The organism is Streptosporangium brasiliense (assembly GCF_030811595.1).
GTDB lineage: Bacteria > Actinomycetota > Actinomycetes > Streptosporangiales > Streptosporangiaceae > Streptosporangium > Streptosporangium brasiliense.
This window is the reverse complement of record NZ_JAUSRB010000002.1, coordinates 630,355-858,803: the sequence shown is the minus strand read 5'-3', so window position 1 is coordinate 858,803 and position 228,449 is coordinate 630,355. Positions and strand designations below refer to the sequence as shown.

The 228,449-nt window shown below is 71.1% G+C and carries 214 protein-coding genes, 2 tRNA genes and 1 pseudogene (1 of these 217 running past the window's edge); 153 read left to right on the top strand and 64 right to left on the bottom strand.

All coding sequences use genetic code 11. The features are described from left to right. Positions 1–128: 128 nt before the first annotated feature. A complete protein-coding gene (locus J2S55_RS12345) occupies positions 129–788 on the bottom strand; it encodes a hypothetical protein (protein WP_306859963.1) in 660 nt (219 codons plus the stop codon). Beyond that, the gene (locus J2S55_RS12340; RefSeq protein ID WP_306859961.1) at positions 785–1,432 is read right to left on the bottom strand and encodes a hypothetical protein; all 648 of its coding nucleotides are present in this window, start codon (positions 1,430–1,432) and stop codon (positions 785–787) included. The genes J2S55_RS12345 and J2S55_RS12340 overlap by 4 nt, the downstream gene beginning before the upstream one ends. A gap of 165 nt (positions 1,433–1,597) precedes the next feature. Between J2S55_RS12340 and J2S55_RS12335 the strand changes: the two genes are divergently transcribed. The 4 genes from J2S55_RS12335 (at position 1,598) to J2S55_RS12320 (ending at position 9,056) form a co-directional block, all read left to right on the top strand. After that, entirely contained in the window at positions 1,598–3,568 is a 1,971-nt protein-coding gene (locus J2S55_RS12335; RefSeq protein ID WP_306859959.1) for a hypothetical protein, read from the top strand. 184 nt (positions 3,569–3,752) lie between these two features. Continuing rightward, on the top strand, positions 3,753–6,710 hold the full coding sequence (locus J2S55_RS12330; RefSeq protein WP_306859956.1) for an ATP-binding protein: 2,958 nt from the start codon (positions 3,753–3,755) through the stop codon (positions 6,708–6,710). Positions 6,711–7,060: 350 nt separating this feature from the next. Further along, positions 7,061–8,350 (top strand): MurT ligase domain-containing protein, encoded by a 1,290-nt coding sequence (locus tag J2S55_RS12325; protein ID WP_306859955.1) that lies wholly within the window; start codon positions 7,061–7,063, stop codon positions 8,348–8,350. Continuing rightward, positions 8,340–9,056: a type 1 glutamine amidotransferase gene (locus J2S55_RS12320; RefSeq protein WP_306859953.1), complete on the top strand. Its 717-nt coding sequence runs from the start codon at positions 8,340–8,342 to the stop codon at positions 9,054–9,056. The genes J2S55_RS12325 and J2S55_RS12320 overlap by 11 nt, the downstream gene beginning before the upstream one ends. A gap of 306 nt (positions 9,057–9,362) precedes the next feature. Here the strand turns inward: J2S55_RS12320 and J2S55_RS12315 are convergent, their stop codons facing one another. Continuing rightward, the gene (locus tag J2S55_RS12315) at positions 9,363–9,725 is read right to left on the bottom strand and encodes a DsrE family protein (protein ID WP_306859951.1); all 363 of its coding nucleotides are present in this window, start codon (positions 9,723–9,725) and stop codon (positions 9,363–9,365) included. A 67-nt stretch (positions 9,726–9,792) separates the two neighbouring features. On the opposite strand from J2S55_RS12315, the gene J2S55_RS12310 reads away from it, so the two are divergent. From J2S55_RS12310 to ygfZ, 4 genes are all read left to right on the top strand, one after another. Continuing rightward, the gene (locus J2S55_RS12310) at positions 9,793–10,299 is read left to right on the top strand and encodes a heme-binding beta-barrel domain-containing protein (RefSeq protein ID WP_306859949.1); all 507 of its coding nucleotides are present in this window, start codon (positions 9,793–9,795) and stop codon (positions 10,297–10,299) included. A gap of 17 nt (positions 10,300–10,316) precedes the next feature. Beyond that, a complete protein-coding gene (locus J2S55_RS12305; protein ID WP_306859947.1) occupies positions 10,317–10,622 on the top strand; it encodes a DUF2470 domain-containing protein in 306 nt (101 codons plus the stop codon). Between the two features lie 518 nt (positions 10,623–11,140). Then, positions 11,141–11,554, top strand: a complete 414-nt coding sequence (locus J2S55_RS12300; protein ID WP_306859945.1) for a Fur family transcriptional regulator — start codon at positions 11,141–11,143, stop codon at positions 11,552–11,554. Positions 11,555–11,574: 20 nt separating this feature from the next. Then, on the top strand, positions 11,575–12,561 hold the full coding sequence (ygfZ, locus tag J2S55_RS12295) for a CAF17-like 4Fe-4S cluster assembly/insertion protein YgfZ (protein WP_306859943.1): 987 nt from the start codon (positions 11,575–11,577) through the stop codon (positions 12,559–12,561). Between the two features lie 196 nt (positions 12,562–12,757). On the opposite strand, the gene dtd is transcribed toward ygfZ, so the two are convergent. Continuing rightward, on the bottom strand, positions 12,758–13,183 hold the full coding sequence (dtd, locus tag J2S55_RS12290) for a D-aminoacyl-tRNA deacylase (RefSeq protein WP_306859941.1): 426 nt from the start codon (positions 13,181–13,183) through the stop codon (positions 12,758–12,760). A gap of 58 nt (positions 13,184–13,241) precedes the next feature. Here dtd and J2S55_RS12285 point away from each other — a divergent pair, with 58 nt between their 5' ends. After that, a complete protein-coding gene (locus tag J2S55_RS12285) occupies positions 13,242–14,183 on the top strand; it encodes an asparaginase (RefSeq protein WP_306859939.1) in 942 nt (313 codons plus the stop codon). Between the two features lie 47 nt (positions 14,184–14,230). Here the strand turns inward: J2S55_RS12285 and J2S55_RS12280 are convergent, their stop codons facing one another. Together J2S55_RS12280 and J2S55_RS12275 are read right to left on the bottom strand one after the other, a co-directional pair. Then, positions 14,231–14,923: an ankyrin repeat domain-containing protein gene (locus tag J2S55_RS12280; protein WP_306859937.1), complete on the bottom strand. Its 693-nt coding sequence runs from the start codon at positions 14,921–14,923 to the stop codon at positions 14,231–14,233. A 161-nt stretch (positions 14,924–15,084) separates the two neighbouring features. Then, positions 15,085–15,666 carry a GlcG/HbpS family heme-binding protein gene (locus tag J2S55_RS12275; RefSeq protein ID WP_306859935.1) on the bottom strand — a complete coding sequence of 194 codons (582 nt, stop codon included), beginning with the start codon at positions 15,664–15,666 and terminating at the stop codon, positions 15,085–15,087. Positions 15,667–15,829: 163 nt separating this feature from the next. On the opposite strand from J2S55_RS12275, the gene J2S55_RS12270 reads away from it, so the two are divergent. Both J2S55_RS12270 and J2S55_RS12265 read left to right on the top strand, forming a co-directional pair. After that, positions 15,830–17,107, top strand: coding sequence for a sensor histidine kinase (locus J2S55_RS12270; RefSeq protein ID WP_306859933.1), 1,278 nt, complete (start codon positions 15,830–15,832; stop codon positions 17,105–17,107). Next, on the top strand, positions 17,104–17,727 hold the full coding sequence (locus tag J2S55_RS12265; protein ID WP_306859931.1) for a response regulator: 624 nt from the start codon (positions 17,104–17,106) through the stop codon (positions 17,725–17,727). The genes J2S55_RS12270 and J2S55_RS12265 overlap by 4 nt, the downstream gene beginning before the upstream one ends. Positions 17,728–17,805: 78 nt before the next feature. On the opposite strand, the gene J2S55_RS12260 is transcribed toward J2S55_RS12265, so the two are convergent. Continuing rightward, positions 17,806–19,473: a DUF2207 domain-containing protein gene (locus J2S55_RS12260; RefSeq protein WP_306859929.1), complete on the bottom strand. Its 1,668-nt coding sequence runs from the start codon at positions 19,471–19,473 to the stop codon at positions 17,806–17,808. Between the two features lie 134 nt (positions 19,474–19,607). Here J2S55_RS12260 and J2S55_RS12255 point away from each other — a divergent pair, with 134 nt between their 5' ends. Next, a complete protein-coding gene (locus J2S55_RS12255) occupies positions 19,608–20,633 on the top strand; it encodes a neutral zinc metallopeptidase (protein ID WP_306859927.1) in 1,026 nt (341 codons plus the stop codon). Between the two features lie 193 nt (positions 20,634–20,826). On the opposite strand, the gene J2S55_RS12250 is transcribed toward J2S55_RS12255, so the two are convergent. Then, positions 20,827–21,336, bottom strand: a complete 510-nt coding sequence (locus J2S55_RS12250) for a MarR family winged helix-turn-helix transcriptional regulator (protein ID WP_306859925.1) — start codon at positions 21,334–21,336, stop codon at positions 20,827–20,829. Between the two features lie 96 nt (positions 21,337–21,432). Between J2S55_RS12250 and J2S55_RS12245 the strand changes: the two genes are divergently transcribed. The 3 genes from J2S55_RS12245 to J2S55_RS12235 all read left to right on the top strand — a co-directional run bounded on the left by J2S55_RS12245 (position 21,433) and on the right by J2S55_RS12235 (position 24,147). Next, entirely contained in the window at positions 21,433–22,098 is a 666-nt protein-coding gene (locus J2S55_RS12245) for an FMN-dependent NADH-azoreductase (RefSeq protein ID WP_306859923.1), read from the top strand. 46 nt (positions 22,099–22,144) lie between these two features. Next, on the top strand, positions 22,145–22,933 hold the full coding sequence (locus J2S55_RS12240) for an SDR family NAD(P)-dependent oxidoreductase (protein ID WP_306859922.1): 789 nt from the start codon (positions 22,145–22,147) through the stop codon (positions 22,931–22,933). A 755-nt stretch (positions 22,934–23,688) separates the two neighbouring features. After that, the gene (locus J2S55_RS12235) at positions 23,689–24,147 is read left to right on the top strand and encodes a transposase (protein WP_306859920.1); all 459 of its coding nucleotides are present in this window, start codon (positions 23,689–23,691) and stop codon (positions 24,145–24,147) included. 58 nt (positions 24,148–24,205) lie between these two features. Here J2S55_RS12235 and J2S55_RS12230 read toward each other — a convergent pair whose 3' ends face one another. Both J2S55_RS12230 and J2S55_RS12225 read right to left on the bottom strand, forming a co-directional pair. Further along, a complete protein-coding gene (locus tag J2S55_RS12230) occupies positions 24,206–24,940 on the bottom strand; it encodes an alanyl-tRNA editing protein (protein ID WP_306859918.1) in 735 nt (244 codons plus the stop codon). Between the two features lie 119 nt (positions 24,941–25,059). Further along, positions 25,060–25,245 carry a hypothetical protein gene (locus J2S55_RS12225; protein WP_306859916.1) on the bottom strand — a complete coding sequence of 62 codons (186 nt, stop codon included), beginning with the start codon at positions 25,243–25,245 and terminating at the stop codon, positions 25,060–25,062. Here J2S55_RS12225 and J2S55_RS12220 point away from each other — a divergent pair. Beyond that, positions 25,238–25,792: an SGNH/GDSL hydrolase family protein gene (locus tag J2S55_RS12220; protein ID WP_306859914.1), complete on the top strand. Its 555-nt coding sequence runs from the start codon at positions 25,238–25,240 to the stop codon at positions 25,790–25,792. The genes J2S55_RS12225 and J2S55_RS12220 overlap by 8 nt on opposite strands. A gap of 27 nt (positions 25,793–25,819) precedes the next feature. Here J2S55_RS12220 and J2S55_RS12215 read toward each other — a convergent pair whose 3' ends face one another. After that, positions 25,820–26,386, bottom strand: coding sequence for a TetR/AcrR family transcriptional regulator (locus J2S55_RS12215; protein WP_306859913.1), 567 nt, complete (start codon positions 26,384–26,386; stop codon positions 25,820–25,822). Between the two features lie 77 nt (positions 26,387–26,463). Here J2S55_RS12215 and J2S55_RS12210 point away from each other — a divergent pair, with 77 nt between their 5' ends. After that, positions 26,464–29,577, top strand: a complete 3,114-nt coding sequence (locus J2S55_RS12210) for a bifunctional cytochrome P450/NADPH--P450 reductase (RefSeq protein WP_306859912.1) — start codon at positions 26,464–26,466, stop codon at positions 29,575–29,577. 61 nt (positions 29,578–29,638) lie between these two features. Here the strand turns inward: J2S55_RS12210 and J2S55_RS12205 are convergent, their stop codons facing one another. From J2S55_RS12205 to J2S55_RS12185, 5 genes are all read right to left on the bottom strand, one after another. Next, positions 29,639–29,818 carry a cellulose binding domain-containing protein gene (locus tag J2S55_RS12205; protein WP_306859911.1) on the bottom strand — a complete coding sequence of 60 codons (180 nt, stop codon included), beginning with the start codon at positions 29,816–29,818 and terminating at the stop codon, positions 29,639–29,641. A 2-nt stretch (positions 29,819–29,820) separates the two neighbouring features. Continuing rightward, positions 29,821–30,024 (bottom strand): hypothetical protein, encoded by a 204-nt coding sequence (locus J2S55_RS12200; RefSeq protein ID WP_306859910.1) that lies wholly within the window; start codon positions 30,022–30,024, stop codon positions 29,821–29,823. 142 nt (positions 30,025–30,166) lie between these two features. Continuing rightward, positions 30,167–32,680: a glycoside hydrolase family 9 protein gene (locus J2S55_RS12195; RefSeq protein ID WP_306859909.1), complete on the bottom strand. Its 2,514-nt coding sequence runs from the start codon at positions 32,678–32,680 to the stop codon at positions 30,167–30,169. A gap of 177 nt (positions 32,681–32,857) precedes the next feature. Then, on the bottom strand, positions 32,858–35,797 hold the full coding sequence (locus J2S55_RS12190) for a glycoside hydrolase family 48 protein (protein WP_306859908.1): 2,940 nt from the start codon (positions 35,795–35,797) through the stop codon (positions 32,858–32,860). Between the two features lie 220 nt (positions 35,798–36,017). Next, complete coding sequence (locus tag J2S55_RS12185; RefSeq protein ID WP_306859906.1) at positions 36,018–37,100, bottom strand: LacI family DNA-binding transcriptional regulator; 1,083 nt, start codon at positions 37,098–37,100, stop codon at positions 36,018–36,020. Positions 37,101–37,221: 121 nt separating this feature from the next. Between J2S55_RS12185 and J2S55_RS12180 the strand changes: the two genes are divergently transcribed. Genes J2S55_RS12180 through J2S55_RS12160 form a run of 5 tightly spaced genes read left to right on the top strand, consistent with a single transcriptional unit; the run spans position 37,222 to position 44,104 of the window. Further along, entirely contained in the window at positions 37,222–38,994 is a 1,773-nt protein-coding gene (locus J2S55_RS12180; RefSeq protein ID WP_306859903.1) for a glycoside hydrolase family 13 protein, read from the top strand. Further along, the gene (locus tag J2S55_RS12175; RefSeq protein WP_306859901.1) at positions 38,991–40,505 is read left to right on the top strand and encodes an alpha/beta hydrolase-fold protein; all 1,515 of its coding nucleotides are present in this window, start codon (positions 38,991–38,993) and stop codon (positions 40,503–40,505) included. The genes J2S55_RS12180 and J2S55_RS12175 overlap by 4 nt, the downstream gene beginning before the upstream one ends. A gap of 11 nt (positions 40,506–40,516) precedes the next feature. After that, positions 40,517–41,734 (top strand): sugar ABC transporter substrate-binding protein, encoded by a 1,218-nt coding sequence (locus tag J2S55_RS12170; RefSeq protein WP_306859899.1) that lies wholly within the window; start codon positions 40,517–40,519, stop codon positions 41,732–41,734. 2 nt (positions 41,735–41,736) lie between these two features. After that, positions 41,737–43,251, top strand: a complete 1,515-nt coding sequence (locus J2S55_RS12165) for an ABC transporter permease subunit (RefSeq protein WP_306859897.1) — start codon at positions 41,737–41,739, stop codon at positions 43,249–43,251. 1 nt (position 43,252) lies between these two features. Beyond that, positions 43,253–44,104, top strand: coding sequence for a sugar ABC transporter permease (locus J2S55_RS12160; protein ID WP_306859895.1), 852 nt, complete (start codon positions 43,253–43,255; stop codon positions 44,102–44,104). 173 nt (positions 44,105–44,277) lie between these two features. Here the strand turns inward: J2S55_RS12160 and J2S55_RS12155 are convergent, their stop codons facing one another. Both J2S55_RS12155 and J2S55_RS12150 read right to left on the bottom strand, forming a co-directional pair. Further along, positions 44,278–45,693, bottom strand: a complete 1,416-nt coding sequence (locus tag J2S55_RS12155; protein ID WP_306859893.1) for a serine/threonine-protein kinase — start codon at positions 45,691–45,693, stop codon at positions 44,278–44,280. Then, a complete protein-coding gene (locus J2S55_RS12150; RefSeq protein ID WP_306859891.1) occupies positions 45,680–46,684 on the bottom strand; it encodes a LacI family DNA-binding transcriptional regulator in 1,005 nt (334 codons plus the stop codon). The genes J2S55_RS12155 and J2S55_RS12150 overlap by 14 nt, the downstream gene beginning before the upstream one ends. Before the next feature lie 358 nt (positions 46,685–47,042). Here J2S55_RS12150 and J2S55_RS12145 point away from each other — a divergent pair, with 358 nt between their 5' ends. Further along, a complete protein-coding gene (locus tag J2S55_RS12145) occupies positions 47,043–49,613 on the top strand; it encodes a heavy metal translocating P-type ATPase (protein WP_306859889.1) in 2,571 nt (856 codons plus the stop codon). Between the two features lie 267 nt (positions 49,614–49,880). Here J2S55_RS12145 and J2S55_RS12140 read toward each other — a convergent pair whose 3' ends face one another. Next, positions 49,881–51,038 carry an NAD(P)/FAD-dependent oxidoreductase gene (locus tag J2S55_RS12140; RefSeq protein ID WP_306859887.1) on the bottom strand — a complete coding sequence of 386 codons (1,158 nt, stop codon included), beginning with the start codon at positions 51,036–51,038 and terminating at the stop codon, positions 49,881–49,883. A 125-nt stretch (positions 51,039–51,163) separates the two neighbouring features. Between J2S55_RS12140 and J2S55_RS12135 the strand changes: the two genes are divergently transcribed. The 9 genes from J2S55_RS12135 (at position 51,164) to J2S55_RS12095 (ending at position 58,891) form a co-directional block, all read left to right on the top strand. After that, positions 51,164–51,373, top strand: coding sequence for a heavy-metal-associated domain-containing protein (locus J2S55_RS12135; protein ID WP_306859885.1), 210 nt, complete (start codon positions 51,164–51,166; stop codon positions 51,371–51,373). Positions 51,374–51,968: 595 nt separating this feature from the next. Further along, a complete protein-coding gene (locus J2S55_RS12130) occupies positions 51,969–52,487 on the top strand; it encodes a carboxymuconolactone decarboxylase family protein (RefSeq protein WP_306859883.1) in 519 nt (172 codons plus the stop codon). Beyond that, a complete protein-coding gene (locus J2S55_RS12125) occupies positions 52,480–52,749 on the top strand; it encodes a metal-sensitive transcriptional regulator (RefSeq protein ID WP_306859881.1) in 270 nt (89 codons plus the stop codon). Before J2S55_RS12130 ends, J2S55_RS12125 begins: the two co-directional genes overlap by 8 nt. A gap of 26 nt (positions 52,750–52,775) precedes the next feature. Continuing rightward, entirely contained in the window at positions 52,776–52,985 is a 210-nt protein-coding gene (locus tag J2S55_RS12120; protein ID WP_306859879.1) for a heavy-metal-associated domain-containing protein, read from the top strand. Beyond that, positions 52,982–53,977 (top strand): DUF8832 domain-containing protein, encoded by a 996-nt coding sequence (locus tag J2S55_RS12115; protein WP_306859877.1) that lies wholly within the window; start codon positions 52,982–52,984, stop codon positions 53,975–53,977. Before J2S55_RS12120 ends, J2S55_RS12115 begins: the two co-directional genes overlap by 4 nt. A gap of 27 nt (positions 53,978–54,004) precedes the next feature. Further along, a complete protein-coding gene (locus J2S55_RS12110) occupies positions 54,005–56,227 on the top strand; it encodes a heavy metal translocating P-type ATPase (RefSeq protein ID WP_306859875.1) in 2,223 nt (740 codons plus the stop codon). Positions 56,228–56,451: 224 nt separating this feature from the next. Further along, a complete protein-coding gene (locus J2S55_RS12105; RefSeq protein ID WP_306859873.1) occupies positions 56,452–57,045 on the top strand; it encodes a MarC family protein in 594 nt (197 codons plus the stop codon). A 143-nt stretch (positions 57,046–57,188) separates the two neighbouring features. Next, positions 57,189–58,547, top strand: a complete 1,359-nt coding sequence (locus tag J2S55_RS12100) for an MFS transporter (protein WP_306859871.1) — start codon at positions 57,189–57,191, stop codon at positions 58,545–58,547. Positions 58,548–58,609: 62 nt separating this feature from the next. Further along, on the top strand, positions 58,610–58,891 hold the full coding sequence (locus tag J2S55_RS12095; protein ID WP_306859869.1) for a metal-sensitive transcriptional regulator: 282 nt from the start codon (positions 58,610–58,612) through the stop codon (positions 58,889–58,891). Between the two features lie 32 nt (positions 58,892–58,923). On the opposite strand, the gene J2S55_RS12090 is transcribed toward J2S55_RS12095, so the two are convergent. Beyond that, complete coding sequence (locus J2S55_RS12090; RefSeq protein ID WP_306859866.1) at positions 58,924–59,154, bottom strand: hypothetical protein; 231 nt, start codon at positions 59,152–59,154, stop codon at positions 58,924–58,926. A gap of 220 nt (positions 59,155–59,374) precedes the next feature. Between J2S55_RS12090 and J2S55_RS12085 the strand changes: the two genes are divergently transcribed. Continuing rightward, the gene (locus tag J2S55_RS12085) at positions 59,375–59,950 is read left to right on the top strand and encodes a DoxX family protein (RefSeq protein WP_306859864.1); all 576 of its coding nucleotides are present in this window, start codon (positions 59,375–59,377) and stop codon (positions 59,948–59,950) included. Positions 59,951–60,203: 253 nt separating this feature from the next. On the opposite strand, the gene J2S55_RS12080 is transcribed toward J2S55_RS12085, so the two are convergent. After that, the gene (locus J2S55_RS12080; protein ID WP_306859862.1) at positions 60,204–60,758 is read right to left on the bottom strand and encodes a GNAT family N-acetyltransferase; all 555 of its coding nucleotides are present in this window, start codon (positions 60,756–60,758) and stop codon (positions 60,204–60,206) included. A 49-nt stretch (positions 60,759–60,807) separates the two neighbouring features. Continuing rightward, positions 60,808–61,146, bottom strand: a complete 339-nt coding sequence (locus tag J2S55_RS12075) for a DUF2516 family protein (RefSeq protein WP_306859860.1) — start codon at positions 61,144–61,146, stop codon at positions 60,808–60,810. A gap of 170 nt (positions 61,147–61,316) precedes the next feature. Between J2S55_RS12075 and J2S55_RS12070 the strand changes: the two genes are divergently transcribed. Beyond that, complete coding sequence (locus J2S55_RS12070; protein WP_306859858.1) at positions 61,317–62,027, top strand: VOC family protein; 711 nt, start codon at positions 61,317–61,319, stop codon at positions 62,025–62,027. 262 nt (positions 62,028–62,289) lie between these two features. On the opposite strand, the gene J2S55_RS12065 is transcribed toward J2S55_RS12070, so the two are convergent. The 4 genes from J2S55_RS12065 to J2S55_RS12050 form a co-directional block, all read right to left on the bottom strand. After that, on the bottom strand, positions 62,290–62,775 hold the full coding sequence (locus tag J2S55_RS12065) for a hypothetical protein (protein WP_306859856.1): 486 nt from the start codon (positions 62,773–62,775) through the stop codon (positions 62,290–62,292). 3 nt (positions 62,776–62,778) lie between these two features. Continuing rightward, positions 62,779–63,306: a helix-turn-helix domain-containing protein gene (locus J2S55_RS12060; protein WP_306859854.1), complete on the bottom strand. Its 528-nt coding sequence runs from the start codon at positions 63,304–63,306 to the stop codon at positions 62,779–62,781. A gap of 70 nt (positions 63,307–63,376) precedes the next feature. Continuing rightward, positions 63,377–64,303: a M56 family metallopeptidase gene (locus J2S55_RS12055; protein WP_306859852.1), complete on the bottom strand. Its 927-nt coding sequence runs from the start codon at positions 64,301–64,303 to the stop codon at positions 63,377–63,379. Continuing rightward, positions 64,300–64,656 carry a BlaI/MecI/CopY family transcriptional regulator gene (locus tag J2S55_RS12050; protein WP_306859850.1) on the bottom strand — a complete coding sequence of 119 codons (357 nt, stop codon included), beginning with the start codon at positions 64,654–64,656 and terminating at the stop codon, positions 64,300–64,302. Before J2S55_RS12050 ends, J2S55_RS12055 begins: the two co-directional genes overlap by 4 nt. A gap of 130 nt (positions 64,657–64,786) precedes the next feature. Between J2S55_RS12050 and J2S55_RS12045 the strand changes: the two genes are divergently transcribed. Next, a complete protein-coding gene (locus J2S55_RS12045) occupies positions 64,787–65,293 on the top strand; it encodes an O-acetyl-ADP-ribose deacetylase (RefSeq protein WP_306859848.1) in 507 nt (168 codons plus the stop codon). A gap of 76 nt (positions 65,294–65,369) precedes the next feature. On the opposite strand, the gene J2S55_RS12040 is transcribed toward J2S55_RS12045, so the two are convergent. Genes J2S55_RS12040 through J2S55_RS12030 form a run of 3 tightly spaced genes read right to left on the bottom strand, consistent with a single transcriptional unit; the run spans position 65,370 to position 67,448 of the window. Beyond that, on the bottom strand, positions 65,370–65,888 hold the full coding sequence (locus J2S55_RS12040) for a GNAT family N-acetyltransferase (protein ID WP_306859846.1): 519 nt from the start codon (positions 65,886–65,888) through the stop codon (positions 65,370–65,372). 10 nt (positions 65,889–65,898) lie between these two features. Then, positions 65,899–66,708, bottom strand: coding sequence for a class I SAM-dependent methyltransferase (locus J2S55_RS12035; protein WP_306859844.1), 810 nt, complete (start codon positions 66,706–66,708; stop codon positions 65,899–65,901). A gap of 2 nt (positions 66,709–66,710) precedes the next feature. Next, entirely contained in the window at positions 66,711–67,448 is a 738-nt protein-coding gene (locus J2S55_RS12030; protein ID WP_306859842.1) for an SDR family oxidoreductase, read from the bottom strand. A 99-nt stretch (positions 67,449–67,547) separates the two neighbouring features. Between J2S55_RS12030 and mshA the strand changes: the two genes are divergently transcribed. The 3 genes from mshA to J2S55_RS12015 all read left to right on the top strand — a co-directional run bounded on the left by mshA (position 67,548) and on the right by J2S55_RS12015 (position 70,150). Continuing rightward, positions 67,548–68,831: a D-inositol-3-phosphate glycosyltransferase gene (gene mshA / locus J2S55_RS12025; protein WP_306859840.1), complete on the top strand. Its 1,284-nt coding sequence runs from the start codon at positions 67,548–67,550 to the stop codon at positions 68,829–68,831. A 70-nt stretch (positions 68,832–68,901) separates the two neighbouring features. After that, positions 68,902–69,381 carry a type III secretion system chaperone family protein gene (locus J2S55_RS12020; RefSeq protein ID WP_306859838.1) on the top strand — a complete coding sequence of 160 codons (480 nt, stop codon included), beginning with the start codon at positions 68,902–68,904 and terminating at the stop codon, positions 69,379–69,381. Positions 69,382–69,406: 25 nt separating this feature from the next. After that, positions 69,407–70,150 carry a phosphoglyceromutase gene (locus J2S55_RS12015; protein WP_306859836.1) on the top strand — a complete coding sequence of 248 codons (744 nt, stop codon included), beginning with the start codon at positions 69,407–69,409 and terminating at the stop codon, positions 70,148–70,150. A 300-nt stretch (positions 70,151–70,450) separates the two neighbouring features. Here J2S55_RS12015 and phoU read toward each other — a convergent pair whose 3' ends face one another. Beyond that, entirely contained in the window at positions 70,451–71,110 is a 660-nt protein-coding gene (gene phoU / locus J2S55_RS12010; protein WP_306859834.1) for a phosphate signaling complex protein PhoU, read from the bottom strand. 155 nt (positions 71,111–71,265) lie between these two features. On the opposite strand from phoU, the gene J2S55_RS12005 reads away from it, so the two are divergent. Further along, positions 71,266–72,450, top strand: a complete 1,185-nt coding sequence (locus J2S55_RS12005; protein ID WP_370879774.1) for a sensor histidine kinase — start codon at positions 71,266–71,268, stop codon at positions 72,448–72,450. Positions 72,451–72,455: 5 nt separating this feature from the next. Further along, positions 72,456–73,136 carry a response regulator gene (locus J2S55_RS12000; protein WP_470097000.1) on the top strand — a complete coding sequence of 227 codons (681 nt, stop codon included), beginning with the start codon at positions 72,456–72,458 and terminating at the stop codon, positions 73,134–73,136. A 232-nt stretch (positions 73,137–73,368) separates the two neighbouring features. Here J2S55_RS12000 and J2S55_RS11995 read toward each other — a convergent pair whose 3' ends face one another. After that, positions 73,369–73,950 carry a copper chaperone PCu(A)C domain-containing protein gene (locus tag J2S55_RS11995; RefSeq protein ID WP_306859831.1) on the bottom strand — a complete coding sequence of 194 codons (582 nt, stop codon included), beginning with the start codon at positions 73,948–73,950 and terminating at the stop codon, positions 73,369–73,371. A 261-nt stretch (positions 73,951–74,211) separates the two neighbouring features. On the opposite strand from J2S55_RS11995, the gene J2S55_RS11990 reads away from it, so the two are divergent. The 4 genes from J2S55_RS11990 to J2S55_RS11975 all read left to right on the top strand — a co-directional run bounded on the left by J2S55_RS11990 (position 74,212) and on the right by J2S55_RS11975 (position 75,989). Then, complete coding sequence (locus J2S55_RS11990; protein ID WP_012887713.1) at positions 74,212–74,694, top strand: CarD family transcriptional regulator; 483 nt, start codon at positions 74,212–74,214, stop codon at positions 74,692–74,694. A gap of 17 nt (positions 74,695–74,711) precedes the next feature. Beyond that, positions 74,712–75,191, top strand: coding sequence for a 2-C-methyl-D-erythritol 2,4-cyclodiphosphate synthase (gene ispF / locus J2S55_RS11985; protein WP_306859824.1), 480 nt, complete (start codon positions 74,712–74,714; stop codon positions 75,189–75,191). A gap of 167 nt (positions 75,192–75,358) precedes the next feature. Next, positions 75,359–75,625, top strand: coding sequence for a GlsB/YeaQ/YmgE family stress response membrane protein (locus J2S55_RS11980; protein ID WP_306859822.1), 267 nt, complete (start codon positions 75,359–75,361; stop codon positions 75,623–75,625). Between the two features lie 97 nt (positions 75,626–75,722). Further along, on the top strand, positions 75,723–75,989 hold the full coding sequence (locus J2S55_RS11975) for a GlsB/YeaQ/YmgE family stress response membrane protein (protein WP_189792333.1): 267 nt from the start codon (positions 75,723–75,725) through the stop codon (positions 75,987–75,989). Positions 75,990–76,939: 950 nt separating this feature from the next. Here J2S55_RS11975 and J2S55_RS11970 read toward each other — a convergent pair. After that, positions 76,940–78,277 (bottom strand): hypothetical protein, encoded by a 1,338-nt coding sequence (locus J2S55_RS11970; protein ID WP_306859819.1) that lies wholly within the window; start codon positions 78,275–78,277, stop codon positions 76,940–76,942. A gap of 68 nt (positions 78,278–78,345) precedes the next feature. On the opposite strand from J2S55_RS11970, the gene J2S55_RS11965 reads away from it, so the two are divergent. From J2S55_RS11965 to J2S55_RS11935, 7 genes are all read left to right on the top strand, one after another. Further along, complete coding sequence (locus J2S55_RS11965) at positions 78,346–78,735, top strand: PPOX class F420-dependent oxidoreductase (RefSeq protein WP_306859817.1); 390 nt, start codon at positions 78,346–78,348, stop codon at positions 78,733–78,735. A 188-nt stretch (positions 78,736–78,923) separates the two neighbouring features. After that, positions 78,924–80,321, top strand: coding sequence for a cysteine--tRNA ligase (gene cysS, locus J2S55_RS11960; RefSeq protein WP_306859815.1), 1,398 nt, complete (start codon positions 78,924–78,926; stop codon positions 80,319–80,321). A gap of 23 nt (positions 80,322–80,344) precedes the next feature. Beyond that, the gene (gene rlmB / locus J2S55_RS11955) at positions 80,345–81,313 is read left to right on the top strand and encodes a 23S rRNA (guanosine(2251)-2'-O)-methyltransferase RlmB (RefSeq protein ID WP_306859814.1); all 969 of its coding nucleotides are present in this window, start codon (positions 80,345–80,347) and stop codon (positions 81,311–81,313) included. A 119-nt stretch (positions 81,314–81,432) separates the two neighbouring features. Continuing rightward, positions 81,433–81,505 (top strand) — tRNA-Thr (locus tag J2S55_RS11950). A gap of 106 nt (positions 81,506–81,611) precedes the next feature. Then, positions 81,612–81,809 carry a DUF2283 domain-containing protein gene (locus J2S55_RS11945; RefSeq protein ID WP_306859812.1) on the top strand — a complete coding sequence of 66 codons (198 nt, stop codon included), beginning with the start codon at positions 81,612–81,614 and terminating at the stop codon, positions 81,807–81,809. Positions 81,810–82,309: 500 nt separating this feature from the next. Then, positions 82,310–82,936: a ClpP family protease gene (locus J2S55_RS11940; RefSeq protein ID WP_306859810.1), complete on the top strand. Its 627-nt coding sequence runs from the start codon at positions 82,310–82,312 to the stop codon at positions 82,934–82,936. Continuing rightward, positions 82,933–83,523 (top strand): ClpP family protease, encoded by a 591-nt coding sequence (locus tag J2S55_RS11935; RefSeq protein WP_306859808.1) that lies wholly within the window; start codon positions 82,933–82,935, stop codon positions 83,521–83,523. Before J2S55_RS11940 ends, J2S55_RS11935 begins: the two co-directional genes overlap by 4 nt. A gap of 27 nt (positions 83,524–83,550) precedes the next feature. Here J2S55_RS11935 and J2S55_RS11930 read toward each other — a convergent pair whose 3' ends face one another. Then, the gene (locus J2S55_RS11930; RefSeq protein ID WP_306859806.1) at positions 83,551–83,904 is read right to left on the bottom strand and encodes a helix-turn-helix domain-containing protein; all 354 of its coding nucleotides are present in this window, start codon (positions 83,902–83,904) and stop codon (positions 83,551–83,553) included. A gap of 231 nt (positions 83,905–84,135) precedes the next feature. On the opposite strand from J2S55_RS11930, the gene J2S55_RS11925 reads away from it, so the two are divergent. Next, on the top strand, positions 84,136–85,185 hold the full coding sequence (locus J2S55_RS11925) for a M20 metallopeptidase family protein (RefSeq protein WP_306859804.1): 1,050 nt from the start codon (positions 84,136–84,138) through the stop codon (positions 85,183–85,185). Positions 85,186–85,457: 272 nt separating this feature from the next. Here the strand turns inward: J2S55_RS11925 and J2S55_RS11920 are convergent, their stop codons facing one another. Together J2S55_RS11920 and J2S55_RS11915 are read right to left on the bottom strand one after the other, a co-directional pair. Next, positions 85,458–85,682, bottom strand: coding sequence for a hypothetical protein (locus J2S55_RS11920; protein ID WP_306859802.1), 225 nt, complete (start codon positions 85,680–85,682; stop codon positions 85,458–85,460). A gap of 85 nt (positions 85,683–85,767) precedes the next feature. Further along, positions 85,768–86,526: a hypothetical protein gene (locus tag J2S55_RS11915; protein ID WP_306859800.1), complete on the bottom strand. Its 759-nt coding sequence runs from the start codon at positions 86,524–86,526 to the stop codon at positions 85,768–85,770. A 169-nt stretch (positions 86,527–86,695) separates the two neighbouring features. Between J2S55_RS11915 and J2S55_RS11910 the strand changes: the two genes are divergently transcribed. The 6 genes and pseudogenes from J2S55_RS11910 to J2S55_RS11885 all read left to right on the top strand — a co-directional run bounded on the left by J2S55_RS11910 (position 86,696) and on the right by J2S55_RS11885 (position 93,265). Further along, a complete protein-coding gene (locus tag J2S55_RS11910; RefSeq protein WP_306859798.1) occupies positions 86,696–87,832 on the top strand; it encodes a sensor histidine kinase in 1,137 nt (378 codons plus the stop codon). Positions 87,833–87,867: 35 nt separating this feature from the next. Continuing rightward, a complete protein-coding gene (locus tag J2S55_RS11905) occupies positions 87,868–88,602 on the top strand; it encodes a response regulator (protein ID WP_306859796.1) in 735 nt (244 codons plus the stop codon). 96 nt (positions 88,603–88,698) lie between these two features. Then, entirely contained in the window at positions 88,699–89,436 is a 738-nt protein-coding gene (locus tag J2S55_RS11900; protein ID WP_306859794.1) for a class I SAM-dependent methyltransferase, read from the top strand. Positions 89,437–89,660: 224 nt separating this feature from the next. Further along, positions 89,661–90,893, top strand: a pseudogene (thrS, locus tag J2S55_RS11895) (threonine--tRNA ligase); the annotation flags it as partial. A 108-nt stretch (positions 90,894–91,001) separates the two neighbouring features. Continuing rightward, complete coding sequence (locus tag J2S55_RS11890) at positions 91,002–92,363, top strand: acyltransferase family protein (RefSeq protein ID WP_306859792.1); 1,362 nt, start codon at positions 91,002–91,004, stop codon at positions 92,361–92,363. 278 nt (positions 92,364–92,641) lie between these two features. Beyond that, on the top strand, positions 92,642–93,265 hold the full coding sequence (locus J2S55_RS11885; RefSeq protein ID WP_306859790.1) for a flavoprotein: 624 nt from the start codon (positions 92,642–92,644) through the stop codon (positions 93,263–93,265). A gap of 131 nt (positions 93,266–93,396) precedes the next feature. On the opposite strand, the gene J2S55_RS11880 is transcribed toward J2S55_RS11885, so the two are convergent. The 4 genes from J2S55_RS11880 to J2S55_RS11865 form a co-directional block, all read right to left on the bottom strand. Then, positions 93,397–93,990, bottom strand: coding sequence for a DUF3995 domain-containing protein (locus J2S55_RS11880; RefSeq protein ID WP_306859788.1), 594 nt, complete (start codon positions 93,988–93,990; stop codon positions 93,397–93,399). Between the two features lie 131 nt (positions 93,991–94,121). Then, the gene (locus J2S55_RS11875; protein ID WP_306859786.1) at positions 94,122–94,625 is read right to left on the bottom strand and encodes a hypothetical protein; all 504 of its coding nucleotides are present in this window, start codon (positions 94,623–94,625) and stop codon (positions 94,122–94,124) included. Between the two features lie 11 nt (positions 94,626–94,636). Then, entirely contained in the window at positions 94,637–95,134 is a 498-nt protein-coding gene (locus J2S55_RS11870) for a hypothetical protein (RefSeq protein WP_306859784.1), read from the bottom strand. Positions 95,135–95,266: 132 nt separating this feature from the next. Continuing rightward, positions 95,267–96,382 (bottom strand): leucine-rich repeat domain-containing protein, encoded by a 1,116-nt coding sequence (locus tag J2S55_RS11865; protein ID WP_306859782.1) that lies wholly within the window; start codon positions 96,380–96,382, stop codon positions 95,267–95,269. 331 nt (positions 96,383–96,713) lie between these two features. Here J2S55_RS11865 and J2S55_RS11860 point away from each other — a divergent pair, with 331 nt between their 5' ends. The 9 genes from J2S55_RS11860 (at position 96,714) to J2S55_RS11820 (ending at position 105,117) form a co-directional block, all read left to right on the top strand. Beyond that, a complete protein-coding gene (locus tag J2S55_RS11860; protein WP_306859780.1) occupies positions 96,714–98,519 on the top strand; it encodes a glycosyltransferase family 2 protein in 1,806 nt (601 codons plus the stop codon). Between the two features lie 69 nt (positions 98,520–98,588). Further along, positions 98,589–99,620, top strand: a complete 1,032-nt coding sequence (locus J2S55_RS11855; RefSeq protein WP_306859778.1) for an energy-coupling factor ABC transporter permease — start codon at positions 98,589–98,591, stop codon at positions 99,618–99,620. Beyond that, on the top strand, positions 99,620–100,384 hold the full coding sequence (gene cbiQ / locus J2S55_RS11850) for a cobalt ECF transporter T component CbiQ (RefSeq protein ID WP_306859775.1): 765 nt from the start codon (positions 99,620–99,622) through the stop codon (positions 100,382–100,384). The genes J2S55_RS11855 and cbiQ overlap by 1 nt, the downstream gene beginning before the upstream one ends. Then, on the top strand, positions 100,381–101,112 hold the full coding sequence (locus J2S55_RS11845) for an energy-coupling factor ABC transporter ATP-binding protein (RefSeq protein WP_306859773.1): 732 nt from the start codon (positions 100,381–100,383) through the stop codon (positions 101,110–101,112). Before cbiQ ends, J2S55_RS11845 begins: the two co-directional genes overlap by 4 nt. A 149-nt stretch (positions 101,113–101,261) precedes the next feature. Continuing rightward, positions 101,262–101,600, top strand: coding sequence for an STAS domain-containing protein (locus J2S55_RS11840; protein WP_306859771.1), 339 nt, complete (start codon positions 101,262–101,264; stop codon positions 101,598–101,600). Positions 101,601–101,647: 47 nt separating this feature from the next. Continuing rightward, a complete protein-coding gene (locus J2S55_RS11835) occupies positions 101,648–102,421 on the top strand; it encodes an SDR family oxidoreductase (protein ID WP_306859770.1) in 774 nt (257 codons plus the stop codon). 9 nt (positions 102,422–102,430) lie between these two features. Further along, entirely contained in the window at positions 102,431–103,195 is a 765-nt protein-coding gene (locus J2S55_RS11830; protein WP_306859767.1) for a crotonase/enoyl-CoA hydratase family protein, read from the top strand. Between the two features lie 407 nt (positions 103,196–103,602). Next, on the top strand, positions 103,603–104,247 hold the full coding sequence (locus J2S55_RS11825; RefSeq protein ID WP_306859765.1) for a rhomboid family intramembrane serine protease: 645 nt from the start codon (positions 103,603–103,605) through the stop codon (positions 104,245–104,247). Between the two features lie 84 nt (positions 104,248–104,331). After that, positions 104,332–105,117: a hypothetical protein gene (locus tag J2S55_RS11820; protein WP_306859763.1), complete on the top strand. Its 786-nt coding sequence runs from the start codon at positions 104,332–104,334 to the stop codon at positions 105,115–105,117. Between the two features lie 253 nt (positions 105,118–105,370). Here J2S55_RS11820 and J2S55_RS11815 read toward each other — a convergent pair whose 3' ends face one another. Further along, on the bottom strand, positions 105,371–106,171 hold the full coding sequence (locus J2S55_RS11815) for a maleylpyruvate isomerase family mycothiol-dependent enzyme (protein ID WP_306859761.1): 801 nt from the start codon (positions 106,169–106,171) through the stop codon (positions 105,371–105,373). A 320-nt stretch (positions 106,172–106,491) separates the two neighbouring features. Between J2S55_RS11815 and J2S55_RS11810 the strand changes: the two genes are divergently transcribed. Then, positions 106,492–107,304: a GntR family transcriptional regulator gene (locus J2S55_RS11810; protein WP_306859760.1), complete on the top strand. Its 813-nt coding sequence runs from the start codon at positions 106,492–106,494 to the stop codon at positions 107,302–107,304. 96 nt (positions 107,305–107,400) lie between these two features. Here the strand turns inward: J2S55_RS11810 and J2S55_RS11805 are convergent, their stop codons facing one another. From J2S55_RS11805 to J2S55_RS11795, 3 genes are all read right to left on the bottom strand, one after another. After that, positions 107,401–107,964 carry a TIGR00645 family protein gene (locus tag J2S55_RS11805; RefSeq protein WP_306859757.1) on the bottom strand — a complete coding sequence of 188 codons (564 nt, stop codon included), beginning with the start codon at positions 107,962–107,964 and terminating at the stop codon, positions 107,401–107,403. A 147-nt stretch (positions 107,965–108,111) separates the two neighbouring features. Further along, positions 108,112–109,221 carry a phosphoserine transaminase gene (gene serC, locus J2S55_RS11800; protein ID WP_306859756.1) on the bottom strand — a complete coding sequence of 370 codons (1,110 nt, stop codon included), beginning with the start codon at positions 109,219–109,221 and terminating at the stop codon, positions 108,112–108,114. A gap of 151 nt (positions 109,222–109,372) precedes the next feature. Beyond that, entirely contained in the window at positions 109,373–110,479 is a 1,107-nt protein-coding gene (locus J2S55_RS11795; protein WP_306859754.1) for a citrate synthase 2, read from the bottom strand. A gap of 168 nt (positions 110,480–110,647) precedes the next feature. Between J2S55_RS11795 and pdxH the strand changes: the two genes are divergently transcribed. The 5 genes from pdxH to J2S55_RS11770 all read left to right on the top strand — a co-directional run bounded on the left by pdxH (position 110,648) and on the right by J2S55_RS11770 (position 116,748). Beyond that, positions 110,648–111,301 (top strand): pyridoxamine 5'-phosphate oxidase, encoded by a 654-nt coding sequence (pdxH, locus tag J2S55_RS11790; RefSeq protein WP_306859752.1) that lies wholly within the window; start codon positions 110,648–110,650, stop codon positions 111,299–111,301. Positions 111,302–111,368: 67 nt separating this feature from the next. Beyond that, on the top strand, positions 111,369–112,616 hold the full coding sequence (locus J2S55_RS11785; RefSeq protein ID WP_306859750.1) for an MFS transporter: 1,248 nt from the start codon (positions 111,369–111,371) through the stop codon (positions 112,614–112,616). Positions 112,617–112,772: 156 nt separating this feature from the next. Next, entirely contained in the window at positions 112,773–113,477 is a 705-nt protein-coding gene (locus J2S55_RS11780) for an iron-dependent transcriptional repressor DtxR (protein ID WP_306859748.1), read from the top strand. A gap of 120 nt (positions 113,478–113,597) precedes the next feature. Beyond that, positions 113,598–115,829 (top strand): ATP-binding SpoIIE family protein phosphatase, encoded by a 2,232-nt coding sequence (locus tag J2S55_RS11775; protein ID WP_306859745.1) that lies wholly within the window; start codon positions 113,598–113,600, stop codon positions 115,827–115,829. A gap of 124 nt (positions 115,830–115,953) precedes the next feature. Further along, positions 115,954–116,748 (top strand): alpha/beta fold hydrolase, encoded by a 795-nt coding sequence (locus tag J2S55_RS11770; RefSeq protein ID WP_306859743.1) that lies wholly within the window; start codon positions 115,954–115,956, stop codon positions 116,746–116,748. 132 nt (positions 116,749–116,880) lie between these two features. Here J2S55_RS11770 and J2S55_RS11765 read toward each other — a convergent pair whose 3' ends face one another. Further along, positions 116,881–117,042 (bottom strand): hypothetical protein, encoded by a 162-nt coding sequence (locus J2S55_RS11765; protein WP_306859741.1) that lies wholly within the window; start codon positions 117,040–117,042, stop codon positions 116,881–116,883. 102 nt (positions 117,043–117,144) lie between these two features. On the opposite strand from J2S55_RS11765, the gene J2S55_RS11760 reads away from it, so the two are divergent. Beyond that, a complete protein-coding gene (locus tag J2S55_RS11760; RefSeq protein WP_306859739.1) occupies positions 117,145–117,651 on the top strand; it encodes a hypothetical protein in 507 nt (168 codons plus the stop codon). A 278-nt stretch (positions 117,652–117,929) separates the two neighbouring features. On the opposite strand, the gene J2S55_RS11755 is transcribed toward J2S55_RS11760, so the two are convergent. Then, positions 117,930–119,075, bottom strand: coding sequence for an acyl-CoA dehydrogenase family protein (locus J2S55_RS11755; RefSeq protein WP_306859737.1), 1,146 nt, complete (start codon positions 119,073–119,075; stop codon positions 117,930–117,932). Between the two features lie 399 nt (positions 119,076–119,474). Here J2S55_RS11755 and J2S55_RS11750 point away from each other — a divergent pair, with 399 nt between their 5' ends. Together J2S55_RS11750 and J2S55_RS11745 are read left to right on the top strand one after the other, a co-directional pair. Then, complete coding sequence (locus tag J2S55_RS11750; RefSeq protein ID WP_306859735.1) at positions 119,475–120,989, top strand: hypothetical protein; 1,515 nt, start codon at positions 119,475–119,477, stop codon at positions 120,987–120,989. A 108-nt stretch (positions 120,990–121,097) separates the two neighbouring features. Then, on the top strand, positions 121,098–121,880 hold the full coding sequence (locus J2S55_RS11745; RefSeq protein ID WP_306859733.1) for a class F sortase: 783 nt from the start codon (positions 121,098–121,100) through the stop codon (positions 121,878–121,880). Positions 121,881–121,999: 119 nt separating this feature from the next. Here J2S55_RS11745 and J2S55_RS11740 read toward each other — a convergent pair whose 3' ends face one another. Together J2S55_RS11740 and J2S55_RS11735 are read right to left on the bottom strand one after the other, a co-directional pair. Beyond that, on the bottom strand, positions 122,000–123,190 hold the full coding sequence (locus J2S55_RS11740; RefSeq protein WP_306859732.1) for a serine hydrolase domain-containing protein: 1,191 nt from the start codon (positions 123,188–123,190) through the stop codon (positions 122,000–122,002). Positions 123,191–123,410: 220 nt separating this feature from the next. Next, entirely contained in the window at positions 123,411–124,046 is a 636-nt protein-coding gene (locus J2S55_RS11735; protein WP_306859730.1) for an NAD(P)-dependent oxidoreductase, read from the bottom strand. A gap of 101 nt (positions 124,047–124,147) precedes the next feature. On the opposite strand from J2S55_RS11735, the gene J2S55_RS11730 reads away from it, so the two are divergent. After that, entirely contained in the window at positions 124,148–124,525 is a 378-nt protein-coding gene (locus J2S55_RS11730) for a winged helix-turn-helix transcriptional regulator (protein WP_306859728.1), read from the top strand. Positions 124,526–124,691: 166 nt separating this feature from the next. Here J2S55_RS11730 and J2S55_RS11725 read toward each other — a convergent pair whose 3' ends face one another. The 5 genes from J2S55_RS11725 to J2S55_RS11705 all read right to left on the bottom strand — a co-directional run bounded on the left by J2S55_RS11725 (position 124,692) and on the right by J2S55_RS11705 (position 130,516). Then, positions 124,692–125,291, bottom strand: coding sequence for a TetR family transcriptional regulator (locus tag J2S55_RS11725; protein WP_306859726.1), 600 nt, complete (start codon positions 125,289–125,291; stop codon positions 124,692–124,694). Positions 125,292–125,726: 435 nt separating this feature from the next. Further along, positions 125,727–126,839, bottom strand: a complete 1,113-nt coding sequence (locus tag J2S55_RS11720; RefSeq protein WP_306859724.1) for a TIGR04500 family putative peptide maturation system protein — start codon at positions 126,837–126,839, stop codon at positions 125,727–125,729. 1 nt (position 126,840) lies between these two features. After that, the gene (locus tag J2S55_RS11715; protein ID WP_306859722.1) at positions 126,841–127,827 is read right to left on the bottom strand and encodes an MvdC/MvdD family ATP grasp protein; all 987 of its coding nucleotides are present in this window, start codon (positions 127,825–127,827) and stop codon (positions 126,841–126,843) included. Between the two features lie 197 nt (positions 127,828–128,024). Further along, complete coding sequence (locus J2S55_RS11710; RefSeq protein ID WP_306859720.1) at positions 128,025–128,177, bottom strand: hypothetical protein; 153 nt, start codon at positions 128,175–128,177, stop codon at positions 128,025–128,027. Between the two features lie 149 nt (positions 128,178–128,326). Next, positions 128,327–130,516: a peptidase domain-containing ABC transporter gene (locus J2S55_RS11705; RefSeq protein WP_306859719.1), complete on the bottom strand. Its 2,190-nt coding sequence runs from the start codon at positions 130,514–130,516 to the stop codon at positions 128,327–128,329. 371 nt (positions 130,517–130,887) lie between these two features. On the opposite strand from J2S55_RS11705, the gene J2S55_RS11700 reads away from it, so the two are divergent. After that, positions 130,888–131,619 (top strand): SDR family NAD(P)-dependent oxidoreductase, encoded by a 732-nt coding sequence (locus J2S55_RS11700; protein ID WP_306859717.1) that lies wholly within the window; start codon positions 130,888–130,890, stop codon positions 131,617–131,619. Positions 131,620–131,796: 177 nt separating this feature from the next. Continuing rightward, the gene (locus J2S55_RS11695; protein WP_306859715.1) at positions 131,797–132,294 is read left to right on the top strand and encodes a hypothetical protein; all 498 of its coding nucleotides are present in this window, start codon (positions 131,797–131,799) and stop codon (positions 132,292–132,294) included. 1,461 nt (positions 132,295–133,755) lie between these two features. On the opposite strand, the gene J2S55_RS11690 is transcribed toward J2S55_RS11695, so the two are convergent. Beyond that, the gene (locus J2S55_RS11690; RefSeq protein WP_306859713.1) at positions 133,756–134,892 is read right to left on the bottom strand and encodes an FAD-dependent monooxygenase; all 1,137 of its coding nucleotides are present in this window, start codon (positions 134,890–134,892) and stop codon (positions 133,756–133,758) included. Positions 134,893–135,189: 297 nt separating this feature from the next. Here J2S55_RS11690 and J2S55_RS11685 point away from each other — a divergent pair, with 297 nt between their 5' ends. Continuing rightward, positions 135,190–136,242, top strand: coding sequence for a TetR/AcrR family transcriptional regulator C-terminal domain-containing protein (locus tag J2S55_RS11685; protein WP_306859711.1), 1,053 nt, complete (start codon positions 135,190–135,192; stop codon positions 136,240–136,242). 83 nt (positions 136,243–136,325) lie between these two features. Here J2S55_RS11685 and J2S55_RS11680 read toward each other — a convergent pair whose 3' ends face one another. Continuing rightward, the gene (locus J2S55_RS11680) at positions 136,326–136,595 is read right to left on the bottom strand and encodes a DUF1876 domain-containing protein (protein WP_306859709.1); all 270 of its coding nucleotides are present in this window, start codon (positions 136,593–136,595) and stop codon (positions 136,326–136,328) included. Between the two features lie 538 nt (positions 136,596–137,133). On the opposite strand from J2S55_RS11680, the gene J2S55_RS11675 reads away from it, so the two are divergent. From J2S55_RS11675 to J2S55_RS11665, 3 genes are all read left to right on the top strand, one after another. Beyond that, complete coding sequence (locus J2S55_RS11675) at positions 137,134–138,297, top strand: glycerophosphodiester phosphodiesterase (RefSeq protein ID WP_306859707.1); 1,164 nt, start codon at positions 137,134–137,136, stop codon at positions 138,295–138,297. A 323-nt stretch (positions 138,298–138,620) separates the two neighbouring features. Beyond that, positions 138,621–139,163: a DUF5994 family protein gene (locus J2S55_RS11670; RefSeq protein ID WP_306859705.1), complete on the top strand. Its 543-nt coding sequence runs from the start codon at positions 138,621–138,623 to the stop codon at positions 139,161–139,163. Further along, positions 139,160–139,549, top strand: a complete 390-nt coding sequence (locus tag J2S55_RS11665; RefSeq protein WP_306859703.1) for an STAS domain-containing protein — start codon at positions 139,160–139,162, stop codon at positions 139,547–139,549. Before J2S55_RS11670 ends, J2S55_RS11665 begins: the two co-directional genes overlap by 4 nt. A 391-nt stretch (positions 139,550–139,940) precedes the next feature. Here J2S55_RS11665 and J2S55_RS11660 read toward each other — a convergent pair whose 3' ends face one another. Further along, entirely contained in the window at positions 139,941–140,429 is a 489-nt protein-coding gene (locus tag J2S55_RS11660) for a MarR family winged helix-turn-helix transcriptional regulator (RefSeq protein ID WP_306859701.1), read from the bottom strand. Positions 140,430–140,658: 229 nt separating this feature from the next. Between J2S55_RS11660 and J2S55_RS11655 the strand changes: the two genes are divergently transcribed. The 5 genes from J2S55_RS11655 (at position 140,659) to J2S55_RS11635 (ending at position 146,527) form a co-directional block, all read left to right on the top strand. Continuing rightward, positions 140,659–142,155: an MFS transporter gene (locus J2S55_RS11655; protein ID WP_306859699.1), complete on the top strand. Its 1,497-nt coding sequence runs from the start codon at positions 140,659–140,661 to the stop codon at positions 142,153–142,155. 34 nt (positions 142,156–142,189) lie between these two features. After that, positions 142,190–142,972, top strand: a complete 783-nt coding sequence (locus tag J2S55_RS11650; protein WP_306859697.1) for a class I SAM-dependent methyltransferase — start codon at positions 142,190–142,192, stop codon at positions 142,970–142,972. Between the two features lie 232 nt (positions 142,973–143,204). Further along, complete coding sequence (locus tag J2S55_RS11645) at positions 143,205–144,140, top strand: hypothetical protein (protein WP_306859695.1); 936 nt, start codon at positions 143,205–143,207, stop codon at positions 144,138–144,140. Between the two features lie 12 nt (positions 144,141–144,152). Further along, positions 144,153–145,037, top strand: coding sequence for a class F sortase (locus J2S55_RS11640; protein WP_306859693.1), 885 nt, complete (start codon positions 144,153–144,155; stop codon positions 145,035–145,037). Between the two features lie 23 nt (positions 145,038–145,060). Continuing rightward, a complete protein-coding gene (locus J2S55_RS11635) occupies positions 145,061–146,527 on the top strand; it encodes a DUF2079 domain-containing protein (RefSeq protein WP_306859691.1) in 1,467 nt (488 codons plus the stop codon). 36 nt (positions 146,528–146,563) lie between these two features. Here J2S55_RS11635 and J2S55_RS11630 read toward each other — a convergent pair whose 3' ends face one another. Continuing rightward, entirely contained in the window at positions 146,564–148,627 is a 2,064-nt protein-coding gene (locus J2S55_RS11630) for a phosphocholine-specific phospholipase C (protein ID WP_306859689.1), read from the bottom strand. 270 nt (positions 148,628–148,897) lie between these two features. On the opposite strand from J2S55_RS11630, the gene J2S55_RS11625 reads away from it, so the two are divergent. Next, positions 148,898–150,043 (top strand): acetyl-CoA C-acetyltransferase, encoded by a 1,146-nt coding sequence (locus J2S55_RS11625; protein ID WP_306859687.1) that lies wholly within the window; start codon positions 148,898–148,900, stop codon positions 150,041–150,043. Between the two features lie 197 nt (positions 150,044–150,240). Here the strand turns inward: J2S55_RS11625 and J2S55_RS11620 are convergent, their stop codons facing one another. The 3 genes from J2S55_RS11620 to J2S55_RS11610 form a co-directional block, all read right to left on the bottom strand. Continuing rightward, complete coding sequence (locus tag J2S55_RS11620) at positions 150,241–150,417, bottom strand: hypothetical protein (protein WP_306859685.1); 177 nt, start codon at positions 150,415–150,417, stop codon at positions 150,241–150,243. A 288-nt stretch (positions 150,418–150,705) separates the two neighbouring features. Beyond that, positions 150,706–152,580, bottom strand: coding sequence for an acyl-CoA dehydrogenase family protein (locus J2S55_RS11615; protein ID WP_306859683.1), 1,875 nt, complete (start codon positions 152,578–152,580; stop codon positions 150,706–150,708). Positions 152,581–152,765: 185 nt separating this feature from the next. Next, on the bottom strand, positions 152,766–153,476 hold the full coding sequence (locus J2S55_RS11610) for a class I SAM-dependent methyltransferase (RefSeq protein WP_306859681.1): 711 nt from the start codon (positions 153,474–153,476) through the stop codon (positions 152,766–152,768). Positions 153,477–153,627: 151 nt separating this feature from the next. On the opposite strand from J2S55_RS11610, the gene J2S55_RS11605 reads away from it, so the two are divergent. From J2S55_RS11605 to J2S55_RS11585, 5 genes are all read left to right on the top strand, one after another. Further along, on the top strand, positions 153,628–155,604 hold the full coding sequence (locus tag J2S55_RS11605; RefSeq protein WP_306859679.1) for an ATP-binding protein: 1,977 nt from the start codon (positions 153,628–153,630) through the stop codon (positions 155,602–155,604). Between the two features lie 79 nt (positions 155,605–155,683). Further along, entirely contained in the window at positions 155,684–157,873 is a 2,190-nt protein-coding gene (locus J2S55_RS11600; RefSeq protein ID WP_306859677.1) for an ATP-binding protein, read from the top strand. Positions 157,874–158,107: 234 nt separating this feature from the next. Beyond that, positions 158,108–160,297, top strand: a complete 2,190-nt coding sequence (locus J2S55_RS11595) for an ATP-binding protein (RefSeq protein WP_306859674.1) — start codon at positions 158,108–158,110, stop codon at positions 160,295–160,297. Between the two features lie 199 nt (positions 160,298–160,496). After that, the gene (locus J2S55_RS11590; RefSeq protein WP_306859672.1) at positions 160,497–161,129 is read left to right on the top strand and encodes an RNA polymerase sigma factor; all 633 of its coding nucleotides are present in this window, start codon (positions 160,497–160,499) and stop codon (positions 161,127–161,129) included. Next, positions 161,116–161,907 (top strand): hypothetical protein, encoded by a 792-nt coding sequence (locus J2S55_RS11585; protein WP_306859670.1) that lies wholly within the window; start codon positions 161,116–161,118, stop codon positions 161,905–161,907. Before J2S55_RS11590 ends, J2S55_RS11585 begins: the two co-directional genes overlap by 14 nt. Here J2S55_RS11585 and J2S55_RS11580 read toward each other — a convergent pair. Beyond that, positions 161,896–162,915: an adenosine deaminase gene (locus J2S55_RS11580; RefSeq protein ID WP_306859668.1), complete on the bottom strand. Its 1,020-nt coding sequence runs from the start codon at positions 162,913–162,915 to the stop codon at positions 161,896–161,898. The genes J2S55_RS11585 and J2S55_RS11580 overlap by 12 nt on opposite strands. Positions 162,916–163,126: 211 nt before the next feature. Between J2S55_RS11580 and J2S55_RS11575 the strand changes: the two genes are divergently transcribed. After that, positions 163,127–165,085, top strand: coding sequence for an ATP-binding protein (locus J2S55_RS11575; RefSeq protein ID WP_306859666.1), 1,959 nt, complete (start codon positions 163,127–163,129; stop codon positions 165,083–165,085). Positions 165,086–165,231: 146 nt separating this feature from the next. On the opposite strand, the gene J2S55_RS11570 is transcribed toward J2S55_RS11575, so the two are convergent. Continuing rightward, positions 165,232–166,437 carry a pyridoxal phosphate-dependent aminotransferase gene (locus J2S55_RS11570; RefSeq protein ID WP_306859664.1) on the bottom strand — a complete coding sequence of 402 codons (1,206 nt, stop codon included), beginning with the start codon at positions 166,435–166,437 and terminating at the stop codon, positions 165,232–165,234. Positions 166,438–166,692: 255 nt separating this feature from the next. Between J2S55_RS11570 and J2S55_RS11565 the strand changes: the two genes are divergently transcribed. The 53 genes from J2S55_RS11565 to J2S55_RS11305 all read left to right on the top strand — a co-directional run bounded on the left by J2S55_RS11565 (position 166,693) and on the right by J2S55_RS11305 (position 208,057). After that, positions 166,693–166,765: transfer RNA gene (locus J2S55_RS11565), tRNA-Trp, on the top strand. Positions 166,766–166,841: 76 nt separating this feature from the next. Then, complete coding sequence (secE, locus tag J2S55_RS11560; protein WP_306859662.1) at positions 166,842–167,090, top strand: preprotein translocase subunit SecE; 249 nt, start codon at positions 166,842–166,844, stop codon at positions 167,088–167,090. Between the two features lie 67 nt (positions 167,091–167,157). Next, positions 167,158–167,976 (top strand): transcription termination/antitermination protein NusG, encoded by an 819-nt coding sequence (gene nusG / locus J2S55_RS11555; protein ID WP_306859660.1) that lies wholly within the window; start codon positions 167,158–167,160, stop codon positions 167,974–167,976. Positions 167,977–168,092: 116 nt separating this feature from the next. Further along, complete coding sequence (rplK, locus tag J2S55_RS11550) at positions 168,093–168,524, top strand: 50S ribosomal protein L11 (RefSeq protein WP_012887815.1); 432 nt, start codon at positions 168,093–168,095, stop codon at positions 168,522–168,524. A gap of 181 nt (positions 168,525–168,705) precedes the next feature. Continuing rightward, on the top strand, positions 168,706–169,419 hold the full coding sequence (rplA, locus tag J2S55_RS11545) for a 50S ribosomal protein L1 (RefSeq protein ID WP_306859655.1): 714 nt from the start codon (positions 168,706–168,708) through the stop codon (positions 169,417–169,419). A 142-nt stretch (positions 169,420–169,561) separates the two neighbouring features. Then, positions 169,562–170,395, top strand: a complete 834-nt coding sequence (locus J2S55_RS11540) for an SCO4651 family lipoprotein (protein ID WP_306859653.1) — start codon at positions 169,562–169,564, stop codon at positions 170,393–170,395. 284 nt (positions 170,396–170,679) lie between these two features. Continuing rightward, complete coding sequence (gene rplJ / locus J2S55_RS11535) at positions 170,680–171,204, top strand: 50S ribosomal protein L10 (RefSeq protein WP_306859651.1); 525 nt, start codon at positions 170,680–170,682, stop codon at positions 171,202–171,204. An 84-nt stretch (positions 171,205–171,288) separates the two neighbouring features. Continuing rightward, positions 171,289–171,681: a 50S ribosomal protein L7/L12 gene (rplL, locus tag J2S55_RS11530; protein WP_306859649.1), complete on the top strand. Its 393-nt coding sequence runs from the start codon at positions 171,289–171,291 to the stop codon at positions 171,679–171,681. 312 nt (positions 171,682–171,993) lie between these two features. Then, positions 171,994–172,995 carry an ABC transporter ATP-binding protein gene (locus J2S55_RS11525; RefSeq protein ID WP_306859647.1) on the top strand — a complete coding sequence of 334 codons (1,002 nt, stop codon included), beginning with the start codon at positions 171,994–171,996 and terminating at the stop codon, positions 172,993–172,995. A gap of 294 nt (positions 172,996–173,289) precedes the next feature. After that, positions 173,290–173,799: an Rv1363c family protein gene (locus J2S55_RS11520; RefSeq protein ID WP_306859645.1), complete on the top strand. Its 510-nt coding sequence runs from the start codon at positions 173,290–173,292 to the stop codon at positions 173,797–173,799. Further along, positions 173,796–174,311 (top strand): Rv1363c family protein, encoded by a 516-nt coding sequence (locus J2S55_RS11515; RefSeq protein ID WP_306859643.1) that lies wholly within the window; start codon positions 173,796–173,798, stop codon positions 174,309–174,311. The genes J2S55_RS11520 and J2S55_RS11515 overlap by 4 nt, the downstream gene beginning before the upstream one ends. A gap of 444 nt (positions 174,312–174,755) precedes the next feature. Next, entirely contained in the window at positions 174,756–178,223 is a 3,468-nt protein-coding gene (rpoB, locus tag J2S55_RS11510; protein WP_306859641.1) for a DNA-directed RNA polymerase subunit beta, read from the top strand. A gap of 26 nt (positions 178,224–178,249) precedes the next feature. Then, positions 178,250–182,137, top strand: coding sequence for a DNA-directed RNA polymerase subunit beta' (locus J2S55_RS11505; protein ID WP_306859639.1), 3,888 nt, complete (start codon positions 178,250–178,252; stop codon positions 182,135–182,137). Between the two features lie 578 nt (positions 182,138–182,715). Then, positions 182,716–183,087 (top strand): 30S ribosomal protein S12, encoded by a 372-nt coding sequence (gene rpsL / locus J2S55_RS11500; protein ID WP_012887826.1) that lies wholly within the window; start codon positions 182,716–182,718, stop codon positions 183,085–183,087. Between the two features lie 2 nt (positions 183,088–183,089). Beyond that, the gene (gene rpsG, locus J2S55_RS11495) at positions 183,090–183,560 is read left to right on the top strand and encodes a 30S ribosomal protein S7 (RefSeq protein WP_179819699.1); all 471 of its coding nucleotides are present in this window, start codon (positions 183,090–183,092) and stop codon (positions 183,558–183,560) included. Between the two features lie 87 nt (positions 183,561–183,647). Then, positions 183,648–185,696: an elongation factor G gene (gene fusA / locus J2S55_RS11490; RefSeq protein WP_370879773.1), complete on the top strand. Its 2,049-nt coding sequence runs from the start codon at positions 183,648–183,650 to the stop codon at positions 185,694–185,696. A 238-nt stretch (positions 185,697–185,934) separates the two neighbouring features. Beyond that, entirely contained in the window at positions 185,935–187,128 is a 1,194-nt protein-coding gene (gene tuf, locus J2S55_RS11485; protein ID WP_306859633.1) for an elongation factor Tu, read from the top strand. Positions 187,129–187,441: 313 nt separating this feature from the next. After that, complete coding sequence (gene rpsJ / locus J2S55_RS11480; protein ID WP_012887830.1) at positions 187,442–187,750, top strand: 30S ribosomal protein S10; 309 nt, start codon at positions 187,442–187,444, stop codon at positions 187,748–187,750. 14 nt (positions 187,751–187,764) lie between these two features. Next, the gene (gene rplC, locus J2S55_RS11475) at positions 187,765–188,418 is read left to right on the top strand and encodes a 50S ribosomal protein L3 (protein ID WP_306859623.1); all 654 of its coding nucleotides are present in this window, start codon (positions 187,765–187,767) and stop codon (positions 188,416–188,418) included. Further along, positions 188,415–189,062, top strand: a complete 648-nt coding sequence (gene rplD / locus J2S55_RS11470; protein WP_306859621.1) for a 50S ribosomal protein L4 — start codon at positions 188,415–188,417, stop codon at positions 189,060–189,062. Before rplC ends, rplD begins: the two co-directional genes overlap by 4 nt. Beyond that, on the top strand, positions 189,062–189,364 hold the full coding sequence (gene rplW, locus J2S55_RS11465) for a 50S ribosomal protein L23 (RefSeq protein WP_012887833.1): 303 nt from the start codon (positions 189,062–189,064) through the stop codon (positions 189,362–189,364). Before rplD ends, rplW begins: the two co-directional genes overlap by 1 nt. A 93-nt stretch (positions 189,365–189,457) precedes the next feature. Continuing rightward, positions 189,458–190,294 (top strand): 50S ribosomal protein L2, encoded by an 837-nt coding sequence (gene rplB / locus J2S55_RS11460; protein ID WP_306859619.1) that lies wholly within the window; start codon positions 189,458–189,460, stop codon positions 190,292–190,294. Positions 190,295–190,305: 11 nt separating this feature from the next. After that, entirely contained in the window at positions 190,306–190,584 is a 279-nt protein-coding gene (rpsS, locus tag J2S55_RS11455) for a 30S ribosomal protein S19 (RefSeq protein ID WP_012887835.1), read from the top strand. 115 nt (positions 190,585–190,699) lie between these two features. Beyond that, positions 190,700–191,053: a 50S ribosomal protein L22 gene (gene rplV / locus J2S55_RS11450; protein WP_012887836.1), complete on the top strand. Its 354-nt coding sequence runs from the start codon at positions 190,700–190,702 to the stop codon at positions 191,051–191,053. Further along, positions 191,053–191,916 (top strand): 30S ribosomal protein S3, encoded by an 864-nt coding sequence (gene rpsC / locus J2S55_RS11445; RefSeq protein WP_306859618.1) that lies wholly within the window; start codon positions 191,053–191,055, stop codon positions 191,914–191,916. Before rplV ends, rpsC begins: the two co-directional genes overlap by 1 nt. Before the next feature lie 2 nt (positions 191,917–191,918). Then, positions 191,919–192,338, top strand: a complete 420-nt coding sequence (gene rplP, locus J2S55_RS11440) for a 50S ribosomal protein L16 (protein WP_184538242.1) — start codon at positions 191,919–191,921, stop codon at positions 192,336–192,338. Then, complete coding sequence (rpmC, locus tag J2S55_RS11435) at positions 192,338–192,574, top strand: 50S ribosomal protein L29 (protein WP_012887839.1); 237 nt, start codon at positions 192,338–192,340, stop codon at positions 192,572–192,574. Before rplP ends, rpmC begins: the two co-directional genes overlap by 1 nt. Next, on the top strand, positions 192,567–192,848 hold the full coding sequence (gene rpsQ, locus J2S55_RS11430; protein WP_306859615.1) for a 30S ribosomal protein S17: 282 nt from the start codon (positions 192,567–192,569) through the stop codon (positions 192,846–192,848). The genes rpmC and rpsQ overlap by 8 nt, the downstream gene beginning before the upstream one ends. 255 nt (positions 192,849–193,103) lie before the next feature. Then, positions 193,104–193,472 (top strand): 50S ribosomal protein L14, encoded by a 369-nt coding sequence (rplN, locus tag J2S55_RS11425; protein WP_012887841.1) that lies wholly within the window; start codon positions 193,104–193,106, stop codon positions 193,470–193,472. Then, the gene (gene rplX, locus J2S55_RS11420; RefSeq protein WP_306859613.1) at positions 193,472–193,777 is read left to right on the top strand and encodes a 50S ribosomal protein L24; all 306 of its coding nucleotides are present in this window, start codon (positions 193,472–193,474) and stop codon (positions 193,775–193,777) included. The genes rplN and rplX overlap by 1 nt, the downstream gene beginning before the upstream one ends. After that, positions 193,777–194,361: a 50S ribosomal protein L5 gene (gene rplE / locus J2S55_RS11415; protein ID WP_306859611.1), complete on the top strand. Its 585-nt coding sequence runs from the start codon at positions 193,777–193,779 to the stop codon at positions 194,359–194,361. The genes rplX and rplE overlap by 1 nt, the downstream gene beginning before the upstream one ends. A gap of 2 nt (positions 194,362–194,363) precedes the next feature. Beyond that, positions 194,364–194,549, top strand: a complete 186-nt coding sequence (locus J2S55_RS11410) for a type Z 30S ribosomal protein S14 (RefSeq protein WP_012887844.1) — start codon at positions 194,364–194,366, stop codon at positions 194,547–194,549. Positions 194,550–194,694: 145 nt separating this feature from the next. Next, on the top strand, positions 194,695–195,093 hold the full coding sequence (rpsH, locus tag J2S55_RS11405) for a 30S ribosomal protein S8 (protein ID WP_012887845.1): 399 nt from the start codon (positions 194,695–194,697) through the stop codon (positions 195,091–195,093). Between the two features lie 17 nt (positions 195,094–195,110). Continuing rightward, on the top strand, positions 195,111–195,653 hold the full coding sequence (gene rplF, locus J2S55_RS11400) for a 50S ribosomal protein L6 (RefSeq protein WP_306859607.1): 543 nt from the start codon (positions 195,111–195,113) through the stop codon (positions 195,651–195,653). A gap of 2 nt (positions 195,654–195,655) precedes the next feature. After that, entirely contained in the window at positions 195,656–196,039 is a 384-nt protein-coding gene (gene rplR / locus J2S55_RS11395; protein ID WP_306859605.1) for a 50S ribosomal protein L18, read from the top strand. Between the two features lie 40 nt (positions 196,040–196,079). Next, on the top strand, positions 196,080–196,712 hold the full coding sequence (rpsE, locus tag J2S55_RS11390; RefSeq protein ID WP_068896548.1) for a 30S ribosomal protein S5: 633 nt from the start codon (positions 196,080–196,082) through the stop codon (positions 196,710–196,712). Positions 196,713–196,715: 3 nt separating this feature from the next. Next, complete coding sequence (gene rpmD / locus J2S55_RS11385) at positions 196,716–196,898, top strand: 50S ribosomal protein L30 (protein WP_068896549.1); 183 nt, start codon at positions 196,716–196,718, stop codon at positions 196,896–196,898. 1 nt (position 196,899) lies between these two features. Beyond that, positions 196,900–197,355 (top strand): 50S ribosomal protein L15, encoded by a 456-nt coding sequence (rplO, locus tag J2S55_RS11380; RefSeq protein WP_306859603.1) that lies wholly within the window; start codon positions 196,900–196,902, stop codon positions 197,353–197,355. A gap of 176 nt (positions 197,356–197,531) precedes the next feature. Beyond that, a complete protein-coding gene (gene secY, locus J2S55_RS11375; protein ID WP_306859601.1) occupies positions 197,532–198,848 on the top strand; it encodes a preprotein translocase subunit SecY in 1,317 nt (438 codons plus the stop codon). Beyond that, positions 198,848–199,498 (top strand): adenylate kinase, encoded by a 651-nt coding sequence (locus J2S55_RS11370; protein WP_306859599.1) that lies wholly within the window; start codon positions 198,848–198,850, stop codon positions 199,496–199,498. The genes secY and J2S55_RS11370 overlap by 1 nt, the downstream gene beginning before the upstream one ends. A 116-nt stretch (positions 199,499–199,614) precedes the next feature. Beyond that, positions 199,615–200,433 carry a type I methionyl aminopeptidase gene (gene map / locus J2S55_RS11365; RefSeq protein WP_306859597.1) on the top strand — a complete coding sequence of 273 codons (819 nt, stop codon included), beginning with the start codon at positions 199,615–199,617 and terminating at the stop codon, positions 200,431–200,433. A 54-nt stretch (positions 200,434–200,487) separates the two neighbouring features. Continuing rightward, a complete protein-coding gene (locus J2S55_RS11360) occupies positions 200,488–200,913 on the top strand; it encodes a DUF1707 SHOCT-like domain-containing protein (protein WP_306859595.1) in 426 nt (141 codons plus the stop codon). Positions 200,914–201,019: 106 nt separating this feature from the next. After that, positions 201,020–201,490 carry a hypothetical protein gene (locus J2S55_RS11355; protein ID WP_306859593.1) on the top strand — a complete coding sequence of 157 codons (471 nt, stop codon included), beginning with the start codon at positions 201,020–201,022 and terminating at the stop codon, positions 201,488–201,490. Positions 201,491–201,696: 206 nt separating this feature from the next. Then, entirely contained in the window at positions 201,697–202,203 is a 507-nt protein-coding gene (locus tag J2S55_RS11350; protein WP_306859591.1) for a hypothetical protein, read from the top strand. Positions 202,204–202,209: 6 nt separating this feature from the next. Beyond that, positions 202,210–202,938, top strand: coding sequence for a class F sortase (locus J2S55_RS11345; protein ID WP_306859589.1), 729 nt, complete (start codon positions 202,210–202,212; stop codon positions 202,936–202,938). 185 nt (positions 202,939–203,123) lie between these two features. Further along, positions 203,124–203,345, top strand: a complete 222-nt coding sequence (gene infA, locus J2S55_RS11340) for a translation initiation factor IF-1 (RefSeq protein ID WP_012887858.1) — start codon at positions 203,124–203,126, stop codon at positions 203,343–203,345. Positions 203,346–203,369: 24 nt separating this feature from the next. Further along, positions 203,370–203,483: a 50S ribosomal protein L36 gene (gene rpmJ, locus J2S55_RS11335; protein WP_003956441.1), complete on the top strand. Its 114-nt coding sequence runs from the start codon at positions 203,370–203,372 to the stop codon at positions 203,481–203,483. Positions 203,484–203,693: 210 nt separating this feature from the next. Then, entirely contained in the window at positions 203,694–204,074 is a 381-nt protein-coding gene (rpsM, locus tag J2S55_RS11330) for a 30S ribosomal protein S13 (RefSeq protein ID WP_306859572.1), read from the top strand. Between the two features lie 45 nt (positions 204,075–204,119). Further along, on the top strand, positions 204,120–204,524 hold the full coding sequence (gene rpsK / locus J2S55_RS11325; RefSeq protein ID WP_012887860.1) for a 30S ribosomal protein S11: 405 nt from the start codon (positions 204,120–204,122) through the stop codon (positions 204,522–204,524). 20 nt (positions 204,525–204,544) lie between these two features. Next, positions 204,545–205,171 (top strand): 30S ribosomal protein S4, encoded by a 627-nt coding sequence (gene rpsD, locus J2S55_RS11320; protein WP_012887861.1) that lies wholly within the window; start codon positions 204,545–204,547, stop codon positions 205,169–205,171. 99 nt (positions 205,172–205,270) lie between these two features. Further along, positions 205,271–206,287: a DNA-directed RNA polymerase subunit alpha gene (locus J2S55_RS11315; protein WP_189793355.1), complete on the top strand. Its 1,017-nt coding sequence runs from the start codon at positions 205,271–205,273 to the stop codon at positions 206,285–206,287. 87 nt (positions 206,288–206,374) lie between these two features. Then, positions 206,375–206,914, top strand: a complete 540-nt coding sequence (rplQ, locus tag J2S55_RS11310; protein WP_306859564.1) for a 50S ribosomal protein L17 — start codon at positions 206,375–206,377, stop codon at positions 206,912–206,914. Between the two features lie 78 nt (positions 206,915–206,992). Further along, entirely contained in the window at positions 206,993–208,057 is a 1,065-nt protein-coding gene (locus J2S55_RS11305; RefSeq protein ID WP_306859562.1) for a tRNA pseudouridine synthase A, read from the top strand. A 12-nt stretch (positions 208,058–208,069) separates the two neighbouring features. Here J2S55_RS11305 and J2S55_RS11300 read toward each other — a convergent pair whose 3' ends face one another. The 3 genes from J2S55_RS11300 to J2S55_RS11290 form a co-directional block, all read right to left on the bottom strand. Further along, complete coding sequence (locus J2S55_RS11300; RefSeq protein ID WP_306859560.1) at positions 208,070–209,620, bottom strand: hypothetical protein; 1,551 nt, start codon at positions 209,618–209,620, stop codon at positions 208,070–208,072. A gap of 1,323 nt (positions 209,621–210,943) precedes the next feature. Next, entirely contained in the window at positions 210,944–212,077 is a 1,134-nt protein-coding gene (locus J2S55_RS11295) for a hypothetical protein (RefSeq protein WP_306859559.1), read from the bottom strand. Positions 212,078–212,112: 35 nt separating this feature from the next. After that, on the bottom strand, positions 212,113–212,877 hold the full coding sequence (locus J2S55_RS11290; protein ID WP_306859557.1) for a CAP domain-containing protein: 765 nt from the start codon (positions 212,875–212,877) through the stop codon (positions 212,113–212,115). Positions 212,878–213,232: 355 nt separating this feature from the next. Here J2S55_RS11290 and rplM point away from each other — a divergent pair, with 355 nt between their 5' ends. The 5 genes from rplM to J2S55_RS11265 form a co-directional block, all read left to right on the top strand. Continuing rightward, positions 213,233–213,676 carry a 50S ribosomal protein L13 gene (rplM, locus tag J2S55_RS11285; RefSeq protein ID WP_012887869.1) on the top strand — a complete coding sequence of 148 codons (444 nt, stop codon included), beginning with the start codon at positions 213,233–213,235 and terminating at the stop codon, positions 213,674–213,676. Between the two features lie 69 nt (positions 213,677–213,745). Then, a complete protein-coding gene (gene rpsI / locus J2S55_RS11280; RefSeq protein WP_306859554.1) occupies positions 213,746–214,264 on the top strand; it encodes a 30S ribosomal protein S9 in 519 nt (172 codons plus the stop codon). Position 214,265: 1 nt separating this feature from the next. Then, positions 214,266–215,621, top strand: a complete 1,356-nt coding sequence (gene glmM, locus J2S55_RS11275; RefSeq protein WP_306859552.1) for a phosphoglucosamine mutase — start codon at positions 214,266–214,268, stop codon at positions 215,619–215,621. Positions 215,622–216,486: 865 nt separating this feature from the next. Further along, the gene (locus tag J2S55_RS11270) at positions 216,487–228,237 is read left to right on the top strand and encodes a DUF7927 domain-containing protein (protein WP_306859551.1); all 11,751 of its coding nucleotides are present in this window, start codon (positions 216,487–216,489) and stop codon (positions 228,235–228,237) included. Positions 228,238–228,443: 206 nt separating this feature from the next. After that, a protein-coding gene (locus J2S55_RS11265) for a hypothetical protein (protein ID WP_306859549.1) crosses the window boundary here: on the top strand, positions 228,444–228,449 show its 5' portion. The gene runs 687 nt beyond the window's last position; the window shows 6 of its 693 coding nt (coding positions 1–6); the start codon lies at positions 228,444–228,446; its stop codon lies beyond the right edge, outside the window.

The following is a 228,449-nucleotide window of genomic DNA, read 5'->3' as shown; positions in this document are numbered from 1 at the left end:
CTTCTGGGGTGAGCGGAGCTCTGGGGGGAGGCCGGTCTCCGAGGGGGGCCGGTGCTCTCCGGGGGACCGCTTCTCCTGAGGGGTGAACCAGTCGGGGCTGCCCTCGTTCTCCGAGTGCGGCGTGCCCGTCACTTCTTGCTCGCCAACTGGTAGACGTCCTTCGCGTTCGAGATCAGGCGCTGTGCGGCGGACTCGTCGAGGCCCAGGTCGATCTCCACCTCGGGCAGGAGCGCCTCTCCGATGAACCCGTTCTTCGGGGCGAGCACGAGCCGGGATCCCGGCAGGGCGGCCACCGGGACCTCGAAGATCGCCACGCTCTCGGCCCACCAGCCCACCTGGATGAAGGGGTTGGTGATGGTCTTGGAGGCGTCGACCTTGTCGGTGGCCGCGTAGCGCTTGCCGTCCTCGACCAGCAGCGTCGGGGTGGCGAACTTCTGCGGTTCCCGGTTGGCCGTCGCCCCCACCTCGGCGATCAGGAAGATCCCGGAGGTGGTGGCCCGTTCCACCGCGCCGCTCAGACCCGTCGCCTCGATGGCCTTGGCGGCGTGCACGGCCTTGACCCGTGCGGAGAAGCGGGAGGCGGAGACCTCCTCGCCGACGCCTCCGGTCCAGGTCAGGTGGGCCGTGCGGGCATCCCGGTCCAGGCCGAGCGTCTGCAGGCCGACCGCCGCCGCCGCCAGCGCCACGCCGATGCTCAGGACGCCCGCCCGGCGCCACCGGCTCGGCGGGGCGGGGGCCCGGCGACCGGCGGCCTGCTCGGGCCGGGCCGGGGTCTCGGTGCTCGTCACAGGGTCCCTCCTTGCTTGACGGGGAGGGTGACCTGCGCCGCCACCTCGGGCGGGGAGTCCGGGTCGTCGCCGTCCTTGACCAGGCTCCAGGCGGAGCCGAGCATGAACCCCTCCGTCAGCTCGAAGGTGCCGACGTCGAGCTGGATCTTCCTGGGCGGGCGGTCCCCGTCCGGCAGCTCGTATCTGACCACGACGGTGGAGGTCATCCCCGGGTGCAACTGCCTGCTCGGCACGCCCTCGTCCGGAATGGTGATGAGCGGCCCGTTCTCACTCTTGATCTCCGGAGTCATCTTCAGCAGGGACTCGGCGAAGAAGAAACCCGGTGATTTCCCGTTGCGGGGCGCTCCCACGCCGGTGGTCTCGTCGCTCTTGTTCGTGATCTCAAGCTCGATCTCGACGAAGCGCTTGCCATGGCCGCCGAACGGGTCGCGCTGGAACAGCGACCTGTACTCCACGAACTTGGTCATGAACTCGCCCTGGTCAAGGCTGGAGCCTGGGCCGAGCTGTTTGGGGGGTTCGTCGGGGGCTTCGCCGAACCCGCCGAGCGCCGCGGTGATCCCCAGGCCGGTGGCTATGACCAGGGCGGCGGCCGGCACTGCGATCGGGCGTCGTCGGCTGGTTTCGCCACCGGGGGGAGACGTCATGACAAAGGATGGTAATCGCTGACCTCCACCCCAACCGACTCATACACCCCATAAGTGGCACTAAACATGGGGAAAATGCAGCGGATTGACGGGAACGCTGCCCGAATAGGAGGTCTAACTCTTACGCTGTCACCGAGGCGGCGAGAGCCCTATGGCGGAGGTTCCGTGGCGGACGTGCATCCCGAGCATGCGCAGCTCCAGGCGGACCGGATCTACCTGGGCTGGCAGTATGCCCTGCTGCACCCTGATCCGGGCCCGGCCCCGAAACGCCCCTCTCCCGTCGAGGACCCCGCCGACCCGGTCGACCCCGAGTGGGTGCGCCGGGAACGGCTCAACGAGGACCTGCTCAACCGGCCGGTGAAGATCTTCAGGGTGTTCGTGGCGGGGCTCGCCGTACTGATCCTTCTGCTTGGTGTCACCGAGCTGCTGAACTGGTCGTTCGCCGCCGTGGGGCTGATCGCCGCCGGCGGGGTGGCGGTCTTCTGCACATACGCGATCCACCAGGGCGACAGGGCGGTCCGCCACCGGATCCGGGAGCGCCAGGCGGTCGGCGCCCGGCAGCGGGAGGAGCGCGACAGGGATCTCTTCCACGCCCAGGAGGAGCACGCCGTCCGCTACCGGGAGTGGGCCGAGAAGAAGGAGCGCCACGACCGCCAGCTCACCTGGTACGCGGTGGCCGTGCCGGACGAGATCGACCGGATCGACGTCGCCGGGGGCACGCTGCCCGGCTGGTCGGCGCTGATCACCCTGCTCGGCGCGACCCGGCTCTACAGCGGTGGCCACCTGACCGTGCTCGACCTGTCCGAGGGCGCGATCGCCAAGGACCTGGTCGAGCTGGCGCGCAGGGGCGGGGACGACCCGCTGGTCTGGGTGCTCCCGGTGGACCTCCCCAGGCTCGACCTGGGCGCGACGCTGCCCCCGGAGGCGTTCGCCGACGTGCTCGCCCACGTGGTGAGCGTCAGCGAGGAGCACCGCACCACCCGGGACCTGTCGTTCGACAACGCGATCCTGGAGCGGGTCCTGGAGGTCCTCGGCGAGAACGCCACGATCAACCAGGTCACCGCCGCCCTCCGGGCCCTGGCCCAGGTCGGCGACCCGCGCGACGACCTCAGGTTCGGCCTGATCACCGCCGGCCAGCTGGAGCGCATCGGCACGCTGTTCGGCCGGGGCGTCAGCGACCGGGTGGTGATCGAGCGGGCCTGGGCGCTGGAGTCCCAGCTGCGCAAGCTGGAGACCCTCGGCTCGGAGGCGGTACGGCTGCCGCCGGCGCGCCTGCGGGTGGTGTCGATGGACCGGCAGGCGGGCGTGTTCGGCAACCGGGTCCTCGGGACCTACGTGGCCACCGCCCTCACCCACATCCTACGCCAGTCGCCCGCCTCCGAGCGGCCCTGGTATCACACGATCATCGTCGCGGGCGCGGACAAGCTCCGCGGTGACGTGCTCGACCGGCTGATGGACGCCTGCGAGACCTCCCGGACCGGTCTGGTGCTTACCTACCGCTCGCTCACCCCGACCGTGCGGGAACGGCTCGGCCGGGGGCACGCGGCGGTGACGTTCATGCGGCTGGGCAACGCCGAGGACGCCCGGATCGCCAGCGAGCACGTCGGCACCGAGCACCGGCTGGAGCTGGCCCAGCTCACCGAGACGATCAGCGCCGACGGCGCCGGGATGGACGGCGGTTACGTCTCCACCGTCGGCCAGGCGGAGGAGGGCGAGGACGGGCGGGAGGTGAGCCGTGCGGACCTCAAGGAGGACATCACCGAGTCCACCGAGTGGGGCCGCCGCGCGACCAAGGCGATGGGGGAGACCGAGCGGGTGCTGCACCGCTCCCGCGAGTTCCTCGTCGAGCCCCACCAGCTCCAGCAGCTCCCCACCACCTCGGTGATCGTCACCGACGCCACCGCCCACGGACGGCGGGTCCGCCTCGCCGACGCCAACCCCGCGATACTGACCTTCCCGAAGACGACGCTGGGGGAGTTCGACGAGATCAAGGAGGCCGTCCTGGACGGCGCCGGGCCGCGGGAGCCGCGCGAGCAGCGGGAGCAGCCGGAGCCGCGCGAACCGAGCCTGTTCGAGGACGCCCCGCCGAACCTGGGCCCGCCGCCACCCCGGCTCGACTGGCGCAGACGCCAATGAAGCGTCTCTTTGTGGTAATGGCATCGCCAATGCGGGGGTGCGATCCCCTCGGAAGGTTCGACCTTGGTTGTTGGGGTGACCTGCCCCCGGAGCCCCGCCGGCCGGTACGGCGGGGCGGTCCGTGAAGCGTCAACCCCCCGGCCTCGGGCCGGGTCCCCTGGGTGGAGACCAAATGCAGCCAAGCGTGTCCCGTCCTCCGGCCGGTCTGACCGGTCCCTGGTACCGGATCCAGGCGATCGCTGCGCCCACGCGCACGTCGTCGGCGGAATGGGACTTCGTCACCGTCCTGCCCGCGGTGCTCTCCGCAGCCCAGCGCGGCCGGCCGTTCGTGGCCGGCTGGCTCTCCCGGGGCTCCGGCGCCCCGCTGGAGCTCATCACCAACGCCGGGCCGCTGACGCCGCCGCGCCCGCCGCGCCGGGCCGCCGCCGAGAGCGGGCCGTTCCCCGCCGGCCCGGAGCCGCTGCTGTTCCCCAGTGGCGCCCGGGGCGTGCGGATCGGCGACGAGTGGCTCCGCGACCTGTCCGACCTGGCCTGGACCGCCTGTCCGGGCCGGCAGGCCCCGCCGCTCGGGGGCCGCCGCGAGCCGGACGCCGACGAGCTCAGGCGGCCCACGCTCTTCGAGTCCACGCTGGTCACGCTCATGTCCCGGCCGTTCGCCTGGCTGGTGGTGGCCGAGCAGACCGACCTGCTGGACGCCGAGGTGGCGCATCTGCGGACCCAGCTCAACGTGCTGAGACAGTACGGCGACGCCTCCGAGCGCTCGCGCTACGACGCCGAGCGGGCCGAGCGGCGCATGCAGGAGCTGGACGCCTTCCGCGAGGCCGGGCTCTGGAGCGTGCGGGTGCTGGCCGGCGCCGCCGGGCCCGAGGAGCTGCGCCAGATCGCCCCCGTGCTGGTCGGCTCGGCCGAGATGAGCCACCACCCCTACCGCCTGCGCAGCGCGCTGGCCGGTCCGGTGTACGGCTTCGCCGAGGCGCTGTCGGTGACCCTGCAGGACCCCACCGACGGCACCGCGGCCCCGTTCGCGGCCACCGCCGGGGCGCTGGCCGCGCTCGCCGGGCTGCCCCGCCGGGAGGTGCCCGGGGTCCGGGTGCTCGACTCGGGCTTCTTCGACGTGACCAGCGAGGCGGACGTCACGCCGGGCGCCAGAACCATCGACCTCGGGTCGATCCTGGACGGGCAGGACAGGGGGGTCGGCCCGTTCCGGGTCCCGCTGGCGACCCTGAACCGGCACGCGTTCATCACCGGCGCCACCGGCTCGGGCAAGTCCCAGACCGTCAGGCACCTGCTGGAGCAGCTCACCGGGGCCGGCATCCCGTGGCTGGCGATCGAGCCGGCCAAGTCCGAGTACGCCGCGATGGGCGGCAGGGTCGAGCACCTCGCCCCGGTGACCGTGATCAACCCGTCGGCCCCGGACAGCGTGCCGTTCAGCGTCAACCCGCTCGCCCCGGAGCCCGGCTATCCGGTCCAGGCCCACATCGACATGGTCCGGGCGCTGTTCATGGCGGCCTTCGACGCCGAGGAGCCGTTCCCGCAGATCATGTCGCTCGCCCTGCAGCGGGTCTACGAGGCCAACGGCTGGGACGTGGTCACCGGCTGGGCGGCTCCCGGCGCCGCCGTGCGGCCCGCCGTACCGACGCTTGAGCAGTTACAGCAGCACGCGATGGACGTGATCAAGGAGATCGGCTACGGCAAGGAGGTCCAGGCCGACGTCGAGGGCTTCATCTCGCTGCGGCTGCGGTCGCTGCGGGTCGGCTCGGCGGGCCGGTTCTTCGAGGGCGGCCACCCGGCCGACATCGGCGACCTGCTCCAGCGCAACGTGGTGTTCGCGATCGAGGACGTGGCCAACGACGAGGACAAGGCGTTCCTGATGGGCACGCTGATCATCCGGATCGTCGAGCACCTGCGGATGCGGGCCAGGAAGGAGCGGAGCAGCGGGCTCCGGCACGTCATCGTGATCGAGGAGGCGCACCGGCTGCTCCGCGACCGCGGCGCCGGGCGGGCCAGCACGCACGCGGTCGAGCTCCTGGCGGGCATGCTCGCCGAGATCCGCGCGTACGGCGAGGGCATCGTGGTGGCCGAGCAGATCCCCACCAAGCTGGTCTCCGACGTCGTGAAGAACACGGCGCTGAAGGTCGTGCACCGGCTCCCGGCCGAGGACGACCGGCAGCTCGTGGGGGCCGCGATGAACCTGAGCGAGGAGCAGTCGCGGCAGGTCGTCTCGTTGCAGCCGGGCGTCGCGGCGGTCTTCGCCGACGGGATGGACCGGCCGCTGCGGGTCCAGGTGCCGCTGGGGGAGGACCGCGAGCGGCTGGTCCCCGGCCACATGCCGCCGATCTGCGGCCGCCGTTCGGCGGCGTGCGGCCAGGAGTGCAGGACCGGCCGGGCGTGCACGCTCGTCGAGCTCCGCGAGGCCGACCTGCTCGCCGACGCGCCCGAGTGGGCCTGGCTGCGGATCTGGACCGACACCCTGGTGCTGGCCTTCTGCACCGACCGGCCGGTCCCGGGGGTCCCCCGGGCGCTGGCCGACCTGTGGGCCGAGCTCCCGCTGCGGCGGCGGGAATGCCTGCTCGCCACGGCGGTGGAGCGCAGCGTGGGCCGCCGGGCGTGGTCGCTGCGGACCGTCAGCGACCCGGTGAAGCTGACCGAGCAGGTGGCCACGGCGGCGACCCGGCTGCTGGGGCCCGACCGGGAGGTCGGCGAGCGGCCCGGCCCCGCCTGGGTCATCCCGCAGGTCCGCTGGCTGCACGAGGTGGACCGGCTGTTCCCCCACGGGCAGCCCGCGCCCAACCCGCGCGGCGCCGCGCCGGTCATGGAATACCCGCTGTTCAGCCGCCCCGCGAACGGCGCCGAACTGCTCGGCCACCGGGCCAAGGCGCTGCGTCACCACCCGCTCTCCATGGAGGTGGACCGCAACCGGGCACTGGCCTGGCGGGTGATCCTCGGCGACGACGGGCACGAGGGCGTGGAGCGGGACATCCTCACGGTGACGATCGGCGTCGACCCGGCCGAGCGGCTGCGGCACGTGGCCCAGACGATGGGGGCGGGCTGGCTGGAGAGCGTGCTGTCCTGGCCGCACCGCTTCGTGCTGCCGTTCGACGCGGCGTCACCGGAGACCGCCGAACTCGCTTTCAGCGAGTAGTGTAATCATCACTGTATGAAGCGATCCGTGGTGATTGTCCCCGAGGCCGCGCCAACGGCCTTCCCAGGAGCGGGCCGGCCCGCGGCCCTGGTGGCGCGGGCCCGTGCCCGGCGCCGGGGGCTGCGGGGAGCGCGCCCGGACCTCTGGGCGCCCGTGCCCGGGTCCTCGGACATCCGTGCCCGGGCCCTCGGCCGCCCGCGTCCGGACCGTGCCCTTCACGGACCGGCGCGGGGCGCCGCCGGACGGGGACAGCGCCCAACCACGGCTAGGATCTGCGGCATGAGCGATTCGGCGGACCAGGCCCGGCTTGCCGAGCCGTCCTGTGACAGGCCGCTAGGCGAGGAGACGGCATGACTCAGCTTCCGCTGCGGGCGCAGCTCGCGAGTGCTCTCGGCCGGACGGCCGCGACCCTGTCCAGGGCGACCGGCCGCGGCGACGGATCGGTGATCGGCGGCCGGGTCGGCCTGGCGCTGGAGCCCGACCTGCTGCGCCAGCTCGCGCAGGACCGCAAGCTGGCGCTGGTGAGCGCGACCAACGGCAAGACCACCACGACCCGCCTGATCACCTCCGCGCTGCAGGACCTCGGCGACGTCGCCACCAACGCCTTCGGCGCCAACATGCCCGCCGGGCACGTATCGGCGCTGTCGTCGGCCAAGGACGCCCCCTACGGCGTCCTGGAGGTCGACGAGAAATACCTGCCCGAGGTGATCGACACCACCGGGGCCGGCGTGATCGTCCTGATGAACCTCAGCCGCGACCAGATGGACCGGGCCGGTGAGATCTGGCTGCTGGCCCAGAAGTGGCGCCGGGCGCTCGCCGGCAAGAACACCCACGTGATCGCCAACGCCGACGACCCGCTGGTGACCTGGGGCGCCTCCACGGCCACCAGGGTCACCTGGGTGTCGGCCGGGCAGCCGTGGAAGGAAGACTCCTGGTGCTGCCCGGAGTGCGGCGGCCCGCTCGACCGCAAGGGCATGGAATACACCCCGCCCGGCGGCCACGTCTCGGGCATGGTCACCTCCCGCACGGCCGAGAACGACTGGGCCTGCCGCGAGTGCACCTTCCGCCGCCCCGAGCCGTCCTGGATCCTCGACGACGACGCGGTGATCGACCCGCGCAGGCAGCGCTGGGTGCTCGACATCCAGCTCCCCGGCCGGGCCAACCGGGCCAACGCGGTGATCGCGCTGGCCACCGCCGAGACGTTCGGCCTGCCGATCCAGCGGGCGCTGCCCCGCCTACGCGAGGTCAAGTCCGTCGCGGGCCGCTACACCACCGTGCAGCGCGACGGGCGGCACGCCCGGCTGCTGCTCGCCAAGAACCCCGCCGGCTGGCTGGAGGCGTTCGACGTGCTCGACCGCTCGCTGCCGGTGATCCTGTCGGTCAACGCCCAGGGCCCCGACGGCCGTGACACCTCCTGGCTGTGGGACGTCGACTACCGGGTCCTGCGCGGCAGGCCGGTCTACGTCGCCGGGGAGCGCCGCCTCGACCTCGCGCTCCGGCTGGACGTGGCCGGAGTGCCCTTCCAGCTGGTCGACTCCTTCGAGCAGGCACTCGCCGCGCAGCCGCCGGGCAAGGTCGACGTGATCGCCAACTACACCGCCTTCCAGCAGATTCGATCGGAGTTCGGTCGTGCAGTCTGACAGCGCCCTGCGACTCGTCTGGATCTACCCGGACCTGTTGAGCACCTACGGGGACCAGGGCAACGTCCTGGTCCTGGAGCAGCGCGCCCAGCGCCGCGGCATCCCGGTCGAGACCGTTCACGTGCGCTCGGCCGACCCGGTGCCGGAGGGCGGCGACATCTACCTGATCGGCGGCGGCGAGGACCGGCCGCAGATCCTGGCCGCCGAGCGGCTGCGCCGGGACGGCGGCCTGCACCGGGCTGTGGCGCGCGGCGCCTGCCTGCTGGCCGTCTGCGCGGGTTACCAGATCATGGGCACCACGTTCGGCGGCGAGGAGGGGCAGCCGGTCGACGGCATCGGGCTGATCGACATCGCCAGCGGCCGCGGCACCGGCCGCGCGGTCGGCGAGCTGGCCGGTGAGGCCGACCCGGCCCTCGGCATCCCGACGCTGACCGGCTTCGAGAACCACATGGGCGTCACCCGGCTGGGCCCCGGCGTCCGGCCGCTGGCCCGCACGACGGTCGGCACCGGCAACGGCGACGGCACCGAGGGCTGCTACGCCGGCAGGATCGTCGGCACCTACCTGCACGGTCCCGCGCTCGCCCGCAACCCCGGCCTCGCCGACCTCCTGCTGAGCTGGGCGGTCGGCGCCCAGCTCCCGCCGATCGACGACACCTGGTTCGAGCGGCTCCGCCAGGAGCGGCTGGCCGCGGTGCTGCCCCGCTGAGAACCGCCGCCCCGGACGGTGCCCACCTGATCTCCCTCAGCGGGCGCGTGTTGTCGCCCATCTGGCCGGTCCACGGTCTTTCCAGCCCAAAGCGGTGTTTTCGGGCAGCACTCAACTCCTCACGGGGCCGGCGTCGCACCAGCCGGCCGGACGCCGGGGGCGGAGCCGTGGCGGACGGGGCCGTAGGAGGACAGGGCCGTACGGGGGCGGAGCCCCGCGAGGGGGGCGCCTCCCCGCCGGCGGCCGAGTGGCCCCGGCCCCGCCGGTGGAGCGGGGCCGACTCCCGTCAGCAGGGGCCGGCTCCCGTCAGTAGACGAGTGCCTGGACCCCTTCGCCGAGGACCTCCTCGACGAAGGTCGGGGCGCCCGCGATGCGCACACCCTCGATCACGTCGTCCACCGTGATGTCGCGCCGGGCCGCGCACTGGGTGCACAGCGTCACGCGGCCCGCGGCCAGCACCGCGTCGAGCAGGTCGCCGAGCTGGGCGGCGTGCGGGAGCGTGAACTCCTTCGCCCGCCCGGGCAGAGCGAACCACGACGACTCGCCGGTCAGCCAGAGAGAGACGGGGACCCCGCTCGCCAACGCCGCCGCGGCCACCGTGAACGCCTGGTTGCAGCGCTCGGGTGCGTCCTCGCCGGCGGTCACCTTGATTACCAGTGATCGTGCCATGCCCGAAGCCTATGCGGGTCCGTGTCACGGGCGCGAGCCGTGCCGTGCCGGGCCTAGGCTCGAACGCATGGACGTTCCCGAACTGCATCCCGACCTTGAGCCGATCGCCTTCCTCCTGGGCCGCTGGGAAGGTGCCGGGGTGGGTGGATACCCGACGATGGAGAGCTTCAACTTCGGCCAGGAGATCGTCTTCGGTCACAACGGCAAGCCCTTCCTGACCTACACCAGCCGCACCTGGCTGCTCGACGCGGCGGGCAACACGGTCCGCCCGCTGGCCACCGAGACCGGCTTCTGGCGCCAGCTGCCCGACCGCCAGCTGGAGGTGTGCCTGACGCATCCGACCGGCATCGTGGAGATCTATCTCGGCGAGGTGGTCTTCAACAAGGTCGAGCTCCACACCGACGTGGTGGCCCGCACCGCCACCGCCAAGGAATACACCGCCGGTCACCGCCTCTACGGCCTGGTCAACGGCAACCTGATGTGGGCCTACGACATGGCGGCCATGGGGCAGCCGCTGCAGTCGCATATCTCCGCCGAGCTCAAGAAGGTGGCCGGCTCCGCGTCTGAGGGGTAATAGCTACGATTTAGCGCATGAATTCCCCTTTTACCCCTGAAGTGGTCGACGCCATCAAGCGGCACATGAACGACGATCATCGCGATGACGCGCTGCTGATCTGCAAGGGCCTCGGCGGGCAGTCCGAGGCCACCAGCGCGACCACGACAGGGGTTGACGCGGAGGCGATCGAGTTCGCCGCCGTGGTCGGCGGTCAGGACGTCGCGGTGCGGGTCCCGTGGAGCGCCACGCTGACCGAGCGCGCCCAGGTCCGCAGGGAAGTGGTCCGCCTCTACCGGGACGCCTGCGCCGCCCTCGGCGTCCCCGCCCGCGGCGAGCACTGACCCCGGGCCCGGCACGGAGGGCGCCGGAAGCGGGGGCACGGAGGCGTCAGGGAGCCGGCGCGGAGGGTCGGGGGCTCAAGGCCGGGAGAACAGGAGTTCGGGCGGGGAGAAAAGGCCCTTGAGAACAGGTCCGGTGAAAAAGGGAAGAACCCCGGGCCTGCTCCTCCTATCGTTCAGGAGGGCCAGATGGACCAAAGACGGGGGACCCGTCCGAGACGGGACGGCCCGCCCTCTGGCAGCCCGGGGTTCCGGTGATTGTCATGGATTCGCCGAACGTCGCCAGACGCCCGGACAGAGTCCGGAGTCGCGGCGTCCTAGCGGACAGCCACCTCGCTAGCCCAACTATGATCAACCATTGTTCGGACCACCTCCTTTCGGCGTGATCCGTACGTTATGCGACAGATTCCAGTCCGGCAAATGAATATTCGCGGTGCGGGATCCCGCAGGTGGGAGCGCTTCTCCGAGGTTCGCTCACAATCGGGAGCCCTGTCGTGCCGAGATGCTTTTAGACTCTGGGCATGACCGAGACGTCGTGGCACGAGCAACTGCGGGCGCGCGGTTACCGGGTCACCCCGCAGCGCCAGCTGGTGCTGGAGGCGGTCAAGGCCGCCGAGCACGCCACTCCCGAGGAGATCTGCGCCCGGGTGCGGGAGACCGCCCGCGGGGTGAACATCTCGACCGTCTACCGGACCCTCGAACTGCTCGAGGAGCTCGGTATGGTCACCCACACCCATCTGGGACACGGCGCCCCCACCTACCACCTGGCCGCCGACTCCGACCACGTGCACCTGGTCTGCCACGAATGCGGGGAGATCGACGAGGTCCGTCCCGAGCTGATCCAGGACTTCCTCGGCAAGCTCGACCAGGAGTTCGGGTTCGCCGTCGACGTGCACCACCTGACGGTCTTCGGCCGCTGCCGTAAGTGCCGCTGAGGGCTCGTAGGCTTGGGTCCATGCGTAGCCCTCTGCTGGACATCCCCGGCGCGGTCGCGGCCGAGACCCCTGACGCCGACGTCGCCGGACACTACGGTGACCCGTTCGCCGAGCAGCGTGCGTTCCTCGCCGGTGAGGCGATGGTCGATCGGAGCAACCGCGAGGTCGTCCGGGTCTCCGGGCCCGACCGGCTGAGCTGGCTCAACAGCCTGAGCTCGCAGAAACTCGACGACCTCAGACCCGGTGTGCCCACCCAGACGCTGTTGCTGGACGCCCAGGGCAGGGTGGAGCACCACCTCACGCTCGTCGACGACGGCGAGGCCGTGTGGGCGCACGTGGAGCCGGGCACGTCGGCCGGGCTCGTCGCGTTCCTGGACAAGATGCGGTTCATGCTCCGGGTCGAGGTCGCCGACGTGACGGCCGACTACGCGGTGGTCTCGGTGACCGGCGCCGAGCGGCTGACCCCGCCCGCGGGGGCCGTCCTCGTCGGGGACGACGTGCTGCTCCCGCGCGACCTGCTCGCCGACCGGCTCGGCGGCCTGAAGCCCGCCGGGCTCTGGGCCTACGAGGCGCTGCGGATCGAGGACCACCGCCCCCGGCTGGGCTTCGAGACCGACCACAAGACGATCCCGCACGAGGTGGGCTGGATCGGTCCGGCCCTCCACCTGAGCAAGGGCTGCTACAAGGGGCAGGAGACCGTGGCCCGGGTGCACAACCTCGGCCACCCCCCGCGCCGCCTGGTCTTCCTCCACCTGGACGGCAGCGTGGACACGCTGCCGAAGCACGGCGCCCCGGTGGTCCACGACGGCGTGGAGGTCGGCTCGGTCGGCAGCTCCGCCCGGCACCACGAGCTCGGCCCGATCGCGCTGGCGGTGGTCAAGCGGACCGTCCCGGTGGACGCCACGCTGCAGGCCGCGGGGGTGGCGGCGACCCAGGAGGTCATCGTGCCGCCGGACGCCGGGCGCAACGTCACCATCGACCCGGCCCTGCGCCGGCGCATCCGCTGACGCCACGCCGGCCGCGCCGCCGCACCGCACACGGTACGGCGGCGCGGCCGCCGCTCAGCGCGCCGAGGACGTAGCCGGTGGCGCGCCGGGGACGTAGCCGGTGGCGTGCCGGGGACATAGCCGGCAGGGCGCCGAGGATGTGGCCGGGCCCGGCCGCCGCGCCGGACTCTCCGATGACCGGATCAGATCTCCAGGATCAGATCTCCAGGATCAGCGTGATGGGGCCGTCGTTGGTCAGGCCGACCTTCATGTCGGCGCCGAACACCCCGGTCTCCACGTGGGCCCCCAGCGCGCGTAGCTCGGCGCAGACGGCCTCCACCAGCGGCTCGGCGACCGGTCCGGGCGCCGCGGCCTGCCAGGTGGGGCGGCGCCCCTTGCGCGCGTCGCCGTACAGGGTGAACTGGCTGACCACGAGCAGCGGCGCGCCGATGTCGGAGCAGGACTTCTCGCCGGACAGGATCCGCAGGCCCCAGAGCTTGGCGGCGAGCCTGGCCGCCTCCGCCGGGGTGTCGGTGTGGGTCACCCCGACCAGCACCAGCAGGCCGGGCTCGTCGATCGCCCCGACCGTCGTCCCGTCCACCGTCACCGAAGCGGAACTCACCCGCTGAACAACCGCACGCATGCCCCCCATCATCTCGTGATCCTCGACCTCCCTAGAATCCTCGCGAAAGGAGACAAAGGTGTCTGCTGAGTCGTTGGTTGTCGAGGTCGTCCGTTCGGGGTTCGTGGAATCCACACATCGGGCGCGGATGCTCGCCGTCGGTGCCGACGGCTCCCCGGTGCGGGTGCACGGCGCGGTGGACGCCCTGGTCTCCCCCCGTTCGTCGATGAAGCCGCTGCAGGGGCTGGGCATGCTGCGCGCCGGGCTCGCCCTGGAGGGGGAGCTGCTCGCGCTGTCGTGCGCCAGCCACGCGGGGGAGCCGTTCCACGTGGCGGGGGCCCGGAGGATCCTCTCCGGAGCGGGGCTGGAGGAGAGCGCGCTGCGCTGTCCGGAGGACCTGCCCGAGGACGTCGCCTCCCGGGACGAGGTGCTGCGCTCGGGCGGCGGCCGGGCCAGGATCTACATGAACTGCTCGGGCAAGCACTCGGCGATGCTCGCCACCTGCGTGATCAACGACTGGCCGCTGGAGACCTACCTCGACCCGGCGCACCCGCTGCAGAAGGCCATCCGCCACACGGTCGAGGAGCTGACCGGCGAGCGCGTCGCGGCCACCGGGGTGGACGGCTGCGGCGCCCCGCTGTTCTTCGTGTCGATGGTGGGGGTGACCCGGGCGTTCCGCGCCTTCGTCCAGGCCGCGCCCGGCACCCCCGAACGCCGCATCGCCGACGCCTTCCGCGACCACCCCGAGTGGACGTCCGGCACGACCCGGCCGGAGGCCCAGCTGATGCGCGCGGTCCCCGGGCTGATGGTCAAGGCGGGCGCCGAGGCGTTCGACGCCTTCGCCTTCACCGACGGCCGCGCCGGGACCGTCAAGATCGAGGACGGTGGCCAGCGGGCCCGGGTCCCGGTCACGGTCGCGGCGCTGCGCGCCCTCGGCCTGGAGGGCCCCGGTCTCGACGAGCTCGCCGCCGGTGTCCTGTTCGGCGGCGGCCGTCCGGTCGGTGAGATCCGCCTGCGCTAGGCCGGCCTCACCCCGCTCCGCCCGGCCTTACCCCGCTCCGCCCGGCCTCACCCCGCCTCGGGCGCCTGGTGCGCCCCGGCGGCGCGGAGCAGGGCGGCGACCTCGTGCTGGCCCTTGGCGACGGCGTGCGCGAGCGGGGTGACGCCGTCGCGGTCGGCGAGGTCGACGTCGGCGCCGGCCGCGATGAGCAGGCCGACGATCTCCTGGTAGGGGGCGCCGCCGTCGCCGAGGATGACCGCCTCCAGCAGGCCGGTCCAGCCGAGGTCGTTGACGTGGTCGACCTTGATGCCCGTCTTGAGGACCTCGCGGACGTAGTCGACGTGCCCGCGCTCGCAGGCCGGGATGAGGGAGACGCCTCCGTAGCGGTTGCGCACGGTCAGGTCGGGCCCGGCCGGCAGGAGGGCCCGGAGCATCGCCACGCTGCCGGTCACGCCGGTGACCAGCCAGGGGGTGTCGTGCTTGAGGTCCGCGGCGTCCGGGTCGGCGCCGGCCGCGACCAGCACCTCGGCCACCTCGACGTGGTCGGCCGCCGAGGCGAGCAGCAGGGCCGTACGGCGCTGCCCGTCGCGGGCCTCGACGTCCGCCCCGGACTGGAGCGCGTCCCGGACCTCGGCGGCGTCCCCGCGTGCGGCGCCGGCCAGCAATTGTGCGTTGAGCATGTCTGATCCTCTCATCTCGCGGCCGCCGCACGCCGCCGCCAGCAGGCTCAGCCCGGCGGCCAGGAGCGCCCGGCGCCTCATCCGCCGGGCCTTTCCCGCCCGTCCGGTCCCGTCGACGGCCGCTCGCCGCGCGATCTGTCCGGTCCCGTCGCCGGCCGCTCCCCGCGTGTCCGGTCCGGTCGCCGGTCACCCGCCGCGCGGCCCGTCCGGTCCCGTCGCGGGCCGTTCACCACTCGGCCCGTTCAGCCGAGCTGCCCGGCGACCGCCTTGAGACCGGCCTGGGCGATGGCCTCGTCGATGTCGCCGCTGGGCGCGCCGCCGACCCCGATGCCCGCGATGGGGGCGCCGCCGGAGGCGACGGGGACGCCGCCGCCGAGGAAGAGGGTGCCCGGGATGTCGGCGATGGTCGGGCCGTCACCGGAGGCGCCCTTGGCCAGCTCGCTGGTCGCCTTGCCGAAGGAGACCGCGGTGAAGGCCTTGCGCCTGGCCGACTCCTCGGTCTGCGGGCCCGCGCCGTCCCCCTTCAGCACCAGCCGGGTGGCGCCGGACCGGTCGACGATCACGACGGTGACGCGCTGCCCCTGCTTGGCGGCCTCCTTCCGCACGGCCTCGGCGATCTTCAGGGAGGCGTCGGCGGACAGCACGCCGGTCTGCACGACGGCCTGCGGGCCGCTCGTGGCCCGCGTGGGGGCGGTCTGGGCGGCGGCGACGCCGGTGGCGCCGGTCAGGATGGCGAGTCCCGCGAGGGAGCCGGCGATCACACGGGTGCGGGCGGACAGGGCCGTCATGTTCTTCTCCAGTTCGGTGCGGTGGATCGGGTACACCCAAGGCTGCCCCCGGCGCCGCCGTACGCCATCGGGAGCACGGTCGACCCCCGGACGCCGGGTGGTCGAGGCCGGGGTCAACCGATCGGTTGATGCGCCGCCCCCGCGGTGGCGCCATCCTCGGCGGGGGATAGCGTCGGAGACGGATCGGACGGGGGCGGTGATGAGGGAGCGCGTCTGGCTCAGCCGGGCCATGCATCTGGGGTTCTACCTGCTGCTCGCGGCCTCCGTCTCGCGGCTGGTGTCCCGGCACGGCATGGACGCGCGGACCGTCGCCGCGCTGGCCGTCTGCGGGCTGCTCGCCCTGGTGTACGCCGCCGGCGTCGTCTTCTGGGGCGGCCCCGGCCGGGGCCGCCTGGTCTGGCTGGGGACGGTGGTCGCGGTCTGGCTGGTGCTGGTGGTCCTCGCGCCGTCGTTCAGCTGGTGCGCGGTCCCGCTGCTCTTCCTGTGCCTGCGGTCGCTGCCGCCACGCGGCTTCCTGCTGGCCACCGCGGTGCTCACGCTCGTCGTGATCGCGGCCCAGCTGAAGATCGCCCAGGAGGTCGACCCCAGCCTGATCCTCGCGCCGATCGGCGTCGCCACCATGATCGCGGTGATCTTCTGGGAGCTCCAGCGTGAGAGCGCCGCCCGGCAGCGGCTGATCGACGACCTGGTCAGCACACAGGGGACGCTGGCGGACTCGGAGTACCGCACCGGCGTCCTGGAGGAGCGCGAGCGGCTGGCCAGGGAGATCCACGACACCCTCGCCCAGGGCCTGACCAGCATGGGCCTCCTGCTCCAGGCCGCCGACCGGATGTGGGCCGCCGACCCGGACCTGGCCCGTGCCCATGTACGGCGGGCCGCCCTGGCCGCGGCGGACAACCTGGACGAGGCCCGGCGGTTCGTCCGGGACCTGCAGCCGCCCGGCCTGGAGGGCGTCTCGCTGCCCGAGGCGCTGGCCCGGCTGTGCGAGAGAGCCGGTCACGACACGGGGCTGGAGGTGCGCTTCCGGCACGAGGGCGAGCGGCGCCCGCTGGCGCCGGAGGTCCAGGCGGCGCTGCTGCGGGTGGCGCAGGGGGCGCTGGCCAACGTCCGGGACCACTCGCGGGCGGGGAGGGCCATGGTGACGCTGTCCTACCTGGATGACGAGGTCACCCTGGACGTGTTCGACGACGGCGCCGGATTCGCCGAGCCCGCCCCGGCCCCCGGGCGGGGATACGGGCTGCGGGCGATGCGCGACCGGCTCGCGGAGGTGAACGGCTCCCTGGCCGTCGAGAGCGCCCTGGGGGAGGGGACGGCCGTCGCGGCCACGGTCCCCGCCGGACGATCCCCCGCGGCGCCGCGGCCCGCCGGGGGCACGCGGGCAGGGGACAGGGGCGCCATGGCACCGCGGGCAGGGGACGCCGCGGCACCGCGGGCGGGAGACGGGGACGTCGCGGCGGACGGGACGGGAGGGCGATGAGGCTGTTCCTGGTGGACGACCATCCGGTGGTCCGGGCCGGGCTGGTGGCACTGCTCGGCGGCGAGCACGACATGGAGATCGTCGGTGAGGCGGTGGACGGGGAGGAGGCGGTGCGGGGCATCGCCTCGTGCGAGCCGGACGTCGTGCTCATGGACCTGCAGCTCGGCGAGGGCGTCGACGGGGTGGAGGCCACCCGGCGGGTCCGGGCGCTGCCCTCGCCGCCGCAGGTCCTGGTGCTGACGACCTACGAGACCGACGCGGACATCGTGCGGGCCATCGACGCCGGAGCCACCGGCTACCTGCTCAAGGCGTGCCCGCCGGAGGAGCTGTTCCAGGGCATCCGGGCCGCGGCCAGGGGCGAGACCGTGCTGTCGCCGAGGGTGGCGACCCGGATGATGCGGCGGATGCGCGATCCCGGTCCCGCGCTGAGCGCGCGCGAGGTCGAGATCCTGGAGCTGCTCGCCAGCGGCGCGGGCAACCGAGAGATCGCCCGGCGGCTCTTCATCACCGAGGCGACGGTCAAGACCCACCTGGTGCACATCTACGGCAAGCTGGGCGTGGACACGCGCACCGCCGCCGTCACCGCCGCCGTCGAGCGGCGCCTCATCCGGCTCACCTGACCGGGACGGGCGGGTACGGCCGGCGCCCCCTCAGCCGGTCACGGGTGAGGGGGCGGGCTCGGAGGGACCAGAGAGGGATCAGAGGGAGCGGAACTGGCGGGTGGAGGAGATCGCGCCCGAGGTCGTCATGGTGAACGTCCGCATCGAGTCGGCGAACTTCGACAGGTCCCATTCGGCCGGACCGTGATACCAGTACAGGTTGTCGGCCTGCTGGCCGTTGCCGGTGACCGAGGTGACCACGCGGGCCCAGCGCTCGACGCTGTCGAAGATCACGGCATAGGGCAGGTAGCGGGAGAACAGCTCCACCCGCTGGGCCGGGGGGATGTCGCCGCCGATGTCGCCGGAGGCGAGATACTCCCGGAAGCCCAGGGTGTGGGCGAGGGCCCCCGCGCCCTTGGAGGTCTTGGCCGGCATGTACTGCCCGCCGACGGCCATGGCGGCACCGGCGATGATCAGGGCCAGGCCGAGCAGGCCGTAGGTGGTGAACCAGGCCAGCGCGACGGTGGCGAGGACCCCCGCCACGGTGAACAGCACGCCGAAGGTCGTCCAGCGGGTGCGGACGGTGTCGGGGCGGCGGGCGAACCAGCCCTGCGTGACCACGTCGCGGTAGAGCGCGTCGCGGACCTTGCCGAGGTTGGCCGCGAACGAGCCCTGGAGGTGGGAGAGCAGGACCGCGTCACGCCCGTCGAAGATGGCGTCGTAGAGCGCCCGCTCGTAGGTCAGCAGCGAGTTGGTCGGGGCGCCGGCCATCCGGACCAGCATCCAGTCGGGTGAGTCGTAGGCCTGCCGGGGCTGCTCGTCGATCCGGATGAAGCCCCGGACGGCCAGGTCCACGATCGTGGCGGTCACGTCGATCACGTCGGCCTGCTCGTCCATGAGCGTGCCGATCTGGCCGGGGCGCACGCCGTCCGGCGGGGCGAAGTGGCCGTTCTCGACGGCGTTGAGCGAGCCGGACTCGTGGCCGACCACGCGGGCGTCGCGGCCCCGCATCCAGTAGAGCAGGCCGAGGCCGCCGAGCATCAGGACCAGCAGGCCGGCCAGCGCGCCGCCGGTGACGGTGTTCAGGGTGAAGGCGTTGGACAGCTCGAAGCGGCGCTCCAGGACCGGGGCGCCCTTGGTGGCGCCCGTCGGGTAGCCGACGACCACGGTGAGCACCTCGCCCGGCCCCAGCTCCTGCTGCTCGAACTCCGCGGTGGTCCCGGTGTGGTCGGGCGAGGCGGTGGTGCACCCGATCGCCGAGCTCAGCACGCCCGCGAAGCAGGACAGGTTCTGGAGCTGGGCCGGGCCCTTCACCGTGACCTTGGCCAGGGCGACCGGGACCGACCAGGCTCCCACGGCGTACCACCGCAGCTCCTGGGCGTCGGCCAGGGGGGTCACCGCGCCCTTGACGTCGTACTCCAGCGTGGCGGAGCCCGAGCCCTTCAGGGTGATCGAGTCGCCGGTCAGCGTGCCGTCGCCCTTGAAGTTGGTGATCTGGTAGAGGCGGTCGTTGCCGTCGTCGTAGCGCGTGCGGTCGACCAGCTTCCGCGTCGGCGGGCTGCCCTCGAAGGCGATGGTCTCCTTGACGTGGAGCACACCGTCCTGCCGCAGTTCGAGCGTGACCGTGTCGTCGGTCACCTTGCCCGCCAGGGTGGACGCCGTGCCCGCAGTGCCGGCCGCGAGGGCCGGGGAGGCGCTCAGGGCCAGCGCGAGGGTGGCAACTACGGCCACGCTCCCGGCCGCTCGATGCAATGCAGATCCCGCCATGGCTCGGGAGCCTACCGAGAACCGCCGACCAGTGAATGCCACCCCCCATTCCTATTTTTCGGTCAATAGACAGACATGTGTTGATATCCGCTAGATTGCCGCCCGGAGATCCATCTCTTGGAGAAGGCGGTCGCATGCCCCGACGCGGATCGAGCCCTCTGGCCTTTGGTGTCTTCGGCGTGCTCGCCATGACGTTCACCGCGGTCGTGGTGATCGCCGCCCTGAACGGCAGTGACGAGGCAGAGGTTCCGGCCGGGCCTGGTACCGGCCCCATAGCGACCAAAAATGCCGAACTCCCGCCGGCCAAGGGCGTGGAGACCACGCCGCCGAGCTTCGGGCCACCGCCCAAGCTGAATCTCGGCTCCCTGGGCGACGCCGAGATCGCGCTGGCGGCCCGGAAGACCCTGGGCGTCGACCTGCGCTACATGCGGCGCTCCGACACCACCGCACGGCTCAAGCGCAACCCGCTGTACGGCACCGGCACGATGCGTCCCACCGCCTGCCGCGCCCCCCGGCCTTCGACCCGGCCGGGCGACATGCTCAACTACCTCAACGCCGTCACCGGCTGCCTGGACCGCGCCTGGTCCGGGAAGTTCTCCCAGGCCGGAGCGGTCTTCCTGGCGCCTCGCCGGGTCTACTGGAGCCGTCCGGGCCGTGGCCCCTGCGGCACCTACCCCAACCCGGGCGCCGCCGCCTACTACTGCCCCAGCAACCGGGGCATGTACATCGGCCTGAGCCACCTCGTCCAGCAGACCGGCCGGATCGACCCGGCCGCCAACCACGTCCCCTACCTGTCGGTGCTCGCTCACGAGTACGGTCACCACGTGCAGTCGATGGCGGGGATCGGCGGCGCCTGGTGGTGGGAGGTCTCCAACAAGTCCAAGGCCGCCCAGGACGCCCACTCCCGCCGCAGCGAACTCCAGGCGCAGTGCCTGGCCGGTGTCTTCGTCCGTACCGTCCGCACCCCGCTCGGCGTCACCTCCGCCCGCTGGAACGACGTGCTGCGGATGGAGTACAGCCGCGGCGACGACCAGAACGGCCTGGGCCTGCGCGACCACGGCAGCGGCGACCACTACGCCGGCTGGCTCCACCAGGGCTGGAGGTACGCCAGGGTCGGCTACTGCAACACCTGGGCGGTCCCCGCCTCGCAGGTCAGCTGAGCCCGACCGCGCACGGGCCGGGCACAGCCGGGCGGCCGCCCACCGAGCAGTGTGCGTCGTGGAGATCGGCCTGTCGGCAAGGCCCGGCCCACCAGCCGCCATCTGTGACGTTCCGGCAGCTCGTAGCGCCTCCTGGCGAGGATTCCTGATCTCCGTCCGGAGACGGGACCTTCTTCATGGGCTCCGGGTGCGGTCAGGCCGGGGCGGGCGTGCAGGCGGTTCCGGGTGACCGTCCGGCCTCGACTCTCGCGATGGGCTCGCCGACGAGGTGTTGCAGCGCGCTCTGCAGGGCGTCCCGGGCCGCGGGGGCGAGGTCGGCCAGGAGTTGGTCCTCGATCGCCTTGATGTCGCCGCGGGCGGCCTTGAGGGCGCGGCTGCCTTCGGTGGTGACCTCGATGATGCGGGCCCTGCGGTCGGCGGGGTCCGGCCGGCGGCGCACCAAGCCGTCGTTCTCCAGTTCGTCGAGGATGAGGACCAGCTTGCTCTTGTCGACCGACACGGCCTGGGCGAGAGCGAGTTGGGAGCCGGCGGGGGCTTCGACGACGGCCATCAACACCGTGTAGCCCCACAGGGTCATGCCGTGCTCGCGTACGGCCGCGGCCTCGGCTGCGGCCAGGCCCTGCTTCAGCCGTGCGAACACCCAGTGCAAGTCCTGGTGCAACCAGATGTCGGGCGAGCCTTCCGGGGTGGGGGCGTTGGCCATGCGCAGCATGATACCAAGCCAAGATGTTCTTGACTCAAGACTATCTTGCTCTATATTGATTGCGAATCCAGATCATCTTGAATGTGGGGCAATCTTGTGACGCATCTTCTCCACCTGGACGCCGGCGGACGCAGCGACTCGTTCTCGCGCAGGCTCGGCAGCACCTTCGTGGCCGACTGGCGGGTCACCCATCCCGACGGGGTCTACACCTACCGCGACCTGGTGGCCGACCCGGTGCGGCCCATCGACGAGGACCGGGTCCACCTCGCCACCCAGTCATCAGTGAACGGCGTGCGCGACATCGAGACCATGGACAAGGTGGCCGCCGGCGCCCCCGAACTGGCCAGGAGCTGGGCAGCCACCCGCCCGCTGGTGGAACAGCTCCTCGCGGCGGACGTCCTGCTCCTGGGCGTGCCGATGTACAACTTCACGGTGCCCGCCGCGCTCAAGGCATGGATCGACCGCGTGACCCTGCCCTGGCTGCCGCTCAAGGGGAAGTCGGCCGTGGTGCTGAGCGCGCGCGGCGGAGGCTACGGGCCGGGCACGCCCCGCGAGCAGTTCGACTTCCAGGAGCCCTACCTGCGCGCCTACTTCTCCGTGCTCGGACTGGACGACGTGGAGTTCGTCCATGCCGAGCTCACCCATGCCGCGGTCATGCCCTTCCTCGCGCAGTTCCGTGAGCAGCACGAGGCCTCTCACGCTGCGGCGCTCGCCGCGGTGCACGCCCTGGCGACCCGGGCGCCCGCCGGGACGCCGGCCTGACCATGACTCCCCATCCGATCAGCGAAGGCAAGAGGACAGCCGCACCATGAACACAGATCTCAACGGCCGGGTGGCCCTGATCACCGGCGCGTCGACCGGGATCGGAGCCGCGACCGCCCGCGCCTACGGACGCGAAGGCACCCGGGTGGCGATCACGTACCGCAACAACCCGGACAGCGCCGAGAAGGTGGCCGCCGACGTCGAGGCCGTCGGTGGGCAGGCGCATGTCGTCCGGGTCGACCTCGAGGACCTGCCCACCATAGACCGCGCCGTCGCGACCGTCGTCGAGCGCTGGGGCGAGATCGACGTTCTCGTCGCCAATGCCGTGCGCTGGGGCGGCGACGGCCCGCCTGACCCCAGCCTCCGGTTCGAGGACGTGCCGCTGCAGGAGTGGGACGCGATGATCGGCGCCAACCTGATCGGCACGGCGGCCACGGTCCGCGCGGTCCTGCCCGGCATGCGCGCCAAGGGCTGGGGCCGCATCGTGTTGATCTCCTCAAGCGTCGCGGAGGAGGGCCTGCCCGGGCCGGGCCCCTACGGCACCGCCAAATCGGGCCTGCACGGGCTCGCCCGCAGCCTGGCCTGGAACGGCGGCCGGGACGGGATCCTGGTCAACGTCGTGGCACCGGGCTTCACCCTCACCGACAGCCGTCCTGACATCCCGGCATTCGTCACCGACGCCCTCGCCGCCGCCACCCCCACCCGCAGGCTCTCCGACTCCGACGACGTGGCCAACCTCGTCGTCTTCCTGGGCTCGGGAGCCAACGGCAACCTCACCGGCGAGGTGATCCGGGACGGCTCCGCCGCCGCCCGCGCACCGCACATCGGCGGGTAGCAGGCCCGACCCACACCGAACGGACCTGCCAGGCCGGCCCGGGCCGGCCGGGAGGGCGCCAACCGGATGGCGCCCTCCCGGCGTCGCCCGGTGCCGCCGCGACGGCGGACCCGGCGCTCCGGAGGCGGGGGCGGGGGAAGGGCCGGTGGCCGTGCCCGTCTCCGGAGGGCGCCCGTGGGGGTGTGATGGACGGACCGCCCCACTTGCCCGAGCGGTGAGAACCACTGCACGGGGCTGGGATAGGGCGGCCCGTAACGCCAGATAATGCCCAAATATTAGCCCTCAAGGCAAGGTCTGACCTGCAAAAACTTAAAACGCACCCTATGGCGGAGAACGGGTGGGGCAGATGTGGCGCGGAGGGGCCGGAGTGGTCGCCCACAGGGACGCGGCATGCCCCCGAACCGCGTCCGCCCGCAGGGACGCGGCATGCCCTCGGACCGCGTCCGCCCGCTCCCCGGAGATGGGGTGCCGGTTCCCGCGGCGGTTCCGGAAGTATGTCCGCCCGATCCCGGGGCGGCCCTGAAAGCGCGTCCGCCCGATCCCGGGGCGGCCCTGAAAGCGCGTCCGCCCGATCCCGGGGCGGCCCTGGAAGCGGGTCCGCCCGATCCTGGGACGGTCCTGAAAGCGGGTCCGCCCCCTTCTGGACGTCCCGGACGGGGAGTGCCCGCTCTCCGGGCGGTCCCGGGGACAGGGATGGCGGCGGCCCGGCCCTGTCACGTGGCTCTTCGGGCGCCGATGGTGTAGATCATGTGGTCGTGGATGACCGCCTGAAACGTCATGATCTGACCGAAGACGAGTGGATACGGCTGGTGCCGTTGCTGCCCGCCCATCCCCGACGGGGGCACCGATGGGCCGACCACCGCGCGGTGATCAACGGCGTGTTCTTCCGGAACCGCACCGCCTGCTCGTGGCGGGGCGTGCCGGAGGTCTACGGCAGGTGGAAGACCGTCTACAACCGGCACCGCCGCTGGTCCCAGGACGGCACCTGGGAGACGATCCTGGACGCGCTACGGGCCTGTGACGCGCCACGGGCCGGTGACACGCTGCGGGCCGGTGACGCGCTGCGGGCCTGCCATGACGGGGCCGGGGGCCGGGACCGGCCCGGTGGCCCCGGCTCCACGGCCGGTGGGACCCGGCCCCGTGCGCCCGGCGCCCGTCATGCCCCGCCGGAGGACATCCGGCCCGGGAAGATCTTCGAGCTCCCCGGCTGGTGACCGCCGGCCGCGGGGGAGCCGGGACGGTCGCCCCGTCCCGGCGCGAGCTCCAGGGGCCTCAGTCCGCCACCTCGACGCGGAGGCGGCGGAAGCCCTTGCCCTTGCTCTCGATCTTGGCCACCCGCATGCGGCCGATCTGCTTGGTGGAGGCGACGTGGGTGCCGCCGTCGGCCTGGCAGTCCAGGCCGACGATGTCGATGATCCGGACCTCCTCGACCGTCTCGGGCACCAGGTTCGTGGCCGTCCTGATGATGTCGGGGATCGCGAAGGCCTCCGCGCGGGGGAGCACCCGGACGTCGATCCGGCGGTCGGCGGCGATCTCGGCGTTGCAGGCCTCCTCCACGGCCTCCTTGAAACCGGGGGGCACCTCGGGCAGGTTGAAGTCCATCCGGGCGCTCAGCTCCTCCATGTTGCCGCCCGTGACGAGGGCGCCGAAGTCACGGAAGACCACCCCGCACAGCACGTGCAGCGCCGAGTGGGTGCGCATCAGGGCCGAGCGCCTCTCGTCGGCGACGGCCGCCCGCACAGTTGTCCCCGGCGGCGGGAGCGGGTCGTCCTCGGCGGGGATCAGGTATAGCTCGTCACCTTTGCGCACTCCGGTGATGCGGGTCTCCACTCCCAGCCAGATGAGAACCCCGTGATCCGCCGGCTGGCCGCCCCCGCCTGGATAGAATGCCGACCTGCTCAAGACGATCCCGTCGGGTGACGAGGCCAGGACCACCGCGTCGAAGGAGCGCAGGTTCTGGTCGGCGAGTTCGAGTCGCCGCGTACGCCCGTAGAGGTCACTGCTCATATCGTTAGCCTAGAGTCAGCCTAGAGTCCCCGATTGGCAGCCTAGAGCCCCCGAGGTGGCATGCACGGGCCTGTGCGTCGACGTCCCCGAGCATCCACAGCCGCCATTCTTGTAGCGATTTACTGCCTTATTTCGGGATGCACCACCGGGACGGGCGGTGAGGCCGTACCAGCCGACATGATCGCGGCCGGACCGGACGCGACGCCGGCCCCGTCCCCGTCGGCGGGCCCGCCCCGTCCGGCGGGCTCACCCCCGCCGTCGAGCCCGCCGCCGTGCCGGGCCGCGGCCCCGGTGGTCATGATCATCGGAGACAGCTTCACCGTCGGGTCGGGCCCGGTCCAGCGGTGGGACACCTACGCCGCGCGGGCCGCGCGCGAGCTGGGCTGGCAGCTGGTCACCGCGGGGGCGGCCGGGACGGGCTTCGTCAACCCCGGGCCGGTGGAGCGGACCTTCCAGCGGTCCTTCGCCGAGGAGCTCTCCTGGCGGCCCGCGCCCGACCTGCTGATCGTCTCCGGCGGGCACAACGACCGCCGGACCAGGCCCGGCACGGTCAACGGGGCCGCCAGGCGCCTGCTGGAGCTGGTCCGCGCCCACTGGCCGCGGACCAGGACCGTGGTGATCGGCCCCATCTGGATGGCGCGGGCCCCCCGATGGGCCTACGGGGTCAGGGACGCCATCGCCTCCGCCGCGGCCGAGGAGGGGGCGGCCTTCCTCGACCCGCTCGGCCGGCGCTGGGGCCGCGGGGCGCTCCTGCGCGACGGCGTCCACCCCACCCATGAGGGACACCTCCGCCTCGCGCGCTGGCTGGTCGCGGCGCTGCGCGGGCACGGTCCCGGCCCGGCGCCCCGGTGACGTCCCGCACGGCGGCCCGCGGGGGTGTCAGGAATGGCGGGCCTCAAGACCGGCGACGATGAGGTCGAGGGCGACCTCGAAGGTGTCGTCGGCGTCCGTGGCACCGCCGAACTCGGTGAGCAGCCCGCTGGTCTCGGCGGACAGGAAGCCGAAGACGAACGTGAACAGCGCCTTGCGGGTGTGGACCAGCTCCTCGGCGGGGACCCCGGCCGCGACGAGGATCCGGTTGAACACCACCCACATGCCGCCTTCCTGATCGATCACGTCGGGGTGGTGGTTGACGTAGGACCAGAGCGACGGGTGCGACTGCGAGATGGAGCGGTAGGCGTGGGCCAGCGCGCGTAGCTGCTCCTGCCACGGGGTGCCGTCGTCGGGGGGCAGCCGCAGCCGGGAGGCGACGGCCGCGCAGGTCCCGCGCACCAGCGCCGTCTTGTTCTCCACGTGGTGGTAGAGCGACATCGGGTTGACCCCGAGCTCGGCCGCCAGCTTACGCATGGACAGCCCGTCCACTCCGGCGGCGTCGACCAGGCGCAGCGTGGTCGCGTAGATCTCCTCAGGTGTCAGGGGCCGTCCCCTGCGCGCACTCACTGCCATACACCGTATGGTAGCGTCAAACATACAGTGTATGGCTGGCGGTGTCGGGAGATCGTCGGCCAAGGGAGGAGTTCTCCATGTCGGCAGTCCGGTCCATCCCCGCCCCGCAGGGGCTGCCCTTCGTCGGCAACACGCTCCAGATACCGGCGCACGCGCCCAACGCGTTCCTCGAAAAACTCGCCGCGGAGCACGACGAAGGCATCTACCAGCTCGATCTGCTGGGCCGTAAGGTCCTGTTCGTCTCCGACCCGGACCTGGTCGCGGAGCTCTGCGACGAGACGCGCTTCTACAAGGGCGTCGACCCGCCGCTGTCCATCGTCCGTGACTTCAGCGGCGACGGGCTGTTCACCGCCCGCCGCGACGAGCCGGTCTGGGGGCACGCGCACCGCATCCTGATGCCGGCCTTCAGCCAGCGGTCCATGAAGGCGTACTTCCCGCAGATGCTGGAGGTGGCGGAGGCCCTTGCGGCCAAGTGGGCGGTCTCGGACGAGGTCAACGTGCCCGACGACATGACCAGGCTCACACTCGACACGATCTCCCTCACCGGGTTCGACTACCGGTTCGACTCCTTCGACTCACCCGAGCTGCACCCGTTCCTGCAGTCGATGGGCCGCGCGCTTACCGAGGCGATGTTCCGCAACCGGCAGCTCCCCCTGGTCACCAAGCTCAAGAAGCGGCAGGAGGAGGCCTACCGGGCCGACATCCTGACCATGCAGGACCTGGTGGACGACGTCATCAGGCAGCGCCGGGCCGCGGGCCGGAGCGACACCAAGGACCTGCTCGGCCTGATGCTGGAGGCGTCCGACCCGCAGAGCGGCGAGCGGCTGTCGGACGAGAACATCCGCAACCAGGTCCTGACCTTCCTCATCGCCGGGCACGAGACCACCAGCGGGCTGCTCTCCTTCGCCCTGTACAACCTGCTGCGCAACCCGCACGTGCTCGCCCGCGCCTACGCCGAGGTGGACCGGATGCTGCCGGGGGACACCGTCCCCACCTACGAAACGATCATGAAGCTGGACGTGATCCCGCGGATCCTGGAGGAGACGCTGCGGATCTGGTCGCCCATCCCGGCGTTCTCGGTCAAGGCGTTCGCCGACACCACCGTCGGCGGCTATCCGGTGCGCGAGGGCCAGACGGCCGTCGTCCTGCTGCCGCCGCTGCACCGGCACCCGAAGGCGTGGGACCGGCCGGAGGAGTTCGACATCGACCGCTGGCTCCCCGAGAACAGGGCCGATCACCACCCCGCCGCCTACAAGCCGTTCGGCAACGGCGAGCGGGCCTGCATCGGGCGCCAGTTCGCGCTGACCGAGGCGCGGCTGGCCCTGGCCGTCGTCCTGCAGCGGTTCGCGATCTCCGATCCGGAGGCCTACCGGATGCAGATCAAGCAGACGCTCACCCTCAAGCCCGACGGCTTCACGCTCCGGGTCAGGGAGCGCAAGCCGTACGAGAGGGGCGCGGCCGAGACGGTCGAGACGGTCGAGGAACAGCCGGTGGAGGTGGCCGTCGCCGGGGTCGGCCTCACCGTTGCCTACGGCTCCAACCTGGGCACCTCCGCCGACGTCGCCGAGCGGCTGGCCGAGCGCGCCGGGCGCTCCGGGTTCGCGACCACGCTGACGACCCTGGACGAGCTCGACCCGCCCGAGGACGGGCTGCTCGTGGTGGTCACCTCCACCTACAACGGCAAGGCCCCCGACAACGCCCAGCGCTTCGACGCCCTCGACGACCTGCCCGCCATGGACGGGGTACGGCTCGCGCTGCTCGGCTGCGGCAACACCCAGTGGCCTACCTACCAGGACTTCCCGCGCCGGGCCTTCGACAAGCTCGTCCGGGCCGGCGCCGTGCCGCTCATCGACCGCGGTGAGGCCGACGCGGACGGCGACTTCGACGGCGACGTCTCGGCGTGGACCGCGGCCCTCTGGGCGGCGCTGGCGGCGGAGTACGGCACGGCCGCCGCCGAGAGCGGGTCCCGCTACGAGATGGAGGTCCTCACCGAGGCCGACGTCCGCCCCGCGGTCGTGTCCCCGCAGGCGTTCCCGCTGACCGTGCTCTCCAACGACGAGCTGACCGGCGACCCGGCCGGGCTGTGGGACTTCTCGCTGGAGGCGCCGCGTCCCGGGGTCCGCTCGATCGTGGCCGAGCTGCCCGCGGGGACGACGTACACGGCGGGCGACCATCTGGCGGTCTTCGCCAAGAACGACCCCGAGCTGGTCGAGTGGGCGCTGCACTGCCTGCGCCTCCCCCGCGAGCAGGTCGTACGGCTGCGCGCCCGCGGGACGACCCACCTGCCCGTGGACACCCCGGTGACGGCCGGGCTGCTGCTGACCGAGTTCGCCGAGCTCCAGGAGGTGGCCACGCGCTCCGACCTGGCGGTGCTGGCCGGCCAGACGGAGTGTCCGTGGACCCGGGGCCGGCTCGCGGAGCTGGAGACCGCCTACGCCGATGAGATCCTCGCCAAGCGCGTCTCGGTGCTCACGCTCCTGGAGCGGTTCCCGGCGATCACGCTGCCCCTGCCGATCTTCCTGGAGATGACGGGGCCGATCCGGCCGCGCTACTACTCGATCTCCTCCTCGCCGCTGGCCGGACCCGGCCGGGTCCGGATCACCGTCGGCCTGGTGGAGGGGGCCGCCTGGTCGGGCAGCGGCGAGTACCGGGGCATGTGCTCGGCCTACCTGGCGGCCCTGGAGCCCGGCGACGTCTTCTACGGATATGTGCGGGTCCCGAGCCCGCCGTTCCGCCTCCCCGACGATCCGGCGACGCCGGTGATCCTGATCGGTCCGGGCACCGGGTTCGCCCCGCTGCGCGGTTTCCTGGAGGAGCGGGCCCTGGCCGGGGCGACCGGCCCCGCCGAGGTCTTCTACGGCTGCCGCCACCCCTCGCACGACTGGCTCTACCGCTCGGAGCTCCAGGCTTGGGAGGAGGCCGGGGTCGCCCGCGTGCACCCGGCGTTCTCCGCGGTCGCCGGCCATCCCTTCCGGTTCGTCCAGGAGGCGGTCGCCGCCGAGGCCGACACGCTCTGGGCACTGCTGGAGCGGGGCGCCCACGTCTACGTCTGCGGTGACGGGCTCCGGATGGCGCCCGCCGTACGGCGGACCCTCGCGACGATCTACCGGGAGCGGACCGGCGGCGACGGCGAGGAGTGGCTGCGCGCCCTGGAGGCCGAGGGCCGTTACCAGCAGGACGTCTTCGCCTGACCCCGCCGGCCTGTCACCGGGCCGGTGACCGCTTGCGGCCGCCGGCCCGGTGCTCACCCGGTCAGGAGATGACGGGGGTGGGCGGGGTGCCGGTGCCGGTCCAGGAGCCGATGAAGCCGAAGGTGGTGGAGCCGCCGGCGGGGACGGTGCCGTTCCAGGGGGCGTTGGTGAAGGTGAAGGCGGGTGGGTTGGCGGTCATGGTGGAGCCCCGGTCCTGGCCCCAGTCGGGCGCGTCCACCATGATCAGATGCTGGAGCCCGGCGCCGCGCTCTTCACGCTGAGCCAGTAGTCGACCGCCTGGTCGAGGGTGTAGGCACCGCCCTGCTCGCCGTACCCGGTGGTGTCGTGGTTCTCCAGCACGCAGATGAGCTTGTTCTGCTTGCACAGCGAGACGACGGCGGCCACGTCGGCGGCGCCGTTGGCGGTCCAGCGTCCGCCGCTCAGCACCACGCGGACGGTGTTCGCGCCGAGGGACTTGATGCCGGCGAAGGAGGAGGTCCGGTCGGGGGACGGCCGGCCGGGCGAGGGTCCGTCACGCCCGGCCGGGGATCACGGGGGTGGCCGAGTGCGGCACCCCGGACGCGAGGGGTCAGCTCGCGGCGCAGGCCACCGGGGCGGGGATGCCGTTGGCGCCGTTCTGGCCCGCGGTGAAGCCGAAGGACGTCGTGGCGTTCGGGGCGAGGGTGCCGTTCCAGGCGACGTTCCTGACCGACACCTCCGCCCCCGTTTGGGCGTGCGTACCGTTCCAGAGCTGGCTGATCGTCTGGCCGTCGGGGAACCTCCAGGTCACGCTCCAGCCGTTGACGGCCGTGGCGCCCTCGTTCTTGACGGTCACCTCGGCCTGGAAGGCGCCCTGCCAGGAGTTGGTCACCCTGTAGGTGGCGGTGCAGCCGCCCGCCGGGGCCGCGGCCGTGGTGAAGGCGGTGCTCTCGGAGTCCGGTGAGGAGTTGCCCGCCGCGTCCCTGGCCACGACGTGGACGGTGTAGGCCGTCGCGGGGGTGAGCCCGGTGAGGTCGAAGGCGTTCGACGGGGCGGTCCCGACCTTCGCCGCGCCCCGGTAGACGTCGTAGCCGCTCACGCCGACGTTGTCGGTGGAGGCGGTCCAGGTCAGCCTGGCGGTGCTCCCGGTGACCGCGGAGACGGCGGGCTTGCCGGGCCTGGACGGCGCGACCTCGTCCTCCGTCGGCGGCGGCTCGTCGCCGGGCGGGTTGCCCCAGATCTTGGCCGTGCCGGCGTAGAGCGTCATGTTCGAGACGCGGACCGGGGTGGCGCCGGGGGTGGTGGCGACGCCCTTGTACGACCAGTCGTCGGACGGGTCCCACGTGCCGGTGCTCGCGATGCGGAACTGGACCTCGCGCCGGTGCTGCGACTGGCCCGCGGGGGCGATCGAGGTGCCGGAGCAGTCGACGGTGACGTAGTAGGTCTTCCCCGACAGCAGGGTCGGCCCGGTCGGCGCCTTGCACTGGTTGTAGGCGGAGGAGACGGTGACCTGGCCGGCGGTGGTGTCGCCGTCGAGGGTGAAGTAGTAGCGGAAGGAGCCGTCGGTCAGCGGGCGCGCGGGCCAGGCGGACTGGTTCCGGACGATCGCCTTGATCTCGGTGAACGTGGAGCCGGCGGCGTTCACCCCGGCCTCCAGGAAGATCTCGGGGCCGTCGGGGGTCTCGGCGGCGGGGAAGCCCGTCGCGGGGGCTCCGCCGTACTCCCGGTAGAGGCGGGCCAGGGCACTGGTGAAGCCCGCGTTGTAGTCGGTGGCGACCTCGTTCATCACGTAGTCGTCGCGCCTGTCGGTGTACTTGTCGTCGGGGTCGGGCGGGCCGCCGACGAGCGCGCCGTACAGGGTGTGGCGGGTCTCGGCCGGATTGGTCATCTGGTCGGACCAGGAGCCGTGCGCGGTGCGGTGGTGCGGGTTCTTCGGCGGGTTGGCGCCGAAACCGATCATGTAGGAGGAGTTGCGTGGGTTGTCGCCGAGCGCGTAGTCGATCTGCCGCTTGGCGAAGTCGTGATATCTCGCCTTACGTACCGTGTCGGTGATCGAGTCCGCGTGGACCAGCGCCGCGAACGAGGTGTTGGCCGCGTAGCGCAGCGACCCCCACCGGTCCAGTACGGCCTGGCCGCCCGGCGAGTACTTCACCCGCTGCCCGTTGACCCCGACCGTCCAGTAGTCGAGCCAGCGGTTGGCGTCGTCGAGATACTTCTGCCTCCCGGTCAGCTTGTGCAGCAGCACGTAGGCGCCGTAGGACTTGTCGTCCCAGGCGATCGTCCACTTGTAGGACCTGGTGGCCGACTGCGGCTCGGTGCCGAGGGTGTCGTAGTAGCTCTCGGCCTTGGCCAGGTAGGAGGCGTCGCCGGTGGCCCGGTTGAGCCAGATCGCCCCCCAGACCAGCTCGTCGTTGTAGCCGCTCCAGGAGTTGTAGTAGCCCTGCGCGTCGGAGATGCAGTCGCTGTACTTCCTGCGCACGGTGTCGGCGAAGGCGTAGAGCTGCCTGGCGTGCGTCACCAGCGTGTCGGCGTAGGCCGGGTCCGTCGGGCGGAAGACGATCGACGAGGCCGCCATCGCCGCGGCCGTCTCCCCGGCCAGGTCCGAGCCGCCGCAGGAGGCGTCGATCCTGTAGGCGGGCCGTTCCATCTGCATCGCCTCGGCCGGCCCCCACCAGGCGTGGTCCCTGCCGCCGTTGCCGACCTGCCCGTAGAGCACGTTCGGCGACGGATGGGCCTTGACGAAGTAGTCGTTGACGTACCTCAGGTTGTTCAGCAGATGGGTGAGCTGCCCGGAGGAGGCGTAGGCGTCGCGGTACTCCACCGCGCCCCAGGCCAGCATCGTCGCGCCGGCCGCCATCGGCAGGCCGAACTTGACGTGGTCGCCGGCGTCGTACCAGCCGCCGGTCAGGTCGAGCCCGGCGTCCTTGCCGTCGTCGAGCCCCGAGTCGCCGCGCCAGCCGACGCGGTTCCAGCTCGGCAGCCTCCCCGACTGCTGGGCCTCGTAGAACCAGATGGACTTCTGCAGTGCCTCGCCGTAGCTGAACGTCGTCGCGACGGCCTGGGCGGTGGGCACCGGCACGGCCACCAGGGCCAGCAGAGCCAGTGCCGCCAGGGATCTCTTCATGGGGGGTGCCTCTCGGAGGGGGCTCGGGACGGGGGTTCCTCTGGGAGGTGGTGCTCAGGGCGGGTGGGAGGTGGTGCTCGGGGCGTGGCGACAGATCAGGGGTGCCGCCACGCCCCGAGCTCTCAGGGCGGAGCCGGCCGGCCGGCTGGTCGGTCAGCCGGCCGGCCGCTCAGCCGGTCAGGGGAAGAGCCGGCCGTACTCCGCCAGGGCGACGGCCACGTCGACCTGGGCCCAGAACCGGTGGTAGTTGAAGGACGGCGCGGGGCCGGTGCCCTTCAGGAACGCGTCCACCTTCGGCCAGTCCGGGTCGTTCTTGTAGAAGGACCGGATGGACAGGAAGGTCGAGCCGCTGTCGATCACGTCGCCGTTGGGCATCTTGCCGGTCCAGCCGGCCGGGACGTAGATCGGGTCGTCGAGGCGGTTGTAGTCGGCCTTGGTCTCGGCCACCGAGACGCCCTTGGCGTCCTGGTTGTTCTTCCACATGCCGTCGAGCAGGCCCTTGGCGACGCTCTTGGCCTTGGCGTCACCGGACTTGGCCGCGTAGTACATCAGCACCTTGGCGTAGGAGCCGGCCACGCCCACGTCGGAGGTGTAGTCCCGGATGCTGACATGCAGCCCGGCGTTCGCCCCCGGACTGGCGGCGTTCCAGGTGTCGGGCTGACCGGTCCACACCAGGGTCGAGGGGATCTGGAAGGTGCCGTCGGCGTTGACCGTGGTGTTGTCGGTGGCCCACTTGACCCACTTGTCCAGCAGGGCCTTGGCGTCGGCGTTGCCGGTCGCGTAGTAGAGCTCCGCGACCCGCTCCATCGACCAGGCCTGGAAGCCGAACCACTGGTTGGACGGCGGGTCGTGGTAGACCGGCTGCCAGTCGTAGGCCATGCCGTAGAAGGTCGGCAGCGTGGACGGCGGGGCCGCGTAGTGGCCCTGCCAGCTGTTGGTGGCGCCACCGGCGATCGCGCCCTCGGTCGACTGCAGCCAGCGGTAGAACTCCAGCTGCCGCTTCAGGCTGGTGGTCCAGTCCTGTACGGCGGTCGCCCCCTTGGGCTTGAGCGCGTCCACGCTCGACAGCGCCCAGGCGGCCATCGGATTCTGGTAGCCGGAGTGGTTGTGGCTGGAGCCGATCCGCCAGGCCCAGCCGGCGGAGGCGTCGAGCGCGCCGCCCCAGGCGTAGTACCAGCTCAGCAGGTAGGCCGAGCTGTCCTTGCCGGTGCCGGCCGGGCACGAGGTGCTCGTGCAGCCCTGCTTCTTGAAATACTTGTCGTACATCGCGTAGCGCAGGTAGTCGCCCATCTTCGCGGCCTTGCCGACCGAGGCGGCGACCTGCGACTCCTTGCCCTGCTCCTTGGCCCAGGTGTGCGCCCAGTAGGCCACCTGGACGGCGCGGGCGTCGGCGTCGGGGGCGTTGGTGTACTTCCACTGCTTGGCGTAGCTGCTGTCGCCGGTGAACAGGTCCAGGTAGCCGTTCTTGCCGCCGTGCTTGAAGGTGTCGCAGGAGGGCTGGGGGACGGTCTCGAAGACCGACTCCTCCGGGCCGCGCTGGTAGGTGTTGATGTAGGCGGGCTTGGTGGTCCCGTCGCCGCAGCGGCCGAAGCCGTAGGTGTTGTCCACATCCAGCAGCCAGTGCATGCCGTACACGTCGCTGGTGCCGTAGGCGCTCTTCAGCTCGCCCGCGATCGGGTCGCTGCCGACGCTCACGCCGCCGTCCAGCTTGGACGGGTACTGCCTGATGTCGTCCCACTCACCGGCGTAGGTGGCGGGCTTGGAAGCGTTGTAGAAGGAGTTGGTCGGCTGGTCCGCGGTGGCCGGGATGATGTATTTCTCCATCGAGGCCCAGGCGTCGTTGAACCTGCTCCAGTCGCCGGTCACCTTGCCGTAGGCCGCCTCCAGCCACAGGTAGTAGCTGTAGGCCTCGGAGGTGGTCTCGTGCCCGTGGTCCGGCGCCTCGACCATGAAGGTCTCCACCGAGTGGTAGGGCACCCCCTGCGGGGAGAAGTAGCCGTTGGCCGGGTCCTTGAGCTTGTTGTACAGCGTGGTGAACCGCTTGACGTACTCGTTGCCGCCGCCCGTGCCGTCGTTGTCCACCTCGGTCGCGGTCGCCTTGGCCGAGGTGTGGCCGGTGGCGGTGGCGGTGAACTCCGCGCTGCCCGAGGTCTGGTCGGCGTCCTCGGCGGCGGCGATCCTGACCGTCTGGGCGGTGTTCCAGTTGGCGGGGGTGAAGGTCAGCGACCCGCCGGAGCCGACGGTCAGGTCGGTGTCGCCACCCGTCCGGGCGGTCGTCACGGTGACGTTCGCGGCCGGGGCCTTGGAGAGCTTGACCGACAGGTCCGCGTTCCCGCCCTCGGGGACGGCGAGCGTGGCGGGGGTGAGGAGCACCGCGGGGGTGGTGTCCGCCTGGACGCTGATCCCGACCGGGGCGGAGGCCGTGGCCGCGCCCTTGTCGTCGGTCGCCCGCGCGGTGAGCGAGTAGTCGCCGGCGGGCACGGCCGCCCAGCTGTAGGCGTACGGGGCGCTGGTGTCGGTGCCCAGCAGCGTGGCGCCGTTGAAGAACTCGACCTTGGTGACCGTGCCGTCGCCGTCGGCGGCGTCGGCGGTGATGTCCACCGTGGCGGGCGCGGTGAAGGTGGCCCCCGCGACCGGCTTGGTGATCCTCGCGGTCGGCGGCTGGTTGACCGGGCCGGTGCCGCCGCAGGTGGTGCCGTTGATCGTGAAGGCGGTCGGCTTGGGGTTGCTCCCCGACCAGCTCCCGTTGAACCCGATGTCGGTCGAGGCGCCGGTGGCCAGGTTGCCGTTCCAGTCCAGGTTCCTGGCGGTGACGGCCTGGCCGCTCTGCGACCAGGTGGCGCTCCAGCCCTGGGTGACCTTCTGCGAGGCGTCGGGGAAGGTGAAACCGAGCGTCCAGCCGTTCAGCGGGTCGCCCAGGTTCTTGATCGCCACGCTGGCGGTGAAGCCGCCCTGCCAGTCGTTGGTCGTGTAGGCGACCTCGCAGGAGACGGCCGCGAGGGCGGGCATGGCCGCCAGCGCGGTGGTCGTCCCGGCCGCCAGGCTGAGCAGCGCCAGCGCGGCGACCCGTCTCCGGAAGCGTGGGAGCGCTCCCGTTCTGGTGCGGAATTGAGGCATCGAAAAGGTCCTCCAGGGGTGGGGCCGGCGCGGAGCCGCTGGTAGAGGCTTCGTGCCGGATCGAGCATGGGAGAGAAAGAGTGGGAGCGCTCCCAAGCAGGATTCTGAGGACGGGCCCCGGGATGTCAATGGCGTGCGCTCGGGGTTACGGCCGGGTTTCACCCGGCACGCCGCCAGGCTGCTGCGATCCGCCGGGGCTGGTTCCGGTTCCGTGAAACTTTCAGGCCCCCGCGCCTCCGTGGCCGACGCCGCCCGTCTCGTGTGCCGCCGTCTCATGCGCCGCCGTCTCATGCGCCGCCCCGCGCGCCGGCGGCCGGGCGGTCGAGGCGCGGACCACCAGCCGCGGCGTGAACACATGGTCCACGTGCGGTGCGTGGTAGCCCTGCAGGCGCTGCCACATCGCGGTGGCCACGGCGGAGGCCATCTGCTCGATCGGCTGCTGCACGGTCGTCAGCGGCGGGTCGCCGTGCGCGGCCAGATAGGAGTCGTCATATCCGACGACCGACACGTCGTCGGGCACGCGGAGCCCCGCCTCGCGCACTCCCGCGACCGCGCCCAGCGCCATCAGGTCGCTTCCCGCGATCACCGCCGTGGCTCCCGCGGCCAGCAGCCGGCGGGCCGCCGCGTGCCCGCCGGTGAGCGAGTAGTCCGATTCGACGTGGAGGGCGTCGACCACCGAGCCGAACGACCTGCGCATCTCGCGGCGGTAGCCCATCAGCCGGTTCTGCGAGGGCCGGAGGTAACCCTGCCCGCCGGCCAGCCCGATCCGCACGTGCCCCAGCTCTCTCAGGTGCGCCACCGCCATCGCCGCCCCCGCGGCCTCGTCCGTCGTGACGGTCGAGACCGGCAGGTCGGGCACGTGCCCGCCGACCAGCACCATGGGGATGCGCCGCTGGTAGAGCTGCCAGTAGAAGCCGTGGTCGGCCGCGGGGTTGGCGTGCCGCCCCGAGATGAGCACCAGCCCCTGGATGCCCCGCCGTACCAGGGTGGAGATGTAGTCCAGCTCGGTCGGTCCCTTGGCGGTCGAGCTGCCTATCAGCGCGGTGACGCCGTGGCCGCCCAGCTTGGCCTCGATCGCGCCGGCCAGCACGGGGAAGATCGGGTTGTCCAGCTCGGGGACGATGATCCCGACGAACGGTTCGGTGACGGGCGCCGGTGCGACCAGGGCATGCTCTCGCATACCCTCCAGAACCTTGGCCCGCAGTTCCTCGGACACGCCAGGCCTGTCGTTGAGCACCCGGCTGACCGTTGCGGCGCTCACTCCCACCAGGGAGGCGATCGTGCGGACTGAAGGTCGAGGCATGGGGAGACCCTTCGGGAAACCATTGAAACATGTTGCGAGATGTTGCGACGCCGTTTCGGCGGATCCTAGGCTCGCGGACACATCGAACCACGTGAACAGCATGTTTCGGAGCAATAACAGCATGGGCTATCGAGAAACACTCTGCAACACCTGGGCGCACCACGACGGCTCGCCGCTGTACGTCGCCGACCCCGCGCCGAGCCTCGGCGACCGGGTCGAGCTGTCCGTGCGCGTCGCCCACGCCCTGGGCGTCCGCCGGGTGTACGTCCGCACCGCCCCCGACGGCGAGCCGCGTTTCACCGAGGCGTCGATCGACAGGGTGAGCGACTCCGAGACGTGGTGGCGCTGTGCCGTCGAGATGGTCAACCCCGAGTGCGGCTACCGCTTCCTGCTGCACACCGCGAAGGGTCCGCTCTGGCTGACCGCGGCCGGGCTCTCGGCGCTGGACGTGCCGGACACCACCGACTTCATGCTGACCACCCACCCCGCGCCGCCCGCGTGGGCCGCCGGTTCGGTGATCTACCAGATCTTCCCCGACCGGTTCGCCCGCTCCGGGCGGGTCTCCGGTCCCGTGCCCGACTGGGTACGGCAGGCCGAGTGGGACGACCCGATCCCGTGGGGCAGCCCGCACGCGTTGCAGCAGCTGTACGGCGGCGACCTGTGGGGCGTGGCCGAGCGCCTGGACCACATCGCCGAGCTGGGCGCGGACCTCCTCTATCTGACGCCGTTCTTCCCCGCCCGGTCCAACCACCGCTACGACGCGACCACATTCGAGCGGGTGGACCCGCTGCTCGGCGGGGACGAGGCGCTGCGCGCGCTGACCGGCGCCGCGCACGCGCGGGGCATGCGTGTGATCGGCGACATCACGCTCAACCACTCCGGCGACGGGCACGAGTGGTTCGCCGCGGAGAGCGCGGTGCGTGACGACTTCTACTACGTCGACGGCGACGACTACGCGACGTTCGCCGGGGTGAGGACGCTGCCCAAGTTCGACCACCGCTCGGCGGAGCTGCGCCGCCGGCTCTACGAGGGCCCGCGTTCGGTGATCGCCCGTTACCTGGAGGAGTTCGGTCTCGACGGCTGGCGGGTCGACGTCGCCCAGTCGGCGGGACGGCACGGCGAGATCGAGCTGAACGACCGGGTGGCCACGCTCACCCGGGAGACGATGTCGGGTCACGACGCGCTGCTGCTCGCCGAGCACCAGTTCGACGCCTCGCGGACGCTGCGCGGCACCGGCTGGCACGGCACCATGTCCTACGCCGGTTTCGCCCGTCCGGTCTGGTCATGGCTGGCACGGGAACGGTCCACCGAGTTCTGGGGCGTGCCCGGGCCGATCCCGCACTACGGCGGAGCGGACCTGGCCGAGGTGATGCGCCGCTACTCGGCGCTGATCCCGTGGCGGGCCTACACGCACAACCTCACACTGCTCGACTCGCACGACACGGCCAGGTTCCGCTCGGTCGCCGGGCGGGAGCACCAGCATCTCGGCGCCGCCCTGCTGTTCACGCTGCCGGGCCTGCCGATGGTCTTCGCCGGGGACGAGGTCGGCGTCGAGGGTGTGCACCTGGAGGACGGACGCCGTCCCTTCCCCTGGGACAGGACCCGCTGGGACCGGGGCACCTACCAGGTCTACCGCGATCTGGTACGGCTGCGCCGCTCGCACGAGGCGCTGCGTACCGGTGGCCTGCGCTGGCTGCACGTGGCCGACGACACCGTCGTCTACGAGCGCGCGACCCCGGACCAGACCCTGCTCGTCCAGGTCAGCCGGGCCTCCCACCCGCCCGTCGCCGCCCCCGCCGCCGGGGTCAGCCTCACCGGCGGGCCCTCGCTGCGGCCCGGCCTGCCCATGCCCGCCGACGGGCCCGCCTTCCACGTCTGGGAGCTCGAAGCATGATCGACGTCCTGCACGGAGTCCGTTCCGCCGCACTCGGCAACGCCCGCGACGTCTTCGTCTACACGCCGCCGGGCTATGACCCCGCCGCCGGGCCGTACCCCGTGGTCTATCTGCACGACGGCCAGCACGTGTTCGCCGGGGCCGGTCTCGATCCGAGCTGGCGGCTCGACGAGACGCTGGACGAGCTGATCGGCGGCCGGGCGCTGCCGCCGCTGGTCGCGGTCGGGGTCTCCAACGCCGGTGACGAGCGGGGCGCGGAGTACTCCCACATCGCGCCCTACCCGCGCGACCCCCGTGGCCTGTTCCGGGGCGAGCTGTACGAGCGATTCCTCATCGAGGAGCTGATGCCGCTCATCCGGTCCCGGTACGCGGTGACCGGCTCCGCCGAGGGCACCGCCGTCATGGGCTCGTCGATGGGCGGGCTGGTCAGCTACCACCTGGCCTTCCGGCGTCCCGACGTGTTCGGGCTGGCGGCGATCCTCTCGCCGTTCCTGGTGTTCGTCGATCCCGAGACGCTGGCGGAGACGCCCGTCTACCGGCGCTTCACCGAGCGCGGGCCCGGCCGGGTGTGGATCGACATCGGCGGGATGGAGGGGCTGATCACGGTGCACCACGCCCGTGAGCTCGCCGACCGGCTCGTCGAGCTGGGTTACGCGCCCGACGCGGAGCTGCGCTACCGGCACGAGCCCGGTGCGCCGCACCACGAGAGCGCGTGGCGGACGCGGGCGGCCAGCGCGCTGCTGCACCTGTTCGGGGCCGAGGGGCCGCCGGTCGAGCTCACCGCCGCCTCCGAGACGCTGACGGCCGGTGTGGGCGAGGTGATCGACGTCGCCCCCGTCGCCGTGCGCGCGGACGGTTGCGCCTACTCGGCACTCAGCGCCGAGGTGACCTGGCAGCCCGCGGACCGGCTCGGACCCGCGGGCACCGCGCTGCTCGCGGCCACCGGTCCCGGCACCGCCGACGTCACGGCCACCGTGGGCGCGCTCACGGCCCGCCAGACGATCACTGTCGTGGACGGCGGGCCGACCGCGACGCTCGACGTCACCGTCCTCACCCCGCCCGGCACTCCCGACGGGGACACCGTCTACTTCTCCGGCCTCGTCACCACGCGCGTCGCCCCCGGCGTCCACCACGGCCGGTGGCGGCTGCCCCGCGGGCTCGGGCTCAACGGCACCGTCGGCAGGGGCTGGCGCTGCGACGGACTGGACGGGGCCGGCCTCCCGATCCGGGAGCCGCTCAGGCACGACGCCGACCGCCGCCTGACCGTCAAGGTCGAGGGATGGAGCGATCCGGAGCGGGACGACCCGCACAGGGGCTCGTCCCTCACCGGCGGGCCCGAGCAGGATGATCCGCGCCGGAGCCCGGCCCCCGCGGACGCGTCCGAGAGGAACGGCCCGCGCCGGAGCCCGGCCTTCACGGACGGACCCGACGCGTCCGGCCCGGCCTCCACGGACGGACCCGACGCGTCCGGCCCGGACCCCGAAACCGACACCCCCCGCTCCGGATCATGAGGAGGACTCCGATGCGCATCACAGCTCCGACCCTGATGGGGCTCGCGCTCCTGACCGCCGGGTGCGCCGCCGATGTCCAGACCGGCCGGTCGGATCAGGCGTCCGGGCCCGCGCGGGCCACCGCGACGCTCACCGTCTGGGCCGACGACAGCCGGGCCAAACCGCTCCAGGACCTCGCCGCGGCGTTCGAGCGGGACCGCGGCGTCAAGGTCAAGATCGTGCAGAAGGGCATGGGCGGCCTCCGCGACGACTTCGTCTCCCAGGCGCCGACGGGCCAGGGGCCCGACATGATCGTCGGGCCGCACGACTGGCTCGGCAAGCTCGTCCAGAACGGTGTCGTCGCGCCGATCGACCTCGGCGCCACGGCCTCGCGGTTCCCGAAGATCGCGCTCGACGCCATGCGCTACGAAGGCCAGACGTACGGCCTGCCGTACAGCATCGAGAGCGTCGCGCTCCTGCGCAACATGAAGCTCGCCCCCGAGCGGCCCAAGACGTTCGACGAGCTGGTGGCGGCGGGCGGCGAACTGGTGCGCGAGGGGAAGGCGACGTTCCCCGTCGGGCTGCCCGTCGACCCCAAGGCGGGCTCGCCCTACCATCTCTACCCGTTGCAGACCTCCTTCGGCTCCTCCGTGTTCGACGGCGGCGAGCTGGCGATCGACAACCCCGGGGGCCTGAAGTTCGCCGCCTACCTCAGGCGGCTCGCCGAGGCCAAGGTCATCTCCACCTCGCTGAGCGGTGAGATCGCGACCAACGCCTTCCGTGAGGGCCGGACGCCCTACCTGATCACCGGGCCGTGGGACGCGCCCGCGCTCGCCAAGGCCGGGGTACCGTTCGCGGTCGAGCCGGTCCCGCCGGCGGGGCCGGAGCCGGCCAGGCCCTTCGTCGGTGTCCAGGGGTTCTACGTCAGCGCGAAGTCGGCCAATCCGATCCTGGCCAACGACTTCCTGCTCAACTACCTGGCCACCCCCGAGGCGCAGCGCGCGCTGTACGCGGCGGGCGGCCGGCCCCCGGCGATGACGTCGGTGCGCGAGGAGCTCCGCGGCGACCTGGTGATGACCGGCTTCGCCGACGCGACGCTGGCCGGTGAACCCGCGCCGAACGTGCCGGCCATGGACGCGGTCTGGGGCGACTGGGGGCTGTCGCAGCTCGCCGTCATCACCGGCGACGGCGACCCGGCCAAGCTGACCGAGGGCGCCGCCGACCGCATCCGCGCGAAGATCGCGAACTGACGATGGCGGCACGTACTCTCAGCGGCGCGGTGGTGGCCAAGCTGGCCGTCCTCGGCGTGGTCGACGCGCTCGCGGTCTACGGGCTGGTGGCGCTGGGCGGCCGGCGGTCGTGGTGGCTGTTCGCCGCGATGCTCGTGGGCACGGCCGCGGTCAACGTGATCTACCTGGGCAGCCGGCGGGTCCCGGCGAAGTATCTCGCGCCGGGGGTGATCCTGCTGCTCGTCTACCAGGTCTACGTCGTCCTCTACACCGGCTACGCCGCGTTCACGAACTACGGCGACGGGCACAACGGCACCAAGCAGGACGCCGTCGCGGCGATCCTGGCCGCGAGCGAGACCCGGGTCCCCGGCGCCACCGCCCGGCCGATCAGGGTGGTCGAGCGCGACGGGGAGCTCGGCTTCCTGGTGGACGGGCCGGGTGGCGCCCGGGTCGGCTCCGCCGTACGGCCGCTGGAACCGGTCGCGGCCCCGGGCGGCGGCGTCGCGGGGGCCGGCGGGTGGCGGACGCTGCCCTACGGCGAGATCGTCGCGAGGCAGGCCGAGATCACCGCGCTGCGCGTGCCCGTCCCCGGTGAGGGAAACCTGCGCACGTCCGACGCGGTGACCGCCGCGCTGTACCGCTCGACGCTCCGCTACGACGGACGCGCCGACACCGTCACCGACCCGCGCACCGGCGTGACCTACCGCGACGACGGCCACGGCCGGTTCGCGGCGCCGGGCGGCGCGGTGCTCAGCCCGGGATGGAAGGTGTTCGTGGGGTTCGAGAACTTCCTCACCGTCCTGACGGATCCGAGCATCAGGGCGCCGTTCCTCGGCGTCCTCGTCTGGACCTTCGCCTTCGCCGGGCTCTCCGTCGGCCTGACCTTCGCCATCGGGCTCGGCCTGGCCCTGGTGCTGGGCCGGCCGGAGCTGCGGGGGCTGCGGGTCTACCGCTCGCTGCTGGTGCTGCCCTACGCCTTCCCCGCCTTCATGGCCGCCATCCTCTGGCAGGGCCTGCTCAACCCCGACCACGGCTTCGTCAACGCGGTGCTGCTCGGCGGCGGCCACCTGCCCTGGCTCACCGACCCCTGGCTGGCCAAGCTCAGCGTGCTGGCCGTCAACGTCTGGATCGGCTTCCCGTACATGTTCCTCATCTGCACCGGCGCGCTGCAGGCCATCCCGCCCGCGCTCACCGAGGCCGCGCAGATCGACGGCGCGAGCCCGTGGCGGGTGCTGCGCGAGATCAAGCTGCCGATGCTGCTGGCCTCGACCACGCCGGTGCTGGTCGCGACCTTCGCGTTCAACTTCAACAACTTCAACGTGATCTACATGCTCACCGGCGGCGGGCCCAGGGACGCCCGGTCGCCCGTCGACGTCGGCTCGACCGACCTGCTCATCTCGCTGGTCTACAAGCTGGCCTTCGGCGGCAGCGCCCGGAACTACGGGCTGGCGTGCGCGGTCTCCATCCTCATCTTCGCCGTCATCGCGGCGATCTCGCTCGCCGGGTTCCGCCGGGCGCGCAGGCTGGAGGCGAGCTGAGATGGGCCGCTGGTTCCTCAGGTACGGCTGGCGTCACCTCGTCGGAGCCGCCGCCGTCGTCGTGGCGCTGTTCCCGCTGGTGTTCGTGGCCGCCGCCTCGGTCAACCCGAGCGGCACACTGACCGGGTCCAACGACCTGTTCGCCGACCCGACGGCGGAGCACTACCGGACCCTCTTCACCGATCCGCTGCATCCGTTCGGAAGCTGGTTCGCCAATTCGATGGCCGTCGGCGTGACCACGGCGGCGGGGTCGGTCTTCCTCGGCGCCTGCGCGGCCTACGCTTTCTCCCGTTTCCGGTTCAGGGGCCGCCGGGCCGGACTGCTCGGACTCGTGTTCGTCCAGCTCTTCCCGCAGCTCCTCGCCTATGTGGCGATCTTCCTGCTGCTGTCGGAGCTCAAGGAGGTCTTCCCGGCGATCGGCCTGGGCAGCAGGCTCGGCCTGGTCATGGTCTATCTGGGGGGCGCGCTCGGCGTGAACACCTACCTGATGAAGGGCTTCTTCGACACGGTTCCGAAGGAGCTGGACGAGTCCGCGCAGATCGACGGGGCCTCGCACGCCCAGGTCTTCTTCCGCGTGCTGCTGCCGCTGGTCGCGCCGATCCTCGTCGTCGTCGCGCTGTTCTCGTTCGTGGCGACGCTCAACGACTTCGTCATCGCCGGACTGGTGCTGACCGATCCCGACCAGCAGACGCTCGCGGTCGGCCTGTACCAGCTCGTCTCCTACAAGCTCGGCCAGAACTGGGGGGTGTTCGCCGCCGGCGCGCTGATCGGCGCGCTGCCGGTGCTCGTGCTCTTCCAGTTCCTGCAGCGTTTCATCGTCAGCGGCCTGACCAGCGGGGCGGTCAAGAGCTGACCGCCGGGAGCCGCCGGACCGCGGTCTGATTCCGGATACGCGGATCAGACCGCGGGGGTGTCGTGGTCCGCACCGAACGTGGTCCACCCCGAACGTGGTCCGCAACGTGGTCCACTCCCGAACGCGATCCACCCCGAACGTGGTCCGCACCGAACGCGGTCCCGTCCGGCGGTTCACCCGGCCAGTGCGACCGCCACGAGCTGGAGCTGCGACTCCAAGGCCTGGCGGAACTCGTCGGACAGGGAGCCCTCCCGGTGCCGGTCGGCGATCTTCCCCCGGACCGTGGTGAGATCGCGGGAGCAGCAGACGCTGTCGGCCAGCACCTGTCGCAGGTCCAGCGCCACGTCGGGGCGGATCCCGCCCTTGTCCTCACCCTCGGCCAGCAGCGCGTTGAAGCGCCGCACGCTCTGGCCGAGGCTCGGCACCGACGATCGGATCACCTTCACCCACGGGGGCGTCCGCGGGGCGTGCTCCGTCTCGACCGTCCGGGGGACGGGCAGGTCGCGGCCCCGGCCGGAGGTCGCGGCCGGGTCGGGGCGCGCGGTGGGGGCGAGGGTGGTGGTGGGCGCGGGGGCGGCCGGGGTGGGGCCCAGGGTCGTGGTGGGCGCGGTGGCCGGCGCGGTGCCCAGCGCCGTGCCGGGGCCCAGGACGGTGGTGAGCTGGTTCCACGCCAGAGCCCCGGCGACCAGCACCGCGCCCGCCGCCATCACCGTCCAGCGCATGACCAGGGTGCCCGTGCCCCGGCGGCCCCCGGCGAGCGCCTTGGCGAGGGCGGCGGCCGTCTCCTGGGCCTTCGGCCGGTTCTCCGGCTCCGGGGAGAGGCAGCTCGCGCAGAGCGCGGCGACCTCGGCGGGCAGCCCCGGGGCGCAGGCGGCGGGCGGCGGCCCCACCCGCCGGACGCTCTCGATCTCCTCCCAGGTCCGCTCCGGGTACGGCGTGCTGCCGGTGAGCATCTCGAACAGCAGCACGCCGAGCGCGTAGACGTCGCTCGCCGGGTCGGCGGTCCTGCCGGTCAGCCGCTCGGGGGCGACATAGGGGGGCGTGCCGTAGTCGGAGGCGCCGTCCTCGCCGTCCTCCCCGATGAACGCCGCGATGCCGAAGTCGAGCAGCTTGGCGCCGGACGCGGTCAGCAGCACGTTCTCGGCGGTGACGTCCCGGTGGACGATGCCCCGCTCGTGGGCGGCGGCCAGCACGTTGGCCAGCCGGGCGGCGATCAGTGCCGCCTCCGCCCACGGCAGCGGGCCCTCGGTGATCCGGTCGGACAGCGGGCGCCCCTCAAGCAGCCGCATCACCACGTAGGCGGCGAGACGGCCGTGCGGGGTCACCGTCTCCCCGTAGTCGTAGACCTCGATCGCGTCGGGGTGGATGAGCCGCGCGGTGGCGCGGGCCTCGCGGCGGATGAGTTCGCGGCCCCCGCGGTCGGCGCCGATCTCGCCGTCCAGCACCTTGACCGCGACCAGCCGCTGCAGGGACTGGTCGAAGGCCCGCCAGATGACGCTCATGCCGCCCGACGCGATGGGCTCCAGCAGCAGGTACCGGCGGGTGAGCACCTCTCCCGCGCGGAGTCCGCCGGGCTCAGGCGGACTCACGGACCACCAGCTCGGTGGGGAGCATCGGGTTGTTCCCGGGGGCGTCGGACGAGGTCATCGAGAGCAGCAGCAGCCGGGTGGCGAGCGCGGCGAACTCCTCCACGGGCTGGCGGACGGTGGTGAGCGGGGGAGAGGTCCGCCGGGCGACGGGGGCGTCGTCGAAGCCGATCACGGCCACGTCCTCGGGCACCCGGCGCCCGGTGCGGCGCAGGGTCTGGATGGCCGCCGCGGCCATCACGTCGGAGGCGGCGAACACGGCGTCGACGTGCGGCATCCGGCGCAGCAGCCACTGCATGCCGTGCACCCCCGAGGAGTGGGTGAAGTCGCCGTAGGCCACCGGCACGCCGGTCATCCCGGCCAGGGCGAGGGTCTGCACGAAGCCGTCGAGCCGGTCCCGTGCCGCGGGTAGGCCGGGCGGCCCGGCGATGACGCCGACGGCCCGCCGGCCGCCGAGGAGGAAGTGCTCGGCCGCCTGCCTGCCGCCGTCGCGGTTGTCCATGTCGACGTGCGGTATGTCGATGCCGTCCGGCGGGCGGCCCGCGCTCCGTACGGGGATGCCGGAGGCGGCCAGGGTCACCGCGAGCGGATGCCGGTCCCGCGCGCCGATCAGCAGGACGCCGTCGACCCCTCCGGCGACGAGCGGGGGCGTGGCGATGGTGGCGGTAGCGGCGGTGGCCGTCATCACCGCGAGCGGCACGCCGTGGCCGGTGAGCACCTCCTCCGCCGCCGTGATCATCCTCGCGTAGAAAGGCTCGGTGAACAGCCGGTGTGCGGGCTCGCAGACCACGACGGCCACGACCTGGTCGGACCGGCGGCCGGCCCCGCCCCGGGGCGCGCGGTGCCGTACATAACCGAGACGCGAGATCGCGTCATGCACCTGCCTGCGGGTCGATGTGCTGACCCTGACTGAACCGGTGAGTACCCGGGAGGCGGTCGCAGGGGAGACCCCTGCTTCTGCCGCGACCTGGGCAAGTGTGGGTAGATCAGACATAACTTCCTCCACACCAAGATGCCGCACAGGTGGGAGCGCTCCCAGTGAACGTAGCATTGTTTCAGAAGTGTCAAAAGATGTTTCCGAAAAATCACCACATGTGAGTCAAGTTCACTCTGACAGCTGTCAGGGAAGCATGATTTTTCCGGCAGGCCCCGCGCTGCGGTCGCCGCGGCGGCGACCAGGCTCCGGCGGGTGCTGCGGCAACGGCTTCACGGACGTTGCCGACCTGCCCGGACGGGCCGAGGCTTTGGAGGCGTTGGTCCTTATCCGTGTGTGCCGATCGGCCCTATGCCCGCCGGGTGCGTGCACCCACCGTGAGAGGTGAGGGACCGAACAAGCCGCCGGGAGGCCGACCGTGACGGATCATCTCCACGCCCGCCGCGGCGGCGGCAAGGAACACAGCACCGCGATCCTGGACGTCAGCGGATTGCGGTGGGCCTCGGAGCAGAACGTCGTGGTGGCCGTGCTCGGCCGCAGGCCCGGGGTGCTGCAGGTGGAGGTCAACCCGGTGGCCCAGACGGCGACCGTGGTGTTCGACCCGGCCCGCACCTGCCTGGCCGAGTTGCGCACGTGGGTGATCGAGTGCGGCTACCACTGCGCCGGCCAGTCGGTGCCCTCCCACATCTGCGACCCGATGATCGAGCCTGACCCGCCGGTGTCCGGCCCCGCGGGGCTTTTGACGGCCTCCGCGGACACCGCCGTGCTGCCGCAGCGGCCCGTCCGCGGCGACGGTGCGCGCGCGGGGCCCGCAGGGGATGCGGCCGGTTCCGGGACCGCGGCCGGTTCCGGGACCGCGGCCGGTTCCGGGACCGCCGTCCGTCAAGCGCCCGCCGGTCGCGCGGTGCCGGCCGATCACGCCGGTCACGGCGGGACGCGGACCGCGCCTTCCGCGCACGAGATGACGGGGCACGGCGGGATGTCGATGGCGGCGATGGTGGCCGACATGCGCAACCGGTTCCTGGTGGCGCTGCTGTTCTCGATCCCGATCGTGGCCTGGTCGCCGATCGGTACCGAGGTGCTCGGTTTGAACCTGCCGGTGCCGTTCGGGCTGCGCCGGGACGTGTGGGCGCTGCTGCTCAGCCTGCCGGTGATCCTCTACTCGTGCTGGATCTTCTTCACCGGGGCGGTGCGCGCGCTGCGGGCCCGCACGCTGGACATGATGGTGCTGGTCGCGGTGGCGGTCGGCGCGGGCTGGCTGTACTCGGTGATCGTGACCCTCACCGGCGGCGGCGAGGTCTTCTACGAGGCCGCCACCGTGCTGGCCGCCTTCGTGCTGCTGGGCCACTGGTTCGAGATGCGGGCCCGCGGCGGCGCCAACGACGCCATCCGCACCCTGCTGGATCTGGCCCCGCCCAAGGCGGTCGTCGTGCGCGACGGCCGGCCGGTCGAGGTGCCCACCGCCGAGGTCGTCGCCGGCGACCTGCTGCTGGTCCGCCCCGGGGCGAAGATCCCGGTCGACGGGGTCGTCGAGGACGGCGACAGCGAGGTGGACGAGTCCATGGTCACCGGCGAGAGCCTGCCGGTGCACAAGCAACCGGCATCCGCCGTCATCGGCGCCACGATCAACCGCAACGGCACGCTACGGGTGCGGGCCACCAAGGTGGGTGCCGACACCGCTCTGGCGCAGATCGTCAAGCTGGTGCAGCAAGCCCAGAACTCCAAAGCCCCCGGGCAGCGGCTGGCCGACCGGGCGGCCTTCTGGCTGGTCTTCGTCGCGCTGATCGGCGGCGCGCTCACCTTCGCCGCCTGGTCCCTGCTCGCCGACGCGCCGTTCGGGGTGGCGATCCTGTTCGCCATCACCGTCGTGGTCATCACCTGCCCGGACGCGCTCGGCCTCGCGACCCCTACTGCGATCATGGTCGGTACCGGGCTCGGCGCCAAGCGGGGTGTGCTGTTCAAGAACGCGATGGCGCTGGAGACCTCCGCCCGCGTCCAGGTCGTGGTGATGGACAAGACCGGCACCCTGACCAGGGGCGAGCCGGAGGTCACCGACGTCATCGCCGAAGGGATCGCCGCTGATGAGCTGCTGCGACTGGCGGCCGCGGTCGAGCGGGAGTCCGAGCACCCGCTGGCCGAGGCGATCGTCGGTCACGCCGACGATCGCGGTCTGGAGGCGGTGCAGGCCGGGCGGTTCGAGAACGTGCCCGGCCACGGTGCCGTCGCCGACGTGGCCGGGCGCCGGGTGGCGGTGGGCAACCGGCGCCTGCTGGAGCGCGAAGGCGTGCATGTCGGCACGCTCGATGCGCGCCGGGACGAGGTGGCCGCCGGCGGCCGCACGGCCGTCATGGTCGCGGTCGACGGCGTCGCGGCCGGGGTGATCGGCATCGCCGACGCACCCCGGCAGACCTCGGCGGCGGCGGTGGCCGCCCTGCACGACCTCGGCGTCGAAGTGGTCATGCTCACCGGCGACAACGCCGCCACCGCGCGGCGGATCGCGCAGCGGCTGGGCATCGACACCGTCATCGCCGAGGTGCTTCCCGGAGACAAAGCAGCCAGGATCGCCGAACTGCAGGCCGGGGGCCGCAGGGTCGCCATGGTCGGCGACGGTGTCAACGACGCCCCCGCGCTCGCCCAGGCCGACCTGGGCGTCGCCATCGGCGCCGGCACGGACGTGGCCATCGAGACCGCCGACGTCGTGCTCATGCGCTCCGACCCCCTCGACGTGCCCACCGCACTGCGCATCGGTCGCGGCACCCTGCGCAAGATGCGCCAGAACCTGGGCTGGGCGATCGGCTACAACACCGTCGCCCTGCCCGTTGCCGCGGGCGTGTTCGAGCCCGCGTTCGGCCTGGTGCTGCGCCCCGAGATCGCTGCCCTGTCCATGTCCGGCTCCAGCGTCATCGTCGCCGTCAACGCTCTCGCCCTCAAGGGGCTTCACCTGCCCGTCCCCGCCGAGTCGCCACCGGGCGAGAGCACCCGGGCGTGATCGGGACCAAAGAGACGTCCCCCTCCGATGCCGAGGGCGCACTGGGGTTCACAACGGGGTTTCCGTTCGGGAGTGCCCACCCGATCTGAGCAGGAGGACCGGGATGAGCCTTGCCCGCCGTATCGCGGACCTGTCTCGAATCAAGGCGCACAAAGTGCTGGACAGCGCGGAAGATCCCCGCGAGGTGCTCGACTGCTCCTGCTCCAGGCAGCCGGAGCCGCTGAACAAGGTCCGCGGCGGACGTGGCCACCAATCGTAGACGCGGAGCTAGAGAGCTTCACCGGCGACAACCCGGCGCTTGAGGCGGATCAGCTCCTTGGGGGCGTTGACCGCCACCGCGCCCACCAGGCGACCATCCCGAGCGAAACCGACCGCGAAGCTGTCCTCCTCCACCGAGCCCGCGAGCACCCTGACCTCGTCGGCCAGGTGCGGGAGACCCGCCGTCTGGATCCGGGCCCCGTGCACGTGTGTGGCGTACGAGGGCAGGTCCGCGTACGGCTTCGCGTTCTCCGGCCCGGCCAGCAGGTTGAGAGCGGCCACCGCGCCCTGGTCGTTGGCCGTCGCCCAATGCTCGACCCGGACCAGCGAGTCGCCGTACAGGCCGTGCGGCCAACGGGCCACGTCCCCGGCCGCCACGACGTCGGTGCTCCCCTTGGCGTACAGGGTCGGCTCGCAGACCACGCCGTCCTCGACGGTCAAGCCGCTGCCCGCGAGCCATTCGGTGTTGGGCACGACGCCCATGCCGGCGATCACGAGATCGGCGGGGACGGTCACGCCGTTGCTCAGCCGTACTCCTTCCACCCGCGTCTCACCTTCGAAGCCGATCGCCCGGACCCCGGACACCAGTTCCACGCCGTTGCGACGGTGATGAGCGGCAAGCCAGAGCGCGGTGTCGGATCCCACAGTGGCGAGCATGGGATGGGGAGCACTGTCGATCAGAGTCACCTGGTGGCCGAGTGACCGGGCGGTGGAGGCCACCTCACCGCCGATGAAGCCGCCGCCGATCACAACGACCTGCCGCGGTCCTCCCTCCAGCTCGGCACGGAGAGCCAGAGAGTCCTCGATGGTACGCAGGGTGTGCACGCCTGCAGGATGCTCAGCCAGCCGCTTCGGCCGTGCGCCGGTTGCGATGACAAGCCCGTCGTAGCCGATCTCCGAGCCGTCGTCGAGCGTGACGATCTTGTCGGCTGTGTCGAGGGCGGCGGCCCGGCGCCCCCGCAGCCAGTGGTCGCCAAGTTCCTCGGCTCCTGGCAGCGTGACGTCGTCGTCACCCCGCAGGACGCTCTTGGACAGCGGAGGGCGGTTGTAAGGCAGATGGGTCTCCGCGCCGATCAGCGTGACCTCGCCGTCGAATTCTTCGCGTCGAAGAGCCTGTACCGCTCGCAGCCCGGCCAGCGACGCACCAACCACAGTGATTCGGTTCATGGGGCGAAGGTACCCTACCGGGGTATATGAATGGATGTGATGTGGATCACGTGTACACGGAGAGGAGATCGGCATATGGTGCACAGGGCGATACCTATGGGGGGTATCCTCACAAGGAGGACGGAATGAGCACCGCCACTTACAAGGTCACGGGCATGACGTGCAACGGCTGCGCCACCAAGGTGAAGAACCAGATCAGCACGGTCGCAGGCGTCAGCAGCGTGGACGTCGAGCTCGCCACCGGTCACGTCACCGTGACCACGGAGAGCCCCATCGACAACGCCGTCATCATGGACACCATCGAGGAGACGGGGTACGAGGTAGTTCTGGTCTGACCGGCCGGCGTCGGGCGCGGCATGTCTCGGGTCCGACGCCCGGCCACCGATGACGGAGGCGGCAGCCGGCTCGCCGCCGGGCACCGGGAGGGGCGAGACGGTCGCCGCACTCCCGGCTGCGACCGCACGGAGAGAGCCGGCGGCAGGGTGGCGTAGGCGTTCGAATCCGGCGGGACGCGGGTCATCGGCGCGGTCCCGACGGCGGTGAGCCCGGTCGGGGCCGGACCGCGCAGCAATGAGGCCACGGTGAAGACGGCCGGTCCGGCGAGCAGTGTCCGCCGCGCGCCGAGGGCGTCGGCCGGCCGCCCGGCGCCATGAGTCCGCCGAAGCGCGGCGTGCAGGCAGTGATGACCCACGTGAGGGCTTCTCGGTCGAGTTCCGGTCCGCTGCCGCCCGCGGGTGGTGCGACCTGCGCCACGGTGATGTCGATGATCGACATGAACCGCGCCAAGCACAGCGGGGCCGGTACGGCCCAGCCTCGGTTCTTCCTGATCCCTCCACGGACCGAGCACTCATGTTCAAGTCAGATATACCCATGGGGGGTTCCGGAATACCCCTCAGGGGTATAGTGTTAGCGGCAGATGAGGAGGACACGATGAGACGCCTTCAAGCACTTGACCCGTCAGAAGCCCCCGACAAGTCCCGCGAGATCCTGGGTGACATCGTCGCCAGGCACGGCGGGGTGGGCGACATGGTGGCCACGATGGCCCACTCGCCCGCACTGCTCCAGGGCTACCTGGACTTCTCCCGCGCGATCAAGCGGGTGAAGATCCCCCGCCCGCTGAGCGAGAAGATCTCGCTCGCGGTGCAGGAGTGGATCGGTTGCGCGATGTGCTTGTCGGCGCACACCAAGGCGGCGCGAGCGGCGGGGCTCAGCGAAGGGGACATCGAGCTGGCTCGCCAGGGCACCTCGACCGACGCGCGCGAGGCCGCCTTGATCGCCGTGGCCGTGCGGGTGCTGGCCGAACCTTCCTCCCTCTCTGACGAGGACGTGGCCGAGCTGCGAGCCCACGGCTGGAGCGACCGGGTGATCGCGGAGATCGTCGGCCTGGTGTCGCTGAACCTGTTGACCGGCGCCTTCAACCTGTTGATCGGACTCGAGCCCGATGAATGACAGAGCGGCTCACCTGCGGCGACTGCGCCGGGTGGAGGGGCAGGTGCGAGGACTGCAGCGGATGGTCGACGAAGACAAGTACTGCATCGACGTCCTGACCCAGGTCTCGGCGGCCACCAGCGCCCTGCAGTCCTTCTCCCTGGCCCTCCTGGGGGAGCACATGGCCCACTGCGTCGTGGAGGCGACGCGGAAGGGCGGCGTCGAGGCGGACATCAAGATCAAGGAAGCGACCGACGCGATCGCGCGCCTGGTCCGTTCATAAGACTCACAAGACGAGAGGTGATTGTCATGGCTACCGCCACCTACACCGTTAAGGGCATGACCTGCGGACACTGTGTCAGCTCCGTCAAGGAGGAGGTCGGCGAGGTCGCCGGCGTGGCCGAGGTCGAAGTCGACCTGGCCACCGGGCTGCTGACCGTGACGAGTGAGAGCCCGGTCGACGCGGCGCAGATCAGCGCCGCGGTCGAGGCGGCCGGATACGAAGTGGTGAACCCATGAACACCGCAGTGAAGCTCGGCGCCTACGTGGCAGGCCTCGCCGTGGTCTTCGGTGGAGCGCTCGGGCTCGGCAACGCCGTCGGACCGCTGAGCGGGGAGCCGGCGAAGCCGAGCCATGACAGCGGCAACCACGCCGCGGCGACTCCGGCTCCACAGGCCACCGCAGGCCACGGAGAGCACGCCGCTCCCGCGCAACAGGCCAAGAGCAATACCCCCGGGGGGCTCCAAGTGTCCGAGAACGGCTATACCTTCACCCCGCTCACCGCGGCGATCAAGCCGGGCGAGCCGACAGACTTCCAGTTCACCGTGACCGGCCCTGACGGCAAGGCGGTCACCGACTACCAGGTCCAGCACGACAAGAAGCTCCACTTCATCGTCGTCTCGCGTGACCTGGGCACCTTTCAGCATCTCCACCCGGTCGAGGCCGGCGGCGGCGTCTGGTCGGTCAAGATGACGCTGCCCGAGGCAGGGGCCTACCGAGCCTTCGCCGACTTCGCGCCGACCGGCGGTCAGGCCCTGACACTCGGCGGCGACCTGCTTGTCGCGGGCGACTACACGCCCAAGGCGCTGCCCGCGGCCAGCCGTACGTCCGAGGTCGACGGCTACACCGTCACCCTCGACGGCGAACTGCTCCCCGGACAGCAGAGCAAGCTCACCCTCAAGGTCAGCAAGGACGGCAAGCCGGTCACCGACCTGCAGCCCTACCTCGGCGCCTATGGGCACCTGGTGGCCCTGCGCGGCAGCGACCTGGCCTACCTCCACGTACACCCCGACGGCGAGCCCGGCGACGGCAAGACCCAGCCCGGCCCGGAGATCGTCTTCTACGCCGAGGTGCCCAGCCGCGGCGACTACCGGCTCTTCCTCGATTTCCAGCATGAGGGCAAGGTCCGGACCGCCGACTTCACCCTCGGCGCCGGACAGGGCTCCACCGTGAAGCCGAGCGCGGAGCCCACGCCCAGCTCCACCGAGCACGGCGACGACCACAAGCACTGACAGCAGGACGCACAGAAAGGAGCGGTGATGTCTCCGCTTACCGATGACCAGCGCCAAGGCGCCATCGAGCTATCCATTGGTGGCATGACCTGCGCGTCCTGCGCCAACCGGATCGAGCGCAAGCTGAACAAGCTGGACGGCGTCACCGCGACGGTCAACTACGCCACCGAGAAGGCGAAGGTGACCTTTCCCGAGGGCGTCGACCCGCAGCAGTTGATCGCCACAGTGGAGTCGGCCGGCTACACCGCGGCTCTCCCCGCCCCGCCGAAGGCGGAGTCGGGCCAGGAGGTCCAGGAGCCGGAGGACGAGCTCCGTCCGCTGCGCAACCGCCTGATCACGAGCCTGGTGCTGAGCGTTCCGGTGATCGCGATGGCGATGATCCCCCCGCTGCAGTTCACCAACTGGCAGTGGTTGTCGTTGACGCTGGCCGCTCCGGTGGTGGTCTATGCGGGCTGGCCCTTCCACAAGGCCGCCTGGACCAACCTGCGGCATGGCGCGGCGACCATGGACACCCTGGTGTCCCTGGGCACGCTGGCCGCGCTCGGCTGGTCGTTGTGGGCTCTGTTCTTCGGTACGGCGGGCGTACCGGGTATGACGCACCCGTTCGAGTTCACGATTGCCCGCAGTGACGGCTCCGGCAACATCTATCTTGAGGCCGCCGCCGGTGTGACCGCGTTCATCTTGGCCGGACGCTACTTCGAGGCGCGGTCCAAGCGCCGCGCGGGAGCAGCGTTGCGCGCCCTGCTCGAACTGGGCGCCAAGGAGGTCGAGCTCGTCGACGGCCGGCGGATCCCCACCGACCAGCTCAACGTCGGCGACCTCTTCCTGGTCCGCCCGGGCGAGAAGATCGCCACCGACGGCGTGATCGAAGAGGGCACCTCCGCCATCGACGCCTCCATGCTGACCGGCGAGTCGGTCCCGGTGGAGGTACGGCAGGGCGACCCTGTCACCGGCGCCACCGTCAACGCGGGCGGAAGGCTGATCGTCAAGGCCACCCGCGTCGGCTCCGACACCCAGCTGGCCCAGATGGCCAAGCTGGTGGAGGAGGCCCAGACCGGCAAGGCCCAGGTCCAGCGGCTGGCCGACCGCATCTCGGGCATCTTCGTCCCGATCGTGATCGCTCTGGCGCTCGGCACCCTCGGCTTCTGGCTCGGCACCGGGTCCGGCGCGGCGGCCGCCTTCACGGCCGCGGTGGCCGTACTGATCATCGCCTGCCCCTGCGCGCTCGGCCTGGCGACGCCGACGGCGCTGCTGGTCGGCACCGGCCGGGGCGCTCAGATGGGCATCCTGATCAAGGGCCCGGAAGTGCTGGAGTCCACCCGCAAGATCGACACGATCGTCCTCGACAAGACCGGCACCGTGACCGAGGGCAAGATGACCCTCACCGACGTGCACCTGGCCGAGGGCGAGGACCGCGACGAGGTCCTCAAGCTCGCCGGAGCCCTGGAGCACGCCTCCGAGCACCCGATCGCCCAGGCGATCGCCCGCGCCGCGCAGTCCACCGCCACGGTGGAGGACTTCGCCAACGTCGAGGGCCTCGGCGTCCAGGGCATCGTGGACGGCCATGCCGTCCTGGTCGGCCGGCCCAAGCTGCTGGCCGAGTGGTCGCAGCACCTGTCCGTCGAGCTGGAGCGCGCCTTCCAGGAGGCTCAGGCGGCCGGCCGTACGGCGGTCGCCGTCGGCTGGGACGGCAAGGCCCGGGCCATCCTCGTGGTGGCCGACGTGGTGAAGCCGACCAGCAAGGAGGCCATCCGGCAACTGCGGGCTCTCGGCCTCACCCCGGTGCTGCTCACCGGCGACAACGAGGCGGTCGCCAAGACCGTCGCGGCCGAGGTCGGCATCGACGAGGTGATCGCCGAGGTCCTGCCCAAGGACAAGGTGGACGTCGTCAAGAAGCTCCAGGCCGAGGGCAAGACAGTGGCGATGGTGGGTGACGGCGTCAACGATGCCGCCGCGCTCGCCCAGGCCGACCTCGGCCTGGCGATGGGCACCGGGACGGACGCGGCGATCGAGGCCTCGGACCTCACCCTGGTCCGCGGCGACCTTCGAGTGGCCGCCGACGCGATCCGGCTCTCCCGCCGGACGCTGGGCACCATCAAGGGCAACCTGTTCTGGGCCTTCGCCTACAACGTGGCCGCCCTGCCGCTCGCGGCGCTGGGCCTGCTCAACCCGATGATCGCGGGAGCGGCGATGGCCTTCTCCAGCGTCTTCGTGGTCACCAACAGCCTGCGCCTGCGCAGCTTCAAGTAAGCCTGCGCAGCTCCAAGTAAGCCTGCGCAGTTTCAAGCGACAAGACGCCGGTGGCCCGGGAATCCCGGGCCACCGGCCACCGGATTGCTCGAAAGGAGGGACGGACATGGTCGCGGTGTGGCTGCGCTGGACGGTCCCCTGCTTCTCCACGGCTGCCGAGTCCATCCCGCCCCTCTGATGACTCCAGGGGCGGGGCACATCAGACCCGCCCGTGGAGGCCCATCATGTCGGCCCTGTTCACGCAGGCCTTCGTCACCTTGCTCGTCATCTTCGACCCGCTTGCCGCCATCCCGGTGTTCCTCACTCTCACCCGGCACCAGAGCCCATCGGGACAGCGCAGAACAGCCCGGGTCTCGGTGCTCGTGGCCGCCGGAATCGTGACCGTCTTCGCCGTCGCCGGGAAGAGCCTCCTCGACGCGCTCGGAATCTCGCTCCAGGCGCTCCAGGTGGCCGGCGGCGCCCTGCTCGCCTTGATCGCACTCGACCTGCTCAAGGCGGACTGCGCACGCAACCGCGCCGCGGCCGAGAGCGGTGGCGTGGCGTTCGTCCCGCTCGGCACGCCCCTGCTGGCCGGACCCGGCGCCATCGCGGCGACCATGCTCTACATGGAGAAGGCCGGAAGCGCCTCCGCCGTGGTGGCGGTAGCCCTCGCCCTCGCGGCGGCACTGCTGCTGACCTGGCTGACTCTGCACTTCTCGCCCTTCATCGGGCGGCTGCTCAAGGACAACGGGCTCAACCTGGTCACCCGGATCATGGGGCTTCTGGCCGCGGCGATAGCCGTGGAGCTCGTCGCCGGGGCAGTCCTGCACTGGACCTGAGGCGATACAGCGGCCCGACGCCGGAGGCCACCGGGGCCTCCGGCAGGACCGGCCCGCCGCCACCTTGTCTTACCCCTGGGGGGTATGTTACGTTCCTTGCACCTCAGATACCCCTCCCAGGTATCAAGTGAAAGGAGAACGTCGTGTCTACCGTTAATCCGCGTCGGTGGTGGGCGCTCGTCGTGCTTGCCGCCGCACAGTTCATGGTGATCATGGATACGTCCATCATCGGAGTGGCCCTGCCGGACATGCAGCGCGAGCTGGGCTTCACCGACAGCAGCCTGCAGTGGGTGTTCAACGCCTACGTCGTCGCCTTCGGCGGCCTGCTGCTCCTGGGCGGCAAGCTCTCCGACCTGGTCGGCGCCCGCAAGATCTTCACCACCGGCTGGGTCGTCCTGACCGCCGGCTCGGTCATCGCCGCAGCGGCGGGCACCGCGTGGGTGGAGATCCTGGGGCGCGCCGTCCAGGGCGTCGGCGGAGCCCTCATCGCCCCCGCCGCGATGACGCTGCTGATGATGCTGTTCGGGCACAACCCGCGTGAGCTGGGCAAGGCCATGTCCCTGTACGGCGCCGCCGCACCCGCGGGCGGTACGGCAGGCGTCTTCCTCGGCGGCGTGATCACCGAGTACCTGAGCTGGCCCTGGGTGTTCATCATCTACATCCCGATCGGCCTGGCCACGCTGGCCGCCATTCCTGCGCTGCTGCCCAGGACCGAGGGCAAGCGCGGGTCGGTCGACTGGCTCGGCGCGATCGCTGTGACCGCGGGCATCGCCCTCGCCGTCTACGCGATCGTCACCGCCGACTGGCTCGCCGGCGCCGGCGCCGCCGTTCTCCTGGTCGCCTTCCTGCTCATCCAGCGTTCGGTCCGCGAGCCCCTCATGCCGCTCGCCATCTGGAAGACCCCTGGCCTGACCGCCGCCAACCTGGCCATGGCACTCCTGGGCGCCGCGTGGATCCCGATGTGGTACTTCCTCAACCTCTACCTGCAGAAGACCCTCGGTTACGGCTCCTTCGCGAGCGGCGCGGCGCTGCTGCCCATGACCGTCGCCGTCATGATCTTCATGGTCGGCATCACCGCCAGGTTGCTCGGCCGCTTCGGCGCGAAGCCGCTCATCGTGCTGGGCCTGGGCGTCCTCGCTGTGGGGATCGCCGGTCTGAGCCTGATCAGTGCGGACGGATCCTTCGTCACCGATGTGCTGCCCGCGAGCCTGATCGCGGCGGTGGGCATGTCGCTGGCCTACATCCCCGCGATGATGTCAGCCATGTCCGGCGTGCGGCCCGAAGAGGCGGGCCTGGCCTCCGGCATCGTGAACACCACCTACAACGTGGGCTCCGCGCTCGGCCTGGCCGTGATGACGGCCATCGCCACCGGCCAGGGCTCCACCAACGCGGCCTTCGTCGGCGCGGCAGTGGTCGCGGCGATCGGCGCGGTCGCCACGGTGGCGTTCATGAGGCGGCCCAAGGCCGTCGCGCAGGAGGCGCAGCCGGCAGCCCTTGGGTGAGAAGAACCCACTCCCAGATACCCCAGGGAGGTACGGTAGTGAGATAGGGAGAGGGAGTGGACATGGCTGGATACGGCGACACCAAACAAGACCATCTCCGGCGTCTGCGCCGGATCGAGGGTCAGACCCGCGGCCTGCAGCGCATGGTCGAGGACGACAAATACTGCATCGACATCCTGACCCAGGTGTCCGCGGCCACCAGTGCGCTCCAGTCGTTCGCCCTCTCCCTCCTGGAGGAGCACCTGGCTCACTGCGTGGCCGAGGCCACCAGGAACGGCGGCCCCGAGGCCCAGGAGAAGATCAAGGAGGCCTCGGACGCCATCGCAAGACTTGTCCGTTCCTGATTCTTCGAAGTGGATCGAGAGAGTGCCGCCGCCTACGCCGTCAAGGGCGCACCGAGCCTGATCAGCCCCTTCGCTCTGTGCACCGCCAGCCCCGTGGGCGCAGGGCAGAAGCAGAACACGAGAGCCAGAACGGCGTGGATCGCGACGGAAGGACTCCGGAGCCCGTCGAGATCCACGCCGGCGGCCGCCGCCTCCGCCAGGTGGCCGAGCCCGAACAGTCCTTCCGCCTGGATCACGTGGCCTTGGACGCTCGATACCCGCACCGCGGGTACCGTCCCAGCCCGCAGTCACCGTAAAAATTCTTGTTTCCGCAGCTGGACCGCATCTCGCGTGTCCCACCGTGTCCCACGGACGGTGCGTGCGACCTCGCTGCGGTGGTCAGATGAGTCCTGTCACCACGTACCGAACGCCACGTGCTGACGGAGGAACAGCCAGAACCGGCGAGTTCCCCGGCCATCCCGACAAGAAAGGCAGTGACAGGACATGGACCTGCACGTCAGCGAGAACCTGCTCGGCGCCAAGGACATCGAGCAGCAGCCCAAGGGGCGCGGAACGAGGTTCACGCTCAACGGCGCGCTCTGGCCACTTCAAGTGTTGTTCGGCTTCTTCTTCGCCGGCAGCGGTTTCGGCAAGGTGCTGTTGTACGACGGAGCTCTGTATGCGGCAGCGCCCCGGGCCGTGGCCTGGTACGCCGCGGTGCCGCAGTCCCTGATCGTCTTCATCGGGATCTGTGAGGTCCTTGGCGGTATCGGCCTGATCCTGCCAGCGATGACGGGGGTCAAGCCGAAGCTGACGCCGCTCGCCGCCGCCGGCCTGGCGCTGACGATGATCCTCGCGGCTGGTTTTCACATCATGCGCGGCGAATACGGATTGGTGCCGGCGAATCTCCTGCTGGGAGGCGTCGCGGCGTTCATCGCGGTCGGACGGTGGAAGCTGAGGCCCATCGCACCCACGGTCATCACCACCTCACGCGCACTCAAGTCGTTCGCGGCCCTCGGCGCACTGGCCCTGCTGGTGTTCGCTCCGACGTGGTACACGATGACCAACGTCCAATTCTGATCACTCTGTTCAGAACCTGCGTGCTCCGGTGGCCTGATGATCCGACCGCCGGTCGGGCCCCCGCGCAGCGCGGCACGGAGCGGTTCCGGGAATGGCGCCGCGCCCGCCGCCGAGACGGCCGCGTAGGTCGTGTGCCCGGTAGCGAGCGGGCCGTCGCCCCGCCTCACCGAGATCGAAAGGTGGGGCCGGACAGTCCGGGACCACCGGCCCGGCCTCTCGACCTCCCGCCCGCCATCGCGGTCAGGGGAGACCCTCACCCGGACCGGACGGCGGCCCAGTCAGGGGCGAGCACCGACATCATGATCGAATGGTGCCATCCGCCGTCCCAGCGCAGGGCGTCGCGGCGCACGCCCTCCTCGACGAAGCCCGCCTTGCGGTACACGTGGACGGCCCGATCGTTGAAGTCGAAGACCTCCAGGCTGACCCGGTGGAGCTCGGTGGTGGTGAAGACGTGGTCGAGCACCAGCCGGATCGCCTCGGTGCCGTAGCCCTTGCCGAACGCGCGGGGGCCGACCAGGGCGATGCGCAGGTTGCAGGAGAGATTGTGCGTGTCGAGCTCGTTGAGCACGATCTCGCCGACGTAGGCGCCGTCCTCGGCGGCGCAGATCGCCAGGTCCAGCCGGTCGTCGTGGGCGGCGCGCGAGCCGTACCAGACCTCGGCGGCCGCGTAGTCGATCTTCCCGTGCGTCCCGGTCAGTCGGGTGGTCTCCGGATCGTTGACGAGCTCCCAGAGGCCGTCGACGTGCTCGGGGCCGACGGGGCGGAGCGTCACTCGCTCCCCGGACAGGGTGGGCTTGCTGGCGAACATCACCAGCAGTGTCTATCCGCCCCGGCTCCGGCCGGGCAAGCGGATTTTCTCACCAGGGGCCGTAGGGGCCCTGGTTGCCGCCCTTGCCGATCTCGCTGACGGCCGGCTTCACGTCCGCCAGGTAGATCCCGGCGGCGATGACGGAGGCGATGGCGAAGAGGTTGAGCTGGCCGAGACCGATCCCGAAGTAACCCACGGCCGAGGCGAACGAGAACAGCGCGGCCAGCCCCAGGATGACCAGCCAGAGCTTCTTGCTCTGCTTGCCGGTGACCGCGAACGCCCGCGCCGGGGTCCGCAGGGCGTGCACGAGCGCCCATGCCGACATGATGAAGGCGGCGATGGCCAGGATCCAGAAGATCAGGTCCAGAACACCGTGGATCTGAAACATCGTCTCTCCAAAACGCTCGCCTCACTGGTGCTTGTCAGCCTAACGCCGAAATCCCCCTCCGCGTCGCCTCCGAGCCGTATGCCCTCCAGGCTCCAGGCTCCAGGCTCCAGGCTCTGGGCTCGGGGCTCCGTATCCCGGACTCCGCCGTGGATCGCTGCGATCATGTCGGAATGACAGAGAATGTTGCGGATGTCGGCAGGAGACTCAGCCGGCAGGAGATCTCCGACGCCGTCGGCGGGCTGGGGTGGCGCTACGTCCTGGGCGCCGTGCGCGCGTCGGTGCCGGTGGCGTCGCTGGCGCAGGCGGCCGACGTCGCCGCGCGCGCGGTGGCCGCCGCCGGTGACGACGGCGACGGGAGCCTGTGGATGGACGTCCGCCGGGACCGGGTGGTCCTCACGCTGCAGTCGCTGGCCGCCGCCCGCGTGACACCGCTGGAGATCGAGCTCGCCCGGCGCATCTCCGGGGCCGTCGGCGAGCTCGGGCTGCGCACCGACGCCGAGGTCGGCGGCCAGGGGGCGCGGTCGGTCCAGCTCCTGGAGATCGCGATCGACGCCCTCGACATCGCCGCGGTCCGCCCGTTCTGGAAGGCGGTGATGGGCTACGGCGACGAGGCGGGCGCGTCGGGCGCGGAGGATCCGCTCGTCGACCCCGTCGGCCAGGGGCCGGCGATCTGGTTCCAGCAGATGGACGCGCCGCGGCCGCAGCGCAACCGGATCCACTTCGACGTCTCGGTCCCGCACGACGAGGCGCCCCACCGCATCGAGGCCGCGCTGGCCGCGGGCGGGGTGCTGCTGTCCGACGCCGCGGCGCCCTCCTTCTGGGTGCTGGCGGACGCCGAGGGCAACGAGGCGTGCGTGACCACCTGGCAGGGCCGGGACTGACGCCGCGCCACGCCGCGGGACGGCGGCCGCGTGGGGGCGGCCCGCCCGGAGCGTTCGGGAGCGGGGTGTGCGCCGGAGCGTGGATGCGCGGGGAACGGCCGGCGTCGGTGGCGGCGTGGGGGCGGTCCGCCGGGGGCGGCGGTGTGCGCCGGAGCGCGGGCGTCCACCGGAACGCGAGCGTGCGCCGGTCCCTCGTGATGAGGGCCGGCGCACGGAGTCTCGGGCCTTCGGAGACGGAGCCTCAGGCTCCGGGTGAGGAAGCTCAGGCCTTCGGGGTGGAGGTGGTCTTCGAGGTGGAGGTGGTCTTCGTGGTGCGGCTGCTCTTCTTGGTGGCCTGGGTGGCGATCGCGGGCTCGGCCGCCTCGGAGACCTCCTCCAGCTCCAGGGCCGCCTCGCCGCTCGCCTTGGAGACGACCTTGCGGCCGCGGCTGGCGAACTCCTCGTAGATCTCGACGGCCTTGCCGGTGAACTGGTCGGCGTAGGTGCGGGCCTTCTCCGGGAAGTCCTTGGCGTAGACCTCGGCCTTGTCGCCGAAGTCCTTGGCGTAGACCTCGGCCTTGCCGGCGAACAGCCTGGCCTTCTCGGGGAGGTCCCTGGCGGCCTCGCGGATCTCCTCGCGGCGGCTCTGCAGCTTCTGGATCTGCTCCGGGAGCTCGCGGAGCTTCTCGACCGCGAAGTCGCCGGCGCCGGCGACGGCGTAGAACGGCTTGGACTCGGCGAGCTTCTTGACTTCGGTAGCGAGAGTCATGGGTTAACCTTCCTTGGTTTCCGGTGTGACGTGGCCGCTGTCCGAAGGCGCCGCATAGGGCTTGAGCGCGGCGAGATATTCCTCGGGCAGTGGCGTCTCGCCGTTCGGCGAGGAGCCGGCGTCGCCCCCATGGGGCTCCGGTGCGGAACGCGTTTTCTGGGAGGTCTGCGCGTCTCCGTCCGGGGTCCCGGCCCGGTTCTCCTTGCGGAACGACTCGTAGATGTCGATGAGCACCTGGCGCTGACGCTCGGTGATGAGATGGTCGGCCCTGATCGCGGTCAGCACGTCGCTGTCCGGCTCGCGGTCTTCGATGAGACCGGCCTGGACGTAGAGCGCCTGCGAGGAGATGTGCAGGCCCTTGGCGATCTGGTTCAGGATCTCCGCGCTGGGCTTGCGCAACCCCCGCTCGATCTGGCTGAGGTAGGGGTTGGAGACCCCGGCCGCGGCGGCGAGCTGGCGCAGGGAGATCTTCGCCTGCGTGCGCTGCTCGCGGATGTATTCGCCGATCGAGCCGACCTTGGGTAGTGCCATGCCTCCAGTCTGCCCGACAGTGCTTGCAATTGCAAACGCATCGGCTAACGGTTGCAAGCAGTGGGTGGGGTCAGTGCGGGACCAGCCAGAGCAGCGGGGCCGAGACCGTGAGGGTGACGGAGAAGGCGACGATGCTGTAGCGGACCCCGCGGGGCAGGCAGGGACCCGGGGTGACGAGGCGCTCGACCCGGGCCATCACCGCCGCCGACGAGCTCGCCGCGCCCAGCGCCCCGTTCGGGGTCGGCACGGCGCCCGCCGTACCGAAGCGGAGCAGGGCGGTGGCCAGGCGGCGGGGAGAGCAGTAGCGGCGGGCGACGTCGTCGGCGGCCATCTCCACCAGCAGGCTGACCTCGTACTGCACGGTCGCGACGAGCCTCGACCAGGGCAGCGCCCGGCGCAGCGCGGCGAACGGCAGCAGCACCAGGTCGTGCCGCTCGCGGACGTGGGCGGCCTCGTGGGCGAGCACCGCGCTCAGCTCGGCGGGGGAGAGCAGCTTCAGGGTGCCCGCGCTGACGACGACCTGGGAGCGGAGGCCGGGCACGCAGTAGGCGGTGGCGCCCGGGTGGTCGAGCACCCGCACCCCGGGGACCTCGGGGTCCTCGCGGGCGATGAGGGCGAGCAGGGTGCGGTGGCGGTGGCGGGCGCGGAAGGTCTGCACGCCCGCGGTCAGGAGCACCACGACGAGCACGGCGAGTGCGGTCAGCCCGGTGATGAGGGCCACGATCCTCGGCAGATCGTAAGGTCCGGGCGGGCCGTACCCGCCGTCGAAGGCGGCCGAGGCGAAGGCGGCCAGACCGTGCAGCACCCCTTGGCCGTAGGGCTCCAGGGCGTAGGCGAGCAGCGCGCCGGTCCCGGCCAGGCCCCAGGTGACGCCGAGCGCCTGCCACAGGACGATGGCCACGTGCGGGGCACGGTAAGTCCACCGCGCCCGCGTGAACCGCCAGGCTCCGACCGCGCAGACCAGGGCGAGTATCGCCAGGGCTGCCGCGGTTATCACTCGTCCTCCAGCTCCGTCAGGGCTCTGCGCAGGATGTCGGCCTCGTTGCCGGAGACGGCCTGGGCGAATCGGGTAAGGGCGGCCGACCGGTCTCCGGTCAGGTCAAGTGCTTCCAGCATAAGCTCAGCGATGTATGCGTCGCGGCTCTCGGCCGGTTCGTAGCGCCAGGCGCGCCCGTCGCGGGTCCGTAGCAGGAACCCCTTGCGGGTCAGCCGGTCGAGCACGGTCATCACGGTCGTGGGCGCGAGGTCCCGGTCGGCGATCAGACGCCCGACCTCACGCGCGGTCACCGCGGATGGCTGTGCCCAGATGATGTCCATGATGCTGCGTTCAAGCTCGCCGAGACCCTTCACGAGAACAAGCCTAACTCCCGCACCACGAGGGGTAGTACTACGGGTTGTCGAGTCCGGGTGGCCGGAGGCGCGGAGCCGGCGGGGGCGAGATCCGACGAGAGGACCGGCCGTCGCGTAGGGTCGCATCATCATGGAGATCAGACTGGTCCAGGGGGACATCACCGAGCAGGACGTCGACGCCGTGGTGAACGCGGCGAACTCCTCCCTGCTGGGCGGCGGCGGCGTGGACGGGGCCATCCACCGCCGCGGCGGACCGGAGATCCTCCAGGAGTGCCGGGCGCTGCGGGCGTCGCACTACGGCGCGGGACTGCCCACCGGACAGGCGGTCGCCACCACGGCGGGCAGGCTCCCCGCCCGCTGGGTGATCCACACCGTCGGCCCGGTCCACTCGGCCGCCGAGGACCGCTCGGAGCTGCTCGCCTCGTGCTACCGCGAGTCGCTGCGGGTCGCCGACGAGCTGGGCGCCGCGACCGTGGCCTTCCCCGCGATCTCCACCGGCATCTACGGCTGGCCGATGGACGACGGCGCCCGCATCGCGCTGTCCACCGTACGGCGGGCGTCCACGAGCGTCGTCGAGGTCAGGTTCGTGCTGTTCGACGCGGCGGCCCACGCCGCCTTCGAGCGGTCGCTCGGCTAGCCGTACTCGACCCCCCGCGGTCAGTACGGCCGGCGCCGCCGGAGGGCGCCCGCCCCGGCCTCCGGGAGAGGGCCCCTCAGAGGGACTTCACCATGTAGATCTCGTCGCGGTCGTCGCCGGGGGCGAGCCGGATGGCCTTGGGGATGCGGCCGGCCTCGACGTATCCCAGCCCCGCGTAGAAGCGCTCGGTCCCGGTGCCGCCGCGGACGGTCAGGTGCAGCGCCTCGACGCCCAGGGCGCGGGCGGCGGCGTCCGCGGCGCCCATGAGCCGGGACCCGTAGCCCCTGCCCTGGTGCTTGGGGTGGACCATCACGCGCAGCACCCAGCGCCAGTGGGCCCGCAGCCAGGACCCGGCGTCGCCCAGGATCAGCCAGCAGGCCACCCGGCCCTCGGCGTCGAACCCGGCCACCAGGTGATCGTCGTCACCGCAGCGGGCGAACGCGGCCTCGGCCGTCGCCCGGATGTCGTCGGCGGTGACCGGGGGGACGAAGCCGACGGATCCACCCGCGTTGCTCACATCGGTCCAGCAGTCGACGAGCTCGTCGATCAGCTCGGGGGTGAGCTCGGGGTCAGTGACAAAACGCAATTCGGGCATGGAACCGACCCTAACCGGACCGCCTGACAGGGCCGGGGGCGACGGCCTCCCAGGGGAGCGTGAGCTCGCCCAGCCGCCAGCGCGACCGGCCGCCGAGCGGGGGGAGCGTCGCCACCGGCCAGGTCCCGGAGAGCATCCGCACGGCGGCGATCCAGCGCTGGCGGGAGCCGTAGGACCCCAGGGGGGCGTTGACCGCCCAGGCGTGGTCGAAGTCGCGCAGGAAGGCGTGGACGGGCTCGCCGGGGACGTTGCGGTGGATCAGCGTCTTGGGCAGGCGGTCGGCGAGGTCGGAGGGGCGCTCGAAGGCGTCGAACCGGGCGGAGAGGGTCAGGGTCCGCGGGCCGGAGGCGTCGAGCCCGGCCCAGACCGCGCGGTGGCCCACCTCCGAGCAGGTGCCCTCGACGATCACCCCGCCCGGGGCGATCCTCTCCCGCAGCATCGCCCAGTAGTCCCACGCCTCGGCCTCGCCGTACTGCCTGAGCACGTTGAAGGCCCGGACCAGCAGGGGTGGCCGGCTCACCGGCAGCTCGAAGCCGCCGAGCGCGAAGGACAGCCCGGGGCGCTCGTACGGCCTGGCCGCAGCCACCCTGGCCGGGTCGATCTCGATGCCGACGACCTCGACCGAGGGGCAGACCCTCCGCAGCCGCAGGAACAGCTCCAGGGTCGTGGTGTGCGAGGCCCCGTACCCCAGGTCGACCACCAGCGGGCGGTCCGCCGAGCGCAGGAGGCGGCCGTGGGCGGCGGCGATCCACCGGTCGGCCCGCCGCAGCCGGTTGTGGCCCGTCGTCCCCCGGGTGATCTCGCCGACCGGTCTGCGCACGGTCAGACGCGGTGGATCTTGTGCTGGGCGGCCTGGGCGCGGGGGCGGATGACCAGGCGGTCGATGTTCACGTGGGCCGGGCGGGTGACGCACCAGGAGATGGCGTCGGCCACGTCGTCGGCCGACAGCGGGCCGGGGACGCCCTGGTAGACGCGGTCGGCCGCGGCGGAGTCGCCCCGGAAGCGGTTGAGGGAGAACTCCTCGGTGTGGACCATGCCGGGGGCGACCTCGACCACCCGGACCGGCTGGCCGCACAGCTCCAGCCGCAGCACCTCGGCCATGGAGGTCTGGGCGTGCTTGGCCGCGTTGTAGCCGCCGCCGCCCTCGTAGGAGACCAGCCCGGCGACCGAGGTCAGCATCACCAGCACGCCGTCACCGGACTCGACGAGGCGGGGCAGCAGCGCCTGGGTGACGCGGAGCGAACCGAGCACGTTGGTGTCGTACATCATCTGCCAGTCGGCCACGTCCCCGCTCGCCACCGGCTCCAGGCCGACCGCGCCGCCGGCGTTGTTGACCAGCACGTCGCAGCGGTCCAGGGAGGCGGCGAGCTCGTCGACCGACTCCTGCGAGGTCACGTCCAGCGTCACCGCGCGGATCCCGGGCACCTCGGCGGACAGCTTGTCCAGCCGCTCCCGGCGCCGCGCGCCGGCCACCACGTCGAACCCCTCCGCGGCCAGACGGCGTGCCGTCGCCTCACCGATCCCGCTGCTGGCGCCCGTCACCACTGCTGTCCTGTTCATGGCCCCCAATCCTGCCAGGGCCGCCGGCCGTCCCTCCCAGCGCGTCCACATGACGGGAATGTGACGAACTATTGGGTGGTTATATCCCCCTCGGAGGTGGTGTCGGTGAGGCGACGGCGGGTCAACCGGGTCGCGACGATCAGCATGCACACGTCCCCCCTGGACCAGCCGGGGACCGGAGACGCGGGCGGCATGAACGTCTACATCGTGGAGGCGGCCAAACGTCTGGCCCAGCTCGGGGTGGAGGTCGAGATCTTCACCCGGCAGACGTCCCGTGACCTTCCGCCGGTCGCTGAGATCACCCCGGGGGTGTCGGTCCGCCACGTGACCGCCGGGCCGTACGAGGAGCTCGACAAGGGCGACCTGCCCGGCCAGCTCTGCGGCTTCCTGTCGGGTGTGCTGCGCACCGAGGCCACGTACGACCCGGGCCGCTACGACGTGATCCACTCCCACTACTGGCTGTCCGGCCAGGTGGGCTGGCTGGCCAAGGAACGCTGGGGCGTGCCGCTGGTGCACACCATGCACACCATGGCCAAGGTGAAGAACCTCCTGCTCGCCGAGGACGACAGGCCCGAGCCGACCGCCCGCGTGCTGGGCGAGGAGCAGGTCGTCCAGGTGGCCGACCGGCTGGTGGCCAACACCCCGACCGAGGCCCAGGAGCTCATCGACCTGTACGGCGCCGTCCCCGGCCGCGTCGAGGTCGTCAACCCCGGAGTGAACCTCAGCGTCTTCCAGCCCGCGTCCAAGGGCGCGGCCCGTCACCGGCTCGACCTGCCGCAGGACGCCCACGTGCTGCTGTTCGTGGGACGCGTGCAGCCGCTCAAGGCCCCCGACGTGCTGCTGCGCGCCGCGGCCCGGATGCTCATCGACGACCCCTCGCTCCGGCCGAGGCTCGTCGTCGTCTGCGTCGGCGGCCCCAGCGGCAACGGCCTGGCCCGGCCCTCCTACCTCACCGACGTGGCCGCCTCGCTGGGCATCTCCGACGTGGTCAGGATCGTCCCGCCGGCGCCCCAGCAGGAGCTGGCCGACTGGTACCGCGCGGCCGACGTGACGGTGGTCCCCTCGCACAACGAGTCGTTCGGCCTGGTCGCCCTGGAGTCCCAGGCGTGCGGCACGCCGGTCGCCGCCGCCTCCGTGGGAGGGTTGCGCACCGCCGTGCGCGACGGCGTCTCCGGGGTGCTCGTCGAGGGGCACGACCCGGACGACTGGGCGCGGGTGCTCAGCCGGTTCGTCCACCGTCCGGCCTGGCGCGACACGCTCTCGACGGGGGCGGTGGCCCAGGCCGCGGCCTTCGGCTGGTCGGCCACCGCGGCCCGGCTCGCCGAGGTGTACGCGGGGGCGATGGCGAACCTGTACCAGACCCCGATCGCGGTCAACTCGTAGCGGGCGCCGCCCGGGGCCGGCGCGCGGAGGGCGATGCGCGTCGGCCGGGGGAGCCTCGTAGGCTGAGCGCATGCGCGATGTGATCGAGGCGGCGCTGAAGGGCGCGGAGGTCTCCTACGAGGAGCCCCGGCCGGGATCCTTCCTGGTGAAGCTCCCCGGCCAGCACAAACTCGCGACCATGACGTGGCTGATCCTGGGGAGCCGGGCCCTGCACGTGGAGGCGTTCTTCTGCCGCCAGCCCGACGAGAACCACGCCGAGTTCTACCGCTGGCTGCTGACCAAGAACGGCTCCACGTACGGCGTGCACTTCGCCCTCGACCCGGTCGGCGACGTCTACCTGGTCGGCCGCGTCCCGCTGGCGGCGGTCTCGGAGGAGGAGATCGACCGGCTGCTCGGCTGCGTGCTCACCTACTCCGACGAGGGCTTCGACCGGGCGCTGGAGCTGGGCTTCGCCTCCTCGATCCGGCGGGAGTGGGAGTGGCGCGCCAAGCGCGGCGAGTCGCTCGCCAACCTCCAGGCGTTCGCCCGGTTCGCCGACCCCGAGCGCTGAAGGGGCCGCCCACTAAGCTGTCCGTATGGCGACTTTGGTGCTGCTGCGGCATGGTGAGAGCGAGTGGAACGCTAAGGGTCTGTTCACCGGATGGGTGGACGCGGGGCTCTCGGCCAAGGGCGAGGAGGAGGCGCGGCGCGGCGGGCAGCTGCTGCTCGACGCCGGAGTGCGGCCCGACGTGGTGCACACCTCGGTGCTGACCCGGGCCATCCAGACCGCCAACCTCGCGCTCGGCGCCGCCGACCTGCTCTGGCTGCCGGTCACCCGGTCGTGGCGGCTCAACGAGCGCCACTACGGCGCGCTGCAGGGCAAGGACAAGGCGCAGACCCGCGCCGAGTTCGGCGACGAGCAGTTCATGCTCTGGCGCCGCTCCTATGACACCCCGCCGCCTCCGATCGCCGACGACGACGAGTTCTCGCAGCTCGGCGACGCGCGCTACGCGTCGCTCCCGAACGAGCTGCTGCCGAGGACCGAGTGCCTCAAGGACGTCGTCGAGCGCATGCTCCCCTACTGGTACGACCAGATCGTGCCGGACCTGTCGGCGGGCCGGACCGTCCTGGTCGTCGCGCACGGCAACTCCCTGCGGGCGCTGGTCAAGCACCTCGACGGGATCGGCGACGACGAGATCGCCGCTCTCAACATCCCCACCGGCATCCCGCTCCGCTACGAGCTGGACGACGACTTCCGGCCGGTCGCCAAGGGCGGCCTGTATCTCGACCCCGAGGCCGCCGCGGCCGCCATCGAGGCCGTGGCCAACCAGGGCAAGTAGGGGCCTAGGCCGTACGGCGGGCGGGCCCGCGCGGAGCGGGCGACAGGGACGCGACAGAGACACAGAGACGCGCCGGACACAGAGACAGCGACGCGACAGAGACGGAGAAGGGCCCGCCGGTCGGCGGGCCCTTCTCCTCTTCTCAGGGCTTCTCGGGGGTTATTGGGGTTCTCGGGGGTTCTTGGGGCGGTTTCTCGTAATGGTCGGGTTTCTGGGCGGCCGGGGCTTTCCGGGCCTTCCGGAGGTCTCCCGCCGGGTCTCAGCGGGCCCCCGCGGCTCCGGGAGGCGGCCCCAGGGGGCTCACAGAGTGTCGAGGTCCTGCGTCCGGGAGCCGGTCACCAGGTAGACCACGTCCTGGGCGACGCGGACCGCGTGGTCGGCGTAGCGCTCGTAGTAACGGCCGATCAGCGTCACGTCGATGGCCGGCTCGACGCCGTACTTCCAGTCCTCGTCCATCAGGATCTTGAACAGCCTGCGGTGCAGCTTGTCCATCGCGTCGTCGTCGGCCTCGAGCTCCAGGGCCGACTCCACGTCGCGCGAGGCGATGCAGCTGCCCGTCTTGGTGATCAGGCGTTCGGCGATCTGGCCCATCTCCAGGATGGTGGAGCGGATCTCCGGGGGGATCGCCGAGTCCGGGTGGCGCAGCCGGGCGACCTTGGCGACGTGCTCGGCCAGGTCGCCCATCCGCTCCAGGTCGGTGCCCATCCGCAGGGCCACGATGATCATCCGGAGGTCCACGGCCACCGGCTGCTGCCGGGCCATCAGATCGAAGATCGACGCCTCGATCTCCGCGAAGATCCGGTCGACCTCCTCGTCATGGGAGATGACGCTCTCCGCGAGCTGGAGGTCGGAGTCGAGCAGGGCGGTGGTGGCCCGGGAGATCGCCGACCTCACCAGACGGGTCATCTCGACCAGCCGGTCTGTGAGGGCATCGAGTTCTTCGTGGTAGACGTCGCGCATGAGCCTCAACGTACGCGCGCGACAGTGAACGAACCTCGACCGTAAAGTGAACTTTGTGGGAAAGGCGACGGTCACGCCCTCGTGAGCTGCCTGAACGGTTGAACCCGCGCCTACCATCAAGGGCGTGAAGCCGACAGGAGGACCACGTGAGTGAGCTGGTGGCGAGTCTGGCCGCACTGGCCGGCTTCGTCGTGGGAGCGTTGGCCGTGATGGTCGTCCGCCAGAACGTGGGACAGCGACGGATGATGACGCCGGTGGACGGCGTCGAGCCCGGTGCGCTGCCCCAGGGTGTCGCCTCGGTGCTGGCCGTGCTGCCGTCCTCGGCGGTCGTGCTCGACAAGGAGGACCGGGTGCTGCGGGCCAGTTCGGCCGCGCGGGCGTTCGGCCTGGTCAGAGGTGACCACATGATGGCGGCCGAACTGCTCGCGCTGGCCAGGCAGGTACGCAGGGACGGCGAGATCCGTGAGAGCGAGATCGAGGTGGCCGGGCACAAGTTCGGCCAGGAGTCGACCAACTTCGCGGTCAGGGTCGCCCCGCTGGGGTCGCACGGCCAGGTGCTCGTGCTCGCCGAGGACCAGACCGAGCACCGGCGCGTCGAGGCGGTCCGCCGCGACTTCGTCGCCAACGTGAGCCACGAGCTCAAGACGCCGGTGGGCGCGCTGTCGCTGCTGGCCGAGACCATCCAGGACGCCGCCGACGACCCCGAGGCGGTCACCCGCTTCGCCGGGCGCATGCAGCACGAGGCCGCCCGCCTCACCTACCTGGTCCAGGACCTCATCACGCTCTCCAGGATCCAGGGGGCCGAGCCCATCCCCACCCCGGGGCCGGTCCCGATCGACGAGGCCGTGCACGAGGCCATCGACCGCTGCAACACCACGGCGGCGGCCAAGGACATCACGCTCGTCGCCGGCGGCGCCGAGGGGCTGCAGGTCTGGGGTGACGACGAGCTCCTGGTCACCGCGCTGCGCAACCTCATCGACAACGCGGTCGCCTACAGCCCCGAGCACACCCGGGTCGTGGTCAGCGCGCGCGCGGCGGGCGCCCACACCGAATCCGTCGAGATCAGCGTGAGCGACCAGGGGATCGGCATCCCCGAGAGCGCGCAGGAGCGGATCTTCGAGCGCTTCTTCCGCGTCGACGCCGCCCGCTCGCGCGCCACCGGCGGCACGGGTCTCGGCCTGGCCATCGTCAAGCACGTCGCCGCCGCCCACAACGGCGCGGTCACGGTGTGGAGCAAGGAAGGCTCGGGCTCCACCTTCACTCTCCGCCTGCCCGCCTTCGGCGGCATGGCGGTAGCCGTACCCGGTACCACCACCATCCCCCTGGAGGCCGCGCAGTGACTCGCGTGCTTGTTGTCGAGGACGAGGAGTCGTTCTCCGACGCCCTGTCGTACATGCTGCGCAAGGAGGGCTTCGAGGTCGCGGTCGCGGCCACCGGCCCCGAGGCGTTGGACACCTTCGACCGTAACGGCGCCGACCTGGTGCTGCTCGACCTGATGCTGCCCGGCCTGCCCGGCACCGAGGTCTGCCGCTCCCTCCGCCAGCGCTCCAACGTCCCCGTCATCATGCTCACCGCGAAGGACAGCGAGATCGACAAGGTCGTCGGGCTGGAGCTCGGCGCCGACGACTACGTGACCAAGCCGTTCTCCTCAAGGGAGCTGGTGGCCCGCATCCGCGCGGTGCTGCGCCGTCAGGGCGACGTGGAGGAGGTGGAGTCGGCCGTGCTGGCCGCCGGACCGGTCCGGATGGACGTGGACCGGCACATCGTCGCGGTCCGCGGCCAGCAGGTGCAGCTCCCCCTGAAGGAGTTCGAGCTGCTGGAGGTCCTGCTGCGCAACGCCGGCCGGGTGCTCACCCGCGGCCAGCTCATCGACCGGGTCTGGGGCGCCGACTACGTGGGCGACACCAAGACCCTGGACGTGCACGTCAAGCGGCTGCGCGCCAAGGTCGAGTCCGACCCTTCCAACCCGCGCTGCATCCTCACCGTCCGCGGGCTGGGCTACAAGTTCGACCCGGCCGAGGACTGAGGGCCTCCTGGACACGGAAAAGGGGGGTGTACGGCCTTGCGGGCCGTACACCCCCCTTCCTGTCTGTCCGAGGGCCTCACGCCTTGCCTGAGGCCCTCACACGCGTTGTCCGAGGCCCGCACGCGCGTGCGGGCGGGCCCCCTTTCGGGGTCGGCCCCGGCGTGCCGGGCTGCTCAGTGGTCGCTACCGGCGTGCTGGGCTCTCGGCGGTCGCCCCCGGCGTGTCCGGCTGCTCAGTGGTCGCCCTCGGCGTGTTCCTCGGTGGCGGAGGGCGTAGGCGTCGGCGTCGGGGCCGCGGTGGCGCCCGGAGCCTGCGGGAGCTGGGCGAACTCACGGCTGCGGGTGATGACCGGGATGTTGAGGGGGATGAGGCCCGCGTTGGCGAACTGCAGCTGCACCGGGATGCTCTCGCCGCCCCGGAGCGGCTTCTTGAGCCCCTCGATCGTGATCGCGGGCGTGGGCTTGCCCACGCTCACGCGCTGTTCGGCGGGGAGGTCGACCGCTGCGGTGACCTTGGCGGTGCCGAGGGCGGGGTCGACGCCGATGCCGAGGAGCCTGTCGGGGCCCTTGTTGGTGTTCACCACCGACAGGTAGAGCGGCGTCGTGCCACCGGCCGGCAGCGTCGCGCCGGAGTCGGGGCCCAGGAAGAAGGCCTGGGAGATGTCGATCCCCTGGACCTTGACGGTGAGCGCCTCGGTCGGGGAGTAGGGCTTGTTGGTAATCGCGTCGAATCCGGCACCACAGCCGGCCAGGACCGGGGCGGCTGCGAGGAACGCGGCGGCGGCGATCGCCCAGTGACGGCTGTTGCGGGTCACGGTGCGAGTTCTCCTTGTCACACAAGAGGTAGGGCAGAGCCAACCCTATCCGTGGTCTTTGCCGGGTTTTCCGGCGGCCCACCTGATCGTCGGGAGGCGGGGAGCGCAGGTCATAGGCGCTTTTCTCACCCTTGATTCATACAGGCGGGCGCTTGTCAAGCCTTAAAATGCCGCTTTGACCTGCAGTTATGGTGATTTCACTGTTCCGGGAGGCTGTGGATACGTGGTACTCTTGAGTACAGCGGAAGGGGTACTTGTCACATGACTTTCCAGGTCGGCGACACTGTCGTCTACCCCCACCACGGGGCTGCTCGGATCGAGGCAATCACGACCCGGACCATCAAGGGTGAGGAAAGGACCTACCTGGTTCTCAAGGTCGACAAGGGCGACCTTACCGTCCAGGTGCCGGCTGACAACGCCGAACTCGTGGGTGTTCGCGATGTCGTCGGCCAAGAAGGCCTTGAGCGCGTTTTCGACGTGCTTCGCATGCCTCACACCGAAGAGCCCACGAACTGGTCCCGCCGCTACAAGGCCAACCTGGAGAAGCTGGCGTCCGGTGACGTCAACAAGGTGGCCGAGGTCGTTCGCGACCTGTGGCGACGAGACAAGGAACGCGGGCTCTCCGCAGGAGAGAAGCGGATGCTGGCCAAGGCCCGGCAGATCCTGGTCAGCGAGCTCGCGCTCGCCGAGAAGACCAACGAGGACAAGGCCGAAGCCCTGCTCGACGAGGTTCTCAACTCCTGAACACGACATTTCCACGGGTGGGCGTCGGAGTCGACGTCCACCCGTTCGCATCCGGCCGCGAGTTGCATCTCGCGGGCCTGTACTGGCCGGGCGAGACGGGTCTCTCCGGTCACTCCGACGGCGACGCCGCCGCCCACGCCGCCTGTGACGCGCTGCTGTCGGCGGCGGGTCTTGGCGATCTCGGCGGTCTGTTCGGCACCTCCGACCCTCGATGGGCAGGAGCCTCCGGCGCCGCCCTGCTGGAGGAGACCGCCCGGAAGGTCCGCGCCGCCGGTTTCGAGATCGGCAATGTGGCCGTCCAGGTGATCGGGAACCGGCCGAAGCTGGCACCCCGCCGTACGGAGGCCGAGAAGGCCCTCAGCGCGGCCGTGGGCGCCCCGGTGAGCGTCAGCGCCACCACGACCGACGGCCTGGGGCTCACCGGGCGCGGCGAGGGCGTGGCGGCCATGGCGACCGCGATTGTGGTGAACCTGCTGCCGGGTTCAGGCGTCATCTAATACGGAACGCGAAAGCGTTCCGGCGGGCGGCGTGTAATGCTCGTCGGCACATTCAGGTGGTGGCCCGTTTACTGGCGCGGTACGGGCCACCCCTTTTTTATCGAATGATCTGTGAATGCCCTGGGTAGCTCCCTATTGACCATGTCTCGTCACCGGGGGAGCAAGGCATGATTGGATCGATTATTTCCGCGATCGTCATCGGGGCCATCGTCGGAGCTCTGGCACGTCTTATCATTCCGGGGCGGCAGAACCTCTCGATCGGGGTGACGCTCGTCGTCGGAATCGTCGCCGCGCTCGTCGGCACGCTCATCGCCGCCCTGCTCGGCATCGCCAATACGCGGGGGATCGACTGGTGGGAGCACATCATCCAGCTCGCGCTGGCGGTGCTCGGCGTGCTGCTCGTCGTCCAGATGCGCGCCGGCAAGGCGCGCTGAGCCGAAATTTTGCCGTCTCCAGGAATATCCCTGACCTAGGGGGTAGCCACCTCCTTGTGAGAGTGAAGGGCTCACCTCACTTCACTGGGAGGTTGACATGACTATCGAGTCCATCCTCGGGGCCATCGTCATCGGCGCCGTCATCGGCGCAATCGGTCGTCTCCTGCTTCCCGGTAGGCAGGCGATCGGATGGATCCTGACCATCGTCGTCGGCATCGTCGCGGCTCTCATCGGCACCGCGATCGCCCAGGTTCTCGGCGTCGCGACCACCAACGGCATCGACTGGATCGAGCTCGTCATGCAGGTCGTCCTGGCGATCGTCGGCGTCGGCCTGGTCGCCGGGCTGAAGCGGTCCAGGGTCTAGACAGCGGGGTGAACCACCCCGACGACCTCGCCGAGGCCCCAACTGAACGCCCTCCGGTCCGGAGGCGGACGCGGTGACGCCCACGACGTCCCCGTCCTCCAGCAAGGCCCGCTCGGCCCCGTCAGACGTGCCGAGCGGGTCCCGGCCGTTCCAGGTCGGCCCGGGAGACACACCGGTCCGGCCGCCGGCCGATCCCGGCACGGGCCCGGAGGTGAGCAGATCGCCGGTCCGCAGCGGGGCGCCGCTCACCGATGTGTGAGCGAATAGCTGCGGGCCGGTCCAGCACCGGGCGGAGAACGCCGCCGGGACACGGCCGGCTCCGCCCGCGACGATGATGCCCGGCCCACGGCCGCCACGGCCGCCCGGCTTACTGAACCGGGCTCCAGGCAGGGCGGCGGGGGATCCAGGGCGGTGGTCCCGGGCGGTGGTCCCGTCGGGACCGTCTCCGGCCGTGCGGCTCTGGGGTCAGCTCCTCCAAGGCCCCGGAACTGACCCCAGAGCCGCACGGCCGGCATCCCCGGCACCACCCACGCTGACGCCCTGCCGTACGGGCCCAGGGGCACCATGCCGGCGCCTTGCCGTACGGCCGGCGGGGATCCGAGCCGCCCTGCCGTATGGGCCCACGGGCGCCATGTTGGACGCCCTGCCGTAGGGCCGGCGAGCATCCCGAGACGTCTCGCGGTATCGGTGCGCGACCACCATGCTGGACGCCCTGCCCTACGGCAGATGGGCATGCCGAAACCCCTGCCGTACCAGCCCACGGGCGCCATGGCGGACGCCCTGCCGTAGGGTCGGCGGGCATCCCGAGACCACCGCCGTACCGGTCCACGGGCACTCCGAGACGCCCTCGTGCCCGCCTGGTCCCCGGTCCGGGGCAGGGGTGGTGCGGGCCGGGGTCAGGCCCTCATTCCTCCGTTGGCGTGGGCGTGGAGCACGGTCGGGGCAGGTTTTCACTCCTCCGGTGGCGTGGGCGTGCTGCGCATCCGCCCGGAGGGCGGCGCGGCCGCCTCCCCGCCCTTCCCATCTTTCTCGTCCTTCTCGTCCTTTCCGTCTGCCCCGTGCCCGGCCGCCGTCTCCGCGCCGTCCTCGTCGTGTGGACCGGGCACGTCGGCCGCCGCCGCGGCGCGCTCCTCATGGTCGGCGGCCTCGGCGCCGTGCGCGGGATCCGGGTCCGGAGCCGAGTCAGAGGACTGGGCGGAGGACCGGGAAGGGGACGGCTCCCCGGCTATCGTGCGGATCGGCTGGGTGTCGGCGTCGAGGTCGCCGACCTCGGCCTCCGGTTCCCGCGCGGGCTCCGCGCCCGCGTCCCAGGTCTCCACCCGCTCGCTGACCCGGCTCTCGGGCTCGGGCTGCTCCGGTACGGCGGGGCGGGGCGGGTGGACGAGCAGATCTCCCTGACGGGGCCGGACCAGATCGCCCCAGCGCATGGGCTTGGCGGGTCCGGGAGCCGGGGCGGGGGCGCCGGGGGCCTCCGGAAGCTCGTCGACCTCGGGGGTCTCCGGCGCGGGGGTGGGGCCGACCACCGGCTCGGTGGGCGGGAGGTCGTGGTGCGGGACGGACTCCAGCGGAGGGGCGGCCTGCGGGTCGAGCGCGACCTCGACCGAGGGATGCTGACCGGGCTGGACCGGCAGGGCCGGCTGGGCGGGTTGGGCGGACTGGTCCGGCCGGGCCGGCGGTGCGGGCCGCGTCCGGGCGGACCGGTCCGGCTGGGCCGGGTATTCCGCGGTCGGCAGGTCCGCCTCCGGGAACGGCACGATGTCACGGCCGTGGCCCGCCGACGCCGCGTCGGCGGCGGTCCGCCGGGCGGCGGCGTGCTTGATCAGCAGGAGCCAGAGCCACAGGGCGAGGAGCAGCATCACCCATGGGGCGACGGCCACCACCACGGCCGCCTGCCGGGCGTCCACCGTGGCCCGTACGGCCGTGGTCACCTCGGCGGCGGCCGCGGCGGCGAACAGCAGTGTCAGGACCACCCCCGCCTGCAGGCGGACCAGCCACCGCCCGCCCCGCAGCAGCAGCACACCGATCATCGCGATGGCGAGCAGCGCGTCGAAGGCCGCCGGATAGAGGTAGTCGAAGCGCGGGTCGGCCTCGCCGGCGAGGGCGAGGGCGCGCAGGTCCTGGAAGGAGAGCACGCACGCGGCGGCGGTGAGCCCGGCCACGCCGACTCCGGCGACGGCGATCCCGGCGCGGCGCAGGGCCACGGCGGCCCGGCTCGGCTCGGCGGGCTGGGACGGGGCGGGGGACGGGCGGGAGACCGAGCCTGCCGCCGCGGGGGATTTGACGTCCATGGCGCTTCGAGCCTACAGAATCGGCACCTGGCATGATCGATGGAGCCAAGTTGGGATTGGGGAGAGACATGCCAGAACTGTCCGCTGATGTGCGCACGCTTTTCGACGGGGCGAACTTCGCCACCGTGACGAGCCTGAACGCCGACGGCAGCCCGCAGGCCAGCGTGGTCTGGGTGAAGACCGACGGCGACGACATCGTGTTCTCCACGGTCAGGGGGCGGCGCAAGGACCGCAATTTCGCGCGTGACCCGCGGACCACGATCGTGGTCGTCGACCACGCCAACCCCTACCGTTACGCGGAGGTGCGCGGCAAGGTCACCGTGACCGAGGACCCCACCGGCGGGCTCATCGACGAGCTGTCGCACAAATACACCGGCAAGTCCTGGGCGGAGGCGCACCCGGGAGTTGAGCGGCTGATCGTGCGCGTCATACCCGAGCGGGTCTACCTGCGAGGATGATCCGACACAGGGCGCCGGGCGCGGTCGATCCGTCAAGAGACCAAGGGTGAGCCGTCGAGACGCCGGGGCCTGTTCCGTCAAGAGGCCGGGTGGCATTCGCCGTTAATGACTACAAAAGACACCCCTGGGCAACTTCAACGTCTCGTAACCCGGCTTATGAGGCCAGGTAAGGCGTTAGCCTTTCCTTCGTGAGCCTGCACCTATACGACACCAGCGTACGTACGGTCCGCGAATTCGTCCCGGTCGAGCCCGGCCGGGCGTCGATCTACCTGTGTGGCGCGACCGTGCAGGCTCCCCCGCATATCGGGCACATCCGCTCCGGCGTCAACTTCGACGTGCTGCGCCGCTGGATGACCCGTTCGGGCTACGAGGTGACCTTCTGCCGGAACGTCACCGACATCGACGACAAGATCATCAGGGTCGCGGCGGACGAGGGCGTGCCCTGGTTCGTCGTCGCCGAGCGCAACCAGCGCGCCTTCACCTGGGCCTACGAGGTGCTCGGCTGCCTGCCGCCGACCGTCGAGCCGAGGGCCACCGGCCACGTGCCCGAGATGATCGAGCTGATGGAGCGGCTGATCGCCGCCGGCCACGCCTACGCCGCCGGGGGCGACGTCTACTTCGACGTGATGTCCTACGCCGACCGCTACGGTTCGCTGTCCAACCAGCGGCTCGAGAACCTGCGGGCCGCCGGTGACACCGACACCGACACCTGCAAGCGGGACCCGCGTGACTTCGCGCTGTGGAAGGGCGAGAAGCCCGGCGAGCCGACCTGGCCGACCCCGTGGGGCCGTGGCCGTCCCGGCTGGCACCTCGAATGCTCCGCCATGGCGACGAAATACCTCGGGGGGACCTTCGACATCCACGGCGGTGGCGTCGACCTGATCTTCCCGCACCACGAGAACGAGCTGACCCAGTCGCAGGCCGCCGGTGACGGCTTCGCGCGCTACTGGATGCACAACGGCATGCTCAAGATCGGCGCGGAGAAGATGAGCAAGTCGCTCGGCAACTCCCTGCTGATCCCCGAGGTGACCAAGAAGGTCCGCCCGGTCGAGCTCCGCTACTATCTCGCGGCCCCTCATTACCGCTCGTCCATCGACTACTCCGAGGAGGCGCTGGCCGAGGCCGCCGCGGCCTACCAGCGCATCGAGGGCTTCGTCACCCGTGCGGCCGAGGTCATCCACGACGTCGACGCGCACGCGCCGCTGCCCCAGGCGTTCGTGGACGCGCTCGACGACGACCTGGGCACCCCGCAGGCGCTCGCCGTGGTGCACGAGGTGGTCCGCGAGGGCAACGTCGCGCTGGCGCAGGGCAACAAGGAACAGGTCGCCAGGTTGCTGGCCGAGACGCAGAACATGCTCGACGTGCTCGGGCTGGACCCGCGCTCGGAGCAGTGGCGCTCCTCGGGCGGGGACGCGGGCCTGCGCTCGACGGTGGACGCGCTGGTCAGCGTGGCCCTGGAGCAGCGTCAGGCGGCCCGCAGCCGTAAGGACTTCGCCGCGGCCGACGGCATCCGCGACCGGCTCGCCGGAGCCGGGATCCTCGTGGAGGACACCCCCCAGGGTCCTCGCTGGGAGCTTTCGCGGTAAAAGCAGGCCGTACCCTAGACAGCATGGCTGGTGGGGGTAGAGGGTCCGGGCGACCCGCGAAGAAGAAGAGTCCGACCAAGGGCACGGGCGGCAACGTCCGCCGTGGCCTGGAAGGCAAGGGGGCGACCCCGCCGGCGCACATGCGGCACTGGCACAAGGACAAGGCGCGCGCCGAGCGGATCGAGCGCGAGGAGCGGGGCGGCCGGCCCTCCTCCCCGCGCACCCCGGTCCGCAGCAAGCGGAGCGAGGACGCCCCCGAATACATCGGGGGCCGCAACCCCGTCGTCGAGGCGCTGCGGGCCGGGGTGCCGGCGAGCACGCTCTACGTCGCCCTGCGCATCGACAACGACGACCGGGTCAAGGAGTCCGTCCGGATCGCCGCCGACCGCGGCATCGCGATGCTGGAGGTCGGCAGGGAGAAGCTCGACCGTCTGACCGAGGGCGCGATCCACCAGGGGCTGGCCCTGCAGATCCCCCCCTACGAATACGCCCACCCCGAGGACCTGGTCGGCATCGCCCAGGATGCCGCCGAGGTGCCGCTGATCGTGGCCCTCGACGGCGTCACCGATCCGCGCAACCTCGGCGCCATCGCCCGCTCCGCCACCGCCTTCGGCGCCCACGGGCTGGTCGTCCCCTCCCGCCGTTCGGCCGGGGTGACGGGCGGCGCCTGGAAGACCTCCGCGGGCACGCTGGCCAACATGGCGGTCGCCCGCGCGGCCAACCTGACCGCGACCCTGCGCGAATACCGCGAGGCCGGCCTGTTCGTGATCGGCCTCGACGGCGAGGGCACGGTCGACATCGGCGACGCCAACCTCCTCGACGGCCCGCTGGTCGTCGTCGTGGGGTCGGAGGGCAAGGGCCTGTCCCGCCTGGTCCGCGAGTCCTGCGACCTGGTCGTCCGCATCCCCATGAACGCCGCGGCCGAGTCCCTGAACGCGGGCGTCGCCGCCGGTGTCGCCCTCTACGAAGTGGCCCGCCACCGCCGCCGCTAGGCCCTGTCCCGCGGATCCCCGCCACCGCGGATCCGCGGAACTCGCCCGTTCTTTCCGACTCCTCCGCTCAGCTCGGTGACGTCCGGGGCATAAGCCGACTACACTCATCAGGCGACCATGCCGACGTAGCTCAATCGGCAGAGCATCTGTCTTGTAAACAGAAGGTCAGGGGTTCGATTCCCCTCGTCGGCTCGCAGTGAAGAAGGCCCCTGAACAGGTATTACGCCGTCAGGGGCCTTCTCTTTGCCCGTATGATTTCCCGATCTTGCTAACACCTTTGCCAACAGCGGGAGGCTCGGTGGCTCTGGAGGAGCGCCCAGGCACGTGGACCTATGATCCGGAAGCCGAGGGCACCTATGTCTACCTGCGCGGCCCGATCCCTCCAGGCGGCGCGGTGCGGACGGTCACGGCGGACGGCGCGATGGTGAACTTCGATCTGGACGAGGATGGCAAGGTGATCGGCATCGAGATCCTCGCCGCATGGCCCGGGGAGTAGTGGAGGAGCCCGGACATGAGCAAGGACTCTCCCGATGCAGGAGAGTCCTTGGGGGCGAAGATCTCAGTCCGAGTCCTTGACGGCCCGTATCACCTGAGCCCTTTTGGACCGGTCGAGACCCGCGGCGCCGGATAACCCTGGCTGGAGCCGGATAACCCCGGCTGGAAAGGTGAGACATCACGGCCGCCTCGGCGGACGCGTCACCGCCGTCCCGATAGCGGCGCAGCACCCATGCGTCGTCGACCACGAACACGTCCGCGGTGCGGCCGTCCACAGGTGTGGACGGACATGAAGTTCTCCCGCTGGGCGGCCACGCGCGTCTTGGTACACGGTCGGATCCTGGGCCCCGGTGCGGGTAGCGGGAGGGCGCGCCCGCCCCGGTCGATTCCCGGCCGCAACGCTACGGACCGGGCCGGAAACCGATTTCTCGCTGCTCAGAGCAGATCTGCCCCAGGCGGATCGGGTCGACGCCGATCCGGGTCGCCTCACATGATGGACGCATGGGTGAAGAATCGAAACTTCCACTGTTCAGCGCGCAGGTAAGACGTCAGCTTTACGAGCAGCGTGTTCTCGTTCTCGACGGCCCTCTCGATGATGACAACGGGACGTTGCTCGCCACGCAATTGATAGCGCTCGCCACGCAGGACGCGGCGACCGATATCGCATTGTGGATTCACTCCCCGGGCGGATCGGTCCCATCGATGCTCGCGATCCGTGACGTCATTCGACTCGTCCCCTGTGACGTGTCGACCCTCGTGCTGGGCATCGCCTACAGCGCCGGGCAATTCTTGCTGTCATCGGGTGCCCGGGGGAAGCGCCGCGCCCTGCCGCACGCACGTGTCCTGATGCACCAAGGCTCGGCCGGGATCGGCGGCACCGCGGTCGACATCGAACTGCAGGCCGGCGACCTTCGGCATACTCGCGACACGGTGCTCGGTCTTATCGCCGAGGACACGGGCCAGTCCGTGGAGCGCATATTCGAGGATTCTCTGCACGATCGCTGGTTCACGGCGCAGGAGGCACTGGACTACGGCTTCATAGACGCAATCGTCCAGAGCTTCGACGAAATCGCGCCGCACAATCGCCCGCGGCTCGGATTCGGCGTCACCGAAGGAGTGGGCCAGTGACCACGTACACGATCCCCAACGTCATCGCCCGGAATCCTCGTGGCGAGCGGATCATGGATGTCTACTCGCACCTGCTCACCGAGCGGATCGTCTATCTGGGAACCGCGATCGATGCGGGCGTCGCGAACGCGCTCGTCGCGCAGCTTATTTTTCTGGAGTCAGACAACCCCGATGCCGAAATACAGTTCTATATCAACTGTGAAGGCGGGGACCCGAGCGCAATGCTCGCGATATACGACACCATGCGCTACATCCGCCCGCGGGTCGCGACAACCTGTGTTGGACAGGCCATCGCGGTGGGTGCCGTCCTTCTCGCCGCGGGTGCCGAAGGAAAACGCTCCGCTCTCCCGCACGCACGGGTGATCCTGCACCAACCGGCCGCTCAGGGGCGCGGGACGATCCCCGACCTCATCTTGCAGGCCGACGAGGTCGTGCGTGTCCGGGCAGACATCGAGCGCATCCTGTCAAAGCACACGGGCCAGACCATCGAGACCCTACGCGCCGACACCGATCACGATCGCGTGTTCACCGCGGCCGCGGCCTTGGAGTACGGGCTCCTCGATCAGATCATCGAGGAGCACTCATAGGCCCGTGGACGATCCCGACAGGCCGCGCTACGCGGCCAGAGCGTACGCCGAGCAGGTAGCACCTCTCGACGTGCTGCTCTGAGCGGACCGCAAGCTCTCGGCAACGGCAAGGGTCAGATCGATCAGGGTGACATCCAGCGCGCCGGCGACCGCAGCGATCATTTCGCTCGACGGCTCCTTGACGCCTCGTTCCATCTCGGAGAGATACTGCGGCGAGACGCCGGCGCGACGCGCCGTCTCGCTCAACTTCTCGCCCCGCTCGTGACGGAGACCTCTGAGACACTCACCGAGCGCGTGCCGCCACAGCGGCTCACGAGCCGGAGACGGCTTAGGGGCGGTCCGATCGATCGCCAGACGTAGCGGCGGGACAGAGGAGGCCATGCCTCACCATAGGTAGACGGCGCGTCCGAGTTCTGCCTGCTTCGCGCAGAGCGGAACCGTCCCCGCCCCCTCCGTCCCGCCCCTGTGCGACTTGGTCGTCGCGCCCGGCTCACCGCTCGTGTGACCCCCTCGCCGGAGGTGGGCTGGTGAGTGAGGGCATGTCGGAGGGGCCGGCGGATTCCCTGTGACAACATCCCGCCATGCGGCATGCCGAAGTGACAACATCCCGCCATGAGGCATGCCGAACTGATCGAATTACGGCGCGAGATCCACCGGCACCCCGAGCTGGCCGGCGCGGAGCGACGTACCGCGGCCCTGGTCGCCGACGCCCTGCGCGGAGCGGGCCTGGATGTCCGGACGGACGTGGGCGGGCACGGTGTGGTGGCGATCCTGGACGCCGGGGACGGGCCCGCGATCGGCTACCGGGCCGACCTGGACGCGGTCGCCGTGCCGGGTGGGGCGGCCCACCTGTGCGGGCACGACGTGCACACCGCGATCGGGGTGGGCGTCGCGCGGGCCCTGACGCGCGAGCAGACCTCAGGCCGGGCGGTCTTCTTCTTCCAGCCCGCCGAGGAGACCTGCGAGGGCGCCCGTGCCATGATCGGCGACGGTGCCCTGGACCCGGTCCCGCCGCGGGAGGTCTACGCGCTGCACTCCTGGCCGTTGCCCGTCGGGAAGTTCGGGGTGGCGCCCGGGTTCGGGTATCCGGGTCAGGACATCTTCCGGATCGAGGGCCTGTCGCCCGAGGAGGCGCGGCGGTTCGAGAGCCTGATCGAGGGCCTGTCGACGGTGACCCCGCCGGCCGGCCCCGACGACCTCGCCCGACTGGCGGGAGACCTGCAGACCCCCGACGGCCCGCTGGCGAGCTTCGTCCACGCCCAGGTCCACCGCGAGGAGGACGCCGTGCAGGGCTGGGTGCGGGCCTGGCCCGACAGCCGTTACGAGGAGATCCGGACGCTGCTCCGCTCGCAGGCCGGGCCACGCGTACGGTTCCTCGGACGCCACCCGACCCTGGTCAACTCACCGGAACACGCGCTGGCCGGCGCGCGCCACCTGAACGCCACTGTGTTCCACGCGTCCTATCCCTTCAGCGGGGAGGATTTCGGGCTGTTCCTGGAACGGGCGCCGGGAGCGATGTTCTTCTTCGGAGTGGGCGAGCAGGGGGTTCCGCACGCCTCCGACTTCGTGGTGGACGAGAGCGCCATCGGTCTTGGCGTCGACGCGATGACCGGATTCCTGCGCACCCGCAGCGAGCAACTCTCCTTGACCTTCAACGCGTGAACTTTGACCCTCAACGCGTGAACTCATGAGCCCGCGCCACATCCATGGCTGCAACGCGCAGGTCAGCACCGTCCCGGACGGCCGGCTGGTCTGGATCTCATCATCCCGCGCATCGCTCGTCGCGGGATCGAGTCCAGCCGACGCCTGGGCCCGAGCGCCGCGGGGATGTGGCCGGACGTCTCAGTCCGGGGCGACCCGACCGGCCGCACCGGACGCGGCCAGGGGCCCCGGAGCGTTCTCGGGCTCCGGGGCCTCCTCGTGCGCATCGGCTACTACGGGGTGTGCAGGTACCAGCGGCCGTTGCGCAGGAAGCAGTAGGCGCCGTTCTGGGCGCCGCCGTACGCTGACGCCGCCATCGAGCACTGGCGCAGGTCCCAGTAGGGACCGTAGGTGGCCGCCTGCGCCGTGGCGGGGACGGCGAGGGCGGCGGCGAGGGTGGTGAGGGTAAGGGTGACGCCCACGGCTGCGCGGCGGAGCGTGTTCATATGGAAGGTCATGGACCGAACGGTAGAAGCCGCTCCCCTGCCCGGACGTCAAAGTGGTCTTTGATTCCGGGTCATCCGCCAGGGGGACTTTTCGGCCTCAGGGCTTTCGACTCCCGGCTGACGTCGCACCCCCGTCTCGGCCGTGCTGTGACCCGCCGGTCCCGGGCGAGGGGGACGCGGGGGTCCGGCCGCGACGTGGCTCACGCGTCCCCGGGGACCACTCCGTGTCGGGCATACGGATGATCGCGACGCCGACGGCGCCGAAGGCGACCATCAGGATGACCGGGCCGCCGAGGCCCAGGACGAGGTTCCACGCGCTCGCGCCGAAGACCCAGACGACGAGGCCCACGAGCACACTCGCGGGGAACCACCATCCCGCCCGGCCGGAGCGGGCGTACGCGACCGCGATGAGGACCAGCCCCAGGAAGGAGCCGATCAGCCCGGGCATCTGCCAGGCAGCGATCATCGCGGGCTGTGCCGCGTCCTGCATGAGCTTCTCGGCCTGTGCCACCGGCAGGGCCTGGAAGAGGACGATGTCGAAGAAGTCCGAGATCATCAGGGACGAGAAGTTGATGAGGCCGATGACCGCGACCACGCCCGCGATGTTGGCCAGCACCGCGCCCTTGCCCCGTACGAGGTGAACCAGGCCGATCACACCGGGTACGAACAGCACCCAGGCGTAGTGGAGGAGCGTCGCGCTGACACCCACGGCACCCGGGTTGTGCGCGTACGCCAGGGGGTCGTCGACCCCGGGCTTGGAAGGGTCGGTAATCATACCGAGGAGCAGGCAGAGCGGGGCGAGGATGAGGCTCGTGCCCGCGGCGACGCGGCGGAAGGAGCCGGCATTGGAAAGCATGTGGTGGACCGTATGGACCGGTCCTCCGTTCCGTCGTCAAAGCGGTCTTTGATGTGTCGTCCCCCTGCGGACTGATTCCGCCCGCGCTGTCGTAACCGGATGCCGGGGGACGCGTTCAGGAGAGGGACGGCGGAATGGCGCACGTCATGGCCACGGTTACCCTCGGAGGGTGCGCTACCGTCGTCCCCCCACGCCCGTCGACTGGCTCGTCGCGGCGGTCGTGGCCCTGTTCGCGGTCGCGGAGGAGGCCAGCGGACGCCCGATGACCCCCTCCAGGGAGCACTTCTCCCTGTGGATCGCCGCCGGGGGCGTCGCCGCCGTCGGGGTGCTGTTCCAGCGCCGCGCCCCCTTCACGATCCTGGCCGTCTATTCGGCCGCCAACGTGGCGATGCTCGCCCTGTCGTGGGAGAACGGCGCGGCCTGGCAGTTCTACACCCAGCTCGTGCTGCTGTTCACGCTCCTGTCGGAGGTCGGTCCGCGCAGCGCGAAGGCTGCCGCCGGACTGGCCGCGACCGGGGTGTACGTGACCTTCATGATCCTCACCGCGTCGCCTCCGGCCGGATGGGGTGGCGTCGCCGTGGCCCTGGCGATGTGCGCGATCGCGGCGGGGGCGGGCCTGGCCGTACGCCGTCACCGGGTGCTCGCCGTGCAGGCGGCCGAACGGGGGGAACTGCTGGCCCGCGAGGCCGTGTCGCATGAGCGTGCCCGCATCGCCCGCGAACTGCACGACATCGTCGCCCACAGCGTCAGCGTGATGACCCTGCAGACCGCAGGCGTACGGCTGACGCTGCCCGAGGACCGGGAGCGGGACAGGCGGATACTCGCCACGGTGGAGGAGACCGGCCGGGGGGCTCTGGAGGAACTGCATCGCATGCTCGGCCTGCTCCGCGGGCCGCAGGCCGACGAGCCGCCGCGGCAGGTCGGTCTCCACCGGCTGGACGAGCTGTTGGAGCAGGTGCGGTCGGCGGGGCTCGACGTGACGCTCGACACGCAGGGCGATCCGGTGCCGCTGCCCGCCGGGCTTGACCTGTCGGCGTACCGGATCGTCCAGGAGGCGCTGACCAACACGCTCAAGCACGCCGGCCCCACACAGGTGACGGTGAGCGTCGCCTATGACCCGGGGCAGCTCCGGCTGGAGATTCTCGACCGGGGGCCCCGGGAGACGCGTGCGCAGGCGGGGACGTCCGGGAACGGCGGGCACGGCCTGATCGGCATGCGGGAGCGGGTCGCGCTGTTCCAGGGCACGTTCACCGCCGCCCCGCTCCCCTCCGGGGGCTTCGGCGTGCGGGCGGTGCTCCCCCTGTGAACGCCGTGGACGCCGCAGGCGGCCCGGAGCGCTCCGTGTCCCCTTCTCACCCGCCGGCTCCGGCGGACTCCGGGACCTTCGGTGCCGGGGCCGCCGGGGCGGGCGGGATCGGCATCCTGATCGCCGACGACCAGGCGATGATCAGAGCCGGGCTGAGGCTGGTGATCGACTCCCAGCCGGACCTGTCCGTGCTAGGCGAGGCGTCCGACGGGGAACACGCGGTGGAGCGTGTCCGGAGCCTGCGTCCCGACGTCGTGCTGCTCGACATCGAGATGCCCCGGATGAACGGGCTGGAGGCGGCCCGCCGGATCCTCGCCATGCCGCACCCACCGCGGGTGATCATGCTGACGACGTACGACACCGACGAGAACCTCGACAGCTCCCTGCACGCCGGGGTCAGCGGGTTCCTGCTCAAGGCGTCCCCGCCCGAACACCTGTTCGCGGCGGTCCGCAGCGCCGCGCGGGGGGACGTCCTGCTCGACCCCGCCGTGACCGGGCGGGTCGTCGACGCCTACCGCCGTACGGCGCCGCCGGCGCCGCGGGCCACCGGGCTCACCGCCCGGGAGGAGCAGGTGCTGCGTCTGGTGGCGCAAGGACTGTCCAACGCTGAGATCGCCGGCACGCTGTTCATCACCGAGGCGACCGTGAGCACCCACATCAACCGCCTGCTGGCCAAACTCGCCCTGCGCGACCGTGCTCAGGCCGTCCGGTACGCGTACGAGTCGGGCATCGTCCGCCCCGGGGGGCCACTGGACGGCCGGAGCGGCTGAGGCGATCAGGGAACGGACACGGGCGACGTGGAGCGCTCCGTTCGGTAAATCGGTTGGGCGGTAAATCGGTTGGGCCGGACAGGGGCCGCCTGAATAATGCTGCGGGTGTTTACCGATGCCGATGTCGCGGCGCTTTATGACGTGCTCAATCCGTGGAACGCCGAACGGCCGGACTCCGCCTTCTTCGACGACCTGGTGATGTCCGCGCAGGCCGTACTGGATGTGGGATGCGGCACGGGGAGCATGCTGCACCAGGCCCGGGAGATGGGTCACGCCGGGCGGCTGGTGGGACTGGACCCGGACCGGGCGGCGCTGGAGCGGGCCCGGCGGCGGGCCGACGTCGAATGGGTCGAAGGGGTCGCGGCGGACGCGGCCTGGGACCGGGAGTTCGAGCTGGCGACCATGGCCAGCAACGCCTTCCAGTGCTTCGTGACCGATGAGGAGATGCGCTCGTCCCTGGTCGCGATCCGGGCGGCCTTGCGGGAGGGCGGGCGGTTCGTGTTCGAGACGCGCCATCCGCAGGCGAGGGCCTGGGAGGGGTGGAACCCCGGCAACGCCACCGAGGTGGTGGACGGGTCGGGGCGCAGGCTCCGGGTGTCGCACACCGTCGAGTCGGTGGCCGGGGGCGTCGTGTCCCTGACCGAGACGACCAGCGAGGCGGACGGCGAGGTGCTCTGGGTCGATCGGGCAAACCTGCGCTTCCTGGACGTGCCCGAACTGCGCGGGTTCCTGGACGAGGCCGGGTTCGTGGTCGAGGAGCAGTTCGGGGACTGGACGCGCGGGCCGGTCACGGACAGCAGCCGGGTGATCATCATGATCGCCCGGCGGGCCTGAGGACGCACCCGCCGCCGGATCGCGCGGCCGCGGCGTTCCCCGCCGGGAACGGCCCTGTGGAGATCGCCGGGCTTCTGTTACCGTTACCCGCATGAAGCGCGCTGCCATGACGACGACGCCGGAGAGTGTCCCGGCGCGCTGACAGCTGACTTAGTCCGAAGCCCCGGGGCGAGTGCCCCGGGGCTTCGTCTTGCGGTCACTCGCCCGATGTCCGCGAGGAGACCGCGATGCACGACCACCGCAAGCTCGGCCGTGAGCTGGGCCTGTTCGACACCGACCCGCTGATCGGCGCGGGGCTGCCGTACTGGCTGCCCGACGGCGCGGCCGTACGGCACACCCTGGAGGAGTACATCCGCACCGCGGAGCGGCGGGCGGGCTACCGGCACGTGTACTCGCCGGTGCTCGGCAAGCGGGAACTGTACGAGATCTCGGGACACTGGTCGCATTACAGCGACGACATGTTCCCCCCGATGGACCTCGGCGGTGAGCAGGTCGTCCTGCGGCCGAGCCTGTGCCCTCACCACGCGGTGATCTACCGCTCCCGCTCCCACAGCTACCGCGAGCTGCCCCTGCGCATGGCCGAGCTGGGCGGCATGTACCGCTCCGAACTCTCGGGCGTGCTCGGCGGGCTGACCCGCGTCCGGGCCATCCAGCTCAACGACGCGCACATCTTCTGCACCCTGGACCAGGTCGCCGAGGAGGCGCGGGCCGCACTGGAGATGATCCGCCGGGCGTACGAGGCGCTCGGCATCAGCCCGGCCCGCTACCGGCTCTCCCTCCCGGGCCCCGGCGGGAAGTACGTCGCCGCTCCCGAGATGTGGCAGCGGTCCACCGCCCTGCTGACCGAGGTCCTCGACCGCTCCGGCCTGCCCTACGAGGCAGCCGAGGGAGAGGCCGCGTTCTACGGCCCCAAGATCGACGTCCAGGTCGCCGACGGCGCCGGCCGGGAGTCCACCCTGTCCACCGTCCAGGTCGACTTCCACCAGCCCGAGCGGTTCGACCTGCACTACATCGGCGCGGACGGCGCGAAGCACCGGCCGGTCATGGTCCACCGCAGCATCATCGGCAGCGTGGAGCGGGCCGTGGCCCACCTCATCGAACAGCACGGCGGCGCCTTCCCCGCCTGGCTCGCCCCCACCCAACTGGTGATCCTCCCGGTCTCCGAGGCCGAGCTGCCGGACGCCGCGGCGCTCGCCCGGCGATGCGCCGAGCTCGGGCTGCGGGCCGAGCTCGCCGGGCCGGAACGCGGCAGCCTGGGCGCCCGCGTCCGGGAGGCCCGCCTTGTGCCCTACCAAGCCGTCATCGGCGCCAGGGAGGCCGCCGACGGCCACGTCGCCCTGCGCCTGCGTGACGGACGCCGCCTCGACCCGCGGCCCGCCGCTGACGCCCTCACCCGCATCGGCGCCCTCGTCGAGGCGCACAGCGCCGACCTGTGGGACGGCGCCGCCCGCGCATAACGGGCGGCACGGCGGGTGACCAGCCGACATGACGTGGATGATGGCCGGGCAGGCCGCTTGACATGACGTGGATGGAGGAATGCTCTCATCATGTCAAGCGTCGGTGGCATGGCAGCGCAGCCTGTCCGGGCCGTTCAGCGGATGACGCGGCGGGTGCGGCGGCTGGCCGAGCGGACGCCGCCGCAGCGGGAGCGCCATGTCGACCTGCTGCGCGCCGTCGCGATCACGGCGGTCGTCGTCGGGCACTGGCTGGTGATCTACGTGGCCCGCGACGGCACGGGCTTCCAGGGCGGGAACATCCTTGAGGTCGCCCCGTGGACCCGTCCGCTGACCTGGCTGTTCCAGGTGATGCCCCTGTTCTTCCTGGTCGGCGGCTTCGCGAACGCCGCGTCCTTCGTCTCCCACCTCGGGCGGGGCGGCAACGCCACGGGCTGGGTGCTGGGCCGGACCGCCCGGCTGCTGCGCCCGACGACGATTTTCCTGGGTGGGCTGACGGTGGCGGCCGTGACGGCCGGGCTCCTGGGGGCCGCGCCCGCCCTGATCGGCGCGGCGGTCTGGCTGGCCGGGATCCCGCTGTGGTTCCTGGTCGCCTACCTCGCCGTGATGGTCCTCACCCCGCCGATGTACGCCCTGCACCGGCGGGCGGGTCTGGCCGTACCGATCGTCCTGGCGGTCCTGGTCGGCGTGGGCGACCTGGCCCGTCTGGTGCTGAAGGTCCCCTATGTGGGTCAGGCGAACTACCTGCTCGGCTGGCTGGCCGTGCACCAGCTCGGCTTCGCCTGGCAGGACGGGCGCCTGCCGTCCCGGCGGAGCGTGGCTCTGCCGATGGCGGCGGCCGGGGCCGTCATCCTCGTGCTCCTCACGGTGGTCGGCCCCTATCCGGTCAGCATGGTGGGGTTCGGGGAGAAGATAGAGAACACCTCTCCGCCCACGCTGGCCCTCCTTGCCCTGGCCGTCACCCAGACGGGAATCGCCCTGTGGACGCGGGACCCGGGGAACCGGTGGCTGCGGCGGCCGGGCCCGTGGACCGTCGTGGTGGCGGTCAACATGGTGATCATGACGCTTTTCCTCTGGCACATGACCGCCGTGGTGATCGGCGTCCTGGTGCTCCACGCGACGGCGGTGATGCCCGAGGCCACGCCCGGGTCGGCGTTCTGGCTGCTGCTGCGCGTCCCCTGGCTTACCTGCCTGGCGCTGATCCTCGCCCTTCTCGTCGCGGTGTTCGGGCGGTTCGAGCGGCGTACGGGGCCCCGGGCCGATCCCGTGGGCGCGGTGAGGGGCGTGTGGCCCGCCGCGCTGACGATCGCCGGGGTCGGCGCCGTGCTCGCCGGGCTGCTGTCCCTGGCCCTCGCCGGCCTGGACTACCACGGGGTGACGGGCCTGCCCGTGCGGGTGCTGGCCGCCTACTTCGGCGGTGTCGCCGTCCTGAGGGCCGTCCGCCGGCGGTACGCGCGTCCGGCGCGGGAGTGACCGGGGCGGGCCGGCAGGGCCTCGGTGCTGTCGACCAGTTCGCAGCCGGCCGGGGGAGTCTCCGCACAGGGACTGTCCGCGGCGCTCCCCGGATCGCCGGGAAACACCGGATTCTCGCCCTCGGACCCGTGGGTGGCGATCGGACGGGTGTCGCATACGCTCGCCAGATGGACACCGACCGCTCCGGCGCCCTCCGGACCGTCCGTGACCTCCCGCCCGAACCCCCGGCCGGCGTCCGCCGCCGAGCCCGCCGGCCCGCCGAGACGTCTGGAGCGCGCGTGAGCCCTACCGGCAAGGTCCTCTACGTAATCGTGTGCGCCGCGGGCCCCGCCGCCGGGGTCGGCCGTCTCGTCACGATGGCCCAGGAGGAAGGCTGGGCCGTCCAGATCGTCGCCACCCCGCAGGCACTGGACTTCGTCGACGCCGGCGCGCTGGAGGCGCAGACCGGCCGCCCCGTACGGAGCAGATACCGCAAGCCGGGCGAACCCAAGCCGCCGCGGCCCGACGCCGTCATCGTCGCCCCCGCGACCTACAACACCATCAACAAGAGCGCCCAGGGCATCGCCGACACCTACGCCCTCGGCCTCCTCTCCGAGGCCACGGGGCTGGGCATCCCCGTCGTGGTGCTGCCGTGCCTCAACAGCGCGCTCGCCGCCCGCCTCCCGTTCCGGCACAGCGTCGAGAGGCTGCGGGCCGAGGGCGTGCGGGTGCTTCTGGGCCCTGGGGAGTTCGAGCCGCACGGCCCCGACTCGGGGGACGATCGCACCGACACCTATCCGTGGGGGCTCGCCCTCGCCGAGCTGAACCGGCTCGCCCGTCCCTCCGGCCGGGGAGCGCCGTCGCCGGAGCCGGAGAGCGCGTCCGCGGGCCAGGGAGCTGTCCGCGGGTCAGGGAGGTCGTAGGGGGATCCATCCGTGGATCAGGGAGCTCGGAGGGGGACCCGTCCGTGGGTCAGGGAGCTCGGAGGAGGACTCGTCCGTAGATAGGCCCGTAGGGACACGTCCGCGGGCGGCTCTCCGCCGGGTGGGGCCGGTCATCCGATGCCCATGACCGTCAGCGCCACCGACAGGCCCAGCGCGCCGACCCCGCCGGCCGCGCCGGCGACCGCCGTGCCGCGCCGGTCGGCCAGACCGCGCCGCTGAACGCGGGCGGCCAGGACGAACAGGAGGCCGCCGGCCATGAACCACGGCCCCCACAGGTAGGTGTACCAGCGGATCACCGGCAGGAGCTCCGGCGCGATCCCGGTGCCGTCGAGCTGCAGGAGCAGCCCCTGCACGACGAACAGCCCGCCGTGCCACAGCAGCAGCACCCCGGCGCCCCAGGCGGCGAACTGCAGGAGCCGGCTCATGCCCGTGCCCCAGCGGCGCACCAGGGCGAGCCCCAGCACCCCGCCGACGACCTTGAGCGCGCCGGTGACCCACAGGACCACGATGAACCAGGTGACCCCGTCCTGCACCAGTCTGACCAGCGAGGGGGAGATCGTCGTGGTGGCGCCGGCGGTGCCCCCCAGCGCCCAGTAGAAGCTGGGCAGGGCGAACAGGAACCCCCACGCCGCCGCGCCGTACCCCGCCCATGCCGCGCGGCGCGACCGCGCCGCCGTCGTCCCGTCGACCTGTGAAGCCGTCATACCCCCGATGGTCACGTCAGGTCCCGTCCGGGACCTCCCGCCGTGGGGTGATCTCCCTCCCCCGCCGGAGGGAGGGAGATCACCGGCTCAGGCGCGGTCCCGGACCGCCGCGGCGGTCCGGGACGCCGGCGTCAGGCGGGCTCCAGGCGGGCCACCAGCCGGTAGGAGAACCCCTTGCCGGCCGGGGAGGAGGCGTCGATGTACTGGGTCCCCTCCGTCGGGGTCACCGGGATGCGCAGCAGCAGGTCGTCACCGATGTGGTCGTCCTCCCACACCTCGATCGTGAACGACGCGCCGGGGTAGACCGTCAGGTGGGTGTACGGCCCGGCCGAGCGCGAGGAGGAGCCGGGTGAGCACGCCGAGGCTTCGCTCGTCCACACCCAGCAGGTCCCGACCTTGGTATCGGCCTCGTCGCCGTTGGTGGGCCAGATGTAGTAGTGGTCGCCGTTCGGCTCCTTGACCTCGACGCGGATCTCGTCCTCGCCGCTCTCCTCCAGGTCGATGGCCTGCAGCGAGCCGAACACGAGTTTCAGGGGCGTCGCGGCGGCCGCTACGGCCTGGGCGGGCGGCGCGAGGGCCGCGGCCAGGGTCAGCGCGGCGGCGGTGGTGACGATCCTGGACAGGATGGTACGCACGTGATTCTCCGTCAGTAGGCGGGCTCTAGGCGGAAATTGAACGCGTAGTGATAGCCGTTGATGTCGGCGTCCTCGCGGAAGTACTGGTTCTCGCTGATCGGCTGGGGCCAGATCGGCACGTTGACCAGCGGGTCGTCCCCTGAGATGTCGTCGTCGTAGAGGGTCACCATCAGCAGCTTGCCGTCGGCCGTGTAGCTGGGCTTGTTGGCGTTGTAGTAGCCCCGGTAGTTGGTCCCCGGAGGACAGCCGTCGCCGCTGATGTAGACGCAGTCGTTGACGGCGACCGACAGGGCGCCGGTGTTGGTCGGGAAGAGCTGGCGGGTCTTCCCGTCGCGCTGGGTCTGCACGTAGATCTCGTCGTGTCCGCTCTCCTCGAGGTTGTAGGCGATGAAGCTCTCCAGGACGACCCTGACCATCGGCGCCGGCTCCGCGTGCGCGGTCCCCCCTGCCAGCAGCGATCCCGCGATGACCGCGACGCTCAGCGAGGCCCGGGCGAATAGGCGATGCATGCTCTCCCCTGTCAACGGCGATGAGGTTCGCCGGACAGCTTGGTCAAGGCGCCTTGTCGATCTCTTGGAAGCCAGTGGTATCGGCCCCGCCCCGCGGGCCCGGCGTCCCGGTGGCCGGCCGGGCCCTCGACGTCAGCGGAGTACGGCGCAGCCGCGCCCGCTCAGGCGGTGCAGGACCTCCGGGTCGCCGTCGAGCTTGTTCCAGCGGAGGTCGAGCTTCTCCAGCGCGGGCAGGTCGGCGAGGCCGTCGGGGAGCTCGCGGAGCCGGTTGTTGCGCAGGTCCAGGTGGGTGAGGCTGCGCAGCCCGGCGAGGGAGCCGGGCAGGGAGGTGATCGCGTTGTTCCTGAGGTCGAGCTGCCTGAGCCGCGACAGGTCGCCGATCGAGGCGGGCAGGCCGGTGAGGGCGTTGTTCATCAGGTGGAGCTCGCGCAGCTCGCGGAGGCGGCCGATGGTCTCGGGGAGCTCGCGCAGCCGGTTGCCGTAGAGCCGCAGCTCCCGCAGGGCGGTGAGGCCGCCGAGGGCGGCGGGCAGGACGGTGAGGCGGTTGTCGGTCAGGTTCAGGTAGGTCAGCCGGGTGAGCCTGCCCAGGGACGCCGGGACCGTGGTGAAGCGGTTGTCGCTCAGGTAGAGATAGTCGGTGAGGCCGTGGAGGTCGCCGATCGCCTCCGGGACCCGGGTCAGCGCGTTGTGCCCCAGGTCCAGCATGCGCAGCTCGGTCAGCCCGCCGATCGCCTCCGGCACCTCGGTGATGGAGTTCTCCGCGAGGTTCAGGGAGCGCAGGCCGGTCAGCCGCCACAGGGCGGCGGGCACGGAGGTCAGGCCGTTGCCGCCGACGGCCAGGTGCCGCAGGTTCCGGAGCCGGCCGATGGCCTCGGGCAGCTCGCCGATCGCGTTGCCGTACAGGAAGAGCGTCCGCAGCCCGGTCAGTTCGGGGACGCTCTCCGGGAGGCGGGTCAGCGCGTTGCCGTCGAGGTGGAGGTCGCGCAGGGCGGTGAGGCCGCGGAGGTCGGGGAGGTCGCGCAGCCGGTTGCCGTCCAACTGGAGGTGCTCCAGCCGGGGCAGTCGCCCGACCCACGGGGGCAGTTCGGTCAGCTCGTTCCAGGCCAGGTCGACACGGCGCAGCGAGGCCGGGTCGCCGGCGGGCGCCGGGAGCGCGGTGAGCCCGGCGCCCGGGGCGTTCAGCTCGGTCGGCTCGGTCAGCTCGGTCAGCTCGTTCGGCTCGGTCGGCCCGCTCGGCTCGTTCAGCACGGTTCTCCTCCAGGATGCGGGCGTACCTTACCGAAGACGTCCGGACGCGGCGCGTCCGTGACCGTGGCGCGGGGCAAGCCGTACGAACCGGCCGCTTTCCACCGGGTGCGGCGATCCCGGCGTGGAGGTGGGGTGACCAAGACGCTGGATCCGCCGCGCACGGAGGGCTCTTGGTCACATACTGAATCGGCATGCAAGCCGATAGTGACCGACGAGGGGCGCGGCGGTGACGGGGATGATCCTTCAGCGAGTCCGCACGGAGGAAGGCGCGGGCCGGTCCGGGACATCCGAGCCACCCGAGATATCCGAGCCGTCCGAGATAGACGTCAGTGTGATCGTTCCGGTCCACAACTGCCGTCCCTATCTCGACAGGTGCCTGACCTCCCTGCTGATCCAGCGGGTCAGCAGGGAGATCGTCGTGGTGGACGACGGCTCCACCGACGGCAGCTCCGAGCTGCTCGACCTCTACGCCGCCCACCACCGCAACGTCATCCGGATCGTCCGGCAGCGCCACTCCGGCGGCGCCGGCCGTCCGCGCAACGTCGGGATCGCGCACGCGCGCGGCAGATACGTGTTCTTCTGCGACGCCGACGACTACCTCGGCCCCGAGGCGCTGGAGCGGATGCTCGCGATGGCCGACCGCAACGGCTCGGACATGGTCCTCGGGAAGATCGTCGGGCATGACCGCAGGGCGCCGGTCTCGATGTTCCGCGAGAGCGCCGACCGGGTGCCGCTCGGGGAGAGCTCGGTCTACAACAGCCTGAGCTGCTTCAAGCTGTTCCGCCGGGAGATGCTGGAGCGCCACGCCATCCGCTTCGACGAGACGTTGCTGGTGGGGGAGGACGTGGTCTTCACCGCCCACGCCTACTGCCACGCGAGGGTGATCTCGGTGGTCGCCGACTACGACTGCTACCACCTGGTCGCCCGGCCCGACGGCAGCAGCATCATGCAGCGGCCCGGCAGTCGCGACCCGGTCTCCTGGCTGCGGATGATCAGGCGGCCGATCGAGCTGGTCGTCGCCCACGTGCGCCCCGGCGCCCTCCGCGACCACCTGCTCCGCCGCCACTTCCGGCTGGACGCCTTCGGCAGCCTCGGCAGGCCCTTCCTGGAGGCGGGGGAGGTCCAGCGCAAGGAGATCGTCGCCGAGGTGGCCGACATGTGCGACCGGTGGCTGACCGACGGCGTCCGCGACCGGCTCCCGCCCATCGACCGCAGCCGCATCGCCGCCCTCCAGGACATCGACCGCCTGGTACGGCTGGCGCACATCGAGTCGGCCGCGGTCCGCCGGGAGCTCACCGAGCTGCGCTGGGACGGGCGGGGCCGGCTGGCGATCTCCGGCCGGGTCGGGCTGAGCGCGCTGGGGCAGGGCGACCGCCCGGAGCTCGTCGTCGGCGGCCTGGCCCTGGTGCTGCGGATGCGGCGCGACGGCGCCGAGCCGGCCGCCGACCTGGTGGTCCCGGTCAGCGGCGGCTGCGACGGGTTCACCGGTCTCGTCGACGTCGGGGAGCTGCCCCCGGGTGTCTGGGACGTCCACGTGACCGTCGAGTGCGAGGGGATCACCCGGCTCGCGCGGCTCGGCGCCGGCCGGGACGGGCGGATCGCCCAGCCGGTGCCCCGCCTGGTCGGCGGCGTCATCGCCCTGCCCTACTTCACCCGGCCGCACGGCAACCTCAGCCTCGACGTCGGAGGGCACGTGATGAGCGTGCCGGCCAGCGTGCGGCTGACCCGGACCCGCTGGTCGCTCGGCCACCGGCTGATGCTCGACGGGGAGGTCACCGTCGGCACGGGCACGCCGGGGGCGCACGCCGTACGCCGCCTGGTGTGGCGGGAGCGGTGGTCGGGGCGGGAGCGGCACGAGCGGGTCGCGGCCGGGGCGGGGGGCGTGTTCGCCGCCCGGCAGGCGGCGGGCCGGCTGGGGCCGGGCACCTGGGACGCCTACCTGGAGCTGGACCTGGGAGGCCCACCCGCCCGGTTCCGGATCGAGGCGGAGGCGGAGGCGATCGTGCCGCCGCGCACGTGGTGGCGGGGGTTGGTGCGGCGGAGCGTGCGGCCGTACGCCACGGCGGGCAAGGGGCGGCTCAGCGCGGTGGTCCGCACGTCCACGCCCCGCACGTTCATGGAGCGGATGGTGCGTTAATGCCATCTTCTTGCAACTACAAGCCCATGGCCTAAAGTAAGGGGCGATTCCGCACTTCGGAGGCTTGTCGTGCACGTACCCGATGGCTTTTTCAACGTAGCCGTGTCGCTCTCAGCCGGGGCCGTCGCGGCCGCCGGCGTCGCGGTCTGCCTGCGCGGCGCCCGCCGGGAGCTCGATGACCGGACCGCCCCCATGGCGGGCCTGGTCGCCGCCTTCATCTTCGCCGTGCAGATGCTCAACTTCCCGGTGGCCGCCGGCACCAGCGGCCACCTCCTCGGCGGCGCGCTCGCCGCGATCCTCGTCGGGCCCTACACGGCCGTCTTGTGCGTGGCCGTGGTCCTGCTCGTGCAGGGCTTCTTCTTCGCCGACGGCGGCCTGACCGCGCTGGGCGTCAACATCACCCTCATGGGCATCGTCGCCGTCCTGGCCGGCTGGGCGGTCTTCCGTCTGGTCACCCGGAGCGCGCGGAGCAGGCCCGCCGTCGTCGCCGCCTCCTTCGCCGCCGCGCTGGTCTCGGTGCCCGCCTCCGCGCTGGCCTTCACCCTGCTGTTCTGGATCGGGGGCACCGCGCCCATCGAGGTCGGCACGGTGGCCGCCGCCATGGGCGGTGTGCACACGCTCATCGGCATCGGCGAGGGCCTGATCACGGCGGTCACCGTCAGCACCGTGCTGGCGATCCGGCCCGACCTGGTCTACGGCGCGCGGGGGCTGGCCGCCCCGCTGGTCCTGCGCGGCGCCGACGGCGACGCCGTGGTCTCCCAGGGCGCCCCGGCCCCGGCCGCCGCCCGGCGTCCGGGCTGGTTCCTGCCCGCCGGCGTCGTGGTCGCGGCGCTGCTGGCCGGGATCGTCAGCTTCTACGCCTCCTCCTCACCCGACGGCCTGGAGCGGGTCGCCGAGGACAAGGGCTTCAGCAGCCAGGCCACCGACCACGCCCTCGGCGAGCAGCCCCTCGCCGACTACGGCGACGTGGGCGGCATCCCGGTCGGCGTGGCCGGCCTGATCGGCGTCGGGGCGACCCTCGCGGTCGGGGGCGGGCTGTTCTTCGCGGTGCGCCGCCGTACCAAGGGCGACAGCGACAGGCGCGAGGAGGTCTCGGCCTAGTGGGCGCCGGTCACCATCACCAGCTCCACCTGCCGGGAGACACGGCCGTCCACCGGCTGCCGCCGCAGTGCAAGCTGGCGGCGGTGGCCTGCTTCGCCCTGGTGGTGGTGGCCACTCCACGCGAGTGGCTGTGGGCCTTCGGGCTCTACGCCCTGCTGCTGGCCGCGGTGGCGCTGACGGCGCGGATCCCGCCGCCCTTCCTGCTGCGGCGGATGGCGGTCGAGATCCCGTTCGTGCTGTTCGCGGTGGCGCTGCCGGTCATCGGGATCGGCGAGCGGGTGTCCTTCCTGGGGCTGTCGTTCAGCGTCGCGGGACTGTGGGCCGCCTGGAACATCCTGGCCAAGGCCACCCTGGGGGTGGTCGCGAGCGTCCTGCTGGCGGCCACCACCGAGCCCAGGCTGATGCTGCTGGGCGCGCAGCGGCTCAGGCTGCCGCCGCTGCTGGTGCAGATCGCCATGTTCATGCTCCGCTACATGGACGTGATCATCGACGAGATGCGCCGGATGCGGGTGGCCAGGGAGTCGCGGGGGTTCGCGGCCCGAGACGTCCGGCACATCCCGGTCATCGCCAGGTCGGCGGGCGCGCTGTTCATCCGGTCCTACGAGCGGGGCGAGCGGGTGCACCTGGCGATGCTCAGCCGCGGCTACAGTGGCTCGATGCCGGTCATCCAGGACATGTCCGCCTCGTCGCGTCAGTGGCTCGCCGCCGGTATGTTGCCGGGCGCGGCGCTGGTGGTGCTGCTGGGAAGCTGGGGACTGGCATGACGCCCTCTCTTGAGGTGAGCCGCCTGGCTTACGCCTATCCGGACGGCACGCAGGCGCTGTTCGGCGTCGACTTCACGATCGGCCGCGGGGAGCGGGTCGCGCTGCTCGGGCCGAACGGCGCGGGCAAGACGACGCTGGTGATGCACCTCAACGGCATCCTGACCGCCGGGCACGGCACGGTGGCGGTGGCCGGGCTGCCGGTGGAGAAGCGCTCGCTCAAGGAGATCCGCAGGCGGGTCGGGCTGGTCTTCCAGGACCCCGACGACCAGCTCTTCATGCCGACCGTCCGGGAGGACGTGGCCTTCGGCCCGGCCAACCTCGGGATCGGCGGTGAGGAGCTGCAGCGCCGGGTCAAGGACGCCCTGGACCGCGTGGGCATGCTGGAGGCGATCGACCGGCCGCCGCACCACCTGTCCTTCGGCCAGCGCCGGCGGGTGGCGGTGGCGACCGTGCTGGCCATGGAGCCGGAGATCCTGGTGCTGGACGAGCCGTCGTCGAACCTGGACCCGGCCTCCCGCCGCGAGCTCGCCGAGATCCTGCGGGGCCTGGACGTGACGGTGCTGATGGTCACCCACGACCTGCCCTACGCGCTGGAGCTGTGCGAGCGTTCGCTCATCCTCTCCGGAGGCGTGATCGCCGCCGACGGGCCGACCCGGGAGATCCTCGCCGACGCCGAGCTGCTCGCCGCCCACCGGCTTGAGCTGCCGTACGGCTTCGCGCCGCCCTGACCGGCTCCGCCGGGCCGTGGCGCGGGGCCGCGGCGCGCGACGGCCGTCCCCCGGCACGCCGATCCGGGTCAATGATCGTGGGTCGCATGACTTCGCGTACGGTGATGGCGAAGTAAAGTGGGTCTGCCTCATGGGCGCGAGGAGGACTGATGAAGCTACGGCTGGCTCGCCGCGCCGTTGGTGACGCCGTGGTGGTGGCAGTCGAGGGGGAGCTCGATCTGTTCACCGCCCCGTTCCTGCGAGACGAGGTCCGTGACGCCATCAAGCTCGACAGCCCGAGGCTGGTCCTCGACCTGGCCGCGCTGTCGTTCATGGACTCCAGCGGACTGTCGGTGCTGATCGAGGCATGGCGGCTGGCCACCGGGGAGGGCGGCGGGGTCTGCCTGGCCGCGCCGCAGGGTCCGGTGGCGCGGATCCTGCGCACGACGGGGCTCGACCGCCGGATAAAGGTCTACCCCGACGTCGGCAGCGCTGTGGGAGAGATTTAGCCCACCCCGCGTAGAACTTCATTCGGTATCCGCGTTAAAGTCCGCTCATGGACCTGAACGGAGCAGCAGCAATCATCTCGGGCGGTGCCAGCGGCCTCGGCGAGGCCACGGCCCGCGACCTCGCGGCGCACGGCGTCACCGTGGTCATCGCCGACCTCAACGAGGAGCGCGGCAAGTCCCTCGCCGACGAGCTCGGCGGGGTCTTCGTCAAGACCGACGTCTCCGACGAGGAACAGGTGCAGGCGGCCGTGGACGCGGCCGTGGCGACCGGCAAGCCGCTGCGCATCGTGGTGAACAGCGCGGGCATCGGCTGGGCCACCCGGACGGTGAACCGCGACGGATCGCCGCACGACCTGGCGTCCTACCGCAAGGTCATCGAGGTCAACCTGATCGGCACCTTCAACCTCATGCGCATCGGCGCCGCTGCCGTAGCCAGGACCGAGCCGGTCGACGCGGACGGCCAGCGCGGCGTGGTCGTCAACACCGCCTCCGTGGCCGCGCTGGAGGGCCAGACCGGACAGGTCGCGTACTCGGCGTCCAAGGGCGGCATCGTCGGCATGACCGTCCCGGCCGCCCGCGACCTGGCCGCCGTCGGCATCCGCGTCAACACGATCTGTCCGGGCATCATCGACACCCCCATCTACGGCTTCTCGCCCAACGCCGAGGAGTTCAAGGCCAAGCTCGTGGCGCCGGTGGTCTTCCCCAAGCGCATGGGCCAGCCGTCGGAGTTCGCCCACCTGGTCCGCTCGCTGATCGAGAACGACTACATGAACGCCGAGACCATCCGCTTCGACGGCGGCATCCGCTTCCAGCCCAAGTAGGAGTCACCGGTGTCTGACGAGGTTCTGGTCGATGTCGACGGCGGCGTCGCCGTCATCACGATCAACCGTCCCCAGGCCAGGAACGCCGTCAACGGCGCGGTCGCCCGGGGCATCGCCGCGGCGCTGGACGAGCTGGAGGAGCGCAAGGACGTCTCCGCCTACGTCCTGACCGGGGCCGGCGGCACCTTCTGCGCCGGCATGGACCTGAAGGGCTTCCTCACCGGCGACTTCCCGGTCGTCGAGGGCCGGGGCTTCGGCGGCATCGTCGAGGCGCCGCCGAAGAAGCCGATCATCGCCGCGATCGAGGGCTACGCCCTGGCCGGAGGCTGCGAGCTGGCGCTGGCCTGCGACATCATCGTGGCCTCCGAGGAGGCCAAGTTCGGCCTGCCCGAGCCCAAGCGGGGCCTGGTCGCGGGGGCGGGCGGCATCATGAGGCTGCCGCGGCGCATCCCGTACCACATCGCGATGGAGATCGCCCTGACCGGTGACCACTTCCCGGCCTCCCGGCTGTACGAGGTGGGCCTGGTCAACCACGTCACGCCCGCGGGCGAGGCGCTGGCCAGGGCGCTCGAACTGGCGAAGAAGATCGCGGCGAACGCCCCGCTCGCGCTCGCCGCGACCAAGCGCGTGATCGTCGAGTCCGCCGACTGGAGCGGGGAGGAGATGTTCCGGAAGCAGGGCGAGATCATCAACCCGGTGTTCGGCTCCAAGGACGCGATGGAGGGCGCGGCGGCCTTCGCCGAGAAGCGCGCTCCGGAGTGGAAGGGCGAGTAGCCCTCCGGCGGCCGATGGTCGCCGGCCGGTGATCGGTGATCGGCGACTGTCGGCCACCGGCTGGCGACCGGTGGTCGGTGGTCGATTCACCGGCTGGTGACTGGTGATCGGTAGTCGGTGATCGGCGGCTGCTGGCTACCGGCCGATGATCGGTGGTCGGCGGTCACCGGCTGGTGATCGGTGATCGGTGATCTGTGGCCGGTGGTCGGTGGCCGCCGGCCACCGGGTGGCGCCGGCCACCGGGCAGCGGGCGGTCCGACGGCCGGAGGTCACAGGTCCGCGGCCGGGTGTGATCGGGATGGTCACGCCCGGCCCATTCATGGCCGGGAGTGCGTACGGTAAAGGTGTGGACAGGTGCGGCGGGGGCACTTGCCGTCCACGCGACCGCTCCGAGGCCAGGAGAGTGCATGAACGATCACGCGACCCGGATCACCCCGACCACCCCGTCCACGGGTGAGCGCCTCAAGCGCAAGGCCGGCAGCCTGGCAGCCGGCGCGGCCGGTGCCGCGATGCTCGTCATCGTCCTCGTCGCGGGCATGTGGGCGATCGAGGTGGCCGACTACGTGCTGCCCGTCGACTTCGACGCCTACGGCATCCGGTCCTGGGACCTCGAAGGTCTGAGCGGCGTCGTCGTCGCGCCCTTCCTGCACGCGGGCTTCGGCCACCTGATGGCCAACTCGCTGCCGCTGCTGATCCTCGGCTTCCTCGCCGCGCTGCGCGGGATCGGCCGCTTCCTGGCCGCCAGCCTGATCATCATCGTCGTCAGCGGGCTGGGCGTCTGGTTCACCAGCTCGCCGACCACCGTCACGGTCGGCGCGAGCGGGCTGGTGTTCGGCTACTTCGGCTTTGTCGTCGCCCGAGGCCTGTTCGACCGTCGCGCCCTCGACATCGTGATCGGCATCGGCGTCGCCGTGGCCTACTACTCGATCATCTGGGGCGTGCTCCCGGGCGAGGCCGGCATCTCCTGGCAGGGACACCTGTTCGGGCTGGTCGGTGGGGTCGTGGCCGCCTGGGTCCTGCGCCGCAGGCGCCAGGCCGTCGCCGCCTACTGAGCCACCGGGGTAGTGCCAGGTCTACTCCGGATCCTCGCTCCAGCGCCAATGTGACGGCCGGGCCGCGCCGGTTGGATCGAAGGCATGACGACGACTGACACGGCGACGGCCCGCACCACGACCGGCACGGCGATGACCGGCACGGCGAACGGGAGCGCGTCCTCCGCCTTCAGGTTCCCCGGCCGCTGGCTGGAGGGGGCCGGGCTGGTCCTGGGGCCGGTCCTGATCCTGGTGGGCGTGCTGCTGAAGACGGGGCCCGGCGACTTCTTCCCCGATCAGCTCGCGGCCTTCGCCCGGGACCCGGCGCTGATGACCGCCTCCTACAGCGCGTTCGTCGCCGGGGTCGTGCTGCTCTGCCCCGCGGTCCTGGCCGTGACGAGGCGGATCGGGGCCTCGCACCCCCGCTGGGCGCTGTGGGGCGGGGCGCTGGCCGTGGCCGGGCTGTTCGCCCGGGTCTTCCACGCCGGGGTCAGCCACCTGGCAGCCCAACTGGTGGAGGTGCAGGGGCTGGAGGCCGCGCGGCAGGCCGTGAGCGCCCAGTACACGTCCTTCCACGTCTTCCAGACGCTCAACGTCGCCGTCCTCGCCGGATGGATCGTGCTGGCCGTCGGTGCCTGGCGGGCCGGGGCGTTCGGCGCCGGCGTGCCGGGGATCGCGCGGTCCGTCGCGCTCGGGCTCATGTCGGCCATGCCGCTCGGCGTCCTCAAGGGCACGGGCCCGATGTCGGTCCTCGCCGCGGCCGGCCTGTGCGTCGCGCTGGTGCCGTACGGCGTCAAGGTGCTGAAGGACGGCCCGGCGCCCAAGTGGTGGGCCTACCCGCTGGTGGTGGCCGCAGGAGCGGCGGCCGTGCTCCTCGGGACGGCGGGGTAGGGACGTCCGGGATCGCGGCCCCGCCGCGTGCGGCGGTCCCGCGGCGGCGGTCGCGGGTCTTGCCGTCCCGGCCCGGTGGTCGGGGTCCGGCGGTCTCAGTCTCGCCGTCTCGGGTCGGCGGTCCCGGGTCTCGCCGTCCCGGCCCGGTGCTCCAGGGTCCGGCGGTCCCGGGCCCGGCAGTCCCCGGCCCGGCAGTCCCGGGCGTGGCGGTCCCGCGCCCGGCCGGTCCGGGCAGGTACGGCGGGCGCGGGCGTCACATCCCCGGGAACACCCGGCGCAGGTCGTCAAGGGTGACGCCGGTGACGGTCACGGAGGCGGGGGTGTGCTCGGCGGCCAGCCGCCCGCTGAGCAGGCGCAGCCACGCCTCGGCGGGGGCGGACAGGACGATGTCCGCCGGCTCGGCCACCTGGCTGAAGCCGACGGTCTCCCCGAGGGTGAGGCCGAGGACGCGCTCGGGCTCGCTCGTCTCGACGCGGAGGGTGGCCTGCCGGGGGTCGAGGGCGTCGGGTTTGCCGACGAAGCCGACTATGAAGCCGAGCGGCCCGGCGTGCAGGTCGGTCAGCGCCTCGACGGCGTCCGGCGCGACGGTGGCCCGGGGGTCGAAGGCGACCTTGACGTCCCAGGCGTGCAGGGCGGCCTCGTTCAACCGCATCCCGGCGGCGAGCGTGACGTCGGCGGGCGACGGCAGGAAGCCCAGCCGGATCTCCAGCCGCTCGCGGGTGCCGGCGTCGAGGCCCTCGTAGGCGGCGACGAGCTCCGCGTTGGCCGCCAGGAAGTCCGCGGCCTGCTCCTGGGGGGCCTTGGCGTTCCAGCGGCTCCACACCGACTCGTTGAAGTCCTGGCCGGGCGCGTCGTGGCCGGCCAGCGCGGCCCGCAGGACCGCCAGGCTGATCTCCGCACCGCTGCCGAGGTGGCTGAGCACCTGCGCGACGGTCCACTCCGACGCGCCCGAGGGCCGGGCGAGGCCGGCGGGGTCCAGGCCGCGCACGAGCGCGGCCAGGTCGTCATTGTTGGTACGCAGGGCCGCGATGGTCCTGTCGGCAAGCGTGGTCATGGCTCTCCCAGCGCGAAGGGATCTCGTCATGTCGCGGCCGGACGGCCGTCCGCTCCGGCGCTCCTGCGTGTCTCGACGCGGCCGGGCGGGCACCCGCCCGGGGCTCTCGACGCGTCCGGCCGGACGTCCGGCCGTTTCCACCATGCGGCCGGGCGGCCGTCCGCCCGGGCGTCTCCTCTCGGAAATACCCGCGGTCCTGTGGCGTATCACTATCGTCCTGTGCCGCGGCGCCCGCAACGGAGTGGCCCCCACCAGGCAGCCCACGATTTTAGGGGGGCTAAAGTTGGCGGGTCGGCCGGCTGCCCGGGAGGAGATCACCTGTGGACGACACGACCCTCGAAGACATCACCGCGATCGCCGATCCGGTCGAACGGGCCCACGCGGCCGGTCTGGCCATGGCCGCCCAGCAGGACCTGGTCGCCGGGCTGGCCCGGCTCCGCCGCGAGGCCGTCGCCGAGGCGCGGGCCTCGGGGGTCCGCCAGGAGGCGATAGCGCGGCGGCTCGGGGTCACCCCCGGCCGGGTGTCACAGATGAGGCCGGCGGGCGCCAGAGAGGCCGTGGACGGCCCCGCAGGGCCGCCCCGGGGGCCGAGGGTGGTGGTCCGGCGTGCGCTCCCCACAGAGCCCGCGGTGCGCGGCTCCGCGTCGCTCTTCATGACGGAGGCGGACAGGCAGGGCATCAGGGCCGGCCGCCGCATGCTCTACGTCGGCCCCGAGCCGGCCTCCGGCCACGTCGCCGCCGCCCTGCGCGTCGAGCCCGGCACCGAGGTCCTGGCCCGCCGCAAGCTGCTGCTCGCCGACGACGTGCCCGTGCGGATCGCCACCAGCTTCTTCCGCCTGGACCTCTTCGGCGGCACCCCGATCGCCGCCCCTGACTTCGTACGGCCGAGCCTGCAGGCCGGGATCGAGGCCCTCGGCCACCGTTTCGGCCACGCGGAGGAGCACCTCGTCGCCCGCCCGCCGGCTGGGGCCGAGGCCGGCACCCTCCAGCTCGACCCGGGCGAGTGGGTGGTGCAGGTCCTGCGGGCCGGATACGGCGACGACGGCACCCCGGTCCACACGCTGGAGACGATCTGTGCCGCCTCCCGGCACGTCTTCCCCATCGCCCAGGTGACCGGGGCCGACGAGTTCTGACCGCCGGGCGACGGGTCCTGACCGCCGGGCGGGGGTCCGGGCCGGCGGCACGGGGCCCGGCGGCGGGCCGGGCCGGCGTGGCGGCCGGTGGCGGCGTCAGGCGTGGACGCGTTCGGCGGGGGAGGTCCGCAGCATGCGGTCGATGAAGGCCAGGCCGATGGCGGAGGCGACGAAGGCCAGGTGGATCAGCGTCTGCCACATGATCTTGTCGTTGGGGGTCTCCCTGACCCTGATGAAGGTCTGCAGCAGGTGGACCGAGGAGATGCCGATGATCGCGGTGGCCAGCTTGACCTTGAGCACGTTCGCGTTGACGTGGGAGAGCCACTCGGGTTCGTCGGGGTGGCCGTTGAGGTTGATGCGCGAGACGAAGGTCTCGTAGCCGCCGACGATCACCATGATCAGCAGGTTGGAGATCATCACCACGTCGATGAGGCCGAGTACGGCCAGCATCACGGCGACCTCGGGGGTGTATTCCGGAGGGAGCGCGCCCTGCGCGATCTCGGACACCAGGTGCCAGAGCTCGACCATGAACTGGTAGACGTAGACGCCCTGCGCCACGATCAGGCCCAGATACAGCGGGACCTGCAGCCACCGGCTGGCGAACATCAGATAGCCCAGGCTGCGGGCCTGGGGCGAGGCGGTCTCCGAGGTCGAACTCACGCGCAGAACTCCCCTTGACGATCGTTTGGGGACACTCTACGGATATAGATCACTCGGGGACGAATCAGGGGATTCAGGAACGATCTTCGCCGTTCCCGGTGCCCGGGGGCGGGGCCGTACGCCTCCCCCCGGGCACGGGCGGGCCGGCTAGAGACGCTCGACCACGTGGTCGATGCAGACCGTCAGGGCCTCGATGTCGTCGGGGTCGATGGCCGGGAACATCGCGACGCGGAGCTGGTTGCGGCCGAGCTTGCGGTAGGGCTCGGTGTCCACGATGCCGTTGGCGCGCAGCACCTTGGCGACCTGGGCGGCGTCGACGTTGTCGGCGAAGTCGATGGTGGCGACCACGTTGGAGCGGAACTCCGGGGCGGCGAACGGCGTGGTGTAGGAGGTCTTCTCCGCCCACGTGTAGAGCCGGCGGGCCGACTCGGCGCTGCGGGCGGTGGTCCAGGCCAGGCCGCCGTTGCCGTTCATCCACTCGATCTGGTCGGCCAGCAGGAACAGCGTGGAGACCGACGGGGTGTTGTAGGTCTGGTCCTTGGAGGAGTTGTCGATGGCCACCGGCAGGCTGAAGAACTCGGGGATGTAGCGGCCGCCGCCGGCGATCTCCTCGACCCGGGCGAGCGCGGCCGGGGACATCAGGGCGATCCACAGGCCGCCGTCGGAGGCGAAGCTCTTCTGCGGGGCGAAGTAGTAGACGTCGGTCTCGCTGATGTCGACGGGCAGGCCGCCGGCGCCGGAGGTGGCGTCGACCAGGACGAGCGAGCCGTCCTCGCCCACGCGCCTGATCGGCATCGCGACGCCGGTCGAGGTCTCGTTGTGGGTGAGCGCGTAGACGTCCACGCCCTCTTCGAGCCGGGCCTCGGGGTGGCTGCCGACCTCGGACTTGATCACGGTCGGGTCGCCCAGCCACGGAGCCTTCGCCACGACGGAGGCGAACTTGGAGGAGAACTCGCCGAAGTGCAGGTGCTGCGACTTCTCGCGGACGAGCCCGAAGGCGGCGATGTCCCAGAAGGCGGTGGTGCCGCCGTTGCCGAGGACGACCTCGTATCCCTCGGGGAGCGAGAACAGCTCCGACAGGCCCGCGCGGACCCGACCGACGAGAGACTTGACCGGCTTCTGGCGGTGGGAGGTGCCCAGCACGCTGGACCCGGAGGCGGCGAGAGCCGAGAGCTGCTCGGGGCGCACCTTCGAGGGCCCGCAGCCGAATCGGCCGTCGGCGGGCTTGATGTCAGAGGGAATCACGATGTCAGCCACCTGACCAGCCTACTGAGCCTTCCGGTCGGCCCAGGCCGAAGTCCGGATTGTGAGACGGGCGAGTCTGGAATCCGGGACCCGGCGCCCCGGGCGGCGGAACGCGGAACGGCTGCCGCGCGGGACATCGCGCGACAGCCGTACGGGACGTCGGTCAGACGGAGTCGAGGACCTCGGCGGCGCCGGGGACGTCGTTGACCGAGCGCTGTGCCGGACCCACATAGCTGGCGCTGGGGCGGACGAGCCTGCCCGTGCGCTTCTGCTCCAGGATGTGGGCGGCCCAGCCAGCGGTGCGGGCGCAGGTGAACATGGAGGTGAACATGGAGGAGGGGACCTGGGCGAAATCCAGGATCACCGCGGCCCAGTATTCGACGTTGGTGGCGAGCACCCGATCGGGCTTGCGGGCGTGCAGTTCGTCCAGGGCCGCCTTCTCCAGGGCCGCGGCGACCTCGTAACGCGGCGCGTCGAGCTCCTTGGCGGTACGGCGGAGCACGCGGGCACGGGGGTCCTCGGCGCGGTAGACGCGGTGGCCGAAGCCCATGAGGCGCTGGCCCTTGTCCAGCTCGCTCTGGACGTACTTCTTGGCGTCGCCGACCTGCTCGACGCCCTCGATCATGTGCAGCACGCGGGCGGGGGCGCCACCGTGCAGCGGTCCCGACATGGCGCCGACCGCACCGCTCAGCGCCGCGGCCACGTCGGCGCCGGTGGAGGCGATGACGCGGGCGGTGAAGGTGGAGGCGTTCATGCCGTGCTCGGCCGCGGACGTCCAGTAGGCGTCGATGGCCTTCACGTGCTTGGGGTCGGGGTCGCCCTGCCAGCGGATCATGAACCGCTCGACGATGCTGTTGCCCTTGTCGACCTCGCTCTGGGGGACCATCGGCCTGCCGAGGCCGCGAGAGGACTGGGCGACGAAGCTGAGCGCGGTCACGCTGGCGCGGGCCAGGTCGTTGCGGGCCTGCTCCTCGTCGATGTCGAGCAGCGGCTTGAAGCCGTACGCGGGGGCCAGGATGGCCAGCGCGCTCTGCACGTCGACGCGGATGTCACCGGAGTGGACAGGAATGGGGTACGGCTCGGCCGGGGGGAGACCCGGCTGGAACTTGTTGTCGACCAGCAGGCCCCACACGTTCCCGAAGGACACGCGGCCGACCAGCTCCTCGATGTCGACGCCCCGGTAACGAAGGGCGCCCCCTTCTTTGTCCGGTTCCGCGATCTCCGTCTCGAAAGCTACTACGCCTTCGAGCCCGGGTTTGAAGTCGGACATTCTCGGCCGCCTCCCTTTCTTGAAGTCAAAGCCTTGATGTCGAGATACCGGCGGGTCATATTCAACCCTGCGGGGCACAGCGGTGTGCCGCCGGACCCGCCGGAACGCGATCGTCCCAGGTGGGGGCGGTGCGCACGTTCTCCGTCAAGCACGGGAGAATACCTTCCCGTGGATGCCACATCGCGCCCGCCGTCGCTGGCGGGGCTTCGCCGCACCTATCAGGGCCTGCCGTTGCTGGAGGCCGACCTCGCACCCGACCCCATCTCCCAGTTCGCCGTCTGGTTCGGCGAGGCCGTGGACGCCGGGCTCCCCGAGCCGAACGCGATGGTGGTCGCGACCTCCTCCGCGGGCGGCCGGCCGACGGCCCGGACCGTGCTGCTCAAGGACTACGACGAGAACGGGTTCGTCTTCTACACCAACTACGAGTCGCGCAAGGGCCGCGACCTCACCGAGAACCCGCGGGCCAGCCTGCTGTTCCCCTGGCACGCCATCCGCCGCCAGGTGCGGGTGGAGGGGGCGGTGGTGCGGACGCCGCGGGAGGAGTCGGCCGCCTACTTCGGGTCCCGCCCGTACGGCTCGCGCATCGGCGCCTGGGCGTCGCGGCAGTCGGCCGTCGTGCACTCCAGGGAGGAGCTGGACGCCCGCTACGCGGAGCTGGCGGGGCGCTGGCCGGAGGATCCGCCCGTGCCGGACTTCTGGGGCGGGTTCCGGGTCGTGCCGGCGGAGGTGGAGTTCTGGCAGGGCCAGCTCGACCGCATGCACGACCGCCTCCGATACCGCCGTTCGGGCGCCTCCTGGGTGGTGGAGCGCCTGGCCCCCTGACTCTAATACCCGATTACCCGACCTTTACTGATATATCCGCATATGTCCGGCGGATGTAGGGGGCGGTGTGGGGTTCGGGGATTTCGTACGGCGGCTCGCGGTGGACACCCGTCCGCTGGGTGTCCCCGCGTACCGGCGGCTCTGGGCCGGCCAGGGCGTGTCGTTCATCGGCTTCCAGCTCACCTCCGTGGCGGTCAGCGCCCAGATCTACGACATCACCGAGTCGTCGTTCTGGGTCGGCATGCTCGGCCCGGCCAACCTGATCCCCCTGGTGGTCTTCGGGCTGTGGGGCGGGGCCGTCGCCGACGCGGTGGACCGGCGCAGGCTCCTGCTGGTCGGCGCGCTGATCGCCTGGACCGCCACGCTCGCGCTGCTGGCCCAGGCGGCCCTGGGGATGACGAACGTGGGCCTGCTGCTGGCCACCGTGGCCGTGCACGCCACCGGGTTCGCCATCACCGGGCCGACCCGGGGCGCGATCATCCCCCGGCTGGTCCCGGCCGAGCTCGTCCCGGCGGCCAACACGCTCAACTACCTGTCGGGCGGTCTCGGCACCGTCGCCGGCCCGCTGGTCGGCGGGGTCGTGCTCGCCCAGGGCGGCTACGCCCCCGCCTACCTGATCGACGCGCTGCTGTTCGGCGCCGGTTTCTACGCCGCCGTACGGCTGCCGCGGCTCAAGCCGGTCGGCGAGGTGTCCCGCCCCGGCCTCCGGTCGGTCGTCGACGGCCTCAGCTACGTCGCCGGGCACCCGATCGTGATGATGTCGTTCGTCGTGGACATCATCGCCATGGCCTTCGCGCTGCCCAGGGCGCTGTTCCCGGAGATCGTGGCCGAGCGCTTCGGCGGCTCGCCGACCGCGTTCGGCTGGCTGTCGGCCAGCATGGCCATCGGCTCGGTGCTCGGGGGCCTGATGTCGGGCTGGGTGGGCCGGGTCCGTCGCCAGGGCCTGGCGCTCACGTTCGTGATCGCGGCCTGGGGGATCAGCGTCGCCGCCGCCGGGCTGGTGGGCCACCTGTGGGCGATGGTCGCGCTGCTGGCCCTCGGCGGCGCCGCCGACCTGGTCTCCTCCGTGTGGCGGCAGACGATCCTGCAGACCCACGCGCCCGACGACATGCGCGGGCGGATGCAGGGGGTGTTCATGGTGGTGGTCGCCGGCGGGCCCCGGCTGGGGGACCTGCGGGCCGGGGCCACGGCGAGCTGGTTCGGAGCCACCGGGGCGTGGATCGGCGGCGGGGTCGCCTGCGCGGCCGCGGTGCTCGCCGTGGGGCTGGCCGTACCGGCTTTCAGGAAATACCGTCCCGTCGCGCGCGATATTTGAGCAGCTCGGGAAGGATTCGGCAAGCCCCGGTGTTGCCGTCCTTTGTCACCGTGGGCGGATCTCACAATAGGGTCGAGGTCCGAGACTTCAGTCCCGCACGGCTCTCACGGGGACGCCGCGCGACGGACACGGCATCGAGATAGGACGGGAGGAGCCTTGACCGCACACGGCCTGATCGACACCACGGAGATGTACCTCCGCACGATCTTCGAGCTGGAGGAAGAGGGGATCGTCCCTCTGCGTGCGCGCATCGCCGAGCGGCTGCAGCAGAGTGGTCCCACCGTCAGCCAGACGGTCGCCCGGATGGAGCGCGACGGTCTGGTCCGCGTCGAGGGCGACCGGCACCTGACCATGACCGACCTGGGCCGCACGCTCGCCACCCGCGTCATGCGCAAGCACCGCCTCGCCGAGTGCCTGCTCACCCAGGTCATCGGCCTCCCCTGGGAGGAGGTGCACATCGAGGCGTGCCGCTGGGAGCACGTCATGTCCGAGTCCGTGGAGGCCCGGCTGGTCACGCTGCTGAACAACCCGACCGAGGACCCGCACGGCAACCCCATCCCCGGCCTCGACGAACTCGGGGTCGAGGGCGTCCGGGGCGGCGGCTGGGAGTCCCTGCCGTCGATGGCCGCCGTGGCCGGACCCAGAGATATACCCGTTGTCGTGCGGCGAATTAGCGAACAAGTGCAAAGCGATCCGGCTGTGATGCTTAAACTCAAGCAAGTTGGGATACAACCCGGACGCGAGGTAATGCTCGCGGCGAGCGACAACGGTGTGCGGGTGACAGGTGACGACGAAGCGGAGAGCACTCTTGCGGACCTTCCGCGAGACATCGCCGCGCACGTCTTCGTCTCCACTCGCTGACCTGGGCCCCTCTGCTTGGTTGGATCCCCCTCGGGAGCCCCTTCACTCCCCGGCCGAGACTGCAGCAGGAGCAACCGTGGTTCGCTTTGCGCACACCCGTCCCCGAGGGGTGGTCACCGGATGAAGCGGTGGGGGGATGTGACCCAGGACACCGCCGACCACCTTTCGGCGGGTTCCGTTCTTGATCATGCTGAGATGGCGGTGGTCGTCACCGACAGGTTCAGCAACCTGCTCTACTGGAACCCCTTCGCGGAGAAGCTGTTCGGACGCCCCGGGATACCCGGGTCGCGCGACCAGGCGCTCTCCCTGGGGATCATGGAGAAGGACCATCCGCTCGCCATCGAGCTCGCCAAGCACGTGCTCAAGGGCGGGGTCTGGGAGGGCACGTTCGACGTCAGGCGCGGTGACGGGACGATCGTCTACGTCCGCGCCCAGGCCGTGCCGCTGCGCCACCCGTCGGGATCGGTGACGGGCATCGTCATCACCGCCCGCGAGGCGATGCGCAGCAACGAGCGGGAGAAGGACCGCTTCGGTCTGCTGGAGCGGATCGGCGAGCGGCTGGCCGGCTCCCTCTACGTCGAGGAGACGCTCAAACGCGTCGCCGAGATGCTCGTCCCGCAGTTCGCCGACCACTGCTTCATCGAGCTGATGGAAGGCGAGCGGATGACCCGGAGGGTCTCCACCCACGTCCAGGGCTGGAGCCCGCCGCCCAACACCTGGGCGCCGCTGGGCGCCGAGATCCGCTATCCGGTGGGCCACTACGCTGACATCGCGCTGCGCCGCCAGGAGACGATCCTGGTCGAGGACTTCTCCCAGACCAACTATCCCAGCCCCGGCGAGGCCAACACCCGCCTGGCGGCCGAGATCGGGATGACCTCGGCCATCGTGGCGCCGCTGTGCGTGCGCGGCGAGGTCCTCGGGCTGATGTACCTGGGGCTGTCCAACCTGACCGACCGGCGCAGCCCGCACTACGACGCCTTCGACCGCGACTTCGTGGGGGCCATCGCCACCCGGGTCGCGCTGGCGGTGGACAACGCCCTGCTGTTCGAGGAGGAGCGGCACACCGCCGAGTCGTTTCAGAAATACCTGCTGCCGCCCGCTCCGCTGCCCGAGCTCGACGGGCTGGAGATCGCGGTCCGCTACTACCCGGCGGCGCCGCTCGCCTCGCACGGGCAGGGCATCCAGACCCAGGTGGGCGGTGACTGGTACGACGTCATCCCGCTGTCGGCGGGCCGGGTCGGCATCGTCATCGGCGACGTCGAGGGCCGCGGGGCCAAGGCCGCCGCGGTCATGGGCCAGCTGAGGGCCGCGCTGCGGGCCTTCGCCCAGGACGACAAGCCGCCCGCGGAGATCCTCGCCCGGCTCGACGAGTGGACGCGCATCATCGCCACCCCCGAGCGGGACGACAGCGGCGAGGACATCAGCGTCCCGCCGATCGTCACCTGCCAATACCTGGTCTACGACGCCTGGTCGCGGCAGCTGTCCTTCGCCAACGCCGGCCACGCCCCGCCGCTGCTGCTCAACGACGGGGTCTGCGCCGAGCTCGACATCAAGGAGGTCGGCCAGCCGCTCGGTGTCCGCGCCAAGGGGCTCCACGCCGACCTGGTCTACAAGGAGGAGACGCGGACGCTGCCCCCGGGCGCGGCGCTGCTCCTATACACCGACGGCCTGGTGGACCGCCGTCCCGTCCGCGACGCCGACGGCGGCAGGTCGCCCAGCGACGAGGAGACCCTCGCGCTGCTGGCCGGCAAGCTCGTCGAGGTCTCCGACTCCTCGGTGGAGGAGATCGCCGAGGCCGCGACGGTCGCCGTGCCCGGCGAGATCGACGACGACATGGCCATCCTCGTGGTCAGGTCCGCCCCCGCCGACCTGGAGGTCGAGGAGCGCACCTTCCCGGCTCAGCCGATCATGGTCGGTGAGGCCCGCCGGATGGCGGCGGAGGCGTTCACCGGCTGGAGCGTCCCCGAGGAGCGTGCCGAGCTCGCCTGCCTGCTGGTCTCCGAGGTGGTGACCAACGTGGTGCTGCACGCCGCCAGCGCCAGCATCCCGCGCCGCGAGCTGATGGTGGACGCCCCGATGCCGTTCGACGAGACCTGGGACGACCTCCCCGGCTTCGAGAACGAGATCGTCAACGAGAAGGAGTTCACGCTCCGGCTCCGCCGGGGCGGGGAGTCCGTCTGGGTGGAGGTCTTCGACCAGGACCTGCGGCTGCCCCGCATCCGCAGCGCCGGGGAGAACGACGAGGGCGGCCGGGGCCTCTACCTTGTCGACCAGCTCGCCAAGCGCTGGGGATCGCGCCCCACCAAGGAGGGCAAGGCCGTCTGGTTCGAGATCCCCACCAAGTCCCGCTGAGCACACCGGCTCAGGTGAGCCCGGTCGGCCGCGACGCGACCGGCCGGGCTGGCCGGGTCACGGCGCGACCGGCCGGGCCACGGCGGGGCTAGGAGAAGGCGCCGATCGGTGCTTGACTCGGGGCATGGAACTGGCCTTCGAACGGCGCGGGGCCGGCCCGCCGCTGGTGCTGCTGCACGGCATCGGGCACCACTGGCAGGCGTGGCTGCCGGTGCTCGACCGGCTCGCCGCCGAGCGGGACGTGATCGCCGTGGATTTCCCCGGCTTCGGCGTCTCCCCGCCGCTGCCGCCCGGCTCGCCGTACACGGCGGAGAGCCTCGCCGACGCGATCGAGTCGTTCTGCGCGATGCTCGGCCTGGACACCCCCCACGTCGCGGGCAACTCCCTGGGGGGATACGTCGCCCTTGAGCTGGCCGCCCGGGGTGCGGTCCGTTCGGCCACCGCGCTGTCCCCGGCCGGATTCTGGAGCCGTGGAGAGCTCGCCTACGCGCGGGCCGTGCTCCGGGCGGCCAGGGCCTCGGCCCGCGCCGCCGGGGCCTCGGCCCGGACGGCACCGCCGGAGCGGGCCCTGGCCGCCGCCCGGAGCCCGCTGGGCCGCCTGCTCGGGGCGGGCGTGATGGTGGCCCATCCGTCCAGGCTCTCCGCCGAGGCGCTGCTCGCGGCGGTCCAGGCGCTCGGGGACGCCCCCGGGTTCGACGACACCCTCGACTCGTTCGAGTGGATGATGCCCCCGGGTCCACCGAAGGCGCCGATCACCATCGCCTGGGGCGAGCACGACCGGCTGCTGCTCCGGCGGCAGGCCGTACGGGCCGCCAGGTGGTCGGGGCGGCGGGTGAAGCTGCTCAGGGGCTGCGGGCACCTGCCGATGAGCGACGACCCCGAGCTGGTCGCCAAGGTCCTGCTGGAAGGCTCCGGATAGCGGGCCGGCCGGGTGGCTTCCGTCCCCGGCCCCTGTCCGGGGCCGCCGGCCCGGCCCGGCCCGGCCGAGGCGGAGCGTCCGGTCCAAGGTGGGGCCGGAGCCGCACGCCCTGCTGGAGGCGATGGTTGGACGCTATCGGAACGTCTGGCCCCACATGGCGAGCATCACCAGGACGAACACCACCATGACGCCCGCGTAGGCGACCGGGCCGAGCCGTAGGGTCCGCCGGACCCGGTTGAGCCCCCAGGCGAACAGGAACGCCAGGAAGATCAGCAGGATCAGTCCGCTGTCCATCAACACCGCCTCTGGGGAGCCTTCGCTGACCAGTATGCGTCCCCGGTGCCGATCTCGCGGCGATTGAGCACGGACTCGCGTTCCATGGCATCGTTGCGCGACGTGAACAGATCCTTGACGGTAACGCGCATTCTGCTGGCGGCGGCCTTCGCCGCCGGCCTGTCCGCCTGCTCGGCAGGAGGGGAGACGTCCGCCGCCTCGGCGACGCCCACCGCGTCCGCCTCGGTGTCCGCCTCCGCGTCGGTGTCGCAGCCCCCCGCCTCGCAGGAGCCCCAGCCGTCGGAGTCGGCGTCGGCGTCGGCCTCGGCGTCGCCGGGCGACGGGATGCTGCCGAGGGAGACCGACGCCGTGCTGGTGGGAGACGTCCAGCTCCAGGGGGCGGGCTCGATCACGGTGGCGCCCGAGGGGGAGAAGGCACAGAAGGCGGAGCTCACGCCGTTCACGGTGGTGCTCGACGTGCAGGGCAGCATCTGCAAGCAGGGCGACCTCCCGCACAAGTGCACCGTGGAGCAGCTGAAGAAGGCGCTCAAGGCGGGCACCTCCCTCTACGCCAAGGTGACGATCAAGGACGGGCAGGCCGTCCAGATCGAGGAGCTCGTCGCCGACTGACGGCCGGGCCGTCACGACGGGACCGCCGCGTCACCAGAGGGCGCAGCGGTCCCGTCGTGTGGTGGTCTCCTCGCGCGGTGGCCCCGTGTGGTGGTTCCTCGTGCGGCGGTTCTGTGCGGTGGTTCCTCGTGCGGCGGTTCTGTGCGGTGGTTCCTCGTGCGACGGTCCTGTCGTGGGGGGGCGTCCGTCCGAGGGGGAGCGGTCCGCTGTGGTGCGGATGGTCCGCTGTGGTGCGGATGGTCCGCCGTGGAGCGCCGAAAGCGGCCGGAGCGGGAGCCTCAGAAGCCGAAGGAGCGGCCGATGATCTCCTTCATGATCTCGGTCGTGCCGCCGTAGATGGTCTGGACCCGGCTGTCGATCCAGGCCTTGGCGACGGGATACTCCATCATGTAGCCGTAGCCGCCGTGGAGCTGGAGGCAGCGGTCGATCACCTTGGTCTGCAGCTCGGTGGTCCACCACTTGGCCTTGGCGGCGTCGACGACGCTCAGCTCCTTGGCATTGAGGGCCCGGACGCACTTGTCGACGTAGTGACGGGCGATCTCCACCTCGGTGTCCAGCTCCGCCAGGACGAAGCGGGTGTTCTGGAAGCTGCCGATGCTGCGGCCGAAGGCCGTGCGGCTCTTGCAGTAGTCGATGGTCGTCCGCAGGACGGTCTCGGCCGCGGCCACGGCCATGACCGCGATCGACAGCCGCTCCTGTGGCAGGTTGGCCATGAGCTGGAAGAAGCCCTGGCCCTCCTCCTCGCCCAGCAGATTGGCCGCGGGGACCCGGACGTTGTCGAAGAACAGCTCCGCGGTGTCCTGGGCGTGCATGCCGATCTTCTCAAGGTTGCGGCCCCGGCTGAAGCCCTCCATGCCCCGTTCGACGACGAGCAGGGAGGTCCCCCGGGCGCCCGCGGCCGGGTCGGTCTTGGCGACCACGACGACCAGGTCGGAGTTGATGCCGTTGGTGATGAAGGTCTTCTGGCCGTTGACCACGTAGTGGTCGCCCTCGCGCAGGGCGGTCGTCCTGATGCCCTGCAGGTCGCTGCCCGCGCCGGGCTCCGTCATCGCGACGGCCGTGATGAGCTCGCCACTGGCGAACCCGGGCAGCCAGCGGCCCTTCTGCTCGTCGTTGGTGAGGTCGACGAAGTACGGCGCCATCACGTCGTTGTGCAGCGAGAAGCCCAGGCCGGACGCGCCGATCCTGATGACCTCCTCAAGGATCACGCTGTTGTAGCGGAAGTCCGTGATCCCCGCCCCGCCGTACTCCTCCGGCACCCCGAAGCCGAACATCCCGATCTCGCCGGCCTTCTTCCACACTTCACGGGGGACGATGCCGTCCTTCTCCCACTGTGCGTGATGGGGCACGACCTCACGGGCCAGGAACTCGCGCACGGTCTCACGGAAGAGCTCGTGCTCCTCCTCGAAGAGGTCTCGCTGCATTGACTGCCTCCTTGGGGCTCCGTGGACCAGAATACGATTCTGTTACTTCCAGGTACACCCAGCCCGTGACGTTGAGGCTTCGGTTGTGATGGGGGATATGCGTAGATTACAAGTGCGCCACGGTCTTATGTGAGTCCATCATCTCGCTGCGCTGAAGATGGTGAAAATCGTACGATCTACTCTTGGTTTGCTGTGGGTGCACCTGTTACTGGCGGGCCCTCGTGATCGGAGTATGTGGTGGTTCGATGGCGCTCTGGGCCCCGTAAGTCTGTCGCGGTTTCAGCCCTGGTCATAGTGGGCGGCGCGCTGGTCACTTTGCTCCCTGGTCCGGCGGGTGCCAGCACCGCCGAGCTCACGGTCGATTACCGATGCACCGGCGGGATCGCGCAGAACGGTCCAGTGAGCCTCCGCACCAAGGTCTCCATCCCCACGACGCTCTCGGTCGGAGATCCGCTCAACATCGGCTGGACACTCAACTACAAGGACGTGGCCAGGTTCGGTTCTCCGGACTACTTCGCCCCCGGGGGCAAGGCCACGGTCACTGGAAACGTGCAACTCTCCGGCGGCTGGAGTGGCGTCCTCCAGCCCACGGGAAGCGTGGACCAGTCCGGCCAACTCCAGCCCGGTTCCGTTCTGAAGCTTCCCGAGGCGATCTCCGACTTCGCTCACACCGACCGGGCGGGAAAGGTCAAGGTCACGCCCCAGAAGCTGTTCGTGGACTTCACGCCGCCGGCAGGCGAGGTCATGGTCAACGATGACGACTCGCGGGTGAGCTACTCCGGAGGGCGCTGGGCCGACCGTAACGACCAGCCGGCGAATAACAACGACTACCACTACGATCTTCACCGCACGGTGGTCAAGGGCGCTACGGCCTCCTTCACGTTCACCGGCACGGGGATCGAGTACGTCGCTCAGCGTGACCACCGGGCGGGGAAAGTCCGGTTCTATATCGATGGCAAGGAAGCCACGCCTGCCTATGTCGACGCCTCGAAAAACGCCGACGGCACGCCGACGAATGCCGCCGGTAAGGGCGGGTTGACTCTGTGGAAGTTCCGGGGGCTCGGCTACGGCCAGCATCTCGTCCAGGTCGTGAACGATGAACAGGGCAAGTGGGGCCAGCTCGACGCTTTCCGGGTGATCACGCGAGAGTTGGCGGCCCCGCCGAAGCAATACCGGGCCACCTGCACGCTCGTCAGTACGCCGGTCTCAGTGGACGTCACCATCGCGGAGGGCTCGACCGGGACTCCCTCACCGGATCCGACCAGCACCGGCAACCCGACGTGTATGCCGACGGGGCTCCCGTCGGGCACGCCGACGATCACTCCCACGGGGACCCCGACCGGCACTCCCACGGGGCTCCCGTCGGGCACGCCGACGACCACTCCCACGGGGACCCCGACTCCCACGGGGACCCCGACCGGCACGCCGACGACCACTCCCACGGGGACCCCGACGACCGGTCCGTCGGCGACACCGTCAAGAACTCCAACCTGTGATCCCACGTCCACTCCAACAAGCACCCCCACGACCACTCCGTCGACCACTCCGTCGACGACCCCGACGTGTACTCCCACGGGCACTCCGACGTGCAGTCCCACGCCTACTCCCACGAATACTGCAAGGAGCACCCCCACGGTCACTCTCACGGTCACCTCTACCGCCCGCTCGACCACGAGTTCGACGCCCAAGCCGACCCTCACCGTGACGGCCACCGTCACGCCCACGAGGGCCACGCCGACCACTCCGCAGGTGACCGTTACTCCCGAGGGTGGTGCTCAGACCGGTGAGGGTCCTGGGGGCGGCCCCTCTGGAATGGCGCTGGTCGGTGGTGGAACGGCAATGCTTCTTGGAAGCGTCATGGGTGGGGTGGCGTTGAAGCGGCGGCGGGCGGCCTACGCGCGTGGTCGAGATTAGGTAGGAGGCGCGATGTATCCAGGGCCTTCGCAGGGCGGTCCCGATCCCTACTACGGTGCTTCCGACCCCCGTTACGGGGATGGCCATGCCCCGAAGAGCAGCGGGGGCATGTTGCTACCCGCGCTGCTCGTGGTGGGGTCTCTCGGCGGGGTCGGTGTGATCATGGCAGGTCTGCTCACCTACATGACCCCAGTGGCTGACGAGGAGCTCTACGGGCCTCCGGCGCCCCAGGCGGTGAGTGCCACTGAATCGCAGAACGTCACGCCGGTGGAGCAGCAGAACCCCGCGCCGGTGGAGCAGCAGAACCCCGAGCTGGCACTGCCGTCGGCGGTGGGGCCGGGTGGGCTGGATGTGCCGTTGACGGCCGCCGCGCCCACGGCGCCCCCGCCGTTGCCCGTCGTCCAGCCACCGGAGCCGCTCAAGAGCGCCGGGGTGAAGCCGTACCGGATCGCCATTTCGAAGATCGGCCTGCTGGCTCCGCTGATGGCGCTGGGGGTGGACGCCAAGAAGGAGATCCAGACCCCTCCGCTGAGCAGGCCGAACCAGGCGGGCTGGTACAAGCACGGGCCGATCCCCGGCCAGCAGGGGCCCTCGGTGATCCTGGGGCATGTGAACACCCGGAGCGGGGCCGCCGTCTTCAGCCGGCTGAAGGAGGTCAGGCGCGGGGACACGATCAAGGTGTCGCGGTCGGACAAGACCATCGCGGAGTTCACGGTCGACGGCGTGGAGCAGGTCAGCAAGAAGGCGTTCCCGTCGAAGCGGGTCTACGGCAACACCGGTGAGGCCACCCTGCGGCTGATCACCTGCGGCGGTGTCTACAACCGCAAGACCGGCCACTACACCGACAACATCATCGTCTACGCGACCCTGTCGAAGACCCGCCGCGTCTGAGCTCGGGTCCCGGCCCGCGTCCGCCCGCCGTACGGTGGCCCGGGGCGCGGAGGCCGGACGGGCGGGGCGTACGGCGGGCGGGCGGCCGGACGGGGTGCGCGGTCCCGCGAGTGCCGGCCCTACCCGACGAAGGCCGCGAGCGCGATGCCGAGGCCGCGCTGGTTCTGCCCGGCGGCCTTGGCGTCGGTGGAGTTGATCGAGTAGACGACCGTGCGGCTCAGGTCGCGGGTGGCGCCGACGCCGGACGCGCTGCCGTACCTGGCGCCGGTCTTGCCGAAGGCCACGATGCCGCCGGGCAGCTCCAACCTGGTCAGGCCCGAGGTGTGGACGGCGGGCTGGTCGCCGCCGTACATCGTGACCTTCGGCACCGTGAACATGTGCTTCAGCTGCGCGGCCGGCACCACCTTGCCCCTGAACAGGGCCTTGACGAACCTCTCCAGGTCGGCCGTGGTGGAGATCAGGTCGCCGGAGGCCCAGGTCGAGGTGACGCTGGTCTCGGTCATGTCCACGACGTGGGCCTGGCCGTACTCGATCGCGTCCTGGAACCCTTCGGGGACGACCTGGTAGCCGTGGTTGTGCCGTCCGCGGATCCGGATGGAGTCGCCGGGCAGGTAGCTGTCGCGCATGCCGACGGGCCGGAGGATCCGGGTGGTCACCTCGTGCTCGTAGGAGCGGCCCGTGACCTTCTCGATCAGCATGCCCGCCACGAACGTGTTGGTGTTGAGGTAGTGCTGCCGGGTGCCCGGGGTGAACTCGATCGGGTTCTCCACGGCCTTGCCGACATACTCCTCCGGCGTCCACTTCTTGAACCTGGTGGCGTAGACCCATTCGAAGCCGTCGCCGGACTTGGGCGCGGGCAGCCCGCTGGTGTGGTTGAGGAGCTGGCCGACCTTGACGGCCGGGTAGTCGGCGGGCAGCAGGCCCGGTAGATACTCCTGGACCGTGCCGTCGAGCGAGAGCTCGCCCTCGGCGACGAGCTGGAGCACGACCGCGACGGTGAGGATCTTGGTCACGCTGCCCGTCCGGAACCGGGCCCCCTCCTTCGCCGGCCGCTCGGTGCGCAGATCGGTCACCCCCGTGACCCCGTGCCACGAGCCCTTCGAGCCGCCCACCCTGACCTCCGCCGCGGTGGCGTCGGGGGCGGGCAGCCCGGCGATGCTCCGCTCCAGCGCCGCGCTGTCGATCGGCGGCACCTCGGTCCGCACGGCGGTGGCGGGCGTCGCCACGGCGGCGGCGAGCGCCGGGGTCCCCACGGCCGGGACCAGGGCGGCGAGGGCGAGAGCGGCGGCGGCGATCCGGGTGCGCTTCATCGGACATCTCCAGGTGATGGGGTGCTCTGTGGGATGTCACCGATCCTGTCGATCGTGCCCGGCTACCGGATCGCCGGCGCAGGCGATCTTCCGGCTCGCTCTCGGGAGGGAGCTCCTCGTCCGGTCAGGTGAGCGGGGGCCGCCGGATCCTCCGCCTCCTCCTCCGCCGGCCCGCCTCCTCCTCGCTCCTCCTCGCTCGGCCCTCCTCGGGGCCCGCCCCTCAGCCCTCCTCGACACCGAGGTGCGTGCGGTGGTGCCGCGGGGTGTCGATCTCGTCGAGCAGTGCGATCGCGAAGTCGGCGTAGGAGATCCGGCTGGCCGCGTCGCCCGCGGCCTGCCGGTAGCGGCCGGTGCGGGCACCGCCGTGGTCGAAGTCGCCCGCCGGGCTGAGGACCACCCAGTCGAGCGCGGTGGTCGCGGTGCACAGCACTTCAGTCCCGGCCGCGTGCCCCAGATAGAAGCCGCGGTACTCCTGCGGATAGCCGGGTGTGTCCATCAGGAGCGCTCCGGACTCGGACTTCAACCCCGACGCCAGACCGACCGCCACCAGCCGGTCCACCCCGGCCCGCGCCAGCCCGTCGAGCAGCGCGCGGGAGGCGGCGGGGAAGAAGACGTCGGGCTGCGAGCCCAGGTCGGCGGCGGCGTTGATCGCGGCGCCGTGCCCCTCGGCGAGCCGGGCGACGCCGTCCGCGTCGGTGACGTCGCCGGCGACGACGCGCACGCCGTCCGCGACCAGGTCGCCGTGCCCGGCCGGGTCGCGCACGACCGCGGTGACCCGGTGCCCACGGCGCAGAGCCTCCGCGACGGCCGCCCGCCCGGCCCTGCCGCCCGCGCCGAAAACAATGATCTCGCTCATCAGTCCGCCTCACGTCCCGGGGCCGGGCCTGGTCGCCGACCGCTGCCCCGGACGGTAGCCGGGCACGTGGTTACCGCCGGGATACCGGTTACCGTGAGATCGTGAGACAACCGCTTGATCCGGACATGTTCGACGAGCTCTGCCCGTCCGCTCTCTCGCCCTTCCGCGTCGGTGACAAATGGGCAGGGATGATCATCCGCTGCCTCGAACACGGGCCGCGGCGCTTCTCGGAGCTCCGGGTCCCCCTGCGTGGCATCACCGCGAAGGTGCTCACGCAGTCGCTCCGGGCGCTCGAACGGGATGGCCTCATCACCCGCACGACCCATGACGAGCCCGTGCGGCGGGTCGAATACGGGCTGACCCCGCTCGGCCGCAGCATCCTTGGGCCGATGGCCGTGATGTGCGACTGGGCGCAGGAGCACTGGGAGGAGCTGCTGGAGGCGCGCGAGGCGTTCCCGCCGCTCGGCCACGCCGGCTAGAGCGTTCGGCCATGCCGGCTGGAGCGTTCGGCCGCGTCGGCTGGAGCCGCGCGTCCGGCGCGGCCTGCCGGGCGCCGGGCGCCGGGCCGGTCGTGCGGCGCCTCAGCCCGCCGGCGCGGCCTCGACCCCGCGCTTCAACCTGCCGGCCCGGCCTCGAACCCGGGCTTCAACCCGTCGGCGCGGCCTCCAACCCGGAGAGCAGGTCGTCGAGCCCGGCCTTGACCCGCTCGACGGTCACCCCGCCGGTGCGGAGCCGGTGGGCCAGCAGCGGGGCGGCCAGCGGCGCCAGCAGGGCGTCGGCCAGGTAGTAGGCGTCGCCGTCCGGCTTCACCTGCGCGATGAGCATCGCGAGGTGGCTGTGGTGGAGATCGTAGGCGGCGCCGAAGCGGGCGAGGGGGCTCGCGGTCTCCGCCATGACCAGCAGGTCGAGCTGGGCCACCGTACGGTCGACCAGGGCGTGCAGGAAGGCGCGGATGCGGGCGGTCCCGGAGGCGCCTGGTCCCAGCGGCGCCGGGCCTTCGATGAACGCCGCCTGGAACTCCCGTTCCCGCTCGTCGATGAGCGCGTACGCCAGCCCGGAGCGGTCGCCGAAGCGGCGGTAGAGGGTGCCGACGCCGACTCCCGCCGCGGCGGCCACGTCCGCCATCGCCAGTCCCTCGACGCCGTGGGCGGCCACGATCCGGGCGGCCGCGGCGAGGATCCGCGCCCGGTTGCGCGCGGCGTCGGCCCTCTCCCGCGGGCCTTTCCCGGCGGGCGGCGCGTCCACCTCGTGCGGACCGTTCCCGGGAGCCGCTGCTCTCGTGCCCGGACTGCTACCGGGAGTCGCCTCCCTCACGCGCGGGCCGTTCCCGGGAGCCGCTGCTCTCGCGCGCGGGCCGTTCTCGGGAGTCGCCTCCCTCGCGCGCGGGCCGTTCCCGGGAGCCGCTGCTCTCGCGCGCGGGCCGTTCTCGGGAGTCGCCTCCCTCGCGCGCGGGTCTTCTCCGGGAGCCGCTGCCTCCCTCCGGCGCGGACCGCTCCCGGAGATCGGCGCGTCTCTCCTGCGTGCGCCGTTCTCGGGGGGCGGCGCGTTCACGACCGCGTCCTTCGCCACACCGGGCCAGCCTAACGGAACGCCTTCCGCTTCCTCGGCCTCGACGTTCTCGGCCTTGACTTCCTCGGCGCGGGACGTTCCCGGCGCGGGACGTTCCCGGTGGGCTCCGCGTCAGGTCCGCAGGGCGGCGGTGAGCTCGTCGGTGCGGGCCCGGCTGCCCCAGAACCACTCCACGTGGGCGTTCCGTCGTTGCTCCGCCAGCCAGTCATCGAAGATCCGCCGCTCGACGAGCCCGCGGGTCACCTCGTCGAGTTCCGCCGGCTCCACGGCCAGCACGTGCGCGACGCAGAAGCCGCCGTCCGGGAGCCGCGCGGGCCCGAGCACCTGACCGGCCCGCGCGTCCGCCGCCGGGGCGCCGAAGAGCGCGACCAGGCCGTCCCTGTTGTTCGCCTCCATCCGGCAGGTGGCCACGCCCGCCAGCACCTCCTCGACCGCCAGCGCGACGGGGTCGGCCTCCTTCTCCACCCCGTCAGGCTCCGCTCCGTCAGGCCCGTCAGGCGGCACGGCCCCGGCCCGCAGGAGCGCGGCGGCGACGTCGGCGCGGCTGGGATCGGCGTAGCGCAGCCTGACCACGCGCAGCCGGTCGAACTCCGCGCGGTGGGTGGCGAAGAAGTCCTCCACCTGTCCCTTGACCACGTCCTGGCGCAGGGCCGCCACCGCCGCCTCGCGCGCCACGATCTCCTCCAGGCGGGCGTGGCTGAGGCCGCGCTCGGCCATCCACTCCCGTACCGCCTGCGCGGTCAGCAGCCCCCGCGCCCGGCGGAAGGCGTCCATGGCCTCCTGGAGCCGGTCGGCGGGGAGATGCTGGTCGCGGACGTCCACAGCCTGCTCGACCAGGGCGGAGTTCACCAGGCGCCGGGCGAGTGCGACATCGTCCCACAGCACGTCGAGAACCGAGACGACCCGCTCCATCGTCATGTCGACGCCGTTGACGCGCAGGACGAGCTGCTCACCGGAGCGCTGCCCTCCCCGCAGCGGCCAGGGGATCGCCCGGTCCGGCGCGAAAGCCAGCGAGACGCTGCCCTCCGGTGAGGGGAGCAGCAGATCGTAGTGGTAGTCGTCGGTGGCGGCCTCACGCTGCCACAGCAGCCGCATCCTCACCTCCGGATGGCGCGCGCGCAGCTCCGAAAGCCGCTCGTCGGCGCGCTCCGGGCGCACGCCGTCCAGCCCGCGCAGCCATTCCAGGGCGTCGCCGAGGAGGTCGGGGGGCACGATCGGGGACACGTCAGGCTCCTTCCAGCAGCAGGTCGCAGAGGGCCTCGCTGATCGGCAGGCCGGTCAGCTCCTCGATCCACAACCACTGGCCGTTGGGGTTGATCTCCAGGAACACATACCGGCCGTCCGGGGTCAGGACCAGGTCGAACGCTCCGTAGTCGAGCCCGAGACGGTCCGTCATCGCCAGGCACCGCTGAGCGACCTCGTCCGGAAGCCGGTGCACGCCGTACGGTGTCACCTCGATGTCGTACAGGCGCCAGTCCACCCTCGACCGGTTGCTCTCCTGGGAGTGGATCTCGGCCGCGAACACCCGCCGGCCGACGACGGTGACCCGCAGTTCCAGCCGTTTCGGCACGTACTGCTGCGCGATGACCGGGCAGAACCGCAGCGCCTCCGCGTAGGCCAGATCACGGGCCGAGACGAACTCGCAGTGGCGGGTGACCGTGTGGCCCCCCGCGAGGTTGCCCACCCACGGCTTGCCCATGGGCTTGGTGACGATGTGACCGTCATGGCGGTTGTGAAAGTCCCACAGGGCGTCCGCCTGGGTCGCGATCAGGGTCTCCGGGATCTCGAACCCGAGCTCGGCGGCCAGCATGAGCTGGGACGGCTTGTGCGCGGCGCGCCGGAACACCGACTCCCGCGCGGGCACCGTACGGCACGGCAGATGTTCCCAGAGATCGGTGATCAGGTTCACGCTCTCCTGCGCGGCGTAGGCGGCCACCGACGGGTCGGTGAGCGCCGGATGCGCCTCGGGCGGCGTCGGGCGGCGCCACCACAGCGCGGTCAGCGTGTCCAGGTCGAGGGTGCCGGACTCGGTGTGCAGCAGCCGCCGGGTGAGTCCACGAGCGGTGTACGCCAGCTCCACGTGGGCCCGGGTGAGATAGTCCCGGTTGTCGAAGACGGTGGTCCGGGCGCCGCGTCCGGCCAGCAGGTGACGGATGTGGTCGGCGTGCGGGTCGGCCTCACCGGTGAGGACGAGGACATGCGGGGGTGACACGGATCTCCTTGGAGAGCGGGAGCCTGTGCGCAGGCGACGGACCGCCGGGGAGAACGGGTTTCTCCGGACTCGGGGACGGCGGGGCCACCGGACCCGGGGACGGCGCGCGTCCCCGGGTCCGGTGACCGCCGGCCGTCGCCGCCGTCCCGGCTGGCGGGACGGCGGCTGGGCGCGACTACTCAGTCACTGCCGCAGATTCAGTCACTGCCGCAGATGCCGGGCGGGTCGGCCTCCCACCCCGTGGTGATTTCGACCTTCTGGCCGCCGCTGATGCCGCTCAGCGCGCTCTCGTCGAGCTCGGCGCCGACGGGCGTGATGTCCCCGAGCTCGGTACGTGATGCCGCGTTCATGGAACGTTCCTCCTCTCCTTGTCGCTCTGGAAAAGCGATCTCGTGACCAATCATGCGGATCTCGTCTTGTAGGTGACTTGGGGACGGCTGCGGACGACTTGGGGATGACTGCGGACCCGCGGTCACGTCTCTCCCCGCAGGTACGGGGCTCACCGGGAGCCCGCCGGGAGCTGCGCCCGGGCGAGGCGCGCGTACAGGCCGCCGGAGCGGATCAGCGCGTCGTGGGTGCCGCTCTCGACGATCCGGCCGCCGTCCAGTGCCAGGATCAGATCGGCGTCCCTGATCGTGCTCAGCCGGTGGGCGATCACGATGCGCGTCTGGGGGAGGGTGCCGAGGTTCGCGCTCAGCGCCGCCTCGGTGTCGGTGTCGAGATGGCTGGTGGCCTCGTCCAGCAGCAGGATCTCCGGCCGCGCCAGTATCGCTCTGGCCAGGGCGATGCGCTGGCGCTGGCCGCCGGACAGGCCCCCGCCCTCGGTCAGCATGGTGTGGTAGCCGAGGGGCATGGCGGCGATGTCGTCGTGGACGCAGGCCAGCCGGGCGGCCTCCTCCACCTGGCCGGGGGAGACGGTGGAGCTTCCCAGGGCGATGTTGTCCGCGATCGAGCCGGTGAACAGGGCGGGCTCCTGGGTGACCACCCCGAAGCGCCGCCGCAGCCGTCCCGGGTCCAGGCGGGACACCGGCACCCCGTCATAGAGGATCTCGCCCTCGACCGGCGGGAACAGCCCCAGCAGGAGCCGGGCGAGGGTGGTCTTGCCGGACCCGGACCTCCCGACCAGCGCGACCTTCTGCCCGGGGACGACGCGCAGATCGATCCCACGGACGATCCACGGGCTTTCGGGCGCGTACCGGAAGCCGACGGCCCTCATTTCGATCCCGCTCCGCCGTGCTCCGCCGCCGGGTCCGGCCGGGGAGGAGGACTCCGCGACCGCGTCCCCGTCACCCGCCGGGGCGCCGGGGCCGGACTCCGGGGCGGTCTCCCAGATGTCGGCGAGCCGCTCGGCCTGGGCGCGGGCGAGCTGGAGGCTCCGCAGGCTGCCGGTCAACGAGGCCAGCGGCGCCAGGGCGGCGGCGGCCAGGGCCAGCACGCCGAGCATGGCGCCCACGGTGAGCCGGTGGTCCACCACCTGCCACGCGCCGGCCCACAGCAGCGCCAGCGGGGCGCCGAACCTCAGCGCCCCCAGCGCGGTGTCCTGCATGCTCTGGGCGAACGAGCTCCGCCGTGCCTGCTGCGTCTGGATGTCCAGCAGACGCGTCCAGCGCTCCAGAACCTGGGACTCCGCGCCGGACGACTTGATCGTCTCGATGCCCTTGACGGACTCGACAAGCTGTCCCTGGGCCTCGTTGCGCGCCTCGTGCTCGCGGTGGACCAGGTCGCGGATCCGCTGCCGGGTGACGAGGAGCACGAGGAGCTGGGTCGCGGCCAGGACGACGAGCACCCCGCCGAGCAGCGGCGACCGTACGGTGATCGCGACGAGATAGCCGACGGCCAGAGGCGCGTCGAGCAGGGTGGACAGCACCTGGCCGGTGAAGATGTCCCGCAGCACGACGGCTCCGGTGATCCGCGAGACCAGGTCCGCCGAGCCCCGGTGGGCGAAGAAGCGGAACGGCAGGGCGAGCAGCCGCCTGGCCAGGTCGTCGAGCAGGGCGGTGTCGGCCCGGGCCCGCAGCACGGCCAGCGCCCAGGCCCGCGCCCCTCCGGCGGCGAGGTAGGCGAGCGCCGCCACGGCCGCGGCCAGTCCCAGCAGGGGCAGCAGGTCGATCTCCCCGCGCCCCAGCACCCGGTCCACGACGCTCTCGGTGGCGGTGGGCAGGACGAGTCCGAGCCCTTGCAGGATGAGGCTGAGCAGTACCAGGACGGCCAGGATGCCCCGATGGTTCAGCACGCTGAAGCGGGCGTAGCGCGACCACCAGGATCGCCGCTCGCCGTGGTGTCCCCGCTGGAAGTCCGGGCCGGGGGCGAAGGTGAGGACCACGCCGCTGAAGTCCCGCGCGAACTCCTCCCGGGAGAGCCTCAGCCTCCCGATCCCCGGATCGACGATCGTGATCCGGTCCCCGGCCGCCCGCTCCACCACCACGAAGTGTCTCGCCCGCCAGTGGGCCACGGCCGGCAGGGGGATCTCGGGTATGTGCGCCGCGGGCAGGGAGAGCGCCCGGGTGGTCAGCCCGCGCGCCCGCGCGACGCGTACCAGGGTGAGCGCGCTGACGCCGTCCCGGCCCACGCCCATCTCCTCGGCCAGGGCGCGCACGGAGGTGTGGTGCCCGTGAGCGCCGAGGACCATCGCGAGGCAGGCGGCCCCGCATTCGACCAAGCTGTGCTGGAGTATGACTGGAACCCGCATGGGTCGGTAGTCTCCGCCCCTCCGCTTTGAGCCCGGTTGCGAGTGACTGGGGCGGTCATGTGGCCCCCTTGAGGTCGCGGCACGGCGTGCGGCCCTCTCCGGCTCCGGCCGGATCTTGACCCGCGTAGCGATCCCTCCTCCAAGGCCCGCCCGTATCCCTCGAAGGGCCGCCCGTATCCGCGGGTCGGACACATCCGGCCGGAGTCTCCCGGCGTCCAGGCGTCCAGGCGTCCAGACGTCCCGGCCTCCCGGCGCGCCGACCGTCGCCCGGCATACGGAACGGGTTCCGTTTCCTGCTTGCTAAACGGAATCAGTTCCGCTTGAATTTAAACGGAATCAGTTCCGCTTACCTGGACCAGATGGAGGCAGGCATGACAGGCAAGGTCGCACTCGTCACGGGTGGGAGCCGCGGGATCGGGGCCGCGATCGCCCGGCGCCTGGCGGCGGACGGCGCGGACGTGGTCATCACGTACGCGAGCGCGGCCCACCGCGCCGCCGCGGTGGTCAAGGAGATCGAAGCCGCAGGCGCCCGCGGCGTCGCCGTCGCCGCCCAGGCCACCGACGCCGCCGCGCTGGCCGGCGCGGTCGAGCGCACCGTCGCGGAGCTGGGACGGCTCGACATCCTCGTCAACAACGCCGGCACAGCCCCCTACGGGCCGCTGGAGGAGGTGACACTGGAGGAGGTCGACCGGACGCTGGCGATCCACGCGCGCGCGTCCTTCCTGCTCGCCCAGGCCGCCGCCCGCCATATGACCGCGGGAGGCAGGATCGTCACCATCGGCAGCAGCCTGGCCGAGCGGGTGCCCTATCCGGGCTGGACGCTCTACGCGATGAGCAAGTCGGCGCTGATCGGCCTCACCAAAGGACTGGCACGCGACCTCGGCCCTCGCGGCATCACCGCCAACCTCGTCCACCCGGGCTCGACCGACACGGAGATGAACCCCGCCGACGGCCCCGGAGCCGACGAGGAGCGTGGCTACACGGCGCTGGACCGCTACTGCAGCCCCGACGACATCGCCGCCACCGTCGCGCACCTGGTGGGAGAGGGCGGCCGCAACATCACCGGCGCGTCCGTCACCGTCGACGCCGGCACGACCGCGTAACCGCCGCGGCCGGGCTGCTGCTCGTGGGCGCCGCACTGCTGGAAACCGTCCGGGCCACGGCGCCGGAGCGCCGGTAGGGCCCTCCCTACTCCGGATCAGGGTGCGGACGGGCATGTCCCGGCCCGCCGCGCGAGAAAGACTCGGGGCATACCCGATCCCCCGTCCGGAGGTACCTCCATGGCAACGCAGCAGCACGCACCGCAGACCCTGAACAGCCCGCCGGCCGTCCCGGCGGCCGTCAAGACCGCCTCGGCGCTCTGGCTCACCGCCGTCGGCGCCGGCGCCTTCGAGGCCGCCCTGGCCGTCACCGGCGCGCTGGTCAGCGGGTCGGCGTCGTTCGCCGACCTCGCCGGGGGGCTGGGGTTCCGGCTGGCGGTCTTCGCGGTGGCGATCTTCATGGCCGTCCGCCTGCGGCAGGGCCGCGGCTGGGCCCGTATCGCCCTCGCCCTGTCCCTCGGCATCTTCGGCACCATCTCCCTGGTGATCGAGCCGATCCGGTGGCTGCTCGACGGGAACTCGCTCGGCCAGGCCGTCGCGGAGGCCGACGCGATGTCGTTCGTGTTCGCCGGGAGCCGGATCGTGCACCTCGTGGCCGTCCTGGGTGCCATGGCGATGATGTTCGCCCCGGCGGCGAACGACTATTTCCGCGGCACGCCCCGCCTGCCGCGCGCGTGACACGGCTCCATCCGCGTGACCGATGCCCCCGGGGGCGTCGACGACCCGGGCGATCTCCTCGGCGATGCCGGCGCGGGCCGGGCGGGAGCGTTCGACGGAGCGCACACCTGCTGGTCGGGACGCGAGCGCGGTGCTCGTGACCTGGGCGGCTCTGATCTATGATCGTTATCTGCCCGGCCAACCCGGGTAGAGAGAGCTCTGTAGAAGCGGACCCCCCGACAGATCGGAAAGTGGGGGTGTGCGCAGATGAGCGTCGTACGGGCCGGTGTGATGGCCGTACTCATAGGGGTGGCGGCGATCGGCGCCGTCCAGCATTCGAAGCCGACGTCCAACCGGTCCCCGAGCTGGGTGGTCAAGCGGCCGGGGAACTCGACCGCCAAGCGGCATGTGGCCTGGACGGTCAGGCAGCCGGAACCGGCCGCCGACCGGCACCGGGGCCGGGCGTTCGGGCGGACCGACGGGCCGCGGGCCCGGCACTACCGGGGGCATCGGGCCGGGCGGACCGACGGGCCGATACCCAGGCGCTACCGGGGGTCGAGGGTCGAGCGGCCCGATGGGCTGATGCCCCGGCAGTACCGGGGGTCGAGGGTCGAGCGGCCTGAGGGCCCGATACCCAGGCGCTACCGAGGATCGAGGGCCGAGCGGCCCGACGGGCCGATGCCCCGGCGCTACCGGGGGTCGGGCGTCGAGCGGCCTGACGGCCTGGATCCCAGGCGGTATCGGGGACCGGCGTACGGAGGGTCCGCCGCCAGGCAGCCGCAGGAGGGGGCGATCGGGCGGCACCGGGGGCTCCGAGGCGAGCGGGCCGACGGCCTGGGACCCGGACGCTACCGTGATCCGGGACTCGGCCGGCCGGGCGGCCCGGATTCCCGGCGGTACCGCGACCCCGGACTCGGCCGGCCCGACGGCCCGGATTCCCGGCGCTACCGGGACCTGAGGGGCGAGCGGGCCGACGGCCCGGGTCCCCGGCGCTACCGGGGAGCGGCCGCGGGCCGGCAGGATGGCTGGTCGACCGAGCGGCCCCGAGGCTGGAGCGCCAAGCGGCTGGGTGAGTGGTTGAACGGGCATCCCAGGCAGAGAACGTCCGACGTCCAGATCATCCGCCCCGGGGTGGCACCGGACCAGGAAGGACCGGTCGGCAGCGGACAAGCAGGCAGCGGACAAGTAGGCAGCGGACCGGCAGGCAGCGGACAAGTAGGCGGCGGACCGGCCGCAAGGTGATCGGGCGACGTTGATCCGGCGTCGGCGGTCCGGCGATCGGCGGCCAGAGGACAACCGGCCAGAGGACAACAGAGGTGTCCAGGAGGGCCCGGCCGTACCTTCGGCCTGGCCGTACCGCCGGGTCGTGTGCGAGGCCGGGGCCTCCGGCCTCGCACGGGCGCGCCCCGGGGCCGGGCGCGCCGGGGCGGGCTGTGCCGGTCGGCTCCGGGGCCGGTGGCGCCCCGGGGTGGGCCGTGTCCGTCAGCTCCGGTAGTCCTTGAGCGTGATGGCGTTGGACAGCTCCCGGATGTCCGGCATCGGACGGCTCTGGTCCTTCTGCCACTCGCTCACCCGCAGCGCGAAATCCTGGTTCAGGCCGGCGAACTCCCGCATCTCCTCCTCGTAGCGGGCCAGCCCCACCCGGTGGTCCCCGCCCGCCGCCAGGAGCTCTCCGGCCAGGACGTAGGCGCCGACCAGGGCGAGGGTCGTGCCCTGACCCGACAGCGGAGAGCCGCAGTAACCCGCGTCCCCGACCAGTGAGACCCGTCCGTTGGACCAGCTGTCCATGCGGATCTGGCTCATGGAGTCGAAGTGGAAGTCGGGCGCCTCCCACATGGCCTTCAGCAGCCTGGCGGTCTCCCAGCCGTCGTCGGCGAAGCGTTCGGCCACGATCTGCTTGTGCCGGGTGATGTCGCGGTGGTCGTAGTCCAGCCGTGGCGACTCGAAACCGAGGACCGCCCTGGCCTCGGTGTTGTTCCGCGCGCTGTAGAGGCCGGACATCTTCCCCGGGGTCCGGTGGAACACCTGCCAGTGGTCCAGATCCAGGAAGTTGTCAGTGGTGAAGACCGACAGGTAGGTGTCCAGGTGGCGGATGAACCGGGACTCCTCGCCAAAGGCCAGCGCGCGCACGTTGGAGTGCAGGCCGTCGGCGCCGACGACGAGTCCGAAGGTGCGCGGTGCGCCCCGCTCGAAGGTGACCCGCACCCCGTCGTCGTCCTGCGCGAGGGAGGTGATCGAATCGCCGAAGAGGTATTCGACGCCGTCACGGGTGGCCTCGTAGAGGATGCCGGCCAGGTCGTCGCGGAGGATCTCCACGTCCTCGCTGCCGACCTCGCCGCCGGTCAGGGTCTCCTCGGTGGTGCTGTGCAGCACCTCGCCGGCGCTGTCGACGAAGGACATCCCGCGCATCGCGGCGTCCATCCGCCGGATGTCGGCCAGCAATCCCATCCGCTCGACGACGCCGAGCGCCGCGCCGCGGATGTCGACCGCCTGACCTCCGGGGCGGAGCCGGGGGGCCTTCTCCACGACGGTGGGATTGAAGCCGTGGCGGCGCAGCCAGTAGGCCAGCGCGGGCCCGGCGATGCTCGCACCGGAGACGAGGATGTCGTGGTCTCTCATGGGGACTCCTGGCGGATGTCGAGGGAGGGGGACGCGGCCGGCCGGTGACGGCCCCGCCGGCTACGCCGTACACAGTTGAATGTACGGCGTACGCATGCGATTAGGCAACTCGACATGGCCATTGAGCACGGGTTTTCCGGAGACTCTCGGGAAATTCTGCACTAGTACAGTAGGCAGGGCGCCCGTCCTCGGCGATCCGCCGGGCCGCCGCCGTCCCTGGTCATCGAGGGGTTCCGCTACCCTCGGGGCAGGTCGGCCTGTACTAGTACAGGCGGCTCCACCGGACGGAAGGCGATCGTGAACCGGCCCGCTGCCCAGCCTGATCCCCCCTACCTGAGGATCGTCACCGAGATCCGCCGCCGCATCGCGGCCGGTGAGCTCCGTGCCGGCGACCGGGTGCCCTCGACCCGGCAGGTCGCCCGGGAGTGGGGCGTGGCGATCGCGACCGCCACCAAGGCTCTGACCATCCTGCGCCAGGAGGGAGCCGTTCAGGCGGTGCCCCGCGTCGGCACCGTGGTGGCCGGGCCCGGGTCCCCGCCTGGGCCACAGCCCGGGTCCCCGCCCGGGCCACAGCCCGGGGCCGGGTCCGGATCGCAGCCCGGGTCCGGGCCGCGCTCCGCGCCCCGTCCGGCGCCGTCCCGGCCGGCCGGCCCGCGCCGTACGGCCCACGATCCCGATCAGGGGCTGACCCGGGAGCGCATCGCCCGCGCCGCGATCGGCATCGCCGACACCGAGGGGCTGGACGCCCTGTCCATGCGCGGCGTCGCGGCCAAGCTCGATGTCGCCACCATGTCGCTGTACCGCCACATACGGGACAAGGAAGATCTCGTCCTGCTGATGATCGACACGGCGTGCGGTGAGATCCGATATCCGGAGGAGCCGCTCACGGGGTGGCGGGCGCGCCTCGAACTGGTGGCGCGGCTGCTGTGGTCCACCTACCGGCGGCACCCGTGGCTGGCGCAGGCCGGCTCGGTGACCCGGCCGCTGCCGCTGCCCAACCTGATGGCCTACGCCGAATGGACGATGAGCGCGGTGGACGGCCTCGGTCTCGACGCGGAGACCATGCTCAACGTGCACGTCCTGCTCTACAGCTACGTCCGGGGAATCGCCGTGAACCTGGAGTCGGAGGCCCAGGCCGAAGCGGACACCGGCGTCACCGGAGACGAATGGATGGACACCCAGGAGCCCGTCCTCTCCGGGCAACTCGCCTCGGGGGCTCTGCCGACGTTCTCCAGGGTCGTCGCGGACCTGGAGGACGGTTACGACCTCGATCTCGACGCGATCTTCGAGCTCGGCCTGCGGGCGATGCTCGACGGCCTCGGCGTGCTGATCCAGAACTCCGGGCGGTGAGACGGGCCTGGTGGTCCCGTCCGTCCCGAGGCCGGGTCAGGGCCCCCGCCAGAGCCGGCGGGGGCCCTGGGACGGGCGAGGGCTCACCATGCTCTGGGCGCGTGCCCAGCCATCTGGGCGACGTCCTCCGCGCCTTCCCGCATCAGCTTGCCGGCCAGGTCGGACAGGGCACGTCCGGCGGCCAGCTCGTCGCCGATCGACGGAACAGGCTGGTCGTCCGGGTTACGCCGGGCGTGCGCGACGCATTCCCGTTTCCTGCCGTCCGCCGTCATCAGCACGGCCTTGGCGGTGGTGACGGCGTCGGCGTCGTCCTCGCTGATGAATATCTGTACAGTCCATTCCTTTGATTCCATTACCAACACCTCCCATTTCAAGACTGCGCCTCTGTCGGCGTTACCGGAAGGGTCCTTGGACCCGGCATTGTGGGGTTTTGCCGCTCAGGGCCCGACAGAAGGGGAAATCCCCGCCCGCCGTACGGCTCCGCACGCGCCCGGGCGGACGGGGCCGCTGTCGGCGGAGGTGTTCTCCATCGGGCTCGACCACGGCCCGTGGCCGGACGGCGCCTCGTACCCGTGCCTGATCCTGCCCGGCACGGCGCGGACGGGCTCACGCTGATCCGGGAGCGGTAGTCCGCCGGGCCTCCCTGGCCTTCCTGGCTCGGCCGATCGTTAGCCGTTCGGCCGCTCAGGGTAGAACTGTTTGTACCAGTGTGCCCCCCGCGAAGTAGGAACGTGGGGGTGTACCCGGGTGGTCGGGAAAATGTCGCTCAATGTCCTCGCCGTGCTCGTAGGAGGAGTGACGCTCCTCGCCCTCCACCCCACAGGCCCGGCTCGACCGGCCGGCCCTACCCGCCCCGTGAGCCCGTTTCAGGCGGCGGGCCCGATGCGGCCCGTGAACCTGGTCGGACCGGTGAGCTCGGCCCGGTCGTCAGGGGGAGTCCGGTCCGCCGGTACGGCCCGCTCCGCCCGCAGGGCCCGGCCCCCGAAACCGGTGGTGCCCACCCCCGGCCGGTCCGCGGGCGCGTCCGCCAGGCACGGGCGCGGCGCCCGGACGCCGATCGTCGTCGCGCACCGCGGAGCCAGCGCCTTCCGGCCCGAGCACACGCTCCTGTCCTACGAGGTCGCCATCCAGATGGGCGCCGACTACATCGAGCCGGACCTGGTCTCCACCAAGGACCACGTGCTGGTCTCCCGGCACGAGAACGAGCTCTCGGCGACCACCGACGTCGCCGACCACCCCGAGTTCGCCGCCCGCAGGACGACCAAGACCATCAACGGCGGCCAGGTGACCGGCTGGTTCACCGAGGACTTCACCCTCGCCGAGCTGCGCACCCTCCGTGCCAGGGAGCGCTTCCCCAAGCGGCGGCCGGGCAACGCGGCATACGACGGGAAAGCGCAGATCCCGACATTGGAGGAGATCGTCAAGCTCGCGCAGAAACACGGCGTGGGCGTCTATCCCGAGATCAAATATCCGACCTACTTCGCCTCGATCGGGCTGCCGATCGAGGAGCCGCTGCTGGAGGTCCTCCGGAGGTACGGCTGGGACGAGGCGTGCGACCCGGTGTTCATCCAGTCCTTCGAGACGAGCAACCTCAAGCGGCTCCGGGCCCTCACGCGGCTGCGGCTGATCCAGCTCATCGGATCGGGGAGCGGCGCGCCGTACGATCTGGTCGACGTCGACAACGCTCTCACCTGCGACGAGCTCGTCACTTCGGAAGGGCTGCGGCAGATCGCCACCTACGCCGACGGCATCGGCGTGACCACCACGCGGATCGTGCCGGTCGGACCCGACGGGAGGACGGATCCGCCCACCTCGCTCGTCCAGGACGCCCACCGTTACGGTCTCCAGGTCCACGTCTCGACGATCCGCGACGAGAACGCCAAGCTCCCGGCGGAGTACCGGCGGGGCCGTCCCGGCGGTTCGGCCTACCGCCGGGCCGTCGGGGACGTGACGGGCTGGTTGAAGCGGCTGTACCGGCTCCGGGTGGACGGGGTGTTCGCCGACAACCCCGGGGTGGCGCGTGTGACGCGAGACCGTATGTTCGGAGGGGACTGACCGTCCGGGCCGGCCGTCCGGAGAGTCCGGCGGCCTAACCCGGGCCGGTGCCGTCAGGGCCTCGCGGGAGCCGCCGGGGATGTTCGCCGCGGCCGCGGCCGGGGCGGGGAGGGGAGGGCGCACGCCGGCGGCCTCCCCGCCCGCGTGCGACCGGTACCCGACGCGGGCGTGATGAGGGAGGACTCCCTGATGTCGGCGATGAGACCGTCCGGAGGAGTAGTCTGGGGAGACCGAGGACATTCCGCACGTTGGCATCCAGGTCGGCGTCGCCCAAGGCGATACACAACTTCGGTCCTTCCCGGCCCGAGTCAGGCCGATCGATCATGACGCCGAAACTTCTCTCCCGGATCACGCCCCCTGTGGTCGCCGTCCCCATGACCACCTCCTCCGCGGTACGCCTCAGCCTGGACCTCGTGCCCGGCCACCGGGGTCTCGTGGACGGGGCATGGTGGCCGTATTCGCGGAACGCCGGCGTGGAGCTGCCCGGCCTCATCGCGGCCGTGGATCGGCTGCTGGGCCGTCCCGTCCTGCGCGTGGGTCTGCACGCGGACGTCTGGGACGGCGTCCCGCGCCGTATCCCGGCCCGTGGCCGCCAGGTCGAGGTGGGCCCGTCACGGAGTGCCGACCACCGCCTGATCAGGCTGTCCGTAGCGGGTATGGAGCACGTCGACCTGCTGGTGATCCCGTCCGGCACCGCGTGCGTCCCGGCCATGGACGCCCTGGAGCTGGCCGTCACATGTGCCGGCCGCCTACGTCCGGTCGACATCCTCACCGCCGTCCACGCTCCTGTCCCGGCCGGACCCCCGTGCGCGGGAGCCCGTGCTCCGGCCGAGGTCTCATTCCTTCTTCGATCGGAGATCCCATGACCACTCTTCAGAGCCGAACCGACGGAACGGTGCTCCGGCCCGTCCGCCCGTCCGTCACCCTCGTCAAGCTGTGCGGTGAGATCGACGTCTTCACCTGCCACTCCCTGCGCGAACGCCTGATCGGCGCGGTGCGGTCCAGCGTGGGGCCGCTCATCCTCGACCTGTCCAGGGTGTCCTTCCGCGACGTGTCCGGGCTGGCCGCGCTGGTCGGCGTCCAGCGTCGCGCCAGAGCCCGCGGTATCGCCCTCTATCTGGCCGAGCCCAGCTCCCAGACGGCCGAGCTGCTCCGGCTGACCGGCCTGGACCGCGTTCTCATGATCTACCGGGGCATCCCGGGCAAGCCCGGAACGCCCAGGCTCCCGCGGCAGGTGCGGAGGGGAGACTGAGGCCCGGCCACATGAACGGCCCCGGGGGAAGTGAACGGCCCCCGGGATAGAACGACCCCCCGGGAAAAGGGCGTGAGGCGCCCCTTGAAGGACTCGCGGGCGCGGCCAGAACGGGCCGCCTTTCCCGGACCCGCGTCCGCGGGCCTACGCCCGGGGACCGGTCGGCCCGCGTCCGCGGCTGCTTCCGCGGGCCTACATCCAGGACTGGTCGGCTCGCGTGCGCGGCTGCTTCCGCGGGCCTACGTCCGGGACCGGCTGGCCTACGTCCGGGACCGGCTGGCCTACGTCCGGGACCGGCTGGCCTACGTCCGGGACCGGCTGGCCTACGTCCGGGACCGGCTGGCCTACGTCCGGGACTGGTCGGCTCGCGTGCGCGGCTGCTTCCGCGGATCTACGCCCGCGACTGGCGGGCCCGCCGTACCGGCCGCTCGCTCACCATCGGGGTGGCCAGGTGCCCGTTGAGGAGCCGTTCGAGGGCGCCGACGAAGGGGGCGCGCTCGTCGGCCGGGAGCGCCGCGAGCACGTCGGCGTGGACACGGTCGGAGATCGCAGTCCCCTCGGCCACGATCCGCCGGCCCTCCTCGGTGACCGAGATGATGCGGGCCCGGCGGTCGGTGCTGGACGGCCGGCGCTCGGCAAGCCCGGCCTTCTCCAGCTCATCCACCGTCACCACCATCGTGGTCTTGTCGAGGTCGGAGATCTCGGCGAGCTGGATCTGCGTCCGCTCGGCCTCCATCGCGTGGAACAGGACGCAGTAGCCGCGCGGCGTGATCCCGAGCTCGGCCAGGGCCGCCGTCATCTGGGTCGCCAGCACGTGGCCGGTGTGCGTCAGCAGCATGCTCAGATCCGGGACGGTGCGGGACGGCGCGCTCGTGGTCATACGGTGAGTATACCAAGATAGTTCTACTACGGGATTATCTATAAGTAGAGATATTCGGTGGGACGGGGCCCGAAAAAGGCTGGGCCGGGCGGACGGGCCGGAGGTAGAGTCGACTTCATGACCTGGCGACATTGATCCATCACCAGAGGTCGACAGGGGACCCGTTGTCGCGGGCCGCCGGAGATGCCGAGCATCCCGAGCCCGCACAGTCCCCCGTCGGAAAGACCTCATGATGATCTCTCTTCTCCGTGGACCGGACAGGCGCGCGGAGCGCCTGGCCGCGACGCTCTACGGTTACACCTTCCTCGACGATCTCATCCTGCTCTACCCGGTCTACGCGCTGCTGTTCGTCGACACCGGCCTGTCGACCGCCGAGATCTCCTCGCTGTTCGTGATCTGGTCGGTCACCTCCCTGGTGATGGAGGTCCCCTCCGGAGTGTGGGCCGACGCCGTCTCGCGGCGGCTGCTCCTCGTCGTGGCGCCGCTGCTGTCGGCCGTGGGCTACGCCCTGTGGGTCATCGCCCCCTCTTACTGGGCGTTCGCCGCGGGCTTCGTGCTCTGGGGCACCTCGGGAGCGCTGCAGTCGGGCGCCATGGAGGCGCTGGTCTACACCGAGCTCGAACGTCTGGACGCCGCCGGCCGCTACGCCACGATCATGGGCCGTGCCCGCGCGCTCAGCACCGGCGCCGTCATGGTGGCCACGGCGCTGGCCGCCCCCGCGCTGGCGGTGGGCGGCTACCCGCTGCTCGGCGCGGCCAGCGTCCTGGCCTGCGTGCTCTGCGCGGCCGTGGCGACGACCTTCCCCGAACACCGCGGGCAGAGCCCGGAGGAGTCGTCGCCGGAGGAGGCGTCGCCGGGCTCCTACGCGGACATCCTGCGGGACGGCGTGCGGGAGATGCGCTCCAGCCGGCCGGTACGGCGGGCGGTGCTGCTGGTGATCGCGGTGACGGCGCTCTGGGGCGCGCTGGACGAGTACGTCCCCTTGCTGGCGGCCGGCACCGGTGTCGCCGAGTACGCCGTACCGCTCCTGGTGCTCCTCGTCTCCGCCGGAGGCGCGCTCGGCGGCCTGCTCGCGGCCGCCGGTCGGCGTGGCACCGACCGGGCGATCGCGGTGATCCTCGCCGTCGGGGCGCTGGCGCTCGGCGCGGGGGCGATCAGCGGGGTCCCGGCGGGCTTCGCCGTGATCGCGGTGGCCTTCTGTCTCTTCCAGATGGCGACCGTGCTGGTCGACGCGCGGCTGCAGGACCGCATCACCGGCCCGGCCCGGGCCACCGTGACCTCGCTGGCCGGGCTGGGCACAGATGTGACCTGCATCGCCTTCTTCGGCTGTTATGCCGCCGCCTCCGCGGTGACGGGGCACAGCGTGATCTTCGCCGTGTCCGCCGTGCCGTACCTCGTCCTCGCCCTCGTGCTCACCCTGGCCGCGGGCGGCCGGTCGCGTCCCGGCGGCGGGCGGCGCCGGGAGCGGCGGCCGTCCGGCGAGCGGAGCATGACAACCCATCACCCGGTCCCCGCCCATCCGGCACCTGCTCACCCGGCATCCGGCCATCCGGCACCTGCTCACCCGGCACCTGCTCACCCGGCCCCCGCCCATCCGGCACCTGCTCACCCGGCCCCCGCCCATCCGGCATCCGGCCATCCGGCGTCCGCCCACCCGACACCCGCGCACGTGCCGCCGGTTCACCCGGCACCCGGTCACGTGCCGCCGGCCGGCCGCACTCCGTGAGCGCCGGCGCGGACCGCGGGGGTACCGTGAGCCGGTGAGCGGTTCACCCACCTTCGACGACGTCGACCCCGAGACCCTCGCGCGGCGGGCGTCCTCGTTCGGCGGCCAGGCGGCCGCGTACGCGAGAGAGCGGCCCGACTACCCCGACGACGCCGTGCTGTGGGCTCTCGGGCCCGTCCGGGAGCGCGCGCCGCTGCGCGTCCTCGACCTGGGCGCCGGCACCGGGAAGCTGACCGGGGTGCTGCTGCGGCATGTCGCCGACGTCGTCGCGGTGGAGCCCGACGCGGCCATGCTCGCCCAGCTCCGCGACCGGCTGCCCGGGGTCCGGGCGCTGCCCGGCACGGCGGAGGAGATCCCGCTGGCGGACGGGGCGGTCGACGCGATCCTGGTCGGGCAGGCCATGCACTGGTTCGACCTCGACCGGGCCCTCCCCGAGATGGCCCGGGTCCTGGCGCCGGGCGGGGTGCTGGCCGGGCTGTGGAACCTCGACGACGACCGGGTCCCGTGGGTGAGCGGCCTGAAGCGGGTGGCCGCCAGCACGGTGTCGTTCAGGCGGTGGCGGCCCGCCGCGGCCTTCCTGCCGGGGCCGCACTTCGGCGCGGGCGAGCGGGCCGAGTTCGCGCACGGCCAGCGCCGGACCGCGGAGTCGATGGCGGCGACGATCGCCACCCACTCCCACGTGCTGACCCTCCCGGAGACCGAGCGTGCCGAGCTGCTGGCCCGGGTCCTCGACTACCTGCGCGCCACCCCCGAGACGGCCGGCGGCGAGTTCGAGCTCCCGATCACCACCGTGGTGGTCCGTGCGCCGCGCGGGTAGCGGGCAGCCGCCCGTCGCGCCCGGATGGCGCGGGGCCGCGGCCGGGCGGCGCGGGGCCGCCGCCGGGCCCCGCGACCGGCAGCGGTGAGACGGGGAGGAATTTATGCCCGTTTTGCCGAGTTACGTGCATATCTCAGTCTCTGTTCATAGGATCTATGCCGGACCGTGACCATCGCCTGGAATCGTGGACGCCCGCCCAGAGCGCTCAACTGTTCCGAAATGGAGAGAGACTGTGCTGAAGTCCAAGACGCGCCGCCGCGTCGCGGTCAAGACAGCCGCCATCGCAGCAGTGGGTGGAGGAATCTTCTTCGGCGCTGTCCCGGCGATCGCCTCCATGACGGCGGCCCCGAAGACCGTCACCTACACCTGCACGGCCTCCTCCGCCGCCACCGGGAATCTCACCTACAAGCTCCAGATGGACATCACGGGCCCGCTGGCGCCGACGCCCAGCTCCGCCGTCGTGGCGACCTGGGCGATCCGGCAGCCCGCCGCCTCGCCGTTCCTCACCGCCCCCTCGGCCATCGCCGCGACCGAGCGCCTCGTGATCGACGGTGACGCGCTCGTCACCAGCAACCCCTCGATCGTCCCCTCCGAGCTCCGGACGGTCGGGGCCACCGCCGCCGCCGTCGCGGCGACGGCGGGTGCCCAACTGCAGGTGCCCCCCGTGCTGATCACGGTGACCCCGACTGCGACCGGTGTCATCGCGGTCCAGCCGGCCTCCTTCGACCTCTACCTGGAGCCGGCCTCCGGGCCGGGCGGCGGCGGCACGGGCGGCACCCTCTACGCGTGCGACGTCGCGTCCACGGCCTCGGCCGAGGCGAGCGCCGCGGCGCTGCTGATCACGGTCAAGCCGTCGGGCACCTCGACCGGCACGGGCACGCCGAGCCCCACCCCCACGAACACGGGCACCGGCACGCCGACCCCCACTCCGACGCAGACGAGCACCCCGGCGCCGGTCGTCACCGTCACCAGGACCAAGACGTCCAAGCCCGTCAAGCCCCCCAAGACCCGGCAGATCGACGAGACCCCCGGAGGCGGCGCCTCCACCGGAGGCGGCGGGGAGGCCGGGCCGGACGCCCGGATGATCGTCATCAGCGGCGCGCTGATGGTGGCCGGCGCGGCGGTCGGCGGCCTGGTGCTGCGGCGCCGTACGGCGGCCAGAGGCTGACCGGGGTGCCGGATGACCAGCCCGACGCCTGACGGCAGGCCGCCGAGGCCCCCCGCCCCGGGCGGGGGGCGGCAGGGGCGTCCCCACGGGCCCGTGCCGCCGTACGGGCGCGGGCCGGTCCGCCCGCCCTACCCGCCGCAGCCCGGATACCAGCAGTACGGCCGGCCGTACGAGGAGTGGCCCGACGGCCGGATCGACGGCGGCCGGGTGCTGCGGTCGGTGCTCATCCTGGCGGGGGTCGCCGGGGTGATCACCGTGCTGGTGGGCCTGCTCTACATGGTGGCGGCGCCCGAGCAGTACGGCCTGGCCGACCAGCGCACCACGCTGCCGCCCCGCAGCCAGATGAACGCCACCGCCCCCGCGGACCCCTACTTCCAGGCGCCCGCGACCGTGCCGCCGCCGCAGCCGAGCATCCCGGCGGCCCCCGCCATGCAACCTTCGACCCCGGTCCGCCTGGTCATCGAACGGCTCGGCGTCAACGCGCCGATCAGGTCGGTGGGGCTCGACAGGCAGGGTGCGATCGAGGTGCCGCCGGTCGGCAACCCCAACCTGGTCGGCTGGTACCGCTCGGGACCCACGGCCGGGGAGGCCGGACCGGCGATCATGCTGGGGCACAAGGACACGAAGTCGGGCAGCGCGGTCTTCAGCCGACTCGACGAGATCCGTAACGGCGACGTCATCGAGGTGCACCGCAAGGACGGCGTCATCGCGGTCTTCACCGTAGGAGGTCTCGAACAGGCCGAGAAGTCGGTCTTCCCGACTCAGCGGGTGTACGGCGAGTCGCCCAACCCCCAGCTCCACCTGATCACCTGCGGCGGCACCTACGACCGCACGACCGGCCACTACACCGACAACGTCATCGCCTACGCGACGATGACGGGCACGCGCAGGGAATGAGCGCCGCCGCTCCGTCCGGTGCCGTGCCGTCCCTGAGAGCCCGCGGCGCCGCGTCCCTGAGAGCCCTCGCCACCGCGGAGACCGTGTGGCGGCGGCGGCACGGGCTGGTGCTGGGCGCGCTCGTGGCGCTGGCCACGGCGGTCTACTCGCTGCTCGGCCTGGTCAAGCTCGCGACCTTCCGGGCCACCGTCTTCGACCTGGTCATCTTCGACCAGGCCGTGCGCGGCTACGCGGGCTTCGGGGCGCCCGTCGTGCCCTCGGTCGGCATGCAGTACGGCGCCGGGATGGACTTCCTCCAGCTCGCCGACCACTTCTCGCCGATCCTGGCCCTGCTGGCCCCGCTGTACTGGCTGCACGACGGGCCGCAGACGCTGATCGTCACCCAGGCGGTGCTGTTCGCGCTGGCCGCGGTCCCCATCTGGCACTACGCCGAGCGCCGTCTCGGCGCGCGCCCGGCCCACCTGGTCGCGCTGGCCTACACGGTGTCGTGGCCGGTCGCGCAGGCCGCCGGGTTCGACTTCCACGAGGCGGCCTTCGTCCCGCTGCTGAGCGCGATCATGATCGAGCGCTCCGACGCCGGCCGGCCGGTCCCGGCGGTGCTCGCCGCCGCCGGGCTGCTGCTGGTCAAGGAGGACATGGGCCTGCTGCTCGCCGGCTTCGGGACGTATCTGCTCCTCACCCGGCGACTGCTCGCGGGAGCCGCCGTCATCCTCTTCGCGCTGGGCGCGCTCATGATGATCCGCGGCGTGCTGATGCCGGCGGCGGGGGCCGGCGCCACGGGTTTCCACTGGGCCTACGGCGCCTGGGGCGCGGATCTCGGCCAGGTGGCGCTGGCCCTCCTGCGGGATCCGCTGGGCGCGCTGGCGCAGCTCGTCAGCCCGATGGTCAAGGTCAACACCCTGGCCTTCCTGCTGTGGCCGATGGCGCTGACCGCGCTGCTGTCGCCGCTGACGCTGGTGGCGGTCCCGCTCGTCCTGGAGCGGTTCCTGGCCGACCGGCCGCAGTGGTGGGGGCCGGAGCACCACTACAACGCCTTCATCGTCGCCGTCCTCGTCTGCGCCGGGGTGGACGGGGCGGACCGGCTCGCCGGACGGTTCCGGGGCCGGCGCCTGGTCACGCACTGGGCGGTCGCGGTCTGCGTGATCGGCCTCACCCTCGTGCCGCGCTTCGAGCTCGGCAAGCTCCTGGACCCGGCCTTCTACGAGGGCGATCCGCACGTCGTGGCGGCGCGCGAGGCCGTGGCCAGGGTCCCGGACGGGGTGGTCGTCGAGGCCGCCAACAACGCCGGTCCCGCGCTCACCGCCCGGACGACGGTCCTGCTGTGGGGGCCCCAGGCCCACGGCGCACCCTGGATCGTGGCCGACGTGGCGCGGTGGACCTATCCGTTCGGCGATTACGGCATGCAGCAGCAGCGGGTCGACGAGGCGCTGCGGAGCGGTTATCGCAAGGTGTTCGAGCGTGACGGCTACGTCGTGCTGAACCGGCCGTGACGGAGGTCACGGCCGGTTCAGCGGAGCCGTTCGAGGTCAGCCCGTGACGCTCGGGCGGCCGTTCTCGACGTGGCCCATCAGGCGGCGGGCGTAGGAGGGGTCGTCGTCGCAGGTGATCTGGACGTCGTACCAGCCCTGCGACTCCTCCACCGGCCAGATGACCTGCCGGTACTGGCCCGCGCGCAGCGGCACGGTCTGCTCCTTGTCGCCGTAGGCGTTGGCCCGCACCTTCAGGGTCAGCGAGTGGTCGCCGAGGTTGGTGATCTCGATCCGGACCTTCCGGGGATCGATGTCGATCACCTGCTGGACCTGGACCCGGGCGGCCTTGCCGGCCAGGGACCCGGCGAACTCGCGGCGGAAGCCGTTCGGGCCGGTCAGGGTCAGGTCGTAGCGGTCCTTCACCTCGACGGTGCGGGTGGTGACGCCCAGGACGTCGAGGTGGCGCGGGTGGTCGAACTCGCCCGCGTAGGGGTAGAGCGCCAGGTGCGCGCTGTCGCGGCCGGTGTTGGCCAGGGTCAGCTCCAGCGTGGAGCCGAGCAGCCGGGCCCAGGAGTTCAGCTGGTACGGCAGCGGCCGGGCCGGGCGGGTGCCCTCCTCCTGGACCGGCATCCGCTGCTCGGCCGGAGGCGACGGCCGCCAGCGGCCGGTGAAGGCCGGGACCGGCGCGGGCCGGGCGGGGGACGGCCGGGGACCGGCGGCGGTGAAGTCGAAAGCGGAGGTCAGGTCGCCGGAGACCGTGCGCCGCCACGGGGAGACGTCGGGGAAGCGGACCCCGAGCCAGGTCTCCAGGAACCGCACGGTCGAGGAGTGGTCGAAGATCTGGGAGCAGACGTATCCGCCGACGGTCCACGGCGAGATGATCGTCATGGGTACCCGGATGCCCAGCCCGATCGGTTTGCCGTCGTAGAACTCCGCGGTCTGCTCGGCGGGCGGCAGCGGCGGCGGCACGTGGTCGAAGAAGCCGTCGTTCTCGTCGTAGGTGATGAACAGCGCGGTCGACTGCCACACCTCGGGAGCGGAGGCGATCGCGTCGAGGATGTCGTAGGTGATCTGCGCGCTCTGGATCGGCGACGACGCCGAGGGGTGCTCGGAGTCGGCCGCCGACGGCACGATGTAGCTCACCTCGGGCAGCTTCCCGGCCTCGACGTCGGCCCGGAAGGCCTGTGCCAGCGTCTTGGACGGCACCCGGCGCAGCGCCCGGTCGAACAGCGACCGCTCCTGCGGGGTGAGCTGCGCGACGCCCTCCTCCAGACGGGCGAGCAGTTCCCGGCGCTGCGGCTCCGGCGCCGACCGGACCGCGCGGTAGAAGGAGTGCATGCTCTTGTAGTCACCGCGCAGCGCCTTGCGGGCGATCTGCCGGAAGCGGGTGAAGAACTCCAGGTTGTTGTCCTCGTAGTTGTCCCACTCGTGGTAGACCCGCCACGACCTCCCGGCCGCCTCCAGGATCTCCCCGGCGTTCGTCCAGGAGTAGCCCGCGTGGGTGTCCTGGCTGTAGGCGGCGTTGTCGATGGCCCGCTTGGTGGTCCCGGGCTCGTAGCCGGTGTGCCCGCTGACGTGGTAGTTCCGGTTCGGGCTGGTGGAGGACAGCACCGAGCAGAAGTAGTGGTCGCAGACGGTGAAGGTGTCGGCCAGCTCGTACTGGAGCGGGATGTCCTGCCGCTCGTAGTGCGTCATCGTGGCCGGGGACTTGGCCGGGATCCAGCCGTTGTGCCAGCCCTTGGCCGCCGCCGCTTGGCCGTCGTTCCAGCCGTGCGCCAGGTCGGAGATCCACTGGAGGTCCTTGCCGACGAGCCCCGCGGCCTCCCGGACCGAGAAGGGCAGCACGCTTCCGCCGGTCGAGGGCTGCTCGAAGACCGGTTTGCCGTCCGGGAGCCGGATCGCGTTGCGGTCGCCGTACCCCCGCACGCCGCGCAGCGTGCCGAAGTAGTGGTCGAACGAGCGGTTCTCCTGCATGAGGAAGACGACATGCTTGATCGCGGACAGGCCACCGGGTGGTACCGCCATCGCCATCGCCCGGTGGACCGAGGGGGGCAGCAGCGAGCCCGCCAGTACTCCTGCGCCGGCCGCGAGGAACCGCCGGCGGGAGGGGCCTTCGGACATGGGGGATTTCCTTTCGAAGGGGACCCCGGAAGGCTTTCAACGGCAGGAAACCAGACCTTTACCGACAGTTGTCGAATAGGTGACGCGAATACGGATTCACGCCCACGGGGTATGAAAAGCCCTATCCGGGACTGCCGGAAGCCGCCGTCCCGTGGGTCGGGCGGTGTGTCCGACCGTGTTCAACCGGCCGTCCCGAGCACGACACGGACAAAGGTTCTGTTGTAATCTCCTCATAACCGAACAATGCTCGGTTCATAAGCAGGAGGCACTGTGGCAGAGGCGTACATCGTCGGGGCGGTCCGCACCCCGGTCGGTAAGAAGAAGGGTGGGCTGTCCACCGTCCACCCCACCGATCTGGCCGCGCACACCCTCAGGGCGCTCATCGAGCGCACGGGTGTCGACCCGTCCGCGGTGGAAGACGTGATCATGGGCTGCGTCATGCAGTTCGGCCCGCAGAGCATGGACATCGCGCGCAACGCGTGGCTGTCGGCCGGCCTGCCGGAGAGCGTCGCCGGTGTGACCATCGACCGTCAGTGCGGCTCCTCCCAGCAGTCCATCCACTTCGCGGCCCAGGGCGTGCTGTCCGGCACCCAGGACCTCGTGGTGGCCGCCGGGGTCGAGTCCATGAGCGTCGTGCCGATGGGGTCGTCGATCACCGCCGCGCTGGAGAAGGGCATGCCCTTCCCGTTCGGGGACATGTGGGTCGAGCGGTACGGCAAGCAGGAGATCTCCCAGTTCCGCGGCGCCGAGCTCATGTGCGAGAAGTGGGGCCTCGAACGCGAGGAGCTGGAGCGCTTCGCCTACGAGAGCCACCAGCGGGCGGCCAAGGCCGTGGCGAACGGCTACTTCAAGGACCAGATCGCCCCGGTCAACGGCGTCGAGGACGACGAGGGCCCGCGCGCGGACACCACCCTGGAGAAGATGGCGTCGCTGAAGACGCTGCGGGACGGCGGCCGGATCACCGCGGCCACCTCGTCGCAGATCTCCGACGGCTCCGGGGCGCTCCTGATCGCCTCCGAGCAGGCGGTCCGCGACCACGGCCTGACCCCCCGGGCCCGCATCGTCACCCTGGCGCTCACCGGGGACGACCCGGTCTACATGCTGACCGCGCCGATCCCGGCCACCCGGAAGGCGCTGAAGAGGTCCGGCCTGTCGATCGACGACATCGACGTCACCGAGATCAACGAGGCGTTCGCCCCGGTCCCGATGGCGTGGATCAAGGACATCGGCGCCGACCCCGCCAAGGTCAACCCCAACGGCGGCGCGATCGCCCTGGGCCACCCGCTCGGCGGGACCGGCGCGATCCTGATGACCAAGCTCCTGCACGAGCTGGAGCGGACCGGCGGCAGGTACGGCCTGCAGACGATGTGCGAGGGCGGCGGCCAGGCCAACGTCACCATCATCGAGCGGCTCTGAGCGGCTCCGCGCCGAGCGTCCGGCACCGAGCGTCCGGCGCCGAGCGGCTCCGGTGGGGCTGAGGCTCCGGTAAGGCTGACTCCGGTAAGGCCGGTGGAGAACGTCGGACCGAGCTGGGCGCAGCACCCGGCTCCGAGCCGGGCGCTGCACGAGACGGACGCCCCGCCCCGGGAGACCGGGGCGGGGCGTCCGCCGTCTCAGCGTCCGCCCTTGCCGGGGATCCGGCGCGGCTGCTGGGTCGGCCTCATCGGCAGGTGCGGCATCGGCATGTGCCGCGGCGCCGCCGCCGGAGGCAGGTTCCGCTCGGGCAGCGGAGTGCGGGTCTTGGTGGTCTTGTTCTTGCCACCGCGCTTTTGGCCGGCGTGAATTCGCATATGGACTCCTTGAGGATGATGACGACGCGGTCGATGCCGTGCCGGAGACTCAGCTGCCGCGTCAGACGTACGGGGCCAGAGGGCTGAGTGTGCGGGCGGATCAGTCGGAACTGATCGACGCCGGCTCTTAGGAGTTGATCCACATGCGATCGACCGTACGGTGGCCGCCCCGGGCGGCGCAACCCATTTAATCCGGGCTGATCCCGGCGCGGATCCTCGCCCCGGAGGGCGGCCGCCGGGGCGAGGATCCGCGCCGGGCCGCGCCCCGCCGCCTTGGGCGGGGCGTTCTCAGCCGATCGACCGGTGCACGTTCTCGGAGGTCGAGGCACCGGGGGTGGCGGCGGCGATCCACGGGCCGTCGATGGAGGCGTCGAGGATGCCCTCCTCCAGGAAGGTGTAGCGGCCCTTCAGGAGCTGGCGCGCCAGCCGTACGTCCCGGGCGTCGCTGTTGTCCCACAGCTGGTCGAACAGCGCGTCCACGCGGAGCCGGGCCTGGTGGCAGAAGGTGTCGGCGATCTCGGCGGGCTTGCGCCCGAGCTCGGCGGTCTCCTCGCGGGCGCGGACACACGTCGCGGTGATCGCGAAAAGCTCGGCGCCGATGTCGACGATCCGGCCGAGGAAGCCCTGCTTGTGTTCGAGCCTCCCCTGCCAGCGGGACATGCCGTAGAAGGTGGAGCGGGCGAGCTTGCGGCTGGTCCGCTCCACGTAGCGCAGGTGCCGGGCCAGCGCGCCGAACTGCGCGTAGGATCCCGGCCGGTTGCCCGACCCGGCGACCAGCGTCGGCAGCCAGCGCGCGTAGAAGCCGCCCGCCCGCATCGCGGCGCGGGCCTTGGCCCTGCTGTCCAGCGACGGGTCGATGAGCTCGCCGGCCGCCGTCAGGTGCGCGTCGACCGCCTCGCGGGCGATCAGCAGCTGCATGATCTCGGTGGAGCCCTCGAAGATCCGGTTGATCCGCATGTCCCGCAGCACCTGCTCGGCCGGGACCCCGCGCTCGCCCCGGGCGGCCAGCGACTCCGCCGTCTCGTAGCCGCGTCCGCCGCGGATCTGGACCAGCTCGTCGGCCACCTTCCACGCCATCTCCGAGGCGTACAGCTTGGCGAGCGCGGCCTCGATCCTGATGTCGGTGCTCTCCTCGTCGGCCATCCGGCACGACAGCTCCATCACCGCTTCGAGGGCGTAGGCCGTGGCGGCGATGAAGGCGATCTTCCGCGCGACCGCCTCGTGCTCCCCGATCCGGCGCCCCCACTGCACCCGCTCGCCGCCCCACTCCCTCGCGATCTTCACCGCCCACTTGGCGTTGCCCGCGCAGACGGCCGGGAGCGAGAGCCGGCCGGTGTTGAGCGTGGTCAGCGCGATCTTCAGGCCCTGGCCCTCACGGCCGATCAGGTTGGCGGCCGGGACACGGACCCGGTGGAACCTGGTCAGGCCGTTCTCGATGCCGCGCAGCCCCATGAACGCGTTGCGCCGCTCGACGGTGATCCCCGGGGTGTCCGCCTCGACGACGAACGCGGAGATCTTCGTGCCGGTGCGGGCCATGACCACCAGCAGACCCGCGACGACCCCGTTGGTCGTCCACAGCTTCACGCCGTCCAGCACGTAGTCGTCGCCCTCGCGCACCGCCGTGGTGGCCAGCCGTGCCGGGTCGGAGCCGACGTCGGGCTCGGTCAGCAGGAAGGCCGACACCTCACCCCTCGCGCAGCGGGGCAGGAATTTACGCTTCTGCTCCTCGGTGCCGAACTGCTTCAACGGCTGCGGTACCCCGATCGACTGGTGCGCCGACAGCAGCGTGCTCAGCGCCGGGCAGTACGACCCGACGAGCATCAGCGCCCGGCCGTAGTCGAGATGGCTCAGCCCCAGCCCGCCGTACTCCTCCCCGATGGTCATCCCGAAGGCGCCCAGCTCGGCCAGCCCCTTGACCACCTCGTCCGGCACCTGCGCGGTCCGCTCGATCAGCGCCGGATCGACCCGGGTGTCCAGGAACCGCCGCAGCGCCCGGAGGAACTCCCCGCCCTTGCCGGTCCCGGCCTCGGACAGCGCCGGAGCCGGACGCACCAGGTCGAGGCGGAAGTCTCCCAGGAAGAGCTGCCTGCCGAAGCTGGGGCGGGCCCATTCCTTCTCCCTGGCCTGCTCGGCCACCTCGCGCGCCTTGGTGTAATCGGTCATTGTGACCTCCTCGGGCATAGATCACCTCGACGTTACGCCCGGGGGGCGGCTCCGGGAAAGCAACGACGCGGTAGGAGTCCGATATGCCCACAGGTGCCCTCGCCGAGGGCCGAGGTGCTCCGGCGGCTGACCCGTCGACGTGGGGAGACATCACGTCCGGGACGGTCAGCGAGGGAGAGTCGCGCCTACTTCGGGACGCGGGCCACGCAGAAGACGGTCTGGCCGAAGGGCGGCCGGACGAAGCGCTCGATGAAGCGGGTGGCGGGGACCACGGTGCGGTCGTAGATCTTGACCAGGCGCGGGTCGGGGTAGCCGACGCCGCCGCGGCGGACGGCGGCCCACCACGCGATGCCGCCGAGGAAGTTGATCGGCTTGAGCACGTCGATGTCCAGGCCCGCCTTGGAGACCGTGCTGCGCAGGGTGGCCGGGGTGTAGCGGGTGACGTGGCCGACCTTGCGGTCGAAGTCTCCGTAGAGCTGCATGTAGCCCGGGACCCAGATGACGATCCGCCCGCCGGGGACGGTGACCCTGGCGAGGGAGCGCAGGGCCTCGACGTCCTCCTCGATGTGCTCCAGGACGTTCATCATCACGACGGTGTCGACCTTCTCGCCGATCGGGATGTCGGTCGGCAGGCCGAACTGCAGCACGTCGATGTCGTCGCGGCCGGTGAAGCGCTTGCGCAGCTGCTCCACGCAGTAGGGGTCGAAGTCGCTGACCACCAGCCGGTCCAGCCGCGGCAGGAACGCCTCGGCGAAATGGCCCAGACCGGAGCCGATCTCCAGCATGGAGCGGCCCACGTGCGGGGCGACCATGTCGAGCTCGTACTGCCGGTAGTTCTTGGCCTCGTCCCCACCGAGGTGGTTCTCCAGGGCCTCGTCACCGGCCGCGGGTTGCACTACGCGGTCATACCCAGACATGCGGTTCCGTCCAGATCGCTAACAGAAAGCCGTGGCGCGGGGGCCACGGCTGCGGACAGGCAGAGTCTAGTAGCGCTTCCCTGAGAGCGGCCCCCCAAACGACATCCGGCGGCCTAGCATGGGCCACCCCATGGAAACTACCTTCGTCGGCAGGCACGCAGAGATCGCACAGGTGGTCCGCCTGATGCGGGGGTCCCGGCTGGTCACGCTCACCGGGCTGGGCGGGGTCGGGAAGACGCGGCTGGCGGGCCGGGTGGCGGAGGAGGTCGCGGCGGACTTCCCCGACGGCCTCTGGCTGGTCGACCTGGCCGATCTGACCGACCCCTACCTCCTGGCGGAGACCGTGGCCGGTGGCATGGGCCTGGCCGACCAGCCCGCCCGGCCGCAGGAGGAGGCGCTGGCGGAGTGGCTGGGCTCGCGCAGATCGCTGCTCGTGCTGGACACCTGCGAGCACCTGGTCGAAGCGGTGGCCTCGCTGGTGGACACGTTGCTGCGCCGCGCGCCCAACCTCCGGGTGCTGGCCACCGGCCGCCAGCCGCTCGGCGTGTCGGGCGAGCACATCCACCTCGTCCCGCCGCTCCCGGCCGAGGACGCGGTGGCCCTGCTGCTCGACCGCGCGGGCCCGGCCGCCGGCGCGGACGGCGTGGCGGAGCTCTGCGCGGGGCTCGACGGCATCCCGCTGGCCATCGAGCTGGCGGCCGTACGGCTGCGCGCCATGCCGCCCGCGCTGCTCACCCGGCGGCTGGACGACCGCTACCACCTGCTGACCGGCGGCGGCGGCCCGGTGCGGCACGAGTCGCTGCGCGCGGCGATGGGCTGGAGCCACGAGCTGTGCACCCCGGCCGAGCGGTTGCTGTGGGCCCGGCTGTCGGTGTTCGCCGCCGACTTCGACCTGGAGGCGGCCGAGCGGGTCTGCGCCGGCGGGCCGCTCCCGGCCGGGCTGGTGCTCGAAGCGCTGAGCGGGCTGGTCGACAAGTCGCTCGTGCAGCGGGAGGAACACTCCACCGGCGTACGGCTGCGCATGCTGGACACCGTCCGGGAGTTCGGCGCCGAGTGGCTGCTCCGGCTGGGTGAGACCGGCGCGGTCCAGGGCCGCCACCGCGACCACTACCTCCGGCTGGCCAGGCGGTGCGCCGTCCAGTGGCCCGGCCGGCAGGTGGAGTGGTACGGCCGGATACGGGCCGAGCGGCGCAACCTCCGCAGGGCGTTCGAGCTGTGCCTGGCCGACCCGGAACGGTCCCGGGCGGCGCTGGGCCTGGCCGGGACCCTGTGGTTCCTCTGGATCTGCTGCGGCATGCTGCGCGAGGGCCGCCACTGCCTGGAGACGGCGCTGCGCAGGGACACCGGTCCCAGCCCCGAGCGGATCAGGGCGCTGTGGGTCTGCGCGTGGGTGGCCGCGCTCCAGGGCGACCTCGGCGCCGCGCGGGAACGGCTCGACCGGTGCCGCGCCGAGGACGCCGAAGGGAGCGCCGCCGGTTACGTCGCCCAGGTGGAGGGCCTGATCTCCCTGACGCGGCGCGACCACCTCCGGGCGGTCGAGCTGCTGGAGGAGGCCATGGCCTGGCACATGGCCAAGGGCGAGGTGCTGTCCGGGCTGCTGCCCTGCTACACGCTGACGGCGCTCGGCCTGCTGGCGGCCGGCAGGCCCGAGGAGACCGCGGAGACGCTGTCGGAGGGACAGGCGCTCTGCGAGGCGCACGGGGAGGAGTGGAGCAGTGCCCAGATGGAATACGTGTCCGCCTGGGCCGAGCACGTCAAGGACAGCGCGTCCGGGGCGCTCCGCCACGCCAGGACGGCGCTCGCCGCGGCGCGGCTCTTCGAGGACCCGCTCCTGAGCGTCGCCTGCGTCGAGATGATCGCCTGGGCGGCGGTGGCGGGGGGAGCCGCGCGCCGGGGCGCCCGGCTGCTGGGCGCGGCCCAGGCCGTCCGGGACTCCTCCGGGCTGGCGCGGTCCGGCGCACCGATCCCCGTCCCGGTCCGGGAGCGGGCCGTGACCCATGCGGTGAAGGCCCTCGGCGGTGGAGAATTCGACACCCTGTTTGCCGAGGGACAGGGCTTTGACCTGGGCATCGCTGTGAAATATGCGCTGGGGGAGAAGATCTCATAACCGGGGGTGCCGCCCCCTGGCGGGCCTTTGGCCGGTTCCGTGGTTGGCTTGCCACCTTACGCGGAGGGGCTGGGGAGCGGTGGCGCAGACGCGGACGCGCCGGGACAACGTCCCGGCGGAGACGAGCAGCCTCGTCGGGCGGCGGGAGGAGCTCGCCGAGATCGCCGTGCTGGTCGGCCGGTCACCGCTGGTGACCCTCACCGGCGGGGCCGGTGTGGGCAAGACGAGACTGGCCGTCAGGACGGCCGACCGGCTGCGCGGCTCCTTCGCCGACGGGGTGTGGGTCGTCGAGCTCTCGGCCCAGCAGAACGGCGACCTGATCGGCCATGACATCGCCGCCGCCCTCGGCCTGCGCGAGCAGTCGGCGCGCCCCCAGCCGGAGGTGCTGGCCGACTTCGTCGCCGACAAGCGGCTGCTGTTGGTCCTGGACACCTGTGACCATCTGACCGACGCCTGCGCGGCGCTGCTGCGCCGGATGCTGCCCGAGGCTCCGCACGCGCGGGTGCTGGCCACCAGCCGCCGGCCGCTGGGCCTGCCCGGGGAGCGGGTCCTGCCGATCGAGCCGCTGGCGGCGCCCGGGGACGCCGGAGCGGACGCGGTCCGGCTGTTCACCGAGCGGGCTCACGCCCTGGTGCCCGGCCTCACCCTCGACCCCGCGGCGGTGGCCCGGGTCTGCCGTCGGCTGGACGGCATCCCGCTGGCCATCGAGCTCGCCGCCCGGCGGCTGCGGACGCTGTCGCTCCAGCAGATCGCCGAACGGCTGGACGACCGCTTCGAGCTGCTCGTCGGGGGGAGCCCCGCCCCGCTGAGACGCCACCAGACGCTGCGCACCGCGGTCGGCTGGAGCCACGAGCTCTGCACCGCGCAGGAGCGCCTGCTGTGGGCCCGGCTGTCGGTCTTCGCCGGGCCGTTCGACGCCGACGCCGCGCGGGCGGTCTGCGCCGACGAGCGGCTGCCGGTGCTCCCGCTGCCCGGGCTCGTGGACAGGTCGGTCCTGACCGCCGAGGGGTCGCGATACCGGATGCTCGACACGGTCCGCGACTACGGCGGTGAGTGGCTGCGCCGGCTGGGCGAGGAAGACGCCCTGACCCGCCGCCACCGCGACCACTACCTGGCCCAGGCCCGCAGGGCGGAGGCCGAGTGGTCCGGCCCGCACCAGCTCCGCTGGGCCGACTGGGCCCGGCGCGAGCTGCCGAACCTGACGGCCGCCCTCGACCACGACGACGGGTCCGACCTGGTGACCGCGCTCTGGTTCGTCTGGTGCTGTCTGGGACAGGCGCGGCGGGGGCGCCACTACCTGGAGCGGGCGCTCCGGCGGCACACGCGGCCCGACCCGGCGCGGGCCAAGGCCCTGTGGGTGTGCGCCTGGGCCGCGCTCGGCGACGGCGACACGGCGGAGGCCCGCGCCCGGGCCGCCGAGGCGTACGAGACGGCGATCGCCGCGGGCGACCCCGCCGCCGCCGGCCGCGCCCGGCAGGTCGCCGCGGCCGCCGCCCTGGCCTGCGGCGATCTCGACGGGGCCGGCCGCCTCGCGGCCGAGGCGGCCGAGCTGTCCGGGCGGGCGGGCCCCGACCACGCCGGGCTCGCCGCCGCCGAGGTGACGCTGGCCATGGTGTCCGTCGTCCGGGGTGAGCCCGACCGGGCCGTGGAGGTGCTGGCGCGGCAGGCGGAGCGGTGCGCCGGACGCGGCGAGCTGTGGGCGCGCGCCCAGGGCGACCACGTGCGCTCGCTCGCCGAGCTGGACCGCGGCGAGCCCGGCGCCGCCGAGGCCCACGCGCGGGCGGCGCTCGAGGTGAAATGGCGATTGGGCGACGCGGTGGGCGGCGCCCTGGCGATGGACCAGCTCGCCGCCGCCGCGGCGGCGGGCGGTGACGGGCGCCGGGCCGCCTGCCTGCTCGGCGCCGCCCGGCGGATGCGGGCGGCCGCGGAGCCGTCCCGCCCCGGCCCGCCGGAGCCGGCGGCCCCTCGCACGCCCGGGAAGGGCCCCGGAGCCCCCCGCACGCGGGGGGAGGACCCGGTGGGGTCGGACGGGCCGGGCCCGGCGGCGGCGCACGCCGCGGCCGTTCACGCGCTGGTGTCCCGCGAGGGCGCCGCGGCCTCCCGCGAGCGTACGGAGCGGCGGGCCAGGGCACTCGTCGGCGACGCGGTCTACGACCGTCTGTTCGCCCGGGGGCTGGTCATGGATCCGGGCGTGGCCGTGGCGCGGATCCGGGACGCCGGCGGCGACCGGGCCGATGGCCGTACGGCCGCGCACGGCGAGCTCCGCTGACCTCAGGGCCGCCCGGCCGGGGCCGAGACTCCCGGCCGGGCGGTCCGGCCGCCTTTGAGCGGCAAACTCTGACGATTCGGAAATTCCACCGCGCACGGGAGGAACTTCGACCTTGGGGCGGCGGTGAGTTTTGCACTCGGGAAGAAGTAAACCCCACCCGCGAGAGGGAGGCTGACCGGTCCGTGACCCTGACGGGGTGCGATTTCCACAGAAGAGTGGAAGGAGCACGAACCGATGGAACGGAACCCATGGTGGCGCGGGAACCTCCCCGCGGAGACGACCGGCTTCGTCGGCCGTGAGAGCGAGATCCGGGAGCTGCTGAAGCTCCTGGCCGAGACGTCGCTGGTCACGGTCACCGGCGCCGGAGGCGTCGGCAAGTCACGGGTCGCGGTGAGGGCGGCGGAGGAATGCCAGGGCTCCTATCCGGACGGCGCCTGGCTGGTGGAGCTGTCCGGCGAACGCGACGGCGACCTGCTCGCCCACATCGTCGCGGCCGCCCTGGGGCTGCGCGAGCAGTCGGCCCGCCCCGGGGGCGAGGTGCTGGCCGAATTCCTCGCGGGCAAGAACCTCCTGCTGATCCTGGACGGCTGCGAGCATCTCCCGGACGCCTGCCGCGACCTCGTCACCGCCGTCCTGGCCGGGGCGCCCGGCGTGCGGATCATCGTGACCTCCCGGCAGCCCCTCGGCCTTGCCTGGGAGGCGCTGCTGCCCGTCGGGCCGTTCGAGCCGCCGGCCCCCGACGCCGTGGGGCCGATGACGGACGACGCGCTCCGGCTCTTCCTCGACCGGGCCCGGGCCGCGGCCCCCGGCCTGGAGACGGACAGGGCGGCACTGATGTCCGCGGCCAGGATCTGCCGGCGGCTGGACGGCATCCCGCTCGCCGTCGAGCTGGCCGCCGGGCTGCTCCGGACGCTGCCGCTGGAACGGCTCGCGGAGCGTTCGGAGGAATGGTTCCGAGCGTCGCCGCTGGAGCGGCTCGCGGGGCGTTCGGAGGAATGGTTCCGAGCGTCGCCGGTGGAGCGGCTCGCGGGGCGGTCCGAGAAGTGGTCCGGAGCGTCGCCGGTGGAGCGCCGGGGGGAGCGGTCCGGGGGACCGTACGACGACCGGGGGCCGCTGTCCCGCCCCGAGAGCCTGCACGCCACCCTGCGCACCGTGATCGGCTGGAGCCATGAGCTGTGCGGCCCCGGGGAGCGCCTGCTCTCGGCCCGGCTGTCGGTCTTCGCCGGAGACTTCGACGCCGAGGCCGCCGGGTGGGTGTGCGGCGACGGCCTGACCGACGTGCCCGTTCTGCTGGCCGGCCTGGCGGACAGGGCGCTGCTCGCCCGGGTCCCCGGCGGCTACCGGCAGCCGGAGGCGGTCAAGGAGTACGGCCGGCGGCGGCTCGCCCGGCTCGGGGAGGAGGCCGGGCTGCTCCGCCGGCACCGCCGCTACCACCTCGACCTGGCACGCAGGGCCGACGCCGGCTGGTACGGCCCCGGGCAGGAGGGATGGGCGGCCCGGCTGAACTCCGCCGGCACCGATCTCCGCCGCGCGCTCGGCTCCGGCGACCCGTCGAGCCCGCTGTCCGTCGAGCTCGCCGGGAGGCTCTGGCCCCTCTGGCTCTGCCTGGGCCGGTCGGGCGAGGGCCGCCACCACATGGGACGGGTGATCGACGCCGCGCCCGGCGCTGATCCCGGGCTGCCCAGGCTCCTGTGGGCCGACGGCTGCGTGGCCATCGCTGAAGGGGACCTGGAGCGGGGCCGCCGCCGGCTGGAGGCGGCCCTGTCGGCCGCCCTCGACGGGGACGACCACACGGCGGCCGGGCACGCCCGGCTCCAACTGGCCGTCCACGCCCTGTCCGTCGGCGCCTTCGACGAGGTGGAACCCGGCATCGAGCGCGCCCGTGAGTGTTTCCGCAGGGCCGGCCGGGCGACCGTCGGCGAGCCGCTCGCCCTGGTGACCCTGGCGATGGCGGTCACCTGGCGCGGCGAGTTCGCCAGGGCCGTCTCCACACTGGAGGAGGTGCAGCGGCTCTGCGACGCCAGAGGCGAGCGCTGGGCCCGCGCCTGCGGTGACTACGTGCTGTCCATCGCGCGGCTCGGTCTCGGTCGGGCGGCCGGGGCCGCGGCGGCGGCCAGGCAGTCGCTCGACGTCAAGTGGCGGCTGCGCGACACGGCCGGCGTGGCGCTGGCCGTCGACCAGCTCGCGGTGATCGCCGCGGTCGAGGGGGACGGCTACCGCACGGCCCGCCTCCAGGGCACGGGAGCGCGGCTGCGGGCCATCTCCGGGCTGCGGGGGTCCGGCTGCCCGCAGGGCATGTCGGAGCCGGGGACGGTCGCCGAGCGCACGGCCAGGCAACTGCTCGGCGACGACGCCTACGACGCGGCCTTCGCCGAGGGCCACGACGACGACCCCGGCTCCGCGGTGGCCTACGCCCTCGCCTGACAGAGCCCACCACGGCCCGAGCCCGTGGACCGGCCCCCAGGTCGGCCGTGGTCCGAGCCCGCGGACCGGCAGTTGCCTGAGCCCGTAGGGCGGTCACGGTCCGGGCGCGCGGGCCGCCCATGATCCGAGCCCGCGGACCGGCGGTCACCCGGCTCCGTGGTCCGGCCGGGTCCGTCCGTGGTCCGTCCGTGGTCCGGCCGTGGTCCGGGACTCCGGCCGGGAGCTCCTGCCCGGGGCTTCCCCCCGGGCGTCGCCGTGCGGTGGAATCTCTCACGACACCGCGAAGGAGCCCCCGACGGACGACGACGAGGCGATCGCCCGCTCCCTGGCCGGTGACCTGGACGCCTACGAGGTGCTGGTCACCCGCTACAGCGCGCTCGCGCACCGCACGGCGGCGATGCTCGGCGCCGCCGACGAGGCCGAGGACGTGGTCCAGGAGGCGTTCGTCAAGGCATACCGCCACCTGGCCGGCTTCCGCCGCGAGGCGCCGTTCCGGCCCTGGCTGCTGCGGATCGTGGCCAACGAGACCCACAACCTGACCCGTTCGCGGGGCCGCCGGGCCGAGCTGGCCGTGAAGCTGACCGAGCTGGACCCTCCCGGGGTGGAGGACCCGCAGGACGTGGCGGTCGACACCGACCGGCGGACCCGGCTCCTCGACATGGTCCGTACGCTTCCCGAGCGGGAACGTGAGGTCGTCGTCTGCCGGTATTTCCTGCAACTGTCGGAGGCCGAGACCGCCCAGGTGCTCGACCTCCCGGTCGGCACCGTCAAGTCGCGGGCCTTCCGCGGCCTGAAGCGTCTGCGTGAGGAGGTGGGCCGTGACCTCGCCTGACGATCTCGAAGCCCGGCTCCTCGCCCTCGGCGAGTCCGTCGACGTCCCGGCCCCGCCCCCCGCCGGGGTGGCGCGGGCCGTACGGGCGCGTCTGGAGGCCCTCCCCGCCGCCGACCGCCACCCCGCGCCCGCCCCGCCCAGCGCGCCGGTACGGCGGGCACGGCGGGCATGGCGGGTGCTGCGGCCCGGCGGTCACCTGCGGCGGCGGGCGATCGTCTCCGCTGTCGCGATCCTCCTCGCCCTGTTCCTCGGGGGGACCCCGGTGGGGCGGGCCGCGGTGACGCAGGTCCTGCGGTTGGCGGGGGTGGAGCTGGAGATCGGTGCCCCCGGGCCGCTGCCGTCCGGGCTGCCGGAGCCGCTGCCGGGGGAGCGGCGGGCCACCCTGGAGCAGGCCCGGGAGCAGGCGGCGTTCCCGATCTCCGTCCCGGCCGGGCTGGGCGAGCCCCGCGAGGTCAGGGTGGGCGACGGAGGCCGGGTCGTGTCGCTGCTGTGGCCGGGGGTCAGGCTCGACGAATACGACGGCACGCTCCAGGTCGTCTTCCGCAAGGAGCTGGGCCCGCCCTGGCCGGAGGAGGTCCCGGTGGCGGGCGCCTCCCGAGGACAGTGGATCCAGGCCCGCCACGGCCTGAGCTACCTGCCCCGGGGCGGCGGCCAGGCCCCGGTCCGCCCCCGCGCGGCAGGCCCCACGCTCATCTGGCAGGAAGGACGGACCGGCCTGCGCCTGGAGGGCGTCGACGATCTCCAGCGGGCCCTGGAGATCGCCGGCTCAGTCCGCTGATGCCAGCCACTCGTCGATCTCCTTGAACAGCTCCCGGCGGACCTGCTCCGGGGCCGTCGACGCCCGGATCGACTGCCGGGCCAGCTCGGCGAGCTCCGCGTCGTCGAAGCCGTACACCTGCCGGGCCAGCTCGTACTGCGGCAGCAGCCGGGAGCCGAACAGCAACGGGTCGTCGGCGCCCAGCGCGATCGGCACACCGGCGTCGAACAGCCGCCGCAGCGGCACGTCCTCGGCCCGCTCGGCCACCCCCAGCCCGACGTTGGAGGTGGGGCAGACCTCACAGGTGATCCGCCGTTCGGCGAGGAGCTCCATCAGCCGCGGCGACTCGGCCGCCCGCACGCCGTGTCCCACCCGGTCGGCGCCCAGCACCTCGACGCACTCGGCCACGCTGGCGGCGCCCAGCAGCTCCCCGCCGTGCGGTACGGCCAGCAGCCCGGCCCGTTTCGCGAGCCGGAAGGCCCCGTCGAAGTCACGGGCCCGGCCGCGGCGCTCGTCGTTGGAGAGCCCGAACCCGACCACGCCGTGGTCCATGTACTGCGTGGCGAGGCGGGCCAGCGTCTTGGCGTCCAACGGGTGCCGGGTCCGGTTGGCGGCCACCACGACCGCGATCCCTATCCCCGCGTAGCCGGCCGCCTTGTCCGCGGCGTCGAGCATCAGCTCCAGAGCCGGGGTGAGCCCGCCGAACCGATGGGCGTATCCCGACGGGTCCACCTGGATCTCCAGCCAGCGGGACCCCTCGGCGGCCTCGTCCTCGGCGGCCTCGCGCACCAGCCGGTAGACGTCTTCCTCCCGCTGCAGGACCGCCCGCGCGATGTCGTAGAGCCGCTGGAAGCGGAACCAGCCGCGCTCGTCGGTCGCCCGCAACCTGGGCGGCCAGTCCTCCTTCAGCGAGTCCGGCAGGTGCAGGCCGTGCTCCTGGGCGAGCTCGATCAGGGTGGAGTGCCGCATCGAGCCGGTGAAGTGCAGATGCAGGTGGGCCTTGGGCAGTTCGCTGAGGGGACGTGGCATTTCCATATGGTGCCGTACGGCCGGCACCGGCGGTCACAGTTGGCCCCAACCCGCCGGCGACCCGTCGGCGCGCCCGCGCCGGGGAGCCCCGGCCGGCACGTGTTCCTGACTGGCGGCGTGACCCGGGGAAATGTGGCAGATGGGGTACCAGCCGACCGTTCCGCCATGCGACCGTAGGGACACGTGTAGTCAGTACGGAGCTGGGGCTGCAATGAGAGCGGATGTCTTCGTCGGCAGGCAGGCAGAGCTGGCCGAGGTCTCCGCCCTGCTGGGAAGGGCGCGTCACGTCACGCTGACCGGCACCGCGGGGGTGGGCAAGACCCGCCTCGCGCTGAGCCTGGCCCGGACCCTCGGAGCGGAGTTTCCCGGCGGCGTCCACGTCGCCGACCTGTCCGACACTCCCGCGGACCTCGCCTCGCTGGCCGAGACGCTCGCGGACGCGGCCGGCGCCGACCGGCGGCTGGGCGAGCCGGCGCTGGCGGCGCTGGTCGGCCGGCTCGCCCCGCGCCGGAGCCTGGTCGTCCTCGACGGCTGCGACCGCGCCGTCGGCGCGGCGGGCATCCTGGTCGGCCTGCTGCTGCGCTCCGTCGAGGGACTGCGGGTCCTGGTCACCAGCCGGCAGCGGCTCGGGCTCCCCGGCGAGCACCTTTACCAGGTCGGCGGCCTGCCCACGGCCGACGCCGTCCACCTGCTTGCCGTCCTCGCCGACAGGAGGCTCGACGGCGTCGACGCGGCGGCGCTCTGCGAACGGCTCGACAACCTGCCCCTGGCGATCGAGCTCGCCGCCGCCGCCCCCGACCCCGCCGCCGCCGACGTGTTCGCCACCGCCTCCGACGGCCGGCGGCACGGCTCCATGCGCGCCGCCTACGGCTGGAGCCACGAGCTGTGCGGCCCGCAGGAGCGCCTGCTGTGGGCCAGGGCGTCGGTCTTCCCCGACACCTTCGACCTCGAAGCCGCCGAGGACGTCTGCACCGCCGACGGGCTCGACGCCGGCGAGGTCCTCGACACCCTGCTCGGCCTGATCGACAAGTCCGTCCTCGCCCGAGAGGAGGGGGAGTTCGACGTCCGCTACCGTCTGCCGGGCACCGCCCGCGCGTTCGGCGCCGTCTGGCTGGAGCGGCTCGGCGAGACCGGCGAGACGCGCCGGCGCCACCGCGACCACTTCCTCGGCCGGTCCAGCCGCGCCGAGCTGGACGGGGAGCACCTTCAGCTGGAGCGGTACCGGCGGCTGGCGGCGGAGACCGGCAACATGCGCGTGGCCATCGAATACTGCTACTCCCGGCCGGAGGAGCACCGCAAGGGCCTCGACATGGCCGGCAACCTGTGGTCGCTGTGGACGCGCTGCGGCATGCACGCCCTGGGCGACGAGCTTCTCCAGCGCGGGCTGGACCTCGACCCCGCCCCCGGTCCCGAGCGGCTCAAGGCGCTTCTGGCGCACGCCTGGCTGTCGATCCGGCGCGGTGAGCCCGAACGCGCGGAGCGCATCCTCGCCGAGTGCGTCGCCGTGGACGCCGACGGACACGCCGCGGCCTACGTCAGCCAGTTCCGGTCCCACCTGGCGGTGCTGCGGGGCGAGGTGGGCGAGGCCCTGCGGCACATCAGGCACGCCCGCGGGCGGCACCGCTCGACCGGCGACTTCTTCCCCGGATTCCTGCCCACCTACACGGTCATGGCCACCGCCATGATGCTCGAAGGCAATCACGGGCAGGCCGTGTCCGTCCTGCAGGAGGGGCGCGACCTCTGCGAATCCTGCGGTGACCAGTGGACCCTCATCCGCCTGAACCTCCTCCTGGGCCAGGTGGAGCACCTGCTCGGCAACAGCGTCGAGGCCGCCGCCGCCATCCGTGACGCCCTCCTCGGCGCCCAGCTGTTCGGCGACACCTTCTCCATGCTGGAGGGGCTGGAGCTGTCCGCCGTGATCGCCGAGTCCTCCGGTGTGGACGACGCGTTCGCCGCCCTCCTGCTCGGCGCGGCCGACGCCGCCTGGCGGAGCGCCGAGGTGTCGCCCAGCCGCTCACCCATGCTCGCGAGCCTGCTGCGCGTCGCCGAGCTGAGGCTGCGCGGGCGCATGGGCAGGACGGAGTTCGAGCGGCTGGCCAGGGTGGGGTCCTCGATCGGCCTGCAGACCGCCGTGGAGCGCGCGCTCCAGGAGACCTTCTCCCGGTTCTGACCCGTACGGGGAGCCCGCCCCGGGGGGCGGCCCCCGTCGGCCCTGTCGGGCGGCGGGCCCCACGCGGGCGCCGGGGGCCGTGGCCGTACACGAGGAAAGGCCCGGGCGCGGGCCCGGGCCTTTCCTCGTGGAGACGTGCCCGGGGGCTAGCGGGCGCCGCCCAGGAACTTGGCCACCCGGCTGACGCCCTCGACGAGGTCCTCGTCGCCCAGCGCGTAGGACAGGCGGAAGTAGCCCGGGGTGCCGAAGGCCTCGCCGGGGACGAGGGCGACCTCAGCCTCTTCGAGGATCAGCTCAGCGAGCTCGGCGGAGGTCTGCGGGCGCCTGCCGCCGAAGTCCTTGCCCAGCAGCTCCTTGACCGACGGGTAGGCGTAGAAGGCGCCCTTCGGCTCGGGGCAGAGCACGCCCGGGATCTCGTTCAGCATGCGGACCATGGTCTGGCGGCGGCGGTCGAAGGCCTCGCGCATCTTCGCCACGGCCGACAGGTCGCCGCTGACGGCGGCCAGGGCGGCGGCCTGGGCGACGTTGGCGACGTTGGAGGTGGCGTGCGACTGCAGGTTGGTCGCCGCCTTGACGACGTCCTTGGGGCCGATCAGCCAGCCCACCCGCCAGCCGGTCATCGCGTAGGTCTTGGCGACGCCGTTGAGGACGACGACCCTGTCGCCCAGCTCGGGCACGACGGTGGCGATGCTGGCGAAGGTCGCGCCGCCGTAGGTGAGGTGCTCGTAGATCTCGTCGGTGACGACCCACAGGTCGTGCTCGGCGGCCCAGCGGCCGACCGCCTCGACCTGCTCGGGGGTGTAGACCGCGCCGGTCGGGTTGGACGGCGAGACGAACAGCAGGACCTTCGTGCGCTCGGTGCGGGCCGCTTCGAGCTGCTCCACGCTCGCGAGGTAGCCGGTGGTCTCGTCGGTCACGACGTCGACCTGGACGCCGCCGGCCAGCTTGATGGCCTCGGGGTAGGTCGTCCAGTAGGGGGCGATGACCAGGACCTCGTCACCCGGGTCCAGCAGCGTGGCGAACGCCTCGTAGACGGCCTGCTTGCCGCCGTTGGTGACCAGGACCTGGGCGGCGTCGACCTGGTAGCCGGAGTCGCGGAGCGTCTTGTCGGCGATGGCCTGCTTCAGCTCCGGCAGGCCGCCGGCCGGCGTGTACTTGTGGAACTTGGGGTTCCGGCACGCCTCGACGGCCGCCTCGACGATGTAGTCGGGAGTCGGGAAGTCCGGCTCGCCGGCGCCGAAGCCGATGACCGGGCGGCCCGCCGCCTTCATCGCCTTGGCCTTGGCGTCCACGGCGAGCGTGGCGGACTCGGAGATCGCGGAGATACGCGCTGAGATGCGAGGACGGGTCATGCCTCCATGGTTACAGACCTGTGGCTCTGTTTCCGCCGCTTATCCAGGATGTGGACGAGTCATCAGCAGGCCGTACAAGAGGGTTAAAGAGGCGGTAATCCGGGAGGCGACCGGGACGGATCGCCACCGGTTCGACGTGGAGGCCATTCCCACGTAGACTCCGCATGGTCTTCCCGCCGTATGCGTGAATCGGCGGTCAAGACCGTGAGCCACGGACAAACCTCGGTCCAACCGATGTATGGTGGTTCATGTCTTAGGGCACTAGCGCAATTGGTAGCGCACCGGTCTCCAAAACCGGCGGTTGGGGGTTCGAGTCCCTCGTGCCCTGCGAGGAGCGGTCCGCGCATCAGGGCGTCTAGCGCGCCGCAGACATGCGTTGGATACGACCGGATCAGGTGAGGACTGTGGCGATCGACACGCGCGGCGAAACCGCAGACAAGCCGAGCGGTGAGAAGAAGGCGAAGCGCACTTCTCCCGCCCTTTTCTACCGGCAGGTTGTCGCTGAGCTGCGCAAGGTCATCTGGCCTACGCGTAAGGACCTGATTTCCTACACCATAATCGTGCTGGTCTTCGTTCTACTCATGGTCGGGATCGTGGCTGGGCTCGACGCGGTGTTCACCGAGGGCGTCCTGCGGATCTTCGGCGGAGCCTGAGCCGCCATCCGGCGTGTCCTCCCGCGGTAAGTCCATCAGCCCATCGACGGAAAGAGAATGAGTCACCGTGTCCGAGTCTTCACACCCGGCCGGCGAGCCCCGCGAGGAGCGGGCGGGCGAGCCGGAAGAGGTCATCGACGCTGCGGAGGACTCGCTCGCCGAGCCCGACGACTTTGACGTCGATGCCGACGCCGAGGCCGAGGACGAAGAGGCCCCGGCCGACGCCGTCGACGAGGCCGAAGAGGCCGAAGAGGTCCCGGCGGACGACGTCGACGAGGACGGTGACGTCCTCCCCGACGTCGACCCGGTCGAGGAGTTCAAGCGCCATCTGCGGAGCCAGTTCGGCGAGTGGTACGTCATCCACTCCTACGCCGGCTACGAGAACCGCGTGAAGTCCAACATCGAGACCCGCACGCAGTCCCTCAACATGGAGGACTACATCTTCCAGGTCGAGGTGCCCACCCACCACGTGACCGAGGTGAAGAGCGGCAAGCGCCAGCTCGTCAAGGAGCGGGTGCTGCCCGGCTACGTGCTGGTCCGGATGGACCTCACCGACGAGTCCTGGTCCGCGGTGCGCAACACGCCCGGTGTCACCGGCTTCGTCGGCCTGTCCAACAAGCCGAGCCCGCTGAGCCTCGACGAGGTCGCCAAGCTGCTCGCGCCGGAGCCGTCCGAGGAAGCCAAGAAGTCCACCACCAAGGCCACCGCCGCCACCGTCGACTTCGAGGTCGGCGAGTCGGTCACGGTCATGGACGGCCCGTTCGCCACGCTGCCCGCCACGGTCAGCGAGATCAGCGCCGAGTCGCAGAAGCTCAAGGTGCTGGTGTCGATCTTCGGTCGTGAGACCCCGGTTGAGCTCTCGTTCAACCAGGTCTCGAAGATCTGACCCGGTCACATAAACTAAGACGTTCGGCGGCCGTGCTTCGCGTAGCGCGGCCTGCCGACATGCTCCCCGTGTCTGCGTGGGAGCCGCATCACCCCGATTAGGACCCGGAGAGAACCATGCCTCCTAAGAAGAAGATTGCGGCACTGGTCAAGGTCCAGCTTCCCGCTGGCCAGGCCACGCCCGCTCCGCCGGTCGGTACCGCCCTCGGTCCGCACGGCGTCAACATCATGGACTTCGTGAAGCAGTACAACGCTGCCACCGAGGCCCAGCGCGGCAACATCATCCCCGTTGAGATCACCATCTTCGAGGACCGCACCTTCACCTTCGTCACGAAGACGCCCCCGGCGCCTGAGCTGATCAAGAAGGCCGCCGGTGTGGCGAAGGGCTCGCCCGTCCCGCAGAAGGACAAGGTCGGCAAGCTCACCAAGGAGCAGCTGCGCCAGATCGCCGAGACCAAGATGCAGGACCTCAACGCCAACGACATCGAGGCGGCCGAGAAGATCATCGCCGGCACCGCCCGGTCGATGGGCATCACGATCGCCGACTAGTCGGAGAGCGGCGAGCCGGGCCCGGCGGCGAGCACGCGGATGCGAGACATGATCCGCGTGACCGGCGGGGGTCCGACAGCGGACGCGGCAGTGAGCGCGTCCGGCACCACAACCTCGAAGTAAGTGGAGGGGTCAGGCGCTGGCCCGCACCACGAACACTCGGATCCACAGGAGTGATCAAGTGAAGCGCAGCAAGGCTTTCCGCAACGCGGCGGAGAAGATCGACAACGAGAGCCTCTACAGCCCGGCCGAGGCGGCCAAGCTGGCCAAGGAGACCTCGGTCACCAAGTTCGACGCCACCGTCGAGGTCGCCCTGCGACTCGGCGTCGACCCCCGCAAGGCGGACCAGATGGTGCGTGGCACCGTCAACCTCCCGCACGGCACCGGTAAGACCGCCCGGGTCCTGGTCTTCGCGACCGGTGACCGTGCCGAGGAGGCCCGCGCGGCGGGCGCCGACATCGTCGGTGCCGACGAGCTGATCGACGAGGTCGCCAAGGGCCGTCTCGACTTCGACGCCGTCGTCGCCACCCCGGACCTCATGGGCAAGGTCGGCCGCCTGGGCCGCGTGCTCGGTCCGCGTGGTCTGATGCCCAACCCCAAGACCGGCACGGTGACCCCGGCCGTCGGCAAGGCCGTCACCGACATCAAGGGCGGCAAGATCGAGTTCCGTGTCGACCGGCACGCGAACCTGCACTTCATCATCGGCAAGGTGTCGTTCGGTGAGCGTCAGCTCATCGAGAACTACGCCGCCGCCCTCGACGAGGTGCTGCGTCTCAAGCCGTCGGCGGCCAAGGGCCGTTACATCAAGAAGGTCTCCTTCTCCACGTCCATGGGCCCGGGCATCCCGGTCGACCCGAACGTGACGCGGGCGATGACCGCCGAGCTCGACGCCTGATACCAGACGTCCCCGTAAGAGGGCCTCAACCGAATGGCCATTCGGTTGAGGCCCTTCTTCGTTCTCCCGGAGGACGCGCGCCGCGCGCCTGCCACGTAGTGTCGTAGACACGTTGATCGGGGGATACGAAGGGGTGAGACGGATGCGCCGATTGGCTCCCGCACTGGCACTGGGAGCGGCCGCGTTGGTCGCGGTCACGGGATGTGGTGCGCAGGACGGCACCGCATCCCTGGGAAAGGTCAAGCTCGCCGCCGCCGAGGCGGTGCAGCAGAGCGCGCAGCGGGCCGGGGAGGTCACCTCCTACTCCGCGGACCTGGTGCTCGACGCCACCGGCGGGGACAAGGGTGCGAGCAAGGTCCAGGGCAGCCTGCTCTACCAGAGCAAGCCCGACCTGGCGACCGACATCAAGCTGGACACGATCACCTTCGGCGGGCAGAACGTGCCCGGTGGCGCGCGGGCGATCCTGTCCGGTGACACCGTTTACGTGAAGTCGGAGCTGATCAACAAGTTCGCGGGCGCGACCAAGCCGTGGATCAAGGTGTCGCTCGCCGAGCTCGACGCCCAGGAGCAGGCCGAGGTCAAGGACGTGATGGCCCAGGTCCAGCAGTTCGACCTGGCGGGCACCGTCAAGTTGCTGACGGCGTCGAAGGACGTCAAGGCGGTCGGCACCGAGACGGTCGGCGGGGTGGAGACGACCCACTACAGCGGCACCTTCCCGGTGGCGGAGGCCGCGCAGCTGGTCGACCCGGCCGAGCGTGAGCAGCTCCAGGAGGAGCTCTCGCGGGTCAAGGACGTCAAGTTCGACCTGTGGTCCGACGCCGAGAACCTGCCCCGCAAGGTGACGCTGAGCGGCTCCGAGCAGGGTGCCACGTTCAACCTGGCGGCCTCCTTCAGGGGCTTCAACGAGCCCGTGCAGATCGCCGCGCCGCCCGCCGACCAGGTGGGCGACCTCCCGGACGGCCCTGCCGGAAACTGATCTCCGGCCACGGCCCGCGTCCCCGGCCCGGACGGCCGGGGACGCGGGCCGTCCGGGCCGATTTGGCATGCGGCCCGGCAGGCCGTATGCTGTCAACGCCGAAGACCGCCGGTCGTCGTCGGGCCTCATGGCCTGATGACCCAAGGATCCACGTCTGTGGACGGCCCGCGTAGGTGTGATGTGAGTTTCCATTTGGTCTGATCCTTATGTGAGCCCCGTGCGCCTGCGCCGGGGCTTGTCTGTGTTCATGGGCCTTTGCCGGCGGCACATCTGGAAGGAGGCCCATGGCGAAGGCGGAAAAGGCAACGGCTGTAGCCGAGCTCAAGAGCAGCTTCGAAGGCTCTAGCGCTGCCGTTCTGACCGAGTACCGCGGTCTCACCGTCGCTCAGCTCAAGCAGCTGCGCGTCTCTCTCGGTGAGAATGCGAAGTTCGCCGTGGTGAAGAACACGCTGACCAAGATCGCGGCCAACGAGGCCGGGATCAACCAGCTCGACGACCTGCTCGCGGGTCCGTCGGCGATCGCGTTCGTCAACGGCGACGTGGTCGAGGCTGCCAAGAGTCTGCGTGACTTCGCCAAGGCCAATCCCCTCCTGGTCATCAAGGGTGGTGTCGTCGACGGCAAGTCGATGACCCCGGCCGAGATCAGCAAGCTTGCCGACCTTGAGTCGCGCGAGGTCCTCCTCGCGAAGCTGGCCGGTGCTCTGAAGGCGAAGCAGGGCCACGCGGCCGCCGTCTTCAACGCGCTGCCCACCAACATGGCTCAGCTGGCCGAGGCTCTGCGCGCCAAGCGCGAAGAGGCCGGCGAGTAGGTCCGCGCAAGCGGTCGTAGGGGATTAGCGCATACATACCGCGGTCCCAATTCTTAGTTGTTAGATCCATACGGAGGAACCACCATGGCGAAGCTCAGCACCGACGAGCTGCTCGACGCTTTCAAGGAGATGACCCTCCTTGAGCTGTCCGACTTCGTGAAGCTCTTCGAGGACACCTTCGACGTCAAGGCCGCCGCTCCGGTCGCCGTCGCCGCCGCCCCGGGTGTCGGTGGCGTTGCCGCCGCCGAGGAGGTCGAGGAGCAGGACGAGTTCGACGTCGTCCTCGAGGCCGCCGGTGACAAGAAGATCCAGGTCATCAAGGAGATCCGCGCTCTGACGAGCCTGGGCCTCAAGGAGGCCAAGGACCTCGTGGACGGCGCCCCCAAGCCCGTCTTCGACGGCAAGGTCAACAAGGAGCAGGCGGAGAAGGCCAAGGCCGCCCTCGAGGCCGCCGGCGCGACGGTCACCGTCAAGTAATTCGGCTTCACCGGAGAGAGCGGGTCCACCAGGTGCCGGTGGCCCGCTCTTTCTGTGTCCGCACGGGCGTGTCCCCTCCGGGGGGACACGCCCGTGCGTCGTCTCCACGGGCATGCTCGCGCGCCCGGCCGGCCGCCGCCGGTCACACGACTACTGTTGGACTCCGCGTCTCATAACCGTGCCGTAACGATCACGGGAACTTATTGGACCCTCTTCCAATCCGGGCGATCGTGGCTACGGTTGTGTCATCCGTAGGTGATTCCCCGTCAAGCCGCCGACCGGTCACGATCGGTGGCCTCCGGAGGGTGGCACGTGGGCGTCGAAGTCGTGGTCGAGGGCCTGACCAAGTCGTTTGGCAGGCAGGTCATCTGGGAGGACGTCACGCTGACCCTCCCCGCCGGAGAGATCTCGGTGCTGCTCGGCCCCTCGGGCACGGGCAAGTCCGTCTTCCTGAAGACCCTGGTCGGTCTCCTGAGGCCCGAACGCGGCCACATCTGGATCGACGGCCACGACCTGGCCAACTGCAGCGAGAACAAGCTCTACGAGCTCCGGAGGTTGTTCGGCGTCCTGTTCCAGGACGGAGCCCTGTTCGGCTCGCTCAACCTCTACGACAACATCGCCTTCCCGCTGCGCGAGCACACCAGGAGGAGCGAGGGTGAGATCCGCCGCATCGTGATGGAGAAGATGGACCTCGTCGGCCTGCTCGGCGCGGAGGCGAAACTCCCCGGCGAGATCTCCGGCGGCATGCGCAAGCGGGCCGGCCTGGCCCGGGCGCTCGTCCTCGACCCGGAGATCATCTTGGTCGACGAGCCCGACTCCGGCCTGGATCCGGTCCGCACGGCCTATCTGAACCAGCTCTTCGTCGATCTCAACGCGGAGACCGAGGCGACGTTCCTCATCGTCACCCACGACATCAACACCGCGCGCACGGTGCCCGACGACATCGGCCTGCTGTTCCGGCGGGAGCTGGTCATGTTCGGGCCGCGCGAGATGCTGCTCTCCAGTGACGAGCCCGTCGTGCGGCAGTTCCTCAACGCCCGCCGTCACGGGCCGATCGGCATGTCCGAGGAGAAGGACGTCTCCGAGCTGGAGGCGGAGGCACAGATGGGGCACGACCCGGGCGGCCTGCCGCCGATCCCGCCGCAGCTCATGCCCAGCGCTGGCCGGATCCGGCGCACCCAGCGCCCGCCCGGCTCCTGGCTGGCGGCCAACGGCGTCATCCCGCCGCCGAACTCGTTCGTGGACGAGCGGGGCCGCAACTGGCTGGAGGAGTATCCCCGGCTCGTCGCGGCCCACGTCAACAGCGTGAGGTGACCCCGCCCCCGTGACAGGGCTCCTCCCGGCTCGTACGGCGGAGCCCTTCGGCCCCGCCCCGCGAGGTCCTCCCGGCGCGTACGGCGGAGCCCTTCGGCCCCGCCCCGCGGGGGTTCTCCCGGTCCGTACGGCGGGCTCCGGGACCGGTGGAGCCGGAAACGGCTCCGGAAAGCCTCCTGTGGGTGATCCGCGCGGCGGGTTATGATCCGGCGACCGGGGGCTTACCGGTCTGGACGGCCGGCGCTGGGCGGTCGCCGGCCGGCGTTCCGGAGACCGTGCGACGGGAGACAACGCATGGCGGTGAAAGCTGCTCGGCCTCCTCGCCCGCTGAGGATCGCCGGACCGGCGCTGGGCGTGCTGATCGCGGTGCTGCTGGCCGCCGCCTTCTGGATCGGCGGGGACCTGCGTCAGGCCCAGGCGACCGCCGACGACCGCGAAGCGGCGGTCCAGGCGGCGGGGGCGCACGCGGTCGATCTGCTCTCGGTCAGCCATCCGAGCGTCGACGCGGACATCAAACGCATCCTCGACACCTCCACGGGGCCGGCCAAGGCGGAGTACGCCAGGAACCTCGCGGCGCTCAAGGAGACCACGCTCAAGGACAAGGTCGTCCAGACGGGCGCGCTGCGCGCCTGCGGCCTTGTCTCGCTGCGGGGGGACAGGGCCCAGGTGATGGCGGTGGGCGATGCGCTGATCCGCCGGGAGGGGAGCAAGGACGCGCCGCAGGAGCGGTTCTACCGGTGGAACATGGAAGTGACCAAGGTCGGAGGCGTCTGGCTCGTGTCGAAGGCGGAGTTGGTCCTGTGACGCGCCTGTCCCTGCTGGTGACGGGGGTGCTGACCGCGGTGGCGTTCGCGCTCGCGGCCGCCGTCTGGGTCATGTCCGCCGACCTCGGCCGGCTGCGCGAGGAGGAGGCCGACGGGCGCGAGGCGCTGGCGGCGGCGCGCCTGGTCGCCTCGGACATGTTGTCGTACGACTATCGTACGATCGAACAAGATTTCGCACGGGCCGGAGGTTACACCACCGGAGCCCTCACCGAGCACTACAAGAAGCTTGCCACGACCCTGGTGCCGCTGGCGAAACGGGAGCACATGGTGCAGCAGGTGACGGTGGCGGGGGCGGCGGTCGAGTCGGCCCGTTCCGGCCGGGTCGAGGTGCTGCTGTTCATGAACACCGGCACCGTGAAGACCCTCGCGGGGGAGAAGGAGCCGCGGCGCCAGGTCAGCCAGAACCGGGCCCGGCTGGTCATGGTCAGGAAGGATTCGCGCTGGCTGGTGGCGGAGCTGTCCACGCTGCTCGGAGACCCTCCGCCGGGCTAGTGGGCGTGGCGGGTTACTCAATTGTTAGTAAAAACCATGTTTGGCCCTGGCAAGCCCCCGGGTACATCACCCATGGCAGTGTCGATCGTCAGCCGCTCCTCGGCTAGCGTTCGAACCGGCGTGTGACTGAGCGTTAGCCACACCAGGTCGCGGGTATCGTCTTGGATCCGGTGGTGTGCGCAGGTCACGTGGGGGGAAAACTCCCAGCGTCACGGCTGCTTCCCGGCCGAAATGTCGGGTCGCGGGCTTGACGTTTCGGCGCTGACGGGCGATGCTGCGACCAACGTGGAGCATGCAGCAAGACTGAAGTGGACAGGTGTATGCCGTTCGGCTACACTGCCCCTTTGCGCTGCCCTTTGACGACCCGCTTCTTTTGGTGCTCTGATGCATGGTCGTCTGGCGTGCGTGTAGTCAGTCCGCCGCGAGCCCTCGGAAGGACATCTGTTGGCAGCCTCGCGCAACGCCTCCGCCGTACCCGCTGGTCCCCGTCGTGTGTCTTTCGCACGAATTCAGGAGCCGCTCGAAGTTCCTGATCTTCTCGCTCTCCAGACCGAGTCCTTCGACTGGTTGCTCGGCAACGAGAAGTGGAAGGGGCGGGTCGAGGCGGCTCGCCAGGCCGGGCGCAAGGACGTTCCGGCCCAGTCGGGTCTCGAAGAGATCTTCGAAGAGATCAGTCCCATCGAGGACTTCTCCGGAACCATGTCCCTGTCGTTCCGCGATCACCGATTCGAGCCGCCCAAGTACTCAGTCGATGAGTGCAAAGACAAGGACATGACCTACTCCGCCCCGATGTTCGTCACGGCGGAGTTCATCAATAACACCACTGGTGAGATCAAGAGCCAGACCGTGTTCATGGGCGACTTCCCGCTCATGACCGGCAAGGGCACTTTCATCATCAACGGCACCGAGCGTGTCGTGGTCTCCCAGCTGGTCCGGTCCCCGGGCGTCTACTTCGACCGCAGCGTCGACAAGACCTCCGACAAGGACCTCTACGGCTGCAAGGTCATCCCGTCCCGGGGGGCCTGGCTCGAGTTCGAGATCGACAAGCGTGACAGTGTCGGCGTCCGTATCGACCGCAAGCGCAAGCAGGCCGTCACGGTGCTGCTGAAGGCGCTGGGGTGGACCAACGAGCAGATCCTCGAGCGGTTCGGCCAGTACGAGTCGATGCGGGCCACCCTGGAGAAGGACCACACGGCCGGCCAGGACGACGCCCTGCTCGACATCTACCGCAAGCTGCGGCCCGGCGAGCCGCCGACCAAGGAGTCGGCGCAGACGCTGCTGGAGAATCTGTATTTCAACCACAAGCGTTACGACCTGGCCAAGGTCGGCCGTTACAAGATCAACAAGAAGCTGGGTGTCGACAGCGACATCACGCAGGGGACGCTGACCGAAGAGGACATCGTCGCCACCATCGAATACATCGTCAAGCTCCACGCGGGCGAGACATCGATGGCCGGCGCCAACGGTGAGACCGTCGTCGAGACCGACGACATCGACCACTTCGGCAACCGCCGCCTGCGCACCGTCGGCGAGCTCATCCAGAACCAGGTCCGCCTGGGCCTGGCCCGCATGGAGCGCGTCGTGCGCGAGCGGATGACCACCCAGGACGTCGAGGCGATCACGCCGCAGACCCTGATCAACATCCGCCCGGTCGTCGCCTCCATCAAGGAGTTCTTCGGCACCTCCCAGCTGTCGCAGTTCATGGACCAGACCAACCCGCTGGCCGGCCTGACGCACAAGCGGCGTCTGTCCGCGCTGGGTCCCGGTGGTCTGTCCCGTGAGCGGGCCGGCTTCGAGGTCCGTGACGTGCACCCGTCCCACTACGGCCGGATGTGCCCGATCGAGACGCCGGAAGGCCCGAACATCGGCCTGATCGGCTCGCTGGCCTCCTTCGGCCGGGTCAACTCCTTCGGCTTCGTCGAGACGCCCTACCGCAAGGTCGTCGACGGCCGGGTCACCGAGCAGGTCGAATACCTCACCGCGGACGAGGAGGACCGTCACGTCATCGCCCAGGCGAACACGCCGGTCGCCTCCGATGGCACGTTCCTCGAGGACCGCGTTCTCGTCCGCCGTAAGGGCGGGGAGTTCGAGTCCGTGCGGGCCAGTGAGGTCGGCTACATGGACGTGTCGGCGCGCCAGATGGTGTCCGTCGCGACCGCGATGATCCCGTTCCTGGAGCACGACGACGCCAACCGGGCGCTCATGGGCTCCAACATGCAGCGCCAGTCGGTGCCGCTGCTCAAGAGCGAGTCGCCGCTGGTGGGCACCGGCATGGAATACCGTGCCGCGACCGACGCCGGTGACGTCATCACCGCCGACAAGGCGGGCGTGGTCGAGGAGGTCTCGGCCGACTACGTCACGGTGATGAACGACGACGGCACCCGCACCACCTACCGGGTGGCGAAGTTCAAGCGCTCCAACCAGGGCACCTGCTTCAACCAGAAGCCGATCGTCAAGGAAGGCGACCGGATCGAGGTCAACCAGGTCGTCGCCGACGGTCCGTGCACCGACAACGGCGAGATGGCGCTGGGCAAGAACCTGCTGGTGGCGTTCATGCCGTGGGAGGGTCACAACTACGAAGACGCGATCATCCTGTCCCAGCGGCTGGTCCAGGACGACGTGCTGTCCTCGATCCACATCGAGGAGCACGAGGTCGACGCCCGCGACACCAAGCTGGGCCCCGAGGAGATCACCCGGGACATCCCGAACGTCTCCGAGGAGGTGCTGGCCGACCTCGACGAGCGCGGCATCATCCGGATCGGCGCCGAGGTCGTCCCCGGCGACATCCTGGTCGGCAAGGTCACGCCCAAGGGCGAGACCGAGCTGACGCCCGAGGAGCGGCTGCTGCGCGCGATCTTCGGTGAGAAGGCCCGCGAGGTCCGTGACACCTCCCTGAAGGTGCCGCACGGCGAGCAGGGCAAGGTCATCGGGGTGCGGGTGTTCAGCCGTGAGGAGGGCGACGAGCTGCCGCCGGGGGTCAACGAGCTGGTCCGCGTCTACGTGGCGCAGAAGCGTAAGATCACCGACGGTGACAAGCTGGCCGGCCGGCACGGCAACAAGGGTGTCATCTCCAAGATCCTCCCGGTCGAGGACATGCCGTTCCTGGAGGACGGCACGCCGGTCGACATCATCCTCAACCCGCTGGGCGTGCCCGGCCGGATGAACGTCGGCCAGGTGCTGGAGACCCATCTGGGGTGGATCGCCGCCCGCGGCTGGGACATCACCGGCATCCAGGAGGCCTGGGCCGAGCGGCTGCGCGACAAGGGCTTCGCCGAGGTCGACCCGCGCACCAACATGGCCACCCCGGTCTTCGACGGCGCCAACGAGGAAGAGATCGTCGGGCTGCTCGACAACACCCTGGTCAACAGGGACGGCGGGCGCATGGTCGGCGCGAACGGAAAGGCCCAGCTGTTCGACGGCCGTTCCGGCGAGCCGTTCCCGCACCCGATCTCGGTCGGTTACATCTACATCCTGAAGCTGCTCCACCTGGTCGACGACAAGATCCACGCGCGGTCGACCGGTCCGTACTCCATGATCACCCAGCAGCCGCTGGGTGGTAAGGCGCAGTTCGGCGGGCAGCGTTTCGGTGAGATGGAGGTGTGGGCGCTGGAGGCCTACGGCGCCGCCTACGCCCTGCAGGAGCTGCTGACGATCAAGTCCGACGACGTCCTGGGCCGGGTGAAGGTCTACGAGGCCATCGTCAAGGGCGAGAACATCCCCGAGCCCGGCATTCCGGAGTCGTTCAAGGTCCTCATCAAGGAAATGCAGTCGCTGTGCCTGAACGTCGAGGTGCTCTCCAGCGACGGCATGTCCATCGAGATGCGTGACACCGACGAGGACGTCTTCCGCGCCGCGGAAGAGCTCGGCATCGACCTGTCCCGGCGTGAGCCGAGCAGCGTCGAAGAGGTCTGATCTAGAAGCTGAGGAGGGGAATACAAGTGCTGGACGTCAACTTCTTCGACGAACTTCGGATCGGCCTCGCGACGGCTGACGATATCCGCCAGTGGTCGCACGGCGAAGTGAAGAAGCCCGAGACCATCAACTACCGGACCCTCAAGCCCGAGAAGGACGGACTCTTCTGCGAGAAGATCTTCGGTCCGACCCGGGACTGGGAGTGCTACTGCGGTAAGTACAAGCGTGTCCGCTTCAAGGGCATCATCTGTGAGCGCTGTGGCGTCGAGGTGACCCGCGCCAAGGTGCGCCGTGAGCGGATGGGCCACATCGAGCTGGCCGCGCCCGTCACGCACATCTGGTACTTCAAGGGCGTCCCGTCCCGTCTGGGATACCTGCTCGACCTGGCCCCGAAGGACCTTGAGAAGGTCATCTACTTCGCGGCCTACATGATCACGCATGTCGACAAGGAAATGCGTGAGCGTGACCTGCCCTCGCTCGAGGCGAAGATCTCCGTCGAGCGGCAGCACATCGAGCAGCGCCGTGACGCCGACATCGAGGCCCGGCAGAAGAAGCTCGAGACCGACCTGGCCGAGCTGGAGGCCGCCGGCGCCAAGGGCGACCAGCGCCGCAAGGTCCGTGAGGGCGCCGAGCGCGAGATGCGCCAGCTCCGCGACCGGACCCAGCGCGAGCTGGACCGTCTGGACGAGGTCTGGAGCCGCTTCAAGAACCTCAAGGTCCAGGACCTTGAGGGCGACGAGCTGCTCTACCGCGAGATGCGCGACCGCTTCGGCCGCTACTTCCGCGGCGGCATGGGCGCCCAGGCCATCCAGGAGCGGCTGACCAACTTCGACCTCGACCTCGAGGCCGAGAACCTGCGCGAGACGATCCGCAGCGGCAAGGGCCAGAAGAAGGCCCGCGCGCTCAAGCGTCTCAAGGTCGTGTCGGCGTTCCTGAACACCCGCAACTCGCCCAACGGCATGGTCCTCGACTGCATCCCGGTCATCCCGCCGGACCTGCGCCCGATGGTGCAGCTCGACGGTGGCCGGTTCGCGACCTCGGACCTGAACGACCTCTACCGCCGTGTGATCAACCGGAACAACCGCCTCAAGCGTCTTCTCGACCTCGGCGCGCCCGAGATCATCGTGAACAACGAGAAGCGGATGCTCCAGGAGGCCGTCGACGCGCTGTTCGACAACGGCCGTCGCGGCCGCCCGGTCACCGGCCCCGGCAACCGCCCGCTGAAGTCCCTCAGCGACATGCTGAAGGGCAAGCAGGGCCGGTTCCGCCAGAACCTGCTGGGCAAGCGAGTCGACTACTCCGGCCGTTCGGTCATCGTCGTCGGCCCGCAGCTGAAGCTGCACCAGTGCGGCCTGCCCAAGCAGATGGCGCTGGAGCTGTTCAAGCCGTTCGTGATGAAGCGTCTGGTCGATCTCAACCACGCGCAGAACATCAAGTCGGCCAAGCGGATGGTCGAGCGTGCCCGCCCGGTCGTGTGGGATGTCCTCGAAGAGGTCATCACCGAGCACCCGGTGCTGCTCAACCGTGCGCCCACCCTGCACCGCCTGGGCATCCAGGCCTTCGAGCCGCAGCTGGTCGAGGGCAAGGCCATCCAGATCCACCCGCTCGTCTGCACCGCGTTCAACGCGGACTTCGACGGTGACCAGATGGCCGTGCACCTGCCGCTGTCGGCCGAGGCGCAGGCCGAGGCCCGCATCCTGATGCTGTCCACCAACAACATCCTGAAGCCGGCCGACGGCAAGCCGGTGACCATGCCCACCCAGGACATGATCATCGGTCTCTACTCGCTGACCACGATCAAGGACGACGACGACGAGGCCCCCGGTCACGGCCGGGTCTTCGGCTCGGTGTCCGAGGCTCTCATGGCCTACGACCGGCGCGAGCTGGACATCCAGGCCAAGATCCAGATCCGGTTGAAGGGAGAGGTCCCGCCGCCCCGCGGCTGGACGGCCCCCGAGGGCTGGGAGCCGGGCGACAGCTACCGCCTGGAGACCACGCTCGGCCGCTGCCTGTTCAACCAGACGCTGCCGGCGAACTACCCGTACGTGAACTCCCAGGTCGGCAAGAAGCAGCTGTCGGCGATCGTCAACGAGCTGGCCGAGAAGTACCCCAAGGTCGAGGTCGCGACGGCGCTGGACGCCCTCAAGGACGCCGGTTTCTACTGGGCGACCCGGGCCGGTGTGACGATCTCCATCGAGGACGTCATCTCGCCGCCCAACAAGGGCACGATCATGGAGACGTACGAGCGCAGGGCCGACAAGGTCCAGCGGGAGTACGAGCGCGGCCTGATCACCGACGAGGAGCGCCGTCAGGAGCTCATCGAGATCTGGACGCACGCGACCAGCGACGTGACCGACGACATGCAGAAGGCGTTCCCGAAGACCAACCCGGTCTGGATGATGGTCCAGTCGGGCGCCCGAGGAAACCTGATGCAGGTCCGGCAGATCTCCGGCATCCGTGGTCTGGTGTCCAACACCAAGGGTGAGACGATCCCGCGTCCGATCAAGGCCTCGTTCCGTGAGGGCCTGTCGGTGCTGGAATACTTCATCTCCACCCACGGACAGCGGAAGGGTCTGGCCGACACCGCGCTGCGGACCGCCGACTCGGGTTACCTGACCCGTCGTCTGGTGGACGTCGCGCAGGACGTCATCGTCCGCGAGATCGACTGCGGCACCGACCGCGCGGTCCCGCTGCACGTCGGCGAGCGCGACGCCCAGGGCAACCTGGTCAAGGCGGAGAACGCCGAGAGCAACGTGCACGGCCGCATCCTGGCCGAGGACGTCGAGGTGGACGGCAAGGTCATCGCGTCCGCGGGGGTCGACATCAACGACACCCACGTCACCGCGCTGGTCGAGGCCGGGGTGGAGACCGTCAGGACCCGCAGCGCTCTCGTCTGCGAGGCCAAGATCGGTGTCTGCGCCACCTGCTACGGCCGTTCGCTCGCGACCGGCAAGCTCGTGGACGTCGGCGAGGCGGTCGGCATCATCGCCGCCCAGTCGATCGGTGAGCCCGGCACCCAGCTGACGATGCGTACCTTCCACACCGGTGGTGTGGCGGGTGCGGACATCACCCACGGTCTGCCCCGTGTCCAGGAGCTCTTCGAGGCGCGCGTCCCCAAGGGTGTCGCCCCGATCAGCGAGGCCGAGGGCCGGGTCCGCGTCGACGAGACCGACAAGACCCGCAAGATCGTGATCGTCCCGGACGACGGTTCGGACGAGGTCGCCTACCCGGTGTCCATGCGCTCGCGCATGCTGGTCTCCGACGGGCAGCGGGTCACGGTCGGCCAGCAGCTGATCGCCGGTGCCGTCAACCCCAACGAGGTGCTGCGCATCCTCGGCCCCCGGGCCGTGCAGCTCCACCTGGTGGCCGAGGTCCAGCAGGTCTACCGCTCGCAGGGTGTGTCGATCCACGACAAGCACATCGAGATCATCGTCCGGCAGATGCTCAAGCGCGTGAACGTGCTCGAGTCGGGTGACGCCGACATGCTCCCCGGTGAGCTGGTCGAGCGGCCGCGCTTCGAGCGGATCAACCGCGAGTGCGTGGCCGAGGGCGGCACGCCGGCCTCGGGACGTCCGGTGCTGATGGGCATCACCAAGGCCTCGCTCGCCACCGAGTCCTGGCTGTCGGCGGCGTCCTTCCAGGAGACGACCCGGGTGCTCACCGACGCGGCGATCCACGCCAAGTCGGACTCGCTGCTCGGTCTCAAGGAGAACGTCATCATCGGAAAGCTCATCCCGGCCGGTACCGGCATGCCCCAGTACCGCAACATCCGGGTCGAGCCCACCGAGGAGGCCAAGGCCGCGATGTACACGGTCGGCGGCTACGACGGCTCCGCCGCGGACTACACCTTCGGGTCCGGTTCCGGCGAGGCCGTGCCGCTGGAGGAGTACGACTTCGGTCAGTACAACCGCTGAGTGATCGCAGACGGCGCCCGGTCCCCGGAGGGGGCCGGGCGCCGTCGTCCGTCCGGACCGTATCCGTCCGGACCTCGTCCGTCCGGGACCCGGCCGTCGACGGCCCGTGCCGCCGGACGGGCCGGCGCGGACCTTTCTTGACCGGAATGTTGCGGTGAAAGCCGTGCCTTGATGGAGAGAACGGTCGGACAAGCCCCCCGCTGCCGGTAAACTCATTACGGACCCAGCAGCGGTCGGTCGGAAACCGATCGCGGGAGTCACGACACGGACGCGGGCGCTCACAGCGGCGCTCGATAGGCGTAACCGTTTTGACGTGTTGCGCTGGACTAGGTAGTCTTTCCGTTCGTGCCCGTGGCTTCATGGGCTCTCATGCGTGCGCGTCGACAGGTTTCCCACGGGGAGTCGGCAGAGGCGCCGTATGGCCTCCTCCACTGGCCTGGCTGGGGATGTGGCGCGATAGATGCGCGACACGCCCGAGCGCGTGGGTCGGAGTGGATGGAAAATTCGCAGGTCATGACACCGGCAGCGCCTGCAAAAGCACAACATTCGAATCACCGGCAAGCACGAACGGAGACGCGGTGCCCACGATTCAGCAGCTGGTCCGCAAGGGCCGCCAGGACAAGGTCACCAAGACCAAGACCCCGGCGCTCAAGGCCAGCCCCCAGCGACGCGGCACCTGCATGCGCGTTTACACCACGACCCCCAAGAAGCCGAACTCCGCCCTCCGCAAGGTCGCGCGTGTCCGGCTCACCAACGGCATCGAGGTCACGGCCTACATCCCGGGTGTCGGCCACAACCTCCAGGAGCACTCCATCGTGCTCGTCCGTGGTGGTCGTGTGAAGGACCTGCCGGGTGTCCGCTACAAGATCATCCGTGGCTCGCTCGACACCCAGGGTGTCCGCAACCGCAAGCAGGCCCGTAGCCGTTACGGCGCGAAGAAGGAGAAGTAAGAATGCCTCGCAAGGGTTCTCCTGGTCGTCGTCAGCTCATGGCCGACCCGGTTCACAACTCGCCGCTGGTCACCGCGCTCATCAACAAGGTGCTCCTGGATGGCAAGCGCTCCATCGCGCAGTCCATCGTCTACGGCGCCCTTGAGGGTGCCCGGGAGAAGACCGGCAACGACCCGGTCGTCACCCTGAAGCGTGCGCTGGACAACGTCAAGCCCACCCTTGAGGTCCGCAGCCGCCGTGTCGGTGGCGCGACCTACCAGGTCCCGGTCGAGGTGCGCGCCGCGCGCAGCACCACCCTGGCCCTGCGCTGGCTGGTGCAGTACTCCCGGGCCCGCCGCGAGAAGACCATGACCGAGCGCCTCATGAACGAGCTGCTCGACGCCAGCAACGGCCTTGGCGCTTCCGTCAAGAAGCGCGAGGACACCCACAAGATGGCCGAGTCCAACAAGGCCTTCGCCCACTACCGCTGGTAACAGCGGGTTCGACGAGACGACGAGGACGCGAGAGAAGTGGCCACCACGACCGCTCTTGACCTGGCCAAGGTCCGCAACATCGGGATCATGGCCCACATCGACGCGGGCAAGACCACGACGACTGAGCGCATCCTGTTCTACACCGGTATCAACTACAAGATCGGTGAAGTCCACGAGGGCGCAGCCACGATGGACTGGATGGAGCAGGAGCAGGAGCGTGGTATCACCATCACCTCCGCCGCTACCACCTGTGAATGGCTCGATCACACGATCAACATCATCGACACGCCGGGCCACGTGGACTTCACGATCGAGGTGGAGCGCTCGCTCCGTGTCCTCGACGGTGCCGTCGCCGTGTTCGACGGCGTGGCCGGTGTCGAGCCGCAGTCCGAGACGGTCTGGCGTCAGGCCGACCGTTACGGCGTGCCCCGCATCTGCTTCGTCAACAAGATGGACCGCGTCGGCGCGGAGTTCCACCGCTGCGTCGACATGATGATCAGCCGCCTGAACGCGACCCCCGCCGTCATCCAGCTTCCCTGGGGCGTCGAGGCCGACTTCAAGGGCGTCATCGACCTGGTCAAGATGAAGGGCCTGCTCTGGAGCGCCGAGGCGGCCAAGGGCGAGATGTACGAGACCGTCGACATCCCGGCCGAGCACGCCGAGGCGGCCCGTGAGTGGCGCGACAAGCTCGTCGAGACCGTCGCCGAGAACGACGACGAGCTGATGGAGCTCTTCCTCGAGGGCGTCGAGCCCACCGAGGAGCAGCTGGTCGCGGCCCTGCGCCGCGCCACGCTGTCCGGCTCCGTCAACCCGGTCCTGACCGGCACCGCGTTCAAGAACAAGGGCGTGCAGCCCCTGCTCGACGCGATCGTCGCCTACCTCCCCGCACCGATCGACATCCCGGCCTTCAAGGGCCACGCGGTCGGTAACGAGGAGGAGGTCGTCGAGCGTCACGCGGACGTCAACGAGCCGTTCTCCGCGCTGGCCTTCAAGATCATGAGCGACCAGCACCTGGGCCGTCTCACCTACATCCGCATCTACTCGGGCACGCTCGAGACCGGCACCGCCGTGACCAACTCGGTGAAGGGCCGCAAGGAGCGGATCGGCAAGATCTACCAGATGCACGCCAACAAGCGCGAGGAGCGCCCGTCGGCTCACGCTGGTCAGATCGTCGCCGTCATGGGCCTGAAGGACACCACCACCGGTGACACCCTGGCCGACCCGGCTCACCCCGTGGTCCTGGAGTCGATGAACTTCCCGGCGCCGGTCATCAACGTCGCCATCGAGCCCAAGACCAAGGGCGACCAGGAGAAGCTGGGCGTCGCGATCCAGCGTCTGGCCGAGGAGGACCCGTCCTTCCAGGTCCGCCGTGACGAGGAGACCGGGCAGACGGTCATCTGGGGTATGGGCGAGCTCCACCTGGAGATCCTCGTCGACCGGATGCGCCGCGAGTTCAAGGTCGAGGCCAACATCGGCCGTCCGCAGGTGGCCTACCGGGAGACCATCCGCCGCAAGGTGGAGAAGGTCGACTACGTCCACAAGAAGCAGACCGGTGGTTCCGGCCAGTTCGCCAAGGTCATCATCGACATCGAGCCGCTGGGCGAAGGCAACGACGGCTACGAGTTCGAGAACAAGGTCTCCGGTGGCCGCATCCCGCGGGAATACATCCCGTCGGTCGACGCGGGCGCCCAGGAGGCCGCCGAGTTCGGTGTTCTCGCCGGCTACCCCATGGTCGGGGTCAAGGTCACCCTGCAGGACGGTGCCTACCACGAGGTGGACTCGTCCGAAATGGCCTTCAAGATCGCTGGCTCGATGGCCTTCAAGGAGGCCGCGCGCAAGGCGGACGCAGTAATCCTGGAGCCGATGATGGCCGTCGAGGTCACCACGCCCGAGGACTACATGGGTGACGTCATCGGTGACCTCAACGGTCGCCGCGGGCAGATCCAGTCGATGGACGAGCGCTCCGGCGCCCGTATCGTCAGGGCGCTCGTGCCGCTCTCTGAGATGTTCGGCTACGTGGGTGACCTCCGTAGCAAGACGCAGGGACGCGCGAGCTACAGCATGCAGTTCGACTCCTATGCGGAAGTGCCTGCGCACATCGCCAAGGAGATCGTCGCGAAGGTGCGGGGCGAGTAAGTCCGGCATCCGTTCCGGGTGCGGGAGGCGAGGAGATCGTCACCCCGCCACCGGAGGGGTGCGGGGCGAGTGAGTCCGGCATCCGTTCCCGGTGACGGGGAGGTGGGAGACCACCCCCCTGCCACCGAGAAGGTGCGGGGCGAGTAGTTTCTCGTCGGCCGGTCCTGAGAGGGACCGGCCTCCCCAAGCCCGAGTACGAAGACGCAAGTCAAGTCAGAATCTCTAAGGAGACAGAGCAGTGGCCAAGGCCAAGTTCGAGCGGACCAAGCCGCACGTAAACATCGGCACCATTGGACACATCGACCACGGCAAGACCACTCTGACCGCGGCGATCACCAAGGTGCTCCACGAGCGTTACCCGAACCTCAACGAGGCGACCCCGTTCGACAAGATCGACAAGGCGCCCGAGGAGAAGGCTCGTGGTATCACGATCTCCATCGCGCACGTCGAGTACCAGACCGAGCAGCGCCACTACGCTCACGTGGACTGCCCCGGTCACGCCGACTACGTGAAGAACATGATCACCGGTGCGGCTCAGATGGACGGCGCGATCCTCGTGGTCGCCGCCACCGACGGCCCGATGCCGCAGACGAAGGAGCACGTCCTCCTGGCCCGCCAGGTCGGCGTCCCCTACATCGTTGTCGCCCTGAACAAGGCCGACATGGTGGACGACGAGGAGATCCTGGAGCTCGTCGAGCTCGAGGTCCGTGAGCTTCTCTCGGCTCAGGAGTTCCCCGGCGACGACCTGCCCGTCATCCGCGTCTCGGCGCTGAAGGCGCTTGAGGGCGACGAGAAGTGGGGCGACAGCATCATCGAGCTCATGACCGCTGTGGACGAGAACGTCCCGCAGCCGGCCCGTGAGACCGACAAGCCGTTCCTCATGCCGATCGAGGACGTCTTCTCGATCACCGGTCGTGGCACCGTCGTCACCGGCCGTATCGAGCGTGGCATCGTCAAGGTCAACGAGACCGTCGACATCATCGGCATCAAGGACACCAAGACCACGACCACGGTCACCGGTGTCGAGATGTTCCGCAAGCTCCTCGACGAGGGCCAGGCGGGCGACAACGTCGGTCTGCTCCTGCGCGGCATCAAGCGCGAGGACGTCGAGCGCGGCCAGTGCATCATCAAGCCGGGCACGACCACCCCGCACACCGAGTTCGAGGCTCAGGTCTACATCCTGTCCAAGGACGAGGGCGGCCGCCACACGCCGTTCTTCAACAACTACCGTCCGCAGTTCTACTTCCGTACGACTGACGTGACCGGTGTTGTGAACCTGCCCGAGGGCACCGAGATGGTCATGCCCGGTGACAACACCGAGATGTCCGTCCAGCTCATCCAGCCCATCGCGATGGAGGACGGTCTCAAGTTCGCCATCCGTGAGGGTGGCCGCACCGTCGGTGCGGGTCGTGTGACCAAGATCATCAAGTAGTACCATCGCGGAGTGGCGGCCGGCCCTCGTATCAGGGTCCGGCCGCCGCACCACGAGGAGGTTCACGCCGTACGGCATGCGCCTCCTCGGAACCCCCACGAACCGTGATCTCGCAGTTGGTTCGGCCACGGAGTGACCGAAGTAACTGCCAGATCACGGAAGAAAGCGCAGACCCACAGTGTCTGCTACGTGGGGCTGGGAGAGAGAGCCGAACGGTGACCCGCGGGTCACGTGGCGAGGCCGACTCGACCTCACAGCGGCAACAGGCCGCACGTAACTTTTTCAGACGACAGCGAAGGACACCGAGGCCATTATGGCGGGACAGAAGATCCGCATCCGGCTCAAGGCCTATGACCACGAGGTCATCGACAGCTCGGCCAAGAAGATCGTCGAGACGGTCACGAGGACTGGCGCTAAGGTCGCGGGCCCGGTGCCGCTGCCGACCGAGAAGAACGTGTACTGCGTCATCCGCTCGCCGCACAAGTACAAGGACAGCCGCGAGCACTTTGAGATGCGCACGCACAAGCGGCTGATTGACATCATCGACCCGACGCCGAAGACGGTCGACTCGCTCATGCGACTCGACCTCCCCGCCGGCGTTGACATCTCGATCAAGCTCTGAGGGAACGCACTGACATGGCTAAGCAGATCAAGGGCGTCCTGGGCAAGAAGCTCGGCATGACCCAGGTCTTCGACGCGGACAACCGGATGGTCCCGGTGACCGTCGTCGAGGCCGGTCCGTGCGTCGTGACCCGCGTCCGCACCCCCGAGAAGGACGGCTACTCCGCCGTGCAGCTCGGCTTCGGGCAGGTCGACCCGCGGAAGGTCAACAAGCCGCTCGGCGACTACCTGCGCAAGCACGACATCACCCCGCGCCGTTACTTCGCGGAGATCCGTACCGACGACGCGAGCGACTACACCCTGGGCCAGGAGCTCCTCGCCGACACCTTCGAGGCCGGCCAGTTCGTCGACGTGACGGGCAAGAGCAAGGGCAAGGGCTTCGCCGGTGTCATGAAGCGCCACGGCTTCAAGGGTCTGAGCGCCTCGCACGGTACCCAGCGCAAGCACCGTTCGCCGGGTTCCATCGGTGGCTGCGCCACCCCGGGCCGCGTCTTCAAGGGCCTGCGCATGGCCGGTCGGATGGGTAACGTCCGCACCACCATCCAGAGCCTCAAGGTCCACGCCGTGGACGCCGAGAAGGGCCTCATCCTGATCAAGGGTGCGATCCCCGGCGCCAACGGCAGCCTGGTTCTCGTCCGCACCGCTGCCAAGAAGGGGGCTGCCAAGTGAGCACCATTGACGTCCTCGACGTGAGCGGGGCGAAGACCGGCACCGTCGACCTGCCTGGTGACATCTTCGGCGCCAAGGTCAACATCCCGCTGATCCACCAGGTCGTCGTGGCCCAGCTCGCCGCTCGCCGGCAGGGCACCCACAAGGCCAAGACCCGCGGTGAGGTCAGCGGCGGCGGCAAGAAGCCGTACCGCCAGAAGGGCACCGGCCGCGCCCGTCAGGGTTCGACCCGCGCCCCGCAGTTCGCCGGCGGTGGCACCGTCCACGGCCCGCTTCCCCGGGACTACTCCCAGAAGACCCCCAAGAAGATGAAGGCCGCCGCGCTGCGCGGCGCCCTCTCCGACAGGGCAGCCGGTGGCCGCGTTCACGTGGTCAGCGCGCTGATCGAGGGTGAGACCCCGAAGACCAAGGCGGCTCTCGAGTCGCTGCGGAAGATCACGCAGACCCGTAGCGTCCTGGTCGTCGTCGACGAGGGCGACGAGCTCACCTGGCTGAGCCTGCGCAACGCTCCCGAGGTCCACCTGCTGGACGCCGGGCAGCTGAACACCTACGACGTGCTCTGCTACGACGACGTCGTTTTCACTCAGGAAGCGTACGACCAGGTCGTCGCGCGTCTGAGCAAGAGCGGGAAGGAAGACGCCTGATGGAGAAGATCGCCGACCCGCGCGACATCATCATCAAGCCGGTTGTCTCCGAGAAGAGCTACGGCCTGATCGACGAGCACAACAAGTACACGTTCCTGGTGCGGAAGACGGCCAACAAGACGCAGGTCAAGATCGCCATTGAGCAGATCTTCGGCGTCAAGGTGGCCAGCGTCAACACCATCAACCGCCAGGGCAAGCGCAAGCGGACCAGGGCCGGCTACGGCCAGCGCCCCAGCACCAAGCGCGCGATCGTGAGCCTGGCTGAGGGCGACCGGATCGACATCTTCGGTCAGGTCGGCTGAAACCGCTCGCTTAGTAAGTAACGGGGTGAACGCCCCTCGCCGGGAGGCGGGGGGCATTCGCCCGGATTAACCGACGAAGGATGAACGAAAAAGATGGGCATCCGTAAACTCAAGCCGACGACCCCGGGTCGCCGCGGCGCCAGCGTCTCGGACTTTTCCGAGATCACGCGCAGCACGCCCGAGAAGTCGCTGCTTGCGCCCCTGCACAGCAAGGGCGGCCGTAACGTCCACGGCCGAGTCACCACCCGCCACCAGGGTGGCGGTCACAAGCGTGCTTACCGGATCATCGACTTCCGGCGCCACGACAAGGACGGGATCCCGGCGAAGGTCGCTCACATCGAGTACGACCCGAACCGCACGTCCCGCATCGCTCTGCTGCACTACGCCGACGGGGAGAAGCGCTACATCCTCTGCCCGACCGGCCTCAAGCAGGGCGACCTGATTGAGAACGGCCCCACGGCCGACATCAAGCCGGGTAACTGCCTCCCGCTGCGCAACATCCCGACCGGTACCTTCATCCACGCGGTGGAGCTCCGTCCGGGTGGCGGCGCCAAGCTGGGCCGGTCCGCCGGTGCGCAGATCCAGCTTCTCGCCAAGGAGGGCCAGTACGCCACGCTGCGTATGCCCTCCGGCGAAATGCGCCAGGTCGACGTCCGCTGCCGGGCCTCCATCGGCCAGGTCGGCAACGCCGAGCAGGCCAACATCAACTGGGGTAAGGCCGGCCGTATGCGGTGGAAGGGCAAGCGCCCCACCGTCCGCGGTGTCGCGATGAACCCGGTCGACCACCCGCACGGTGGTGGTGAGGGTAAGACCTCCGGTGGTCGTCACCCCGTCAACCCCAAGGGCAAGCCCGAGGGACGTACTCGTGCGGCGAACAAGGCCAGCGACCGGCTGATCATCCGTCGTCGGACTAAGCGGAAGAAGCGGTAGGAGCAGCCAAAATGCCACGTAGCCTTAAGAAGGGTCCCTTCGTGGACGACCACCTTCAGAAGAAGGTGGATGTCCAGAACGAGAAGGGCACCAAGAACGTCATCAAGACGTGGTCGCGGCGCTCCATGATCGTGCCCGACATGCTCGGTCACACGATCGCCGTTCACGACGGCCGCAAGCACGTCCCGGTGTTCGTCACCGAGTCGATGATCGGTCACAAGCTCGGCGAGTTCGCTCCGACGCGGACGTTCCGCAGCCACGTCAAGGAAGACCGCCGCAGCCGGCGGTAAGCGCCTTAGGGCCAGGAGGTCGAGCCGGGAACGGTCGACGGGCGGAAGCCAGGTCGATCGTTGCGAGGCGAGACGGACTCGGCCCATACGAAGCAGAAGGTAAGAGGAGTAAGCGATGGAAGCCAGGGCTCAGGTGCGGTTCGCGCGCCACACGCCCATGAAGGCCCGCCGTGTGGTGGACCTCATTCGCGGGCTGCCCGCTTCGGAGGCGCAGGCCGTGCTGCAGTTCGCTCCCCAGTCGGCGAGCGAGACCGTGTACAAGGTGCTGTCCAGCGCCATTGCGAACGCGGAGCACAACTTCAAGCTCGACCGCGACACGCTCTTCGTGAGCCGTGCCTGGGTCGACGAGGGCCCGACGCTGAAGCGGTTCCGTCCCCGCGCTCAGGGTCGTGCCTATCGGATCAACAAGCGGACGAGCCACATCACCGTGATCGTGGAGTCCCGCGAGCCGAAGGGGAGGACCCGCTAGTGGGTCAGAAGGTTAACCCGCACGGGTTCCGCCTCGGCGTCACGACCGACTTCAAGAGCCGGTGGTATGCCGACAAGCTCTACAAGTCGTACGTCGCCGAGGACGTGGCGATCCGCCGCATGCTCAAGAAGGGCATGGAGCGGGCCGGCATCTCCAAGGTGGAGATCGAGCGGACCACCGACCGGGTTCAGGTCGACATTCACACCGCCCGTCCGGGCATCGTCATCGGCCGCCGCGGCGCCGAGGCGGACCGGATCCGTGGCGACCTCGAGAAGCTGACCAAGAAGCAGGTCCAGCTGAACATCCTCGAGGTCAAGAACCCCGAGATCGACGCCCAGCTCGTCGCTCAGGGTGTGGCCGAGCAGCTGTCCAGCCGTGTCTCGTTCCGTCGGGCCATGCGCAAGGCGATGCAGTCGGCCATGAAGAGCGGCGCCAAGGGCATCCGGGTGCAGTGCTCCGGCCGTCTGGGCGGCGCTGAGATGTCCCGTTCGGAGTTCTACCGCGAGGGCCGCGTGCCCCTGCACACCCTCCGTGCGGACATCGACTACGGCCTCTACGAGGCCCGTACCACCTTCGGCCGCATCGGCGTGAAGGTGTGGATCTACAAGGGTGAGGCTCCGACCAGCCGCGCCGAGCGTGAGGCGGCTGCCGCCGGTGCTCGTGCGGGCCAGCGTCGGGACCGCGACGACCGTCGCGGCGGCGGCGCCGGTGGCGACCGTCCCCGTCGTGGCGGCGGCGCCGGTGGCGACCGTCCCCGTCGCGGTGGCGCCGCCCGTGGCGACCGCGCACCCAGGACCGAGGCGGCCTCGCAGGCTGCCCCCGAGACCGGCCCGGCTGCGCAGCCGGGTGCTGAAGGGAGCTGACCATGCTGATCCCGCGCAGGGTCAAGCACCGCAAGCAGCACCGGCCCGACCGTCACGGCGCCGCCAAGGGCGGCACCAGGGTCGTGTTCGGCGAGTTCGGCATTCAGGCGCTTGAGCACTCCTACGTGACCAACCGCCAGATCGAGTCGGCTCGTATCGCCATGACCCGTCACATCAAGCGTGGCGGCAAGGTCTGGATCAACATCTACCCGGACCGTCCCCTCACGAAGAAGCCGGCCGAGACCCGCATGGGTTCCGGTAAGGGTTCGCCGGAGTGGTGGATCGCCAACGTCAAGCCCGGCCGCATCATGTTCGAGCTGTCGGGCGTCGCCGAGCCGGTGGCTCGCGAAGCCCTGCGTCGTGCGATGCACAAGCTCCCGATGAAGTGCCGGTTCGTTAAGCGTGAAGTGGGTGAGGCGTGATGGCTAAGGGCCTGACCGCCGGTGAGCTGCGGGTGGAGGACCAGGACACCCTGGTCCAGAAGCTGAAGGAAGCCAAGGAGGAGCTGTTCAACCTCCGCTTCCAGGCCGCGACCGGCCAGTTGGAGAGCCACGGGCGGCTGCGCGCCGTCCGCCGCGAGATCGCCCGTATCTACACCGTGATGCGCGAGCGGGAGCTCGGCATTGTTACGGTTGAGAAGGAGTCGATCGATGGCTGAGACAGCTGAGAGCACGAGCACGACGCGGAACTACCGCAAGACCCGTGAGGGTCTGGTCGTCAGCGACAAGATGGACAAGACTGTTGTCGTCGCTGTCGAGGACCGCGTCAAGCACCCCTTGTACGGCAAGGTCATCCGTCGGACGACCAAGTACAAGGCGCACGACGAGGCCAACGCCTGCGGCGTCGGCGACCGCGTCCTCCTGATGGAGACCCGGCCGCTGTCGGCCAGCAAGCGCTGGCGGGTCATCGAGATCCTCGAGAAGGCCAAGTAAGGAACGCGCCTCGTGGGGGGTGACCCTGTCACCCCCCATGCTGGTGTCCAAGGGGGCGGAGTTGATCTCCGTCCCGCCTGCGGCGGCGGCCCTCGGGAGAGCGAGCCGGGCCTGGCACGGCGGAAGGCGCAAGCCGTACCGCGGTGCGAGGCGAGGCGGACTCGACCGGACAGGACTGTCGCCGGGGGAACAAGACCACATCAGTTCCGCAAGGCTCACCACGGGTGAGAACCAGCGAGACAAACAGGAGTACAAGTGATCCAGCAGGAGTCGCGACTCAAGGTCGCCGACAACACGGGAGCGAAGGAAGTCCTTTGCATCCGTGTCCTCGGTGGCTCGGGTCGGCGCTACGCGGGAATCGGCGACATCATCGTCGCCACGGTCAAGGACGCCATTCCTGGCGGCACCGTGAAGAAGGGCGACGTCGTCAAGGCGGTCATCGTCCGTACTGTCAAGGAGCGCCGCCGGCCCGACGGCTCCTACATCCGCTTCGACGAGAACGCCGCCGTCATCATCAAGGACAGCGGTGACCCTCGTGGCACGCGTATCTTCGGCCCCGTCGGACGTGAGCTGCGTGACAAGAAGTTCATGCGCATCATCTCGCTCGCGCCGGAGGTGTTGTAATGCCGAAGCTCCACGTGAAGAAGGGTGACCTGGTCCAGGTCATCGCCGGCAAGGACAAGGGTGCCAAGGGTCGTGTGATCGCCGCCCTCCCGCGCGAGGAGCGCGTGGTGGTCGAAGGCGTCAACATGATCAAGAAGCACTCCAAGGAGACCAACCAGGGCCCGCGTGGCGCCAAGACCGGCGGCGTGCAGACCATGGAGGCTCCCATCCACGTGAGCAACGTCAAGAAGCTCAAGGATGACGAGAAGCCTGCCAAGAAGGAGTCGGCCAAGGCCGCCTCTGACGAGTCGGGTGAGGACAACTGATGACCGCGAACACCACTGAGTCCGTCGAGACCGGACGGCCGATTCCGCGCCTCAAGCAGCGCTACCGCGAAGAGATCATCGCGAAGCTGAACGAGCAGTTCGGGTTCGAGAACATCATGCTGGTCCCCACGATCACCAAGATCAAGGTGAACATGGGTGTCGGCGAGGCCGCGCGCGACTCGAAGCTCATCGACGGCGCCGTCCGCGACCTCACCGTGATCACCGGTCAGAAGCCGGCCGTCGTCCGGGCCCGCAAGTCCATCGCCCAGTTCAAGCTGCGCGAGGGCATGCCGATCGGTGCGCACGTCACGCTGCGCGGTGACCGCATGTGGGAGTTCCTCGACCGGCTGCTGTCGCTGGCGCTGCCGCGTATCCGTGACTTCCGCGGCCTGTCGCCCAAGCAGTTCGACGGCAACGGCAACTACACCTTCGGTCTCACCGAGCAGGTCATGTTCCACGAGATCGACCAGGACAAGGTCGACCGTCAGCGTGGTATGGACATCACGGTCGTGACCACCGCTAAGACCGACGACCAGGGCCGGGCGCTGCTGAAGCTCCTCGGTTTCCCCTTCAAGGAGGCCTGATCATGGCGAAGACGTCGCTCAAGGTCAAGGCTGCTCGCAAGGCCAAGTTCGAGGTCCGGGCGTACACTCGGTGCTCGCGCTGTGGTCGTCCCCGCGCCGTCTACAGGAAGTTCGGCCTGTGCCGCATCTGCTTCCGCGAGATGGCGCACCGGGGCGAGCTGCCTGGCATCACCAAGTCCAGCTGGTAGCCGTCCGCGCGGCCCTGTGGACGCCACAGGCCGCGCGGCCACCCCAGCCGTACACAGATAGTCGTATTCACCGGGCGCTGCTTCAAGCGCCCATGACCACACCGAAGGTCCCTTGCGGAAACCGCGGTGAGGAAGGCCACCGGCCATGACGATGACCGACCCGATCGCAGACATGCTCACGCGTCTGCGAAACGCGAACTCGGCGTACCACGACACCGTGGCGATGCCGTACTCGAAGATCAAGGCGCACATCGCCGAGATCCTCCAGCAGGAGGGTTACATTCAGGCCTGGAGCGTCGAGGACGCCAAGGTCGGCAAGAACCTCGTGGTGGAGCTCAAGTTCGGGCCGAGCCGTGAGCGTTCCCTCGCGGGCCTGCGCCGGGTTTCCAAGCCCGGCCTGCGGGTCTACGCGAAGAAGGACAACCTGCCCCGAGTCCTGGGCGGACTGGGCGTCGCGATCATCTCGACGTCCGGCGGGCTCATGACGGACAAGCAGGCCGGCAAGCGTGGAGTGGGCGGGGAAGTCCTCGCCTTCGTTTGGTAGAAGGGAGAAATCACAGCATGTCACGTATCGGACGGCTGCCCATCCCTGTACCGAACGGCGTGGACGTCGCCATCGACGGCCGGGACGTCACGGTCAAGGGCCCCAAGGGCACGCTCTCTCACACGGTCGCGGAGCCGATCGACGTCGCCAAGGGCGACGACGGCGCCGTCACCGTCACTCGTCCCAACGACGAGAACAAGGTCCGTGCGCTGCACGGCCTGTCCCGCACGCTGATCGCCAACATGGTGACCGGTGTGACCCAGGGTTACTCCAAGACCCTGGAGATCGTGGGCGTCGGTTACCGCGTTCAGGCCAAGAGCCCGACTCAGCTCGAGTTCGCTCTCGGCTTCAGCCACCCGGTGATCGTCGACGCCCCCGAGGGTGTCACCTTCCGCGTCGAGAAGCCGACCCTGTTCCACGTGGACGGCATCGACAAGCAGAAGGTCGGCGAGATCGCCGCGAACATCCGCAAGTTGCGCAAGCCCGACCCCTACAAGGGCAAGGGTGTGCGTTACCAGGGCGAGGTTATCCGCCGCAAGGTCGGAAAGGCTGGTAAGTAGGCATGGCTGGCAAGACTGCGTTCGGCAAGCACACGGCCGCCCGCGCCGTCTCGCGGGCCCGCCGCCACGGCCGAGTCCGCAAGAAGGTGGTCGGTACGGCCGCGCGCCCGCGCATGGTCGTCAACCGCTCCACGCGACACCTGTTCGTGCAGATCGTCGACGACGCCCAGGGCCACACGCTGGTGAGCGCCTCCACCATGGAGTCCTCCCTGCGCGCGGACTCCGGCGCGAAGACCGACAAGGCGAAGCAGGTCGGCGAGCTTCTCGCTCAGCGGGCCAAGGCCGCCGGGATCACCGCGGTCGTGTTCGACCGTGGCGGAAACCGTTACGCGGGTCGCATCGCGGCCCTCGCGGACAGCGCCCGTGAAGGCGGGCTGGAGTTCTGATGGCCCGTCTTAACAAGAGCAACGAGAAGAGGAACCACTGATGGCTGGAGCTCCGCGTCGCGGTGGCGCCGCCGGTGGCGAGCGGCGTGACGGTCGTCGTGACGATCGCCGCGGTGGCAGCGCTGACAAGGGCGTCTCGTACATCGAGCGCGTCGTAAAGATCAACCGAGTGGCCAAGGTCGTGAAGGGTGGTCGTCGCTTCAGCTTCACCGCCCTCGTCATCGTCGGTGACGGCAACGGCATGGTCGGCGTCGGCTACGGCAAGGCCAAGGAAGTCCCCGCGGCCATCGCCAAGGGCGTCGAAGAGGCCAAGAAGCACTTCTTCCGGGTGCCCCGCATCCAGGGCACCATCCCGCACATCGTGCAGGGTGAAGAGGCCGCGGGTGTCGTCTTCCTCCGTCCGGCCTCGCCCGGTACCGGCGTCATCGCCGGTGGCCCGGTGCGCGCCGTGCTGGAGTGCGCCGGCATCCACGACGTGCTGTCCAAGTCGCTCGGCTCGGACAACCCGATCAACATCGTGCACGCCACCGTGGCCGCTCTGAAGGGCCTCAGCCGCCCCGAGGAGATCGCGGCCCGCCGTGGCCTGCCGATCGAGGATGTCGCCCCCAAGGCCATGCTCAAGGCTCGCGCCGAGGGTATCGCGGAGGCCGCGGCGGCTAAGGCGGTGAGCTAGCCGATGGCACGCCTGAAGATCACTCAGGTCCGCTCGAAGATCGGTGGCAAGCAGAACCAGCGCGACTCGCTGCGCTCGCTCGGTCTGAAGCGAATCGGCGACGTCGTCGTCAAGGAGGACCGCCCGGAGATCCGCGGCATGGTCTCCGTGGTGACGCACCTCGTCACCGTGGAAGAGGTCGACTGACATGGCAGAGAACAGTCCGCTCCGTATCCACCACCTGCGTCCGGCCCCCGGCGCCAACAAGTCGAAGGTCCGCAAGGGCCGCGGCGAGGCGTCCAAGGGCAAGACCGCCGGTCGTGGCACCAAGGGCACGACGGCCCGGAACAAGGTTCCCCTCGGCTTCGAGGGTGGCCAGGTCCCGCTCCAGCGCCGCCTGCCCAAGATGAAGGGCTTCTCCAACGCCCTGTTCAAGACGACCTACCAGGTCGTCAACCTGGACAAGCTCGGCGAGCTGTTCCCCGAGGGTGGCGACGTCACCGTCGAGACGCTGGTCGCCAAGGGCGCGGTCCGCAAGCGGCAGCTCGTGAAGGTTCTGGGAACCGGCGAGATCTCCGTGGCGTTGAACGTGCAGGCGCACGCCTTCTCCGCCAGTGCGAAGGAGAAGATCGCCGCTGCCGGGGGCTCCGTCTCCGAGCTGTAGGCATAATCACGCGGCGCGGGGGCTCATAATGGGCCCCCGCGCCCGTAGTGCGTTAGAGTTCGCTGGATAGTGGGCCTCAACTCGTTTCCGTGGGCTCGCTGACTTGAGATAGCAAAGATGGACCACCCCCGAACCATCGCTGACCGACCTCGCCTTTCAGGCGCGCAGGAGGGACCGTGCTGACCGCGTTTACCCGAGCGTTCCGTACGCCGGACCTGCGCAAGAAGTTGCTCTTCACACTGGGCATCATCGCGCTGTTCCGGCTCGGCTCGGTTCTTCCGACTCCGGGTGTCAACAACGAAAACATCGCCCGATGCCTCCAGCAGGCACAGGCGGGTGATTCCGGCAACATCTACGGCATGGTGCAGCTGTTCAGCGGTGGCGCCTTGCTGAAGCTGTCGGTGTTCGCACTCGGCATCATGCCGTACATCACCGCGAGCATCATCCTTCAGCTTCTGGTGGTGGTGATCCCGCGCCTGGAAGCCCTCAAGAAGGAGGGGCAGGCCGGCCAGACCAAGATCACCCAGTATACGCGTTATCTGACGATCGGGCTGGCGATCCTCCAGTCGACCGCCTTCATCGCCCTCGCGCGCAGCGGGCAGCTGTTCCCGCAGTGCCGGGAAGACGTCCTGATGGACAAGGACAACGTCTTCCTGATCGTCACGATGGTGATCACGATGACCGCGGGCACGGCCGTCATCATGTGGCTGGGCGAGCTGGTCACCGACCGCGGCGTCGGCAACGGCATGTCCATCCTGATCTTCACCTCGGTGGTCGCGACCTTCCCGTCCGAGCTGCTGAACATCGCCCGTCAGAAGGGCATCTTCGTCTTCGCCGTGGTGATCGTGACCGGTATCGCGATGATCGCCCTGGTGGTCATGGTCGAGCAGGCCCAGCGCCGGGTGCCGGTGCAGTACGCCAAGCGCATGGTCGGCCGCCGGATGTACGGCGGGACCTCGACCTACATCCCGCTGAAGGTGAACCAGGCCGGCATCATCCCGGTCATCTTCGCCTCCTCGCTGCTCTACCTGCCGCAGCTCGTCACGACGCTGTTCGCCAACTCCCAGGAAGAGCCGAACGCGGTCGTCCAGTGGATCCAGCAGAACCTGGTCACGGGCGATACTCCGGCCTATATGATCACTTTCTTCCTGCTGATCGTCTTCTTCACCTACTTCTACGTGTCCATTACCTTCAACCCCGTTGAAGTCGCCGACAACATGAAGAAGTACGGTGGGTTCATCCCGGGCATCCGTCCGGGCCGGCCGACGGCTGAGTACTTGAACTACGTGCTCACGCGACTCACTGCTCCCGGTGCGCTCTATCTGGGCCTGATCTCCATGGTGCCGATCGTCGCACTGGCGCTCGTCGGCGCGAGTCAGAACTTCCCGTTCGGAGGGACGAGCATTCTGATCATGGTTGGTGTCGGCCTTGACACGGTGAAGCAGATCGAGAGCCAGCTTCAGCAGCGCAACTACGAAGGCTTCCTGAAGTAGTGCGTCTCGTCCTGGTGGGGCCCCCCGGAGCGGGTAAGGGGACGCAGGCCCAGTTCATCGCATCGAACCTGTCCATCCCGAAGATCTCGACAGGTGACATTTTCCGTGCCAACGTCTCGGGCGGCACGGAGCTCGGCAAGCTTGCCAAGGAATACATGGACCGTGGCGACCTCGTGCCCGACGAGGTCACCATCGCGATGGTCCGCGACCGGCTCTCGGAGAGCGACGCGCAGGACGGTTTCCTGCTCGACGGCTTCCCCAGGAACGTGCCCCAGGCCGAGATCCTGAAGAAGATGCTCGCGGAGTTCGGTGTCGCCCTGGACATCGTCCTGGAGCTCGTGGTCGACGACGAGGAAGTCGTGCGCCGGTTGGCCGGCCGCAGGACCTGCAGCCAGTGCGGCCGCATCTGGCACGTCGACTTCGACGACAAGAAGGACGACGTCTGCGACGCCTGCGGTGGACGGCTCTACCAGCGTGACGACGACAAGGAGGCGACCGTCCGGCACCGGCTGGAGGTCTACCAGGAGCAGACCGCTCCGCTCGTCTCCTTCTACGCCGACGAGGGCATCCTCGTCGGGGTGGACGCGACCGGCCCGGTGGAAGAGGTCACCCAGCGCGCGATGGAGGCCTTGGGTCCTTACACGGACTGAAGATATTTCCCAGCACGCCACCCATGGTTCCCATGGGTGGCGTGCTGTCATTTAGGGCACAATCGGGGGAATTGGGCTCCCGGATTGCCCGTTGAACCACCCCGGGGGGTGTGCACGTGTTCAAGAAGAACAAGCACGGAATTCAGATAAAGACGCCTGAGCAGCTGGAGAAGATGCGGGCGGCGGGCCTGGTGGTCGGCCGGACGCTGCAACTGCTCCGCGAGAGCGTCCGTCCCGGGATGACGCCGCTGGACCTCGATGTGATCGCGGAGAAGGCGATCCGGGACGAGGGGGCGATCCCCTCCTTCAAGGGCTACCAGGGCTTCCCGGCGACGATCTGCGCGTCGGTGAACGAGGAGGTCGTCCACGGCATCCCGAGCAACCGGCGGGCGCTGCAGGAGGGCGACATCATCTCCATCGACTGCGGCGCCATCCTGGAGGGCTGGCACGGCGACTCGGCCATCACCGTCCCCGTGGGGGAGGTGGACCCCGCGCTGACCGAGCTGATGCGGGTGACCGAGGAGGCCATGTGGCGCGGCATCGCCGCCCTCACCGTGGGCCGCCACCTGTCCGACATCGGCCACCAGGTGGAGAAGTACGTCCGCTCCCAGGGCCGCTACGGCATCCCCCAGGAGTACGGCGGGCACGGCATCGGCACCGAGATGCACATGGACCCGTGGGTCGCCAACCACGGCAAGCCGGGCCGGGGGCCGCGCTTCGAGCCGGGCATGTGCTTCGCCGTCGAGCCGATGGTGAACCTCGGCACCGACCGGACCAAGGTGCTGTCCGACGACTGGACCGTCATCACGGTCGACGGCAAGGTGTCGGCACACTTCGAGCACAGCGTCGCGGTGACACATAATGGACCTTGGGTACTGACCGCTCTTGACGGGGGTAAGGAGCGGCTTGCCGGCCTTTTGGGAGACGCGGGCTAGGTAACACTGCCCCCGGGTGAGCGGATGTGGTTGATGATGGCGGCTGGTCCGGAGATGCGGGCATCGGACGGGGACCGGGACAGAGTCGCCGAGGTCCTGCGGGAGCACTACGCACAGGGCCGGCTCACCGTCGAGGAGTTCGACGAGCGGCTGGAGCAGCTCTACGCCAGCAGGACCTACGGCGAGCTCGCCACGCTCACCTCCGACCTCCCCGACGTCGACCTGGGCCGGCTCCCCGCGCCCGCGCCCCGCAGCCCGGAGCGCCGGGACATCGGTCAGGCGCAGCGTAAGGGCCTGACGGCGATGTGGGCCACCTGGGGGACGGCCAGCGGGATCAACTGGGCGATCTGGCTGATCCTCGGGGTGACGGACGGCTTCGACTTCCCCTACCCCTGGCCGCTGTGGGTGATGGGCCCCTGGGGAGTGGTGCTGCTGGTGACCACCATCGCCACCGGCCTGGGCGGCAAGCGCAATCCGTAATAGTCCACGCTCGGCGTCGAGCGTGCATTCCTCCACAGAAGTCCGGGTCAAGTCTTCCTAACGTGAGCGGTGTCCCGACAACGGGACCCCATCTCAGGAGGAAGACATGAAGGTCCGCACCCTTCTCGTCAGCGCCACCCTCGCCGGCTCGCTCGCCGCCGGCCTGGCCGGGGCCCCCGCCCAGGCCGCCACGGCCGGTGGCCCCGGCGCGTCCGAGACCCTGCAGGCGAAGGGCCCGGTCAAGCACTTCTTCGGCCCCTACTATTCGAAGTTCGGCGGCGGCGAGAGCTTCGGCCGCCGGTCCTCCTTCAAGGGCTACTGGTACAAGGAGGGCGGCCGCTACTGGTTCTTCGGCGACCTGTTCGACCGTGACCGCGACCGCGAGTACAGCTATGTCTGGTTCAGGTGGCACGACCGCTCCGGCAGCCACGTCAAGTACTACAAGACCTTCGGCGTCCGGCACTTCGACAAGTTCGGCGGCTTCAGGAAGAGCGACGGCTTCGACGACTTCAAGATCCGCGTCTGCGAGGGCGACAACCGCTTCGACGACTGCGGCGGCTGGGGCGACGCCTTCTGAGACGTCGGCCGTCGCGCCGGTCATCCCGCTGATCACGGGGCCGGCCGTCGCGCGGGCCACATCCGGACCCCCCGATGCATGGTCATCGGGGGGTCTTCCGCGTTGTGTCAGAGCTTTACCGCCGGCTGCAGTTGGCCCGGGCCGGACCGGGTAGATGATCGTTGTCTGGGCAGGCCGCTGAGCCGGCCGTGAGGTGGGGGTGGGCGATGGGCCTCGGTCGAGACCCGCTGGCGACGGCCGGAGCCGTGCTGGGCAGCGTGGTGGCCGTCGTGTTCGCCACCGGTATGACCGGTATCGGGGATGTCGAGGTCACGCCGTCGACCGCCCGGCCGGGACAGCGGGTCAGCATCTCCTCCGGCCCGTGCGACAGTCCGGCGACCGCGTACTCGGCGGCCTTCCGCGCCACCGCGGCGCGGCTCAGCCAGCACGCCCACGCCATGCAGGGCAGCGCGCGGATCAGCCCGCACGCCGCCCCCGGCACCTACGCCATCACCGTCCGCTGCATCCAGGGCGGGCCGTACAACGGCACTTTCGTGGTCGACGACACCCACCCGACCAGCGGTCCGGACACCGGCGGCGGCGGCCTCGCGATGACCGTCGCAGACGACGCCGCCCGTACCGCCTGGATCTTCGGATCACTGGTCGCGGTCATGACGGCCCTGGGCGCGGGCTTCGCGCTGGCGCGCGGACGCCGCCGGCGGAGCGATCACTAGACCTCCGTGCCCGCCTGGACGTTTCATGCTGGGCATCGGCGGGGCCTCGTTCCGGGCGGGCACGGAGCCAGCCGTCTCCTGCGCGCGCTCCCGGGCCTGGCGCTGGCGGCGGGCTGCGCCGCCGCCGTTCCGGAGGACGGGCGCGGGCGGCCGGTGACCATTCCGGCGGGCGCGCAGCCCGGACGGGCCGTGGCCGGGCGGGACGGGGCCGGCGGAGCGGGCCTGCCGACACCGCTCGGGTGGGGGCTGGGCCGTGGCGAGCCGACGCGCGTCGTGATCCCGAGTATCGGGGTGAACGCTCCGCTGGTGGTGCTGGGGCTGGAGGGCGACGGCACGCTCGCCGTACCGCCGCTCGACCACGCCGACGTCGCGGGCTGGTACGGGGCGGGCCCGACCCCCGGCGAGCCGGGCTCGGCGGTCATCGTCGGCCACCTCGACACCAGGACCGGGCCCGCGGTGTTCGCCCGGCTCGACGAGCTCAGGCCGGGGGACTCCATCGCGGTGGCACGTGGGGACGGGACCGTGGCGGTCTTCGCGGTGGAGCGCCTGGAGCAGGCGCCCAAGAACCGCTTCCCCGCCGATCGAGTGTACGGTTCGACGGAGGAGAGGCGGCTGCGGCTGGTGACCTGTGGCGGCAGTTTCGACCAGGTCAGAGGCTCCTACGATGACAATGTGATCGTGCACGCGCGGTACCGTGCGGGGTATCTCACCTCGGATCTGGGGTATCCTGAGTAGCGGTTGTGTCGAGGTACCGGCCGTGTGTTTCGCATTTCCTCGCCCGGTGCCGTACACTCCTTTTTCGGTTCACTATGACCATTGCGCATCGGCGGTTTCGCAACCGCCGCTCTCATCGAAGCGCTGGGTCGCGGCTGCTTAGTGTTCCGAAGCCTCAGACGACCGATCAGTGAAACGCGAGGGACATGGCCAAGAAAGACGGCGCCATCGAGATCGAGGGCACTGTGGTTGAGTCGCTCCCGAACGCGATGTTCCGGGTGCAGCTCGACAACGGCCATAAGGTCCTGGCCCACATCAGCGGGCGGATGCGGATGCACTACATCCGGATCCTTCCTGACGACAGGGTTGTCGTCGAACTGAGCCCCTACGACCTCAGTCGTGGGCGGATCGTCTACCGATACAAGTAAGCGTCTGAGGGACGAATAAGGACTATGAAGGTCAAGCCGAGCGTCAAGAAGATCTGCGACAAGTGCAAGGTGATCCGCCGGCACGGTCGCGTCATGGTGATCTGCGACAACCTGCGCCACAAGCAGCGTCAGGGCTAGTCACAGATAACAGGTCTTGCAAGAGTCCGCTCCTGGTGGCGGGCTCGAGCCATGTGAGGCCGCAAAGTAATCGCGCTTCACACCTGCGAAGGCGGCCGGAGGCCGGACCACGCAGGAGACCCCCGGTCGGAGGCCGGGGCCCTCACCCCGGGCATGGGGAGGGGAAGTGAGGCGCAGGACCTCCGCCACAAAGAAGGAGAATGCCCGACCATGGCTCGCCTGGTTGGCGTCGACCTCCCCCGCGACAAGCGGCTGGAGATCGCTCTCACCTACATTTTCGGAATCGGCCGCACCCGTGCGCTCGAGACCCTCAAGGCCACCGGCGTGAACGGCGACCTCCGTGTCCACCAGCTCACGGACGAGGAGCTCGTCCCGCTGCGTGACTACATCGAGGCGAACTTCAAGATCGAGGGTGACCTCCGTCGCGAGGTTCAGGCCGACATCCGTCGCAAGATCGAGATTCAGTGCTACCAGGGCATCCGGCACCGCCGTGGCCTTCCCGTGCACGGTCAGCGTACGCAGACCAACGCGCGCACCCGTAAGGGCAAGAAGAAGACCGTGGCCGGCAAGAAGAAGCCCGGTAAGAAGTAGTCCGCGCAGCCGCAGGACCGAAGACCTCAGGAGTGAAGGCAAAGAATGCCTCCTAAGAGCCGCCAGGGTGCCCCGAAGAAGGTGCGCCGCAAGGAAAAGAAGAACGTCGCTCACGGGCACGCCCACATCAAGAGCACGTTCAACAACACGATCGTCTCGATCACCGACCCGAGCGGGAACGTGATCTCCTGGGCCAGCGCCGGCCACGTCGGGTTCAAGGGCTCCCGTAAGTCCACCCCGTTCGCCGCGCAGATGGCCGCCGAGAACGCTGCTCGCCGCGCCATGGAGCACGGCATGCGCAAGGTCGACGTCTTCGTCAAGGGCCCCGGTTCCGGCCGTGAGACCGCCATCCGTTCGCTGCAGGCGACCGGCCTCGAGGTTGGCTCCATTCAGGACGTCACCCCCGTGCCGCACAACGGCTGCCGTCCGCCCAAGCGCCGTCGCGTCTGACGCCCAGGAGAAGATAGAAAATGGCTCGTTACACGGGTGCGGACTGCAAGCTCTGCCGTCGGGAGAAGACCAAGCTCTTCCTCAAGGGCAAGAAGTGCGAGTCCGCGAAGTGCCCCATCGAGATCCGTCCTTACCCGCCGGGTGAGCACGGCCGCGGCCGTCCGAAGGAGTCGGAGTACCAGCTCCAGCTCCGGGAGAAGCAGAAGACCCGCCGCATCTACGGCATCCTCGAGAAGCAGTTCCGCAACTACTACGAGGAAGCCAACCGCAAGGGCGGCAAGACCGGCGAGAACCTCCTCCAGATCCTGGAGAGCCGTCTCGACAACGTGGTCTACCGCGCCGGTTTCGCCGAGTCCCGCGACGCCGCCCGCCAGCAGGTCCGTCACGGCCACATCCTGGTGAACGGCAAGAAGGTCGACATCCCGTCGTACCGCGTCCGCGAGCACGACATCGTCGAGGTCCGCGAGCGTTCGCGCAACCTTCTGCCCTACGAGGTGGCCCGCGCCACCTCCGGTGACAAGACGTTCCCGGCCTGGCTGGGCGTGGCCCCGGAGGCCATGCGCGTCCTGATCCACCAGCTCCCGGTCCGTCAGCAGATCGACACCCAGGTCCAGGAGCAGCTGATCGTCGAGCTCTACTCCAAGTAGTAGCTCACAGGGGTGCCGTGCGGTCCGCCGTACGGCACCTATGCTGTTGTTTCGAGCGGCGTCAAATAGCGGGCGCCGCCATGCAAGGGGAGATCCCACATGCTGATCGCTCAGCGGCCGACCCTTCTTGAGGAGTCCCTCGAGGAGACCCGGTCCAAGTTCATCATCGAGCCGCTGGAGCCGGGCTTCGGCTACACCATCGGCAACTCGCTGCGGCGCACGCTGCTGTCGTCCATCCCGGGCGCGGCCGTGACCAGCATCCGCATCGAGGGCGTGCTGCACGAGTTCTCGACCGTCCCGGGCGTCAAGGAGGATGTCACCGACATCATCCTCAACCTCAAGGAACTGGTCGTCTCCTCCGAGCACGACGAGCCCGTGGTGATGTACCTGCGCAAGCAGGGCCCCGGCGACGTCACCGCCGCCGACATCGCGCCCCCGGCCGGTGTCGAGGTGCACAACCCCGAGCTGCGCATCGCCACCCTCAACGGCAAGGCGAAGCTGGAGATGGAGCTGACCGTCGAGCGCGGTCGCGGCTACGTCTCCGCGGCGCAGAACAAGCAGCCGGGCCAGGAGATCGGCCGTATCCCGATCGACTCCATCTACTCCCCGGTGCTCAAGGTCACCTACAAGGTCGAGGCGACCCGTGTCGAGCAGCGCACCGACTTCGACCGTCTGATCCTGGACGTCGAGACCAAGCCGTGCATGAAGCCCCGCGACGCGGTGGCCTCGGCCGGTAAGACCCTCGTCGAGCTGTTCGGTCTCGCCCGCGAGCTGAACGTCGAGGCCGAGGGCATCGACATCGGCCCGTCGCCGACGGACGCGGCCCTGGCCGCCGATCTGGCGCTGCCGATCGAGGAGCTGAACCTCACGGTCCGCTCCTACAACTGCCTCAAGCGCGAGGGCATCCACACCGTGGGTGAGCTCGTGGCCCGCAGCGAGCAGGACCTGCTGGACATCCGTAACTTCGGTGCCAAGTCCATCGAAGAGGTCAAGCAGAAGCTGCACGAGATGACGCTCGCGCTGAAGGACTCCCCGCCCGGGTTCGACCCCAGCGCGGTGGCCGGCGGCGGCTACGACGACGACGACAGCGCGTACGTCGAGACCGAGCAGTACTGATTTTTCTGTAACGGGGATCGAGCGACTCCCCGGCCCGACCCCGGTACCTAGTACGGCCGGGGCGGGTTCACTCTCAAGGAGAACGAAATGCCTCAGCCCGCAAAGGGTGCCCGTCTCGGCGGAAGCCCGGCTCACGAGCGGCTGATCCTGTCGAACCTCGCCACCCAGCTGTTCCAGCACGGCCGGATCACGACCACCGTGGCCAAGGCCAAGCGCCTGCGTCCGCTGGCGGAGCGGCTGATCACCAAGGCGAAGAAGGGCGACATGCACAACCGTCGCCAGGTGCTGACCGTCGTCCGTGACAAGGGCGTGGTCCACCACCTGTTCACGGAGATCGCACCGACCTTCGCCGAGCGTCCCGGTGGCTACACCCGCATCACGAAGATCGGCGCCCGTAAGGGTGACGCCGCTCCCATGGCCGTCATCGAGCTGGTCTCCGAGCCGCTGAACACGGTCCGCACCGGCAAGGTCCCGGCCGCCGCTCCGGCTGCCGCCGAGGCCCCCAAGGCGGAGGAGCCCAAGGCCGAGGAGACCGCCGAGGTCACCGAGGAGCCGAAGGCCGCCGAGGAGAGCGCCGAGGCTCCCGCCGAGGAGACCGAGGCCGAGGCCAAGAAGGACAACGCCTGATCTTTCAGGTCCGGTGAACGGGCCCGGCGCTCCCTCGCGGGAGGTGCCGGGCCCGTTCCGTTCTCCGGGAGGAACATCGTGGTACGGCTGCGCCTGGATCTCGCATACGACGGCACCGACTTCTCCGGCTGGGCGAAGCAGCCCGGCCGGCGGACGGTCCAGGGGGAGATCGAGGGGGCGCTCGGCAAGATTCTCCGGCTCCCCGAGCCGCCGGCGCTGACCGTCGCCGGGCGGACCGACGCCGGCGTGCACGCCCGGGGTCAGGTGGCCCACGTGGATCTGGAGGCCGGGGCGTTCGAGGCGCTGGAGACCAGGCACAGCCGCCGGGCCGCCGCCTCCACGGGGGGCTCGGCCCCCGGGAGGGCCGCCTCCGGGGCGGCCTCTGAGACCGGCTCTATCTCCGCGACGGCTCCCGCTTCCGCGACGGCTCCTGTTTGCGGGGCGGACTCCGGCTCCGGGGCGGACCCTGGGGCCGCCCCCGCCCGGATGGCGGCCGACCCCCTCTCCGTGACGGCCACCGGCTCCGGGACCGGGATCCCGGCGGACATCGATGAGAGGCTCTCCAGCCTCCGTAGACGGCTGGCCGGGGTTCTGCCCCCCGATGTCAGGATTTATCGCGTTACGGTGGCTCCTGAGGGCTTTGACGCACGATTCTCCGCGATGTCACGGCGCTACGCCTACCGGGTCTGCGACGCTCCGGGCGGCGTCGACCCGCTCCGCCGCCGTGAGGTCCTCTGGTACGCCCGGCCGCTCGACCTCGACCGGCTGAACGCGGCCGCGGCCGCCCTGCTGGGCGAGCACGACTTCGCCGCCTTCTGCAAGAAGCGCGAGGGCGCGACCACGATCCGCGAGCTGCAGCGGCTCGACTGGGTCCAGGAGGACGGCCTCCTCGTCGCGACGGTGGTGGCCGACGCGTTCTGCCACTCGATGGTCCGGGCCCTCATCGGGTCGCTGCTGCCCGTCGGGGAGGGACGCCTCCCGGTGGACTGGCCGGGACAGGTGCTCACGCGGGCCGTACGGGACTCCGGGGTGCACGTGGCACCGGCGCACGGCCTCTGCCTGGAGGAGGTGCGCTACCCCGGGGCCGGGGAGCTGGCCCGGCGGGCCGTGGAGACCCGCCGGGTGCGCACGCTCAGCGTCTGACGGACGCCTGGCTCAGCTCGTCACGCGGCGCTCGATGACCTTGGTGGTCTGGTCGCGGAAGGCGCCGCTGACCTTGCCGAGATTTTTCTCCTTCGCCGTCGGGGTGTGGCCGTCGCTGAAGGTGGCGTAGCTGAACACGATGTAGCGGCCCCACACCAGCCCGGCCGCGTAACCGCCCGCGATGTGCACGCGCTCGGCGCCGGTGCCCGGGGTGCCCGGCAGGCCGCGGAACCACAGGTTGCTGCCGAGGTTCTTGGCCTGGTCGACCTCGACGGCGGACTCCCGGGTGGGCAGCACCGCGATCCCCGTGGTCACGGCGTACTTCCGCTTGCTGTCGACGTATGTGGCCCGCAGCACCCGGCGGCAGTCCTTGCTGCGCAGCGCGCTGGCGAACTTGCCGGCCGCCGCCTTCTGGCACTGCTGGGTGACGTCGGTCTTGACCCGGACGAAAGTCGTCCCGGCCAGGGTGACCTTCTTGCTGAAGGCGTCGGCCACGGTCATCTTGCCGGGGTCGGTCTTCTCGGAGTTGAGCATCGTGGTGTTCACCGGTTCGGGCTCGTCCGGAGCGGGATCCTCGGTGGGGTCGACGGCCTCGGGGGTGGAGACCGCCGACGGGGCCGCGCCGGCGGTCTCCTTCCCGCTGAACGACTGGTAGGCGAAGAAGGCGCCGGTGCCGATGCCGCCGACCACGACCGCCACCACGGCCGCGATCAGCAGGGTGGCGGTCCTGCTGCGGCCCGGCGGGGCGGGGGGAGCGGCCACGACCTCGGACACGACCGCCGAGGGCGGGGTGAACGGGCCGCGCAGCTCCATGACCCCGGTCGAGGGCCCCGACTGCGGTGCCGCCGACGCCGGGACGTTCGGGAACGGCGGAGCGATCATCGGTATGCCGCCCGGCGGGGTGGGCTGGTCCCCGGGCGGCGGTGGCAGCGCCGGCATCTCCGGTTCGGGGGACCGCGCGGCCGAGTCGGCGGACTGGTCCGCTGGAGCGGGGGACGGCGCCGGGGTGCCGGTGACGGACGCAGCGGACAGCGGGGGCACCTGGGGCGTCGGCTCCGGCTGGGAGGCCGGGCTCTGCGCGGCGGGCGCGGGCATCGAGGGCTGGGTGGCCGCTCCGGGCGCGGGCAGCGGGACGGGAGGCTGGGCGCCCGCTCCAGCCGCGGTGGGAGCGGTGGAGACATCCGGCCCCGGAGGGGTGAGGGCGGCGTCCGGCCCGGACGGTGGCACCGGGCCGGAGACGGCTCCCGAGGCGTGGGCGTGCGGGTCCGGCCCGGGAGGGGGCGGGGGGCTCGCGGGCCCCTGGTGACCCGGTACGGCGGGCATGGCCGCACGGACGTTGACGGTGTTCTCGTCGAGGCCGTCCGGGTCGGGCGGCCAGGCGGCGACGTCACCGGCCCCGCCCGGACCGGCGGCCGTCTCATCGGAGTCGGACCAGACCGGCTCACCGGTGGCCGCGGGCCACTGCGGGGTGCCAGGGGCGTCCGGAGAGGAGGGCCACACCTGCATGCCCGCGGCGGCGGCCGTGAAGGCCGGCGGCGGCTGCCACGGCGGCGCCCCGGGCACGATCGGCGCGTTGGACAGCGGAGGGGCGCCGGGCGGCCCGGACGGCCCCGGAGACGCGGACGGCCCCGGCCACTGCGCTCCGGAAGGACTGGACGGCCCGCCGGGCGCGGGCGGCCCTGACCACTGCGGTCCGGAGGGGTTGGAAGGGCCGGGCGCTGATGGTCCGGAGGGCCCGCCGGGGGCGGAGGGCTCGGCCCACTGCGGGCTGGAGGGGTTGGACGGGCCGGGGGTGGGTGCGCCTGCCCATGGTTGGGGTGCCGGTCCGCTGGGTGCTGGTGGTCCGGACGGGGTGCCGGGCGCCGAGGGCTCGGCCCACTGCGGGGCGGAGGGCCCGCCGGGGGCGGAGGGCTCGGCCCACTGCGGGCTGGAGGGGTTGGACGGGCCGGGGGTGGGTGCGCCTGCCCATGGTTGGGGTGCCGGTCCGCTGGGCGCTGATGGTCCGGAGGGCCCGCCAGGCGGGAGCGGTCCGGAGGGCCCGCCGGGCATGGGCGGCTCGGCCCACTGCGGGGCGGAGGGTCCACCGGGCATGGACGGCTCGGCCCACTGCGGGCTGGAGGGGTTGGACGGGCCGGGGGCGGGTGCGCCTGCCCATGGCTGAGGTGCCGGTCCGCCGGGGGCGGGTGGCCCGGACGGTCCGCCGGGCATGGGCGGCTCGGCCCACTGTGGGGCGGAGGGTCCGCCGGGCGTGGGCGGCCCTGACCACTGTGGGGCGGAGGGTCCACCGGGTGTGGAGGGCTCGGCCCACTGCGGGCCGGAGGGTCCGCCGGGCGTGGGCGGCCCTGACCACTGCGGGCCGGACGGGCCGGGGGCGGGTGCCGCCGTCCACGGCGGAGGAGCCGGCTCGCCGGGGGGCGGGGAGCCGGCCCAGGGCGGGAGCTGGGGGTCCGGGCGGGGGAGGTCGGACCGCGCCGGCCCCGGTGGCTCCGGAGACGCGGGACGGTCAGGCCGCGGCGCGCCGGGCCACGGGGTGGGGAGGTCGTCCTCGGGGTCGGCGAACCAGTCGTAGGGGGCGCCGTTGTCACCGGGGACCGTCCACGGCTGGGTGGTCCCGGGTGCCGGCGTCGGCCACGCCGAGGGGTCGTAGGGCTGATCGTCACCTGTGAGATCGGTCTGGGGCACGTGCGGCGAAGGCTGGCCGAAACTCGGCGGAGGCGTCGCCGGTGCGGCCGAACCCTCGGCTACGCGTTCGTGCTCGGACCCGGATTCCTGGCCACGCATACGTCGAAGCGTAGCGATAGCCGGAGATCGTCATGCGGGTATGGGCGTTCCCGGCCGTATCGCCCGCCGGTTCTGCGGCGGAAAACGAGGGTGATGAGCCACCGCTCAGGGCCGTCTCCCGGTCAGCGAGCGGGACTCCAGGGCGGGCGAGACGGTGGCGTCGGCGGCCCCGAAGGCCGCCTGGTTGAGCTTCTTGACCTCGGTCTTCTTCGGCAGGTGGCCGTCCTTGTACTGGAACCAGACCATCACGGCGTAGTGCCCGTGGGTCCATCCGCCCGCGAACGCCTCTCCCGTGCCGAGAAATTTGGTGACTTTATCCTTGCCTGGAAGCGCCTTGAGGTATTCCTCCCGGGACTTGCCGGCTCCGACCGAGACGACCTTGGAGGCCGCCGCCGACGTCCTGAGGTTGGCGACCCCCACGGTGCCGATGATCTTTCCTGAGGCGTCGCGGAAGCTGGCGCGCAGGATCTGGGTGCACTTGCCCGCGGTGAGGGCCTTCTGCAGCTTGCTGCCCACCACGGCGTCCTTGCACTTCTTGTCGAGCCTGCTGATGGTCATCAGGTAGCGCTGGCCGCCGTGTGACACATTCGCGCGCTTGAACACCTCCTTCAGCGTCAGCGGATAGGGGTCGGTGGTGCGGGAGGCGGCGAACCCGAACTTGTCGCCCGGGTTGTTGGGGACCGGCGCGTTGGAGATCCGGGACGGCGGGCTCGCCGTGGCGGACTGCGGGGCCGGGTCGGAGTTGGCGAGCATGGCCAGGCCGACGCCTCCGGCGACCAGCACGCCGAGCGCGCCGACCGCGATGAAGATCGGCCGCCGGGAGCGCGGGCCCTCGTCGTAGGGGCTCCACATCGCCTGCCGGGGCTCCTGCGGCGGCTCCTGCCGTCCGGGCCGGGCGGGCCTGGCCGGCGTCGCGGGGCCGTCCGGGCCGGGGCCGTGGGATCCGGCCTCCGGGCCGTCCGGGCCATGGCCGTACGGCCCGGCGTCAAAGCCGTCCGGGCGGCGGCCGTGGGGAGCGTCCGGGCCGCGGTCGTACGGCCCGGCATCGAAACCGTCCGGGCGGCGGCCGTGGGGAGCGGCGTCGAAACCGTCACGATCGCGGCCGTAGGGCGCGGCGCCGGGGCCGCCGGGACTGTGGCCCTGCGGTGCGGGCTCGAACCAGCGCTCACCCTGTGCGGGCGGCGACGCGTCAGGCTGGACGTACGGCTGGCGGCGCGGCGGCTCCCCGGGAAAACCCATGCGCCGAGACTAGCCCGGGATCGGAGCCGATTGGCTCAGGAGTAGCCGAAGTCCTGTGTCCACCAGGGACCGCCCGGGCCCTCCATCGTCCCGACGCCGGTGGCGGTCAGCTTGCAGTTGAGGATGTTGCCCCGGTGGCTGCTGGTGGCCATCCAGCTCCGCACCGTCTCGGCGGCCGAGGCGTAGCCGCGGCCGATGTTCTCCGCGCCCCCGTCGCGGTAGCCGGCGGCCTCCATCCGCTCCCAGGGCGAGGCGCCGTCGGGGGAGTTGTGGGAGAAGGTGCCGCTCTTGGCCATCTCCTCCGAGTGGCTCCTGGCCGAGGCGACCAGCCGCCTGTCGATGCGGAGCGGAGCGCAGCCGTGCCGCCGGCGCTCGGCGTTGGTGAGGCGGATGATCGCCTTCTCCATCGCGGTCAGGGGGGTGGAGACGGCGGAGGTGTCCGGTCCCCCCTCGCCATTGAGGATGTAGTGGGAGTCGCCGTCGGCGTATTCGTCGAGCGGGTCGCGGGCGGCCCGGGTGGTGCGTGGCGTGGGCTGCCGGGTCGTCGTCACGGGGGTGGCGGAGGGGCGGGCGACCCGGGCGAGCGGGGCGCGGCGGCCGAGCCGTCCGGCGGTCGCGGCGGTGGGCGTCGGCTCCGTCGGCCCGGCGTTGTTCAGGTAGATCTGGCTGGGGGTCTCCTCGCCGCGGCTGCCACGGCCGATGAGGAAGCCCAGCAGCAGCACCGTCATGAGGCACGCGAACAGCCCCATGCGGCGCAGGCTGGTCCGCTGGGCATGCCGGGGGTGAGTGGGCTGCCACATACCGCTGTCAAAGATAGAGATGTTTGCTTTGAGGAAGAAGAGAATGTCGAGAAAGTGTCGGAACCGTTCTGTGCGGGCCGAGTGTGCCGTTCCCGACCAGTCCCCTGTCGCCGGTAGACTGCCCAGGGACACCGGCTAAGAGTCGCGTCTTTTTGACCCATGCTCGTCCGCGCCGGTATCCTGCTAGTTCGTTGTGTGCGAATTGGTCTCCCTCAGCAGACCGATACGCGGCGCGTCCGGCGTCATCTCCCTTCAGGGAGACGGGAGGTCCGGGCTGTCGTGTGCCCGCACCTACCGACCACGTTGCTGTCAGTTCCGACAGCGCCGAAGACGCGAGCAAAGAAGGCATACGACCGTGCGCACGTACACACCCAAGCCTGCCGAAGTCGAGCGTCAGTGGCACATCATCGACGCCACCGACATCGTGCTTGGCCGGCTGGCCAGCCACGTCGCGATCCTGCTTCGCGGTAAGCACAAGCCGACCTTCGCCAACCACGTCGACACCGGTGACTTCGTCATCATCATCAACGCCGACAAGGTTGCGCTGACCGGCAACAAGCTCGAGCAGAAGAAGGCCTACCGTCACTCGGGCTACCCCGGTGGTCTGCGTTCGGTGACCTATGGCGAGCTCATGGAGAAGCGCCCCGACCGCGCCGTCGAGAAGGCCGTCAAGGGCATGCTCCCCAAGAACGCCCTCGGCCGGAAGATGATCAAGAAGCTCAAGGTCTACGCCGGCTCTGAGCACCCGCACCAGGCTCAGCAGCCGGTGCCCTTCGAGCTCACCCAGATCGCCCAGTAGTCGCTAGCTGCTTATCGCCAGCAGCGTTGGCCGACGGCCGACGCCGAGTAGGAAAGTAAGAGGAGAACCGTGGCTGAGTCCACCGGTGTCGAGACGCCCATCGAGGCCGAGCAGGAGTACTCCCCGGAGGAGTTCCCCTCCGAGTACACCTCCGAGTCCACTGTCAGCGGCGAGGCCGCCGTCCGCAAGCCCATCACCACGGGCAACTCCTACGGCACGGGTCGCCGTAAGGAGTCCGTCGCCCGCGTCCGCATCGTGCCGGGCACCGGCAAGTGGACGATCAACGGCCGCCCGCTTGACGGCTACTTCCCGAACAAGGTCCACCAGCAGATCGTCAACGAGCCCTTCGTGGTGCTCGGCGCCGAGGACCAGTTCGACGTCATCGCCCGCATCAGCGGCGGCGGCGTGACCGGCCAGGCCGGTGCCCTGCGCATGGGCCTCGCCCGCGCGCTGGCCATCCTGGACGTCGAGGTCAACCGTCCTCCGCTGAAGAAGGCCGGCTTCCTGACCCGTGACGCCCGCGCCACCGAGCGCAAGAAGTACGGTCTCAAGAAGGCCCGCAAGGCTCCGCAGTACAGCAAGCGTTAAGTTGGGGCGCCTTTTCGGCACCGACGGGGTACGTGGGGTCGCGGGGAGCGACCTCACGGCCGAGCTCGCCATGGACCTGTCCGTGGCCGCGGCTCATGTCCTCGGCGATGCCGGGGCGTTCAATGCCAGCGCCGGGCGGCACAGCCGCCCCGTCGCCGTCGTGGGCCGGGACCCGCGGGCTTCAGGAGAATTCCTGGAGGCCGCTGTGGTCGCCGGCCTTGCGTCGTCTGGCGTGGATGTTCTCCGGCTCGGCGTGCTGCCCACCCCGGCGGTCGCATACCTCACCACGGCTCTTGGAGCCGACATGGGCGTGATGATCTCCGCCTCCCACAACCCCGCCCCGGACAACGGGATCAAGTTCCTCACCCGCGGCGGCTACAAGCTGCCCGACGCGGTGGAGAACGAGATCGAGCAGCGGCTCGGTGAGAAGTGGGAGCGCCCTGTCGGCGCTTCGGTCGGCCGCGTGCGCGACGCGCACGGCGAAGCCGACCGTTACGTGTCCCACGTGCTGTCCACGCTCTCCGGTGACCTGACCGGCCTGAACGTGGTCCTCGACTGCGCCCACGGCGCCGCCCACACGGTGGCCCCCGAGGCGCTGCGCAGGGCCGGCGCGACGGTGGAGACCATCGGGGCGCGCCCCGACGGCCTCAACATCAACGCCGGGGTGGGCTCCACCCACCTGGACAAGCTCCAGCAGGTCGTCGTCTCCCGCAACGCGGACGTCGGGATCGCCTACGACGGCGACGCCGACCGCTGCCTGGCGGTCTCGCACACCGGCGAGGTCGTCGACGGCGACCAGATCATGGCCGTGCTCGCCCTGGCGATGCACGCCCGGGGGGAGCTGGCGGGAGACACCGTGGTCGCCACGGTCATGTCCAACCTGGGCTTCAAGCTCGCGATGAAGAACGCGGGCATCGACGTGGTCGAGACCGCCGTGGGCGACCGTTACGTGCTGGAGGCCATGAAGGCCGGCAGCTACAACCTCGGCGGGGAGCAGTCCGGTCACGTCCTCATGCTCGACCACGCCACCACCGGAGACGGTCTGCTGACCTCGCTCCAACTGCTGGCGGTCATGGCGCGTGAGGGCCGGTCGCTGGCGGAGCTGGCGTCGGTGATGACCCGGTTGCCGCAGATCCTGATCAACGTCAAGGACGTGGACCGGGCGAAGGCCTCGGTTCCGGAGCTGTCGGCCGCGGTCGCGGCGGCGGAGTCGGAGCTGGGGGAGACCGGCCGGGTGCTGATCCGCCCGAGCGGCACCGAGCCGATGATCCGCGTCATGGTCGAGGCCGCCTCGGCCGAGCAGGCCGAGCTGATGGCGGGCCGTCTGGCGGACGTCGTCCGTACGGCCTGCGTCTGAACACGCCCGTGACCCTCGCCCGGCACGCGCCGGGCGAGGGCAGGGTGGCTGGAGTTCATCGCTCGGTCAAGGTGTGGGACGGCCGGGCCGGACGACGGCCACGGCCGCCCCGCCGTACCCGGGCACCCGCGGCCGTGCCCCCTTTGGTGGGCAGCCGTGGAACGGCGCCGTTCGGGTGGGTTGAGTGTGCAATGTCCCGCTGCCGCCGTGGTGGCACCGCTGTCACCGCCGCATGAGCCGTGGCCGCCGGCGTGTCCCCATCCTGCGCCACGCCGACTTTTCTCCTTCGTTGACACGCAAAGTGGCTGATCGGAAACTCTGAGTGATCACGGTGGAGATCCTTCCGAGGACGCCACCGGCGGACAGAGACGAGGCTCCCTTCCAGGGACGCCGCTGGCGAACGGATGAGGGACGAATGCTGGCATCCTGCACAGTTCGGCGGGCGCTTTCCAGACGGCCCGTGCCCGTAGGCGCGCCCGTGGTCACGGCGGCCGGTCCGACGGGCTGATCCCCACCCGCTCCCCAGCGCCCGTCGAGGGCGCTCCCTGCCTCCGCCGGCTCCCGCCGAGCACGCGGCCCTCACCGAGACGGGCCGGGCCGGGCCGTCGTCACACCCGGCCGGTCGGCACCGGCGGACGCCCCGGGGTCCGCAGGCCACCGCGGTGCCCTGTCCGCGAGGACCCCGCGGGCGGAGAGCCGTCACCGTCATGAGCAATCAAGGGATTGGCGTTCCTTTGTCCATCGCTGTCCCCGTCCCCGGCCCGGCCGAGGTGACGGACCCGCGGGTGGGAACGGTCATGGGCGCGCCCATGACCGTTCCCACCCGCCCGAGCCGGGCGGCGCCGCCCGGCTCACAGGGGCGGCGATGAACGGGGCCGTCCGCGCGGGTACGCGGCCCGGACGGCGCGGCCGCCTCGCCGCGGGCACCCGGGCGCGCCGGTACGGCGGGTACGGCCGGTACAGAAGGTCGATCGCCCGGATCCTCGTCCTGGCCATGACCGGCTCGGCGCTGACCGGCACGTCCACCACGCTGGCGCCGACGGCCGCGTCGGCGGCCGGCACGGTCCTGTTCAACCAGCCCTTCCACAACAACACGGCCGGCGGGACCGGCAGCGTGGTGCTGCCCGCGCTGCCGAGCGGCACGGGCACGACCAACTTCGCGTGCCTGACCGCCTCCGGCAACAGCAGCACCGGCGTCCTGCGCAGCTGCACCACCAGCACCGACAGCGCGGGCTCCGGGAAGCTGCGCCTGACGAACGCGACCACCAGCAAGGCGGGCGGGGTCTTCAGCGCCGCCAGCGTGCCCACCTCGCAGGGGCTCGACGTGGCGTTCAACACCTACCAGTACGGCGGCGGCGGGGCCGACGGCATCACCTTCGTGCTGGCGGCGGTCGATCCGGCCAACCCGCAGTCCCCGGCCAACATCGGCCAGCTGGGCGGCGCGCTGGGCTACTCCGCCACCAGCAGCCTGTCCGGCCTGGCCTACGGCTACCTCGGCATCGGCCTCGACGTCTACGGGAACTTCAGCAACAGCACCTACCAGGGGAGCGGCTGCACGAACCCCGCCTACATCGGGACGGGCAGCGTCCGGGTGCCCGGCCAGGTCCTGGTCCGCGGGCCGGGCAACGGCACCGTCGGATACTGCGCGATCAACAGCACGGCCACCTCGACGAGCTCCAGCGCCCTCGCCCTGCGGGCGAGCAGCCGTACGGCGGTCCCGGTCCAGGTGGGCATCAACCCCACCGGCTCGGTCCTCACCACCGCCGCCGGCATGTCGGTGCCGGCCAACAGCTACCGCGTCCTGGTCACCCTGGTGGGCGGCGCGACCAGGACGCTGACCGGCACGCTGCCCTCGGTCACCTCCGGCCTCTACCCGGCGAGCTGGCTGAACTCCAGCGGCATCCCCCGGCAGCTCGCGTTCGGCTGGGTGGCCTCCACCGGGAGCGTGACCGACTTCCACGAGATCGACGAGGCCACGGTCTCCACGATCAGCGCCGTCCCCGAGCTGACGGTCGCGCAGACCAGCTACAACGCCACGACGCTGCAGGCGGGCGACCCCGTGACCTACTCCGTCGCCGCGGGCGTCGCCGCGGGCCTCGCCGAGGCCTCACCGATCTCGATCACCCAGACCCTGCCGTCCGGCACGGTGCCCGTGGGCGCGTACGGGACGGGATGGGTCTGCGCCGCGCCGTCCGGGAGATCCATAACCTGCACCAACGGCAACGGCCCGTTCGCGGCCGGGGCGACGCTGCCGGCGCTCACCGTGGTGGGCATCGTCACCGGTAGCGGCGTCACGCCGGCGCTGATCCAGAGCACGACCGTGGCCACGGCGTCCTCGGTCGACGCCAACCCCGGCTACTCGTCGTCGACGACCGCGGGCACCCTCCCGTCGGCGCCGACCGGCATCACCGTCAGCCCGGCGCTCGGCTCGATCGGCGGTGGCAACACCGTGACCGTGAGCGGCACGAACATCTCCAACGCCACCGCCATCGAGATCGGCACCACCGCCCAGCAGGAGGCGGGCACTCCCGTCGTCCTGCCGCCCTGCGCGTCCGGGGCCACCAGCGGCTGCTTCACGGTCAACGCCAACGGCACGCTGACCATCCCCTCCATGCCCTCCAGGGCCGCCAACGCCACGGTGAACATCAACGTCGTCACCCAGGGCCTGGACGCCTCGGCCGCCTACACCTACGTCGCCAGCCCCTCGGCGCCCGCCGCGCCCACGGCCGTGGCGGGGGTGACCAGCGCGACGGTGAGCTGGACGGCGCCGGCCAACAACGGCGGCGCCATCACCGGCTACGTCGTCACCCCCTACCTGGGCGGCGTGGCGCAGACCCCGGTGACCTTCAACGCCTCGGCCACCACCCGGACGCTGACCGGGCTGACCGCGGGCGCGTCCTACACCTTCACCGTCGCCGCGGTGAACTCGGTCGGCACCGGATCGGCCAGCCCGGCCTCCAACGCGGTCGTCCCCTACGACGTCCCAGGTCGGCCCACCATCACCGCGCTCACCGCGGGGACCTCCTCCGCCACTCTCACCTGGACGGCCCCGGCGAGCAACGGCAGCGCCATCACGGGCTACGTCGTGACCCCCTACGTCGACGGCGTCGCCCAGCCCACCCAGACGTTCGGCACCGCGACCACCCAGACCGTCACCGGCCTGACCCCGGGGACCGCCTACACCTTCACCGTGGCCGCCGTGAACGCGGCCGGACCCGGCCAGCCGTCCGAGCGCTCGGCCGCCGCCACCCCCAACTCTCCGCCCGCCTTCACCTTCCCCGCGCCGCCGGGCGGGGAGGCGGGCGTCGCCTACAGCGTCCCGCTGACCGTCGGCGGGGGCACCGCGCCGTACACGTGGTCGGTCAGTGCGGGGAGTCTGCCGCCGGGGCTGACCCTGAACGCCGCCACCGGTGTGCTGTCGGGCACCCCGACCGCGGCGGGCACCTACTCCTTCACCGCCCGGGTGGTCGACGCCGGCAACGTGAGCACCACCCGGGCGGTCACCCTGGTCATCGCGCCGCAGCCGTCGTTCACCTTCCCCGCGCCGCCGGGCGGGGAGGCAGGCGTCGGCTACAGCGTCCCGCTGACCGTCGGCGGGGGCACCGCGCCGTACACGTGGTCGGTCAGTGCGGGGAGTCTGCCGCCGGGGCTGACCCTGAACGCCGCCACCGGTGTGCTGTCGGGCACCCCGACCGCGGCGGGCACCTACTCCTTCACCGCCCGGGTGGTCGACGCCCGCGACCAGAGCGACACCGAGGCCGTGAGCCTGACGATCGTGGCCCAGCCGTCGTTCACCTTCCCCGCGCCGCCGGCCGCGCAGGCCGGGGTGGCCTACAGCGTCCCGCTGACCGTCGGCGGCGGCGTCGGGCCGTACACGTGGTCGGTCAGTGCGGGGAGTCTGCCGCCGGGGCTGACCCTGAACGCCGCCACCGGTGTGCTGTCGGGCACCCCGACCACGGTGGGCAGCCACCCGGTCACCTTCCAGGTGGTCGACGCCAACGGCCAGAGCGCCGCCAGGTCGGTGACGCTGGTCGTCACGGTCGGTCCCCTGGTCATCGTCAAGACGGCCGGGACCTCCTCGGCGGTCGCCGGCGGCACGGTCGGCTACACGATCACCGTGGACAACACCGGGCCGAGCGCCTTCACCGGCGTCACGGTGAACGACGCGCTGGCGGGCGTGCTGGACGACGCGGTCTACAACGGGGACGCGACCGCCACCACCGGCTCGCTCTCCTTCGCCGGCCAGACCCTGACCTGGACCGGCGACGTGGCGGCCGGCGCGACCGTCACCATCACCTACTCGGTCACGGTGAACAGTCCCGACACCGGCAACAAGGTGCTGGCCAACGTGGTGACCTCGCCGACGGTCGGCAGCACCTGCCCGGCCGGCGGCGCCGACTCCCGCTGCTCCGCCACGGTGACCGTCGCCGGGCTGTCCATCGTCAAGACCGCCGACGTCACGACGGCGACGCCCGGCGGGACGGTCCGCTTCACCGTCACGGCCACCAACAACGGCCAGACCGCCTACACCGGGGCGACCTTCGCCGACCCGCTGGCGGACGTGCTGGACGACGCCGTCTACAACGGCAACGCGACCGCGACCAGCGGCGCCCTGTCGTCCGCCGGCTCCACGCTGACCTGGACCGGGAACCTCGCGGTCGGCGCGAGCACGACCGTCACCTACACGGTCACGGTGCGCAACCCCGACCCCGGCGACCGCAGCCTGACCGGCACGGTCCTGTCCGGCACCCCGGGCAGCACCTGCCCGCCGGGGAACCCCGGACCGCAGTGCGCCGCGACGGTCACCGTCCTGGTCCCGGCGCTGGCGATCACCAGCAGCGCGGACGTCACCACCACGACCCCCGGATCGGTCGTGCGCTACACGTTCACAGCCGCCAACACCGGGCAGACGCCGTACACCGCGACGGGCTTCACCGCCTCCCTGGCGGGCGTGCTGGACGACGCCACGTTCAACGGCACCCCCGCCGCGACGTCGGGCAGCGCCGTACTCAACCCCGACGGCACCGTCACCTGGACCGGCGACCTCGCGCTCGGGGAGACGGTCACCGTCACCGGGTCGGTCACGGTCCGGGACCCCGACCCCGGCGACAGGACTCTGCGGACCTCAATCGTCTCCACCGCGCCGGGGAACACCTGCCCGCCGGGCAACCAGGCACCCGCGTGCTCGACCAGCGTCTCGGTCCTGGTCCCCCGCCTGACCGTCGCCAAGGCGGCCGACACCTCGACCACGACCCCCGGATCCGTCGTGCGCTACACGATCGCGGTCACCAACTCCGGGCAGACGCCGTACACCGCCGCGACGGTCACCGACGCGCTGGCCGGCGTGCTGGACGACGCGACCTACAACGCCGACGCCGCGGCGACCAGCGGCTCGGCCGGCGTCACCGGTTCCACGCTGACCTGGACCGGCGATCTGGCCGTGGGGGCGAGTGCGGCGATCACCTACTCGGTCACGGTGCGCGACCCCGATCCCGGGGACAGGACGCTCGCCAACCTGGTCACCTCGCCGGCCGCCGGCGGCAACTGCCCGGCCGGGAGCGCCGACCCCGGCTGCGCCACCGCCGTGACGGTCCTCGTCCCGCAGTTGACGATCACCACCGCCACGGACGCGTCGACGACGGTCCCCGGAGACGTCGTGCCGTACACGGTCACGCTGGCCAACACCGGGCAGACCCCGTACACCGGCGTCAGCGCCAGATTCGACATCACCGACCTGCTCGACGACGCGACCTACAACGGAGACCTCACCACCGACGCGGGCAGCCTCAGCCTGGCCCCGGACGGCACGATCATATGGACCGGGGACATCGCGGTCGGTGCGACGGTCACCATCACCGGCTCGGTCACGGTGAACGGCACGGTCACCGGCGACAAGGTCCTGCGGACCTCCATCACCTCCGCCGCGCCCGGCGGCACCTGCCCGGTCATCGGCGCGACCTCACCCGGCTGCTTCACCGTGGTCACCGTCCTGGTCCCGGCCCTGACGATCACCGACGCCGTCGACGCCCAGACGGTCACCCCGGGCGGCACGGTCACCCACACGATCACGGTCGTCAACACGGGGGAGACCCCCTACACCGACGCCCAGGTGACCCAGTCTCTGGCCCGGGTGCTGGACGACGCCGCCTACAACGGCGACGCGGCCGCCACGACCGGCTCGGCCGGCGTCACCGGCTCCACGCTGACCTGGACCGGCGATCTGGCCGTGGGGGCGAGTGCGACGATCACCTACTCGGTCACGGTGCGAGACCCCGACCCCGGAGACCGGCGGCTGGACACCGTCGCGGTCTCCTCCGCGCAGGGGAGCAACTGCCCCGCCGGGAGCGCCGACACCCGGTGCGCCACGTCGGTGGCCGTCCTGGTGCCGGAGCTGACCGTCGTCGCCGGCGCGGACGCATCCACGGCGGCGCCCGGCTCCACCGTCCGCTACACGGTCACCGTCACCGACTCGGGGCAGACGCCCTACGCCGGCGCGGCCGTCACCGACCTGCTGGCGGGCGTACTGGACGACGCGGTCTACAACGGTGACGCGACCACCACGACCGGTTCGGTCTCCTTCGCCGGGACCGACCTGAGCTGGACCGGCGATCTGGCCGTGGGGGCGAGTGCGACGATCACCTACTCGGTCACGGTGCGCGACCCCGACCCCGGTGACGCGCTGCTCGCGAGCACCGCCGTCTCAGCGGCGCGGGGGAGCAACTGCCAGGCCGGGAGCACCGACCCCAGGTGCGCCGTCTCGGTCCCGGTGGCCCGCCTCGTGCTGGAGCAGAGCTACGCCCAGACCAGCGCGGCCCCCGGCTCGGTGGTCCGCCTCAACGCCACCTTCACCAACACCGGCCAGGTCCCCTACACCGGGATCAGGGTCTTCAGCGCCACCGCCGGCACCGTCGACGACGCCATCCCCAACGGCGACCAGGTCGCCGGCTCGGGCACCCTCGTCCTCGACGCCACGCGCATCACCTGGACCGGGAACATCCCCGTCGGAGGCGTCGTCACCATCACCGGCACCCTGACGGTCAAGAACCCGCCGACGGGCGACCGGGTCCTGACCGGGACGCTGGTCTCCGACGCGCCGGGCAACACCTGCCCCGCGGGCGGCTCCGACCCCCGCTGCACGGCCCACCTCGACGTGCTGGTCCCCGCCCTGACGATCACCAAGGCCGCCGACACCGGCACCACGGTCCAGGGCGGCACCGTCGGATACACGGTCACCGCCACCAACTCGGGGCAGCTCCCCTACACGGGGGCGTCGTTCACCGACGCGCTGGCGGGCGTGCTGGACGACGCGGTCTACAACGGCGACGCGACGGCCACGACCGGTTCGGTCTCCTTCGCCGGGACCGACCTGAGCTGGAGCGGCGACCTCGCGGTCGGGGCGAGCGCCACGATCACCTACACGGTCACCGTCCGCGACCCCGACCCCGGCGACAGGAACCTGGCCGGCACGATCTCCTCGCCCACCACCGGCGGCAACTGCGCCCCGGCGAGCGGTGACCCGAGGTGCACCGGCAACGTGATCGTCCTCGTCCCCGCCCTGACGATCACCAAGGGCGTCAGCCCCACGTCGGCGGTGCCGGGGAGCACGATCACCTACACGATCACGGCCGCCAACATCGGGCAGCTCCCCTACACGGGGGCGTCGTTCACCGAGGCGCTGGCGGGCGTGCTGGACGACGCGGTCTACAACGGTGACGCGACGGCCACGACCGGTTCGGTCTCCTTCGCCGGGACCGACCTGAGCTGGAGCGGCGACCTCGCGGTCGGGGCGAGCGCCACGATCACCTACACGGTCACCGTCGACAACCCGGTGACCGGTGACCGGGACCTGGCGAGCACGGTCACCTCCACGACCCCCGGCACCACCTGCCCCGCCGGCGGGGACGACCCGCGCTGCGCGGCCCGGGTCCCGGTCACCCAGGCGACGACGCTGACGTTCGACAAGTCCGCAGACACCCGTTCGGCCGCGCAGGGCCAGGTGGTCACCTACACCATCACGATCAGCAACAGCGGGCTCACCCCCTACACCGGCGCGGCGTTCACCGACGAGCTCGCCGGGGTGCTGGACGACGCCGCCTACAACGGCGACGCCACGGCCGGCACGGGCCTCGTCACCGTCGTCGGCCCGCTCCTGAGCTGGACCGGGAACGTCCCGGCGGACGGATCGACCACGGTCACCTACTCGGTGACGGCCGGCTCCCCGGGCGCGGGTGACGACATCCTCACCAACACCCTGGTGTCGGCGTCGCCGGGCGGCAACTGCGCGGTGGGCAGCGACGACCCGCGCTGCACGGCCACGGTGACCGTGGCCAGGCTGTCCATCGCGACCACGGCCGACGCGCCGACCGTGAGACCGGGCGACGTGGTGCACTACACCACGGTGATGTCCAACACCGGGCAGACGCCGTACAACGGGATCAGCGTCCTGTTCAACGGAGTGGACGGCCTCGACGACGCCGTCCCCAACGGGGACCAGGCCGCCACGTCCGGATCGCTGTCGCTGGGTCTGGACGGGCTGACCTGGACCGGGAACATCCCGGTGGGCGGCAGCGTCACGCTGACCGGCAGCGTCACGGTGAACAACCCCGACCAGGGCGACCGGGTGATCCCCCTCACCGCGGTCGCCACGGCGCAGGGCAGTTCCTGCCCCGTGGCGACCGCTCCCGGCTGCACCGTCGTCGTCAACGTGCTGGTCCCCGAGCTGACGGTCACCAAGGCCGCCGACCGGAGCGCCGCCGTCCCTGGAGGTCCCGTGGCCTACACGGTCACGGTCGCCAACACCGGCCAGACCCCCTACACCGGCGCCACCGTCACCGACTCGCTCGCGGGCGTGCTGGACGACGCGGTCTACAACGGCGACGCGACGGCCACGACCGGCTCGATCTCCTTCGCCGGCCAGATCCTGACCTGGACCGGCGACCTGGCGGTCGGCGCGAGCGCGACCGTCGCCTACACCGTCACCGCGGAGGCCCCCAGCGCCGGGGACAAGCTCCTGACCAACTCGGCGGTGTCCGCCGAGGCCGGCAGCACCTGCCCGCCCGCCAGCGGGAACACGGCGTGCAGCGCGAGGGTCGTGCTCCTCACCCCCGCGCTGACGATCGTGAAGACCGCCGACCGGGCCTCGACCACGCCCGGCGGCACGGTCACCTACACGGTGAGAGCCACCAACACCGGGCAGGTCCCCTTCGCCGCCGCCACGTTCGCCGACGCGCTGGCCGGGGTGCTGGACGACGCGGTCTACAACGGTGACGCGACGGCCACGACCGGTTCGGTCTCCTTCGCCGGCCAGACCCTGACCTGGACCGGCGGCCTCGCCCCGGGCCAGGGGGCCACCGTCACCTACACCGTCACCGCCGCCGCCCCGGGCGCCGGCGACCAGCGGCTGACCAGCGCGGTAACCTCCACCACCGCGGGCACCACCTGCCCGGCCGGCGGCTCCGACCCCCGCTGCTCCAACGAGGTCCTGATCTCCAGGATCACGATCACGACCTCGGCGGACGCCGCCACGGCCGTCCCGGCCGGGGTGGTGGGCTACACGGTCACGGTCGCCAACACCGGGCAGACGCCCTACAGCGACGCCGTCGTGGACGGCCTGCTGGCCGGCGTCTTCGACGACGCGACCTACAACGGCGACGGGACGGCCTCGGCGGGCAACCTCACCTTCGTGCCCGGCAGCGGCCAGGCCCGGTGGCAGGGCCCCCTCGCGGTCGGCCAGACCGTCACCGTCACCTTCTCGGCGACCGTGCGGAACCCGGACCCGGGCGACAAGGCGCTGACCGCCGTCCTGACCTCCGACACCCCGGGGACCAACTGCCCCGCCGGGAGCACCGACCCGGCCTGCGGCGCGACCGTGACCGTGCTGACCCCGGTCCTGTCCGTCTCCAAGAGCGCGGACAGGACCACGGTCACGCCCGGCGGCACGGTCACCTACACGGTCACGGTCGCCAACACCGGCCAGACGCCGTACACCGGGGCGACGGTGACCGACCGCCTCACCCGGGTGCTCCCGGACGCGGTCTACAACGGCGACGCGACCGCCACGACCGGCACGGTCACCTTCGCCGGATCCGACCTGACCTGGACCGGCGACCTCGCGGTCGGGGCGGGCGCCACGATCACCTACTCGGTCACCACGCGCGACCCCGACCCGGGCGACAAGCGGATCGTCAACCGGGTCGTCTCCGACACCCTGGGCAGCACCTGCCCGTCCACCGGGTCCGCCCCGGCGTGCACCACGCTCGTCACCGTGCTCGTCCCGGCCCTGAGGATCGTCAAAGTCGCCGACACCGTCACCGCCACACCCGGTGAGACGGTCGGCTACACGATCACCGTCACCAACACCGGGCAGACGCCGTACACAGGGGCGAGCGTCACCGACGCGCTGGCCGGGGTGCTGGACGACGCGGCCTACGGCGGCGACGCGGCCGCCACGACCGGCACGGTCACCTTCGCCGGGACCGATCTGACCTGGACCGGGGACCTCGCGGTCGGGGAGTCGGCGACCATCGACTACTCGGTCACCGTCGACATCCCCGACACCGGCGACAGGCGGCTCACCGGCACCGCCACGTCGGGCGCGTCGGGCAGCACCTGCCCGGCGGGCACCACGGACCCGGCCTGCGCCCCGACGGTGACCGTCCTGATCCCCGGCCTGGCCGTCTCCACCGTCGCCGACCGGGCGACCACGACCCCCGGCGGCACCGTGCGCCACACGGTCACGATCGCCAACACCGGCCAGACCGTCTACAACGGCATCAGCGTCAGCGACGTGCTGGCCGGGGTGTTGGACGACGCGGCCTACGGCGGCGACGCCGTCGCCACCACCGGGGTCCTCGTCTACGCCGAGCCGGTGCTGACCTGGACCGGGGACCTCGCGGTCGGCGCCACGGTGACCGTCACCTACACGGTCACCGCCGACGACCCCGACACCGGGGACAGGGTCATGACCGATGCCGTCGCCTCCTCGGCGCCGGGCAGCACCTGCCCGGTGGGCTCCACCGACCCCGCCTGCAGCGTGACCGTCACCGTGCTGATCCCCGCCCTGGACATCGTCAAGACCGCCGGCACCCCGACCACCACTCCCGGCGGCACGGTCGGCTACACGATCACGATCACCAACACCGGGCAGACGCCGTACACCGGGGTGAGCGTCACCGACGCGCTGGAGGGCCTGCTCGACGACGCGGCCTACGGCGGCGACGCCGTCGCCACCACCGGGGTCCTCGCCTACGCCGAGCCGGCGCTGACCTGGACCGGGGACCTCGCGGTCGGGGCGAGCGCCACGATCACCTACTCCGTCACGGTGAACGCCGCCGTCACCGGCGACAAGGTCCTCGGCAACGCCGTCACCTCGGACGCCCCGGGGAGCACCTGCCCAGCCGGTGGCACCGCGCCGGCGTGCGCCACGCTCGTCCGCCTGCTCGTGCCGGAACTGACGGTCACCAAGACCGCCGATCGGGGGACCGTCGTGGCGGGCGGCACCGTCCGCTACACGGTCACCGCCACCAACACCGGCGAGACCGACCAGCCCGGGGCCACGATCACCGGCCTGCTCGCGGAGGTGCTGGACGACGCGGTCTACAACGGCGACGCGACCGCCACCACCGGCACCGTCACCTTCACCGAGCCGGTGCTGACCTGGACCGGCGACCTCGCGGTCGGCGCCACGGTGACGGTCACCTACTCGGTCACCGTGGCCTACCCCGTCCGGGGCGACAAGGCGCTGACCGGGACCGCCGTCTCCACCGCGCCCGGTTCGACCTGCCCGGCCGGCGGGACCGGCCCGCGCTGCACGGTGACCGTCACCGTCCTGACCCCGGAGCTCAGCATCACCAAGGCCGCCGACACCAGCGGCGACGTCGTCGCGGGCGGCACCGTCCACTACACGATCACGGCCACGAACACCGGCGAGGCGCCCTACGACGCCGCCGCCTTCGCCGACTCGCTGGCCGGGGTGCTGGACGACGCGGCCTACAACGGCGACGCGACCGCCACCACCGGCACCGTCGTCTACGCCGAGCCTGCGCTGACCTGGACGGGCGCGCTGCCCGTGGACGCCAGCGCGGTCGTCACCTTCAGCGTGACCGTCGCCGACCCGGCCACCGGGGACGCGGAGCTCGGCAACCGGGTCACCTCGGCCTCCACCGGCAGCACCTGCCCGGCCGGCGGCACCGACCCGCGCTGCTCCGTGGTGCTCCCCGTGACGGCCACCAGCATCACCATCGCCGGGCTGAGCGACGGATTCACGCTGACCGGCCTGCCGGACACGACCGTGCGGGGCGAGGACGTGGTGACGATGACGGTCGTCACCAACAGCGTCGACGGCTACACCGTCACGGCGCGGGCGACGGCCGCCGAACTCGTCCCGGCACGGCCCGGCGAGAGCGCCCGCATCCCGATCGCCAGCCTGCGCGTGCGCGAGCACGGCACCTCGGCCTTCCGGTCCCTGTCCACCACCGACCCGGTGCTCGTGTACGGGCAGTCGCTCCCGTCGGCGCCGGGCGGGGACGGCCTCAGCAACGACTACGAGGTCGACATCCCCTTCGTGCCGTCCGGCCGCTACACGGCGACGATCGACTACGTCGTGACGGCCAGATGACCCGCCGCCGACGTCCCACCGCGCCCACGGTGCCCACCGCGCCACCGTGCCCGCCGGTCCCCGAGCCCCGGGTCCCGAGATCCGAGCCCGTGAGTCCGGAGCCCGTGAGTCCGGAGCCGGTGAGTCCGGAGCCCGTGAGTTCCGCGCCCCTGAGTAACCCGAGTCCCCGAGTAACCCGAGTCCGTGAGCAACGCGAAGGAGAAGCCATGGCA

Coding starts and splice junctions, on each gene's coding strand:
- J2S55_RS12340 (WP_306859961.1), bottom strand. CDS start 1,432: ATGACGTCTCCCCCCGGTGGCGAAACCAGCCGACGACGCCCGATCGCA.
- J2S55_RS12325 (WP_306859955.1), top strand. CDS start 7,061: ATGACTCAGCTTCCGCTGCGGGCGCAGCTCGCGAGTGCTCTCGGCCGG.
- J2S55_RS12315 (WP_306859951.1), bottom strand. CDS start 9,725: ATGGCACGATCACTGGTAATCAAGGTGACCGCCGGCGAGGACGCACCC.
- J2S55_RS12310 (WP_306859949.1), top strand. CDS start 9,793: ATGGACGTTCCCGAACTGCATCCCGACCTTGAGCCGATCGCCTTCCTC.
- J2S55_RS12305 (WP_306859947.1), top strand. CDS start 10,317: ATGAATTCCCCTTTTACCCCTGAAGTGGTCGACGCCATCAAGCGGCAC.
- J2S55_RS12300 (WP_306859945.1), top strand. CDS start 11,141: ATGACCGAGACGTCGTGGCACGAGCAACTGCGGGCGCGCGGTTACCGG.
- ygfZ (WP_306859943.1), top strand. CDS start 11,575: ATGCGTAGCCCTCTGCTGGACATCCCCGGCGCGGTCGCGGCCGAGACC.
- dtd (WP_306859941.1), bottom strand. CDS start 13,183: ATGCGTGCGGTTGTTCAGCGGGTGAGTTCCGCTTCGGTGACGGTGGAC.
- J2S55_RS12280 (WP_306859937.1), bottom strand. CDS start 14,923: ATGAGGCGCCGGGCGCTCCTGGCCGCCGGGCTGAGCCTGCTGGCGGCG.
- J2S55_RS12270 (WP_306859933.1), top strand. CDS start 15,830: ATGAGGGAGCGCGTCTGGCTCAGCCGGGCCATGCATCTGGGGTTCTAC.
- J2S55_RS12265 (WP_306859931.1), top strand. CDS start 17,104: ATGAGGCTGTTCCTGGTGGACGACCATCCGGTGGTCCGGGCCGGGCTG.
- J2S55_RS12260 (WP_306859929.1), bottom strand. CDS start 19,473: ATGGCGGGATCTGCATTGCATCGAGCGGCCGGGAGCGTGGCCGTAGTT.
- J2S55_RS12255 (WP_306859927.1), top strand. CDS start 19,608: ATGCCCCGACGCGGATCGAGCCCTCTGGCCTTTGGTGTCTTCGGCGTG.
- J2S55_RS12250 (WP_306859925.1), bottom strand. CDS start 21,336: ATGGCCAACGCCCCCACCCCGGAAGGCTCGCCCGACATCTGGTTGCAC.
- J2S55_RS12240 (WP_306859922.1), top strand. CDS start 22,145: ATGAACACAGATCTCAACGGCCGGGTGGCCCTGATCACCGGCGCGTCG.
- J2S55_RS12230 (WP_306859918.1), bottom strand. CDS start 24,940: ATGAGCAGTGACCTCTACGGGCGTACGCGGCGACTCGAACTCGCCGAC.
- J2S55_RS12220 (WP_306859914.1), top strand. CDS start 25,238: ATGATCATCGGAGACAGCTTCACCGTCGGGTCGGGCCCGGTCCAGCGG.
- J2S55_RS12225 (WP_306859916.1), bottom strand. CDS start 25,245: ATGATCATGACCACCGGGGCCGCGGCCCGGCACGGCGGCGGGCTCGAC.
- J2S55_RS12215 (WP_306859913.1), bottom strand. CDS start 26,386: ATGGCAGTGAGTGCGCGCAGGGGACGGCCCCTGACACCTGAGGAGATC.
- J2S55_RS12210 (WP_306859912.1), top strand. CDS start 26,464: ATGTCGGCAGTCCGGTCCATCCCCGCCCCGCAGGGGCTGCCCTTCGTC.
- J2S55_RS12205 (WP_306859911.1), bottom strand. CDS start 29,818: ATGGTGGACGCGCCCGACTGGGGCCAGGACCGGGGCTCCACCATGACC.
- J2S55_RS12195 (WP_306859909.1), bottom strand. CDS start 32,680: ATGAAGAGATCCCTGGCGGCACTGGCTCTGCTGGCCCTGGTGGCCGTG.
- J2S55_RS12190 (WP_306859908.1), bottom strand. CDS start 35,797: ATGCCTCAATTCCGCACCAGAACGGGAGCGCTCCCACGCTTCCGGAGA.
- J2S55_RS12185 (WP_306859906.1), bottom strand. CDS start 37,100: ATGCCTCGACCTTCAGTCCGCACGATCGCCTCCCTGGTGGGAGTGAGC.
- J2S55_RS12180 (WP_306859903.1), top strand. CDS start 37,222: ATGGGCTATCGAGAAACACTCTGCAACACCTGGGCGCACCACGACGGC.
- J2S55_RS12175 (WP_306859901.1), top strand. CDS start 38,991: ATGATCGACGTCCTGCACGGAGTCCGTTCCGCCGCACTCGGCAACGCC.
- J2S55_RS12170 (WP_306859899.1), top strand. CDS start 40,517: ATGCGCATCACAGCTCCGACCCTGATGGGGCTCGCGCTCCTGACCGCC.
- J2S55_RS12165 (WP_306859897.1), top strand. CDS start 41,737: ATGGCGGCACGTACTCTCAGCGGCGCGGTGGTGGCCAAGCTGGCCGTC.
- J2S55_RS12160 (WP_306859895.1), top strand. CDS start 43,253: ATGGGCCGCTGGTTCCTCAGGTACGGCTGGCGTCACCTCGTCGGAGCC.
- J2S55_RS12150 (WP_306859891.1), bottom strand. CDS start 46,684: ATGTCTGATCTACCCACACTTGCCCAGGTCGCGGCAGAAGCAGGGGTC.
- J2S55_RS12140 (WP_306859887.1), bottom strand. CDS start 51,038: ATGAACCGAATCACTGTGGTTGGTGCGTCGCTGGCCGGGCTGCGAGCG.
- J2S55_RS12135 (WP_306859885.1), top strand. CDS start 51,164: ATGAGCACCGCCACTTACAAGGTCACGGGCATGACGTGCAACGGCTGC.
- J2S55_RS12130 (WP_306859883.1), top strand. CDS start 51,969: ATGAGACGCCTTCAAGCACTTGACCCGTCAGAAGCCCCCGACAAGTCC.
- J2S55_RS12125 (WP_306859881.1), top strand. CDS start 52,480: ATGAATGACAGAGCGGCTCACCTGCGGCGACTGCGCCGGGTGGAGGGG.
- J2S55_RS12120 (WP_306859879.1), top strand. CDS start 52,776: ATGGCTACCGCCACCTACACCGTTAAGGGCATGACCTGCGGACACTGT.
- J2S55_RS12115 (WP_306859877.1), top strand. CDS start 52,982: ATGAACACCGCAGTGAAGCTCGGCGCCTACGTGGCAGGCCTCGCCGTG.
- J2S55_RS12110 (WP_306859875.1), top strand. CDS start 54,005: ATGTCTCCGCTTACCGATGACCAGCGCCAAGGCGCCATCGAGCTATCC.
- J2S55_RS12105 (WP_306859873.1), top strand. CDS start 56,452: ATGTCGGCCCTGTTCACGCAGGCCTTCGTCACCTTGCTCGTCATCTTC.
- J2S55_RS12095 (WP_306859869.1), top strand. CDS start 58,610: ATGGCTGGATACGGCGACACCAAACAAGACCATCTCCGGCGTCTGCGC.
- J2S55_RS12085 (WP_306859864.1), top strand. CDS start 59,375: ATGGACCTGCACGTCAGCGAGAACCTGCTCGGCGCCAAGGACATCGAG.
- J2S55_RS12080 (WP_306859862.1), bottom strand. CDS start 60,758: ATGTTCGCCAGCAAGCCCACCCTGTCCGGGGAGCGAGTGACGCTCCGC.
- J2S55_RS12075 (WP_306859860.1), bottom strand. CDS start 61,146: ATGTTTCAGATCCACGGTGTTCTGGACCTGATCTTCTGGATCCTGGCC.
- J2S55_RS12070 (WP_306859858.1), top strand. CDS start 61,317: ATGACAGAGAATGTTGCGGATGTCGGCAGGAGACTCAGCCGGCAGGAG.
- J2S55_RS12065 (WP_306859856.1), bottom strand. CDS start 62,775: ATGACTCTCGCTACCGAAGTCAAGAAGCTCGCCGAGTCCAAGCCGTTC.
- J2S55_RS12060 (WP_306859854.1), bottom strand. CDS start 63,306: ATGGCACTACCCAAGGTCGGCTCGATCGGCGAATACATCCGCGAGCAG.
- J2S55_RS12045 (WP_306859848.1), top strand. CDS start 64,787: ATGGAGATCAGACTGGTCCAGGGGGACATCACCGAGCAGGACGTCGAC.
- J2S55_RS12040 (WP_306859846.1), bottom strand. CDS start 65,888: ATGCCCGAATTGCGTTTTGTCACTGACCCCGAGCTCACCCCCGAGCTG.
- J2S55_RS12030 (WP_306859842.1), bottom strand. CDS start 67,448: ATGAACAGGACAGCAGTGGTGACGGGCGCCAGCAGCGGGATCGGTGAG.
- J2S55_RS12020 (WP_306859838.1), top strand. CDS start 68,902: ATGCGCGATGTGATCGAGGCGGCGCTGAAGGGCGCGGAGGTCTCCTAC.
- J2S55_RS12015 (WP_306859836.1), top strand. CDS start 69,407: ATGGCGACTTTGGTGCTGCTGCGGCATGGTGAGAGCGAGTGGAACGCT.
- phoU (WP_306859834.1), bottom strand. CDS start 71,110: ATGCGCGACGTCTACCACGAAGAACTCGATGCCCTCACAGACCGGCTG.
- J2S55_RS11990 (WP_012887713.1), top strand. CDS start 74,212: ATGACTTTCCAGGTCGGCGACACTGTCGTCTACCCCCACCACGGGGCT.
- J2S55_RS11980 (WP_306859822.1), top strand. CDS start 75,359: ATGATTGGATCGATTATTTCCGCGATCGTCATCGGGGCCATCGTCGGA.
- J2S55_RS11975 (WP_189792333.1), top strand. CDS start 75,723: ATGACTATCGAGTCCATCCTCGGGGCCATCGTCATCGGCGCCGTCATC.
- J2S55_RS11970 (WP_306859819.1), bottom strand. CDS start 78,277: ATGGACGTCAAATCCCCCGCGGCGGCAGGCTCGGTCTCCCGCCCGTCC.
- J2S55_RS11965 (WP_306859817.1), top strand. CDS start 78,346: ATGCCAGAACTGTCCGCTGATGTGCGCACGCTTTTCGACGGGGCGAAC.
- rlmB (WP_306859814.1), top strand. CDS start 80,345: ATGGCTGGTGGGGGTAGAGGGTCCGGGCGACCCGCGAAGAAGAAGAGT.
- J2S55_RS11940 (WP_306859810.1), top strand. CDS start 82,310: ATGGGTGAAGAATCGAAACTTCCACTGTTCAGCGCGCAGGTAAGACGT.
- J2S55_RS11930 (WP_306859806.1), bottom strand. CDS start 83,904: ATGGCCTCCTCTGTCCCGCCGCTACGTCTGGCGATCGATCGGACCGCC.
- J2S55_RS11925 (WP_306859804.1), top strand. CDS start 84,136: ATGAGGCATGCCGAACTGATCGAATTACGGCGCGAGATCCACCGGCAC.
- J2S55_RS11920 (WP_306859802.1), bottom strand. CDS start 85,682: ATGACCTTCCATATGAACACGCTCCGCCGCGCAGCCGTGGGCGTCACC.
- J2S55_RS11915 (WP_306859800.1), bottom strand. CDS start 86,526: ATGCTTTCCAATGCCGGCTCCTTCCGCCGCGTCGCCGCGGGCACGAGC.
- J2S55_RS11900 (WP_306859794.1), top strand. CDS start 88,699: ATGCTGCGGGTGTTTACCGATGCCGATGTCGCGGCGCTTTATGACGTG.
- J2S55_RS11890 (WP_306859792.1), top strand. CDS start 91,002: ATGGCAGCGCAGCCTGTCCGGGCCGTTCAGCGGATGACGCGGCGGGTG.
- J2S55_RS11880 (WP_306859788.1), bottom strand. CDS start 93,990: ATGACGGCTTCACAGGTCGACGGGACGACGGCGGCGCGGTCGCGCCGC.
- J2S55_RS11870 (WP_306859784.1), bottom strand. CDS start 95,134: ATGCATCGCCTATTCGCCCGGGCCTCGCTGAGCGTCGCGGTCATCGCG.
- J2S55_RS11845 (WP_306859773.1), top strand. CDS start 100,381: ATGACGCCCTCTCTTGAGGTGAGCCGCCTGGCTTACGCCTATCCGGAC.
- J2S55_RS11840 (WP_306859771.1), top strand. CDS start 101,262: ATGAAGCTACGGCTGGCTCGCCGCGCCGTTGGTGACGCCGTGGTGGTG.
- J2S55_RS11835 (WP_306859770.1), top strand. CDS start 101,648: ATGGACCTGAACGGAGCAGCAGCAATCATCTCGGGCGGTGCCAGCGGC.
- J2S55_RS11825 (WP_306859765.1), top strand. CDS start 103,603: ATGAACGATCACGCGACCCGGATCACCCCGACCACCCCGTCCACGGGT.
- J2S55_RS11820 (WP_306859763.1), top strand. CDS start 104,332: ATGACGACGACTGACACGGCGACGGCCCGCACCACGACCGGCACGGCG.
- J2S55_RS11815 (WP_306859761.1), bottom strand. CDS start 106,171: ATGACCACGCTTGCCGACAGGACCATCGCGGCCCTGCGTACCAACAAT.
- J2S55_RS11795 (WP_306859754.1), bottom strand. CDS start 110,479: ATGTCCGACTTCAAACCCGGGCTCGAAGGCGTAGTAGCTTTCGAGACG.
- J2S55_RS11775 (WP_306859745.1), top strand. CDS start 113,598: ATGAAGCGGTGGGGGGATGTGACCCAGGACACCGCCGACCACCTTTCG.
- J2S55_RS11770 (WP_306859743.1), top strand. CDS start 115,954: ATGGAACTGGCCTTCGAACGGCGCGGGGCCGGCCCGCCGCTGGTGCTG.
- J2S55_RS11765 (WP_306859741.1), bottom strand. CDS start 117,042: ATGGACAGCGGACTGATCCTGCTGATCTTCCTGGCGTTCCTGTTCGCC.
- J2S55_RS11755 (WP_306859737.1), bottom strand. CDS start 119,075: ATGCAGCGAGACCTCTTCGAGGAGGAGCACGAGCTCTTCCGTGAGACC.
- J2S55_RS11745 (WP_306859733.1), top strand. CDS start 121,098: ATGTTGCTACCCGCGCTGCTCGTGGTGGGGTCTCTCGGCGGGGTCGGT.
- J2S55_RS11740 (WP_306859732.1), bottom strand. CDS start 123,190: ATGAAGCGCACCCGGATCGCCGCCGCCGCTCTCGCCCTCGCCGCCCTG.
- J2S55_RS11735 (WP_306859730.1), bottom strand. CDS start 124,046: ATGAGCGAGATCATTGTTTTCGGCGCGGGCGGCAGGGCCGGGCGGGCG.
- J2S55_RS11710 (WP_306859720.1), bottom strand. CDS start 128,177: ATGAACGCGGCATCACGTACCGAGCTCGGGGACATCACGCCCGTCGGC.
- J2S55_RS11705 (WP_306859719.1), bottom strand. CDS start 130,516: ATGCGGGTTCCAGTCATACTCCAGCACAGCTTGGTCGAATGCGGGGCC.
- J2S55_RS11700 (WP_306859717.1), top strand. CDS start 130,888: ATGACAGGCAAGGTCGCACTCGTCACGGGTGGGAGCCGCGGGATCGGG.
- J2S55_RS11695 (WP_306859715.1), top strand. CDS start 131,797: ATGGCAACGCAGCAGCACGCACCGCAGACCCTGAACAGCCCGCCGGCC.
- J2S55_RS11690 (WP_306859713.1), bottom strand. CDS start 134,892: ATGAGAGACCACGACATCCTCGTCTCCGGTGCGAGCATCGCCGGGCCC.
- J2S55_RS11680 (WP_306859709.1), bottom strand. CDS start 136,595: ATGGAATCAAAGGAATGGACTGTACAGATATTCATCAGCGAGGACGAC.
- J2S55_RS11670 (WP_306859705.1), top strand. CDS start 138,621: ATGACGCCGAAACTTCTCTCCCGGATCACGCCCCCTGTGGTCGCCGTC.
- J2S55_RS11665 (WP_306859703.1), top strand. CDS start 139,160: ATGACCACTCTTCAGAGCCGAACCGACGGAACGGTGCTCCGGCCCGTC.
- J2S55_RS11660 (WP_306859701.1), bottom strand. CDS start 140,429: ATGACCACGAGCGCGCCGTCCCGCACCGTCCCGGATCTGAGCATGCTG.
- J2S55_RS11655 (WP_306859699.1), top strand. CDS start 140,659: ATGATGATCTCTCTTCTCCGTGGACCGGACAGGCGCGCGGAGCGCCTG.
- J2S55_RS11640 (WP_306859693.1), top strand. CDS start 144,153: ATGACCAGCCCGACGCCTGACGGCAGGCCGCCGAGGCCCCCCGCCCCG.
- J2S55_RS11630 (WP_306859689.1), bottom strand. CDS start 148,627: ATGTCCGAAGGCCCCTCCCGCCGGCGGTTCCTCGCGGCCGGCGCAGGA.
- J2S55_RS11620 (WP_306859685.1), bottom strand. CDS start 150,417: ATGCGAATTCACGCCGGCCAAAAGCGCGGTGGCAAGAACAAGACCACC.
- J2S55_RS11615 (WP_306859683.1), bottom strand. CDS start 152,580: ATGACCGATTACACCAAGGCGCGCGAGGTGGCCGAGCAGGCCAGGGAG.
- J2S55_RS11605 (WP_306859679.1), top strand. CDS start 153,628: ATGGAAACTACCTTCGTCGGCAGGCACGCAGAGATCGCACAGGTGGTC.
- J2S55_RS11595 (WP_306859674.1), top strand. CDS start 158,108: ATGGAACGGAACCCATGGTGGCGCGGGAACCTCCCCGCGGAGACGACC.
- J2S55_RS11580 (WP_306859668.1), bottom strand. CDS start 162,915: ATGCCACGTCCCCTCAGCGAACTGCCCAAGGCCCACCTGCATCTGCAC.
- J2S55_RS11575 (WP_306859666.1), top strand. CDS start 163,127: ATGAGAGCGGATGTCTTCGTCGGCAGGCAGGCAGAGCTGGCCGAGGTC.
- J2S55_RS11570 (WP_306859664.1), bottom strand. CDS start 166,437: ATGACCCGTCCTCGCATCTCAGCGCGTATCTCCGCGATCTCCGAGTCC.
- rplK (WP_012887815.1), top strand. CDS start 168,093: ATGCCTCCTAAGAAGAAGATTGCGGCACTGGTCAAGGTCCAGCTTCCC.
- J2S55_RS11540 (WP_306859653.1), top strand. CDS start 169,562: ATGCGCCGATTGGCTCCCGCACTGGCACTGGGAGCGGCCGCGTTGGTC.
- rplJ (WP_306859651.1), top strand. CDS start 170,680: ATGGCGAAGGCGGAAAAGGCAACGGCTGTAGCCGAGCTCAAGAGCAGC.
- rplL (WP_306859649.1), top strand. CDS start 171,289: ATGGCGAAGCTCAGCACCGACGAGCTGCTCGACGCTTTCAAGGAGATG.
- J2S55_RS11520 (WP_306859645.1), top strand. CDS start 173,290: ATGGCGGTGAAAGCTGCTCGGCCTCCTCGCCCGCTGAGGATCGCCGGA.
- rpsG (WP_179819699.1), top strand. CDS start 183,090: ATGCCTCGCAAGGGTTCTCCTGGTCGTCGTCAGCTCATGGCCGACCCG.
- fusA (WP_370879773.1), top strand. CDS start 183,648: ATGGCCCACATCGACGCGGGCAAGACCACGACGACTGAGCGCATCCTG.
- rpsJ (WP_012887830.1), top strand. CDS start 187,442: ATGGCGGGACAGAAGATCCGCATCCGGCTCAAGGCCTATGACCACGAG.
- rplC (WP_306859623.1), top strand. CDS start 187,765: ATGGCTAAGCAGATCAAGGGCGTCCTGGGCAAGAAGCTCGGCATGACC.
- rplW (WP_012887833.1), top strand. CDS start 189,062: ATGGAGAAGATCGCCGACCCGCGCGACATCATCATCAAGCCGGTTGTC.
- rplB (WP_306859619.1), top strand. CDS start 189,458: ATGGGCATCCGTAAACTCAAGCCGACGACCCCGGGTCGCCGCGGCGCC.
- rpsS (WP_012887835.1), top strand. CDS start 190,306: ATGCCACGTAGCCTTAAGAAGGGTCCCTTCGTGGACGACCACCTTCAG.
- rplV (WP_012887836.1), top strand. CDS start 190,700: ATGGAAGCCAGGGCTCAGGTGCGGTTCGCGCGCCACACGCCCATGAAG.
- rplP (WP_184538242.1), top strand. CDS start 191,919: ATGCTGATCCCGCGCAGGGTCAAGCACCGCAAGCAGCACCGGCCCGAC.
- rpmC (WP_012887839.1), top strand. CDS start 192,338: ATGGCTAAGGGCCTGACCGCCGGTGAGCTGCGGGTGGAGGACCAGGAC.
- rpsQ (WP_306859615.1), top strand. CDS start 192,567: ATGGCTGAGACAGCTGAGAGCACGAGCACGACGCGGAACTACCGCAAG.
- rplX (WP_306859613.1), top strand. CDS start 193,472: ATGCCGAAGCTCCACGTGAAGAAGGGTGACCTGGTCCAGGTCATCGCC.
- rplE (WP_306859611.1), top strand. CDS start 193,777: ATGACCGCGAACACCACTGAGTCCGTCGAGACCGGACGGCCGATTCCG.
- J2S55_RS11410 (WP_012887844.1), top strand. CDS start 194,364: ATGGCGAAGACGTCGCTCAAGGTCAAGGCTGCTCGCAAGGCCAAGTTC.
- rpsH (WP_012887845.1), top strand. CDS start 194,695: ATGACGATGACCGACCCGATCGCAGACATGCTCACGCGTCTGCGAAAC.
- rplF (WP_306859607.1), top strand. CDS start 195,111: ATGTCACGTATCGGACGGCTGCCCATCCCTGTACCGAACGGCGTGGAC.
- rplR (WP_306859605.1), top strand. CDS start 195,656: ATGGCTGGCAAGACTGCGTTCGGCAAGCACACGGCCGCCCGCGCCGTC.
- rpsE (WP_068896548.1), top strand. CDS start 196,080: ATGGCTGGAGCTCCGCGTCGCGGTGGCGCCGCCGGTGGCGAGCGGCGT.
- rpmD (WP_068896549.1), top strand. CDS start 196,716: ATGGCACGCCTGAAGATCACTCAGGTCCGCTCGAAGATCGGTGGCAAG.
- rplO (WP_306859603.1), top strand. CDS start 196,900: ATGGCAGAGAACAGTCCGCTCCGTATCCACCACCTGCGTCCGGCCCCC.
- J2S55_RS11360 (WP_306859595.1), top strand. CDS start 200,488: ATGCGGGCATCGGACGGGGACCGGGACAGAGTCGCCGAGGTCCTGCGG.
- J2S55_RS11355 (WP_306859593.1), top strand. CDS start 201,020: ATGAAGGTCCGCACCCTTCTCGTCAGCGCCACCCTCGCCGGCTCGCTC.
- J2S55_RS11350 (WP_306859591.1), top strand. CDS start 201,697: ATGGGCCTCGGTCGAGACCCGCTGGCGACGGCCGGAGCCGTGCTGGGC.
- infA (WP_012887858.1), top strand. CDS start 203,124: ATGGCCAAGAAAGACGGCGCCATCGAGATCGAGGGCACTGTGGTTGAG.
- rpmJ (WP_003956441.1), top strand. CDS start 203,370: ATGAAGGTCAAGCCGAGCGTCAAGAAGATCTGCGACAAGTGCAAGGTG.
- rpsM (WP_306859572.1), top strand. CDS start 203,694: ATGGCTCGCCTGGTTGGCGTCGACCTCCCCCGCGACAAGCGGCTGGAG.
- rpsK (WP_012887860.1), top strand. CDS start 204,120: ATGCCTCCTAAGAGCCGCCAGGGTGCCCCGAAGAAGGTGCGCCGCAAG.
- rpsD (WP_012887861.1), top strand. CDS start 204,545: ATGGCTCGTTACACGGGTGCGGACTGCAAGCTCTGCCGTCGGGAGAAG.
- J2S55_RS11315 (WP_189793355.1), top strand. CDS start 205,271: ATGCTGATCGCTCAGCGGCCGACCCTTCTTGAGGAGTCCCTCGAGGAG.
- rplQ (WP_306859564.1), top strand. CDS start 206,375: ATGCCTCAGCCCGCAAAGGGTGCCCGTCTCGGCGGAAGCCCGGCTCAC.
- J2S55_RS11295 (WP_306859559.1), bottom strand. CDS start 212,077: ATGGGTTTTCCCGGGGAGCCGCCGCGCCGCCAGCCGTACGTCCAGCCT.
- J2S55_RS11290 (WP_306859557.1), bottom strand. CDS start 212,877: ATGTGGCAGCCCACTCACCCCCGGCATGCCCAGCGGACCAGCCTGCGC.
- J2S55_RS11270 (WP_306859551.1), top strand. CDS start 216,487: ATGAACGGGGCCGTCCGCGCGGGTACGCGGCCCGGACGGCGCGGCCGC.